The sequence below is a fragment of the Pseudomonas sp. GW822-FHT06B12 genome (assembly GCF_058799675.1).
The window spans coordinates 1-224332 of the sequence record NZ_JBXALR010000006.1; the positions used below are offsets into that span (position 1 = coordinate 1).

Genomic DNA, 224332 nt, shown 5'->3' on the forward strand with positions numbered 1-224332 from the left:
ATCGCCGATGGTAGTGTGGGGTTTCCCCATGTGAGAGTAGGTCATCGTCAAGATTAAATTCCGAAACCCCTATCTGCATATGCAGGTAGGGGTTTTGTTTTGCCTGCGAGAAAGTTTCATTTCAGGATTGAAACAAAAATGCGCAGTTATTTTTCGGTCAGAACACTAAAATAGAGCCCTTATTTTCAGAACCTGAGCCCTTTATGCCAGATCCGGTTGACGCCCCAGGGCTGTCAGATTTACCGCTGGACGACTTGGTGGCGTGTCATGAATGCGACTTGCTGATGCGCAAGCCGCAACTCGCTCATGGTGAGAAAGCCCTATGTCCGCGCTGTGGTTATGAGCTCTACGCTCACCGGCACAATGTCGTGGAGCGTAGCCTCGCACTAGTGATCGCCGCACTGCTGTTGTACGTGCCCGCGAACTTTTTACCCATCATGCAGCTCCGTCTACTCGGACAGTCGTCGCACGACACTGTCTGGAGTGGCGTCGTTGGTCTGTTCGACACTGGAATGCAAGGCGTAGCAGTGGTGGTGTTCCTGTGCAGCATGGGGATCCCCCTGCTCAAGTTGCTCTGTCAGTTGCTGGTATTGCTGAGCGTTCGTTTTGATGTTGGACGCAGCTATGGCTTGCTGCTCTATCGCATTTATCACCATCTACGCGATTGGGGAATGCTCGAGGTCTATTTGATGGGCGTGCTGGTGGCTATCGTCAAACTGGCTGACCTTGCCTCGATAACGGTTGGCTTGGGCTTGGTGTGCTTTATCAGTTTGCTATTGGTCCAGGTCTGGCTAGAGGTGGTGATGTCACCTCATCAAATCTGGCAGGCGTTGTCAGGAGAGGATGTTCATGCGGGCGATTGATGCAGGCATTCTGATTTGTATCGAATGCCATGAGCTGAACAAGCAGGAACCGGACACCGACGAGCAGACATGCACCCGCTGTGGAGCACTGGTTCATGCACGGCGTCCCAATAGTCTGATGCGTACATGGGCATTGCTGATTACTGCGGCGATTCTCTATATACCCGCCAATGTGTTGCCGATCATGACCGTCAGCACATTAGGACAGGGTGAAGGAGATACCATCATGTCCGGCGTGATCACCCTGGTTCAGCACGGGATGTTTCCGATTGCTGCTGTAGTGTTTGTCGCCAGTATTCTGGTTCCGACCTTCAAATTGGTGGGTATCGCTTTGCTGCTGTTTTCGGTGCAGCGCCGTCAGCCGTTGTCCGCACGACAACGCATCGTGATGTATCGGTTTATCGAGTTCATTGGCCGATGGTCAATGCTGGATATTTTCGTGATCGCCATTCTGGTGGCGGTGGTGAACTTTGGTCGGCTTGCCAGTATCGAAGCGAATCTCGGTGCGGTGGCCTTCGCCAGCGTGGTGATTTTGACAATGCTTGCTGCAGTAACTTTCGATCCCCGACTGATTTGGGATAACACGGAGTCGGACGACGACCATGACTGATTTACCTAAAGCGAAAACTCGACCGGCTTCGAACTGGTCGGCCATTTGGGTTTTGCCTTTGATCGCCTTGATGATTGGCGGATGGCTAGGCTGGCGTGCCTACAATGAGACCGGTATTGAGGTTCAGGTTCGCTTTGAAAGTGGCGAAGGTATTCAGGCCAATAAGACCGAGGTTGTCTACAAAGGTATGCCGGTCGGCAAGGTAAAAAGCCTGACGCTGGATGACGAGGGGAAAACCCGCGGGGTTATCGCCACCATCGAGATGAACAAGGATGTCGAGCAATACCTCAAGATCAGTACGCGCTTCTGGCTGGTGAAGCCGAGCGTCACCCTGGCCGGGATTACTGGTCTGGAAACGCTGGTCTCCGGAAACTATGTGGCAATCAGTCCGGGTGAAGGTGAGCCAAGCCGCAAGTTCACCGCCTTGACCAAAGAGCCACCGCTGTCTGACTTCAAACCAGGCTTGCACTTGACCATCAAGGCTGATCGTCTGGGCTCCTTGAACCGTGGCAGTCCGGTGTTCTATAAGCAGATTCAGGTCGGTCAGGTGAAAAGTTATCAGCTGTCTGAAGACCAGAACACTGTCGAGATCAAAGTCTTCATCGAACCCACTTACGCCAACCTGGTGCGCAAACATACGCGTTTCTGGAATGCCAGCGGGATCAGCATTGACGCCAACCTGTCAGGGGTGAAAGTGCGCAGCGAGTCGCTGGCCAGTATCGTCGCGGGCGGTATCGCCTTCGCCACACCGGACAACCGCAAAGACAGCCCACCCACCGACCCGAGCTTGCCGTTTCGTCTCTACGAAGACTTCGATGCTGCTCAGGCCGGCATTCGCGTCAAAGTGAAACTCAGCGACTTCGAAGGCCTGCAGGCCGGCCGCACGCCCGTGATGTACAAAGGCATTCAGGTTGGTAATCTGAAAGCACTCAAGATCGACCCGGACCTGTCCAGTGCAACGGCCGAGCTGACCCTTGATCCACTGGCCGAGGATTATCTGGTCACCGGGACTCAGTTCTGGGTGGTCAAACCGTCGATCTCGCTGGCGGGGATCACCGGGTTGGAAGCTTTGGTAAAAGGTAACTACATCGCCGTGCGCCCTGGCGACAAGGGTGGCGCGCCGCAGCGCGAATTCGAAGCCCGGCCGAAGGCGCCGCCTCTGGATCTGCGCTCCCCAGGTCTGCACCTGGTGCTGTTCACTGAAAACCTCGGTTCGCTGGAGGTCGGTAGCCCGATTCTCTACAAACAGGTCAAAGTCGGTTCGGTGCAGAGCTATCAGTTCTCGCGGACCAAAAAGCAGTTGGTCATCGGTGTGCACATCGAGAAAGAGTACGAAGGACTGGTCAACGCCTCGACGCGGTTCTGGAATGCCAGCGGGATTACCCTGACCGGCGGCCTCACGGGCGGGATTCAGGTCAAAAGCGAATCCCTGCAAAGCCTGATGGCCGGCGGTATTGCGTTCGAAACACCGCAAGCCACGGCGCCGTTGCAGAAGCGGATTCCACGTTTCCGGCTGTTCGCCAACCATGAAGAGGCGAGCCAGAAGGGCGCCGTGGTCACGATCAAGGTTGATCGTGCGGATGGTTTGCGCAACGGCACGCCGATTCGCTTCAAAGGTCTGGACGTCGGCAAGGTAGAAAACGTCGACCTCAGTGATGACCTGCAATCGGTGCTGCTCACTGCACGCATCACCGAAGTGCCGGAGCGCATTGCCCGAGTTGGCAGCCAGTTCTGGGTGGTCAAGCCGGAGCTGGGCCTGATCAAAACGTCCAACCTGGAAACCCTGGTTACCGGGCAATACATTGAGGTTCAGCCCGCTGCGAAAAACCTTGGGCCACAGAAGAACTTCGTAGCGCTGGCCAATCCTCCGGAGTCCGCCAAGGAAGAGGCCGGGTTGAGTCTGGTGTTGAGCGCGGCTCGCCGTGGTTCGCTGAAAACCGGAGTGCCGGTGACTTATCGTGAAATCACCGTCGGCAAGGTGACCGGCTATGAACTGGGTCAAACTGCGGATCGCGTGTTGGTCCATATCCTGATCGAGCCGAAGTACGCGCCGTTGGTACGCAGTGGAACGCGCTTTTGGAACACCAGCGGCTTTGGCCTGGACTTTGGTCTGTTCAAAGGCGCAACGGTGCGGACCGAGTCGCTGGAGACGCTGATTCAGGGCGGTATTGCATTCGCCACACCGGAAGGTGACCGTATGGGTAGCCCTGCACGACCTGAGCAAACGTTCCCGCTGTTTGATAAGTTCGAGGACGAGTGGCTGGTCTGGGCTCCGAAGATATCCCTCGGCAAGTAGTCTTTTGGCGTCTGAACTGTCGTCATCGCGAGCAAGCTCGCTCCCACACTGGATGCACCCGATACCGACCTAATGTGGGAGCGAGCTTGCTCGCGATGGGGTCCTCAAAGTCGCCAAGAAAAGCTAACGAATGCACACAAAAAAGGCCGCGATCCAATGGATCGCGGCCTTTTTCATTTCCAGCGGTTAACGTCAGACCGCATCCAACTCCGGCTCGTCCGCTTCAATCTTGACCGCCGCTTTCACCTCGTCATGCCGGCGAATGTACTTCCAGTCCGCCTCGTCGATGTAGATACCATGCGGCCCGCTGCCACCTTCCAGGTCGATGGCAACACTGGCGCAGACCTGCGGCTTCACACTGGCGAGGATCGGCACAAAACCCAGCTGCAAGCTGGTTTCGAGCAAGGCTGCCTGGTTCTTCTCGTCGATGTCCGCCGCCTCGTCGAGGTAGTACGGCAAGCGCACACGCCCGGCTTGATCACGGTCCATCAAGTGCAGCAACAAGTACATGTTGGTCAGCGCCTTGATGGTCATGGTGGTGCCGTTGGACGCGGCGCCATCGATGTCGGTGTGAATCACCGGCTGACCGTTGACCTTGGTGATTTCGAACGCCAGCTCGAACAGATCCTTCAGGCCGAGCTGGTTGTGGTTTGCCGCCACCAGCCGCGCCAGGTATTCCTTGGCTTCTTCGTTCTTGTTGTCCTGATCGGCGCTTTGGCTCAGGTCGAACACCGACAGGGTTTCGCCTTCCTCATACTGACCCGCGCTGTGGATGATCTGGTCGATATGCTTGAGGGCTTCCTTGTTCGGCGCCAGGACGATGCGGAAGCTTTGCAGGTTGGAGACCTGGCGCTTGTTGATCTCGCGGTTGAACAGCGCCAGTTGGTGTTCAAGGCTGTCGTAGTCGCTGCGAATGTTGCGCAGGGTCCGGGCGATGTCGGTCACCGCTGCACGGCGGGCCTTGCCGAGAGTCAGGGCTTCGTCGGTGCGGTGCGCGTAAGCGTTGATCAGCAATTGCAGACGACGTTCGACATCGTCTTCGCTGTCGAACTTGGCCACGCCCTTGAGGCGAACCTGTGCGTAAAGCGCTTCGATCTGCCCGTCGACCCGCAGCAAACCTTGCCAGCTGTCCTGATAGTCATTGAGTAGCGGCAGCAGGTTGTCCATGGAATCGTCGATCGGGTCCATGAACGGCGTACCGAACGGCAGGTCTGCGGGCAACAGCTGACGGCGGCGCAGGGCGTCGTCGAGGGTGCGTTGCTTGGCTTCCATGTCGCCGATCTGCCGGCCGACCAGTTGCAGCTTGGCCGACAGTTGCTGGACGCGTTCGGTGAAGGCGTCGCTGGAACGCTTCAACTCGTCCTGCGCGGCTTCCATCTGCGCCAGTTGCTCCAGTTTGTCGCCTTCTTCGGCGCTCAGGGTTTGCGAGCGACGGAAGTCTTCCAGGGCTTTTTGCGCATCCAGCACTTGCTGGTACAGCGCTTCGGTCTGGGTTTTGCTGGCCGCGCGGTCCGCCGCGACGGCGGCTTGAGTTTTCAGTTGCTTGAGTTCTTTGTCCAGACGCTCTTTCTGATCGCGCAGCGCGGCGCGGTCGGCCAGGGCTTGCAAGGCTGGCGGTTCAATGTGCGACAGGTCGATGGACAGACCCGGCGCTTCGAAACGCTCGCCTTTGAAACTGTCGAGGATCAGCTCCATGGATTTAACCCACTGGCCGTCTTCGTCCAGGGCAATGCCATGCTCGCCCAGCGGCAAGCTGAACAGCGCACTGTTGAACAGGCGCATCAGGCGTTCGACGTCCTGTTGCGAGAACTCTTCACGCAAGCGGGCGTAGCTGTTGTTGTCGGCGTGATCGAGTTGTTGCTTGACCGACTTCAGGCGCTTTTCGAGATCCCGCAGACGCTCTTCGAGGTCTTCGGCGCTGAACTGACGGGACTGTGCCAGCGCGCCGGCCAGTTCATCGTGCGCGTCCTTGGCGGCGAGCAGTTGCTGCTCAAGCACCTTGACGTCATCGACCAGGGCGAAGCGATGCTTGAGCACCGACAACTCGCCAAGCCAGCGCTGAATGCCGGTGATTTCTCGCTCCAGGCGCATCAGCTCTTGAGTGCCACCGCGCTGATCGTTTTGCAGCGCGTCCTGCTCGTTGCGGTAGTGCTCGGCCTGAATCGTCAGCTCTTCCTTGCGCGCACTGGCGTAGTCCGACCAGGTGCCGAGCAGCGAGTCGAGCAGCGGCGAAATGCGGTGCAACTTGCCGCGCAGAATGTTGCGCTGGGTAACGCCGGCAGCAAGCGCTTCGACCAACGGACCGGCGGTGACCAGCGAGTTGTAGTCCTGCTCCATGCGGCGTACGTCGCGGAAGGCTTCTTCGCACGCGGCGATGTAATCGACGCTGCCGGAACGCAGGCTGTGTTCGAAGGCATCGAGGAACAGCTGCTTGAGCTTGGCGGCAGTGATTTCGCGCATGTGCAGCAGGTTGATGAACAACGCGCGGAAGGTTTTCAGGCTCTGCTCGCTGGTGGAGCGCAGCGGAATAAGTGTCAGGTCCAACGGGACTGACGTGTGGCCACCCACCAGCAGGCGACGCAGTTCATCAGGCTTGAGCTCGTAGGCTTTAAGGCCCTCGCGCTCAAGGTTGGTGAACAGCTCTTTCTGACGCAGGCAGGTGTCATTTTTCTGGTAATGGGCCAGATCCAGCTTGCCGGCGTAGGCGAAGAACTGGTGACCGAAACCACCGCCCGGGCCGCGTCCGACCACGCCAATCACGTGGGGACCGTGGGGCAGGGCGACTTCGACCAGGATGTAGCTGGTGTCCGTGGCGAAATAGAAACGCCGCGATTGTTCCAGGCTGTATTTGCCGAAGCTCATGTCTGACATGCGTGCCAGGATCGGGAACTGCAAGGCGTTGATCGAGGCGGATTTACCGAGGTTGTTTGCACCGTAGACCGACAGTGGCTCTTCCAGCGGGAACAAGCCGAGGCTGTAACCCGCAGTGTTCAAAAGGGCAAAGCGGCGAATGCCGTAACGTTCCTTGCTCATGCGTCGAGCTCCTGTTCTTCGGCAATGGCGCGGGCCAAGGCGTCTTCTTCGCTGTCTTCTTCGAAGTCAGTGAGATCCAGCGGGTCATCGGTTTGCAGCAGCTTTTCGTCGCTGTCGTCATCGATCAGCACCGGCGCCGGCAATGGCAGCACGCTGTGCAGACTGGCGGCCAGGTCACGGTCTTGCTGGACCGACAGGCAAACATCGAGGAAACGGTGCATCGGCGGCAGGAAACGGTAGATGCCGTTCTCTTCGCCAGCGAAACCGAGTTGAGTCATGCGGCGCATGATTTTTTCTTCCAGCTCTTCTTGGGTTTGTACTTCGGCCTGAATGAACAGGTCGCGGTATTTTTCCAGTAACGAAGGCAGTTCATCGCGACCGAGGCTGCCACCATCGAGCACGGCGATAGGATCGCGGCCCTGGTCAGCCAGATGCTCGACGAGGATGAAGGTGAACAATGCCAAACGTTGGGCGGTCTTGTTCACCGCCGCAGCGGCGAGGTCCGGCACAAAGTAGTAGAAGCCGCGAGTGTCGCAGACCAGTTCAAACCCCAGAGCCTTGAACAGCGTGCGGTACTGGTCCTGAAAGTTCGACAGCTGCGCGTACAGTTCTGGATCGCGACGGCTGACGTGGTAGCCCTTGAACAGCTCGCGAAAGATCGGCGCCAGTTGAGACAGTTCGGATAGATCAAGTTGCATGGGAAGTACTTGCATAGAGGGTGCTCGCAGAATCCTCGGCGGTGTCGCGGGCCGAGAGCAGGGCGAAGGAGCGCAGGCTGACCTGGTGCTCGTGAGTGTGGTAATCGCGGCGTTCCAGACGCTCGCGCTTGAAGCGTTTTTCCCGTGACAGGCGGGAGAACCAGTACAGCAACTCGTCAGTTGCGCCGTCCGGTTCCTGCTCCAGCAGCCAGGTCATCAAGTCCGGCATCGGCAGCGCGTCTTCGCAGCGTTCGAGCATTTCTCGAACGGTGCGCGGTGCACGCGGGGCTTCGCCTTTTTGCGTCTTGTGGGCCTTGGGGAAACGCGCCGGTTTTGGTTCGAAACGCGCCAGTGCATAAACGTAGGCTTCGACCTGACTAGCACTGCCAAGGAAGGTGCTTTGCGGGCGGGTGAACATCGGCATCGCCGCTTGTGGCACCGCGTCGATGCCCTTGCGGCGGATCATCGACAGCGCCAGCGCCGCGCCACGGGTCACGGCGTTGTGCCGGCGGGCTTCTTCACGCAGCGGCAGCAACAGCTCGCGAGCGTGACGCAAGGTCAGCTGGGCGCTGGTCTGCATTTCGAGGATGCGCGCATGGGTGCGCAACAGCATGTCGTCGTCGACCAGGTGTCCGAGACGCTGTTGTTCGCTGAGCATGCGCAGCAGCACGTTTTCAACCTTGCGCACGCCTTGCTCGAAGGCACCGTCGGCGTTGACCAACTGAATCATCGGCTCGACGTATTCGTCCCAGGTTGCCAGCACTTCGGCATAACGCTGACGCAACGGGATCTGCCGGTCGCTGGTCTTGGCCCGCTCGGCGACGGCCACTAGGGCCTGTTCGTCGTTGGCGAGCTTCTTCAGGACATCGCGCACGCGCATGTCGAGCAAACGCAGTTGGCGCGCCAGATCATTGCCGTCACGGATGTCAAAGGCGTCCTGAATGTAACCGGCCAGCCGCTCCAGATGGCGCAGGTAGGCTTCGATTTCCAGGCACAGGCCCAGGCGGTGCTCACGGCGCAGATAGGCGAGGAAGTCGTGAATCTGCGCGTTCAGTTCAAAACGGTTCGGGCTTTTGGCCACCGGAACCAGAATGTCGAGGCGGATCCACACGTCCAGCAGGCTGGTGATGTCCTGTGGCGTGCTGTCCAGTTGCTGGGCGGCCAGCTGCGAACGCAGTTCGTTGAGGCTCAGAGTGCCTTGGTCGAAGTGCTCGCACAAAGGCTCCAGAAGTGCCCAGTGTTCGGCGAGGGCGCGCAAGACGCGCTTGGGTTCGATCATTGGAATGGCCGGCTGGTTGGCGATTAAAAGCAGCGATTGTACTGCATCACGTGCGATGGGAATCACTCTCGAGGGATCGGCGGGACGGACAGTCGCTTTTCTATCGATCAACTGCGGGCGATCTTGAGCGAAGGGCGGTAGAATCCCTGCACTTCAGTTATCCACAAGTGGCCGACCTTTGCTTATCGAGTCCCGTCGCCGCGCCTATTTGACCGCCATGCAGGTGGTCAACTGGCTGCCGCGCACCGAATTGCCCTTTGCCGCGCCGTCGCGGCCCGAGCTGCTGGAAGCGCCAGAGCCGTTGGTCGAGACGCCGATTGCGCCCGCTCAGGTCGCGAAAGTTGCCGCAGAGCCTGTGGCCAGGCCGGCCGAGCGGGTCAAGGTCGAAGTGCCGCGTCCAACGCCTTCGGTCGCGCGTCCGGCGAGCAAGCCGGCAGAAGACGTCGAAGACGCACCGGTCGTGACCAAGGCACCGCAAGTACCGCCGCCGCGTTTTGCCCTGCAATTGCTGCGTGCCGGCCGCTGCCTGCTGCTGGTGGAGTTACCCACAGGCGGTGCGTTCCAGACTCGCGATCCGGCCTACTTGCTGCTCAAGGACATGTTGCGCGCCGCTGGTCTGCCGGACAGCCCGCAAATTGTTGGCGAACCGGTTCGTTGGCCGCTGCTGGCGCGTGGAACCATGGATCAGGGCCCGGAAGCCGCTCGCGATTTCGTTCAAGGCTTCCTTTCGGCTCGCCTGGAAGATGCGCCTTGCGTGTGCCTGTGGTTGATCGGCCTGCCGGCGGTACGCTTTGCCGGTGAGGCGAACGCCGAATCTTACAATCGCGAACTTCAGGTCGAAGGCCTGGGTTCGGTCTGGGCGCTGCCTGGCCTGGAATTATTAATGGAAGAGCCACAGCGTAAGGCTGATGTCTGGCAAGCCATGCGTCGGCTGATGGCGCGCTGGAAAGAATCAAATGAGTGACGCTGTATCGTTCCGCCCAATGACCGAAGCGGATCTGGACGCTGTACTGAAAATCGAATACGCAGCGTTCAGTCATCCCTGGACCCGTGGGATTTTTCTCGATGGTCTGGGCAAGTACCAGATCTGGCTGATGTTCGAAGGTCAGCAACAGGTTGGCCATGGCGTGGTGCAGATCATCCTCGATGAGGCGCATCTGCTGAACATCACGGTCAAACCGGAAAATCAGGGGCGCGGCCTGGGTTTGGCGCTGCTTGAGCATCTGATGTCGATTGCCTACAAGGCGCAGGCCCGGGAGTGTTTTCTGGAAGTGCGCGACAGCAATCAGGCGGCGTTCCGTCTGTATGAGCGTTATGGTTTCAATGAAGTCGGTCGCCGTCGTGATTACTATCCGGCGGTAGGCGGGCGTGAAGATGCAGTCGTCATGGCCTGCACGTTGGTGGATTGAGCCTTAAAAGCATCGCGAGCAGGCTCGCTCCCACAGTGGAACTGTTTAGTACACAAATTCTGTGACTGACATAAACCCTGTGGGAGCGAGCCTGCTCGCGATGGCGTCCTATGAGGCGCTAAAGGATTACCGATTGCCATCAACCGGATCGCGCTCCGCCATTTCAGCCTCATCCAGCCCGTTGCCGCCGCCGATCTCGTCCTCATCGACAATGCTCAAGTCCCAATCAGCTTGTTCGCCTTCTCCGGCCTCATGGGCGTCACGGGCGCCATCTTCACGGATCAGGTTTCCGGGGCTCATGTCGTCATCGGTGGATTCGTCATCATCGGCCGAGTCCCCGGTCATACTCGTTTCACGTATGCGCTCTGTGGGCATTCGTTGCTCACGCTCGTGCTCGCGAGTCAGGCCGCCGATTGTTTCGCTGGGTTCTTCCTCATCGAAATCCAGTTCGCGTATCGAGCCCATGCGGTCTTCGTTGTCGTCGATAGGCTCGGGTTGTACCGCGCCGTAAGGACGTCGTGAATCAGTCATGGAAAATCCTCATAATGTGGGGCCTTATAGGGTGGACAGGCGTTACCCTTAAAGATTCCAAGGCATTTTACGTTCGGCTACCTGCAACACCGGCGTGACCCAGACGGACGGTTGTCTGTCAAAGCAACGCACCATTCTTGAGGCTTCAGAGCATGAACGAATTACAAGATCTGATTGATAACAACGAGCGCTGGGCCGACGCGATCACCAAAGAAGATCCTGACTTCTTCGCCAAGCTGGCTCGCCAACAGACGCCGGAGTACCTGTGGATCGGTTGTTCCGACGCGCGCGTACCGGCCAACGAAATCGTCGGCATGCTGCCCGGCGACCTGTTCGTGCACCGTAACGTTGCCAACGTGGTGCTGCACACCGACCTTAACTGCCTGTCGGTGATTCAGTACGCGGTGGACGTGCTTAAGGTCAAACATATCCTGGTCACCGGCCACTACGGTTGCGGCGGCGTGCGCGCCTCGATGCAGGACCGTCAGTTGGGCCTGATCGACGGCTGGTTGCGCTCGATTCGTGATCTTTATTACGAACACCGCGAAGAGCTTGGTCAATTGCCGACTGAAGAAGAACGGGTCGACCGTCTCTGCGAACTCAACGTGATCCAGCAAGTGGCCAACGTCGGCCACACGAGCATTGTGCAAAATGCCTGGCATCGCGGGCAGAGCCTGTCGATCCACGGTTGCATCTACGGCATCAAGGACGGTCGCTGGAAAAGCCTGAACGCGACCATCAGCGGTTTCGAGCAACTGCCGCCGCAATACCGTTTGCGCCCGGTCGGTGCCTTGTAAACAGTAGCGAGCCTTTGTTTATCAGAGGCTATGTCGATGCGATTGTTGCAAGAACTTCTGGCCTTCGGCGCTTGGTGGATCATCGTAGCCGGTGATCCAGCCACGGCAGTCGGGCGAGCCGCACTGACAGGCGAACTGACGCATCAGTTTCTCTTCGGTGCTGGCGTAGTCCATGCACAGCACACTGCCGGGTGCGATGTCCTTCAGTGCCCATAGCCACAGTTCGCTCATGTCGAGAAAGACGTTCGGGTCGCAGGAGTGCAGCAGCAGCCCGGAAAAAAACGGGTCGTAGACGTGGACCCCCGGTATCAATTGCAGGGTATGCAGATGGCGCGTATGGGTCAGTAGCCCGGACACCCGGCAGATTCGGCTGATGCGCAGGTAATTGCGTTGTGCCGTGATTGCTGTGCCGCGCCCATCATCAGTCTGGATAACCGTGAAGTCCGTCCTGGAAGGGTAGCCCTGGTGAGTGTTGAGCTCTTCGTACGGGTAAATGCACTCGTGGGGCTGTGGACGTGCCTTGTCCTGGGCCTGGGGCTTCATAACGATCCTTGTCTGATAGGCGCTGCGACCTCCGGAGGCTGGCGATCCTGTCAGCCCTGCAGCACGTGTGGGTACACATCAAGAGTCTCGCAAATGAAACAGAGGGTCTACTGTCAGAACTGACAGGGGATAGAGGCTGCTTGCTGCGTCAGTGAATGCTTACGCAGCAAGCAGGTACGCAGGATTACAGGTGAGTCGCAGCCAGCGCGGGTGCAGGCACCTTCAACTGGTCCAGTTGGGGTTTGATGTCCGGGGTCGAGCACTTGGCCGTAGCTTGCTCGGGCGTCAGGTTGCGGATCGAGGTGTAGAACAGCTCGCAGGTTTTCTCTTTCTGGGCTACTTGCCAGGTTTGCGTGCAGGTGTTGAGTTGTGCGCTCGGGTCACTGCCGGGTTTGCTGCCCATACCCGCTTGCCAGCAAGCCGCACTCAAGTCCTGGCCCATCACCTTCAAGCCCACTGCGTCGGCCTTGGCCTGATCGTCGTTATAGTTCGCCGGGTCGGCCGCATACCAGATGTAACTTGGGTGGTTAGAACCCAGCACCGGCACCTTCACGCCCGGGGTCGGGATGATTTGTGCCAGACCTAACACGGCCACGGTCTGCCCATACTGCTCCTTGACCCAGTTACGCACCGGTGCACCGAACGCGACCATCGGCAAGGTCACGCCGCTGGCGGTCTGGCTGAATTGCTTGACCAGGGTGGTCTGGTAGTCCTTGAAGTAGCCGTAGACGCCTTCAAGGTCCTTGCCGGCGGTGGATGGGGCGGCAATCGGTGCGATATCGATGATGGTCTGGTAGGCCGGCGTTTGTTCGGCGGCGATGCCGTTGGCGGTCAGCAGCGTGGCCCAGCGGTCGGTGGTCTTCGACTCCAGGTAATCCTGGGCCTGGGTCAGCGAATAGTCCGGAGGGAAGTGCAGCAGCTCGACGCTTTTGCGGTTTTCCAACGCCATGCCCAAGGGCAGGAACAGGTACCAGCTGTACGCCCACTTGCCGTCGGCATTCAGTTTGTTGGCGCCGGCGTGGGCCAAATCCCCTGCATCGAGCAATGCAGTCAGCGGTTTTGCGTAGTCCTTTGGCACGCCGCTGATATCAGCGTAGAGCTGATTATTATCGGTTTTTACCCGAACTTTTGCCGTGGTGTAGCCATCCCGTTGAACGCTTTGGGTCAGGTAGTGCTCGACCGTTTGCTCCAGCGTCCAGTTGCGATAGCAAATCACGTTGCAGTTGTTGGGGTAGGCGAACAGCTGCGTTACCCGTTCGGTACTGCCCAGTTTCAGGTCGGTATCGGCGTGGGCGGTGGCGCCCAGGGTAAGGGCGGCGAGGGTGAGGCTCAATCCTGCGAGTTTGAACATGCTCAGATCCTTTTCAGCGTGGGGCCTCGGAAGCGAGGGCGGTTACATACTGAAACCACTTGCGTCGATAGGTCTAGTACCCACGCGAAAAGATCGCAAGACAGAAAAGCAATCAGCCGGGAAAATGCAACGCATTGCTCAAATCGCCCATGGGCTTCTGACCCCGGGCAATCATTGCACCGTCCCGCTGCTTGATCCCGTCGAGCGTTTCAAGCTGGAACACCCGGGTGATCAACCGCAGGATCGACGCGGTGTCGTACACCGTGTGATCCACCGTGCCTTTGCGGGCGAACGGCGACACCACAAGCGCCGGCACCCGAGTGCCCGGCCCCCAGCGATCGCCTTGCGGCGGCGCAACGTGATCCCACCAGCCGCCGTTTTCGTCGACGGTGACCACCACCACCATGTTTTTCCATTGTGGGCTTTCGCGCAGCACTTTCAGGGCGCGGACGATATGCCGGTCACCGGACGCCACGTCGGCGTAACCGGCGTGCATGTTCAGGTTGCCCTGGGGTTTGTAGAAACTCACTGCCGGCAATTTCCCGGCTTCGGCATCGGCAAAAAACCGGTTACCGCTCGATTCGTCACCTAAACCGCCGTCGCGCAGGCGCTTGCTGCGTTCGGCCGGGTTTTCCGGGCCCAGTTGCTTGAAATAGTTGAACGGCTGATGGTGATACTGGAAGTTGGGGATCTTCGGAATACCGCCCGAATCCTTGAACTGCTCCAGCGTCGCCTGCCAGGCGCCGGCGTACCAGGCCCAGTCGATGTTCTTTTTCGACAGCTTGTCGCCGATGTGTTCGTGGGTTTGCGGCACCAGCACGCTGGGCAGATCGGCTTTGGCGTATTCCGGGCGTTCCGGGTCGCGGATCCAGGTCGGCCAATAGGGCGGGGCCATCGTGTTGACCGCGTAGCCGTCCGGAGTCAGGGCACTGGGGCCGAATTGCGGTGGACCGGTCATGGCGCTGGCCGGGGATTTCTCCAACGGCTTGAGACGCGTATCGAGCGGGTCCTCGCTTTGCAGGGAAGCAATTTGCGCCTTCGCCACCGAGTTGACGGCATCCGGGTAAAACGGCACGGCGGCACTGATCAGGTATTGATGGTTGAGAAACGATCCACCAAACGTACCCTGGAAGAAGTTATCGCAGAGCACGAACTCCTGGGCGACGTCCCACAGGCGCAGGGAATAACGGCTTTGGGCGTAATGCCCCATGGTCAAACCGCCCGAGTCGGCCCAGGCGACAAAGCGGTCATTCTTGCCGCCGTTGATCTGCATCTGGTTCTGATAGAACACATGCCAAAGATCCCGCGTCACCAGGCCAAACGGCAAGTCTTCGCCATTCGGGCCCTTGAGGGCGAAGGGGGCGTTGGGCAAGTGTTCCTGGAATTGGGTTTCGTTCGGATAGGTCACGCCATCGAGGGTTTGTGGACCGATCTGCAGTACGCCACCCCAGGCCGGGGGCAAGGTTTCCAGCAGGCTGCCGTCACGGTCGCGCTGCTGATAGTCCTCAGGTTTGAGTGCTGACAACGGTTTTTCAAGGCCGGGGAAATTGCCGAACAGGTTATTGAAGCTGCGGTTCTCGGCGTAGATCACCACCACGGTTTTCACCTGATCGTGCAACACCTTGTCCAGCTCGGCAGGCGACAGCGGCCGCTCATCCGGCTTACCCGGTGTGTCGCCATTGTTGCCGCACGCACTCAGTGTCGCGCCGACACCCAGGACTGCAACGCCACCCAGAAAGCGCCGACGGCTGGTGTCGGTGGGGCTGTCGTCTGCTGGATGTGGTGCATCGTTGCCGGTTTTGTCGTCGTTCATCCTGACTCCTGGATCCTTGAGGCATCAATAGTTACAAAGTATTTCGTGCGGACGGTAACAACCGAATATGACGAAAATGCTACAGAGCGGTTTGCTTATAGAGCGGGGCAAAAATACTGGGGGGCTCAGCAATTGCTTGAGGTTTTCAAGGTGCTCGACGGCCGCATGAGCGCGAAATATTTCACGACTAGGAATGTTAGCGTTAAGTCTTTGTCAGCGCGCTAGACTGGCACCCTATAGCTTTGAATCGAGAGGGTACTGCATGAAACCGTCAGCCGCTCTGGATCTGAAACGCGCCGCCGTACGTGAAGTGGTGGGGCGTTTTCATACCGCCAACCCACGCGTTTTCGGTTCAGTGCTACGCGGCACTGACGAGGACGGCAGTGACCTGGACCTATTGGTGGATGCACTACCGGGTGCAACGCTGTTTGATCTTGGTGGTTTGCAGGTCGAACTGGAGGATTTGCTCGGAGTTTCCGTTGATCTGCTGACACCTGGAGATCTACCGGTAAAGTTTCGTGAGCAGGTGTTGGCTCAGGCGCTTCCCGTATGAACGAGAATCGCCTCGACGATTACCTCGACCATATGCGTCAGGCCGCTGGCGATGCACTGATCTTTGTCGAAGGCCTGAGTAAAGAGGAGTTCTTCGACGACAAGCGCACTCAGCAAGCCGTCATCATGAGCCTCATCATCATTGGTGAGGCCGCCACCAAAATCATGGATAGTTACGCCGAATTCACCGCGACACAACCCCAAGTGCCATGGCGCAGCATGCGAGGCATGCGCAACCGAATCGCCCACGGCTACTTTGATATCAACCTTGAGGTAGTGTGGGACACGGTTCAGGCAGCGTTGCCGGAGCTGTTGAAGTGTCTGCCAGACGTATCCGCCTGACCGCACCTGCCCGTTTGTGGCAGGCGCGGTTACGATCAGTTACGGCATCACTGGCGCCACATACGCCAGCGTCGTCCCCAGCGCCCACAGCAGAAACAGCACCAGCGGTGTGTGCACCAGCAGTTGCACGAACGAAAACCCGATCAGGTCCCGCGCCTTCAAGCCGAGTACGCCGAGCAGCGGCAGCATGTAGAACGGGTTGATCAGGTTGGGCAGGGCTTCGGCGGCGTTGTAGATCTGTACGGCCCAGCCCAGGTGGTATTTAAGGTCGTTGGCGACTTGCATCACGTACGGCGCTTCGATGATCCATTTCCCGCCGCCGGACGGAATGAAAAAGCCGAGGATCGCCGAGTACACGCCCATCAGCAGGGCGTAGGTGTCGTGGGAGGCGATGCTGACGAAGAAGGTCGAGATGTGATGCGCCAGGGTCTGGCCGTCGGCGCCTTTGACCACGGTCATCAACGCGGCGATGGAGCCGTATAGCGGGAACTGGATCATCACGCCCGTGGTGGTCGGCACCGCACGGGCCACGGCGTCGAGGAAGCTGCGTGGGCGCCAGTGCAGCAGCGCGCCGAGCATCAGGAACAGGAAGTTGTAGGTGTTCAGGCCAGAGATCGCGCTGATCGCAGGTTTGGTCGAAAACTCATGAAACAACCATCCGGCCGCCAGTAACACCAGCAGAATGGTCAATATCGGACTGTATTCCAGCCATTCGCCAGGGCGAGTACGCGGCTGTGGCGCGGGCATGCTGAAGCTTGGGTCGATGCCGCAAGCCTTGGCGTCACGGGCTGAATTCGGGCCGGGGGCGGTGGCGTAGGCGATGATCAGCGAGACCACGATCAGTGCCAGCAACAGCACGCCGGACTGCCAGAGGAAAATCGTTTGGGTGAACGGGATGACGCCAGTGATCGACAGGATCGAGGGCGGCAAACTGGCCGGGTTGGCCTGCAATTGCGCCGCCGACGAAGACAGCCCCAGCGCCCAGACTGCGCCGAGCCCCAAGTAAGCGGCGGCACCGGCGGCGCGGTAGTCCATGTGCAAGTCGGCACGACGCGCCAGTGCTCGCACCAGCAAGCCGCCGAACACCAGCGACAGCCCCCAGTTGAGCAACGACGCAACCATGGAAATCAGTGCGACCCAGGCCACGGCTGAGCGCCCGTTTTTCGGGATGCGCGCCAGGCGGTCGATCAGTTTCACCGCGGGTGGCGAGCTGGCGACCACGTAGCCGCCGATCACCACGAAGGCCATTTGCATGGTGAACGGGATCAAGCTCCAGAAACCATCTCCGAAAGCCATCGCGGCATCGGTGGGTTTGGCGCCCATGATCATGGTGGCCACGGCAACGATGATGACAGCGAGCGCGGCAAACACCCAGGAGTCGGGAAACCAGCGTTCGGCAAAGTTTGAGCAGTGCAGGGCAAAGCGGGCGGAGCGGCTATCTTCGATTGCAGCGGCCACGGGAGTACCTCGGATTTTTATGTTTATTGTGATGCGACAGGGCCGCACAGGCCCTTGCCGGTCAGACATAAACAGTAAATCAATCAAGATGTTTTTGCGGTGCTGTTTTGCACACTTGGGACTATGGTCTAACGGGTTGTTCGAACGCGTTTTTGCGTAGACCATGGGCGCCGTGTTTTTTTTGCCTATTTCAGAGCATTTTTATGACTGCCATCCTTGATGCACGACCGGCGCCGTTCTCCCGGTCTGACTACAAGACCCTGGGTCTGGCAGCGCTCGGCGGGGCACTGGAAATCTACGACTTCATCATCTTCGTATTTTTCGCCCTGACCCTCAGCCAGCTGTTCTTTCCACCGGAAATGCCCGAGTGGCTGCGTCTGCTGCAAAGTTTCGGGATCTTTGTCACCGGCTACCTGGCGCGTCCGCTGGGTGGGATTCTGATGGCGCACTTCGCTGACCGGCTGGGGCGCAAGAAGGTCTTCAGTCTGAGCATCCTGATGATGGCGCTGCCGTGCCTGCTGATCGGGATCATGCCGACCTACGCCCAGATCGGCTATTTCGCACCGTTGCTGTTATTGCTCCTGCGAGTGCTACAAGGCGCAGCGGTAGGCGGTGAAGTGCCAAGCGCCTGGGTGTTTGTCGCCGAGCACGCACCGGCCGGGCACCGAGGTTATGCCTTGGGCTTCCTGCAAGCTGGGCTGACCTTTGGTTATCTGATCGGTGCGTTAACGGCGACCTTGCTGGCGCAGGTTTTCACTCCGACGGAAATCCTCGATTTCGCCTGGCGCTACCCGTTTCTGTTAGGTGGAGTGTTCGGGGTGATTGGCGTCTGGTTGCGCCGTTGGCTGAATGAAACCCCGGTGTTCATGGCCATGCAGGCGAGTCGCGAACGGCACGTCGAACTGCCGCTGCGCACGGTGTTGCGTGAACATCGGCTGGCGATGCTGCCGGCGGTGATCCTCACCTGCGTGTTGACCTCGGCGGTGGTGACCTTTGTCGTTATCACGCCGACCACGATGCAGAAAACCTTCGGCATGACCGCCAGCCATACCTTCGCCCTGAGCAGCCTGGGCATCGTGTTTTTGAACCTCGGTTGCGTGATCGCCGGGTTGATCGTCGACCGTATTGGCGCCTGGCGTACGGTGATGCTCTATAGCCTGCTGCTGCCGCTGGGGATTGGCGTGCTTTATACCAGCCTGATTGGCGGTGCACAGTGGATTGGCGTGGCCTATGCCATTGCCGGTCTGAGTTGCGGGGTGGTTGGTGCGGTGCCGTCGGTGATGGTCAACCTGTTCCCGGCGCGGATTCGCGTCTCGGGGATTTCGTTCACGTACAACATTGCCTACGCCATTTGGGCCAGTATCACGCCGTTGTTGCTGATCGGCCTGATGCCGTGGAGTCCATGGATTTGCGTGATGTTCTGCGCGGTGATGGGCATGGTCGGGATCGGCTGCGCGTTGTACTTTGGTTCGCGCCTGTCGCAGGTCGGCCAGGGGGCTGGCGCGACCTGTTTCCCCTGAGATATTTCAATCGCAAGGGTCGTCTTCGCCACCCGGTGCGGGCTCAGGGGTGAGCGCGACGATCATGTCGACTTCCACCGAGGCGTTTTTCGGTAACTGATACACGCCCACCGAGGTCCGTGTGTGCACGCCGGCCTCGGCAAAAATCCGGTAAAGCACTTCTGACGCGCCGTCGGCAACTTCACTTTGTTGCGTGAAGTCGGCGGCGCTTTGCACGTAGACGTTAATGCGCAAGATCTTCTTGATGCGTTCGAGGTCGCCGAGCAGCTGGGTGAGGATCGCCAATGCGCGCATCGTGCAGATCTGCGCGGCATGCCGGCCTTGCTCCAGGGAAACCTCGGCACCGACACGCCCAACCACCATCACCGTATTGTCGATGCGCGGGATCTGTCCGCTGATGTACACCTCATCACCGTTTTGCACGGCTGGCACGTAGTTGCCGCCAATGCGCATTTCACCGTCGAAGCGGTGTCCCAACTGCTGGGCGATGTCATCGAATAGCGCTTTGCGTGACTGATCCATGCGTCGATTCTCCTGTGGGTGGCGGTGGTGCAGGGCCGACTATAGCGCGTTGAATACCCTTCAAAACACCGGTATTGAGGCGTCGCGATGTGAATAGTGGCCAGGTGCCAAGTATTTTTGTAGGACAACCGCGAAACGCTCTTCAGAAATGTTTCGTAATGCCGATGGTTAGGCTGAAGGACGCTCTCAACCCTGCCCATCGGTGCATCGCCATGTTCAACAAACGCTTGAAGCAGGAGCTGTCAGCTCTTCGCGAGGAACTCTCCAGCCTTCAACAAGTGAAGGAAAGTCTCGAAAGCGAGATGCTCGTGCTCACCCTGGACCATGACGGACGGGTGCAATCGATTAACCCGAATTTCGCCCAGGAAATGCTCTACAAGGGTAATGACCTGATTGGCCGACACATTGAAGATATCGTTCCGGCCCACGTCAAAGCCGATGAGTTTCACCTGCGCTTCAAGAATGCTCTGACCCGTGGCGAGCACTTCGCGGGTGCCGTGCGCTTGCTCAGAGGCAATGGTGAAGAGGCGTGGTTGCGCTCTATCGCTCAGCCGATTCGTAGTTCGGATGGCCAGATCAAACACTTTTCGATTTACTCCAGCGACCTGACCCGCACCATTGAAGCCTCTCGTGAGCACGAGAACCTGATCGGCGCGCTGATTCGCTCGACGGCAGTCATCGAGTTCGACCTCAACGGTAATGTGCTGACGGCCAACGAGCGGTTCTTGAACGGTATGGGTTACAGCCTGGCGCAGATCAAGGGCAAACATCACCGCACATTCTGTGATCCTGAGGAGTACAACAGCTCTGCGTATCAGGACTTCTGGCGGCGCTTGAACGCTGGTGAGTTCGTGGCTGACCGCTTCAAACGTGTCGACAGCCACGGCCGGGTGGTCTGGCTCGAGGCATCCTATAACCCGGTGCTCGATGCCAACGAAAAACTCTACAAAGTGGTCAAGTTCGCCACGGTGATCACCGATCAGGTCAATCAGGAGCAAGCGGTCTCTGAAGCGGCAAACATCGCCTACAGCACCTCGTTGCAGACTGACAGCTGTGCGCAACGCGGCACCACCGTGGTCACTCAGGCGGTGGACGTGATGCGTGAACTGGCCAAGCACATGCAGCAGGCCGGCGAAGGGATTGAGGCGCTGAACGAACAGTCGCTGGTGATCGGCACCATCGTCAAAACCATCAGCGGCATTGCCGAACAGACCAACTTGCTGGCGCTGAACGCCGCCATCGAAGCGGCCCGTGCCGGTGAGCAGGGCCGAGGTTTTGCGGTGGTGGCGGACGAGGTTCGACAACTGGCTTCGCGAACCAGCAAAGCTACCGACGAAATCGTCGGTGTGGTGCGTCAGAACCAGGACATGGCGCGCGATGCCGTGGTGTTGATGACCGACGGCAAACTCCAGGCCGAACAAGGTCTGGCATTGGCCGCCGAGGCGGGCACGGTGATCGTCGAGATCCAGGACGGTGCGCAGAAAGTGGTCAACGCGGTCGGGCAGTTCGCCAATCAGCTGTCGACCTAAGCGCGGCTTGAACGAGCCTGCCCTCGCGTTGAGGTGCAGGCTGCTGTTCAGTTTGGTTCTGCACTACGTCCGAGGCGATACCGCTACAATTCGCTCTTTTCTCAGGAGCAGACATCCATGAGCGTTTCCCATCGCCGTCCGGTTCCCCTGTCCAAAGCCTACCGTCTGCTCAATCATGGGCCGACCGTGCTGGTCAGTGCGGCCCACGACGGCAAGCGCAATATCATGGCGGCGGCCTGGGCCATGCCGCTGGATTTCGAACCGCCGAAAATCGCCGTGGTGCTCGACAAGTCGACCTGGACTCGCCAATTGCTCGAAGCGTCGGGCAGTTTCGTACTGAACGTTCCCTGCGCGGCTCAGGCCGATATCGTACAAACCGTCGGCTCGACGTCCGGCCTTGAGCGGGATAAATTCCAGGCCTATGGACTGCAAACATTTGCTGGTGAACTGCTCGATGCGCCGATGCTCGAAGGGTGCGTGGCCTGGCTGGAATGTCGGCTACTGCCCGAGCCGCACAATCATCAGCAGTACGACCTGTTCCTGGCTGAAGTGATTGCCGCCCAGGCGGACGAGCGCGTATTCAGCGATGGACGCTGGCACTTTGAAGGACACGATGCATTGCGCACGCTGCACCATGTTGCCGGTGGGCACTTCCTGAAAATTGGCGATCCGGTGGCCGGCAAAAACCTCGACGATTGAGCCTCCTCAGACCCACAGATCATTCAGCGCCGTACGCTCGCCACCTTCGCTTCCGGTATTGAGCACGCCCTTGGGTTCGATCAGCAGCAGTTTGACCTCCTGTTCGGCAAACGGCTTGTGCTCGATGCCCTTGGGTACCACGTACATTTCGCCTTGGGACACCAGCACCTGGCCATCGCGAAAATCAATGCGCAATTGGCCTTCGAGGACGATAAAAGTCTCGTCAGTGTCCTGATGATCGTGCCAGATGAAATCCCCCAGCAGCTTCACCACCTTGAACTGGTAGTCATTCATTTCGGCGATGACCCGCGGCGACCAGTGCTCGTTGATCTGCGCAAGCTTGTTGGCAAAACTCAGGCTTTGATACGGCTGCATGGCACGGCTCCCATTGGTGATTGTGAGCCCACGGTAGCCTGCGCGACCCCGCACTTCTTGCACGATTGTGCGTGGCTTACGGGCGGCGCATTTTCAGCCAGCGGGCGGGTGACAAACCGTAGGTTTTGCCAAATTGCCGGGTCATGTGGCTTTGATCGCTGAATCCTGCGATCAGCGCGGCGTTGGTCAGGGACTCACCCTGAATCAGCAACGAGCGCACCAGGTCCAGGCGGCGCATGGTCAAGTAACGATAGGGGCTGGTGCCGAACAGCAGGCGAAAATCTCGCGACAGACTCCAGCGATCGCGCCCGCTGTGCTCGGCCAGTTGATCCAGGGTCACCGTTTGGTCGAGGGCGCTGTGCATGAACTCGCGAGCGCGCTCCGCTGCCAGATAATCAAAGCTCTGGCGATGGTTTTTTGCTCCTGATACCGCGCTCATGGCGTGCGCCAGATCAAACAATGCGTCCTGTTGCTCCAGTGGATCGAGAGGGCGATCAATACTCTGCAGCAGGACCTCAGTCGCAGCGAACAAGCGTGGATCCGTCGAAATACCGGTCGTGATGAAGGGCAGCGGCTGGCCGCCGAGTATCTGCTGGATCAGCGCAGGCTCTACGTAGAGCATCCGGTATTTGAAGCCGTCCTCGGTACCGGCCTCGCCATCGTGGACTTCGTCGGGGTGCAGCACCATGGTCCCGCCCGGCAGGCTATGCCGCCAGCTGCCGCGATACTGAAAACTTTGCACACCAGACAGCGTGCGACCAATAGCGTAGGTGTCGTGACGGTGAAGGTCGTAACCATGGCCGGAGAAAAACGCCTCGATACGCTCCAGCCCGTCCGAATCGGGGGCTCGCTGGAACCAGTCGGTGAGGATTTTCTGCTTGCCCATGGGGAGCCTCGTGGCCGAATGCTTAAATGCCTCTGACTGGCTTGATCAGGCTCTGCGCCGGAATCCCGAACAACTCATGGAGTTTCCAGATCATGGGTAGCGTCAACGCCCGTTTGCCGTTGAGTACTTCATACACTCTGTTTGTCCGGCCAATGGCTGGTGCCAGGTCAGCAGCAGATAAGCCCGATTGTTCCATGCGAAATTTGATCGCATCTATCGGGTTGGGAAGGTCAACCGGGAACTGCTTCGCTTCGTAGGCCTGAATGAGGGTAATCATGACGTCGAAGTAGTCACCTTCAGGTGTGCCCGGTTCTGGTTCGTTGTCGAATAGTACAGATACTTCCTTGAGGGCTGCACGGTAGTCCTGTTCGGTATGAATCGGACGAATATTCATGAGTTATTCCACTCCAACGCTGTCGGTACCCAATCATAGCGACCGTTGTTCGAGCCCTTGGCTGTATCGGATGCCAATATCATTGCAGGATGTGGCTGTTCACTCGTGAGTTTCGCAGAGTGATTGGACTGCCGGGTAACAGCACGAATTGACTGCCATTTACGACTACAATCGCGCGCTCGGTGGCAGCAGGCGCGGGTGTCTGTCCTGGCCGAACGTGTCGGAGGGAGCAGATGAAGCGCAAACCAGGTGTCTTGACGATTGCGTTGTTGCTCGGCGCTTTGCTGGGTGGTTGCCAGTCGCCCAGGCAGTCTCTGGAAGCGCTGGCGGCAGAGCAGGGTCAGCAGGTGGAAGTCATTGCCACTCACGCTTATCCGCTGATGCTGAGTACTCCGTTGAAGCGTTCCGATTCCAGCCGGATTCGTCTTTACCTGGAAGGTGACGGACATGCCTGGGCGACTGCCTCCCGGCCAAGCCTCGACCCCAGTCCACAGCAGTTGCTGATGGCCGGGATGGCGTTCAGTGATCCGACGCCGAGTCTTTACCTGGCGCGTCCTTGTCAGTTCGTCAGCGCGCCTGGGTGCGTGCCGGCATTGTGGACCGAGCGACGCTTTTCTCCCGAGGTGGTGGACAGTGTCGATCAGGCTTTGGATCAGGTCAAAAGCCGCTACGGCAACCAGGACTTTGAGCTGATCGGTTATTCCGGCGGTGCCGCGTTGGCCTTGCTGTTGGCGGCTCGCCGTGACGATATTGCTCAGGTGCAAACCCTGGCCGGCAATCTCAGCCCCAGGTTGTGGACCGAACGGTTGCACCTCAGCCCGCTCAAGGGCTCGCTGGAGCCTTTGGATAACCCCGCGCGTCTGGCTCATGTACGGCAACGGCATTTGGTCGGGGCTGACGATCCCATCGTCCCGCCGGCCCTGCTCGACAGTTATCGTCGAGCACTGGGGCAGGCTGATTGCCTTGAAGTGGTGGTCTTGCCGGGCGTGTCCCATGCCGAGGGGCTGGACAAGGCGTGGGCCGACTGGCGGGATCGGCCGATCCAGTGCGCTGGCGCCAGACAATAAAAAAGGGCTTGCCTCGCGGTAAGCCCTTGTTCATTTCCAGTTCCGATCAATCCCCCAGCGCTTCTCCTTCACGCCGTGGATCGGCACCACCGGCCAATGAGGCTTTGCCCTGCGCATCCCGCACCCGCACGATGGCCTGGGTGCCGCTGGTCATGTCGATTTCGTTGACCGCGTGCCCTTTGTCCTTGAGGGCCTGGATCAGCGCCGGGCTGAACTGGCCTTGTTCCAGTTCGGTCGGGCCATTGCGGCTACCGAAGTTGGGCAGGCTGATGGCGGCTTGCGGGTCGAGGTTCCAGTCGAGCATGCCGATCACCGATTTGGCGACGTACTCGATAATTTGCGAACCGCCGGGCGAGCCGACCGTCGCGACCAGTTCGCCGCTCTGACGATCGAAGATCAGCGTCGGTGCCATGGATGAGCGCGGGCGTTTGCCGGGTTCGACACGGTTGGCCACCAGTTGGCCGTTTTCTTCGGGAATGAACGAGAAGTCGGTCATCTGATTGTTGAGCATGAAGCCCTGCACCATCAGGTGCGAGCCGAAGGCGGCTTCTACGGTGGTGGTCATCGACACGGCACCGCCCTGATCGTCGACCGCGACCACTTGCGAGGTGGAGATCCGCAGGGGCGATCGGTCAGGGGCGTAGGCCACTTGAATGCCTGGGGGGGTGCCGGGTTTGGCGCTGCCCATGCTGCGATCGCTGATCAACGTTGCGCGGCTGGCCAGGTAGGCGGGGGAGACCAGACCTGCGACCGGGACGGGTACGAAGTCTGAGTCGGCGACGTACTGCGCGCGGTCGGCGTATGCCAGGCGCTCGGCCTCGGCGATCAGGTGCACGGCTTCAGGCGCAGGTTCGATACCTGCCGGTTTGTTGCTCTTGAGTGGTTTCAGTCGTGCCAGAGCGAAGCGACTGTCGTCGCTTTCGAGTACCTGCAAGGTGCCGAGGATCTGCGCAATAGCGATCCCGCCCGATGATGGCGGTGGCATGCCGCACACTTGCCAGCGCTTGTAGTCGGTGCACAGCGGAGCACGCTCTTTGGCGCTGTAGCCTTTGAGGTCGTTCAACGACAGGCTGCCGGGGTTGGCATTGCCCTGAACCTTGGCGACGATCTCCTGCGCAATCGGACCTTGATAGAGCGCACTCGGTCCTTCTGCGGCAATACGTTTGAGGACCTTGGCCAGTGCCGGGTTTTTCAGCAGCGTGCCTACGGCTTTCGGGCTGCCATCGGCATTCAGGAAGTACGCAGCCATGTCCGGCGAGCGCGGCAGGAACGGATCGGAGGTGATCATCGTGTGCAGACGCGGCGAGATCGCAAAGCCCTTTTCCGCCAAGGCAATGGCCGGTTCGAACAACTTCGCCCATGGCAGGCGGCCGTGCTTGCGATGGGCCAGTTCCAGTGCGCGCAACACGCCCGGTGTGGCAACCGACCGACCACCAATCTGCGCATCGGTGAATGGCATAGGTTTACCGTCGGCTTGCAGGAAGAGCTTTTCAGTCGCACCGGCGGGGGCGGTTTCACGGCCGTCGTAGGTGCGCACCGCCTTGCCGTCCCAAAGCACGATCAACGCGCCGCCACCGATCCCTGAGGATTGCGGTTCAACCAGCGTCAACACAGCTTGCATGGCGATGGCGGCGTCGATCGCCGAACCGCCCTGACGCAGCATCTCCCGTCCCGCAGAGGCTGCCAGTGGGTTGGCGGCTGCGGCCATGTGTTTGGAGGCGTATTGGGTATGCAGGTCGGTGCGATATCCCGAGGCGATTTCCGGGGCTACCGGCAAAGCGCTGACGGACGGCGAAGAGGGCGGAGTGTTGCAGGCAGCGAGGGTCAGCGCGCTGGCTATCAGCGACAGGGCAGTCAGGCGGTAGCGATTCAAATGGAAGGCTGGGAACACGTGGGGCACTCCGTCCGTGGGATAAAAGATCAGCGGACTGTATCGGCCGCAGGCGTCAGCTGCAACGCTGGTCTTGTGCGTATTGATCGATGGGTGGGCGCCTTTTTCCTTCTTCAGCGCAGGGTTTTTCTGTAGGGTCGGGGGTGCGAGATCTTCGCCAATAACAAGTTAATAACAACAAGAGGCCGACATGCAGACCGAGTTCCCAACGCAGCCAAGTTACCGTTCGCAGCGCGAACAATTCCTGGCGGCTGCAACCGCAGCCGGTGCGACGTTGACCGAATACCCGCATCCGCTCAAGGGGCCGTTTGGCGAATCCCTGAGCACTGATGTGGCGGTGCTCGGCGATCCCGGCGCAAAGCGTCTGCTGGTGATGTTGAGCGGCACCCACGGGGTTGAGGGCTTCTATGGTTCGGAGTGCCAGATCAACTGGCTGAACGAGTTCGGCAAACGCCCACTGCCCGCCGACGTCGCGGTGGTGATGATCCACTTGATCAATCCTTGGGGTACGGCGTGGCTGCGTCGCGTCAACGAAGACAACATAGACCTGAACCGCAACCACCTGAACTTCGATCGCCCGCTGCCCGACAATCAGGCCTATGCGGCTTTGCACGAGATTTATGCCTTCTCCCGGTTGCAGGGCCTGGAGCGTGATCGCGCCGATGCCTTGCTCGCCGCGCAGTTACGCGAGCATGGCTGGCCGGCAGTGATGTCGATTGTCGAGGGCGGCCAGCACAGTCATCCCGACGGTCTGTTTTACGGTGGGCTGGCACCGAGCTGGTCGAACCGGACCTTGCATCGGATCATTGCGGCGCATCTCTCTCAGGCCGAGGTCGCGATGTGTTTCGACCTGCACTCCGGCGCGGGGGAGTACGGCCATCCGATGCTGCTGACCGTTACCCAGGAGGCCTACCCGGCACTGGAACAGGCACAGGCCCTTTACGGTCCGTGGCTCTACACCATACAGACCGGCGCGCAGACCCAGAGCGAAACCGGGATTGCTGCCACAGCCACCGGCTACACCTCACAAGCGCTGCTCGATGCGCTGCCGCAGGTGCGCCTGATGCCGTTTGTCATCGAGTGCGGCACCTACCCGGGAGAAGCGGTGCATGCTCATCTGCGTGACGATCACTGGCTGCACCTGCACGGCAATCCGAGTGATGCCGTGGGGCGCGAGATCAAGCTGAATCTTGTTGAGCAGTTCTATCCCGCCGACAGTGACTGGCAGGAAATGGTCTGGGTTCGTACACGGCAGATATGGGAAAAGGCGTTGTCGGCATTGCCCACGATATAGTCGAACGCCTCGGCGCTTGATGAACGCTGCGGCTCACATTGCGATGTGAGCCGTCGGTGGGCCGGGTACTTTTCTTCAGGCATAAAAAAACGGCCTACCTTTCGGTAAGCCGTTTTTAGTACTTGGTGGCTACACAGGGACTTGAACCCCGGACCCCAGCATTATGAATGCTATGCTCTAACCAACTGAGCTATGTAGCCAAGTGGCGCGCATTATTGGCTCGTAACGATGATGTGTCAAGCGTAAATCTAAAATATTTCTCTACGCTTTCAACCGCTTATCGACCTGCCCCACAAAAACGGATGAGTTTGCCGCTTCAACCCAGCTGAAACCGCCCGGTATTCTCGCTCAAAGCCTTGCTGCCCGAACTCAAGGTGTCCGCCGCGAGGTTCACCGCCCGTGCGCCTTCGAGCAGGCGCACGGCGGCCTGATCGACTTGCTGGATGTTGCCGCTGACCTCATCGGCCGTGCTGGCTTGCTCTTCTACCGCAGTAGCGATCTGCGCCAGGGTATCGGTGACGCTTTGCACCGCGCTGGCGATTTCCCCCAAGCGTTCGCCGAGACCGGTTACCGCTTGCGCGTCGGTGTGTGCCTGGCCGCAGGCGGCTTCCATCAGGCTCACGGCTTCGTTGACGGTGCTGCGCAGGCTGTCGACGGTGCCGGCGATCTGCGCGGTGGAAGATTGGGTGCGCTGCGACAGGCTGCGCACTTCATCGGCGACTACCGCAAAGCCTCGGCCTTGTTCGCCGGCACGGGCCGCTTCGATAGCGGCATTGAGTGCCAGCAGGTTGGTCTGCTCGGCCACGCCACGAATGGTGTCCACCACCAGTTGAATCTGCTGTCCTTGTTCGCTGACTCGGCCTAACGCTGCGGCGGTGTCGTTCAGGCGCTGGTTGAGCTGCTGAATGCTCGCCGTGGTGCGTTGGCTGTCACGACTGCTCTCGGCGGCAATGCGCTGGGTCTGCTGAGCGCTGCCTGAGGCCTGTTCGCAACTCTGGGCGACCCCTTGCGAGGTCGCGGCCAGTTGCGTGGCTGCAGCGGCGATCTGGCTGATCTGCAACTGTTGAGCTTCTACTTCGCCCAGTGCCCCGCTGGCGTGAGTATTGAGGGCTCGCACCGCGTTACTCAGTTGCAGGGTTTCGTGATCGACCCCGAGCAGGCTGGTGCGCAGTTGCACCACCGCAACGTTGAGCGCGGTGCTGATCGCCGCCAGCTCATCGCGACCATGCACCGGCACTTGCAGGCTCAGGTTGCCATCGCGCAGGGCTTCGGCGAGCAGCGTGATGCCGCTGGCGCTGCGGCGGATCGAGGCTTGCAAGCAGATGAACAAATACAGCGCGGCCAGCAGCAGGCAACCGAGGATGCTCGCCACCAGAATGAACTGGCGAATGGCTGAGCCGTGGTAGTAGTCCAGGCGCTGATCCAGTGATACCAGCGATTGCTGACGCAGCGAGGCGAGGTCCGCGAGGAGGGCGTCGAGATTGCGCTCGAAGTCTTCCGGTTTGAGCGTGATGCTGGCGCCGAACATGCCGTCGTCCAGCCCTTTCAACCCGGCGTCCAGATGCTTGAGGCTGTCGTGGTATTGTCCGGCCCAGGCCTGCAACGCACTTGGCAGCCGTGCTTCGAGCAGGCTGCCAGTCTTGATCAGTTGTTCGCGAGCGTCGCCAATGCGGCCGCGCAGGTCGCGCAACTGCAAGCGGCTTTGCAGCGAGAATTGTCCGGACACCACCGACGCCTGGCCGATGCTGGCGAGGCGCCCGACACGTTCGATCAGGTCCGGTGCGTGCTGGGTCGAGATCTGCGTCAGCAAGTACGTTTCCAACCATGGCGCCAGTGTCAGGCGGTTATCCATGGCGATCTGTTCGCGCAGTGCTTGCAGCGCACTGAGGGCCGCAGTGAAGCGTTCATAGCCATCCGGCCACCAACCGACGCTGCTCAGGCTTTTTGAGTCCAGGCCATTGAGCGCGGTTTGCAGGGTTTGATAACGACTCAGAGTGTCGGCCTCGGCCCCTTCGGTTGTCAGTGCCTGGCCCAGATCGTTGACGGCTTGATTGAGCGCGGGCTGCACCGCATCGAACGCGGCCATTGCAGCGACGGTGGCCGGTGTTGGCTGGCGATTGGTTTCGGTGGCGCGCCAGCGGGCGGCGCGGTCACGTTGGGCGGCGAGCAGGTTGTCCAGCGCGTCGAGGGCGATCAACTGGCGCACGCCGGCACGCTCGCCTGCGATCAGGCTGAGCTTGTCGCGGTAATCCTGGCCAATCATCCACAGGCTGCCCGCCAGCGGCAGGATAAACAGCAGAAACAACAACTGAAACTTGCGGGCGAAACCGAAACGCCCAAGCAGTCCAATCCCCGGTGCCAGAAAAGCCTGCATGCCCGACTACTCCTCTGGGCACCACGCACCATTGGCGTGCGGTCGCGGCCTTGTGACCGCTACCCGTGCCCTCATAAAAGGCCTCGAAAGTTCACTTTGGCAGGTCTGATAGGACCGGCGCTGTGGTGAAACTTCCCATTCTCGATCCCCTTTGTAAGGGGCCGCGTTGAAGCGGATAAGCAAGGCAAGATTCAGACCATGGCACTGCGCTATTACGTCGCGATCGACAATCCGGAAGTCGTTAGCAGGCTAAGGGGATGGCGTTGCTGCACTGAAAAATGGCACATTGACGCACCTGCAAGTGCGCACCCATCCGCTGTATGGAAACTCTCATGGCTACCAGTAACGCTCAAACTGCCGCATCGCCGGCAATCGCGACTTCGCAAAGCAGCCCATTGGTCATGCGAATCATCGGCGCGGTGGCGCTGGCGCATTTGATCAACGACCTGATTCAGTCGGTGCTGCCGTCGATCTATCCGATGCTCAAGGCCAATTACGGGCTGACCTTCACCCAGGTTGGCCTGATCACCTTGACCTTTCAGCTCACGGCATCGCTGTTGCAGCCGTGGGTCGGTTACTACACCGATCGCCATCCCAAGCCGTATCTGCTGCCAGCAGGGATGATCTGCACCTTGACCGGCATTCTGATGATGTCCCAGGTCGGCAGCTTTCCGCTGATTCTGTTGGCGGCGGGGTTGATCGGCATCGGCTCCTCGACCTTTCACCCGGAAGCTTCTCGTGTCGCGCGGTTGGCCTCGGGCGGGCGTTTTGGGTTGGCGCAGTCGACCTTCCAGGTCGGCGGTAACGCCGGTTCAGCGTTCGGGCCGTTGCTGGCGGCGGCGATCATCATTCCGTTCGGCCAGGGCAACGTCGCCTGGTTCGGCTTGTTCGCAGTGTTTGCGTTGGTGGTGTTGTATGGCATCAGCCGTTGGTACGCCAACCACTTGAGCCTGTTCAAGCTCAAGCAAGGCCAGGCGGCAACTCACGGGTTGTCGAAGGGCAGGGTGATCAGTGCCTTGGTGGTACTCGGATTGCTGGTGTTCTCCAAGTATTTCTACATGGCCAGCTTCACCAGTTATTTCACCTTCTACCTGATCGAGAAGTTCGACCTGTCGGTGGCCAGCTCGCAACTGCACCTGTTCCTGTTTCTTGGGGCAGTAGCGGCGGGGACCTTCTTCGGTGGGCCGATTGGCGACAAGATCGGCCGTAAGGCGGTGATCTGGTTCTCGATCCTTGGTGTTGCACCGTTCACCTTGATCCTGCCTCACGTCGACCTGTTCTGGACCAGCATCTTGAGCGTGGTGATTGGTTTCATTCTGGCCTCGGCGTTCTCGGCCATTGTGGTCTACGCGCAGGAACTGGTGCCGGGCAATGTCGGCATGATCGCGGGAGTGTTCTTCGGTCTGATGTTCGGTTTTGGCGGGATTGGTGCGGCGCTGCTGGGGCATCTGGCGGACATTCACGGCATTGAATACGTGTACAGGCTGTGTTCGTTCCTGCCGTTGTTTGGGGTGTTGGCGATCTTTTTGCCAAGGACCAGAAAAGCCTGATGACGGCGAAGAAAAGGACATGTTCCTCGAAACCCTGGGCCTCGAAGAGTCTGGCCGGAACCGCGTGATCCGCGCTGGCGAACTCGTGCTCCCAGCAAATCAATTCAATATCGGTGTCGGCTGCCCTGTTTGCATCGAAGCCGAACAAACCTTGCTGAACCTGCTGGACCCAAAAGTGAAGGTAGAAGTCGTCCACCTTGGTGATCGTCCTGCCCGTATTGCCGAAGCAGAGGCGGTCGGGGTCAAGTCGGTGCCTGCGTTGGTGATCGAAGGTCAGGTGTTGCACCTGAACTTTGGTGCCGCGCTTGCCGACCTGAAATAAACAGGTCACTGGATCGCTTTCACCGCAGGGTTGCTCGCGCTTGCCTGCTTTCGATGTCGAAATCTGGCGTGCGGAGAGGGCAATCGGGCGGTGAACGCTTGTTTCAACTTGCGCGCAGATTGGCTTGCGAGTCTCTGGCGAATTTTATATTCAGGAAAATGTTTACAAAATATTTCCGGCATATTAGAGTTTTTCCGAAATGGGAAGAGGATCTTCTCATTAAGGGAGCCGTATCAGTGAAAGGAATGACATCTCATGTGCTAATTGCCGTTATTCAGACATCCTAGAATTCGGGCAATACAATTTCCTACCTAACTTTCTATCTCTCGTATCCGAAACGGGCACTTTGCTGTGCCCGACGCCAGGGGCATGGAAAGGTTAGGTGGATTTAATCGCACACGAAAGTATCTCGCACCACGAAACGCATCAGCTAATAAAAATATGGAGCTGTAAATGATCAATGAAAAATTTCAAGTAACCGAAGATCAGGTGATGAAGTTTCGCAGGCAGGGCTTTCTTTTTCTGAAAGGTTTTTACAATAGAGATATAACTGGTTATTTGACGTCAACCATTGGTGAGCGTATTTCCACGCCGACTGACAAATATCAGAGCGGCTTTAGCCGTTTGGCATTTGATATGTATGATGGCGACCCGATGATTGCCAGCGTTATTCAAGATGACCATTTCAAACAGGTCATGGAAACGTTGACGGGTAAAACCATGTTTTTTGCCCAAGCTCTTTCCTTCGAGCTTGAAAAAATGAAAAACAAGGGCTTCCCTTGGCATATCGGTACGCAAAGTTTCGGTTATCACCAAGCGGAAGACTATGGTTGCACAATCTGGGCTCCCTTGGTCAATGTCGATCCCAAAGGGCAACGAGGCGGTATGGCGTACGTCCCTAAAGACGCCGTATCGGGTGCGTTCATGTATGAACACGTCGATCCTTCAATTTTCCAACTCCTGTCGGAACGTATTGAGCGGGGCGAGGAGACCACCATTGATGAGTTCGTGCACCTACGTGATGGTCCTTTGAATGACCCGGCGATTAAAAAACTGCTGGATCACTTTGCCGTCGAGGACGAATTCGAGGTGGGTGATGCACTCATTTTCGACAAGAACGTGATTCACCGAAGCATCATGCTGGAGGAAGGCCCCGTAGACTCGCGCGCAGCGTTTGTCATGCGCTTCTTCTGTGACACCAGTACCTATGACTATCGTCGCGCTCATGACCTTGAAATTCCCCGCGAGCATTTCAAATATTCTGGTCCGACGCGTTTTCACCTAGAGGTCGCAAAGGAACATGGTGAACTTCTTGTTGACAGCCCGTTCTTTGAAGGCCAAGAGTACCGTTCGTTAAAAATTTCAAAAACAAGTTGAATAATCAGAAGGGCTTATGCCCTTCTTTTTTTGCGTGGAGATAGACAGTGGAAGAATATCTTTTTTACGTGGCGATATCATGCTTGACGATCGCCAGTCCGGGGCCAGGGGTGTTACTGACATTAACAAACTCACTCACCTATGGACTGAAGAACGCTTTGCCTGGAATCCTTGGAGTGACCCTCGGCATGGGGGGGATCTCTATCATTGCGGCAAGCAGTGTGGGAGCGATCATTTCCAGTTCTCCCTGGATGATGAACGTCGTTAAACTACTGGGTGCGGCGTACCTGATCTACCTTGGGTTAAAACTGCTGCGGTCCAAACCGAAACTTCAAAATAACCTCAATGAAATAACGCACTCTGAATATACCCCCAGTTTGATAGCTCGATTCAGGCAGGGCTTTTTCATTTCGATGCTTAACCCCAAGCCAATCGTTTTTTTTATGGCTCTTTTTCCGCAATTCATAAAGGCAGACCAACCGTTCGTTCCCCAATTCACGTTGTTGGCGTCCACGTTTTGCGTATTGGTGTTCTTGATTCACTTTACCTATGGATATATCGCTACCTCAGCACGACAAAAAGTTTCTCTTGGTAGAGGCTTTTTGATCGTCAATAGAATTGGGGGGGTTGTGTTTATCTGTTTCTCGGCAGCCCTGATTTTCTCCATCAACTTTCACTTAATGGTCGACAGTGTGTGATGCTCTCGGGTTCTGTCTGTTCTGAAATATGAACTTCTGATCTAATTGAGGTGACTTTGTTTATCTCGCACCCTAGAGAAACGGATCAGAACAACACACGTTTTATATCACCTGGTTACGGCATTCACTGCGTGCCAGGTTTTTTCTGTATTTTTCAGGCGGATGGTGCACCAAAAGAAAAAGCCCGGCGCCATCCCCTTGCTAGCAGGGGGGGCGTCGGGCTTCTCTGGTCTTGTTGGCGAGGTTCGGTAAACCTTTAGACGTTGAAGCGGAAGTGCATCACGTCGCCGTCTTTGACGATGTATTCCTTGCCTTCCAGGCGCCATTTACCGGCTTCTTTGGTACCGGCTTCGCCCTTGTACTGGATGAAGTCGTTGTAGGCGATGACTTCGGCGCGGATGAAGCCTTTCTCGAAGTCGGTGTGGATCACGCCGGCGGCTTGTGGTGCGGTGGCACCGACGCGGACGGTCCAGGCGCGGACTTCTTCAACACCGGCGGTGAAGTAGGTCTGCAGGTGCAGCATTTCGTAGCCGGCGCGGATCACGCGGTTCAGGCCAGGTTCTTCCAGACCCAGGGCCTCGAGGAACATGTCTTTCTCTTCGCCGTCTTCCAGTTCGGCGATTTCGGCTTCGATCTTGTTGCAGACCGGAACCACCATGGCGCCTTCTTCTTCGGCGATGGCTTTGACGATGTCCAGCAGCGGGTTGTTTTCGAAGCCGTCTTCAGCAACGTTGGCGATGTACATGACCGGCTTGGTGGTCAGCAGGTGGAAGCCACGGATCACCGCTTTGTCGTCGGCGCCCATGTTCTTCATCAGCGTGCGCGCTGGCTTGCCGAGGGTGAAGTGAGCGATCAACTGCTCCAGCAGGCCTTTCTGGACCACTGCGTCCTTGTCACCACCCTTGGCGTTGCGAGCGACTTTCTGCAGTTGCTTCTCGCAGCTGTCGAGGTCGGCGAAGATCAGTTCGAGGTCGATGATCTCGATGTCGCGTTTCGGGTCGACGCTGTTGGAGACGTGAATCACGTTCTCGTCTTCGAAGCAGCGGACCACGTGAGCGATGGCATCGGTTTCGCGGATGTTGGCCAGGAATTTGTTACCCAGGCCTTCACCTTTCGAGGCGCCGGCAACCAGGCCAGCGATGTCGACGAATTCCATGGTGGTCGGCAGGATGCGCTTTGGATTGACGATGGCCGCGAGGGCGTCCAGACGCTTGTCCGGCATCGGCACGATACCGGTATTCGGTTCGATGGTGCAGAAGGGGAAGTTCTCGGCCGCGATACCGGATTTGGTCAGGGCGTTGAACAGGGTGGACTTGCCGACGTTAGGCAGGCCGACGATGCCGCAATTGAATCCCATGGTGTTTCCCCTTGGATAAGAGTCAGGCCTTCTGGCTGTGCAGGTTTTTCATCGCGCGGTTCCATTCACCGGCGAAGATATCCGGCAGCACGCCGAGGGCAAAGTCGATGCTGGCATCGAGTTTTTCCTGTTCGGCGCGAGGCGCACGACCCAGGACAAAGTTTGAAACCATACTGGCAACGCCTGGGTGGCCAATGCCGAGCCGCAAGCGGTGAAAGGTATTCTGGTTGCCCAGTTGCGCGATGATGTCGCGCAACCCGTTGTGACCGCCATGCCCGCCGCCCTGTTTGAGCTTGGCAACGCCGGGTGGCAAGTCGAGTTCGTCATGCGCTACGAGTATTTCTTCCGGCTTGATGCGGAAAAAACCGGCAAGAGCCGCTACGGCCTGGCCGCTACGGTTCATGTAGGTGGTAGGAATCAGCAGACGAACATCCTGACCTTGATGCGAGAAGCGCCCGGTCAGGCCGAAATATTTGCGATCGGCCACAAGGTTGACGCCTTGTGCTTGCGCGATGCGCTCAACAAAAAGGGCCCCTGCGTTATGCCGGGTCTGTTCGTATTCGGCGCCTGGATTTCCCAGGCCAACGATCAGTTTGATGGCAGTCACGTCAGGGGCCCTTCTTTGGAGTGGTGGATAACATCGCTGCAATAGGTGTGTGCGGCGAAAGTGGACGAAAAATGCTCATTTACCATTATGTAAACTCCGCGTTCCCGCCCGCTTTCTCGCTACGTTCCAGTCCGCGATGTTACTGGCTCACTCCGGCGTACAGAGTGAATTACTCTGCAGCGCCTTCTGCAGCTTCTGGAGCAACACGTGGAGCGTGAACGTTGGCAACAGCCAGGTCGTTACCGTGAGCCAGAGCAACAAATTCAACGCCTTTAGGGGCCTTGATGTCGGACAGGTGAACGATCGAACCGATTTCGGCGTTAGCCAGGTCGACTTCGATGAATTCAGGCAGGTCTTTTGGCAGGCAGGAAACTTCAACTTCAGCAACAACGTGCGAAATTTCGCCGCCTTTTTTCACTGCAGCAGCTTCGTTGACGAAGTGCACAGGAACGTGAGCGGACAGTTTCTGACCAGCAACAACGCGTACGAAGTCAGCGTGCATCACGTGGCCTTTGGCCGGGTGACGCTGCAGAGCTTTGATGATTACGTTTTGCTTGGTGCCGCCAACGTTCAGCTCGATGATGTGGCTGTAAGCCGCTTCGTTTTCGAGCAGTTTGGCAACTTCTTTGGCCAGCATGCTGATGGATTCAGGGGCTTTTTCGCCACCGTAAACTACAGCTGGAACCAGGCTTGCGAGACGACGCAGGCGGCGGCTCGCACCTTTCCCCAGGTCGGAACGCACTTCAGCATTCAGAGTAAAATCGTTCATGTTGTATCTCCAAAATAACCACATTCGCCCCAGCGTTTGCGACCAGCGCTAAAGGCGATATGGGCAAAAAAGCCCCGCCCCGACAGGTTATGCCGGGGCGGGGCGCTTTTCGTCATCGAGATGTATCCGAAGGGCAGGGCCCTTAGCGGAACATCGCGCTGATCGATTCTTCGTTGCTGATGCGGCGAACCGCTTCGGCAACTACCGGTGCGATATCCAGTTGACGGATACGTGCACAGGCTTGTGCTGCAGCGGACAGCGGGATGGTGTTAGTCACCACCAACTCGTCCAGCACGGAATTTTCAATGTTCTCGATGGCCCGACCCGACAGCACAGGGTGTGTGCAGTAGGCAAAGACTTTGGCAGCGCCATGCTCTTTCAAGGCTTTAGCCGCATGGCACAGGGTGCCGGCGGTATCGACCATGTCGTCAACCAGAATACAGGTACGCCCTTCGACATCACCGATGATATGCATCACTTCAGAGTGATTGGCTTTCTCACGGCGCTTGTCGATGATCCCGAGATCCACGCCCAGGGATTTGGCAACAGCACGTGCACGCACGACGCCGCCAATGTCCGGGGACACAATCATCAGGTTTTCGAAGCGTTGGTCTTCGATGTCATCCACCAGTACTGGGGAGCCGTAGATGTTATCTACCGGAATATCGAAGAAACCCTGGATCTGGTCAGCATGCAAATCAACCGTGAGAACACGATCGATGCCGACTACGGTAAGCATGTCAGCGACGACTTTCGCGCTGATAGCCACACGTGCGGAACGCGGACGGCGATCCTGACGGGCATAACCAAAGTAGGGGATCACCGCAGTGATTCGAGTTGCTGAGGAACGACGGAAGGCATCAGCCATCACGACGAGTTCCATCAGGTTATCGTTGGTCGGAGCGCAAGTCGGCTGAATAATGAAGACGTCTTTACCGCGGACGTTTTCATTGATCTCGGCGGTGATCTCGCCGTCGGAGAACTTACCGACAGAAATGTCACCGAGAGGGATATGCAGCTGACGTACGACACGCCGAGCCAGATCGGGGTTAGCGTTCCCCGTAAAGACCATCATCTTGGACACGCGCAGTACCTGAAGGCTGAGGGTAACCTGGATGAGTATAGGAAAATGGCAGGGGCGGCTGGATTCGAACCAACGCATGGCAGGATCAAAACCTGCTGCCTTACCGCTTGGCGACGCCCCTGTATCTGTTGCAACGAGTACCCAGTACCCGGTTCCTTTTAGAGCAGACCTTGCAGCTTGCGATGCAACATCGAAACGTTGCTTCCCTTTGCTACAAACCCTGTAAGGGTCTCTGTAAGAAGGGCCGAGACTTTATCAGCTTCAGCTTTGCTTGGGAAGCCCCCAAACACACAACTTCCAGTTCCGGTGAGTTTTGCTTCGGTAAATTTACCTAACAAATTCAAAGCGTTACGTACATCTGGATAACGCCTTGTTACCACCGGTAAGCAGTCATTTCGACTGTTTCCCTTGGGAACGGGGCGCACTTTAATGGGAGAAGAGTTACGTGTCAACAGCGGATCTGAAAAAATTTCTGCTGTACTTACAGATACTTGCGGCACAAGCACGACATACCACGGTTCTTCGGGGTCTACAGGGGTGAGCTTTTCCCCCACGCCCTCGGCGAAAGCCGCGTGCCCACGCACGAAAACCGGGACGTCCGCGCCCAGCGTCAGGCCCAAGGCGGCCAGTCGATCCTCGTCCCAGCCCAGTTGCCAGAGGTGATTGAGGCCCAGCAAAGTGGTGGCCGCATTCGAGCTGCCGCCACCGATTCCACCGCCCATGGGCAGAATTTTTTCGATCCAGATATCAATTCCCAGCGAACAACCGGATTGCTCCTGAAGTTTTTTGGCGGCTTTGACGATCAGGTTGCTGTCGTGAGGGACGCCGTCGAACTCGGTGTGCAAACGAATGACACCGTCATCGCGTACGGCGAAGGTGATTTCGTCGCCGTAATCGAGAAATTGAAACAGCGTCTGCAACTCGTGGTAGCCGTCTTCACGGCGACCCAGAATGTGCAGCATCAAATTGAGTTTTGCCGGCGAGGGCAGGGTCAGGCGAGTGGCCGGCATATCATTGCCCCAATTTGCGTGGTTGCCAGTCCTTGATCACCAGCGTGACATCAAGGTCGGTGCCGTGCAGTTTGATCCGCTCGGGCAGCCAGTAACCGTTTTGCTGGATGTAGCTGAGGTATTCGACTTGCCAGCCATCCTGCTCGAGAGTGGCCAGTCGACTGTCGGCATCCAGGTTCAGGCGGCTTTTGCTGTCAGGTGCGGGCAAGCCGCGAACCCACCAGACCAAATGCGAAACCGGCAGCTTCCAGCCCAGCTGTTCTTCGAGCAGGGCTTCAGGCGTTGTCGCGTCAAAGCGCCCTTGATTGGCGACTTCCAGCGACACCTGGCCTGGGCGACCAGTCAAGCGTGCCGCGCCGCGACCCAGCGGGCCGGACAGGCGAATATCGTAATAGTCCTGTCGTTGCAGCCAGAACAAGGTACCGCTGCCCGAGTCTTTCGGGGCTCGGATGCCGACCTTGCCATTGATTTGCCAGCCATCCAGGCCCGTCAATTGCTGTTTGTGTTCGCGCCATTGCGCGGGGTTGCCGTGACCCTCGACGGATTCGCGGGCGCCAAAGCCCGCACAACCGGCGAGCAGGGCGATGAAGCTGAAAACAATGATGTGGCGCAAAAACATGATTTTAAAGAGTCTCGGAACCGGTCAGGCGCTTGATGGTGCTGCGCAGGGTAGGGCTGTCGGGCTGTTCCTTGAGGAATTTGCCCCAGATTTGTTTGGCTTCGCGTTGCTTGCCGTTGGCCCACAGGACTTCACCCAGATGCGCCGCGACTTCCTGATCGGGGAAACGCTCCAGAGCCTGGCGAAGGTAACGCTCGGCTTCATCAAGGTTGCCCAGACGGAAGTTCACCCAGCCGAGGCTGTCGAGAACAGCCGGGTCTTCCGGGTTCAACTGGTGCGCGTGCTCGATCAGCGCCTTGGCTTCGGCATAACGCGTGGTGCGGTCAGACAGGGTGTAGCCCAGGGCGTTCAGCGCCATGGCGTTGTTCGGGTCGCGCTTGATGATCAGTCGCAGGTCTTTTTCCATCTGCGCCAGGTCATTGCGTTTTTCCGCCAGCATGGCCCGGGTATAGAGCAGGTTCAGATCGTCCGGATACTGCTTCAAGGCTTTATCGAGGACTGCCCAGGCGCGATCGTCCTGCTTATTGGCGGACAGGGTTTCGGCTTCGATCAGATACAGCTGGATCACGTAATCCGGTTGTTCGTCGCGGGCTCTGGCCAAACGGCTTTGGGCTTCGGCGGTGCGTCCGTTGTTCATCAGAATATCGGACTGGCGCAATTGCGCCGGCAGATAGTCGTTGCCCGGGCCCACCAATGCGTATTCGATCAGGGCGCCTTGCGGGTCGTTGCGTTCTTCGGCGATACGACCCAGGTTCAGGTGGGCCGAGTCGACATGGCTTTCGCGGGCAATGAGGTCTTCCAGGTAGCCCTTGGCCTCGCCCCAGGCCTTGGCTTCCAGGCAAACGAGTGCCAGGGAGTAGCGCAGTTCGTCGTCTTCCGGATATTGCTGAACCAGGCTTGAGAACTGTTCTTTGGCATCGTCCATGCGGTCCTGTTCGACCAGCAGGCGTGCGTAAGTCAGGCGCAGGCGTTTATCGTCCGGGTATTTGCGAATGCTTTTTTCCAGCAGCGGCAGCGCTTCCTTGCCACGGTTGAGGCTTTGCAGGAGGCGCGCACGCAGCAGAATGGGGGCGATTTCACCGGCTTCCGGAGGATTTTTCTCAAGCAGGGTCAGTGCGCCCTGGGAGTCACCGTCCTGTTGCAGTAACAGCGCCTTGCCGAAAATCAGCTGACCGTTCTTCGGGTGGCGCAGCAACAGGCGGTCAAAACTTTTCATCAGACCGTTGCGGGTGTCCTGGTCGGTATCGGCCGCAGACAGGGCGAGGAAGTCGAAATGGGTATCGCCCTTGCCCAGCAGAACCTTTTCCATATAGACCATGGAATCGTCATAACGCCCGGCACGGGCCAGTTGCACGGCGGCGGCACGTTGTGCTTCGAGGTCGTTCGGGGCGTTTTTCGCCCAGATCAGCGAACTATCAAGCGCTGCCTGGTCGGCGCCCAGGTATTCGGCGATGCGAAAGGCTCGCTCGGAAATGCCCGGATCCTGGGTGTTGACGGCCTGGGTCACGTAGTTGTCCAAGGCAATGTCGAAACGATTGCGCTGGCCAGCCAGTTCCGCGCTCAGCAGGCTGAAGATCGTGTCTTCGCTGAACGAGCTGTAAACCTTGGGCTTTTCAGGGGCTTTTGTGCTGCCTTCGACCGGCGGCGTACCGCCCGGTGAAACGGGTGCCAAAGCCTGGCAGCCGCTGAGGAAGACAAAAGCGAGGAGCAACGCGGAAGATCTATTCATATAGGAAGAGGACGACTAACCTGCGGTCGGATCATCATGACACAAGCCTTCGGCCAAACATAACCGGCCTGTCAATTTACGTATGCACCCAATCCCCTGTAGGAGCTGGCGTAGCCTGCGATCTTTTGATCTTGCTGTAAGACGTCCTTGAAAACACTAAAGATCGCAGCCTTCGGCAGCTCCTACGGGGGCAATAGATATCGAGTGGTTGTTCTGAGTCAGGCGAAGTAGGACAATTGTCGGCTTCTCGACATCATCAGCGACCTTGAATGGCCTTCCTTGCACTCGGTATTAACCACAAGACTGCTTCCGTAGACGTCCGCGAGCGCGTGGCTTTTACTCCAGAGCAGTTGGTTGAGGCCTTGCAGCAGCTCTGCCGACTCACCGACAGCCGCGAAGCTGCGATCCTCTCCACCTGCAATCGCAGTGAACTCTATATAGAACAGGATCATCTTTCGGCGGATACCGTGCTGCGCTGGTTGGCCGATTATCACCATTTAAGCCTCGAAGAGCTGCGCGCGAGTGCTTATGTGCATGAAGATGATGCGGCAGTTCGTCACATGATGCGTGTCGCCTCCGGGCTCGATTCGCTGGTGTTGGGCGAGCCGCAGATTCTTGGCCAGATGAAATCGGCCTACGCCGTGGCCCGCGAGGCTGGCACCATTGGTCCGCTGCTTGGGCGTTTGTTCCAGGCCACGTTCAATGCCGCCAAGCAGGTGCGCACCGACACCGCTATCGGTGAAAACCCGGTGTCCGTGGCGTTTGCCGCGGTCAGCCTGGCGAAACAGATTTTCAGTGACTTGCAGCGCAGCCAGGCTTTACTGATCGGCGCCGGCGAGACCATTACCCTGGTCGCCCGTCATTTGCATGAGTTGGGCGTGAAGCGGATCGTGGTCGCCAACCGGACCCTGGAGCGCGCCAGCATCCTGGCCGAGCAGTTTGGCGCCCACGCGGTGCTGCTCTCGGACATCCCGGCAGAACTGGTACGCAGTGATATCGTCATCAGCTCGACCGCCAGCCAGTTACCGATTCTTGGCAAGGGCGCGGTAGAAAGTGCCTTGAAGCTGCGCAAGCACAAGCCGATCTTTATGGTCGATATCGCCGTGCCACGGGATATCGAACCGGAAGTCGGCGAGTTGGACGACGTTTACCTTTATAGCGTCGACGATCTTCACGAAGTGGTCGCCGAAAACCTCAAGAGCCGTCAGGGTGCTGCCCAGGCGGCGGAAGAAATGGTTTCCATCGGCGCCGACGACTTCATGGTCCGTCTGCGTGAACTGGCGGCGGTGGATGTGCTCAAGGCCTATCGTCAACAGAGCGAACGCCTGCGTGATGAAGAATTGCAAAAAGCCCAGCGCATGCTCGCCAACGGCAGCAGCGCTGAAGACGTGTTGGTGCAACTGGCCCGTGGCCTGACCAATAAACTGTTGCATGCCCCCAGCGTGCAGTTGAAAAAGCTTACCGCCGAAGGCCGCCTCGATGCGTTGGCCATGGCCCAGGAACTCTTTGCCCTCGGTGAGGGCTCTTCGGATAGCTCTTCGGATAAAAAACCGCAATGAAAGCGTCACTGCTCAATAAGCTGGACATCCTCCAGGACCGTTTCGAGGAACTGACCGCCTTGCTTGGCGATGGCGAAGTCATTTCCGATCAGAACAAGTTCCGCACCTATTCCAAGGAATACGCGGAAGTTGAGCCGATTGTCGCCACCTACAAACAGCTGCTCAAGGTTCAGGGTGACCTCGAAGGTGCCCAGGCGTTGCTCAAGGACAGCGATCCGGACATGCGCGAAATGGCCGTCGAAGAGGTCCGCGAAGCCAAAGAGCAACTGATCGAACTCGAAGCCAGTCTGCAACGCATGCTGCTGCCGAAGGATCCGAACGACGGGCGCAACGTGTTCCTGGAAATCCGCGCTGGCACCGGTGGTGACGAAGCGGCGATCTTCTCCGGTGACCTGTTCCGCATGTATTCGCGTTACGCCGAGCGACGTGGCTGGCGGGTCGAGATCCTGTCGGAGAACATCGGCGAACACGGTGGCTATAAAGAAGTCATCGCGCGGGTCGAAGGCGATAACGTCTACGGCAAGCTGAAGTTCGAATCCGGTGCGCACCGCGTGCAACGGGTCCCGGCCACTGAATCCCAGGGCCGTATCCACACGTCGGCCTGCACCGTGGCGGTGTTGCCTGAGCCGGACGAACAGGAAGCGATCGAGATCAACCCGGCGGATTTGCGGGTCGATACCTATCGCTCTTCTGGCGCGGGCGGTCAGCACGTGAACAAGACCGACTCGGCCATTCGTATCACTCACTTGCCGTCGGGCATCGTGGTCGAGTGCCAGGAAGAGCGTTCCCAACACAAGAACCGGGCGCGGGCGATGTCCTGGCTCTCGGCCAAACTCAATGACCAACAAACCAGCGCCGCGGCGAACGCCATTGCCAGCGAGCGCAAGTTGCTGGTGGGCTCGGGCGATCGCTCGGAACGAATTCGTACCTACAACTTTGCTCAGGGCCGGGTCACCGACCACCGGGTCAACCTGACGCTGTATTCCCTCGACGAAATTCTCGCGGGTGGCGTCGATGCCGTGATCGAGCCGTTGCTGGCCGAGTTCCAGGCTGACCAACTGGCAGCGATAGGTGAATAAATGACCATCATTGCCAGTTTGTTACGTGCAGCCGACCTGCCTGACTCGCCGACCGCGCGTCTGGATGCCGAATTGCTGCTGGCCGCGGCCCTGGGCAAGTCCCGCAGTTTTCTGCACACCTGGCCGGAGCGCATCGTTCCCAGTGAAGCCGCGCTGACCTTTGCCGAGTACCTGCAACGTCGCCGGGCCGGTGAACCGGTGGCGTATATCCTCGGCCAGCAGGGGTTCTGGAAGCTTGATCTGGAAGTGGCGCCGCATACGCTGATCCCGCGCCCGGACACCGAGTTGCTGGTCGAAGCTGCACTGGAACTGTTGCCTGCTACGCCCGCCAATATCCTCGATCTGGGCACCGGCAGTGGCGCGATTGCCTTGGCCCTGGCCAGCGAGCGTCCGGCCTGGCAGGTCACTGCGGTAGACCGGATCCTCGAAGCCGTGGCCCTGGCCGAGCGCAATCGCCAGCGTCTGCACCTGAACAACGTCAGCGTGCTCAGCAGTCACTGGTTCAGTGCGCTGAAAGAGCATCGCTACACGCTGATCATCAGTAACCCGCCTTACATTGCGTCCGCCGACCCGCATCTGGTGGCGGGTGACGTGCGTTTCGAACCTGCCAGCGCGCTGGTGGCCGGCACTGATGGGCTCGATGATTTGCGTTTGATCATCGCCCAGGCGCCGGACCATCTGGAAACTGGCGGCTGGTTAATGCTCGAACACGGTTACGATCAAGCCGATGCGGTGCGCGATTTGCTGCTGACCCGAGGCTTTGAAGAGGTCCACAGCCGCACAGACCTCGGTGGCCACGAACGTATCAGTCTGGGGCGTCTACCGTGCTGAATGATCAGGAGCTGTTGCGCTATAGCCGGCAAATTCTGTTGCAACACGTCGACATCGACGGCCAATTGCGACTCAAGCAAAGCCGTGTCTTGATCGTCGGGCTCGGCGGTCTCGGTGCGCCGGTCGCGCTGTACCTGGCGGCGGCCGGGGTCGGTGAGCTGCATCTGGCCGACTTCGACACGGTCGACCTGACCAATCTGCAACGACAGATCATTCACGACACCGACAGCGTCGGCCTGAGCAAGGTCGATTCGGCCATCCGCCGTCTGACGGCGATCAACCCCGAGATTCAACTGATCGCCCACCGCACCGCCATGGACGAAGATTCATTGGCAGCTGCGGTGTCGGCGGTCGACGTGGTACTCGACTGTTCCGACAATTTTTCCACCCGTGAAGCGGTAAACGCAGCGTGTGTGGCGGCGCGCAAACCCTTGGTCAGCGGTGCGGCGATTCGTCTGGAGGGGCAGTTGTCGGTGTTCGATCCACGTCGTGCCGAGAGCCCGTGCTACCACTGTTTGTACGGGCATGGCAGCGAAGCCGAGCTGACCTGCAGCGAGGCCGGGGTGCTCGGTCCGCTGGTGGGGCTGGTCGGCAGTCTGCAAGCGCTTGAGGCGCTGAAACTGTTGGTGGGTTTCGGCGAGCCATTGGTGGGTCGGTTGCTGTTGATCGATGCCTTGAGTACGCGATTCCGTGAGCTGCGGGTCAAGCGTGATCCGGGTTGTAGCGTGTGCGGGGCCAAACATGCGTGAGGCGCCGATCGGCGTGTTCGATTCCGGCGTCGGTGGATTGTCGGTGCTGGCCGAGATCCAGCATCTGTTGCCCAATGAGTCGCTGCTGTATGTCGGCGATTGCGGGAATATTCCCTATGGCGAGAAAACCCCTGAGTTCATTCGTCAGCGTTGCAGTGTGGTGGCGGAGTTTTTTCAGCAGCAGGGTGCCAAGGCTTTGGTTGTTGCGTGTAACACAGCAACCGTGGCCGGTGTCGCGGACTTGCGTCGCGACTACCCGGACTGGCCCATCATCGGCATGGAGCCTGCGGTCAAGCCAGCCGCCGCGGCCACTCGCAGTGGCGTGGTCGGCGTGCTCGCCACTACCGGGACGTTGCAGAGCGCCAAGTTCGCTGCCTTGCTCGACCGTTTTGCTACCGATGTGCGGGTCCTCACCCAGCCGTGTCCAGGGCTGGTGGAGCTGATTGAAGCGGGCGATCTGCACAGCCCGGAGCTGCGCCAGTTGCTGGCCGGTTATCTCGAGCCTTTGCTGGCGGCCGGGTGCGACACGATTATTCTGGGCTGCACGCACTATCCCTTCCTCAAACCGTTGCTCATGCAACTGATCCCCGCCGACATCAGCCTGATCGATACTGGCGCGGCTGTTGCCCGGCAAACCCAACGCCTGCTGGCTGAACGTGAATTACTTGCCGAAGGGCCACCTCGCGACGCGCAGTTCTGGACCAGTGCCAGCCCTGAGCACCTGAGAAATATCCTGCCGCTGCTCTGGCATAACGCTGGGGTTGTGCGAAGCTTCAGTCTGTAGGAGGTCGTGGGGGGAGCGCTTCGAATGGGTGAATTTTGTCGAAGCGCGGATTTCTATCACTCGTCTGTTGAGCCAAAAGAACCAAACAAAATCGTTCGGAAAAGGATGTTTCTCATGAAGCGACTGTTCTGTTTAGCCGCGCTTGCGGCCGCATTGTTGGGGCACAGTTTTACCGCGCAAGCGGCTGGCGTTGAGTTTGCGGTTGGCCAGACCACCGATTCGACCCAGACTTATCGCCTGGGCCTGCAATGGGATTGGGATAAAAGCTGGTGGCAGAGTGATGTCGGGCGCGTGACGGGCTACTGGAGCGGTGCGTACACCTATTGGAATGGTGACAAAGTGGCGAACAATCACAGTCTGTCGTTTTCTCCGGTGTTCGTTTACGAGTTTGCCGGGCAAACCGTCAGACCTTACCTGGAGGCCGGGATTGGCGTTGCGCTGTTCGCTCACGACAAAGTGGACGACCGCCGGTTGGGCGAGGCTTTTCAATTTGAGGATCGATTGGGGTTCGGCCTGCGGTTTGCCGGTGGACATGAAGTCGGGATTCGCGCGACGCACTACTCCGACGCCGGTCTCAGCAAATTCAATGACGGTATAGAAAGCTACGCGTTGCATTACACGATGCCGCTGTAATGACTTGCTGCTTTATTGTGTGCAGGCTTTTGTGGGAGCGAGCAGGCTCGCTCCCACAGGTGTATTGGCTAACCAGCCTTCAGCGATACGCCGTCGCAATCCCCTGACGCTCGTCGATGCACTCCGGCGCGCCCATCTCGAACTCCCGGCAGATCAGCGGGCGCTTTTCGTAAATGGTGCACATCATGCTGTCGCGATCCAGCGCGGCGCACCAGCCGTCATCCAGGCGCAGCATGACTTCCCCGCCCCAATCGTCGGTGTCGATAAAACGTTCGGGCACGCCGGTGTCCGTAATCAGCATGACTTCGAGCTGGCAACAACAGGCCGCGCAGGTCGAGCAGGTGACCGCCGGTTCGACAATGGTCTTGAGGGGGATCGTGTTCATAGGGGCGCAGTGTAAGGCAGTGCGTCGACGCTGTGTGAAAGGCCTGACGGACGCTCAACCGGATGAGGTTGCCGATACGCGTTGAGCCATGAAATGTTTACGGCTTATCCATGATCGGTGGCGAGCTCCTGACCAGACGTTTGCCTATCATCCACTTTACTCGGTTGGAGATTTTCGACAGAGGCCAAAGTGCGGCCATGAACAGGGCGGGGAGGGGGATTTCCAGCGGACGCTGCTTGAGTTTTTCGGCGACATACCGCGCGGCTTTGTCGGCTGGCCAGATCTGTGGCACCGGGAAGTCGTTTTTCTCGGTCAGCGGGTTTTCGACGAAACCGGGGCTGACCACGGTGACTTCAATACCTTCCGATGCCAGATCGATGCGCGAGGATTCGAACAGATACCGCAGCCCGGCTTTCGAGGTGCCATAGGCTTCGGCCCGAGGTAGGGGCAGGTACGTCACCGAACTGGCGATACCCACCAGATGGGGGGCGATACCGGCGCGCAGCAACGGCAACGCGGCTTCGATGCAATAGCTGCTGGCGAGCAGGTTGGTGCGTACTACGTGTTCGATGATCGAAGTGTCGAACTGCTTGGCGTCGACATATTCACAGGTGCCAGCATTGAGGATCACGGTGTCCAGCGAACCCCAGTCCTGCTGGATCTGCTCACCGATCTCGCGCACAGTCTGGCTGTTGGTCAAATCGCCCGGCACCACCAGCACCTGCCCCGGATATCGCTGGGCCAGGACTTTTAATGGCGCAACCGCGCGTGCGCTGACTGCCAGGTGCACGCCGGACTTCAACAGTTCTTCGGCCAATGCAGCGCCAATGCCATTGCCGGCTCCCGTCAACCAATATCGTCGTGGCCTGATCAATTGCATGGTGGTTTCCGTACAAGCATTTAAATGAGCCCGCGCTGAACCAGCGCCTGATGGGCTGACAACGGATCTACGGCCAGAGACAAATCAGCGATCTCAGAGGCTTTTGCGGACAATTCGGTGTGGTGGATGCGCACCGCGGGGCCAGCCACGAGTTTTGGGCAACTGACTTTGTGCAGAAGTTTCGGAAGTTGTTTGAGATTGATCGCCTTACTGGAATACAGCAGCACACCACGCGCTTGCAGCTGCTCGACCGCCAGCGCCAATTCGCCGGCCGGCAGCGGCCAGTCGAACACTTCCACGGGGCAGTCGGCGCTGCTGATCAGCCAGGCGGTGAGCCACAGATGCGGCTCCAGGGGCAGGTCGGAGTGATTGATCAGCAGCAATGGCGCGCCGCGCAACTGACGGTTGTTATGGTAGATCCTTGCGCCGAATTTGCTGCGTAACCAGGAATAAAAGAACGCCCGCTCCATCTGTGCGCCGAACTGCCCTTGCCAGCGCTGCTCGAGTTCGACCAGCAGCGGCATCAGCAGCTGCTCGCACAGGGTGCGTGGTGGATACAGCGACATGACCTGATTGAGCGTGTCATCGAGCTGACGCTCGACCAATTGGCTGATCGCCTGTATCAGGTTCAGGCGCAGGACGTGCCAGTCATTCTCGACGGGTTCGCTCAATGCTTGCGGCGTGTCCAGCAGTTGCTTGACCTGGCTGGCGGTGACGCCGCGATTGAGCCAGGTAAGGATGTTATGGATCCGCTGCACATGTTCGGCCGAAAACAGCCGGTGTCCCTTGGGCGTGCGCTGCGGCACGATCAGCCCGTAACGGCGTTCCCACGCGCGCAGGGTGACGGCGTTGACGCCGGTCACTCGGGCGACTTCGCGGATCGGCAGCCAACCGTCCTCCAGGGCCTGTTGATAGTCGGCACCGGGGTCTTCGTCATGAGGACGAGTGTCAGGTTTTGGTTTGTTCGCGCAGTGGCTGGGCATTGGCGCACCTGGGATCTATATCTGTACAGGCTGTTCGCGCTGTACAACACGGTTTGATCATAGGGCCAAAGGTGTACAAGTCAAATTGTTTGTATAGGTTTTTTTGAGGGAAAAACCCCTGTAGGAGCTGCCGCAGGCTGCGATCTTCTTGGTGGTTGCACCGCAGAGGCCGTCAATCAGGATCAAAAGATCGCAGCCTGCGGCAGCTACGCCCACCCCATCGGTTGATGCGCTTTATTGCAGGTGTTCGTGCAGGCGACGAGCCGCTTCCTGACCGCTCATCCAGGCCCCTTCGACACGCCCGGACAGGCACCAGTCGCCACACACGTACAAGCCCAGGTCGGCGTCGGCCAATACGCCCCATTCATGGCTGCTGGACGGGCGCGCGTAGAGCCAGCGATGGGCAAGACTGAAGATCGGCGCGGGCATGGAATCGTGCAGCAACTCGGCGAAGGCTCCGTGCAGTTGCTCGATCACCGCCTCTTTAGGCAGGTCGATGTGTTGTCGGCTCCAGCTGCTATTGGCGTGCAATACCCAGGTGTCGAGGGTCGTGTCGCGCCCCGGTTTGCTGCGGTTGCGAGCCAGCCAGTCGAGCGGGCTGTCCTGAACGAAGCAGCCTTCCATTGGCGTTTCCAGCGGTTTTTCGAAGGCCAGCGCAATGGCCCAGGTCGGGTCCATTTTTACTCCGGCGGCGACCCCGGCGAGTTTCGGTGCGGCGGCCAGCAGGGCAGTGGCCTGTGGCGCCGGCGTGGCGATGACGACATGGCTGAAGGGACCGTGGGTGAAGCCTTCGGCATCCTGCAAATGCCAATGTTCTTCGCCACGATAGACCTCGGTAATCCGGCAAGCGAAATGCACTTCTGTGTCGCCGATCAGCGCGCGGGTGATGGCGCTCATGCGCGGGGTGCCGACCCAGCGGGTCTGTTCGTCCGGCGACGGGCTGAGTACACCGCCGTGATAGTTGTAGAGCTGCGGTGTCCATTCAGCGACCCAGCCATTGGCTTGCCAGCGCTGGACTTCAATGACGAAACGGCGATCGCGGGCGGTGAAATATTGTGCGCCCATGTCCAATGCGCCGGCGTCGCTACGCTTGCTCGACATGCGACCGCCGCTGCCACGGCTTTTATCGAACAATTGAACGACGTACCCGGCCTCTTGCAGGGCTTGGGCTGCCGAGAGTCCGGCGATGCCAGTGCCGATGATTGCGATGGGTACAGTCATAGGGGCCTCGTTTACCTTTCTGTACAGGCTACGCTTCGGGTTAAACCTATACAATATTGTTTTCTGGTATAACTTTCAGCGTTCTCGTTCTGACAGGTTGGCCTATTGTTAAGCACAGAGCCTGTCCGATCCGAAACATCCCTGCTTATAAAAATAGACTAGTGATTGGGGTAAAACGCCACGCGAGGAAGATGTCATGCACATATTGCTGACCGGCGGTACTGGTTTGATAGGACGTCAACTCTGCCGACACTGGTTGAGCCAGGGTCACAGCCTGACGGTGTGGAGTCGCAGACCCGAAAAAGTGGCCAAATTATGCGGCACTCAGGTACGTGGCGTTGGGCATCTGGAAGACATTGGCCAACAGCCGGTGGACGCGGTGATCAATCTCGCGGGGGCACCGATTGCCGATCGTCTCTGGACTCATCGACGCAAGGGGCTGCTCTGGAATAGCCGGATCAGGCTCACCGAAACCCTGTTGGCGTGGCTTGAAAGCCGCGAGCAGAAACCGCAGGTGTTGATTTCGGGTTCAGCGCTTGGCTGGTACGGCGATGGTGGCGAGCGTGAATTGACTGAGGACTCACCGCCGGTCAGCGAAGACTTTGCCAGCCAGCTGTGCATCGCCTGGGAGGAGACCGCGCAGCGCGCCGAAGCGTTGGGGATTCGCGTGGTGCTGGTGCGTACCGGGTTGGTTCTGTCGGCGCAGGGCGGCTTTTTGTCGCGGCTGTTGTTGCCGTTCAAAATGGGGCTGGGCGGGCCGCTCGGCGATGGTCGGCAGTGGATGTCATGGATCCACATCAATGATCAAATCGCCCTGATTGATTTTCTTCTGCATCAGAAAAACGCCAGTGGTCCTTATAATGCGTGCGCACCAAAACCGGTACGCAATCGCGAGTTTGCCAAGACCCTCGCCAGTATTTTGCACCGGCCGGCATTCATGCCGATGCCCGCTTTTGCGTTGCGGGTCGGTCTTGGCGAGTTGTCGCTGTTGCTGCTGGGCGGCCAGCGGGCGACGCCGACGCGCTTGCTGGCGGCGGGCTTCACTTTCCGGTTCACTGATTTGCGCGCGGCTCTGGACGACGTGTCCAGCCGCCTTTGAAATAGGACGTTGCATGACCGATCACGCGTTGCTCCTGGTCAATTTGGGTTCGCCCGCTTCCACACAGGTGGCGGACGTGCGCAGCTACCTCAATCAATTTCTGATGGACCCTTACGTCATCGACCTGCCGTGGCCGGTACGACGTTTGCTGGTCTCGCTGATTCTGATCAAGCGCCCTGAGCAATCGGCTCACGCCTATGCCTCGATCTGGTGGGACGAGGGCTCGCCGCTGGTAGTACTCAGCCGCCGCTTGCAGCAGGCAATGACCGCACAGTGGACCCAAGGACCGGTCGAACTGGCCATGCGTTACGGCGAGCCGTCGATTGAGTCGGTGTTGACCCGCATGGCCGCTCAAGGGATCAAAAAGGTCACGCTCGCACCGCTTTATCCACAGTTCGCCGACAGCACCGTGACCACGGTAATTGAAGAAGCCAAGCGTGTGGTGCGCGAGAAGAAACTGGACGTGCAGTTTTCGATTCTCCAGCCGTTTTACGATCAGCCGGAATACCTCGACGCTCTGGTTGCCAGTGCCAGGCCGTATCTTGAGCAGGATTACGATCACCTGCTGCTGAGCTTCCATGGATTGCCGGAGCGGCACCTGAAGAAGCTCAACCCTGGCCATAACTTCGAGGGGGGCGGCGATTGCTGTGCCGGCGCGCCGCCGGAAGTGGTCGCGACCTGTTATCGCGGTCAGTGCCTGCGTACCGCTGCGGCGTTCGCCGAGCGCATGGGCTTGCCGGACGGTAAATGGTCGGTGTCTTTCCAGTCACGGCTGGGCCGCGCCAAATGGATCGAACCCTACACCGAAGCGCGTCTCGACACGTTGGCCAAGCAGGGTGTGAAGAAGATTCTGGTGATGTGCCCGGCGTTCGTGGCCGACTGCATCGAAACCCTGGAAGAGATCGGTGACCGTGGGCTTGAGCAGTTCCGCGAGGCGGGAGGAGAGGAGTTGGTGCTGGTGCCGTGTCTCAACGACGATCCGCACTGGGCGCGGGCGTTGAACAGGTTGTGTGAAAGGGCGCCGTTGGCGTTATAGGCGATGATCGTTCCCACGCTCTGCGTGGGAATGCCTCACCGGACGCTCCGCGTCTGCTCTTGAAAGTGACGCGGAGCGTCACTGGCTGCATTCCCACGCGGAGCGTGGGAACGATCTTTAACGATCTTTACAACAACGGCTCATCCGCCTTCTTGTGCTTCCAGCTGTCATTGCCCGGCAGAATCAGGTTCAACGCAATCGCCACGACGGCGCACAGCGCGATGCCCTTGAGACCGAAGTCCTGCGCGCCGGTACCGGTGCCGATCAGCATGCCGCCAATCCCGAACACCAGCGTGACCGAGACAATCACCAGGTTGCGCGCTTCAGCCAAATCGATCTTGTGGCGGATCATGGTGTTCATGCCCACCGCGGCAATCGAACCGAACAACAGGCAGAGAATCCCGCCCATGACCGGCACCGGGATGCTTTGCAGCAGCGCACCGAACTTGCCGATAAACGCCAGGCTGATGGCAAAGATTGCCGCCCAGGTCATGATTTTCGGGTTGTAGTTCTTGGTCAGCATCACCGCACCCGTCACTTCGGCGTACGTGGTGTTGGGTGGACCGCCGAGCAGCCCGGCTGCGGTGGTTGCGATACCGTCGCCAAACAGCGTGCGGTGCAGGCCGGGCTTCTTCAGGTAATCACGCCCGGTCACGCTGCCGACCGCAATCACGCCGCCGATGTGTTCGATGGCCGGGGCCAGCGCTACCGGAACAATGAACAGAATCGCCTGCCAGTTGAACTCGGGCGCAGTGAAGTGCGGCAACGCAAACCACGGCGCAGCAGCGATTTTCGCGGTGTCGACGACGCCGAAGAAAAACGCCATGCCAAACCCGACCAGTACGCCGGAGATGATCGGCACCAGGCGGAAGATGCCTTTGCCGAACACCGCCACGATCAGCGTCGTCAGCAGCGCTGGCATGGAGATCATCATTGCCGTCTGGTAATGAATCAGCTCGCTACCGTCGCCGGCCTTGCCCATCGCCATGTTTGCGGCAATCGGCGCCATGGCCAGGCCGATCGAGATGATCACCGGACCAATTACCACGGGTGGCAGCAAGCGGTCGATGAAACCGGTGCCCTTGATCTTCACGGCCACGCCGAGAAAGGTATAAACGAAACCGGCCGCCATCACCCCGCCCATGGTCGCAGCGAGACCGAACTGGCCCTTGGCGAGAATAATCGGGGTGATGAAGGCGAAACTCGACGCCAGGAACACCGGCACTTGTCGCCCGGTAACCACCTGGAACAGCAGAGTCCCGAGGCCCGCCGTGAACAGCGCGACATTTGGGTCGAGGCCGGTAATCAGCGGCATCAACACCAGCGCGCCAAACGCCACGAACAGCATCTGCGCGCCAGACAGCACCGTGCGCCAGAGCGGGTCGTTGAACTCATCCTGCATGCTCACGCGTCCTTCTGCTTGGTGCCGAAGATCTTGTCGCCGGCATCGCCCAGACCAGGAATGATGTAGCCGTGTTCGTTCAGTTTTTGATCAATGGACGCGGTGTAGATGGTCACGTCCGGGTGAGCCTTCTCTACTGCGGCGATGCCTTCAGGGGCAGCAACCAGGACCATCGCGCGGATGTCCTTGCAACCGGCCTTCTTCAGCAGGTCGATAGTGGCGACCATCGAACCGCCGGTGGCGAGCATCGGGTCGATGATCATCGCCAGACGTTCGTCGATTTCCGGAACCAGTTTTTCCAGATACGTGTGCGCTTCGAGGGTTTCCTCGTTGCGGGCCACGCCCACGGCGCTGACTTTGGCGCCCGGGATCAGGCTGAGCACGCCTTCGAGCATGCCGATGCCGGCACGGAGGATCGGCACGACGGTAATTTTCTTGCCGGCGATCTTCTCGACCGAAACCGTGCCGCACCAGCCTTCGATATCGTAGGTTTCAAGGGGCAGGTCTTTGGTGGCCTCGTAGGTCAGCAGGGCACCGACTTCCTGAGCGAGTTCGCGGAAATTCTTCGTGCTAATGTCTGCGCGGCGCATAAGGCCAAGTTTGTGTCGGATCAGCGGATGGCGGATCTCACGGATGGGCATAGGGAAAGGCTCCGGCGGCGGGCAAAAAAACCGGCCTAGATTAATCTATCCGAGGGTGTTGTCCTATAGACATACAGTACGTTAGTCCAGAAACGCTTGATCTGACCCGGCTGGATGCGTACCTTTGCTCGCTTTTCCGAATCCGCCACCCCCTTGGAGAGCACCATGTCCGCTGATCTCGAGCATATCCGTCAAATCATGCGAGAGGCTGACTGCCTGTACACCGAAGCTGAAGTCGAGGCGGCCATCGCCCGCGTCGGTGCGCAAATCAACGATCAGTTGGCTGAAAGCAACCCGGTGGTGTTCTGCGTGATGAACGGCGGCCTGATTTTCTCCGGCAAACTGCTGACCCATCTGAATTTCCCGCTGGAAGCGTCCTACCTGCACGCTACCCGTTATCGCAACGAAACCAGCGGCGGCGAGCTGTTCTGGAAAGCCAAGCCGGAAGTCTCGTTCATCGACCGTGATGTGCTGATCATCGACGATATTCTCGACGAAGGTCACACCCTGGGCGCAATCATTGACTTCTGCAAACATGCTGGCGCTCGCGCCGTGCACACCGCCGTACTGATCGACAAGGATCACGACCGCAAGGCTCGCCCAGACCTGAAGGCCGATTTCGTCGGTCTGCCATGCATTGACCGCTACATCTTCGGTTACGGCATGGACTACAAAGGTTACTGGCGCAACGCCGCAGGGATCTACGCCGTCAAAGGAATGTAAATCATGGCGACGCCGAGCTTTCTTGATCAAACGCTGTTCAGCGAGCTGGCCGGGAAGGCTGCGGCCAATCCTCGTGGTCGGCAGCATCACAACTTCCATCAGATGGAGGAGTCGTGCCACCGCATGGCGGTGGGCTTGCAGCCATCGACGTACGTTCCGCCACATCGGCATTTGAGCGATGACAAGGCTGAAACCCTGTTGGTCCTCAAGGGCCGTCTGGGGGTGCTGGTTTTCGACGACGCGGGCCAGGTGATTGCCAAACGAGTTCTGGAGTGTGGCGGCGATACGCTGGGGATCGACCTGCCTGCCGGTGTTTATCACGGTCTGGTCGTGCTTGAAGCCGACAGTGTGATGTTCGAATGCAAGGCCGGGCCGTATCGTCCGGTGGGCGAGGGTGAACATGCGCATTGGGCACCCCGCGAAGGTGAGCCCGGCGTTGCCGAGTATCAGGCCTGGATGCGCGCGCAGTTCGATTGACGGTGTACAGCGGGCGTCAGCCCGCTTGATTCAGCTCCTCGCGGGTATTCACCCCATCCACCAGACGCAAAAGCCCCAGCGGATTGGCGTTCTTCAGCGCGTCCGGCAGTAATCCGTCCGGACAGTTCTGATAACACACCGGCCGCAGGAATCGTTCGATCGCCAGGCTGCCGACCGAGGTGCCACGGGCATCCGACGTCGCTGGATACGGTCCGCCGTGGACCATTGCATCGCACACTTCGACACCGGTCGGATAACCGTTGAGCAGCAGGCGCCCGGCTTTCTGTTCGAGGATCGGCAGCAATTGCGAGCACAGCTCAAGGTCTGCGGGTTCGGCGATCAGCGTGGCGGTCAATTGCCCGTGCAGCGCCTGCAGCGCCAGCCTGAGCTCTTGCTCGTCGGCCACTTCCAGCACAATGCTTGCCGGGCCGAACACTTCTTCTTGCAGCACCTCATCCCCTTCAAGCAACAGGCTGACGTCAGCCTTGAACAGTTGCGGCTGCACCTGATTGCCTAATGCATGGTCGCCACTCAAGCGCCTCACCCGCGGATGGTTCAGTAAGCGCTGCACGCCGCTTTCATAGCTGCGTCGGGTACCGCTGTTGAGCAGGGTCTGTGGCGGTTTTTCGTTCATCTGCGCGGTGAGTTGTTCGATAAAGGTGCTGAACGACGCCGAGCGCAGGCCGATGATCAAACCCGGATTGGTACAGAACTGGCCACCCCCCAGGACGATCGAGGCGCTCAACTCGCTGGCGATGGTTTCGCTGCGGGCCGCCAGGGCGGCGGGTAGCAGCAGCACCGGGTTGATGCTCGACATTTCGGCGAACACCGGTATCGGCTGTGGTCGGGCGGCAGCCATGTCGCACAGGGCCCGGCCACCTTTGAGCGAACCGGTGAACCCCACGGCCTGGATCGCCGGATGTTTGACCAGCGCCTCGCCAACACCAGCACCATAAATCATGTTGAACACGCCCTCGGGCATGCCGCTGCGCTGTGCCGCGCGAATGATCGCGGCCGCAACCTGTTCGGCGGTTGCCATATGCCCGCTGTGGGCCTTGAACACCACTGGGCAACCGGCGGCCAGGGCTGCGGCGGTATCGCCACCGGCGGTGGAAAACGCCAGCGGAAAGTTGCTCGCACCGAACACCGCCACCGGACCCAGGCCGATACGCCATTGACGCAGGTCGGGTCGTGGCAACGGTTGGCGCTCGGGCAGGGCGCGGTCGATCCGTGCGCCGAGGAAGTCGCCCTGGCGCAGTACCCGGGCAAACAGCCGCAACTGGCCGCTGGTTCGCGCCCGTTCGCCCTGAATCCGCGCAGCGGGCAGGGCCGTCTCGCGGCAGACGATGGCGATAAAGTCATCGCCCAGGGCGTCAATTTCTTCGGCGATAGTCTCGAGAAAAACAGCGCGGACACTGGCCGGCAGGTTGCGATAAATGGGGTAGGCCTTGGCGGCGAAGTGTGCGGCGTTGTCGATTTCCTCCGCGTTGGCCTGGCTGAAGCCATAGGGCAGCGATTCACCGCTGCGGGCGTCGACGCTGTGCAGGAGTTGATCACCTGCGGCGCTGCGGCCGAAGCCGATAAAGTTGTGGCCGATAATGGCTGACATAAAAAAAATACTCGGCATGGCCGCGCTCGATACCGAGCGCGGCAGTGGGGAAGGGCGGTTACAGACCGACGTCCGGCAAAGTCGGGCGATTGGCGAGCGCGGCTTTGACCAGCGCCTCGACCTCGTTGCGCTCGTGGTCAAGCAGACCCAGGCGAGGTGGGCGGGTCAGTGCCGTGCCGCGGCCCATCAGTTCTTCACAGAGTTTGATGCACTGCACCAGGTCCGGGCGGGCATCGAGGTGCAGCAGTGGCATGAACCATTCGTAGATCGGCATGGCTTCCTTGAAGCGACCGTCGCGGGCCAGACGGAACAGCGTCTCGCCTTCTTTCGGGAACGCGTTGGACATCCCGGAGACCCAGCCCACCGCGCCGACGGCAATGCTTTCGAGCACCACGTCATCGAGCCCGGCGAACAGTACAAAGCGGTCGCCGACTTCATTGCGCACGTCGATGAAGCGCCGGGTATCGCCCGAGGAGTCCTTGAAACAGACGACGTTGTCGCAGTCGGCCAGGGAGATCAGGATGTCCGGGGTCACATCGTTTTTGTAGATCGGTGGGTTGTTGTAGACCATCACCGGCAGGTCGATGCTGGCGGCGACGCTACGGAAATGCGCGGCAGTCTCGAAGGGTTTCGAGGAGTAGACCAGTGCCGGCATCAGCATGATGCCGTCGGCACCCACGCGCTGGATTTCCTTGGCGACTTTGCTGGCATTGGCACTGGTGAATTCGGCGACACCGGAAATCACCGGCACCCGACCCGCCGCGGCGTCCTTGGCGACTTCCACCAGGCTGATTTTCTCTTCGGTGCTCAGCGAGGTGTTCTCGCCGACGGTGCCGCAGATCACCAGCCCCGAAACACCGTCGCGCACCAACCCGCTGATGACCTTGTGCGTGCCTTCGTAGTCGATGGAAAAGTCCGGGTTGAACTGGGTAGTGACCGCAGGGAATACGCCGCTCCAATTAACGTGCTTGCTCATGTTGCCTCCGATGATGACTTTTAGTATTTCGTATACGTTTAAGTTGAGCACTGAAAGTGCCGTGGGGTTCAAAGGGTTTTGCCAGGTACGTTGCTTCAAATAGCCAGTTCGACGGGCCAGGTGTCGGACAGTCGATAACCGCCCGGCCAAGGATCGCTTGGGTCGAGCAGATGCTGGTGGGTGCCGGTGATCCAGGCGCGCCCGGACAGGCACGGGATAATGGCCGGGCGGCCGGCGATTTCGCTGGTGCTGTCGATCCGGCAATGAAACTCGGAACCGATAATCGAGCGCCCGATAAACACCTCGCCTACCGCCAGTTGGCCTTTGGCGTGCAACACCGCCATGCGCGCCGAACAACCGGTGCCACAGGGTGAGCGATCGATCTTGCCGGGGCGGATCACCACCGCGTTGGCGGCACTGGCCACGCCGTTGCTGCGGTCGAGCGGTGCGGCAATCTGGCAGAACGAAATGTGTTTCCAGTCCGGGTTCAGCGGGTGCACGAAGCCCAGTTGTTCATTGGCTGCCTGAGTGATCTTCAGACCGCTGGCAACCAGGTCCGCGGCTTCATCGGCGGTCAGCGAGAAACCCAGGCGCTGGGCATCGACGATCGCAAAGCTGTCACCGCCATAAGCGGTATCGACCTGCAGTGAGCCGAGGCCTTCGACTTCGATCCAGGCATCGAGTTTGTCGGCAAATGACACCACATTACGCACCTCGACCCGCTCGGCCTTGCCGTTGCGACAGTGGGCGGTCACCTCGATCAAGCCGCCAGGGGCTTCGAGCACCAGCCGGGTCAGCGGTTCGGTCATTGGCAAGATGCCGCTGTCGAGCAGCACCGTGGCCACGCACAGCGAGTTGGAGCCGGACATCGGCGGTGTGTCAGCCGGTTCCATGATGATCCACGCCATGTCGGCGAGCGGGTTCCTGGAGGGTACCAACAGATTGACGTGGCGAAAGACTCCGCCGCGCGGCTCGTTAAGCACGAAGTTACGCAGGGTCTGGTCCTCGGCAATCCAGCGCGACTGCTCCCACAGGGTCGCGCCGGGTGGTGGCGCGACACCGCCGACGATGACGTCGCCGACTTCACCTTCGGCGTGGCAACTCACCACATGAATGATTTTGCTCGAACGCATGACTGTCTCCTGGGGCCTGTCTGTGGGTTACAACACCGATTTCAAGAAGTCGGCGGTTTCCGCACGCTGCGGCTGGCCGATCACCTGGTCCGGTGAACCGATTTCATGGATCTTGCCGTCGCGAAAGAACGCCACCCGATCCGAAACATCGCGGGCGAAACGGATTTCGTGAGTCACCAGGACCATGGTCATACCCTCCTCGGCGAGCAGGCGCATGGTGTCCAGCACTTCACCCACCAGTTGCGGGTCGAGGGCCGAAGTAGCTTCGTCGAACAGCATGTAGTCCGGCGACATGGCCAGCGCCCGGGCAATCGCCATGCGCTGTTGCTGACCGCCGGAAAGCTTGCTCGGAAACACCTTGAGCTTGTCGCCGAGGCCTACGTGCGTCAGTTGCCGCACGGCGATTTCTTCAGCTTCCTGACGGCTTTTGCCGAGCACCTTGCGCGGGGCAAGCATCACGTTTTCCATCACCGTGAGGTGCGGGAAGGCGTTCCATTGCTGGAAGACGATGCCGATTTTCTGCCGCAACTTGTTCAGGTCGGTGCCGCTGGCATGCACCGGTGTGCCGTCGACGCGAATCTGCCCGCCCTGAATGGCTTCCAGGCCGTTGATGCACATCAGCAAGGTCGACTTGCCCGAGCCCGAGCCGCCGATGATCGACAGCACTTCGCCCTTGTTCACGGTCAGGTCGACACCCTTGACGACTTCCAGGTTGCCGAAGGATTTACGAACGTTCTCGATCTCAATCATTTTCCTGCCACCTCTGTTCGAGCCGCGCCCCCAGACGAGCGATCACCAGGCTCATGACGTAGTAGATAAGGCCGGCCAGGGCCAGGACGAACAACGGTTCCTGAAGCCGGGTGACAATGGTTTGCGAGGCGCGCAGCAGTTCGACGATGCCGATCCAGAGCACCAGCGAGGTGTCTTTCATGACCGCCAGTGTCAGGTTGATCCAGCCCGGAAACGCCACCCGCGTGGCCATCGGCAGGACAATGTGCAGCAAGTCCTGACGGTGGCTGAGGCCCAGCGAACGGGCGGCCCGCCGCGTGCTCAAGGGCACCGACAGCACGCCGCCGCGGACGATTTCTGCGCAGTAGGCGGTGGAGTAGGCACCGAGGATCACGCAGGCCACGGTGAACGCGCTCCAGTTCAGGCCGACGATCGACTTGAACGAGTTGAGCAGCACAAACTGAATCAGCAACGGCACGCTGCGAAACACGTCCAGTACCCAGGCCAGCGGCAGGCTCAAACGCGGCAGCAAGGCCCGAATCAGGCCACAGGCGACACCCAGCAACGTGCCGATCAACATCGCCCAGAACGTCAGCAGCAGCGTCGTACCGGCACCTTGCAGCAGGTAGAGGAAGTCGCCCGAGGTAAAACTTGAGGTGTACATGCAGGCCTCCTAGTACCGGAACAAACGCCAGGCCAGCAGGCGGGCGATCAGCACCACCAGCTTGGCCAGGACGAAGTAGAGAACGGCGGCGATGGCGAAGAACTCGAAGGTGCGAAAGGTCTTCACGTTCAGCGCCTGGGTCACGCCGGTGAGGTCGCTGGTCAGGCCGACGACCACGCCCAGAGAGGTCATCAGCAAGGCCCAGACCATTTGATTGGTCAGCGGGTAAAACACCACGCGCAGCAATTGCGGCAGGACCACCAGCCGATAAGCCTTCGGTGCGCTCATGCCCAACGAGCGGGCTGCGCGCAGTTGGGTTTCAGGCACGGCGTTGAGGCCGCCGCGAAAGGTCTCGGCCAGATAGCCGGCGTTGTTGAAGGTGATGCCGATCAGCAACGCCAGCCATGAGCCCATGTGAATACCAAAGGCGCCGAGGCCGAAGTACAGGATGTACACCTGAAACAGTGCCGGGGTGTTACGTGCAATCGACACCCAGCTGGCGGCAATCGCCCGGAACAGGCGCTTGTCGGACTGCTGGCCGAGGGCGAGGAACATCGCAATCAGGGTGCCGGCGAGCATCGACAGCACCGCGATTTCCAGGGTCACCCGGGCGCCGTCGAGCATATCCGGCAACGCCTGGAAGGCGGCGCGCCAATGGAAGGTGTAGTCGAACATCAAAGGAGTTCCTTGGTTTTCAACTGGTTTGGGTCCTGTGGGGGCCGGGTTTGTCCTGAATATCTGTCAGTTAAACGCAGAACCCGTGGCGAGGGAGCTTGCTCCCGCTGGGCCGCGAAGCGGCCCTGAAACCTGCCATCTCGTTCTGCCAGGCACACCGCATTTGCGACTGCTTCGCAGCCGAGCGGGAGCAAGCTCCCTCGCCACGGGGATGCGTTTCCTAGCGATACACGCCGCTGGCCGTTAGCTGTGGCGCCGTGCCGCCGACCCATTGCGCGAACAACTCCTGATACCGCCCGGAGCGCACCTGATGATTGACGAACAGGTTGAGGTAGTTGATCAGGCCGAACTCATTGCGCTTGGCGCCCAGGGACACGTAGTCGATGTCATAGGGCGCGGTGCCGGCGACGCTGAGGTTTTTGTACTTGCCGGATTTGATCAGTGACGAGGCGACCGTCGAGGTCACGGTGGTCGCGTCGATTTGCCCCTGGCTCAGGGCAAGTACCGCGTCAGCCAGCGACTGATAGGCATGGAAAGCGCCCTTGGCGTTGGCCCATTTCTTCACGTCGTTTTCCAGCGCGATGGCTTCAAACGTGCCGGCCGGGCCGCCCACCGAATGGCCCTTGAGGTCATCGTAGGCCTTGATCCCAGCGTCGCTGCGGGTCAACACCACCATCTGGAAGGCGAAGTAGGGAATGGTCATGCCCACGGTCTTGGCCCGCTCCAGCGTGTCGGAAGTGGAGGCGACGATGACGTCGGCGCGGCCGGAAACCAGTGCCGGAATTCGGTCCGGGAACGGGGTTTCAACAATCTCGGCTTTGACCCCAAGGGTTTTTGCCAGGTCGTTGCAGTAGTCGACATCGAAGCCGGCCGGGGTGTTCTTCTCATCGCGAAAGCCCATGGGCGGGAAGTCCAGGGTGACCGCGCAACGCAAGTTGCCGGACTCGATGATGTCGTCGAGTTTGTCGGCCTGGGCCTGGGCGATGAACGCGCTGCTCAGCAGGGCAGTGATGAAGACGGCGGATGCAGGATTTTTCATAAGGGGCCTCGTTGTCGGATGGTGTCGAGCGTTGGGCAGTTCTTATCAAATGGGTATTTAGAGTTTCGTATACGATATTTGATATGCACTGGATGTGCCAAAAATCTGGAGTTCACATCGCGTTCAACGGGTGACGGGCTGCGAGGCCCGAAACAGAGGGCAACAGCCAACGGTGCAAAAACCGGCCAAGGAAATGCGCGGCGAGACGAGCGCTTCGAAGGCGGGCGCCGTGTCACAAAGGGAGCAGGGTTTGGCGGGGTGCTCGGTAACGGGTAACAGTCAGCGATGGTTATCGCGGTACTGCGAAGGGGACACGCCGGTGAGTGCCTTGAATTGACGGCTGAACGCGCTGTGGTCGGTGTAACCGCAGCGTAGGGCGATCTCGGTGATTGGCAGCTCGCCCGATAGCAGCTGCGTGGCAGCGCCCAGGCGTGCCTTGTGAATCATCTGGCGTGGCGTCAGCTGGAAGATCCGTTTGCACAGGCGCTCCAGTTGCGCCACGGAAAAACCGCTGAGGGCCGTCAGCTCACTCAGGGCGATGTGTTGCGCGTAGTGTTCGCGGATGTGCCCGTCGACCGCTGCGAGTTTTTCATAGGCCGGATGACTGGACTGGGGCGCGAGCAGGTCGTAGGAAATCCCCGCCATGCCGATGATGCTGCCCTGAGCATCGCATAGCGCCAGTTTGTGGGTCAGGCACCAGCCAGGTTCGTGGCCAGGGTAAAGGTGCAGTTCAAGCTGATCGCTCAACTGGCTACCGTCACTCAGCACCCGCAGGTCTTGCTCGGTGTAATGCGGGCCGAAGCGCGAGGGAAATACCTGTTCAGCCGTCTTGCCAAGGAGCGCGTTGGGGTCTTTGGCGCCACAGCGTTGGGCCAGGGTTCGATTGATCAGCACATAGCGGGCGGTGGTGTCCTTGATGAAGAACACCACGCCGGGCATGGCATCCAGCAGCGGTGCGATCAGTTGCAAACTGCCCAGCAGCTCGGGCAGGTCGCGGGGGCAGGGCAGTGGCAAGGGGAACGTCATCAGGTGGCGACCCGCAGGGAAGAGGGCCTTACTCTACGGTGACGGACGCGCCATTGGGAAGCTCGGCAAGCTGCAACAGCGTGTCGATGCGCGTTGGCGAAAACGGCGGACGTGGCGCCGGCTGTGGCCAGTCGAACAGGTAACGGGTCGCCGCACCGCAGATCCGTCCCTGGCAAGCGCCCATGCCGCAACGCGTGTGCAGTTTGGCCTGGTTCCAGGCGGAGCAGGCCTTGAGTGCTGACAGCTCAACGTCTTCACAACGGCAGATCAGTGTGTCGGGCATTGCCAGCTGTTTGAGTTCATCACGCAAGGCAAAGCTGCGCCGCAGTTGATCGGCGAAAGCTTGCCAGTGCTGCCGTTGCGGCCAGAGTGCGCGGGCTTGCTGTACTTCACCGATGGCCATCCACCCTGCGATGGCACCCTCGACCAATGCCAGCTCACTGCCGCCGAAACCAGTGCATTCGCCTGCGGCGTAGTGTCCGTTCAGACTAGTGAGCTGGCTCGCGTCGACGGCGATCGCGTCGTCTTTCAATTCGCAGCCCAGCGCTTGGGCCAATTGGGTATTGGGGATCAGGCCGAAGCCGCAGGCCAGTCGTTCACAGGGGATGTCGACGATCCGCCTCTGGCGTTTCAGACGTACGCCTTGGAGGCGGCTGTCGCCATAGGCTTCGAGGACATGGCTGTCGCTGCGGTAGTGATGATCAAACAGTTGAACCGCTTGCAGACATTTGGTCGGCCATTTGGGCAGTTGCAAGGCGAACCCGGCGACGGCACTCAGCGGCGCTTGTTCGGCGATTTGCAGTACCTGGGCGCCAGCCTTTTTCGCGGTGGCGGCGCTGGCCAGCAGCAGCGGGCCACTGCCGGCAATCACCAACCGCTCGCCGGCCACCGGCATCCCGCCCTTGATCAGCGCTTGCAGCCCGCCTGCACCGGTGACACCGGGCAAGGTCCAGCCGGGAAACGGCAGCAGCAGTTCACGGGCACCCGTGCACAGAATCAGTTGCTCGTACTCGATGACCCAGCCGTGCTCAGGGTCTTCCAACAGCAGTTTTTTGGGGCCAGCCAAGGCGACCACGCGTGTCGAATTGAACACCTGCACGTTACTCGCCGCCGCCAGTTTCTGACGATGAGCCTGAGCATTACTCGGCAAGTGCGCATTGACGCCGTCGCGCCAGATTTGCCCGCCGGGTGCCGGGTTGTCATCGATGATGGCGATGCGTGCGGTGCTCGGTGCGGCCGCCAATGCTGCTGCCATGCCCGCAGGCCCCGCGCCGATAATCAGCAGATCGACTTTCATGCCTGGGTCTCCACGCACATGCCCGCGCGGCAGGTGGTCTGGCAGGCGAGACGGCGCTGACCGTCGATGCTCACCCGACACTCCTGGCAAACGCCCATCCCGCAAAAAGGTGCCCGGCGCTGACCGCTGACCGACGTTCGACTGCAGCCGTCGCCTGCCAGGTAGAGCAGCGCCGCAACCGTTGTACCGGCGTCGACCGCTACCGTGCGGCCGTCGAGACTCAATTCAATCATGCGCGTAACCCTTGTGCGGTGGTCAGGAAACGCCCCGGCAGATAGGGCGTCGGGTCGATGGCCGGAGTGGTTTTACACAGCTGCGCGGCCAACAGCTGTGCGCTACCGGGGGCCGTGGTGACGCCCAATCCTTCATGCCCGGCCGCCAGCCACAAACCTGCTTGCTGTGGGTGTTCGCCGAGCAGCGGCAAGCCATCGGGCGTGGCCGCGCGCAGGCCGGTCCAGCTGCGGATGGCGTTCATCCCGGCAAGCTCCGGCAAATAGTCGATCGCCCGGCGCAGCATGCGCGCCAACACGGCTGGTTCGACGCTCAGGTCGGTGCTGTCGAACTGGCGCGATGAGCCGAGAAAGATTTGCCCGGTCGGCCGTGGCTGGGCATTGAAGGCAACCGAGGTGCCTTCGCTGGCGTGAGCACTGGTGACATACCCCAGCTCGACCAACTGGTGATGGATCTTGCCGGGGTAGCGGTCGGTGATCAGCAGGTGGCCTTTCTTCGGGCGGATCGGCAGGTCGGGGCACAGTTCGGTGGCGTGAATACCGTTGGCCAGCACCACCGCTTCGGCCCGCAACCGCTCGCCAGAAGCCAATCGCAGCTGATTGCCGTTGACCTGCGTGACCTCGGCCGTGCGCCGGGTGATCCGCCCAGCGCTCTGGTTGAGCAACCAGTGAGCAGCATTCGGCGCATAGAGAATGCCGTCGCCGCTGACCTTCAGTGCACCGCTCAGGCCGGGGCGCAGCATCGGCTCGGCCGCGTACAGGGCGTGTGGGTCGAGCATTTCACAGGCGATGCCTCGGGCCTCGAGCGTCTGACGTTTGTGCTCGGCAGCGGCCATTTCCTCGTCATTGGCGGCCAGCCACAGCGTGCCGCAATTGCGGTAGGCGCAGCCGGGGTCCAGGTGCGGCGCCCATTGCCGCCAGAGCTCGATGGAGTATTGGCTCAGCGCCAGTTCGGCCGGGTTGTCATCCATCGCCACCAAGTGGCCCATACCGACCGCCGTGGCGCCGCCGCGCTGGCTGTCGAGCACCAGCACGTCGAGCCCGCGTTGCGCCAGCTCATAGGCACAGGCACTGCCGACAATGCCGGCACCGATGACGATGACGTCGGCATTCATGAACCGATGCCCCACACGAACGGGTCGTCTTCCTCCAGCAACAAGTGGTTCTCGCCACTCATGTGGGCGCGACCACGGATGGTCGGAATGATGCGTTGTTCGTCGAGCCGCTGGTAACTGGCTTCGAACTGGCTGCCGATCACACTGGCCTGGCGCCAGACTTCGCCGGGCTGCAATTTACCGTCGGCTGCCAGGCACGCCAGCTTGGCGCTGGTGCCGGTGCCGCAGGGCGAGCGGTCGTAGGCTTTGCCGGGGCAGAGGACAAAGTTGCGGCTGTCGGCCACGGAGTCGTCGGCAAATAGCTCGATGTGATCGATTTCGCCGCCGTCCTCGCCACGAATGCCCTGGTTCTCCAGCGCTTCGCGCACCGCCCAGGTGTAAGCGGTCAGGGCCTCGAGGTTGTCGCTGGCGATCCGCTGGCCGTGCTCGGCAATCAGGAAAAACCAGTTGCCGCCCCAGGCGATGTCACCGCTGACTGCGCCGTAACCCGGTAATGTCAGTTGCACGGCCTTGCGGTAGCGATAGGCCGGGACATTGCGCACGCTGACCGAGCGATCCTCGTGCAAAGTCGCCTCGACCGTGCCGACCGGGGTTTCGATCCGATGCACGCCGGGCTCGATGCGTTTGAGGTACGCCAGCGAGGCCACCAGGCCAATGGTGCCGTGACCGCACATGCCGAGGTAGCCGCTGTTATTGAAGAAAATCACCCCGGCACAGGCGCCGGGATCCTGCGGCTCGCAGAGCAGGGCGCCAACCAGCACGTCGTTGCCGCGTGGCTCAAGCACCGTGGCGGTGCGCCAGTGGTCGTGCTCCTCGGCGAGGCGGCGCTTGCGTTCGGCCATGGAGCCGCTGCCCAGATCCGGGAAGCCGGTGATGACCAGACGTGTCGGTTCACCGCCAGTGTGAGAGTCGAGGACGTGAATACGTTTCATGAAGGGCGCCACCTTGCACAGGAAATGTCTGTGCAAGACTGGCGTTTGAGGCGCGGGATGGCTTGAGGGATTTAACCGTTACCGATGACGAAATCGGCACAGTCGATCAGATCCGCGCGGGTGCGTTCGGCAGGTGTTCGTAGAGCGTACGGCACACGCCAATGATGTGTTGCTCAATCAGTTCGGCGGCTTTGTCGACATCGCCGGCCCGGCACGCGGCGAGAATGTCGCGGTGCTCGTGGTCCGCACGGTCCTTGCCTTCGGAAAGGCTCATCTGCATGCGCAGGTAGCGTTCGACCTTGTCGTGAATCGAGCGGATCAGGTTGAGCAGGAACGGCCGCTGCGCCGGCTCGTAGAGGCACGCGTGCAGGGCCCAGTTCAACTCGGCCCAGCGGCCGATGTTGTTCTCGTCGAGGAACTCGGCACAGATACTTTCGGCGCGAGCGAACGTGGCTTCGGTCATGTTCGGCACGGCCAGGCGAATCGCCTGGACCTCCAGCAGCACCCGGACTTCAAAGATCTGCGCCAGTTCGGGCTCGGAAATCTTCGTCACCACCGCGCCCTTGTTGCGCTGAAATTGCACCAGACCTTCCGCCTCAAGACGTTTGAGCGCCTCGCGCACGGGAATCTTGCTGACGTTGAACAGGCGGGCGATGTCGTCCTGACGGATCGGCTCGTCTTCGGCGAAGTGGCCGCCGATGATTGCCTCGCGCAGGTGTTTGGCGATAACTTCCGAAGCCGAGGGCGCAATCCCCAGATTGGGGGCGTTGAAGCTGGGTAGAGGCACTTGAATGAGTCCCGGCAGGCGTGATTGCGGATATTGTATACGAGCGTGTCAGGGCGCCAAGCGCTTTTGCGAGTGAACGCTGGTCGTTGAGGCTTGGGTCGGGGCAGGGGTAAACTGCCCGCCCCGTGTAATGTCTGCGAGCTGGAGTCGGCAATGCGTAAAGATAAGAAACAGGTGATTGGTGACGAGATCGGCGATGCGCAGATCAAATTGTTTCTCGATTTTGAACCGATCGACGCGACTTCACCGTCCCTGCACAAGCTGATCAAGGCTTACCGCGGCCTGCGTATCGATGATTTCGAGCGTTTTCTGGGGTTCTTCGTCGAGGCAGGCCTGGACCTGGACGGCAAGGACGAGCACGGCAAGGACTTTGTTGCCCTGATCCAGGATCAGCGCAACGCTGCTGAGTACATCGAGCTGATCAACAAGGCTCGCGGTTAAGATCAAAAGATCGCAGGCTGCGATCTTTTAAAAGGTATAAAAAAACGCCCCGCTCTCAACGAGAACGGGGCGTTTTCTTTTTTGGGGGAAGGGGGGCGAGCATCAAGCGAAGCTTGGGGTCTCGCTGCTTTCTTCAACCAGTTCCAGCGCGACGTTGTTCTGCGCGTTGATCTTGCGATACAGCGCAGCGTCGGTTTCCAGGACCTTTTCCCGAGCCGGGAAGATTTCCGCCAGCTTGGCTGCCCATTCACCCTTGGCTTTGTTCGGGAAGCATTTCTCGATCAGCTCAAGCATGATCGACACGGTGACCGAGGCGCCAGGCGATGCGCCGAGCAGTGCCGCAAGGGATCCGTCCTTGGCTGCAACCAGTTCGGTACCGAACTGCAGGATGCCGCCTTTTTTCGGGTCTTTCTTGATGATCTGCACGCGTTGGCCAGCGACTTCCAGACGCCAGTCTTCGGCCTTGGCTTCAGGGTAGAAGCGGCGCAGCGACTCCAGGCGTTGTTCCATCGACTGCATCACTTCACTGACCAGGTACTTGGTCAGGTCCATGTTGTTTTTGGCCACGGCCAGCATCGGGCCGATGTTGCCGGCGCGAACCGACATCGGCAGGTCCATGAACGAGCCGTGTTTCAGGAACTTGGTGGTGAAGCCGGCGTAAGGTCCGAACAGCAGGGACTTCTGGCCATCGACGACACGGGTGTCCAGGTGCGGCACCGACATCGGTGGCGAACCCACCGCTGCCTGGCTGTAGACCTTGGCCTGATGGTGTTTGACCACTTCCGGGTTGTCGCAACGCAGCCATTGGCCGCTGATCGGGAAGCCGCCAAAACCTTTGCTTTCTTCGATGCCCGACGCCTGCAACAACGGCAATGCCGCGCCGCCAGCGCCGAGGAAGACGAATTTGGCGTCGACGTCACGGCTGTTGCCGCTGTTGACGTCCTTGATGCTGACGGTCCAGCCGTTGCCGTTACGCTTGAGGCCGGTCACGCGCTTGCAGTACTTGACCTGGGCATCGGGTGCGCTGGTCAGGTGCTTGAGCAGTTGATTGGTCAGGGCGCCGAAGTTGACGTCGGTGCCGTTCATCACGCGGGTTGCGGCGATGACTTCGTCGGCTGGACGACCAGGCATCATCAATGGCATCCAGTCGGCCATTTTTGCCTTGTCTTCGGTGTATTCCATGTCGGCGAAGGCGTGGTGCTTGCTCAGTACCTTGAAACGTTCCTTGAGGAACGAAACGCCAGCGTCACCTTGCACGAAGCTCAGGTGCGGAACCGGGCTGATGAAGGATTTCGACGAGCCGAAGGTGCCTTTTCGGGTCAGGTAGGACCAGAACTGCTTCGACACCTCGAACTGGGTGTTGATGTGCACGGCTTTCTTGATGTCGACGCTGCCGTCAGCGGCCTGTGGCGTGTAGTTCAGCTCACACAGCCCGGCGTGACCGGTACCGGCGTTGTTCCACGGGTTGGAACTCTCCGCGGCACCGGAATCCATCAGCTCGACGACTTCCAGCTTGATTGCGGGGTCGAGCTCTTTGAGCAATACAGCCAGGGTGGCACTCATGATGCCGGCCCCAACCAGTACTACGTCGACTGCTTCGTTATGCGCCATTTAACGCGTCTCCAAAATCTGCAGCACCAAATTGTCGGCATAGCTGCCAGGAGTTACGGGGCATGCTCTGTAGAGCCCCGGGTCACCCATGGCCAGGATCGCCATGTCCGAATCTTCGCAATTTTTTGCAACTTCGACAGACGCTATCTACCGGGCTCAGGGTTCCTATGAACTCACTTCAGCGCGCGGGAGGCAATTCGACTTATGGTCGATACGTCCGTTTGTGCAACCAAATCCGTAGTGGACAGGCTTCAGGCTCCAGTTCTTGAGGAGTACTCGGTCCTGTGTCGTTGGGCTGTTGTAGACGCTAATGGTGCATGTTCAGACGCAAAACTATTCATTTGCTCGCCACACTCTTGTGAAGTTGTGAAAACCCGTTTTTTTCACGCTCTTTTGAAGACGTGAACCTCAAAAAAGGGCTGTCCCAGCCTGGCACTGTGCCCGGATGGATTGCCGCCATGGGATACAGGGCAGGCAAAACGGGCAAACAGCTCAGTGACCGAGCGTAACGACAGCTCTGGCAGATTCGCGAAAAGTGGTGGTTTGCAGGATAAACAGCAAGCTCGCCAGCTTCACTCGATCTGTGTGGGCGGCTCTCTGTGGGCGGTGCGGGGGTGTCAATACAAGCGTATTGACGATGCTGCGAGGCCCGATCAGGAGACGTCCTTATAATCGGGGGGAGATTGTAGCGAAGAAACGCAGGGAAATGGTCGTGTTTAATGACTTTTATTAGCCGTTCGGTCAGATGGACTACACCGTCTGCAACCGTGCGTGAGGATTGCGCGGGCTCAGGCGGGCACTGGCAGGCAGCGGCTGGTGCAACCAGTTGAGACGAATCTCCCGGATTTCCACCCAGAAGTTAGCAGTACGGCATGACACTGAGGTTACCGAGCGCCCGCAAGCGCAGACTTTGCACAAGTCTTCAGGGTTGCTGGTTTGAAGCGCGTGCCGACCGCTATACTGCCGATCAGTTCGTATTTGTATCTGGAGAGTAGCGCATGTTGCAACGCCTGTTGTTCGGTTTGATCACTGTGACCAGCTTGACCCTGGTTGGCTGCGCCAACAGCCCGCAGCAACTAGCCCCGGAGCCTAAGCTCACGACTCAGCTGGCGCCGGTCGGGCATGGTCAGCCGGTGGTGGTGAGGGTGGTCGATGGCCGACCGTCACCAACCTTGGGCACCCGTGGTGGCCTGTACCCTGAAACCAGCGCAATCACGGTGCAAGGTGCGCAAATTTTGCCGAAGTTGCAGGCTCAGGCCGAAGCGGCTGTGCGTTTGTTGGGTTTCACTCCAACGCCTAATGCTTACAACGCGCCGCAGTTGACGGTGACGCTGGCGGAATTGACGTATCAGTCGCCTAAAGAAGGTATGTATGTGACTGAAGCGACTATTGGCGCGGCTTTCCGCTCTGATGTGCAGAATGCCAACCGTCGTTACAGTGGCCATTATGCGGCGTCGCTGAATCAGCGTTTTGGCATGGCGCCGAATCAGGAAACCAACACCAAGCTGGTGAGCGATGTGTTGAGCGATGCGTTGACCCGGTTGTTCAAGGATCCGACGGTGGGTCAGGTGCTCGGCGAATAACGTGAGCCCCTGTAGGAGCTGAGCTTGCTCGCGATGGCGGCCTGACAGCCGCCCAATCTCCCGCAGATGTACACCAACCAAACCTGTGGGAGCGAGCCTGCTCGCGATAGCGGCCTGATAGCCGACTAATCTCTTGCAGGTGTACATATCCATTTCTGCGGTAACGGCGGCTGGCGGTTTCGCCCTTACGGCGCCTCACTTTTCCAAACGACGAAAAGTAAGCAAAAGTCTTCGCCCCAAGCGTCCGGCCCCTCGCTTAGGCTCGGCGTTCCCTCGCTCCGGCATTCATCAGGGGGCATCGCCTCCGGTCTGCTTCGCGACGACCTCCTCTCGATGTGTCCGGCTGCGCCGTACGGCGCTGCGCGCCCACCCCCTGATGAACACCTCCACTCGGCCTCCCGACGGGGCGGGTGGATCAACAGCAAAGCACGGCGGCCTGACAGCCGGCCTGAGTGGTAGGGGCGCATCACTTCGTTGTGGGTGGGGGGATTCCGTAGGAGCTGCCGAAGGCTGCGATCTTTTGATCCTGGCTTTTTGACGGGTACCGCGGCTTCTAGGCCGCGTCTACATAAAAATCCAGCATGCTCACGCCGGTCAGCAGGTCAGTTTCCGGCAGGTCGGCGTGTTGGTGGCCGCCCAGGGCGCAGTAGACGAGCCAGTGGCGGTCCTGGACGTTGAAGGCGAGGCTGCCGACAAGGTTTTGTTGTTCGTCGCTGGGGGTGATCAGGTAGAGGCGATCCTGGTTTTCTGCGTGCAGCATGACAGGCTCCGTGTCGGATTCGAGGGGCGACAGACTGGCTTGTTAAGGTGACGTTCAGGTGACAGCGCAGATTAATCAGTAAATTGCCGGTCACTGGAGTGCAAAGCGCAGGGCGTAAAAAACGTTTGGCTACTTGCAGCTGTTTTCAGGCCACAGGCGCTTTTTTTACGTGAGGGTCATGATGTCGCTGCACATGAGCTGGTCTGCTGTCAGTGCCCATCCCGGGAGCCTGATGAATTTTTTCGCGTTGTTGATCGCCTTGCCCGGTGCCTGGCTGTTGCACGTGACCCGTCGCCGTGAACAGCTGGCGCTGAAGAAGCTGGCGGCACAAAGCGCGGTACGGGCGATCGATGAACCGATGCTGTTTCTGGACATCGCGACGCTGCGGATGAACCGGTTTTTCTACCGTTTCGGCTTTGTCTGCCTGGCCTTGGCGCTACTGCTGTCGTGGATCAGCAGGCATTTTTGAGGTTTGCATCACCCATGAAAACGGCGCCCCGAGGCGCCGTTGTTGTATTCAGCCAAGCCTTACAGCGGTAAACCCGCTTTGACCCGGTACTGATTGCGCACCGGTGTTGCGTATTGCAGCACCAGGAACGGCCGATGTTCCTCGGGGCAGGCATCGAGGCGGCTTTGCCACTCTTGCTGGGCTTTTGCCAGTTCCTCGGCCGGGAACAGTTTGGCTGCGCTTGGCACTTGCAGTTGCGGGTCGGCGCTGCTCCATTGGGCGTACGCCAGGTAGTGCACCGGGAACAACCGGTAGCCACCGAGGATCTGCCGGTCCATCTCGATTGCCAATAGCTTGGTGTCTTCGAACTGCTCGCTGATCGGTGCGGCGAAGTTCACGTGGACCCGGCCTTTGTAGCCGGTGATGCCTTTGGCGATGCTCACATCATCCTCGCCGGGCACCTTGGTGTAGCTGCCGGTGGTGGCGCGGATGTACAGCTCGCGGGCCTTGGCCTGATCGCACGGGTCGTACTCGTAACTGATCGACACCGGCGTCAGGTTCAGCGACTTGATGACCTCGCCAAACGGCTCGTCCTTGCGGCTCATGTGGAACATCTTGAGGATCGCCGACTCGGTACGGTCGTCACCGTCCTTGGCGCGGCCTTCGGCCTGGGCGATCCAGATCGACTGGCAATCGTTGAGGATCGAGTGATTGATGTAGCCCGACAGCAACTGATACGCCGCCATCTTCTCGCGACGGCCGCTGATGGAGCGGTGCACGATAAAGCTCTTGTTCAGGCGCATCAGATCGCTGACGAAGGGCTTTTGCAGCAGGTTGTCACCAATCGCGATGCGTGGCGTCGGCAGGCCGGCGTGGTAGATCGCGTAGTTGACGAAGGCCGGGTCCATCACGATGTCGCGGTGGTTGGCCAGGAACAGATAAGCGCTGCCGGACTTGAATTGTTCGACGCCGGTATAGGTCACGCCGTCGGTGGCCCGCTCGATGGTGTGATCGACATAAAACTCGACCTTGTCCTGCAGGGTCGCCACCGAACTGATGCCGGCAAACTCACGGCGCAGCCGATAAGCTATAAGTGGTTTGAGCATCCAGCCGAATGCACCGGCAAAACGCGGGAAGCGGAAGTGGGTGAGGATATCTAGAAACGCCTTGTCGCCCAGCAACCGTGCCAGCACTGCTGGGACTTCGCTGTCGTCGTAAGGTCGGATGGCATCGAATTCGCCCATCATGCTCTCTTGTTAGAAACGGCTAGGGTAAGTAATGGATTAGATCGATTACGGCAGGAGTACGGTCTGAAAAATACGCTCAAACAAAAATGGCCCTGCAAATAGACCGGCGATTATACGCACAAGTCACTTGGGAGACCGCGATGCTGGAAACCGAGCGCTATGAATGTCCTTATTGTGGTGAAGAGTCAGAGGCCGTTCTGGATTTGTCGGGAGGGGATCAGACGTATATTGAGGATTGCCCCGTGTGTTGTCGGCCGATCAAATTTACTCTGCAGACCGACGGTCATGAATGGATGCTCGAAGTTCACAGCGAAAACGAGTGAAGGGTGGCGTCTATGCAGCGCATCTACGAACCGGAAAACCTGATGGAAGGCGAGTTGTTGCAAGGCATGCTGGCCAGCGAAGGCGTAGAGGCTCATCTGGTGGGGCGTGATCTGCTGGGTGGCGCGGGTGAATTGCCGGTGTTCGGGCTGCTGGGGTTGGCGGTGGATAACGATCAGGCGCAATACGCGCGCGAGTTGATCACCGCGTACAATGCCGCGCTGCCGATGCCCGGCGACGAACCGGATAGCTTTCCCGACGTCCTGGTCTGTTAGGCTGGCCTCCGTTTTCGTTCAGAGTCGTGTTGCCCCATGTGTGGACGTTTTGCCCTGTTTCGTTGGAACCCCGCGTTCGCGGCCTTGCCCGGCTTCCCGGCCGATCAGCAGGCGCAGTGGAATATTTCGCCCAATGATTCGGTGCTGATCCTGCGTGCCGAGGCGGGCCAGCGCACGCTTGCCCGCGCACGTTGGGGGCTGACGCCGCCGTGGCTGACCGATTTGTCGAAGACCCCGGCCCACGCCCGGGCAGAGACCGTCGCCGAGCAGCCGATGTTTCGTGAGGCGTTCCGTCTGCGCCGTTGCCTGTTACCGGCCAACGGCTTCTACGAATGGCGCGGCACCACCCGCAAGCGCCCGTACTGGCTGACGCCAGGCGAAGGTTCGGCGCTGTTTTTTGCGGCGATCTGGGAAGCGTATCCGGTGCAGGAACAGGTGTGGCTCAGTACGGCGGTGGTGACTCAGGCGGCGTCGAATCAGCGTCGTCCGTTGATTCTCGATGCTGCTGGTCAGGAAGCCTGGCTCAACCCCGAAACCCCATTGCACACCTTACAGGCGCTGCTCGCCAGCGAACCTGCCGCATTGCGCGAGCGGGTGCTGGCGAATCTGGTGAATGATCCGAAACTCAATGCGCCGGAATGTTTGACGCCGGGTTGATGAGTTGTCTGTGCTGACGCCATCGCGAGCAAGCTCGCTCCCACACTGGATCTCCATTGTTCGTGGATTTTGTATCCACTGGAGATCAAATGTGGGAGCGAGCTTGCTCGCGATGGGGCTTTGGGATCAGACCTTGAACTGATTGATCAACCGCCGCTGTTGCTCGGCCAGTTTGGTCAGATCCGCACTGGCCGCGCTCGACTCATCCGCGCCGCCCGCGACCTCATTGGCCACCTGACCGATGTTGATCACGTTGCGGTTGATGTCATCGGCCACCGCGCTTTGCTCTTCGGCGGCGCTGGCAATCTGGGTGTTCATGTCGTTGATCACCGAAACCGCCTGAGTGATGGTCTCCAGCGCCTGCGCCGCCTTGGCCGCGTGCTGCACGCTTTCGTCGGTCTTGTTCTGGCTGTCTTCCATCACCCGCACCACGTCGCGCGTGCCTTGCTGCAACTGCTGAATCATCGTCTGGATTTCTTCAGTTGCCTGCTGGGTTTTCTGCGCCAGGTTGCGCACTTCATCGGCCACCACCGCAAACCCACGACCTTGTTCACCGGCCCGTGCGGCCTCGATGGCGGCGTTCAACGCTAGCAGGTTGGTCTGCTCGGCAATCCCGCGAATGGCGATCAGGATCGCGTTGATGTTCTCGCTGTCCTTGGCCAGGGTTTGCACCACGCCGACCGCTTTGCCGATTTCCACCGCGAGGACGCCAATCGAAGTCGAGGTGTCGCGCACGATTTGCATGCCCTGGGCTGCAGCCTGATCGGCATGGCTGGCGGCTTGTGCAGCCTGGGTCGCGTTGCGCGCTACGTCCTGGGCGGTGGCGGTCATTTCCTGCACCGCGGTGGCCACCTGATCGATCTCGGCCATTTGCTTGTGCACGCCGAGGTTGGTGCGAATGGCGATGTCGGCGGTATGTTCGGACGAATCGCTGACGCTCTGCACCGAGGTCACCACCTGGGTGATCATTGCCTGCAACTTGGCGAGGAAGGTATTGAAGCCCTTGGCGATCGAGCCGAGTTCGTCGGCACGGTCGCTGGTCAGGCGGCGCGTCAGGTCACCTTCGCCCTGAGCGATATCATCGAGCATCGCGACCATCTGCTTCAGTGGCCGGGCGATGCCGTGGCCGACCAGCCAGATCACCAGCAAGCCCAGGCCGGCAATCACCAGACCGACCATGGCCATGCCAAAGGTGTCAGCCTTGCGCTGGGTGTTGAGGTCGCCCTGCAGTTGTTGCAAGTCAGCCATGACCGCGTTCAGCGGCAGTTGCAGCAGCAGGGTCCAGCGCGCATCGGTCTGGCCGATGCCGAACGGCAGGTACAGCTCGATCCTGCCGTGGGCCTTGTCGACGTTATAGGTCACTTCGCCGCGATTGAGCTTGCCGAGGTTGGCGACTTGAGTGGCGTCGAGGATGTCGCTGACCTTCTCACCGAACTTGCTCGGGTCCTTGGTGTAGGCCACCAGACGCTGGTTGCCGCCGATCAGCGCCATTTCACCGGCACCGTTATAGAGCTTCTGGTTCGCGGCCAGGAGCATTTCCTGAATGAAGTTCACCGACAAGTCGGCGCCGACGATGCCTTGAAAGGTGCCGTTGAGCATGATCGGTTCAATAAAGGAGGCGAGCATGACGATCTTGTCGCCGACCTTGTAAGGCGCCGGGTCGATCACGCAGGATTTTTTGCTTTCCTGGGAGCACAGGTAGTACTCACTGGCGCGCACTCCGGTAGAGAGCACGGTGCGGTCGTTGACGTCTGCCAGCTTGTCGACGCCCAGGCTGCCGTCGTCATTGCGGAACCACCACGGCAGAAAGCGCCCGGTGGTGGCATCGATACCGACGGTTTTACTGCCGATGTAGGCCGCGTCGTTGTGATCCAGCGCGTTCGGTTCCCAGCCGATGTAGGTGCCGAGAATTTTCGGATTCTTCGCGACGTTTTCCTTGATCAGGCTGATCAACTGCTCACGGCTGAGGGCAAGCGAGGGTTTGCCGTCGGCATCCTGGGAGCCGATCAAGGCGTTGACCCGAACCAGTCCGCCGGCGATCAGCAGGGGCGCTTCGAGTTCGCGCTGGATCTGGCTGACCTGGGTTTGTGCCAGTCCACGCAAACGTTGCTCGATGACTTGCTCAAATTGCGCCTGGGTCCGCTCCTGGACCATTTCCTGGGTGCGCGCGCCGGAAAACAGCGCATACAGCACCAGCGCAGCCACCACGCTGAGCACGATGGCGCCGGCGAGCGCGGCGACGGAAAACTGGATCGACTTGAATTTCATAAAGGCTCCGGACGCGGGAATGACGTCTGCCGGGTTGTATCGGCGCACGTGAGGCGGTCCATGAGCGGATTCTTTGCACATGACTGTTTTTGATCTGTGTAGGTCGCATCGAGACAGGTGCCGGGCCTTGAGGAATTCGGGCTTGCGCTGTTTTATGAATTTATTGCGACAGTGAGGTGGTATGTATCTGGAAATGACGTGCTACACGTCTGTTGTATCTGGCGCAGATACATTGCACCGCCTAGGATACGCGGCATGTTTTCAGGGAGTTTGTTGATGAATAAAACATTGGTTTTGTGTGCTTTGAGTGCAAGCCTGCTGCTCAGTGGCTGCCAGTCGGTCAACACCACCAACGGCGGCGCGGTGGGCGTGGAGCGCAAGCAGTACATGTTCAGCATGCTGTCGAGCGATGAGGTCAATCAGATGTATGCCCAGTCCTACCAAAAGACGGTGGGGGAGGCGAGCAACAAGGGTGTGCTGGACAAGAACAGTAACGAGGCCAAACGGGTTCAGGCGATTGCCAATCGGCTGATCGCCCAGGCCCCGGTCTTCCGGCCGGATTCGGCGCAGTGGCAGTGGGAAGTCAACTTGATCAAGAGTGACGAACTCAACGCCAACTGTGGTCCTGGCGGCAAGATCATTTTCTACACCGGGCTGATCGACAGCCTGAAGCTCACCGACGATGAAATCGCTGCGGTCATGGGCCACGAAATCGCCCACGCCTTGCGCGAGCATGGTCGTGAAGCGATGTCCAAGGCCTATGGCATTGAAATGGCCAAGCAGGGCGCGGGTGCCTTGCTCGGGTTGGGACAGGACACCTTGGCACTGGCTGATACGGTGGCCAACTACGGCATGACCTTGCCCAACAGTCGTGCCAATGAAAACGAAGCCGACCTGATCGGTCTGGAACTGGCCGCCCGCGCCGGTTACGACCCGAACGCGGCAATCACCCTGTGGGACAAAATGAGCAAGGCGTCCGAAAGTTCGCCGCCAGAGTTCATGAGCACTCACCCGGCCTCCAGCAGCCGGGTTGCGTCGCTAAAGGCAGCGATTCCGAAAGTCATGCCGCTTTACCAGCAGGCCAAAAAATCCTGAGCCAATGATCGTTCCCACGCTCTGCGTGGGAATGCATCCAGTGACGCTCCGCGTCACAGCATTCGAAGCGGACGCGGAGCGTCCAGGGCGGCATTCCCACGCAGAGCGTGGGAACGATCTTCCTGCTGGGTTACACCCACCCGCTGCTCTGCATCGCCTTGTACACAGCCACAATGGCAAGGATGAAGAACGCCGACGCTGCCAGGCGACGGATCAGGGTCAGGGGCAGTTTGTCTGCGGCAAAATTACCGGCCAGCACCACCGGCACGTTGGCGATCAGCATGCCGAGCGTGGTGCCGATGATCACCAGCCACAGCTCAGGGTACTGAGCGGCGAGCATCACAGTGGCGATCTGGGTCTTGTCGCCGATTTCCGCGAGGAAGAATGCAATCAGCGTGGTCAGGAACGGTCCGAATTTGCGTGCGGTGCTGGCTTCGTCGTCATCCATCTTGTCCGGCACCAAGGTCCACAGCGCCGTCGCGGTAAAGCTCGCGGCGAGGATCCAGTGCAGTGTCGCATCCGAGAAGAAACTCCCGAACCAGGCACCGACAGCACCCGCAGCGGCGTGGTTGGCCAGGGTTGCAGCAACGATACCGGCGATGATCGGCCAGGGTTTGCGAAAGCGTGCGGCGAGAATGAGCGCGAGCAATTGCGTCTTGTCGCCGATTTCGGCCAAGGCAACGACTGCAGTAGGGACGAGCAGAGAATCCAGCATCAGGGTTTTCCTAAGGGGCGGGTCGACACGGCTATGACACGTACAGCCTCCCCGCCCCGGGTAAGGTGTGCGTGTCATAGGTCTTGTCAAACCCTGCGATCCGTCTGTGCGGTCGCTTGGGTCGCATACGCCATGGTCTGAGGACCAAGTATGTTGACGTATGCCGGACGAGCATGGCGCTCGTGGGAGACTACTCCCCTAGGACGGAGCGGATTCTGCCTAGGCAAAATCCATTCGGCAAGCGCTAATTTCTAGCCGCGTTTGGCCCGGTAGATTCGAAAACCCTGACCTTCGGCCTTGATCGCACAGACACCGAGATGCTCCTCGATCAGCGGCTGATATTTCAGGAAACTGTTGGCCACCAGCCGAAGCTCGCCACCGTTTTTCAGATGTTTGGCTGCTTTTCGCAGCAAATTCTCCGTGGCGTGATAATCGGTATGGACCCCGACATGGAACGGCGGGTTGCTCAGAATCGCGCTCAACCCCATCGGGGCAGCGTCGATACCATCACCCGTCAGTACCTCGGCTTCCAGACCATTGGCGGCCAATGTCAGGCGACTGCTGGCCGCGGCGAACGCATCAACGTCGAGCAGGGTGACGGTGTTGTGTGGATAACGCCGTTTCACCGCCGCGCCCAAAACGCCTGCACCACAACCGAAGTCCAGCAAGTGACCGCTCGGCAGTTTGTCCAGGTGTTCGAGCAGCAGGGCACTGCCGCGATCCAGTCGACCGTGACTGAATACGCCCGGCAAGCTGATGACTTTCAGCGGGCCTTCTGCCAACGGCAGCTCGTATTCCTGCGCCAGGCTTTCCAGCGATTTGGCCTCGGGTGCGTTGGCCACGGTCACCTGCCAGAGTTGGCAGTGACGTGCGCTGTCGAGCTTGCGCGGTTTGCCAAAGGGGTTCAGCTGTTTGGCGGCGCCTTCGATGCCGCTGCGTTTTTCACCCACCAGATACAGCTCACGACCGGCCAGGCGCGAGGCGAGGGCGTTGAGGATGTAGTCGGTCAAATCCTTGGATTTGGGCAGGAACACCACGGCTGTTTCAAATTCACGGCTCGGAGCATTCACGCCAAAGTGGCTGCGCTCGGCAAAGCGTGCGTCCAGCGCCGCTTGGTCGCCGGCATGCCAGCACCAGCCGTGAGCGTTGGGCAATTTGCCCAGCAAGTCATCGGCGGGCAAGCCGGCCAGCAGCAACTCGCCTTGAAACAACTCGGCCTGACGAAGCAGTACTTCACTGCGCGGATCCATACTCTGCTCCTTGAAAAAAAGTGCGGCAGTTTATCAACTGACGACCCGCAGCGCTGTACCGCTGAAGAAGCCTTGAGCATTTTCGGTCAACTGACCGACGATCCGTTGCCGCGCCTCGCGGCTGCCCCAGGCGTTGTGCGGGGTGACGATCAAGCGTGGAATGTCGCCGGCCAACAGTGGATTGCCGGCGGTGGGTGGCTCGACGCTCAGGACGTCGGTCGCCGCACCGCCCAGATGACCACTGCGTAAGGCATCGGCCAAGGCTTGTTCGTCGATCAGGCCACCGCGAGCGGTGTTGACCACAAAGGCACCGGGTTTGAGCAGCGCCAGTTCGCGGGCGCCGATGAAATTGCGGGTATGTTCGTTGAGCGGGCAGTGCAGGGTCAGCGCGTCGATTTGCGGTAGCAGTTCATCCAGCGGCAAGCGGTCGGCGCGGGCCGGGCGTCCAGGCAGTTGGCCGAGCAACACGCGCATGCCGAAGGCTTCGGCCAGCCGCGCTACGGCGCCCCCCAACTCACCATGGCCGAGCAGACCGAGGGTTTTGCCTTCGAGTTCGACGATCGGGAAATCCAGCAGGCAGAACTGTTTGGCCTGCTGCCAGCGACCTTCACCGACGGCTTTCTGGTAGTCGCTCAGGCGGGTGGCGAGGTTGAGCAGCAACATGATCGTGTGTTGCGCCACCGAAGGCGTGCCGTAACCCTGGCAGTTGCTCACGGTAATCCCTTGGGCGCGGGCGGCGGCCAGGTCGACGTTGTTGGTGCCGGTGGCGGCGATCAGGATCAGCTTCAGCTCGGGGCAGGCTTTGAGCGTTTCGGCATTCAGCAGGACTTTGTTGCTGATCGCTACGCTGGCGCCTTGCAGTCGTTCGACGATGTTGTCAGGCGTGGTCAGCGAGCGCAGCTGCAAGTCATCAAAGCATTGCTGCAATCGACTGAGGTCAAGGTCGCCGAGGTCCAGGGAACTGTGGTCGAGGAATACGGCGCGGCGATTGTTCGTCATTAACTGTACCTTTTGCGCGTGAGTCTGAAGGCGTAATCTGCCGAGCCTACCAGATGAACTGTGGCGAGGGAGCTTGCTCCCGCTGGGTTGCGAAGCAGCCCTGAGCCCTGCAACCGCGTTTCGTCAGGTGTACAGAGTTGATGGCTTTGCGACTGCTGCGCAGCCGAGCGGGAGCAAGCTCCCTCGCCACATGGATGATGTTTGACCAAAGAATCTTCAATTGAATGGCCTACCCCGAAGGAGCCCCCCCATGTACTGGACAGAGTTTTTGACCGTCGCCCTGATTCACCTGCTTGCGGTGGCAAGCCCAGGCCCGGACTTTGCCGTAGTGGTGCGTGAGGCCGTGACCCACGGTCGTCGCGCCGGGACGTGGACGGCGCTGGGCGTCGGCTCGGCGATCTTCCTGCACGTGGGCTACTCGTTGCTCGGTATCGGCCTGATCGTGTCGCAGTCGATCATGCTGTTCAACGCGCTGAAATGGCTGGCGGCCGCCTACCTGCTGTACATCGGTTTCAAGGCCCTGCGCGCGCAACCGGCGAAGCCTGCCACCGAAAACCTGCACAAGGAAGCCGGCGAGCGCACCGCCCGCGGCGCGTTCACCGCAGGGTTCGTGACCAACGGCCTGAACCCCAAAGCCACGCTGTTCTTCCTGTCGCTGTTCACCGTGGTGATCAACCCGCATACACCGCTGGCGATTCAGGCCGGTTACGGCGTTTACCTGGCCGCGGCCACCGCGACCTGGTTCTGCCTGGTGGCAATGCTGTTCAGCCAACAGCGCGTACGGGCCGGTTTTGCCCGCATGGGGCATTGGTTCGATCGCACGATGGGCGTGGTGCTGATTGCCATCGGCGTGAAGCTGGCGTTTACCGAGATGCATTGATCGGGAATCGCTCTCGACGCTAACGAAGATCGCTTCCTACGGTTGATTGCGTGGTGGCAGGAAGGATGCTGGCGCAAAGCTAGCATTTGTACGGCTGTGCAAATCATCCCTTTGGCTGATTTAGCTGGCGTTCAGGCTGACTAAAGTGCTTATCTTTTCAGCCACGACCGTGCAGTCAGATAAAGGGATGCTTATGTTGGAGACTCGCGTTATTCCGCCAGCCAAAGGCGCTTATCAATACCCGCTGTTGATCAAGCGGTTGCTGATGTCCGGCAGCCGCTACGAGAAAACCCGCGAGATCGTTTACCGCGACAAATTGCGCTACAGCTATCCGACCCTCATCGAGCGTGTCGCGCGGCTGGCCAACGTACTGACGGCGGCCGGGGTCAAGGCCGGGGATACCGTGGCGGTGATGGATTGGGACAGCCATCGCTATCTGGAATGCATGTTTGCCATCCCGATGATCGGTGCGGTGATCCACACCATCAACGTGCGCCTGTCACCCGAGCAGATCCTCTACACCATGAACCACGCCGAGGACCGCTTCGTGCTGGTCAACAGTGAGTTCGTCGGGCTCTATCAGGCGATTGCCGGGCACCTGACCACCGTCGAGAAAACCCTGCTGCTCACCGACTTGCCGGAAAAAACCGCCGATCTGCCCAACCTGGTGGGCGAGTACGAGCAACTGCTGGCCGCCGCGAGCCCGCAGTACAGCTTCGAAGATTTCGACGAAAATTCGGTGGCGACCACGTTCTACACCACCGGCACCACCGGCAATCCCAAAGGCGTGTATTTCACCCACCGGCAACTGGTGCTGCACACCATGGGCGTGTCGACGATCATGGGCAGCATCGACAGCGTGCGCCTGCTGGGCACCAACGACGTGTACATGCCGATCACCCCGATGTTCCACGTGCATGCCTGGGGCTTGCCGTACGTGGCGACCATGCTTGGGCTCAAGCAGGTTTACCCCGGCCGTTACGACCCGGAATACCTGGTCGAGTTGTGGCGCAAGGAGAAGGTCAGCTTCTCCCATTGCGTGCCGACCATCCTGCAAATGGTCCTCAACGCCAAGGCCGCACAAGGCACGGATTTCGGCGGCTGGAAAATCGTCATCGGCGGCAGCGCCCTGAATCGTGCGCTGTACGAAGCAGCCAAGGCCAAGGGCATTCAGTTGACCGCCGCCTATGGCATGTCGGAAACCGGGCCGCTGGTGTCCTGCGCTCATCTCAACGATGAGTTGATGGCCGGCACCGAAGACGAACGCACCACCTATCGCATCAAGGCCGGCGTGCCCGGCCCCTTGGTTGAAGCGGCAATCATTGACGCTGACGGTCACTTCCTGCCGGCGGACGGCGAGTCCCAGGGCGAACTGGTGCTGCGTGCGCCGTGGCTCACCGAAGGTTATTTCAATGAACCGCAGAAGGGCGAAGAGCTCTGGGCCGGGGGTTGGCTGCATACCGGCGACGTTGCGACCCTGGACAGCATGGGGGTGATCGACATCCGCGACCGGATCAAGGATGTGATCAAGACCGGTGGCGAGTGGATTTCCTCCCTGGACCTCGAAGACCTGATCAGTCGCCATCCGGCGGTACGTGAAGTAGCAGTGGTCGGTATCCCGGATCCGCAATGGGGCGAACGCCCGTTTGCCTTGCTGGTGGTCCGTGAAAGCCACGTGATTGGGGCCAGGGAGCTCAAGGAACATCTCAAGCCTTTCGTCGAACTGGGGCACCTGAGCAAGTGGGCCATCCCGAGCCAGATCGCCCTTGTTACTGAAATTCCCAAGACCAGTGTCGGCAAGCTCGACAAGAAGCGTATCCGCGTCGACATCGCACAATGGCAGGCCAGCAACAGCACCTTCCTTTCGACACTTTAAGTGTCCTTTGCCGTGCCCGAAAGGGCCCGGTAAGCCCACCAAGCAAGCGCTTGGCTTGTTTATTCCAAATTTTCAGCCATCCTTGCCGGGCCGACATCTGTCGGGCTGGCACAGGACTGTTCCAGGGTGGTCGGGGGCTGCAAATCACACTTTAGAGGGATCAAGCAGTACCACCTGCTGGCTATAGTCCGCCCAAGGATTTTTAAGAACGGGGCAAACGCACAGGAAAGCGGCGATGCAACTTTGAATGACTTCGCGAGCGCATGGCTCTCCGTCCTTCAGAGCGTTTTTAAAAGTGCTGACTGCCATAACAATAAAAGCACATGGAGTAGCGTCGATGACATCAGTAAACCAGTTCTGGCGCCGGGCGAAACTGCCTCTGGCGGTCAGTCTCGCCTCTACGCTCGCCGGGCCCGCATTCGGCGTCAGTTTCAACGTCGGTGAAATCGAAGGTCAGTTCGACTCGTCCCTGTCCCTGGGCATGAGCGTGTCCACCCAACAGCCGAACAAGAACCTGATCGGTGTCAACAACGGTGGGAAGGGCCTGTCCCAGACCTCCGATGACGGTCACTTGAACTTCAAGAGCGGGCAAGCCTTTTCGAAAATCTTCAAGGGCATCCATGACCTTGAATTGAAATACGGCGATACCGGCGTCTTCGTGCGCGGTAAATACTGGTACGACTTCGCGCTGCAAAACCAGGACCTGGAATTCAAGAACGTCAGCAACGACGGACGCAAGGAAGGCGCCAGGTCGTCGGGTGGGGAAATCCTCGACGCCTTCGTCTACCACAACTACTCCATTGCCGATGAGCCGGGTTCCGTGCGCTTGGGCAAACAGGTGGTCAACTGGGGTGAAAGCACCTTCATCGGCGGCGGCATCAACTCGATCAACCCGATCGACGTGTCCGCATTCCGTCGTCCCGGTGCCGAGATCAAGGAAGGCCTGATCCCGGTCAACATGTTCTATATCTCGCAAAGCCTGACCGAGAGCCTGTCGGCTCAAGCGTTCTACCAGATCGGCTGGGACCAGACCGTTGTCGACAACTGCGGCACGTTCTTCTCTCAGCCAGACATTATTGCCAACGGTTGCACCGATAACCTGCGCGTACTGAACAAGCGCTCGACCATTCCGGCCGTCGCATTGGGGCCATTGGCCGCGAATGGTGTCGACGTCAACGAAGAGGGTGTACTGGTTCGTCGTGGTCGGGACCGCGACGCGAGCAACGGCGGCCAGTGGGGCGCGGCCTTCAAGTACATGTTCGATCCGCTGGACACCGAGTTCGGCGCCTACTTCATGAACTATCACAGCCGTGCGCCGATTTTCAGCGCCACTGGTGCTCCGCAGTCGGTCTATAACGGCGTCAAGGCACTGCCGGGGCCATTCCAGGCGCTGGGTCCGCTGCTGGTCGCGGGTAACTCGCAGTACTTCGTCGAGTACCCGGAAGACATCCGCCTCTATGGCCTGAGCTTCTCGACCACCCTGCCTACCGGTACGGCGTGGAGCGGTGAGATCAGCTACCGGCCGAATGCGCCGGTGCAGTTGAACTCCACCGATATCCTGTTCGCCGGTGTTCGGCCGCTGGGTGGCGCGCTGACCAACGCTTCGTTGCTCCAGGGTGTTCCAGGGGAAGACCTGCACGGCTATCGCCGCAAGGAAATCACCCAGATCCAGACCACCTTCACGCACTTCTTCGACCAGGTCATGGGCGCCCAGCGTCTGACCGTGGTGGGTGAAGTCGGACTGACTCACGTCGGTGGCCTGGAAAGTACGTCCGATGTCCGTTATGGCCGCGATCCGGTCTTCGGCCCAGGCGAACTGCCCGCCACGGGTGGTCTGGACACCTGCTCGCAGATCCTTAACACCTCCACCATCAACGGTGCCGGGGCGGGTGCGTCGGCCAACAACCGTAGCAGCAACTGCAACAACGATGGTTTCACCACCGCCAACTCCTGGGGCTACCGCGCCCGCGCCATTTGGGAGTACCCGGACGTATTCGCCGGTGTGAACCTCAAGCCGAACGTGGCCTGGTCGCATGACGTCAGCGGTTACTCGCCTGGCCCTGGCGGCAACTTCGAGGAAGGTCGCAAAGCGGTCAGCCTGGGTCTCGATGCCGAGTACCAGAACACCTACACCGCGAGCCTTGCGTACACCAACTTCTTTGGCGGCAAGTACAGCACCGTGGATGATCGCGACTTCGTTGCGCTCAGCGTCGGCGTGAACTTCTAAGCACTGCATATTCAGGACGAACAACAATATGAAAGTTACCAAAAGTCTTTTGCAAGCGGGTGTCCTTGGGCTTTCGCTGCTGGCGACCGCGGTCATGGCAGCGGTTCCGGCAGCTGAAGCGGACAAGTTGGGCAAGAGCCTGACGCCGATGGGCGCGGAAATGGCAGGCAATGCCGATGGCTCGATCCCGGCCTGGAAACCCTTGGAGAAAAACGCCGGCACCGTCGACGGCAAAGGTTTCCTGTCCAACCCGTATGCCAGTGAGCAACCGCTGTTCACCATCACTGCGCAAAACGTCGACAAGTACAAAGACAAACTGGCGCCGGGCCAATACGCGATGTTCAAGCGTTACCCGGACACCTTCAAAATGCCGGTTTACCCGTCTCATCGTGGCGCGACCGTGCCGGATGATGTGTTCGCCGCCATCAAGAAGAACGCCACCAACACCAACCTGGTGTCCGGCGGTAATGGCCTGGAAAACTTCGAAACGGCCGTGCCGTTCCCGATTCCGAAAAGCGGTGTCGAAGTCATCTGGAACCACATCACCCGTTATCGTGGCGGTAGCGTGACCCGTCTGGTGACCCAGGCCACGCCGCAGCCGAACGGCTCGTACAGCCTGGTGTATTTCCAGGACCAGTTCGTGTTCCGCGACAAGATGAAGGATTACGACCCGAAAAACCCGGGCAACATCCTGTTCTACTTCAAGCAGAAAGTGACCGCACCGGCGCGTCTGGCCGGTGGTGTGCTGCTGGTGCACGAAACCCTCGACCAAGTGAAGGAGCCGCGTTCGGCGTGGGTCTACAACGCCGGTCAGCGTCGTGTGCGTCGTGCCCCGCAAGTGTCGTATGACGGTCCGGGTACGGCTGCCGATGGCCTGCGTACTTCCGATAACCTGGACATGTACAACGGTGCACCGGATCGTTACGACTGGAAGCTCGAAGGCAAGAAAGAGATGTACATCGCCTCCGACAGTTACAAACTCGACTCGCCAACGCTCAAGTACGACGACATCATCAAGGCCGGTCATATCAACCAGGACCTGGCGCGTTACGAACTGCGTCGCGTCTGGCATGTGGTTGCCACCCTGAAGGAAGGTCAGCGGCACATTTATGCCAAGCGTGACTTCTACATTGACGAAGACACCTGGCAAGCCGCGGTCATCGATCACTACGACGGTCGTGGTCAACTCTGGCGTGTGGCTGAGGCGCATGCCGAGAACTACTACGACAAACAAGTGCCGTGGTATGCCCTGGAAACCCTCTACGACCTGCAGTCCGGCCGCTATCTGGCGCTGGGGATGAAGAACGAAGAGAAGCGCGCGTATGACTTCGGCTTCACCGCGAGCACCAGTGATTTCACCCCGGCTGCACTGGCTCAGGACGGCGTTCGCTAACGTGTCGTAACACAGAGGCCGCATCCTCGAAAAACGCCCCGACTGGTTCGGGGCTTTTTTTTTGCCGCAAAAAAGATCGTAGTCTTTTTGTAGCCATTTGTAGCAGGAACCTTCAATCCGATCCGGTTTACCGCTAGTCTGCGGACATCTGCAATGCCGACAACAGCACTTCAACAAGAGTTGGCTATGACTGACCTGTTCCGAATCCAAAGGCCATCCAGCGCGGCAATGCCTGTGCTGGAGGGGCGTTTTTACCGGCCACCCTTGCCCGACGGCTATGTGCTGCGGCCTCGTCTGTGCGAGCGGCTGAGCGCCGGATTGCAGGGGCGATTGCTGTTGGTCAGCGCGCCGGCGGGGTTCGGTAAAAGCTCATTGGCGGTGGAGTTCTGTCAGAGCCTGCCAGCGCATTGGCAAAGCCTCTGGTTGGGGTTGAGTCCGCGCGACAATGATCCCGGGCGCTTCCTCGAACGGCTGCTTGAAGGCCTGCAAAACTATTTTCCACAGCTGGGCAGACAGGCCCTTGGCCTGCTGAAAATGCGTCAGCGCCATCAACCGTTCGCCTTCGAAGAATGGCTGGACGGCCTGCTCGACGAGCTGGCGACTCACCTGTCACCGAGCACGCCGCTGTTGCTGGTTCTGGATGACTACCATCTGGCCCAGGGCCCGGTGCTCGATCGCTGCCTGCAATTTTTCCTCAATCATTTACCCGATGGCCTGCTGGTACTGGTGACCAGTCGCCAGCGCCCCGACTGGCATCTGGCGCGCTTGCGTCTGTCGCGGCAATTGCTTGAGCTGCACGAACAGGACCTGCGCCTGACCCATGACGAATCCCAGGCCCTGCTGGATCGACACAGCAGTTCATTGCGTGGCGAGGCGCTGGAGAGTCTGATCCAGCGCAGCGAAGGTTGGGTCGCGGGGCTGCGTTTCTGGTTGCTGGCCGCCTCCGAAGCACGCAATGGCGGCGCGTTGCCGCAGCCGCTGCACGGTGGCGAAGGCTTGATACGCGACTACCTGCTTGAAGAAGTCATCGATTGCCTGCCCGCCGAGGTGCAGTCATTTTTGTACGACACCGCGCCACAAGAGCGCTTTTGCAGCGAACTCTGCGACGCCGTGCGGGAAGCCCATGACAGCGCCGAGATCCTGCGTTTTCTACTGTCGCATCAGGTGTTCCTGGTGCCGCTCGACGAGCACGGCCATTGGTATCGTTATCACCATCTGTTTTCCGACCTGTTGCGCAGCCGGCCGATCGCCAATGCCATGGTGCCCACCGCCAGCCTGCACCTGCGCGCCTGTCGCTGGTTCAACGCCCAGGGTTTGCTCGATGAAGCGGTGGAGCAGGCATTACGCGCCGGACACCTGGATGTAGCGGCGAATCTGGTACAGAACCTTTCCGAAGAACAACTGCTGGCCGAACAGAACGTCGGCATGTTGCTGCGCTGGAAAATGGACTTGCCCGACAGCCTGCTGATCAGCACCCCAAGGTTGATCGTGTTGTACAGCTGGGCGCTGGGATTGGCCTGTCAGCTCGACGCTGCCGAAGAGTTGGCGAGCCACCTGAGTCGCTTCCTGCCGGCACCTTCGGCCACCGCGCAAAAATCCATGTTGGCGCAATGGCTGGCGCTGAGCGGGATCATCGCCCGTGGTCGCGGCCAGCGTGAGCTGACGTTGGTGTACTGCACCGAAGCGCTGGAGAGCCTGCCGCACAAACGCTATGGCCAACGCTTGATGTGCCTGTCGACCTTGTCCAACCTGGCGATCGCCGACGCGGACCTGTGGCGCGCCCGGGGTTTGAACCGTGAGTCGCTGGAACTGGCGCAACGGGTTGGCAACCCGCTGTTCGAAGCGCTGGCCCATTACGACCGCGCGCGAGTGCTGCAAGCGCGGGGGGAAATTCTCCGTTCGCTGGACGAAGTGCATCAGGGCCAGCAACGTTTGCAGGGTTTATCGCCGCAGCGGCTGTACGCCGTTCGCGCACGCCTGACCTTGTATGAAGGTTTTCTGCTGACCCTGCGCATGCAACCCGAAACCGGGCTGGCGCGTTTACGGACGGGGCTGAACGAAGCGCGAGCCTGTCGCGATATCAGCGTGCTGATCGGTCACTGTGTGATCGCCAAGCTTGAGGGCGCCAAAGGCGAGTTCGCCAAGGCCTTCGCCGAACTGGCCGAGGCCGAACGGCTGATGCACATCTGGGACGTGCCGCCGATCTACTACCTGGCGATGATCACCCTGGTCAAATGCGAACTTTGGCTGGCTCAGGGCCGTACCGATCTGGCCGAAGCCTGGCTGGCGCGACTGGGCCAGACCTACAACGGCGAACAGGCAGCGGCGCCACCGGAGTTTCATCCGCAAATGCCGCTGCACATCGAATTGCAGCAAGCGCTGCTGGAGTCCATTCAAGGGCAGCCGATGCTGGCCGAAGGGCGCCTCAATGCGCTACTTGAGCACGGGCAGAAGACCGGACGGCAGATGCTCTGTGTGATGGCGTTGAGTCAGAAGGTTGCGCTGCTGCTGAATCATGGCCGTGAACCCGAGGCACGTCAGGCCCTGGGGCAGGCCTTTGAGGCTGCGGCGGGTGGCGTCCTGCAACCTTTCGAGTGGTTACTGCGTGAGCGCCCGGACTGGCTGCGTGAGCAACTGCTGAACTGTCCGCCCGGTGCACTGCGAGAGAGCCTGGTCGAACGCTTGCCCCAAGCGGTTGTGCGCGAGATGGTTGAGTCGCAGCACCCCAGTGAAGCCCTCAGCGCCCGCGAACAGGCAGTACTGCAATTGATCGCCCAAGGCTGCTCGAACCAGGAAATCAGCGATCAGCTGTTTATCTCGCTGCACACCGTCAAAACCCACGCCAGCCACATCAACAGCAAACTCGGCGTCGAACGCCGCACTCAGGCGGTGGCCCGGGCCAAGGAATTAGGGTTGTTGGTGTAATACCCAAACGCCGATCGTTCCCACGCTCTGCGTGGGAATGCCTCAATGGACGCTCTGCGTCCGCTCAAGGATGGCTCTTCGCGGTGAGCTGCTCGCGACAATAATCCGCAAACAACTGCGCCGGTTTGGTCAGTTGCCCGCGTTTGAGCCAGGCCGCCACCAACCCCGAACCGGTCACCTCTTCGACAATGTCCACGCACACCACTTTCTGCCCGTCGTAGGTGCATTCAGAATGTGGCCGGGTGACCAGAATCGAAAAGCCGAAACCCTGGCCAACCATCCCGCGCACCATCTCGATCGACGGCGAGCTGAAGGCAATTCTTGGCGTCAATCCGAGCTCTTCAAACAAGCTGACGAAGTAGGTTCGGCTCGGCTGCACGTCGAGCAGAATCATCGGTTCCAGGCACAGGTCACGCAGGGACACCTGCGCTTGCCGGGCAAAACGATGATCGGCTGGCAGCAGCGCATAAGGCCGTTGCGCCGGCATCAGTGGTTCGGTTTCGATGGTGGCGTCCAGGTCGTGCTCGTAAAGGATCGCCAGATCGAAAGCGCCCGAGGTCAAATTCTGCACCAACTCTTGCTGCTCGCCGTCGCGGATGCGGATTTCCACCCCCGGATACAGCGCCGAGAACCCGGCAATCAATTGCGGCAGGTACAACGGCGCAACCGTTTCAAAGCAGCCGATATCGATCTGCCCGGACACCACGTCGTTGTCGGCCAGGGCGTTCTGTTCGAACTCCTTGGCCATGCGCAGCAGCTCCTGAGCCTTGCGGTAGAAGCGTGCGCCGCTGGGTGTCAGGGAAACGCCCTGGGCGTGGTGACGAATCAGCAGTTGCACGCCAAAGCTGTTTTCCAGGCCCTTGATCGCCGTGGAAATCGACGGCTGGGCGATGTACAGCTTGCGCGACGCCTCGGCGACGCTGCCGCATTCGACGGTGGTGATGAAGTACTTCAATTGACGCAGATTGTAGGCAGCCACAGCAAACCTCGGGGTGGATGGATTCGACGTCAGCCTCGACCGTTGAACCCAAGCAATGTGCGCACCGCCCTTATCCACTTGGGCGACGGTCTTGTTGTGCTTGAACAATAACCACATGGCGCGCACGCAGGGAGTTTGGCTACCCAGTTTTTTCATCGCCTGCGACCACATATTTACTATTTTTCCCCGGCAGCAGCCTGAGCCACCATCGATTGCACAATAAAAAGTCCAAGGAGCATCCGAACGTGTTCGAGCTTGAATATTGGCAAGGCCAGGCCGCCGCGCTGCAGTTTCGTACCCAGGCGTTGATTGATGGCAAACAACGGCCGGCGCAATCCGGGCAAACCTTTACCGCGATCAACCCGGCCACTGGCGCCGTGTTGGCCGAGGTGGCCGCGTGCGGCAGTGAAGACGTCGATGCAGCGGTGATCAGCGCACGGCGGGCGTTTGAGTCGGGTGTCTGGTCGGCGCGCTCGCCCGGTGAGCGCAAACAGGTGCTGCTGCGTTTGGCCGAACTGATCATGGCCAACCGCGAAGAACTGGCGCTGCTCGATTCGCTGAACATGGGCAAACCGGTGATGGACGCCTACACCATCGACGTGCCGGGCGCCGCCGGGGTATTTCGCTGGTACGCCGAGAGCCTCGACAAACTCTACGACCAGATCGCCCCAAGTGCGCAGAACGTGCTGGCGACCATCACCCGCGAAGCGCTCGGCGTGGTAGCAGCGGTGGTGCCGTGGAATTTTCCGTTGGACATGGCTGCGTGGAAACTCGCGCCGGCACTGGCGTCCGGCAATTCGGTGATCCTCAAACCGGCCGAGCAATCGCCGTTCTCCGCCTTGCGTCTGGGCGAGCTGGCGCTGGAAGCGGGTGTGCCGGCAGGCGTACTGAACGTGCTGCCGGGGCTCGGTGAACAGGCGGGCAAGGCCTTGGGTTTGCACCCTGACATTGATTGCCTGGTGTTCACCGGCTCCACCGAAGTCGGCAAATACTTCATGCAGTACTCGGCGCAGTCGAACCTCAAACAGGTGTGGCTGGAGTGCGGCGGCAAGAGCGCCAATCTGGTGTTCGCCGACTGTCAGGACCTCGACCTGGCGGCGCAGAAAGCTGCGTTCGGGATCTTCTTCAATCAGGGCGAAGTCTGTTCCGCCAACTCGCGGTTGCTGGTGGAGCGTTCGATTCATGACGAGTTCGTCGAGCGCCTCAAGGTTCAGGTCGAACGCTGGCAGCCGGGTGATCCGCTGGACCCGTCGAGCACTGCCGGGGCGATTGTCGACAGCCGGCAAACGGCGCGAATCATGAAGTTCATCCAGCAGGCTGAACGTCAGGGCGCGAAGCGGGTGTGCGGTGGTCAGCAGTCGACCTTCAACGGCTCGGACAACTTCATTCAGCCGACGATTTTTACCGGCGTGACGGCGGACATGCCGCTGTTTCGCGACGAAGTGTTTGGCCCGGTATTGGCAGTCACTGCATTCGATGACGAGGCCCACGCCTTGCAACTGGCCAACGACAGCGTTTACGGTCTGGCGGCGTCACTGTGGACCGACGACCTCAATCGCGCCCACCGCGTGGCGCGGCAATTACGTGCCGGTACAGTGTCGGTCAACAGCGTCGATGCGCTCGACGTGACGGTGCCTTTTGGCGGTGGCAAACAATCCGGTTTTGGCCGTGACCTGTCGCTGCACTCATTCGATAAATACACCCAGTTGAAGACCACCTGGTTTCAACTGCGCTGACAATAAAAACGGAGAACTGGCGATGACCACCCCACGTGAAACCCGCGACTACCAGGCCGCCGATGCTGCGCACCACATCCACGCGTTCGTCGATCAGAAAGCCCTCAACGACGAAGGGCCACGGGTGATGGTCCGTGGCGATCGCCTGCATCTGTGGGACAACGACGGTCGGCGTTATCTGGATGGCATGTCCGGGCTGTGGTGCACCAACCTCGGTTACGGGCGCAAGGACCTGGCGGCTGCGGCGAGCCAGCAACTGGAGCAGTTGCCGTACTACAACATGTTTTTCCACACCACCCACCCGCAGGTGATCGAGCTCTCCGAGCTGCTGTTCAGCCTGCTGCCGGGGCACTACAGCCACGCGATCTACACCAACTCCGGCTCCGAAGCCAACGAGGTGTTGATCCGCACGGTACGGCGTTACTGGCAGGTGCTGGGCAAGCCCGAGAAGAAAGTCATGATCGGCCGCTGGAACGGTTACCACGGCTCGACCCTGGCCGCCACGGCGCTGGGCGGAATGAAATTCATGCACGAAATGGGCGGGATGATTCCGGACATCGCGCACATCGACGAACCGTACTTCTTCGCCCACGAAGGCAACCTCACGCCAGCCGAATTTGGTCTGCGGGCGGCGCAGCAACTGGAAGAGAAGATTCTTGAACTGGGTGCCGACAAGGTCGCCGGATTCATCGCTGAACCGTTCCAGGGCGCTGGCGGGATGATCTTTCCACCAGAGAGTTACTGGCCGGAAATTCAGCGGATCTGCCGCAAGTACGACGTGCTGCTGTGCGCCGATGAAGTGATCGGCGGCTTCGGTCGTACCGGCGAATGGTTCGCCCATGAGCACTTCGGTTTCGAGCCCGACACCTTATCCATCGCCAAGGGACTGACCTCGGGTTACATCCCCATGGGCGGGTTGATTCTGTCGAAAAAAATAGCTGAGGTGTTGGTGGAGCAGGGCGGGGTGTTTGCCCACGGCCTGACCTATTCCGGGCACCCGGTCGCGGCAGCGGTGGCGATTGCCAACCTCAAGGCCTTGCGCGATGAAGGCGTGGTCACGCGGGTCAAGGATGACATCGGCCCGTACCTGCAAAAGTGCCTGCGCGAAGTGTTCGGCAATCACCCGTTGGTCGGTGATATCCAGGGCGTGGGCATGGTCGCGGCCTTGCAGTTGGCCGAGGACAAAACCAGCCGTAAGCGCTTCGCCAACGAGAACGACATCGCCTGGCGCTGCCGCACGATTGGTTTCGAAGAGGGGGTGATCATTCGCTCGACACTGGGCCGGATGATCATGGCCCCGGCGTTGATTGCCACGCGTGAAGAAGTCGATGAACTGGTCGGCAAATCTCTGCGGGCGGTGGATCGTACGGCGCAGGAATACGGCCGCCTCTGATATCGCAGGAAGGTCCTGCGGACCTTATCGCGAGCAGGCTCGCTCCCACATTGGATGGGTGTCGGTCTCGGTAATGTGACCAACGCAGATCCCTGTGGGAGCGAGCTTGCTCGCGATTGCTTTTGCCCATTCAACCCATTCCCCACGTCTTGCACCCACCCCGGGGCATCCCCGCCCACGGCGCCCTTTTGCAGTGCGCGCTACCGAGGTTTTTCTTCATTCGCGGCGACATATTTCCTCGTTTTCCTATGGTCTCCCTTGGGCCAACATCAACCTCGCCAGTCAGCCGAACGCTGACCACCTTAAGGTCCATTCAGAGACCGCACCGAGTCACTGTTCGAGGCCGCTGGCCGTACTGCCCCGCAAGACAAAACTAAATCAACAGCTGTGGGAGTGCTCCATGATCAAGTCCTTGCTAACCCGTTTCGCTCAACCCCTCGCCATCACCGCCATCGCTGCCGGGGTCGCCACCAGCGCCCAGGCCGGCACCCTGTCCATCGGCCACACCACGTGGGTCGGCTACGGCACGTTGTACCTTGCCCAGGACATGGGCTACTTCAAGGAAAACGGCCTGACCGTCGAACTGCCGGTGGTGGAAGAAGCCTCAATGTACATGGCCGCCCAAGCCTCGGGTCAGTTATCCGGCTCGGCTTCGACCATCGATGAAGTGCTCAAATATCGTCCGCAGTTCTGCTTCAAGGCAGTCGCGGCTCTGGATGACAGCCATGGTGGCGACGGTGTGTTGGTGGGCAAGGACGTCATGAGTCTGCAAGAGCTCAAAGGCAAAGCCGTGGCGGTGAACGAAGGTTCGACCTCGCAGTTCTGGCTCTCGTACCTGCTGAAAAAGAACGGCATGAAAATGAGCGACATCACCGTGCAGAACATGACCGCCGACGATGCCGCCACCGCGTTCATTGCCGGTCGTGTGCCGGCCGCCGTGACCTGGGAACCCCATCTGTCGATGGTCCGCGACAAGAAGCAAGGCAAAGTGCTGATCGACAGCAGCACCACCCCCGGCGTGATCGTCGACGTGGTTGCGCTCAACTGCAACGTCATCGAGAAACAGCCGGAAGACGTCAAAGCCCTGGTCGCCGGGTTGTACAAAGCGGTGAAGTACACCCAGGACCATCCGGACGAGGCTTACGCGATCATGGCCAAAGGCGTCGGCGGTTACCTCGCCGATCCGAAGGAACTGGCCGCTGCCGCCAAAGGCGTGCGCTTCTACGATCAGGCCATGAGCGAAAAACTCCTCGGCTCGCCGGGCAACCCGGGTGACAGCGCGGCGCTGATCAAAATCGCCAATGAAACCGCCAGCGAACTGCAAGGCAAGCCCTACAACGTCAGCCACGACGAACTGGTCGACAACCGCTTCGTCAGCCCGCTGTAGGAGGTGGCCATGTTCAAGCGAAATTCATGGTTGAGCCGCTGCATCACGCCCAAGACCGGCTTGCCGGTCAAGGTGATCTGGAGCGCCAGCGGCCTCGCGTGGGTGTTGTTGGTCGGCCTCTGGGCCGGGTTGTCTTACGGCGGCGTGGTGCCGGGCATGTTCCTGCCGACACCCGGCGCGGTGCTCGATGCCGCCGTGCGCCTGGCGCGCGACGGCACACTCGGGGTCCACGTTTGGGCGAGCCTGGAAGTGGTGATGGTCGGCTTCATCGTCTCGTCGCTGGTGGCGGTGCCGTTGGGGCTGCTGATGGGCAGCTTCCGCATCGTCCAGGCGTTCCTCGAACCGATGGTCAACTTCATCCGTTACCTACCGGTGACCTCGTTTGTGCCGCTGTTCATCCTGTGGATCGGCATCGGTCTGGAGCAGCGGGTCTCGGTGATCATCTTCGGCGTGTTCTTCCAGCAACTGGTGATGATCGCCGATGTCTCCAAAGGCATCTCCAAGGACCTGATCAACGCCTCCTACACCCTCGGTTCCAACCGTCGCGACGCGGTGCTGCATGTGATCGCCCCGGCCTCGTTGCCGGGTGTGCTCGACACCTTGCGCGTCACCATGGGCTGGGCCTGGACGTACCTGGTAGTCGCCGAACTGGTGGCCGCTTCCAGTGGCCTTGGCTACCTGAGCCTCAAAGCCATGCGCGGCTTTCAGGTGGATGTGATCTTTCTGGCAATCGCGATCATCGGCCTGCTGGGTCTGATCACCGATCAATTGTTCCGCTTCCTTCGACTGAGGATCGCCGCATGGGCTCAGTAACCGCCGCCAATCATCGCTTCACCACACCTACTGCAGCGTCGGTGCAGGCCGCGCCACGGTTGCAAGTGGACAAGGTCAGCCTGCGTTACCAAAAGCCCGATGGCGGGATTTTCACCGCGCTGGAAAAGGTCTCGTTCGAAGTGCCGGACCAGCAATTCGCCGTATTGGTCGGGCCCTCGGGCTGCGGCAAATCCAGCCTGCTGTACCTGACGGCAGGTCTGGCCGAACCCACCGAAGGCGAGATCTACGTCGGTGGTCAGCAAGTGGAAGGCCCCGGTGCGGATCGCGGCATGGTGTTCCAGAGCTACACGCTGTTCCCCTGGCTGACCGTGCGGCAAAACGTCGAGTTCGGCCTCAAACGTCGCGGCATGCCTGCGGCCCAGCGCAAGGAAATCGTCGACTACTACGTCAACGAAGTCGGTCTGACCGGCTTCGCCGACAACTACGCCAAGCAACTCTCCGGCGGCATGATGCAGCGCGTGGCCATCGCCCGCGCCCTGGCCAACGACCCGCAAATCCTGCTGATGGACGAACCTTTCGGCGCCCTCGACAGCCAGACCCGCCTGCAAATGCAGCAACTGCTGCTGCGGGTCTGGGGCAACAGCAAGAAGACCGTGCTGTTCGTCACCCACGACATCGACGAAGCGATTCTGCTCGGCGATCGGGTCTATGTCATGGGCGCGAAACCTGGGCGGATCAAACAGATTCTCGACGTCCCGATAGAACGCCCACGCACCCTGGACATGGTCATGGAGCGCTCGTTCATCGAGATGAAGCGGGAGATCTTCGGCTTGCTGCACGATGAGTTGGAGGAGGCGCACTGACGGAGGTTCAGGCGTCCGTTGCCTCCGGGAGTTGTTGCGGTGCCTGAGCCGAAAAGTTCAGGGTGACCGTGAAGCGATTCTTTTCCGGCTCGACCTCGATGTGCCAGCCCAGTTTTGCGCAGAGCTGGCGCATCAGTTCGAGCCCGAGGCCGTAGCCGAAATCGGCAGATTCCTGATGCTGTTGGGTGTCGCGTATCCGGTTGACGATGCGCAGTTGCAGCTGTTCGAAGGTGATCTCGACGCTGCCATCGTCAGCGTATTGCAAGGCATTGCGCAGAAAGTTACCCACAACGATGCGGCACGCGGTGAGGGGCAGCCGGCAAGGCTCGTCGCTGATGTGCAGGATCAATTCGATATCGCGTTTGCCGATCAGGTAGCGGTGCTCTTCTATCAGTTCATTGAGCAACTGGCGCATGTCGAGTGCTTCTTCCGGCAGCGCTTCCGGGCTCTCGCGGCTCATCCACAACAAGGTCTCGGCAATCCGTTGCATGTTCAGCACCGAGCGCTCGATCCGCTGCAAGGGCGGCGGCAGTTCGCCGCCGGACTGCACGGCGAGCAATTCGACATTGGCCTTGAGCACTGCCAGTGGCGTACGCAGTTCATGGCTGGTGTAGCGCAGCAGACGCTCCTCACGCAGGCTCGCGGCTTTAACCTGTTGCACGCTGTGGGCCAGCGAATCGGCTAGCACATTGAACTCGCGAAAGATGAAATGCGGTCGGCCATTCGGCGCCGCATCGACGCTTTCCAGGGTGGTCGACCATTGCGTCAGCCGACCGAGCGGCCGGACCACCCACCACACCAGCAGGGCGATGATGATCAGCGCGGGAACGAACACCGCCAGACCGATCATGCTGATCATCGCCAACTCGTGCTCCAGATAAGCATCGGACAACGGCGTTTCAACCATGCCACCTTCTTCATGGTCGTGATCGGTGTCGTACATATACAGCGTTTTACCGTCGCTCAACGGATGGATCAGAATGGCCGTGCCGTCATCATCGTCATCGGAATCCATGTCGCCGAAGAACTGCACGGCGCCGAACACCATGCTCGGTTTGGTGTCGAGCAGGTCACGGACCTCTTTCGGCAGGGCCTCCTTACCGACAGCACTTTTCAGGAAGTAATTATCGGGCGGCGGAGTCGTCGGGTCCTGCTGGTAATGCCGGGCGAAGTATTGCGCTTCCTCTTCCATCATCGCGCTGGCGGTAAACAGTAACCCGCGCATGGTGTACACCGGCAGTAGCTGGTTATAGATGATCAGCACCACGGCAATGATCAACAGCAGGCTACCGCTGATCACCCACTTCAGGCTCAGGCCTTTGCGCATGTCGCCCCCAACTGAACGCCGATACCGGGCAAGGTGTGGATCAGTGCCACGTCGAAGTCTTTATCGACCGCCTTGCGCAGACGGTGCATGTGCACCTTGAGCGTGTTGCTGTCAGGCAGTTCGTCGCCCCAGATCGCCGCTTCCAGACGCTCGCGATTGACGGCTGCGGGGCTGGCGCGCATCAGGCATTCGAGCAATGTCCAGCCGGTCGGTGACAGGTGCAGTTCCTGTCCGTTGCGACTGACCTTGCGGGTTGAAAGATCCATGATCAGGTCAGCGACTTGCAACCGACTGGCCTGACCACTGCGGCGCAGACTCAGGGCACGAATCCGTGCAACCAGTTCCGGCAGTTCGAACGGCTTGACCAGATAATCGTCGGCCCCGACCGAGAAACTGGCCAGTTTGTCGGCCAAGGCATCCAGCGAGGTGAGCATCAGGATCGGCGTCTGATTGCCGTGCTCGCGCAGCTTTTTGCACACCTGCTGACCGTCCAGGCGCGGCAGCATGATGTCCAGCAAGATCACGTCATAGTGCTGAGCGAGCGCCAGGTTCAAACCCATCTGCCCATCACTGGCGTGGTCGCAGACGATCCCGGTGATCTCCAGGTACTCGATGACAGTGTTCGCCAGGTCGAGGTTGTCTTCGACCAACAGCAGATGAATATGCACGCACAGACCCACGGTTTTTCACTAGTGGGGCAGAGGATAGCGGAGTTACCTTTCATCGCGACAATGTTCACCTGACGTTAACCCGCTGCTCCTTATCGTGACGGCGTGTTTCAACAACAGGACCTCGACATGCAACCCGCAGGCTCGGAAAAGGAAGGCGACCACTACACCGCACAGTTTGTTTTTTGCTTGCTGCTGGTGCTGTGCATCGCCCTTGGCATGGGCATTTACATCTCCAAACTGAATACCTGGATCGTCAAGAAAAGACAGTATTCGGCAACCCACTCGCTCGAGTGTGGCAAAGGGCAAGGCGCATTCATCATCGACCCCAGCGGTAAGCGCAATAATTGCTATTTTGTTGAAGATGCCGAGGACGCTGAAGCTGAATAGCGGGCAGTACCGGTGGCATCCGAGCGCAAATCGTACGCAAATCCGTAGGAGCTGCCGCAGGCTGCGATCTTTTGTGACAATCAACGCTCAACTGACAGGCATCTGCGCGCAAATTCAACCGCAAGAAACGTAGTTCTTGCGTTTGAACACACAATTACTCTGAATACGTCCTCTGACAAAGATGAACGATCGCCTTCAACGTCGAACGACGTCTGAAGCCCCCGTCGGATCAAGGAGTCAACCATGTCGTACGTATTCAAACTGATGAAATCCCCCGTCGGCACCCTCACGCTGGTCGCCAAAGGCAGCAAACTCTGCGCGATCCTGTGGGAGAACGACAAACCCGACCGCGTTCGCCTCGGCCCATTGCACGAAGATATCCACAGCCCCGCGTTGCTGGAGGCTGAGCGCCAACTCAATGAGTACTTTGCGGGGGAGCGTGATTGCTTTGAGCTGGAACTTGATTTTGCCGGGACGGAGTTTCAGCAGAAGGTTTGGCAGGCGTTGCTGACGATTCCGTTTGGGGAGACGCGGAGTTACAGCCAGATTGCGATGCAGATTGGTAATCCAAAGGCGGTTCGGGCTGTTGGCGCCGCTAACGGTAAAAATCCGCTCTCGATTGTTGCGCCTTGCCATCGGGTGATTGGGGCTTCGGGGAGTTTGACCGGGTTTGCGGGTGGGTTGGGGGCGAAGCAGTTTTTGCTTACGTTGGAGGGGAAGGAGACGTTGCAATTGGCTTTTTGATGGGGAAGACCGGCCGCTTACGACCCAGAGCTGTCCGTGGTGGCTGTCGAAGAGTGCAAACTCTGCGACAGATTTATACGACAGGTGGGAGGCCCTAGGCGTATCAAGAGATGTCGCGTAAGTCAGGGGTTATGCGGGGTGATTAAGCTAAAGGGTACGCATCTGCGTGCCCCAGTAAACGACTTGTGAGATTTAAAACTGCAGGCGATATAGTGCGTTTCTGGAGCTTTTGCACCCGCCATTACCATGACCACTGAAATTGTCATTATAAAACTCACATAACATGCTTGTTCCTTTATCGCCAAACAGTGAAGCAGTACCAGGGCTGCCGCCGGGTATTACATACGAGTTTGAACTTCCGGAAAGCGAAGATAAACCCGCAGAGCCATAAACCGAACCGTAAACATTACCAAAGCCGATAGCGCCGCCGCGAACTAAAGAATATTCACCGTTCAATAACTCTCCGTCAGGCATAATAATTTTAATATCTCCATGGCCTGAGCCATAAGACTTAAAATCTGCCGTAAGGACACCTGTAGCTGTAGCAATATCATTTGCGGGATACAAGCGAGCACTACGTGTACAGCCGGATAATGCAATGCAGACTAAAACCACAACAAAAGCAAAATTTCTCATTGTTATCTCCTTGTAAGTCTGCCTATGCAACCTCTGACTGGTGACCGTATCGAGATTCGCCTAGTCGCCCACGCTAACGGCATTACTGTTCGCGCGGACATAATAATTATCAAACTCACCGCTCTCGACGAATACGAAGCCATGTCGAATGTAGAAACGATTTGAAGCGCTTTTCTTGAGGGCGCCAACCTTAATAGGAAGTCCGATTTCATCAGCCTCTCTGAATATCTGAGTGAGAACTTCAGAGCCTATCCCTAATCCTTGAGCGCCAGGTATGACATACAAGTGGTCAAGCAGAAGTTCACCCTGATGGTTTTTTATGACGACAAAACCGACCAGATCACCTGATACCTCTATGCGGCGTGTGCTGTTAGCATCGAACCCATTAAGAAATCGTTCGCGCGCACGATTAGGATCAAATCGCCCAAGCCGCTCAAGGCTTTCACGCATAGCCTCAATCCGAATGGCTACCAGATCTTCCTGGTCGCTATTTGAAGCTGGGCATAAAACGACAGCGGATTTTTGATCAGAGGAAGCTGGCATAACGAGCACTCTAAGTATGGCCGGTGAATCATTATAGAGAACAGAAGTCGCATAACCAGTCCAACCGACTCAGTCCTACGAGAAGGCTACAAACATCTGGGACCCAAGAGATTTTTCCCATAACTTTTCAAGGTTGCCGGGTGGGAAGGTATGTGGATAACCCTTATAACCCAAAGCTACATAGGCCAAAGCCAGAAATCGGCCAGGAGCGGACGCGCGACTCCAACAATAAATTCCCCCCTTTGCTCGTGAAACTTGTGTTGAGGCCCACAGTCTTAGCCCAGCTTTGGAATCCATTTGCGAGCCAATACAGCGAAACGCTCTGCGGTCATTCCTCAGCCCACTATCGCCATTACCGTCGTCATCCCATCAGAGCTGCCCGCCTCATGCGCCAAACCGTTCGCTCCTCCTGCGTTTTCTCGCTCTGCCTTATTCCTTTGCTCCCCCTGTTCGCCAGTCCCGCCCATGCCGGCGGGGAAAGGCAACTGGTGGAGGACATCAACGACTACCGCGCCCAACCGCAGCGCTGCGCGGGGCGCACGGTCCAAGCCTTGACGCCGCTGGCTCTGAAGTCGAACCTGGCCTTGCCGATCGGCTATGGAGGCGTTACGCGGGAGACGTTGAAGGATTCCGGCTATCAGGCGGTGTCTGTGCGGACTATCCGTCTGGTCGACGCTGAAGATGCCGAGGAGGCCTTTGACATGCTCCAGAGCCGCTACTGTGGGGCCCTGCTCGATACCCAGTTCGCCGATATTGGCGTGTATCGCGACGAGAGCGAATGGCAGGTGGTGCTGGCGCGGCCCTTGCTCGATAGGCATCTGGACGACCCGCGAGCGGCGGGCAAGACGTTGCTGGCACAGGTCAACGCGGCACGGGCGAAACCGCGCCTGTGTGGTCGTCAGCGCTTCGCCGCTGCACCGCCGCTGACCTGGAATGCCGCCCTGGGGACAGCGGCGCAGGGGCACAGCCGGGCGATGGCCAACGACAATTACTTCGCGCACCAGGACCCCAACGGTGATATGCCGTGGGACCGAGCGAAGGCCGCCGGCTACGGTGGCCGGCAGATCGGAGAGAACATCGCCGCCGGGCAGCGTTCGCCGGGCAAGGCTATGGAAGGCTGGCTGGCCAGCCCCGGGCATTGCGCCATTCTGATGAACCCGATGTTTACCCAGGTTGGCGCGGCCTATGCCGCGAACTCGCGTAGCGACAACGGCGTCTATTGGACGATGCTGTTCGGCGCGAAATGAGGAAATGGGGGACACCCGTTAGCCGGTCCTGCGTCAAGATCCAAAGCCTACCCACGAAGACTACGCTGCTGTGTTGTCGGTGAACCTGAAGGGTTTCTTCTACATCACCCAACTCGCCATCGCCGAGATGGAAAAACAAGGCAGCGGCCATGTCGTCAGCATCACCACCAGTCTGACGTATTCAGCCGGTCGCGACAGGCAGTAATCGGCCATTTCCTGTCTGTCGCGATCAGTTGGAAACGACCCAACATAGGCAGTTCTATCAGTCCTAGGAGGCGGCTACAAAAAAACCACTTTCGGGAGAATTTTCCGACAGCTTTTCAAGGTTGCCGGGTAGGAAGGTCTGTGTAGGGGCGGTTGTCCGTTTTGTAACAGGACAGCAATCGGCGGAGTAGGTGGGGTGTGCCAGAATAGGCGATCCATTTTTTCAGGAACGCCCATGGACGCTGCCAAACCCGCTCTGATTCGCGAAACCTTTCCCGTTGGGCCGTTGCAGTGCAACTGCACGATCATCGGTGATCCAATCACCAGGAAGGCCATCGTTGTCGATCCGGGTGGTAATCATGAGTTGATTCTGGCGCGGCTCGATGCGTTGGGGTTGAAGGTGGTGAGCATCATTCATACCCACGCGCACCTGGATCACTTTCTGGCGTCTGGCCAGTTGAAGGAGAAAACCGGCGCGACGTTGCACCTGCATAAAGAGGATCAGTTCCTTTGGGACAATCTGGAGATGCAGTGCCAGATGTTCGGGGTGCCGTACACGCCGGTGCCGTCGCCGGATCGTTGGTTGGCCGATGATGAAGAGCTGGCCTGCGGCTGTGGCGTGGCGTTGCACACGCCGGGTCATACGCCGGGTTCCATGAGCTTTTGGTTTTCTGAGGCTAAGCTGCTGATTGCCGGTGACACGCTGTTTCGTCGCGGGGTAGGGCGTACGGACTTGTGGGGCGGTGATCAGGCGACCATCGTGCGTTCGATCAAGCAGCGTCTGTACACCCTTGATGAAGAGGCGACAGTAATAACCGGACACGGTCCCGATACTCGTCTGGGTGATGAAATGCGTGAAAATCCTTTTGTTCGAGCCTGATTTTCCGGGTTGCGGAACGACCTGATGGAATTTTTGCTGTAGGTCGTGTTCCAACGCCCGCACGGGTTTATTGCCAACGTCCGTTGCACCACAGAATGTAAAAGTAGGAGCTCTCCATGTTCACCTCGAGTCGTTTGATTATTGTCGCTACTGCCGTGGCCATGCTGGCTGGCTGTGCGAACCAGAACCCGTATGACAATCAGGGTCAGGCCGACAGCGGCTCCGCGGGCATGAGCAAAACCGCCAAGTACGGCGGCCTGGGTGCGCTGGCCGGTGCTTTGGCCGGTGCTGCCATCGACCACAATAACCGTGGCAAGGGTGCGCTGATTGGCGCTGCTGTCGTTGGTGCTTCCGCTGCCGGTTACGGTTACTACGCCGACCAGCAGGAAAAGAAACTGCGCGCCAGCATGGCCAACACCGGGGTTGAAGTGCAGCGTCAGGGCGATCAGATCAAGCTGATCATGCCGGGCAACATCACGTTCGGCACCGATTCGGCGAACATCGCTCCAAGCTTCTACCAGCCGCTGAACAACCTGGCCGGTTCGCTTAAAGAGTTCAGCCAGAACCAGATTGAAATCGTCGGCTACACTGACAGCACCGGCAGCCGTCAGCACAACATGGACCTGTCCCAGCGTCGTGCTCAAAGCGTGGCAACCTACCTGACGTCGCAAGGCGTGAGCGGTACCAACCTGTCGGCGCGTGGTGCTGGTCCGGATAACCCGATTGCCAGCAATGGTGATGTGAATGGTCGGGCGCAGAACCGTCGTGTAGAGGTTAACCTCAAGGCGATTCCGGGTCAGCAGTATGGCCAACCTGCCCAGCAGCAAGGTCAGCAGTACCAGTAACAAAAAACCTGACTGAACCCCAGGTGTAAAAAGCCCGCCCGATTCTCAGCAGATCGGGTGGGCTTTTTTTTTGTTGCCTGTTAGGGCCTCATCGCGAGCAAGCTCGCTCCCACATTTAAATTTCAGTGGGCACACCTTCTGCAACAAATAGAGATCCCCTGTGGGAGCGAGCCTGCTCGCGATGAGGCCCGCACAGGCGCTCAAACCCTCAGCAACAAAAAAGCCCTCGGACATCACCTGTCCGAGGGCTTTTTATGTCGCGTGAAACCTGATTACTTCTTCAAGCCGTAATGCTCGTCGAGCATGCCAGGGGAGTTTGGCATTTTCGGCGCGTAATCGCGTGGAGGCTCCTGATTGCGTGGCGGCGTCAGGCGTTCCCGTGGTGCTTGCACGGCGGCCTCGGAGTGCAGGGCGGCCAGCAGGCGTTGGCGAGTCTGTTCGTCCAGGGCCAGGCGGTTGGCACCCTCGGCGAGGTGGTCTTGCACTTCCTGATAGCTCTGAGTGAGCTTCTTGACCAGCGTTGCGGTGCTGTTGAAGTGGGTGACCACTTCATTCTGATAGCTGTCAAAACGTTCCTGAATGTCATCCAGCTGACGTTGCGTGCTGCTAGGCGCGGCATTCGGCAGAAGGCGGGCAACCAGGAATCCAATGGCGACACCGGCAACCAGGGCAAGAGTCGGCAACAACCAAACTAAGAGCGAGTGTTCCACGAGTCCTTCCTCTATAAACGGCTTTGCTTTACGTTAACGGCTCGGACCTGCGCTGTATACCGCGACGAGATCGCAATCATGCCAGGCACAGACTTTTAGCTAGACGAGTCGACCCTTCGAGAGGTCACGGAGTTCCTTCCTTGCTTATGCGTGAAACCCCTGTATTGATTGATGGCCCGGTGGGCCAACTGGAAGCCTTGTACCTGGACTCCCCCGAGCCACGTGGCCTGGCGCTGATCTGCCACCCCAACCCGGTGCAGGGCGGCACCATGCTCAATAAAGTCGTTTCGACCTTGCAGCGCACGGCTCGCGACGCCGGTTTGATCACATTACGTTTTAATTACCGTGGCGTTGGCGCCAGCGCTGGCACGCATGACATGGGCACCGGCGAAGTCGATGACGCTCAAGCCGTGGCCGAATGGTTGCGCGCCAAACACCCTGAATTGCCCATGACCCTGTTCGGTTTCTCCTTCGGTGGTTTCGTCGCGGCCAGCCTCGGCGGACGTCTGGAAGCCAAGGGCGAGCAGCTCAAGCATCTGTTCATGGTCGCGCCGGCGGTGATGCGTCTGGGTGATCAGGATCAGTTGCCGCAGCATGGCGAACTGACGCTGATCCAGCCAGAAACCGACGAAGTCATCGATCCGCAGCTGGTTTACGATTGGTCTGACGCCCTCGATCGCCCCCATGAGCTGCTGAAAGTGGCAGAATGCGGACACTTTTTTCACGGCAAGCTGACCGATCTCAAGGATCTGATCCTGCCGCGCCTTTCGAATTGATTGCAGTCTGATAAGCGATTACCCATGACTACTCGTACGCGCATCCTCACCGGCATCACCACCACCGGCACCCCGCACCTGGGCAACTACGCCGGCGCGATCCGTCCGGCGATCCTCGCCAGTCGCGACAGCAATGCCGATTCGTTCTACTTCCTGGCCGACTACCACGCCCTGATCAAGTGCGATGACCCGCTGCGCATTCAGCGCTCGCGTCTGGAAATCGCTGCGACCTGGCTGGCCGGTGGTCTGGATGTGGATCGAGTAACGTTCTATCGCCAGTCCGACATCCCGGAAATCCCTGAGCTGACCTGGCTGCTGACTTGCGTCGCCGCCAAAGGCCTGCTGAACCGTGCGCACGCCTACAAGGCGTCGGTGGACAAGAACGTCGAAACCGGTGAAGACCCGGACGCCGGCATCACCATGGGCTTATACAGTTACCCGGTGCTGATGGCGGCGGACATTCTGATGTTCAACGCGCACAAGGTTCCGGTCGGTCGCGATCAGATCCAGCACGTGGAAATGGCCCGCGACATCGGCCAGCGCTTCAACCACCTGTTTGGCCAGGGCAGGGAGTTCTTCACCATGCCGGAGGCGTTGATCGAAGAAAGCGTCGCCACGCTGCCGGGCCTCGATGGCCGGAAGATGTCGAAAAGCTACGACAACACCATTCCGTTGTTCTCCAGCGCCAAAGAGATGAAGGACGCGATTTCGCGGATCGTCACCGACTCCCGTGCGCCGGGCGAAGCGAAAGATCCGGATAATTCGCACCTGTTCACCCTGTACCAGGCCTTCGCCACCCCGGCGCAGTCCGCCGAGTTCCGCAGCGAACTGTTGCAGGGCCTGGGTTGGGGCGAGGCGAAGAATCGTCTGTTCCAACTGCTGGACAACGAGCTGGGCGAGTCCCGCGAGCGTTACTACCAGCTGATCGAGCGCCCGGCAGACCTCGAAGACATTCTGCAGCACGGTGCCAAGAAGGCCCGCGCCGTGGCCACGCCGTTCCTCAATGAACTGCGTGAAGCGGTCGGCCTGCGTTCTTTCGTCAAGCAGACGCAAGTAGCGGCCACCACTAAGAAGAAGGCCGCGAAAGCCGCACGCTTCGTCAGTTTCCGTGAAGACGACGGCAGTTTCCGTTTCCGTCTGCTGGCGGCCGATGGCGAGCAACTGCTGCTGTCGCGCAACTTCGCTGACGGAAAAACCGCCGGCCAGGTGACCAAGCAACTGCAATCCGGCCAGGCGCTGGACGTTCGCAGTGAAGACCTGAGCTTCAGCGTCTGGCTCGAAGGCGAGTGCGTCGCCGACAGCCCGGCCTTCGCTGACAGCACCGCGCGGGATGTCGCCATCGACACCCTGCGGGTTGCGCTGACGCCTGTTCAGGACTAATCAACGGCTCGGCCCGACCAAGGGCTGATTGCCATTCTCAAGGGCCGTCGCTACAGTGTCGGCCCGTTTTTGTTGCCTTGCTAACGAATTATGACGCCCCTAGAACGATATCAAGCTGATCTGAAACGCCCGGAATTCTTCCATGACGCCGCGCAGGAAACTGCCGTGCGTCATTTGCAGCGTCTGTACGACGATCTGGTCGCGGCTTCGCAGAACAAACCGGGCCTGCTCGGCAAACTGTTTGGCAAGAAAGACCAGGCGCCGGTCAAGGGCCTGTACTTCTGGGGCGGCGTAGGTCGCGGCAAGACGTACCTGGTCGACACCTTCTTTGAAGCGCTGCCGTTCAAGGAAAAGGTCCGCACTCACTTCCACCGCTTCATGAAGCGTGTGCACGAAGAGATGAAGACCCTCGGCGGCGAGAAGAACCCGCTGACCATCATCGCCAAGCGTTTCTCCGACGAAGCGCGGGTGATCTGTTTCGATGAGTTCTTCGTGTCCGACATCACCGACGCGATGATCCTCGGCACCTTGATGGAAGAGCTGTTCAAGAACGGCGTGACCCTGGTCGCGACGTCGAACATCGTGCCGGACGGTCTGTACAAGGACGGTCTGCAGCGTGCGCGCTTCCTGCCAGCCATCGCGCTGATCAAGCAGAACACCGAGATCGTCAACGTCGACAGCGGTGTCGACTATCGTTTGCGTCACCTTGAGCAAGCCGAGCTGTTTCACTCCCCGCTCGACGAAGCGTCCCATGAGAGCCTGCGCAAAAGCTTCCGCGCACTCACGCCGGAATGCACTCAGGCCATCGAAAACGATGTGCTGATGATCGAGAACCGTGAGATCCGTGCTGTGCGTACGTGCGACGACGTGGCCTGGTTCGACTTCCGCGAACTGTGCGACGGCCCGCGTAGCCAGAACGACTACATCGAGCTCGGCAAGATCTTCCACGCTGTGTTGCTCAGCGGTGTGGAGCAGATGAGCGTCACCACCGACGACATCGCCCGACGGTTTATCAACATGGTCGACGAGTTCTACGACCGTAACGTCAAACTGATCATTTCTGCTGAAGTCGAGTTGAAAGACCTCTACACCGGCGGTCGCCTGAACTTCGAGTTCCAGCGCACCCTCAGCCGTCTGCTGGAAATGCAATCCCACGAGTTCCTGGCGCGGGCGCACAAGCCGTAACGGTCTGCGTGAGGCGTGGTTGGTCCTTCCATGGGGCAACCGCGCCCTTATTGATCCGCCGGGGCCGGGAATTCCAGCAGATCCCCGTCGTTCGGGATCAGCAGGCGCGACTCGATGCCGGCCTGTCGGGCGGCGCTGGCCAGTGACTGGCGTGTCACGGGGCAGTGGCTGAGCGCTTCAAGGTGATTGGCGACCACTGTGCCTGACGACTGCCGAGTGAATGCCAACACCTCATCAATCCCCATGATGATGTCCCCACCCAAATCGAAACGCGCACCGCCAGCCGGCACCACCGAAACGTCTGGGTTGTGCAGCGCAACGAACGCCTGAACGGCAGGCGTGAGCAGCGTATCGCCAGTCAAATAGAGGCTCGGCTCGCCAGGCATTTCAATCAAATAGCCCACGCCATGTTCCATCATCTTGCCTACCAGTCCCCGACCATGGGTGCAGCGAACCGTGCGGATCTGACCGCCGAGGAAGGCGCTCGGTTGTTCGTGATTGGTCGGCAATGACTGAACGTTCAAATCGTGCTCGGCCAAATGGGCAGCGTCGTGCGGCGTGCAGATGACTGGAATTCGGGTCTCGCGTAGCCATTTCTTTGCGGCGCGATCCAGGTGGTCGAAGTGTCCTTTCTGACAGTGGGTGATCAGGCAGTGGGTGACGGACTCCAGTGCAGTGATTGCCGAGCCGGGGAGCTCGACCAGTGGGTTGCGGTCTCGTGCGCTGAAAATACGCAAGGGCGGCAGTGCGTGTTTTCGCGCCAGCATCGGGTCGATCAAAATTCGATGGGGACCGAGTTCCACAATAATCGTCGCGTTACGTAACTGATGGATTTTCATGGCGATACCTCTGGGAAGAGACGCCATTGTGTCCAGTCGCGTTGCGCCACAGAATGGCAGGCCCGGACATAATTAATTCTATTTCAGCCATGACCCCACCTCTTCGAATCGGTTTGCTGCTTTTCCCTCGTTGCATGCCAGCGGGCTTGTTGGCTTTTGCCGATTTGTTGCACGCCGCCAATCGTCGCGCCTCGCGTGTGTTCTTTGAAACGCGCTTCGTGGCCTTGCAGGCCGGTACCGTCGAATGCGCTCAAGGCCTGTCGTTACAAGTGGAGAGCGCGCTGGCGGAGGCTGATTTTGACGCGCTGTTGATCCCCGGTTTCTGGGCAGAGTCAGCTCGACAGGTCGACGAGACGCTGGCCGCCAATGGCCCTTTGGTAGCGGCATTGTCGGTACGCTCGAAGAAACAGCAGTTGTGGAGTTATTGCACGGGAGTCTGTTTGCTGGCGGCGAGTGGGAAGCTGAACGGTCAGCCGGCGACGGTGACGTGGTGGCTGGCAGACGTTATGGCGCAGCGGCATAAGACCGTGAAGTGGCAAAGCGAACGTCACAGCATCATTAACGAGCGAACGGCTACCGCGTCCGGCGTGAATGGTTACTTGCCCATTGCTCAAGCCTTGATCGAGCGGTATGTCAGCCCGGAGGTGTTTCGCGATCTCACCAAGCTGATGGTGCTTGCGCGTCCGGCCCAGGCGCATAGCGCCTTTGCGGCCATGAGTTTGATTGAGCAGTCGAGCAAACTGCTGCGCCAGCTGCATGCGCTGGTTGAGCAGTTACCGGCCGAACAGATAACCGTGCAGCGGTTGGCAGAGCAGCTCGGAATGTCCGAGCGCACCTTGTCTCGTAAGGTGAGCAGTGAAACCGGCATTGCCGTAGCGACCTATGCTCGCTGTATCAAACTGAATCAGGTCAGCGAACGTCTGATCCTCACGTCCGCAACGGTCAATACGATCAGCGCTGAGCTGGGTTTCAGCAGTGACTCCAACCTGCGGCGCATGTTCAAGGAGCTGACAGCGTTGACTCCGCTGGAGTACCGGCAGCAATTCGGACGGTATTGATGGGGAGGGCGGGGTTGTTGAAATCGAACACGAATACGTTGAAAAAGGGCCTGCAATGCAGACCCTTTTTTTGTGCGCCGAAGAGCCCCTGTGGGAGCGAGCTTGCTCGCGATGGCGGTCTGTCAGTCACATCAATGCTGGATGTGCAGCCGTCATCGCGAGCAGGCTCGCTCCCACAGTTGGTTTGTGTTTAACCGTCAGATTAAGCCGCCTGCTGAAACTGCTGCCGATACTGGTTTGGCGACAGCTCTGTGTGTTGGCGGAACAGCCGGGCGAAGAAGCTCGCGTCGTCGTAGCCGACTTCGTAGCTGATGGTCTTGATGCTTTTACGGCTGGCGGACAGCAAGCCCTTGGCGGTTTCGATGCGCAGCCGTTGCAGGTAGTGCAGCGGTTTGTCGCCAGTGGCGGTCTGGAAGCGGCGCATGAAGTTGCGGATGCTCATGCCGTGCTCGCGGGCGACGTCTTCGAAGCGGAACTTGTCGGCAAAATGCTCTTCAAGCCAGTGCTGGATCTGCAGGATGATCACGTCCTGGTGCAGCTTCTGCCCGCCGAAACCGATGCGCCCGGGTGAATAGCTGCGCTGCACTTCATACAGAATGTCGCGGGCCACGGCTTGGGCGACGTTGGCCCCGCAGAAGCGCTCGATCAGGTAAATGTAGAGGTCACAGGCCGAGGTGGTGCCGCCGGCGCAGTACAGGTTATCGGCGTCGGTCAGGTGCTTGTCCTGATTGAGCTGAACGTTAGGGAAGCGCTCTTCGAAGGCGTTGAAGAAGCGCCAGTAGGTGGTCGCCTCCTTGCCATCGAGCAGGCCCGCCTCGGCGAGCCAGAACACCCCGGTGGCTTCGCCGCAGAGTACCGCGCCGCGGGCGTGTTGCTCGCGCAGCCACGGCAGCACCTGTGGATAACGTTTGCAGAGCGTCTCGAAATCGTCCCAGAACGCCGGAAGGATGATGATGTCGGCGTTTTCCAGGCCGCCGTCTACCGGCATGATCACATCGCTGAAGCTGTTGACCGGTTTGCCGTCGGGGCTGACCAGGCGGGTTTCGAACGCCGGGGTCAGGCCGTGGCCCAGTTGTTTGCCGTAGCGCAGGCTGGCCAGATGGAAGAAATCCTTGGCTTGCATGAGGGTGGAAGCAAAAACCCGGTCGATAGCCAGGATGCTGACGCGCCGCAAGGGCGTGGAGAGTTGGATAGACATATTCAATTTATTCTTATAGGGGAAAGTGGTCACCAAGCGGCTGGATCGTCTTATTTTTTGTCTGATGTGTCCAGTGTCCTGTTATCTACTGGAGGCTTAGGCTCTGGGATTCATTTGCGACCCACAATCACCACAGGTGCCCCGATGATCCCCAGAACCTTGTTCAGTTCCGAGCACGAACTGTTTCGCGACAGCGTACGAACCTTCCTCGAAAAAGAGGCCGTGCCGTTTCATGCGCAGTGGGAAAAACAGGGCTACATCGACCGCAAGCTGTGGAACAAGGCGGGGGAGGCGGGGATGCTCTGCTCCCATCTGCCGGAAGAGTACGGCGGGTTCGATGCGGACTTCCTCTACAGCGCTGTGGTGATTGAGGAGGTCGGTCGACTGGGTTTGACCGGTATCGGTTTTTCCCTGCATTCGGACATCGTGGCGCCGTACATCCTGCATTACGGCAGCGAAGCGCTGAAGCATAAATACCTGCCGAAGCTGGTCTCGGGCGAGATGGTCACCGCGATTGCCATGACCGAGCCAGGCGCTGGCTCCGACCTGCAAGGAGTGAAAACCACTGCGGTGCTGGACGGCGACGAGTACGTGATCAACGGCTCGAAAACCTTCATTACCAACGGCTTTCTCGCGGACCTGGTGATTGTCGTGGCCAAGACCGATCCCAAGGCCGGGGCCAAGGGCACCAGTCTGTTTCTGGTGGAAGCGAACACCCCGGGCTTTGAAAAGGGCAAGCGCCTGGAGAAGGTCGGCATGAAGGCGCAGGACACCTCGGAGCTGTTCTTCCAGGACGTCCGTGTGCCCAAGGAAAACCTCTTGGGGCAGGCCGGAATGGGGTTCGCCTATCTGATGCAGGAATTGCCGCAGGAGCGTCTGACGGTCGCCATCGGCGGTCTGGCCTCAGCCGAGGCGGCGTTGCAGTGGACCCTGGATTACACCCGCGAGCGCAAGGCGTTCGGCAAGGCGATTGCGGACTTTCAGAACACCCGCTTCAAACTGGCGGAGATGGCCACGGAGATTCAGATTGGTCGGGTCTTCGTTGACCGCTGCCTGGAGCTGCACCTGCAAGGCAAGCTCGATGTGCCGACGGCGGCGATGGCCAAATACTGGGGCACCGACCTGCAATGCAAGGTGCTCGACGAGTGCGTACAGTTGCATGGCGGTTACGGCTTCATGTGGGAATACCCGATCGCCCGGGCCTGGGCGGATGCGCGGGTGCAGCGGATTTATGCCGGGACCAATGAAATTATGAAAGAGATCATCGCGCGTTCGCTTTGATCGTGAGCTGACCGGGCGGCCGCCATCGCGAGCAAGCTCGCTCCCACAGGGGGTTATGTCGATCACAAATATGTGGTCAAGCATAGATCCAGTGTGGGAGCGAGCTTGCTCCGGGCGGCGTTCCGACGATTGTTTCTAAAGATCGATCAAGGTGCCGGGTTCGGGTGATCCTTGTGAATCGCCTCGATCCCCGCCAGCACTTCATCCGACAGTTTCAGATCGAAACTGGCGATGTTGCTGTCCAGCTGTTCCAGCGTGGTCGCGCCAATGATGTTGCTGGTGACGAACGACTGTTGGGTCACGAACGCCAGGGCCATTTGTGCCGGGTCCAGGCCGTGTTCACGGGCCAGTGCCACGTAACGGCTGCACGCGGCTTCCGACTGCGGGTTGAAATAGCGGCTGAAGCGGCTGTAAAGGCTCAAGCGACCTTTTGCCGGGCGAGCCCCGCCTTCGTATTTGCCTGAGAGAAAACCGAACGCCAGCGGCGAATAGGCGAGCAGCCCGCATTGTTCGCGGATGGCGATTTCCGACAGGCCGATTTCAAAGCTGCGGTTGAGCAGGTTGTAGGGGTTCTGGATCGACACCGCACGCGGCCAGCCACGGGCTTCGGCCAGCGCGAGAAAGCGCATGGTGCCCCACGGCGTTTCATTGGACAGGCCGATGTGGCGGATCTTGCCGGCCTTGACCTGCTCGTCCAGCGCTTCGAGGGTGTCCTCGAGTGGGGTCAGGTTGGCTTCGATCTTGTGTTTGTAGCCCAGCTGACCGAAGAAGTTGGTGCTGCGTTCCGGCCAGTGCAGCTGATAGAGGTCGATATAGTCGGTCTGCAAGCGCTTGAGGCTGGCATCGACGGCTTGCGTGATGTGCTGGCGGTTGTGTCGCAGGTTTTTATCGCGAATGTAGTCGATGGTGTTGCCGGGGCCGGCGATCTTGCTCGCCAGAATCCAGTCGGCACGATCGCCACGGCTCTTGAACCAGTTACCGATGTAGCGCTCGGTGGTGGCGTAGGTTTCAGCCTTGGGCGGCACCGGGTACATCTCGGCGGTGTCGATGAAATTGATCCCGGCGCTCTTGGCCCGTTCAATCTGTGCGAAGGCCTCTGCCTCGCTGTTTTGCTCGCCCCAGGTCATGGTCCCGAGGCAGATTGCACTCACGTTCAGATCGGTACGGCCCAGCTGTCGATAGTCCATCGGGTAGTCCTTGGCGGAAAACAATCATAAAAGCAGGTTGAATTTTTTTTCGCAATCTGCATAATTGCGCACCTCTTTCTGCAGTGGAAGTGATGCGCCGCCTGCCGAAGAATCTTGCCGTTGAACGGACGCGCCGACCCGAGCCCCCGATAGCGTCTGTACCCGGCTGCCTTTGACTTGTCAAAGTACGCACTATTCAGTAAGATCCGCCGTCTAAATTTACAGGGCGGCCCCTGAGGCTATAAAGAATGAAAACTTTTACTGCTAAACCGGAAACAGTAAAGCGCGACTGGTTTGTCGTCGACGCTGCTGGTCAGACCCTGGGTCGTCTGGCCACCGAGATCGCGAGCCGTCTGCGTGGCAAGCACAAGCCTGAGTACACTCCTCACGTTGACACCGGCGACTACATCGTCGTTATCAATGCCGAGCAGATTCGTGTAACCGGTGCTAAAACCACCGACAAAATCTACTACTCCCACTCCGGTTTCCCGGGCGGCATCAAGTCGATCAACTTCGAAAAGCTGATCGCTAAAGCCCCTGAGCGCGTGATCGAGACCGCGGTCAAAGGCATGCTGCCTAAGAACCCGCTGGGTCGCGACATGTATCGTAAGCTGAAAGTCTATGCGGGCGCTGCACACCCTCATACTGCTCAGCAGCCCCAAGAACTGAAGTTTTAACGGAATAGTTCATTATGTCGGCGACTCAAAATTACGGCACTGGCCGTCGCAAGACCGCAACCGCACGCGTTTTCCTGCGTCCGGGTACTGGTAACATCTCCATCAACAACCGCTCCCTGGATAATTTCTTCGGTCGCGAAACTGCCCGCATGGTAGTTCGTCAGCCGTTGGAATTGACTGAGACTGTCGAGAAGTTCGACATCTACGTCACCGTGATCGGTGGTGGTGTAAGTGGTCAAGCTGGCGCAATCCGCCACGGTATCACTCGCGCTCTGATGCAGTACGACGAAACTCTGCGCGGTGCTCTGCGCAAAGCGGGCTTCGTTACTCGCGATGCACGTGAAGTTGAACGTAAGAAAGTTGGTCTGCGTAAAGCGCGTAAGCGTCCGCAGTACTCGAAGCGTTAATTCGCTTTCGCGTTCAAAGCGCCCAGTCTCCTCGCGGAGCTGGGCGTTTTTTTTGTTTGAAGATTTATGATGTGACAACTTGCCACATCTGTAGAGCCCCTATACTACAAGGCTTGGCGCTGACCTCGGGTGGTAATTACCTTGTCAGAACTGGGGCTTTTCATTACCATTCTGCAAAATTTTTATAAGTTCAGATTTTTACTTAGTAGATGCCTGATTTAACAGGCCACAAAGCTGATGGGAGAGGACTGAATGAGCAATGACGGCGTGAATGCAGGCCGGCGTCGCTTCTTGGTAGCAGCCACATCCGTGGTGGGTGCTGCAGGAGCGGTGGGGGCTGCGGTCCCGTTCGTGGGGTCATGGTTTCCCAGTGCCAAGGCGAAAGCCGCAGGTGCACCGGTGAAAGTGAATGTCAGCAAAATCGAACCAGGTCAGCAAATGATTGCTGAGTGGCGCGGTCAGCCGGTATTCATCGTCCGCCGTACCCAGGAGATATTGGGGAATCTCACAAAGATCGAGGGTGACCTCTCTGATCCAGACTCCAAGAATTCGGTACAACCGGCTTACGTAGATCCCAAGACGCGTTCGATCAAGCCGGAAGTTCTGTTGCTGATCGGTATTTGCACGCACTTGGGTTGCTCGCCGACCTTCCGTCCAGAAGTGGCCCCGGCCGATCTTGGTCCGAAATGGGTGGGTGGTTATTTCTGCCCTTGCCACGGTTCCCACTACGATCTGGCTGGCCGCGTCTTCAAGTCGCAACCCGCGCCTTTAAATCTGCCAGTTCCCCCGCATTCCTATGAGTCGAACGACATTATTGTCATCGGCGTCGATACGGAGAAAGCGTGATGAGCAAGTTCATGGATTGGGTTGATGCGCGCTTTCCCGCCACTAAAATGTGGGAAGACCATCTCAGCAAGTACTACGCCCCGAAGAACTTCAACTTCTTCTATTTCTTTGGCTCCCTCGCGCTGTTGGTTCTGGTTAACCAGATCGTAACCGGCGTCTGGCTGACCATGAGCTACACCCCGTCGGCGGAAGAGGCGTTTGCCTCCGTCGAATACATCATGCGCGACGTCGAGTACGGCTCGATCCTGCGTCTGCTGCACTCCACCGGCGCTTCGGCGTTCTTCATCGTGGTCTACCTGCATATGTTCCGTGGCTTGCTCTACGGTTCGTACCAGAAGCCGCGTGAGCTGGTGTGGGTGTTCGGCATGCTGATCTACCTGGCGCTGATGGCTGAAGCCTTCATGGGTTACCTGCTGCCGTGGGGCCAGATGTCCTACTGGGGCGCCCAGGTGATCATCTCGCTGTTCGGTGCGATCCCGGTCATCGGTAACGACCTGACCCAGTGGATCCGTGGTGACTACCTGATTTCGGGCATCACCCTGAACCGCTTCTTCGCCTTGCACGTCGTGGCCTTGCCGATCGTCATTCTCGGCCTGGTGGTGCTGCACGTTCTGGCGCTGCACGAAGTCGGTTCGAACAACCCGGACGGCGTGGACATCAAGAAACACAAAGACGAAAACGGCGTACCGCTGGACGGCATTGCCTTCCACCCGTACTACACCGTGAAAGATATCGTCGGCGTGGTGGTGTTCCTGTTCATCTTCTGCTCGATCGTGTTCTTCTTCCCGGAAATGGGCGGTTACTTCCTCGAGAAGCCGAACTTTGAAGTGGCGAACGCCTTCAAGACCCCTGAACACATTGCCCCGGTCTGGTACTTCACCCCGTTCTACGCGATTCTGCGGGCGATTCCGGACAAGCTCCTGGGCGTGGTTGCCATGGGTGCTTCGATTGCCATGCTGTTCGTCCTGCCCTGGCTCGACCGTAGCCCGGTCAAGTCGATGCGCTACAAGGGCTGGCTGAGCAAAATCTGGCTCTGGGTGTTCTGCATTTCCTTCGTGATTCTTGGCTGGCTGGGTGTCATGGCGCCTACCCCGGAACGTACGTTGCTGTCGCAGGTGTGTACCTTCCTGTACTTCGCCTACTTCATTCTGATGCCGTTCTACACCAGGCTCGAGAAGACCAAACCGGTTCCGGAAAGGGTGACTGGCTGATGAAAAAGCTATTTGCTGTACTGATTCTTGCTGCTTTGCCTGTCTTGTCCTTCGCGGCCGAGCACGGTGGTCCAGAGCTGGAAAAAGTCGATATCGACGTCTCCGATAAAGCGGCAATGCAAGATGGCGCGCGTACGTTCGCCAACTACTGCATGGGTTGCCACAGTGCCAAGTTCCAGCGCTATGAGCGCGTTGCCGACGATCTGGGGATTCCTCATGATCTGATGCTGAAGAACCTGGTGTTCACTGGCGCCAAGATCGGTGACCACATGAGCATCGGCATGCAGCCGGCAGACGCCAAGTCCTGGTTCGGCGCTGCGCCGCCCGACCTGACGCTGGTCGCTCGCGTTCGTGGTACTGACTGGCTCTACGGCTACCTGCGGTCTTTCTATGAAGATCCTTCGCGCCCTTGGGGTGTGAACAACAAGGTGTTCCCGAACGTCGGTATGCCTAACGTTCTGGTCGGCCTGCAGGGTCGCCAGGTGGTAGGCTGCAAACAAGTTCAAATCGTCGAAGACGGCAAGAAGCAGTATGATCCGCTGACCGGCACGCCGCTGACTCATGAAGCGTGCGATCAGTTGACTATCGTGCCGAAAACCGGTGCTCTGAACGAAGAGCAATTCAATGAGAAGGTCAAGAATCTGGTGACCTTCCTGGCCTATTCGGCCAACCCGGTGAAGCTGCAGCATCAGCGCATCGGTACCTATGTGTTGCTGTACCTGGCGTTCTTCTTCGTATTCGCTTACTTGCTCAAGCGTGAATACTGGAAAGACGTGCATTGATAAAGCTTTAAGCAATTGCTGTTAATCGCGCGCGCCCAAGGGTGTCTCTGAACGTGTAACGAGTCTGGTTATCCAGGCGTTACGGGAGGCGCCCTCTGGGCGCGCTCGTTTTTCCGCTCCCGATAATTTCAACAAGCGAGGAGGACCGCCATGGGCGTGACCAATCGGTTGGCCTGTTACTCCGACCCCGCCGACCACTATTCCCACCGAGTGCGCATCGTACTGGCAGAGAAGGGTGTCAGCGCCGAGATCATCAGTGTGGAGGCGGGCCGTCATCCGCCAAAACTGATCGAAGTGAACCCTTACGGCAGCTTGCCCACCCTGGTCGATCGTGACCTGGCGTTGTGGGAGTCGACCGTGGTGATGGAATATCTGGATGAGCGTTACCCGCATCCACCTTTGCTGCCGGTTTATCCGGTGGCGCGTGCCAACAGCCGTCTGCTGATTCACCGTATTCAGCGTGACTGGTGTGTTCTGGTGGATCTGATTCTGGATTCGCGGACCAAGGAGCCGGCACGCGTGCAGGCTCGCAAGGAATTGCGTGAAAGCCTGACGGGCGTTTCGCCGCTGTTCGCCGACAAGCCGTTTTTCTTAAGTGAGGAACAAAGTCTGGTGGATTGTTGCCTACTGCCAATACTCTGGCGTTTACCGATTCTGGGTATTGAACTGCCGCGGCCTGCCAAGCCGCTGCTTGATTACATGGAGCGTCAGTTTGCGCGTGAGGCTTTCCAGGCGAGTCTGTCTGGTGTCGAACGCGATATGCGCTAAGGCTTAAGGAGCCGCTATGAACTCCAGTCGACCTTATTTGGTCCGCGCGCTCTATGAGTGGATTGTGGACAACGATTGCACCCCGCACATGCTGGTCAATTCCGAGTATCCGTCGGTGCAGGTGCCGCAAGGCTTTGCCAGTGACGGACAGATTGTCCTGAACGTATCGCCTGCGGCGGTGCGTCATCTGCACATGGACAACGATGCGGTCAGTTTTGAAGGGCGCTTCGGTGGCGTGCCGCACACGCTGTACGTGCCTATCGCTGCGATCCTGGGTATTTACGCCCGGGAGAACGGTCAGGGCATGGTGTTCGATCTGGAATCGCCTATAGAAGACGAGGAAGAGGTTGAGCCGGATGATGATCTTCCGCCACCTGACAGTGAGCCACCGCGTCCCAGCGGCCGGCCGAGTTTGAAGGTAGTGAAGTAATAAAAAAGGCGATCCGAATGGATCGCCTTTTTTATTACGTAGGAGCTGCCGAAGGCTGCGATCTTTTGACTTTGTCTTTTAAAATCAAAAGATCGCAGCCTTCGGCAGCTCCTACAGACCGTACAGACCGTACAGACCGTACAGCTCCTACAGACTGTAGATCAGTCGATGTACTCGAACAGTTTCACAATCTTCTGTACGCCGGAAACGCCTTGCACCAGATTGGTGGCCTGGTCAGCTTCCTGTTTGGTCAAAAGACCCAGCAAGTAGACGATACCGTTCTCGGTCACGACCTTGATGCGCGAGCCCGGGATGCTGGCGTCGGCGATCATCTGGGTTTTGATCTTGGTGGTCAGCCAGGCATCGTTGTTGCGGGCCAGTATCGACGAAGGTTGCATCACTTGCAGTTCGTTGTGTACGGTCTTGACCCGCTGAACCGCAGCAGCGGCTTGCCCGGCCAGTTCCTTGAGGTCGGGGCGTGGTGTTTGCCCGGCGAGCAGCACCACACCGTTGAAGCTGGTGACGATGATGCGCGAGCCTTTATCCAGGTCCGGGCTGGCCTTGGCCACGTTCACGCCGACCTTGGTTTCGATCAGGGAGTCGTCGATCTTGCTGCCGAAGGTGCGAGTGCCGCGATCGTCTTCAATGGGGGCGTCGCGGGTCGCGGTGAGTACCGAGGTGCAGCCGCTGATGCCCAGGCTTAGAGTCAAGGCCAGAAGGCCAAGGCGATTAAGGGTCATTCTTCACTCCCGAACAATTGGCTGTCGATCAAGTCGCAAAGACAATGGATCGCCAGCAGGTGGACTTCCTGAATACGTGCAGTGACATTGGCCGGTACGCGAATTTCAACGTCTTCGGGCAATAACAGCGAAGCCATGCCGCCGCCATCGCGTCCAGTCAATGCTACGACAATCATTTCACGATCATGTGCGGCCTGGATCGCTTGAATAATGTTTGCCGAGTTGCCGCTGGTGGAAATCGCCAGCAGTACGTCGCCGGGTTGGCCGAGCGCGCGGATCTGTTTGGAGAAGATTTCGTTGTAACTGTAGTCGTTGGCAATCGAGGTGATCGTCGAGCTGTCGGTCGTCAGCGCAATGGCCGGCAGGCTCGGGCGCTCGCGCTCGAAGCGGTTGAGCAGCTCGGAGGAGAAGTGTTGCGCGTCACCGGCTGAACCGCCGTTGCCGCACGAGAGCATTTTGCCTTCGTTGAGCAGGGCGTTGACCATCACTTGGCTGGCTTGCTCGATGTGCGGTGCAAGTACGTCCATCGCCTGTTGCTTGGTATCGATACTGGCCTGAAAAAGCTGGCGAATTCGGGATTGCATGTCCATCTGTGTGACCTTAAGTAGCGCGGCTTGGTGGCACAGCAATGTGCGGCCCGCAAAGCAAAGAGCAAAAGTGTTGAGTGAAGATCGGCCTTGCCTTTGAGCAGTCAGCTGTCAAAGGCGTTCCTTAGCCAGTTCAAATGAGCCGCGCTGCCGTCTATGGCAACCACATCGAAACGGCAGGGGGAGTTGGCCCAGCGCGACTCGCGCTGCAGAAAATACTGCGCGGCGAGTATCAGTTTCTGACGCTTGCGCGCATCGATGCTGCCGAGCGCGCCACCCCATTGGGTGTTTTGTCTGTAGCGGACTTCGACGAATACTACTGTATCGCCGTCAAGCATGACCAGATCAAGCTCGCCGCGTTTACACAACCAGTTCTGCGCCAAGAGGCGCAGACCGTGTTGCTGGAGATGCTTGAGCGCCTGGCTTTCAGCATCTCGACCGCTTTGTTGGCGTGATCTGTCGGGCATCAGCGTGGTGTGTCAGGCAGGCGTTGAACCTGGCCGTTGACGAACTGTGCCCATGGCAGCTGACGTTGAACGCGTTGCGACGACGTCATGCTCAGGGTGCCCGACTGACCTTCGATGGTGCTGTCTGGCAGAGCCTTGAGTTGGCCCAGGCGCGGAGCCAGGCGGTAGGCGTCGACACCCATCGCATAGAGGCGGCCCAGGCTGCCCGCGGCTTGTGGCCATTGGGCGGTTACTTGTCTGCGCAGTGGGTCGTTGGCGTCCAGCAACCATGGGGTTTCGCAGAAGCGAACGCCGTTCATGTCGTTGTACTGGTTCTGGTCGCCGCTGGCACTGAACACGTGGGACGTGGCGTAAACCGGTACGTCACCTGCGTATTGGAAGTTCAGCGTTGGCTTGATCTGTTGAGCCTGTTGCGGTGTCGAGGCGAGGAAAATGAACTCGATATCCTGACGGCGCGAAGGCTGTGCAGCCACTTGCGAGCCTACGGTGCTTTGCAGGCTCTTGGCGCGACCTTCGCTCTGGCGCAGCTGGAACAGGTCGGCAATTTGCTGGGCCAGGGCCACCGGCTGATCAACACGTTCAATACCCACGACGGTGCCGCCGTTGGCTTCCCAATCCTGACGGAAGGCTTTGAGTACGCGATCGCCCCATTCGCCTTTCGGCACCAGGGCAGCAGCGCGATGCAGGCCGTCGGCGCGTGCGCGACGGGAAACTTCGCGGGCTTCGTCCTCGGCCGCCAGACCGAACTGGAACAGTTGGGCCGGACCTTGTTCGCCTTCGCTGTAGTTCAGCGCCAGGGTGGTGATCGGCAGTTGCGGGCGAGCGGCGAGTTGTTTGACCAGCGGTTTTTCCAGCGGGCCGATAACCAGTTGCACGCCGTCGGCTTGTGCCTTGCGATAGAAGTCATCCAGCGAGGTCAGGTGCGAGCTGTCATAGAACTCGATGGCGGGCGGCTTCTGTCCGGCTTGTTGGGCCTGATAGTGCGCGGCCATGAAACCTTCGCGCAGGGCTTTGGCGACCGAAGCCAGCGGGCCGTCTTGCGGCAGCAGCAGGCCGATCTTGCTGACCGGTTGGCTCGCCAGTTCCTTGAGTTTGGTCAGCGGCAGTGGCAGCACAATGGCGGCAGGGTGTTTAGGGTGCTGGGCGCGCCAGTTGTCGATGGCGGCCTGTTGCTGTTCCAGCGTAGCGGCGTTTTTCACCGCCACGGCCAGGCTCATCCAGCCGCCGAGGTCGTCGGTGGTGATGGGTTGCAGTTGATCGGTTGGCAAGGAGGCAATGAGTGCCCAGATGGCCTCATGGTTCTTGCTGGCCGCATCACCGCTAAGCATTGGGGCGATGAAGATGCGCTCGCGGGCGGCGGCCAGGGTCTGGCCGTCAGCTTCAAGGGCACGGGCATGCACGGTGCCGGTGCGCACTTGCTGCTCGACCGGCATTTCACCCAGGCGTTGCAGGCTCGGATGGCTCAGGGCGGTCAGCGCCGCCTTGGGCTGGTTGCGAGTCATCGCCAGTTCGGCGGCCAGGGTGCTGGCAAAAACCTGTTGGCCGGGCTTCAGTTGGTCCATCGGGACCTGTTGAAGGATTTGTGCAGACTGGCCGGCGTTGCCCTGGCGGTAGGCCAGGTCTGCCGCGCTCAGGCGCAACAGGGCGGCCTTTTCCGGAGTTTTGCTGGTGGCAGCCTGTTCGAGCAGTTGCTCGATACTGGCATCCGCAGTCCGTGGAAGTTCGCCAAGGCTGGAGGAGGGCGAGCTGGCGCAAGCCGCCAACAGGGCAGCGAGGCAGAGGGCAGAGAACAGCCGCAGGCAAGCGATCATGTAATGTTCCTGATACTCGATCAAATTAGCGTGGAATTGTACCCAAGCGCTGGCCGGGGCGCGATGTTACTGGCGTTAAACCTTCAATTTAGGTCGTGTAAATGTTACGGAGCTCAAGAAAAGGCTGCAGCGCAAGATGGTCTCGGTGCGCATTTAAAGCGCTTCTACGCGCTACAATGCCGGTTTTACCGATCATGAGGTGTGCGCTTTGACTGCTCCAGGTGCTTTGAATTCCGCTGCTGGCTCGCTTTATGTGGTGGCGACGCCCATCGGCAACCTGGACGACATCAGTGCGCGGGCACTGAAAATCTTGCGTGACGTGGCGTTGATCGCTGCTGAAGACACTCGTCACTCCTTGCGGTTGATGCAACATTTCGGGATCGCCACACCGCTGGCGGCGTGTCATGAGCACAACGAGCGCGATGAGGGCAGTCGCTTCATCACGCGCTTGCTGGCCGGTGACAATGTCGCGCTGATCTCCGACGCGGGTACGCCGCTGATCTCCGATCCGGGTTATCACCTGGTGCGTCAGGCGCGGGCGGCAGGTATCAATGTAGTACCGGTTCCCGGTGCTTGCGCGCTGATTGCGGCGTTGTCTGCGGCGGGGTTGCCATCTGACCGGTTCATCTTCGAAGGCTTTTTGCCGGCCAAGGCCGTGGGGCGACGTGCGCGTCTGGAGGCCATAAAAGAAGAGCCGCGCACACTGATTTTTTACGAAGCGCCGCACCGGATTCTTGAATGCTTGCAGGATATGGAGCTGGTGTTCGGTGCAGAGCGTCCGGCCTTGCTCGCTCGTGAGCTGACCAAAACCTTCGAAACCCTCAAGGGACTGCCGTTGGCCGAGTTGCGGGCATTCGTTGAAAACGATAGCAATCAGCAGCGCGGCGAGTGCGTGGTGTTGGTGGCGGGCTGGTCGGCGCCGGAGAGTGAAGAGGCGGTGAGCAGCGAGGCGATGCGTATTCTCGATCTGTTGCTCGAGGAAATGCCACTCAAGCGTGCCGCGGCTCTGGCGGCGCAAATTACCGGTGAACGCAAGAATGTTCTCTATCAAGTCGCCCTGGATAAACAGAAAGGCGAGTAAGAACGCGGGTTGCAGGGCGGCAAAAGGCTTTTATCGCTTGTTCTTCGGGCTCTCTGCCGTTAACCTTTGCGGCGGAGAGTCGATTGGACAGTCGCTGCCCTCTATGAAAATTAGGGGGGGGAGGAAAGTCCGGGCTCCATAGGGCGAAGTGCCAGGTAATGCCTGGGAGGCGTGAGCCTACGGAAAGTGCCACAGAAAATAACCGCCTAAGCACTTCGGTGCCGGTAAGGGTGAAAAGGTGCGGTAAGAGCGCACCGCACGACTGGCAACAGTTCGTGGCTAGGTAAACCCCACTTGGAGCAAGACCAAATAGGGTCCCAAGGCGTGGCCCGCGCTGGGACCGGGTAGGTTGCTAAAGATGTCCAGTGATGGCCATCGTAGACGAATGACTGTTCAAGACAGAACCCGGCTTATAGATCGACTCTCCACCTTTTTGTTCCTTCGGCTTGAATCTTTGGCGGAAGGACGTGGTAATACTGATTGGCCATCTGCTGACCCCCTGCAGAGGCTCCGATACAGTAGCGATTACCCTCCCTGCTTGAATCAATAGCAGAAGCGCATTTGTAATACCGAAAAAATCTTACTCTTAACAAATCACTTTAACTTCTGAACGTAGCCTTCAGTGCTGCTTCAAGTTATTGAGCCGAATCATCCGCCAAATACTCGTAACCCCTTCTTTTACAGCGCTAAATCTCCGATCTGTAAGGGTTTTCCTTCAATCCGCGCCTTGACGGTGTGGTGGGCGCATTCCTATAGTGTGCGCAAGTGGCGGAAAGTGGCATGAAGTGGGTTTTTTGAGCGTAAAACGCTAAAATTTGGAGAAACGCTGACGTGTTTCGCGGAGCTAACGCTATCAGTCTCGATGCAAAAGGCCGTCTCGCCATGCCGAGCCGGTATCGTGACGAGCTCGTTTCGCGAAGTTCCGGGCAATTAATTGTCACAATTGATGCCGTTGATCCTTGTTTGTGTGTTTACCCACTCGATGAGTGGGAGTTGATTGAAACCAAACTGCGCGCACTGCCTTCGCTTCGCGAAGAGAACCGCCGTTTGCAACGTTTGCTGATTGGTAATGCCGTCGACCTCGAGCTCGATAGCAGTGGTCGTTTTCTGGTTCCACCGCGTCTGCGCGAGTACGCCAAGCTGGATAAGCGCGCGATGTTGGTAGGCCAACTGAACAAGTTCCAATTGTGGGACGAGGATGCCTGGGATGCAGTTTCTGCTGCTGACCTGGCTGCTATTCAACAACCGGGCGCCATGCCTGATGAACTGCGTGATTTGATCCTGTGACTATTGATAGCGGCTTTAACCACATCACCGTACTGCTTGACGAAGCCGTCGAGGCTCTCGCCGTACGCCCTGATGGCTGCTATCTGGATGGCACGTTCGGGCGCGGCGGGCATAGCCGTCTGATTCTCAGTCAGCTCGGTCCCGATGGTCGGTTGCTGGGGTTCGACAAAGATCCTCAGGCGATTGCCACCGGGCAAACGCTAGCGGCCGAAGACGGCCGCTTTGTCGTTGTGCAGCGCAGCTTTGCCGAGCTCGGTTCGGAAGTTGCCGAGCGCGGTCTGGCCGGCAAGGTCAGCGGCGTTCTGCTCGACCTGGGCGTGTCTTCGCCACAGCTCGACGACCCGGAGCGTGGCTTCAGTTTTCTCAATGATGGTCCGTTGGATATGCGCATGGACCCGTCTCGCGGGATCAGTGCCGCAGAGTTCGTCAACACCGCACCCGTCGAAGAAATTGCCCGCGTGTTCAAGGAATACGGCGAAGAGCGTTTCTCCGGTCGTATGGCCCGTGCCGTGGCCGAGCGCCGCGACATCAAGCCCTTCGAGCGTACTGGCGATCTGGCTGAAGTCCTGAAAGTCGCCAACCCTGCCTGGGAAAAGGGCAAGAACCCGGCGACCCGCGCGTTCCAGGGCCTGCGAATTCACGTCAACAACGAGCTGGGCGATCTTGAAGCCGGTCTTGAAGCAGCGCTTGAAGCGCTGGAGATCGGTGGCCGTCTGGTGGTGATCAGCTTCCACTCGCTGGAAGACCGTATCGTCAAACTGTTCATGCGCAAACTGGTCAAGGGTGAAGCCGATAACCTGCCGCGCAACCTGCCGGTGCGGCACGTCGCCTTCGAGCCGAAAATCAAAGTCCATGGCAAAACGCAGACGGCCTCCGAAGCCGAGCTCAAAGCCAACCCTCGTTCCCGTAGCGCTGTCATGCGTGTGGCGGAGAAACTTCGGTGAGCAAGCTCTTCGCCAAGCCACTTCCAGGCGGAAGCTTTTTCATGCTGCTGCTATTTCTCGCCGTATTGGTCTCGGCGATCGGCGTTTCCTATAGCGCTCACTGGAACCGTCAGCTGCTGAACTCGCTGTACAACGAGTTGAGTGTGCGCGACAAGGCGCAGGCAGAGTGGGGCCGGTTGATTCTCGAACAGAGCACCTGGACCGCCCACAGCCGCATCGAAGTATTGGCCACCGAACAGCTGAAGATGCGCATTCCCGGCGCTGCCGAAGTACGAATGGTGGCGCCATGATGAAACTCGAAGGGGCACTCTTTCCGTGGCGGTTTCGCGTGGTGCTCGGCTTGCTGGGTGTCATGGTGGCAGCCATCGCCTGGCGCATTATCGACCTGCAAGTGATCGACCGTGACTTCCTGATCGGTCAGGGCGACGCGCGCAGTGTTCGACACATCCCGATTCCGGCTCACCGTGGTTTGATCACCGACCGCAACGGCGAGCCGTTGGCCGTGAGTACCCCGGTCACCACCCTGTGGGCCAACGCCAAGGAAATGCAACTGGCCAAGGAAAAGTGGCCAGCACTGGCGGCTGCGCTGGGTCAAGACCCTAAAGCCCTGACCGAACGTCTCGAAGCCCAGGCCAATAAAGAATTCATCTATCTGGTGCGCGGGCTGACCCCCGAGCAGGGCCAGGTCGTGCTTGATCTGAAAGTGCCGGGCGTTTACGGCATCGAAGAATTCCGGCGTTTCTACCCGGCCGGTGAAGTCACTGCGCACATGGTCGGCTTTACCGACATCGATGACCACGGGCGTGAAGGCGTGGAGCTGGCTTACGACGAATGGCTGGCCGGTGTCGCCGGCAAACGTCAGGTCATCAAGGACCGGCGCGGCAGACTGATCAAAGACGTTCAAGTGACCAAAAACGCCAAGGCCGGCAAGCCCTTGGCGTTGTCGATTGACCTGCGTCTGCAATACTTGGCCAACCGCGAGCTGCGCAACGCGATCATTGAGAACGGCGCCAAGGCTGGCAGCCTGGTGATCATGGACGTCAAGACCGGCGAGATCCTCGCCATGGTCAACCAGCCGACCTACAACCCGAACAACCGTCGCTACCTGCAACCGGCGATGATGCGTAACCGCGCGATGATCGACGTGTTCGAACCGGGTTCGACCATGAAAGCGATCTCCATGAGCGCCGCGCTGGAAACCGGGCGCTGGAAACCGAGCGACACCGTCGAGGTGTACCCGGGCTCCTTGCAGATTGGCAAGTACACCATCAAGGACGTATCCAAGACCGAAGGGCCGGTGCTCGACCTGACCGGCATTCTGATCAACTCCAGTAACGTCGGCATGAGTAAGGTCGCCTTCGATATCGGCGGCGAAACCATTTTCCGCCTGGCGCAGAAAGTCGGTCTCGGCCAGGACACCGGCCTGGGCTTCCCGGGCGAGCGTGTCGGCAACCTGCCGAATTATCGCGAATGGCGCAAAGCCGAGACGGCCACGCTGTCGTACGGCTACGGTATCTCGGTGACCGCGATTCAACTGGTCCACGCCTTCTCCGCGCTGGCCAACAACGGTCGTATCGCACCGCTGACCCTGATCAAGACCGACAAGGCCCCGCAAACCACTCAGGTGATTCCGGAAACCGTGGCGAAAACCATGCAGGGCATGTTGCAGCAAGTGATCGAAGCACCGCGCGGTGTATTCCGCGCGCAAGTGCCGGCCTATCACGTCGCTGGCAAGTCCGGTACTGCACGTAAGACATCGGTGGGCACCAAAGGCTACGCCGAGAACTCCTACCGCTCGCTGTTCGCAGGTTTTGGTCCCATGAGCGACCCGCGCTACGCGATCGTTGTGGTCATCGATGAACCGAGCAAGGCCGGTTACTTCGGTGGTCTGGTTTCGGCGCCGGTGTTCAGCAAAGTGATGTCCGGAACCCTGCGTCTGATGAACGTTACGCCGGACAACCTGCCGACCACTCAGCAAGCCAACGCTGCCCCGGTCATCCCTGTTAAAACCAATGGAGGGCGCGGCTGATGTCTCTTAGCCTGAACAAGATTTTCGCCCACGCTGGCCGTGATCTGTTGATTCGCGAACTGACCCTGGACAGCCGTAATGTCCGTGCAGGCGACCTGTTCCTGGCCGTCCCCGGTGGCAAGTTCGATGGTCGTGCACACATTGCCGACGCCTTGCAGCGCGGTGCCGCGGCTGTCGCTTATGAAGTTGAAGGCGCGACCGTTCTGCCGATTACCGAAGTACCGCTGATTCCGGTCAAGGGCCTGGCTGCGCAGCTGTCGGACATTGCCGGGCGTTTTTATGGCGACCCGAGCCGCAACCTGAACCTGATTGGCGTGACCGGTACCAACGGTAAAACCAGCGTGACCCAACTGGTCGCGCAGGCGCTGGATCTGCTGGGCCAGCACTGCGGCATCGTTGGCACCTTGGGCACCGGTTTCTACGGTGCACTGGAAAGTGGCCTGCACACCACCCCGAACCCGATTGCCGTACAGGCGACCCTGGCCGACCTGAAAAATGCCGGCGCCAAAGCCGTGGCCATGGAAGTGTCCTCCCACGGTCTGGACCAGGGGCGCGTCACCGCACTGGCGTTCGATGTGGCGGTGATGACCAACCTGTCGCGCGATCACCTGGATTATCACGGGACGATGCAAGCCTACGGCGAGGCCAAGGCCAAGCTGTTCGAATGGAACGATCTGAAGTGCCGGGTGATCAATCTCGACGACGAATTCGGTCGGCAACTGGCCGCTGAAAAACGTGAGTCGCGCCTGATCACCTACAGCCTCGAAGACGCCAGCGCTTATCTGTATTGCCGTGAAGCGCAGTTCGACGACGAAGGCGTGCGCGCTACGTTGGTGACGCCGCAGGGCGAACACCATTTGCGCAGTGCCTTGCTCGGTCGTTTCAACCTGAGCAACGTGCTGGCCGCTGTCGGTGCCTTGCTCGGTCTGGATTACGCGCTGGATGAAATCCTCCGTGTGCTGCCAAAACTCGAAGGCCCGGCCGGTCGCATGCAGCGCCTGGGCGGCGGCACTCAGCCGCTGGTGGTGGTCGATTACGCCCACACCCCGGATGCGCTGGAGAAAGTCTTGATGGCTCTGCGTCCGCACGCCAAGGGCAAATTGCTCTGCCTGTTCGGTTGCGGCGGTGATCGCGATCGCGGCAAGCGTCCGCTGATGGCCGAAGTGGTCGAGCGTCTGGCGGATGGTGTGCTGGTCACCGATGACAACCCGCGCAGCGAAGACCCTGCACAGATTTTCGACGATATCCGCGCCGGGTTTACGGCTGTGGATAACGTCCGTTTCGTCGCCGGCCGTGGTCAGGCGATAGCCCAGTTGATCGCCAGCGCCAGCGCGGATGACGTGATTGTTCTGGCCGGTAAAGGTCACGAGGACTATCAGGAAATCAACGGCGAACGCCATGACTTCTCCGATCTGGTGGAGGCCGATCGTGCCTTGACCGCGTGGGAGGTGGCCCATGCTTAAAGCCTTGAAGTTGAGCGAAGTGGCCGGTCCATTGGCTGGTCGTGTGCTGGCTGCCGATTGCAGTTTCGATGGTGTCAGCATCGACAGCCGGGCAATCAAGCCGGGCCAGTTGTTTGTCGCCCTGACCGGACCACGTTTCGATGGTCATGACTACCTGAACGACGTTGCTGCCAAAGGTGCGGTCGCAGCCCTGGTCGAGCGCGAAGTAACGAACAGCACATTGCCGCAGTTATTGGTCAAGGACACCCGTCAGGCCTTGGGCGAACTCGGCGCGCTGAACCGTGCGGCGTATTCGAACCCGGTCGCGGCGATCACCGGCTCCAGCGGCAAAACCACGGTCAAGGAAATGCTCGCGAGCATTCTGCGCACGCGCGGGCCGGTGCTGGCGACCCGTGGCAACCTGAACAATGACCTCGGCGTTCCGCTGACCTTGCTCGAACTGGCCGCGGAACATACAGCCGCAGTCATCGAACTCGGTGCTTCGCGGATCGGCGAGATTGCCTACACCGTCGGCATGACCAAACCGCATGTGGCCGTGATCAACAATGCCGGGACCGCCCACGTCGGTGAATTCGGCGGGCCGGAAAAAATCGTTGAAGCCAAGGGCGAGATTCTCGAAGGGCTGGACGCCGATGGCGTCGCCGTTTTGAATCTCGACGACAAGGCTTTTGATATCTGGAAAAAACGTGCCGCCGGTCGCCAGGTGCTGAGCTTTGCCCTGAACGATAGCCGTGCCGATTTCCACGCCAGCGATCTGGACCGTGATGCGCGCGGTTGCCCGTCCTTCAAGCTGCACAGCCCGCAGGGTGTCGAGCATGTTCAGTTGAACCTGCTCGGCAACCACAACGTTGCCAATGCTTTGGCCGCCGCGGCGGCTGCCCATGCCTTGGGCGTGTCGTTGTTCGGTATCGCCACGGGGCTGAATGCGGTGCAACCGGTCAAGGGCCGTGCCGTCGCACAACTGGCGACCAATGGCATGCGCGTAATTGATGACTCTTACAACGCGAACCCCACCTCGATGTGCGCCGCCGTTGATATACTCGCCGGCTTTTCCGGCCGCACCGTTCTGGTGCTCGGAGATATTGGCGAGTTGGGCGAGTGGGCGGAGCAGGGGCACCGTGACGTTGGCGCGTATGCCAGTGGCAAGGTTTCCGCGCTTTACGCCGTTGGCCCGATGATGGCGCATGCCGTCGCAGCCTTCGGTGAGCAGGCTCGTCACTTTGCCAATCAGGCTGATCTGATCGCGGCGCTGGGCGCCGAACACGATACAAACACCACTATTTTGATCAAGGGCTCGCGCAGCGCTGCGATGGAAAACGTCGTTGCGGCTTTGTGCGGTTCGAGCGGGGAGAAACATTAATGCTGCTGTTGTTAGCGGAGTATCTGCAACAGTTCTACAAAGGCTTCGCGGTCTTTCAGTACCTGACCCTGCGCGGGATTCTCGGTGTACTGACCGCCCTGTCTTTGTCGCTGTGCCTGGGTCCTTGGATGATCCGCACCTTGCAGAACCGCCAGATCGGCCAGTCGGTCCGTAATGATGGCCCGCAATCGCACTTGTCCAAGTCGGGCACTCCGACCATGGGTGGCGCACTGATTCTGACCGCCATCGGCGTCAGTACCTTGCTTTGGGCTGACCTGCACAACCGCTATGTCTGGGTCGTGTTGCTGGTCACCCTGCTGTTCGGTGCGGTGGGCTGGGTCGACGATTACCGCAAAGTGATCGAGAAGAACTCCCGTGGCTTGCCGAGCCGCTGGAAATACTTCTGGCAGTCGGTGTTCGGTCTAGGCGCGGCGATCTTTCTTTATATGACTGCACCAAGCGCGGTTGAAACGACCTTGATCGTGCCGATGTTCAAAGATGCCAGCATCGCGCTCGGCATTGGCTTCGTGGTCCTGACCTACTTCGTGATCGTCGGCTCCAGCAACGCGGTCAACCTGACGGACGGCCTCGACGGCCTGGCGATCATGCCAACCGTGATGGTTGGCGGCGCGCTGGGGATCTTCTGCTACCTGTCGGGTAACGTGAAATTCGCCGAATACCTGTTGATCCCTTACGTACCGGGCGCCGGTGAGTTGATCGTGTTCTGCGGCGCGCTGATCGGTGCCGGCCTGGGTTTCCTCTGGTTCAACACGTACCCGGCTCAAGTCTTCATGGGTGACGTCGGCGCACTGGCGCTGGGCGCGGCCCTGGGCACCATCGCGGTGATCGTTCGTCAGGAAATCGTTCTGTTCATCATGGGCGGTGTGTTCGTGATGGAAACCCTGTCGGTGGTCATTCAGGTTGCCTCTTTCAAACTGACCGGTCGCCGCGTATTCCGCATGGCACCGATTCACCACCACTTTGAACTCAAGGGCTGGCCCGAGCCACGCGTGATCGTCCGTTTCTGGATCATCACCGTGATTCTCGTACTGGTCGGCCTTGCCACCCTGAAGCTGAGGTAGAACGAGTGTCTCTGATCGCTTCTGACCACTTCCGCATCGTTGTCGGCCTCGGCAAGAGCGGCATGTCCCTGGTTCGCTTCCTGGCGAACCGGGGTGTGTCGTTCGCTGTCGCCGATACGCGGGAAAATCCACCGGAGCTGGCCACGCTGCGCCGTGACTATCCGCAGGTGGAAGTGCGTTGTGGCGAGCTGGATGTCGAATTCCTTTGCCGTGCCGACGAGCTCTACGTGAGCCCGGGCCTGGCCTTGGCGACTCCGGCTCTGCAAGCGGCGGCGGCCCGTGGCGTGAAGCTGTCGGGTGATATCGAATTGTTCGCACGTAACGCGAAGGCGCCGATTGTCGCCATCAGCGGTTCCAACGCGAAAAGCACCGTGACCACCCTGGTCGGCGAAATGGCGGCTGCGGCTGGCAAGCGCGTGGCGGTGGGCGGCAACCTCGGAACTCCGGCGCTCGACCTGTTGAGTGATGACGTCGAGTTGTACGTGATGGAGCTCTCGAGCTTCCAGCTGGAGACCACCGACCATCTGGGCGCCGAAGTGGCCACCGTGCTGAACGTCAGCGAAGACCATATGGACCGTTACAGCGGCCTGCCGGCGTATCACCTGGCCAAGCACCGGATCTTCCGTGGTGCCAGGCAAGTGGTGGTCAACCGTCAGGATGCACTGAGCCGTCCGTTGATGGGCGAGGGCCTACCATGCTGGACCTTCGGTCTGAGCAAACCTGATTTCAAGGCCTTTGGTCTGCGCGAGGAAAATGGCGAGAAGTACCTGGCCTTTGAATTCCAGAACCTGATGCCTGTGCGTGAACTGAAAATTCGTGGCGCGCATAACCAGTCCAACGCCCTCGCGGCATTGGCCCTGGGGCACGCCGTCGGCCTGCCGTTCGACGCCATGTTGTCGAGCCTGCGCACCTTCGCCGGGCTTGAGCATCGCTGCCAGTGGGTTCGTGACCTGGATGGCGTGAGTTACTACAACGATTCCAAAGCCACCAACGTTGGTGCTGCGCTGGCCGCCATCGAAGGTTTGGGCGCGGACATCGAAGGCAAGCTGGTGCTGATCGCCGGTGGCGACGGCAAAGGGGCCGAGTTCAAGGATCTGCGTGATCCGGTCGCGGCCAACTGCCGCGCCGTGGTGTTGATGGGCCGTGATTCCGAACTGATTGGTCAGGCCATCGGCGATGCCGTGCCACTGATTCGCGTCAACTCGCTGGTCGAAGCGGTCGAGCAATGCCGTGCTATCGCCCAGCCAGGCGATGCCGTGCTGCTGTCGCCGGCTTGCGCCAGTTTCGACATGTTCAAGAACTACGAAGAGCGTGGGCATCTGTTCGCTCAGGCCGTGGAGGACTTGGCATGAGCTTGAGAAACATCATCAAGCCGTACCCGTCGCCGATCATCACCGGGCGTGGTATCGATCTCGACTTCCCGATGCTCGCCGGTTGCCTGGCGTTGCTGGGGCTGGGGCTTGTCATGATCGCCTCGGCATCGACCGAAGTGGCGGCGGTGCAATCGGGCAGTGCCCTGTATTACATGATTCGTCACCTGATTTACGTCGTGCTCGGCTTGGGTGCCTGCATCGTCACCATGATGATCCCGATCGCCACCTGGCAACGCCTGGGCTGGCTGATGCTGATCGGCGCGTTCGGTTTGCTGGTGATGGTGATCGTCCCAGGGATCGGCCGTGAGGTGAACGGTTCGATGCGCTGGATCGGTTTCAGTTTCTTCAACGTCCAGCCTTCCGAGATTGCCAAGGTGTTCGTGGTGATCTACCTCGCCGGTTATCTGGTGCGTCGCCAAAAAGAAGTACGTGAAAGCTGGATGGGCTTCTTCAAGCCGTTCATCGTGTTGCTGCCAATGGCCGGTCTGCTGCTGATGGAGCCGGACTTCGGTGCCACCGTCGTGATGATGGCGGCGGCTGCAGCGATGCTGTTCCTGGGCGGGGTCGGGCTGTTCCGTTTTTCCTTGATGGTGGTCCTGGCTGTCGCGGCGGTGGTGTTGTTGATTCAGATGCAACCGTATCGAATGGCGCGCCTGACCAACTTTGCGGATCCATGGGCCGACCAGTTCGGCGCCGGCTATCAGTTGTCTCAAGCATTGATCGCTTTCGGTCGCGGCGAATGGCTGGGCGTTGGCCTGGGCAACAGCGTACAGAAACAGTTCTACCTGCCGGAAGCCCACACTGACTTCGTGTTCTCGGTCCTGGCCGAAGAACTGGGTGCCGTGGGTTCCTTGTGCACGGTCGCACTGTTCGTCTTTGTCTGTATTCGTGGCATGTACATCGGTTTGTGGGCAGAAAAGGCCAAACAATTCTTCGCCGCTTACGTCGCCTACGGCCTGTCGTTCCTATGGATTGGCCAGTTCCTGATCAACATCGGGGTGAACGTCGGCCTGCTGCCGACCAAAGGTCTGACCTTGCCGTTCCTCAGTTACGGCGGTAGTTCGTTGGTGATCTGCTGCGCCTGTCTTGGCTTGCTGTTGCGCATCGAATGGGAGAGTCGAACCCACTTGGGCAGCGAAGAGATGGAATTCAGTGAGAGCGACTTCGCCGAGGAGCCGACCCATGGGCGCTAACGTGCTGATCATGGCGGGCGGCACCGGCGGCCACGTGTTCCCGGCGCTGGCTTGCGCTCGCGAGTTTCAGGCGCGCGGTTACACCGTGCACTGGCTCGGGACGCCACGCGGGATCGAAAACGAACTGGTCCCGAATGCCGGCCTGCCGTTGCACTTGATCAACGTCAGCGGCCTGCGTGGCAAGAGCAAGCTGTCGTTGCTCAAGGCACCTTTTGTATTGCTCAAGGCGATCTGGCAGGCACGTGCGGTCATTCGTCAGCTGAAACCGGTCTGCGTACTGGGCTTTGGCGGATATGTCACCGGCCCTGGTGGTGTAGCGGCCAGATTGGCCGGTGTGCCGGTCATCGTTCATGAACAGAACGCCGTCGCCGGTACCGCCAATCGGTTGCTGGTGCCGTTGGCCGCGCGAGTCTGCGAAGCTTTCCCGGACACCTTTGCTGCCAGTGGCAGCCGGCGCACTACCGGTAACCCGGTGCGCACCGAGTTGTTCCTCGATACACCGCGTTCAGCCCTGGCCGGACGCAAAGCGCGTTTGCTGATTCTGGGCGGAAGCCTGGGCGCAGAACCGTTGAACAAATTGCTGCCTGAAGCCCTGTCGCTGGTTCCTGCCGAACTGCGTCCGGAAGTGTTTCATCAGGCCGGCAAAAACCACGATGAAGTGACTGCCGAGCGCTATCGCACTGCCGGTGTCGAGGCACAAGTGCAGCCTTTCATCAAAGACATGGCCCAAGCCTATGGCTGGGCCGACCTGGTGGTCTGTCGCGCGGGCGCGCTGACTGTCAGTGAGCTGGCTGCTGCCGGTCTGCCCTCGATGCTGGTGCCTTTGCCCCACGCGATCGACGATCACCAGACCCGCAATGCCGAATATTTGGCTCGTGAAGGCGCTGCCTTCCTGATGCCGCAAAGAACGACTGGCGCAGCGGATCTCGCTGCACGCCTGACAGAGGTCTTGATGCAACCGCAACGACTCAACGACATGGCCGGCGCCGCTCGTCGCCTGGCCAAACCTGATGCAACCCGCAACGTAGTCGATATCTGCCTGGAGGTGGTTCATGGTTGAGAATCAGAAAGCCATGCCGCAGCCGGAAATGCGCCGTATCCGTCGCATCCACTTCGTCGGAATCGGCGGTGTGGGCATGTGCGGAATTGCCGAAGTGTTGCTGAACCTGGGCTATCAAGTGTCCGGTTCCGACCTGAAAGCATCGCCGGTGACCGAGCGTCTCGAATCGTTCGGCGCACAGATCTTTATCGGCCACCGCGCCGAGAACAGCGCGAGCGCCGATGTACTGGTGGTGTCGAGCGCCGTGAACACCTCCAACCCGGAGGTCGCGACGGCCCTGGAGCGTCGTATCCCCGTGGTACCGCGTGCCGAAATGCTCGCCGAGCTGATGCGCTACCGCCACGGCATCGCCGTCGCCGGTACTCACGGCAAAACCACCACCACCAGCCTGATCGCTTCGGTGTTCGCCGCCGGTGGTCTGGATCCGACCTTCGTGATCGGCGGCCGTCTGAATGCCGCGGGCACCAATGCCCAGCTGGGCACCAGCCGTTACCTGATCGCCGAAGCCGACGAAAGCGACGCCAGTTTCCTGCACTTGCAGCCGCTGGTGGCCGTGGTCACCAACATCGACGCCGACCACATGGCGACCTACGACGGTGACTTCAACAAGCTGAAGAAAACCTTCGTCGAGTTCCTCCACAACCTGCCGTTCTACGGTCTGGCGGTGATGTGCCTGGACGACCCGGTGGTGCGTGAAATCCTGCCGCTGGTCAAACGTCCGACCATGACCTACGGCTTCAGCGAAGACGCCGACGTACGCGCCATCAATGTTCGCCAGCAAGGCATGCAGACCTTCTTCACTGTGCTGCGTCCTGATCGTGAACCGCTGGATGTCTCGGTGAACATGCCGGGCAATCACAACGTACTGAACTCGCTGGCGACCATCTGCATCGCGACCGACGAGGGCGTCAGCGATGAAGCCATCGTTCAGGGGCTGTCGGGCTTCCAGGGTGTCGGCCGACGCTTCCAGGTCTACGGCGAACTGCCGGTCGAAGGCGGTAACGTGATGCTGGTGGACGACTACGGTCACCACCCGACTGAAGTCGCTGCGGTGATCAAAGCCGTGCGCGGTGGCTGGCCGGAGCGCCGTCTGGTGATGGTTTACCAGCCGCACCGCTACAGCCGCACCCGCGACCTGTACGACGATTTCGTCAATGTACTGGCTGACGCCAACGTGTTGCTGCTGATGGAAGTCTATCCAGCCGGCGAAGAGCCGATCCCGGGTGCTGACAGCCGCAAGCTGTGCAACAGCATCCGCCAGCGCGGTCAGCTCGATCCGATCTACATCGAGCGCGGTGTCGACCTCGCCCCGCTGGTCAAGCCATTGCTGCGTGCTGGCGACATCCTCTTGTGCCAAGGCGCCGGGGATATCGGCGGTCTTGCACCGAAACTGTTGAATAGTCCGTTGTTCGCGGGTGCTGTTGTCGCTCCAAACGAAGGGAAGTTGAAATGACTGCTGCCTACGCCAACCTGTTCTCGACCATCGCCCCGAAAGACTTCGGCCGCGTTGCCGTGCTGTTCGGTGGCAAAAGCGCCGAGCGTGAGGTTTCGCTGAAATCCGGTAACGCGGTGCTTGAAGCGCTGCAGTCCGCGGGCGTGGATGCGTTCGGCATCGACGTCGGCGACGATTTCCTGCAACGCCTGCTGAACGAAAAAATCGACCGCGCCTTCATCATTCTCCACGGTCGTGGCGGTGAAGACGGCAGCATGCAGGGCCTGCTGGAATGCGCAGGGATTCCGTACACCGGCAGCGGCATCCTGGCTTCGGCACTGGCCATGGACAAGCTGCGGACCAAACAGGTCTGGCACAGCCTGGGTATTCCGACGCCACGTCACGCGGTCCTTTGCAGCGAAGCCGACTGTATTTTGGCGGCGACGGAACTGGGCTTCCCTTTGATCGTCAAACCGGCGCATGAAGGTTCAAGTATCGGTATGGCCAAAGTGACTTCGGCAGCTGAATTGATCGAAGCCTGGAAAGCGGCCAGTACCTACGATTCGCAAGTGTTGGTCGAGCAATGGATTCAAGGTCCGGAGTTCACCATCGCCACCCTGCGTGACCAGGTGTTGCCACCGATCGCTCTGGGCACACCACACACTTTCTATGACTACGACGCCAAGTACCTGGCTTCCGATACCCAGTACCGGATCCCGTGTGGCCTCGATAGCGCCAAAGAACAAGAGCTCATGGACCTCACGGCAAAAGCCTGTGAGGCGCTGGGTATCGCCGGTTGGGGACGGGCTGACGTGATGCAGGACGCCGATGGGCAGTTCTGGTTCCTGGAAGTCAACACCGCACCGGGCATGACCGATCACAGTCTGGTCCCAATGGCCGCACGCGCCGCCGGTCTGGATTTCCAACAGTTGGTGTTGGCGATCCTGGCAGCCAGTGTTGCCGGTAACGCTGCCAGTAACAAAGAGCCGCGAGGTTAAGTCCATGCAAGGCGCCCAGCTACGTCATCAGCCCCCCGCACCCGGCCGCAAGCCGGTGCCGCGGGGTGCCAGCCGAATGGTGGCCAAAGAGCCGATGTCGGTGCGCCTGCCGAAAGCCAATTTTGGTTTTCTCAAAGCCTTGTTCTGGCCCGTGCTGCTGGTTGCGTTGGGGTTCGGTACTTACGAAGGTGCACAGCGCTTGCTGCCGTACGCCGACCGGCCGATCACCAAGATCAACGTGCAGGGCGATTTGAGTTACATCAGCCAGCAAGCGGTGCAGCAGCGGATCGCACCGTACGTGGCGGCGAGCTTCTTCACCATCGACCTGGCGAGCATGCGTACCGAGCTGGAACAGATGCCATGGATTGCACACGCCGAAGTGCGTCGCGTCTGGCCTGACCAGGTGGTGATTCGCCTGGAAGAGCAACTGCCCGTGGCCCGTTGGGGTGACGAAGCGCTGCTGAACAACCAGGGGCAGGCGTTTACGCCGCGTGAATTGGCCAACTACGAACATTTGCCACAGTTGTTCGGTCCACAGCGGGCTCAGCAGCAAGTGATGCAGCAGTATCAGGTGTTGAGCCAGATGTTACGGCCATTGGGCTTCTCGATTGCCCGGCTGGAATTGCGTGAACGCGGCAGCTGGTTTCTGACCACTGGCGCGGGTAGCGCGGGCCCTGGGATCGAGTTGTTGCTGGGACGCGATCACCTGGTGGAAAAGATGCGCCGCTTCATTGCCATCTACGACAAGACGCTTAAAGAACAGATTACGAACATTGCGCGCATCGACCTGCGTTATGCCAACGGCCTCGCCGTCGGCTGGCGGGAACCTGCAGCGCCCACGACGGCCCAACCCGCCGTCGCGAAGAATTGAGAAGAGGCAGGACCATGGCAAACGTGCAAAGCGGCAAAATGATCGTCGGTCTGGATATCGGTACCTCCAAGGTGGTGGCGCTGGTAGGCGAGGTCGCGGCCGATGGCCAACTGGAAATCGTCGGTATCGGTACTCACCCCTCCCGCGGCCTGAAGAAGGGCGTGGTGGTGAATATCGAATCCACCGTGCAGTCGATTCAGCGCGCGATCGAAGAAGCGCAACTGATGGCCGGTTGCCGGATTCACTCGGCATTCGTCGGCGTGGCCGGCAATCATATTCGCAGCCTGAACTCCCACGGCATCGTGGCGATTCGTGATCGCGAAGTCAGCTCGGCCGACCTCGAGCGCGTGCTCGATGCCGCCCAGGCCGTGGCCATTCCAGCGGATCAGCGCGTTCTGCACACGCTGCCGCAGGATTACGTGATCGATAACCAGGAAGGCGTGCGTGAGCCTCTGGGCATGTCCGGCGTACGTCTGGAAGCCAAGGTCCACGTGGTCACCTGCGCGGTGAACGCGGCGCAGAACATTGAAAAATGCGTGCGTCGTTGCGGTCTGGAAATCGACGACATCATTCTCGAGCAGCTCGCTTCCGCGTACTCGGTGCTGACCGATGACGAGAAAGAGCTGGGCGTGTGCCTGGTGGACATCGGTGGCGGTACCACCGACATCGCGATCTTCACCGAAGGCGCGATTCGTCATACCGCGGTGATCCCGATTGCCGGTGATCAGGTGACCAACGACATCGCCATGGCGTTGCGCACTCCGACCCAGTACGCCGAAGAAATCAAGATTCGCTACGCCTGTGCCCTGGCCAAGCTGGCCGGTGCCGGTGAAACCATCAAGGTCCCAAGTGTCGGTGACCGTCCGCCACGCGAGCTGTCCCGTCAGGCCCTGGCCGAAGTGGTCGAGCCGCGTTACGACGAGCTGTTCACGTTGATCCAGGCCGAGCTGCGTCGCAGCGGCTACGAAGACCTGATCCCGGCCGGCATCGTGCTGACCGGCGGTACCTCGAAGATGGAAGGCGCGGTCGAGCTGGCCGAAGAGATTTTCCACATGCCGGTTCGCCTGGGTGTACCCCATGGCGTCAGAGGCCTGGACGACGTAGTGCGCAACCCGATTTATTCCACCGGTGTTGGTTTGCTGATGTATGGCCTGCAAAAGCAGTCCGACGGCATTTCCTTCTCCGGGATCAGCAGCAGTCGCGATAGCTACAACAACGACGAGGCCAAGAGCCCGTTGATCGATCGCATCAAAAGCTGGGTCCAGGGCAATTTTTAAGAAGCAGTTTCAAGCGGCAAGCAACAAGCGACAAGCAGTAAAAGCAGTAGGCGCAGTAGGCGAAAAAAACTAGAGAATGTAAGGAGAGGGAAAATGTTCGAACTCGTAGACAACATCCCCGCAAGCCCGGTTATTAAAGTTATCGGTGTTGGCGGTGGCGGCGGCAACGCTGTGAATCACATGGTCAAGAGCAACATTGAAGGCGTTGAGTTCATCTGCGCCAACACTGATGCCCAGGCGCTGAAAAGCATCGGCGCGCGGACCATCCTGCAACTGGGCACCGGCGTGACCAAAGGTCTGGGTGCTGGCGCGAACCCTGAGGTCGGTCGTCAGGCCGCTCTGGAAGACCGCGAGCGCATCGCCGAAGTGCTGCAAGGCACAAACATGGTGTTCATCACCACCGGCATGGGCGGCGGTACCGGTACCGGTGCTGCGCCGATCATTGCCGAAGTGGCCAAGGAAATGGGGATCCTCACCGTTGCGGTGGTGACCCGTCCGTTCCCGTTCGAAGGCCGCAAGCGCATGCAGATCGCCGACGAAGGTATCCGTCTGCTGTCTGAAAGCGTCGACTCGTTGATCACCATTCCCAACGAGAAGCTGCTGACCATCCTCGGTAAAGACGCCAGCCTGCTGTCGGCTTTCGCCAAGGCTGACGACGTTCTGGCCGGTGCCGTTCGCGGTATCTCCGACATCATCAAGCGTCCGGGCATGATCAACGTCGACTTCGCCGACGTCCGTACCGTGATGAGCGAAATGGGCATGGCGATGATGGGCACTGGCTGCGCCAGCGGTCCGAACCGTGCGCGTGAAGCGACCGAAGCGGCGATCCGCAATCCGCTGCTCGAAGACGTGAACCTGCAAGGTGCACGCGGTATTCTGGTGAACATCACCGCCGGTCCTGACCTATCCTTGGGTGAGTACTCCGACGTGGGTAGCATCATCGAAGCGTTCGCTTCCGAGCACGCCATGGTCAAGGTCGGTACCGTTATCGATCCGGACATGCGCGACGAGCTGCACGTGACCGTGGTTGCCACAGGTTTAGGCGCAAAAATCGAGAAGCCGGTGAAGGTTATCGACAATACCGTTCATACCTCCATGGCTTCCCAGTCGCAACCGGCACCCGCTCGTCAGGAACAGCCTGCGGTGAACTACCGTGATCTGGACCGTCCGACTGTCATGCGCAACCAGGCTCAGGCCGGTGCTGCGACTGCCGCGAAGATGAATCCACAAGACGATCTGGACTACCTGGACATCCCGGCATTCCTGCGTCGTCAGGCCGATTGATGGAATGTATCAGGGCTATGAAGTTGATTGGTGTTCAGCAAAGGTCTGGTCTGCTATTATCGCCAGCCTTTGTTGATACCAGTTCGCAATTTGCGCTGAAGCGGCCCAAGCCATGATTAAACAACGCACACTGAAAAATATTATCCGTGCCACAGGTGTAGGCCTGCACTCCGGGGAGAAGGTATACCTGACCCTCAAGCCAGCACCTGTAGACACCGGCATCGTGTTTTGTCGTGCCGACCTGGACCCTGTGGTGCAGATTCCTGCTCGCGCGGAAAACGTTGGTGAAACCACTATGTCGACGACACTGGTCAACGGTGACGTCAAAGTGGACACGGTGGAGCATTTGCTCTCGGCCATGGCTGGCCTGGGCATCGATAACGCCTACGTCGAGCTCTCCGCGTCCGAAGTCCCGATCATGGATGGTAGCGCTGGACCCTTCGTATTCCTGATTCAATCGGCTGGCCTGGAAGAACAGGACGCAGCCAAGAAGTTCATCCGGATCCTGCGTGAAGTGACAGTGGAAGACGGCGACAAGCGCGCCACTTTCGTCCCTTTCGAAGGCTTCAAAGTGAGCTTCGAGATCGATTTCGATCACCCGGTGTTCCGTGACCGCACTCAAAGTGCCAGCGTGGATTTTTCCAGCACTTCGTTTGTAAAAGAAGTCAGCCGCGCCCGGACCTTTGGTTTCATGAGTGATATCGAGTACCTGCGCAAGCACAACCTCGCACTCGGCGGTAGCGTTGAAAACGCCATCGTGGTCGACGCGGATGGTGTACTGAACGAAGACGGCCTTCGCTACGAAGACGAATTCGTGAAGCACAAGATCCTCGATGCAATTGGTGACCTCTACCTGCTGGGCAATAGCCTGATTGGTGAGTTCAAAGGCTTCAAGTCGGGCCATGCACTGAACAACCAGCTTCTGCGCAAATTGATTGAGCAGACAGATGCTTGGGAAGTCGTGACCTTTGAAGACGCCAGCACTGCACCGATCTCTTACATGCGCCCAGTTGCGGCCGTGTAAGCAAAAACCTCTCTAGTTTTTAAAGGCTGCCTTCGGGTGGCCTTTTTTTATGGGTGCGCCAGGCATGGCGCGTTGCGCGCAAACGAAAACGCAACCAGCTTGGCTGTGGTAGCCATGCTGGTGACTTGGTGGTGGAAGTCCTCTACACACCCGGCAGGGGAAGTGTTAGCCGACGCTGCGCTTTATTTTTCGGTTGTATGCCAAGTGGTGCATCAGAAGATTTTCAGGGTTAACAGATTCAGGTCCAGGTGGCTGTGCAGCAGCATCACCAGCAGGATCAGAGACGTGCACGCCGCCTGACCTAAAACCCCCAGATGAATCTGCCGAGCAGCCGGCAGCCAATGCTCGGCGCCTGGGCTCGTTGCCTCAAGGACTGCGTTGGCCGGGTCGCGCAAACGTTTTTCGACCACCGAATCAAGGACGAAGATGGCGACGCTGAGTAGAAACCACACCTCGAAACTACGCTGCCAATCCTTCAGCCAGAACATCAGAATACCGCTGAGGATCAGCCCCCAACCGGCAACGTTATACAAGCGGTCACTGAAAGCCAGGCCTCCCAGCAACAACGGTTTGGTCGCATCGCTGCAGTTTTTGAGCCGTGCCGAAAGCCAGGGGGCAAACAGTAATGGGCCGGTAGCGGCCACTGCCGCCAGTGCGTGAACGATCTTGAACACTTCGTAGTGGATCATTAGTCATCAACCTCATTGATTGGAGGTGTCTAGGCTAAGACAGCACTGCGTAGTCCAAAATGGTTCAGAAGGACGGATGATCGAACAGAACCGACATATTTACGCCAGGCCCGCCAGCACGTCAGTGCTCGCGACCTGCAAGGTACTGCGCACCTTGCCTGGGCTGCTGCCTGTGATACGCCGAAACCAGTGACCAAACGAATCGCCCGAGGCAAATCCCAGGTGCTGCGCCAGGGTCTCGTTGGTGTTCTCGACCGCCAGGCCACGGTATGCCTCTACGAGCAGCAGGCGGTTGTGCCAGTCCGTGTAGCGTAAACCGGTATCCTTGCGAAACAGGCGCGCCAGAGTCCGCTCGGTTGCGCCAACCTCGCGACCCCATTCGGTCAGGTTCTTACGCATCCCGGGCCTGGCAATCAGTTGCTCGGTGACACGCTTGAGCCGTGCGTCACGCGGCAAAGGCAGGACCATATTGCTGGGCGCCAGTTCTTCGATGTCCTCGAACAACAATTGCAACATGCTGCCGCGCCGTTGTTCGGAAAGCGGCCGAGTGCCTTCCTCGGCCAATCGGTCGCACAGGGCGATGATCAACAGGGATGCATCGATCAGCTTGACGCTCGGCGAGAAGCGTTCGCACAGTTCAGGGCCAAGGTACAAGACCGTGAGGTCTACCTGGGTGTAAGCCTCACCAGCATGCAAGGTCTGTGGCGGAATCCAGACCGCCATTCCCGGTTTGAGCAACCAGCGTTGCTCGACGGCATTGCCATGAAGCACGCCCTTTTTCACTAACACGAATTGCCCGAGGTGGTGTCGATGAGGCTCGCTTTCCTCATCGGCCACCTTGGTCAACTGCCTTTCAATAACCACTGCTGCGTGATCCATGTCAGCGAAATTCATTGCTACTCCGTCTACCCTTTTTGCGGTCCACCGCGCGAAGGCAGTCCAAAGGCGAAGAGTAAACCGACCGTCATCAAAAGGCCAAGCAGCAGAAAAGTGATCTGGTAGGCCCGGTCGGGCGGCAGGTACAGCTCAATAGCTACCATCGCATTGACGCCGAACGCCGCGCCAAGGTTACGCAGAAATTGCACCGTGGACGTGTAGGCTCCCAACTGATCATGCGGAGCGCTGTTCTGCGCGAGCACCAGGGTTGTAGTGGCTGTCAAACCCATCCCCAACCCGACCAGCACCTGGCCTGCACCAATGACCAACCACTGTGACCATTGCAGTCCTGCAGCCAACCCCATGCAACCGAGCATCAGCATCGACATCCCGACGACCGCCATGGGCCTGAACCCGACGCTCGCCAGGCGCTTGCCACAGACGGTCGCTCCTGCCACCCAGCCTAACGCGGCCAGCATGATCAGCACCCCTGTCGACAATGCGCTGCCCGGCGAACGGCTGAGGGCGATTGGCAACAAGCTGACCGTGGCGTACAAGCCGATGCTCGAGATGACCACCAAAGCCATGACCGCTCCCAGCACCGGCCGATCAAAGAAACCCAGCGGCACCGGACTGCCAGCGGGTGTCGCGCGTACTCGAGCTACCAGTGCCACAAGACTGATGAGCATCACAATCGCCAGCGTCGATATCGAGTGCGGGATCATGTCAAGGTGCTGACTGCCCAACATGAACAGCCCTGCACAAGCCGCGATGGCCAAAAGCCCCTGCGCTATGGGGTCCACAGCCCTGGCTGATTGACCTCGGCCGATCGCGGGTGTGAAAAACAGCACCGCCAATGCCAAAAAGCCCAGCGGCAGATTGAGCCAAAAAACTGCACGCCAACTTAAGGTGCTGCCCAGTACCGTACCGACGACGGGGCCCAGCACTGCAGCCAGACCCCAGACGCTGCTGAGCATTCCCTGCATGCTGGCACGCTTGGGCCCTTCGAAGATCGATGCCAGCATCGAGTAGGAAAGCACGATGATGCCGCCTGCCCCGACGCCTTGCAGGGCCCTGCCTGCAATCAGCGTGACCATACTCTGGCTACTGGCAACCACTGCCGACGCGGCGATGAAGATCAGCAGGCTGACTTTCATCATCGAAGAAACCCCGAACCGATCAGCCAGTGCGCCGGTCAGCGGCGCAATGAGTGCCAGAGGCAGCAGGAAGCCCGAGACAACCCAGGGATAGAGCGTCGTATCCTGCATTTGCGCATTGATCTGCGGCAGTATGGTGCTGACCGCAGTGCTGTCCATGGCAGCGAGGAACAGAACGACGAGCACTGCCAGGACGCTCAGGGAATGCTTCTCCTGGCTGACCGAGTCATTTGCTGCAAGCGTTTGCGGCTTCATGTCGGTTTCCTCAGTGGAAGTATTGGGTGTGAATCGCGTTGGCCCGGGAAAACTCCCGCACGATGGCCGCAGTATCGACATCCATGTGCTCATCGACATTGCGAATCAGGTCGTGCGACTGGACGATCTCTCTGAAGCGCAGCGTCATGTCCAGCTGAGTACTGGCGGCCATATTGTCTTGCGCGTAATCCAGATCGAACGCCGCCTTGATTTGCTCGGCACTGGTAATGGACAACTGAGTGTTCATCGCCTCGGTGTCCTGGATCAATTGGTGCATTCGCCGACGTTCAGACGCGCTGAATGAGGGGATCACTTGCTCAAAAATGAAGTGATCACACTGAATGTGTCGCGCCTCATCCAGACCATGAAAATGCAGCAGGCGGGTCAGCAGGCTCTGCTGCATCGGGTCGAGCACCTTCAACCGCCGCTCGAAAACCGTGATGACGGACTCACCTACATAGGCGGTTGCACAAAGGGCGGCCAGTTTGACGATAGGTGAGTCGTTGCCGTCGTAGAGTGCGCGCCGCTCGTTGAACAGATTGTCCTTGAGCTTTATATCGCGCCCGGACAAGTGCCTGATGTACTGATAGAAGCTACTGGCGTGGTTGATTTCTTCCGAGGCGAAACACGACAACGCGCCATACAGGGCGTCGCCTGCCGCCAGGACATTACTGCTGTCGGCCTGCACTTCGCAGAGGATCCGCGTCATAGTGTTGGCGACGTGCATTTCGATTTCGGCCAACTGCCCCAGCTCCTTGTACAAATAAGCCACGGCCTTTTCCGGCTGGTCGGCTTGCCCGACCAGGGCTTTTGACAGGAACTGCAATTCGGCATCGGTGCGTGCGCACTCCCACTCCATGCGATTGGGGTGCAGATAATTGATGTGAGCCAGTTGGTTGATGGCTTTCAAGGCATTCATGGGCAGTCTCTCAATCGACATAGGAAAGGGCGTTGAAAATGGTTCGGGCCGGATCTTCGATAGGTCGACGCCCATGCATGACCCGGGTGTTATCGATCAGCACCACGTCACCGCGTTGCCAGCCGACGTCTACCGTCAAGCGCTGGCAAATCGCGTCCACTTCCTCCAGTAACTGCGGATCGATGGGCTCGCCATCGGCGTAGGTAATCCGTGGTGCTTCGTAATGGTTGGACGGGCCGAAAATACTGTTGGCGAAATACAGTTCTTCCGCGCTGCCAATCCGGCTGGTGCGGATGGCAGGTGTGTGAAAGCGATAGGTAATCGAGCCGTCTTCGTTGAGATTGATCTGCGAGGACGTGTCCTCGGCGGTGAGCGACAGCAGATCCTGCAGGGTGACGGCCTCGACGCTGGCCGGCGCATTCTTGCCTTGCGCCAGCGCGTGGAAGGCATAGGTCTTCCACTTGTGTTCTTCTACCCGCCGGGAATACATGATGTCCCGCTCGGTAAAAGCCGCGCGCTGCGCGGGGCTCAAGTGCTGGTAGACGGCGTTGCCGTCGCACAAGGTCGTTTGCGATCCCCGTGCGGGCGGTATCTGGCAATAGAACCAGCAGAGGTCAGGCCAGAATGGGCTATTGCCGTTTTCACAATGCAAGCCAACGCCATCCAGACCGGCATCGACTTTCTGAGCCGTATCGCCATCGAAGCTGCGCGCCGGGTCCAGACTGATCCTGCTACTGTTCTGACGCACCAGCCGGGAAAAGCTTTCGATACTGTGCTCGAATCCGCGTAGCACCAGATAGCCGTGGGTGGCCAACAGGTTCTTCAGATAGTGCGGCGCCAGCGCACTCAATGCCTGTGGTGCGCCCGGCATCACAATCAGGCCGCCATGGGCGGTATGGGGCAGGGTGTCGAGTTTCATGCACAGATCCTCGTAGTTGAATCCTTCAGGAACGCCGACAGCACAGTGCGGCGTGGTCGTCCGGTGACCGTGAACAACCGCCCCATGACCTCTTCACTGTGCGCAATCAGTACGGGGTGCGGAATCTGTTCGATTTCGTTGAGATGTTCGCGGGCAAAACGCGCGATTGCCGCTCTGACCTCGGCCGGCCTTGCGTGAACATTGATAATGAACAGGCCGCCCAGAAAAGCCTGGCGATCGCCAAAGACAATCACCTGCTCGACGCCCGGTACCTGGCGGTAGGCCGACTCGAGCCACTCCGGCGACACGTTGCGACCATTGGCCGTGATGATCATGGTTTTCTTGCGGCCAATGATGCTGACGAACCCATCCGGGTCGATGCTGGCCAGGTCTCCGGTATGCAGCCAGCCTTCGGCGTCGATGACGCAGCTGCTGGGATCCTCGTTGGAGTAGCCGGCAAACAGCGAACTGCTGCGCAGGCACAATTCACCATCCTCGGCCAGGCGTAGCTCCACGTGGGGCAATGCCTGCCCGACACTGCCCAGGCGATTGGCGCCCCGGAAGTTCCAGGTCGCCACTGAACTGTTCTCACTGAGGCCATAGCCCTGGAAAATATCGATGCCCAATTGCTGCAGACGGAACAGAACTTCACGGTCCACCGGCGCCCCGCCGGCTGCCAACAATGGCAATCGTGGCGTACCAAAGAGTTGTTCGATACGTTGGTGCTTTGAGGGGCCCAGGGTTTCAGCACAGTGGGCGATGGCTTCCACCAGCGCGGGCGTCAGGGTCATCGCCGTTGGCCGAGCCCTGCAAATCAGAGCCAGGCGTTCGTCGGCGATCACACCGGGGCTGCCCAATGGAGGCAGACTGGCCGGCGGCAGCACCACCGCACCGCCGGAGGTCAATGGCATGTAAAGTGCCGTGACCTGTTCAATCAGCAGGCTCAAAGGCACCAGCACCAGATAGCGCTGGTAATCATCGCGCCGGGCTCTCTGCCATAGGGCCTGGACTAATGCACTCAAACCGTCGCGCCGAATCTTCACACCCTTGGGTTTTGAAGTCGTGCCGGAAGTATGAATGACCTTGATCACACTGTCGGCGCCCGATTCGCGAGCGACGGGGTCCGGCATGGGGTTCACTGCCGCCTGACTCTCCAACGCTACCTCGCGCACGGTTGCCGACAACTCGAGCCCGTTAGTGCGCCACTCCTGAAGCTTGCGTGCACCCATTTCATCGATCAGGACCAGCGCGCACCCCTGCAACAGATGCGCCGCCTGGTCTGCGGAAAAAGCCAGCGGCACCGGCACCTCCACACGCTTGCTGATCATCAGTGCCAGATCGGCCAGCACCCACTGGGTGCTGTTGCCCATCACAATGCCGACGCAGCTTGACGGTAGCGTCTCACCATCAATTTTCAGGGCCAGGTTTTGAGCTTGCGTCACCAACTGCCGGTACGTCAGGGCTACCGTTTCAGTTATTGCGGGGTCCACCGCCAATTGCACTACGGCCGCCGCGTCAGGAGTGCGTTGTGCCTGGGCGATGATTTCAGTGAGGACATTCATGCGGCGATCTGCTTGGTAGTAGCGGTGAGATGCTCAAAGGCAGAGAACGTCAGCCTTCCGCAAAATTGATTGAATAGGTGGGAGCACTCTTCCAGCAGGATCACTCCGGTCTTGGGCGATTGCGCGTAGTAACTCCCCCACTGTTGCCGTTCCAGCACCGACAGGCGATTGATGTCGGCGTCCCCGATGATGCGCAGCGGAATACCGTGGTATTCGAATAGGGTTCGCAACCGGCGCGTCGAGGTGCACAAGATCGCCTTGACCCCCATGAACCAGGTGAGAATCGGCAAAGCACGGATGATTTCTGCCGCTGCATTGGGGTCGTCAGAAGCCAGCGAACCGATTTCTACAATTTGTTCACGGCGCGATACCCGCTGAGTCAGCAACGCCAATACGTTCTCGACCGGGCTGTCGAAATAGCGCTCGGAAAAAAGTTGGTGGGTGGGCGATGCAAAGGAAATTCCCGCGCAGGCGGTCAGCGTTCCACTTGTGCGGTCGCGACGGGCAATCAGCAGGTCGGGGTTGGGAGTAATCTCGGCGTTGTAACGTCGTTGATAGATATCCCGGATATAAGTCAGTGCAACGGTTGCGTCTTGGTCGCTTCTTTTTATTATTTCGAGCCGCGCATGATCATTCTCATCTCGATGAGATGTGTGAATAAAACTAGTCATGACGTATCCCTACATGGCATTTACCTGTGATCAGGTTACGTAACTGCCAGGGCGGCGAAAATGTTCCGTTAGGACAACTACTCGAATGAAACGGACGATGCGGTGCATCGGGTGTTGGGGTGAAACAGGTGTAAACCTATTTCAGGAGTAGACACCTTTTAATGGATCGTACGAACGCGGCCCAAACCTGCGACAGCTCTACGACGGGCTGCGATCTTTCAACTGGCAACTACCCGATTTCGCCCACGGTGCTTGGCCTGATACAGCGCTTTGTCGGCAGCGTACATCAGGTTTTCCAGGCTTTCGCCCGGTTGCCCTGTCGAGGTGCTGAGGCCGATGCTGACGGTGACCGGTGACGTGTCGCCTTCGAACGGCGGCAGTTGTTCGACTGCCGCCCGGATATTTTCGGCAATCTGCTGTGCACCGGCGGTGTCAGTCTCGGCCAGCACTACGGAAAACTCCTCACCGCCATACCGCGCAACGAGATCGGACGGACGATGAATGTTTTCGCTGATGACCCTGGCAAGCACGCGCAACGCCGCGTCACCACCTTGATGACCGTGACGGTCGTTGAACGACTTGAAATGATCGGCGTCGATCATCAACACCGACAGCGGCTTGCCTGAGCGCTGGGCGCGGGACCATTCGCGGTTCAGGGCCAGGTCGAGTGTTCGGCGGTTAGCCACACCCGTGAGAGCGTCGATGGCGGCCTGTTGCGCCAGTTCCTGCTCGGCGTGACGGCGCAGGCGCAATTCGCGGCACAGCAGTAAGGTCAACCACATCAGCCCAATACACAACACGCCGGTGGCGCCACTGATAACGTATGCAGTGCGTTTCCAGCTGGCGAAGACTTCGTCCAAGGAGAGCGCGACGATGACGGTCAACGGCAGGTTACCGACGCGCGAGAAGGTGTACAGACGGTCCTGGTGATCCATGCTCGAGACGCTGACGAAGCTGCCACTGCCTTTACGCATGATGCGTATGACGTTGGGCCGACTGCCGAAGCTCTTGCCAATGCTGTCGTCCGTCAGCATGGGCTTCTGCGCCAGCAGAATACCGTCCTTGTCGAGCACGTTGAGGGTGCTGTCGACGCCGATGTTCAAGCTGTTGAACAGTTCGTCGAAGTACGCCAGGCGCATCGAGGCGACGGCAACGCCGAGAAACTCCCCGGTGGGTGAAGAGATGCGCCGGCTGAAGCTGATGCGCCACTGCTCGCTGTCGGCGCAGTCGCAACGGGGTTTGAACGGGCGACTGATAAACATCCCGGTGTCCTTGTTGAAAACGTGGGCCAGGAAGTAGTCGCGATCAGCAAAATTGCCCGGTTTGGGCTGAATCAGCGACGAATCGGCGATCACCTCGCCCTGCTTGTCGAGCAACAGGATGTCGCCCTTGAAACGTGCTGTGCTGGATCGGTCAAACAGCACCAGGTGACGGATCTGAGCGGAAACCTTTTGCAGGTCGTCGCGTTGGGCGGCAGCAATCAAGCCTTGCAGTGACAGGTCATAGAGTTCGACGTTGCGCAGCACATCGGCGTCGATCAGTTGCACGATGTTGGTCGCACCGCGCGTGGCCGCCTGCATGGCGTTGGCGCGTTCGCGGATCAGCAGGAAGGTGACGATAGCGATGATCGCGATGACAGTCAGCGAACTGCCGAGAATCAGCATGAGTTCCGGTCGGCGGGTAGTGCCCGTTATGTGGGGGGGCGTACGGCTTGCACTCATGGTTCTGATTTCTGCAGGGGGACTTCATCAGCGTAGTTCCCGAACGGGTCGGGCGGCGTTGCAGATATCAGTACATTTATCGTTTCAGCTGCATGTATAAATCCCGGGCATAAAAAAGGCCAGCGGAAGGTGCTGGCCTTTGTGCGGGGTTTTGTCCCACAACAAAAAAAAGCCGCTGAGAACAGCGGCTTTGAAGACAACTTATCAAGGGAAAGAGCCGTGAGAAGTGTCGAGGGAAACTGAGAGGTGTTACAGATCAGCTGTCTTTTTCAACCCGAGGTTGAGCCTGACTGACCGATGTTTGCCGGGTTTGCTCAGCACTTTGTGTCTTTGCGGCCAGTTCAGCCTGAGCCTTTTCAAAGGTTTCGGCGCGTGCGGCATTGTGTGCGACGAATGTCTGTGACTCTTCAGCCATGGCGAAGGGCGACAGGAACAAGGACGACAAAACGAAAGCGCTGGCAATTCCCATACTGTTGGACATCTGGAAAACCTTCTTGCTTGGCAAGTGCTGTTTGGTGCGGCCAAAGTAAAGGTCTTGGTTGTCGGGAAAAAGAGAGGATTGAATAAAGGACTGTTGCGAAATAAACAACAGTAGGAGCTGCCGAAGGCTGCGATCTTTTGGCGCCTGTATGATCGCTGAAGATCAAAAGATCGCAGCCTGCGGCAGCTCCTACGGGGGGGCATGATGCTGGAATCAAATCGGCAAATAGATCCCGAATGTATTCACCCCGTCATCACTGCGCACAAACACATCACCGCCATGCATCAGCGCAATCGCCTTGACGATGGCCAGTCCCAGGCCATGGTTGGCCCCGCTGTTGGTGCGTGAGGCGTCGACCCGGTAGAAACGCTCGAACAAGCGCGGCAGGTGTTCGCTGGCGATGGGTTCACCGGGGTTGGTGACGCCAATACTGACCTGGTGCTCCTGAACATCGATCCGCACCTGAATGACCTGGCCGGGAGCCGTGTGTTGCACGGCGTTGTTCAGCAGGTTGATCAACGCTCGGCGCAGGTGGGCGATTTCGATCTGCACCTGGGCATCGCCGCTGACCTGAACCTTGACCTGAGCGTCTTCGAGGATGAAATCCAGGTAGTCCAAGGTGGTGGCGACTTCGTCCGCAAGCGAGGTGGTGGTCAGTTTGGTGGCCTTGCTGCCTTGGTCGGCGCTGGCCAGAAACAGCATGTCGTTGATGATCGAGCGCAGCCGTTCGAGCTCTTCAAGGTTCGATTGCAGCACTTCGAAGTAGTGTTCCGCCGAGCGTCCACGTGTCAGCGCGACCTGGGTTTGACCAATCAGGTTAGTCAACGGCGAGCGCAGTTCGTGGGCGACGTCGGCGTTGAACGATTCGAGACGGGTATAGGCTTGTTCGACCCGCTCCAGCGTCGAGTTGAACGAGCTGACGAACTGATTGAGTTCCGGCGGCAGTGGCGACAGTTGCAGCCGTGCGGACAGCAACGGCGGTGCCAGGCGTTGGGCTTCCTGAGACACCTTGATCAAGGGCTTGAGGCCGATCCGCGCCACCCAGTAACCGAGCACCGAGGCCAGCAATACGCCGATGATTGCCAGGCTGATCAAGGCAGTCAGCAAGTGATGCTGGGTTTCATAGAAGGTTTGTGTGTCGATGCCGATCATGAAGCGCAGCGGCGGGCGCTGGTCCTTGGCCGGAAACTGGCTGACCAGCACTTTCATCGGATAGGGTTGCTCCGGCAGCTGTATGTCGCGCTTGCCGGTTGGCCCTTGCGCCAAGGCGCGGATCTGCGGGGTGATGTTGCCGTATTCGTAGTTGGCATCGCCGCTGATGATCCAGAAGCTGATGCGCTTGTCCTCTTCGCCCAGCAGCTTGAGTTTGTTGTTGATCTTCACCCAGTGCTCTGGCGTACCAAAGCGCCCGACCGTGGATTCGAGCACGCTGTAACGTGCATCCAGTTCGGCTGCCGGCAACAGCGCCAGGCCCTTTTCGACCTGTTGATACAAGGCCCAGCCGATCAACAGAAACACCAGCGCCGCCACCAGCGTGAACATGCCGCTCAGGCGCAGGGCGATGGAGTTACGAGGCACTGCGGCTCTCCAGCACATAGCCCATGCCGCGAATGGTGTGCAGCAATTTCTCTTCGAACGGCCCGTCGATCTTCGCCCGCAGACGCTTGATCGCGACTTCGACGACGTTGGCGTCGCTGTCGAAATTGATGTCCCAGACCATTTCGGCAATCGCGGTTTTCGAGAGGATTTCACCCTGACGCCGGGCCAGCACACTGAGCAGCGAGAACTCCTTGGCGGTCAGGTCCAGTCGCGTGCCGGCACGGGTGGCCTTGCGGCTGATCAAATCAATCCACAGGTCGGCGATGGTCACTTGCACTGGCTCATGACCGCCGCTGCGGCGGGTCAGCGCTTGCAGCCGCGCCACCAGTTCGAGAAACGAAAACGGTTTGCCGAGGTAATCGTCGGCGCCATCACGCAGGCCCTTGATCCGGTCTTCCACACGCTCGCGAGCGGTGAGCATGATCACCGGGGTCTGTTTACGGGCACGCAGGGCGCGCAGCACGCCGTAGCCGTCGAGACCCGGCAGCATCACATCGAGGATGATCACCGCGTAATCGCTTTCCAGTGCCAGGTGCAAACCTTCGACCCCGTCCGGAGCCCGGTCCACGGTGTAACCCTGTTCGGTCAGACCGCGGTACAGGTAGTCTGCGGTTTTCTCTTCGTCTTCGATAATCAGAACGCGCATGACCCGCCTCAGTGTGTGGTCGCCAGCGCAGGCGCTGGTGTCGACCGATGGAACACCCGCTCAAGCCATAAGTATATGACTGGCGTGGTAAACAGCGTCAGCGCCTGGCTGACCAGCAAACCGCCGACCACTGCGATCCCCAGTGGCTGACGCAGTTCGGCGCCGGTGCCATAACCGAGCATTAGCGGCAGCGCGCCGAGCAGGGCGGCGAGGGTGGTCATCATGATCGGGCGGAACCGCGTGAGGCACGCCTCGAAGATCGCTTCTTCCGGGGGAAGACCACGATTGCGCTGGGCATCGAGGGCGAAGTCGATCATCAGGATGCCGTTTTTCTTGACGATACCGATCAGCAGCACCAGGCCGATCAGTGCCATGATCGAGAAGTCCTGGCCGAGGATCCACAGCAAAATCAAGGCGCCGAGACCGGCGGAAGGCAAGGTCGAGATGATCGTCAGCGGGTGCACGAAGCTCTCATAGAGCACGCCAAGAATGATGTACACCGCCACCAGCGCCGCCAGAATCAGCCATGGCTGGCTGGCCAGAGAACTCTGGAACGCCTGGGCCGCGCCCTGGAAATTGCCGTTGACCGAGGCCGGCATGCCGATTTCATTTTTTGCCTGGTTGAGCAAAATCACCGCATCGCCCAAGGCCACGCCAGGAGCGAGGTTGAACGACAGGTTGGCGGCCGGGAACATGCCGTCGTGGGCGATGGACAACGGGCCGATGGTCGGTGCATCGAATCGGGCCAACGCTGACAACGGCACCATCTCGCCACTCAGCGGTGAGCGCAGGTAGAAGTAGGCCAGGCTTTCGGCCTTGCCGCGTTGGCGGGTGTCGAGTTCGAGGATCACGTTGTACTGGTTGATTTCGGTCTGGAACTCGTTGACCTGCCGTTGGCCGAAGGCGTCGTAGAGCGCTTCGTCGACATCGCTGGCAGTCAGGCCGAAACGCGCCGCGGCGGCACGGTCGATGTTGATGTGGGTGATGCTGCCGCCCAATTGCAGGTCGTTGGAAATGTCGCGGAACGCCGCAATGCCGCGCAGTTTTTCGGTCAGGCGTTGGGTCCAGAGGTTCAGTGTCGGGCCGTCGTTACTCTTGAGCACGTATTGATACTGGGCGCGGCTGGGGCCGGAGCTGAGGTTGATGTCTTGCCCGGCGCGCAGGTACAGCACGATGCCCGGAATCTTCATCAGTTGCGGACGAATCCGGTCGATGAACGCACTGGCGGACACATCGCGGTCACCGCGTTTTTTCAAGGAAATCCAGAAGCGTCCGTTGGCGATGGTCTGGTTGCTGCCTGATACACCGACCGAATGGGAGAAGGTCTGCACCGCAGGGTCGGCAGCGACGATCTCGGCCAGCGCCTGGTGTTTTTTGACCATTTCCGGGTAGGAGACATCAGCCGCTGCTTCCGTGGTGCCAAGGATAAAACCGGTGTCCTGGATCGGGAAGAAGCCTTTGGGGATGAACACATACCCGGCAATCGCCATGCCTAACGTCAGGCTGAAGATTCCCAGCATCAGCTTTTGATGGGCGAGGGCGCGGCGCAGTGCGCGCTCATAGAGCGCCAGCAGGCGTTCGCCGAAACCCGGTTTGGCGTGGGCGTCGTGCACCGGGGCGCGCATGAACAGGGCGGCCATCGTCGGTGCCAGCGTCAACGAAACTACCACCGAAATCATGATGGTCGAGGTGGCGGTGAGGGCGAATTCCTTGAACAACCGGCCGACCACCCCGCCCATGAACAACAGCGGAATGAACGCCGCCACCAGCGAGAAACTGATCGAGACCACGGTAAACCCGATCTCGCCAGCGCCCTTGATCGCCGCTTCACGCATGCCGTCGCCAGCCTCCAGATGGCGGTGGATGTTCTCCACCACCACAATCGCATCGTCGACCACAAACCCCACGGAAATGACGATCGCCACCAGGGTCAGGTTGTTCAGGCTGAAACCCATGATGTACATCAGCGCGATACTGGCGATCAGCGAAACCCCGAGCACGCTTGCGACGATCAGCGTCGCCGACCACTGGCGCAGGAACAGCGCCATCACCGCGACCACCAGCAGGATGGCGATCAGCAAGGTGACTTCCACTTCGTGCAGCGAGGCGCGGATGGTCTGGGTCCGGTCGATCAGCACGTCGACCTGTATCGACGCCGGGAGCATCGCTTGAAGGCCCGGCAACGCAGCTTGAATCCGGTCCACGGTGTCGACGATGTTGGCCCCCGGTTGTCGCAAGATCACCAGGTTGACCCCCGGACGATCGCCGGACCAGGCCTGGACATAGGCGTCTTCCGAGCCACTGACCACCGTGGCCACGTCCCGGAGCTGGACCGGCGCGCCGTTCTTGTAAGAGACGATGAGCTGCCCGTACTCGTCGGGATGGAACAGCTGATCGTTGGTCGACAGCGTGGAAATGTTCGACTCACCGTACAGCGCGCCCTTGGCCAGGTTGAGACTGGTTTTCTGAATGGCCAGGCGCACATCGGCCAGGGTCAGGCCGATGGCAGCGAGTTTGTCGGCCGAGGCCTGGACCCGAATCGCCGGGCGTTGCTGGCCGGTGATGTAGATCTGGCCGACGCCGTCGATCTGGCTCAGTTGTCGCGCCAGCAGGGTTTCGGCGTAGTCGCTGAGTTCGGTGCCGGGCATTTGCGTCGAACTGACGCTGAGGATCAGCACCGGGCTGTCTGCCGGGTTGACCTTGCGCCAGGTCGGCAGCGTCGGCATGTCCTTGGGCAGTTTGCCGGCGGCGGTATTGATCGCGGCCTGAACTTCTTGTGCGGCGGTGTCGATGCTTTTGTTGAGGGTGAATTGCAGGGTCAGGTTGGTCGAACCCAAGGCACTGCTGGAGGTCAACTGGGTCATGCCGGGGATGGCGCTGAATTGCACCTCCAACGGCGTTGCCACTGACGAAGCCATGGTGTCGGGGCTGGCGCCGGGCAATTGGGCGGCGACCTGAATGGTCGGGAATTCGGCCTCTGGCAGCGGTGCGACGGGCAGGCGCGGGAAGGCGATCAAGCCCAGCAGCACCAGCGCGAAGGTCAGCAGTGCCGTGGCGACCGGATGGTCGATGCACCAGGCCGAAATGCCGCCATGGACCTTCATGGTTGTTGCTCCGCCGTAGTGCTTTGCGTGAGCGCTGGCGGCTCGCCGAGAATCTGCACGCGGGCACCGGGCTTGAGCCGTGACTGACCATCGCTGACCAGCACATCACCGGCTTGCACACCCTTGATGATGTTCAGGCTGCTGTCCTGATAAACCATCTGCACGGGGACGGATTCGACCTTGTCAGCGTTGACCCGATAAACGAAATACTGATCCAGCCCGCGCTGGACCACGCTCGGTGGCACTACCAGGGCATTTTTGTCGAGCGCGGTCTGGATCTTGATGGTCACCAGTTGCCCCGGCCAGAGCTTTTGCCCGGCGTTGTTGAATTCGGCCTTGGCGCGAATGGTCCCGGTGTTGGTGTTGATCTGGTTGTCGATCAACGTCAGGTGGCCTTCGCCGAGCAAGTCGCCGGTCTGGCCGCTGGTGTCGGCGCCGAGGTAGGCATTCACGTCGGCGGGTGGATTCGCGCTGATCAGCCGTTGCAGCGTCGGCAGCATTTGCTGCGGCAGGGAAAACTCGACGGCAATCGGGTCGATCTGGGTCACCGAGAACAGTCCTTGGGTATCGCTCATGCGCAGGAAGTTGCCTTCATCCACAGTCCGAATACCAACGCGACCAGTCACCGGCGAGCGAATCTGTGTGTAGGAGAGCTGCACCTGCGCCGCATCAATCGCCGCCTGATTGCCCTGCGCGGTGGCTTTCAACTGATTGACCAGGGCCTGTTGCTGGTCGTAGGTCTGTTTGGACACACCGTCATCGACGCTGAGCAACTTGTAGCGCTTGAGATTGACCTCGGCCACCTGCAATTGCGCCTGGTTTTCACCCAGTTGCGCACGGGCCTGATCGAGGCTGGCGCGGATCGAGCGATCATCGATGCTCGCCAGCAGGTCACCGGCCTTCACCAACTGACCTTCCTTGACCAGCAGCCGGGTGAGGATGCCATCGATCTGCGGGCGGATAACCACACTGTGCAATGACAGCACCGAGCCAATCCCGCTGACATAACGCGGTACATCGCGCTCGGCGACGCTGACCACCCGCACCGGGATCGCCGTCGGTGCCGAGAGTTTGCTGGTCGCGGGTTTGATCGCAACCCCGATGGCCACGGCAGCGACCGTCGCCAGCAGAGCGACGATCAGCAGTTTTTTTCCTGGAATGGGCATGAGCATCAAGCGCCGGGGCATAAGGGCAGTTACAAGTTATAAGCTTCAAGCGGCAAGTTAAAACCATGCCCCTTGGCTTGTCGTTGGTAGCTGTTCTTTTATAATCCTTGGAAAGGGTCAGCACCATGACCACTAACTGACAGGGAGGACAGCTTCAAGCCGCAAGCGGCAAGCTAAAGCAGACGCGCTTGAGGCTTACAGCTTGAAGCTTGAAGCTTGCAACTGCTCTTCCCGCTATACTGCCGGCCTTTCGTGGTCCACTCATCGGGCCCGACTCAATGTAACACCCGGAGCATTCATGACTTCCCCGATACAAGCGCCTGCGGCTGACGAACAGGCTGACCTGCCAGACAGCGTCGACTCCAGCGCCGACAGCGAAACCAAAGCCGCAATCCCGGCCTTCAAGTTCCCGTTCAAACCGGGTGAACTGGCAGCCGCCAAAAACGCCAATCAGCCGTGGTACAAGAACGGCGCCAAGAATGGCCACACCAAGACCCCGGGCGCAGCGCCTCCTGGCACCCGTCGCTCGATGGGTAAACGCTGAGTCGAAACCTCGGCTGATTTGGCCCTTGCAACCCGTTAAAAATCTCAGGCCGCGCGCAACGAGATAAACGCATAGTTCAGCGATTCTGCCGTGGCCACTTGTGCCCCGGCGGCCTGCACTTGCTCGGCGATGTCGTCGCCCGACACATGGAACTGCCATTCACTGGCTGAACCCGCCAAAGGTTGTGCCTGAGCCTGATCAATCGCCTGGGCAAACGCCGCCATGTCCGGCAGGTAGGCGGTAAACCCGTCGCCCTTGAGGGCCGTGGTGCGAATCCCCAGACATTGGCAAATCGCTTCCTTGGTCTGAACATCGTCGCGGTCTGCCTGACGCGAGCGTTGGATCAGGTCGGCCAGCGCCTGATCGACCAACTGACCGCCGACGATCAACTCAGGGCCTTGCTCCCATGACTCGGGCGGGCAATCCTTGGCGGCCGGTGTCAGCGGGATGTGCGGATTGATTTCCATCGGGTAGATGCGGCACACCAGCGGCCGTCGTTCGTAGATGCGGCAGAGGTTGTCTTCGTCAAGATTCCGGCAGGGACCGGCGTTGTATGCGGCGAAGGTGATGGCTACATGGGCCTGTGTCGCGCCGCTGGGCACCACCACCGAACGGCGTTCGGCGTGCTCGCGTTGCAAGGCTGGAAGGCCCAGGCCATTGCCGAGAAAACCTTCCACCAGCACGATCACGGCACCGCCGTCAGCCGCCCACATCCGGGCCTCGGCGAGGGTCAGAGGCACGTGGTGATCGTTGCAGCACTTGCCGCAACCTACGCAGGAAAACGTCGTATTCATTGGGCGACCGGTCACATTCCAGAGGCGTCAGCGATGACGGAAAACCACCGCTAGGGCGTGTCTCGAAGCAAGTTATGCGCCAGTCACTGGGCCTTGGGCGCGTGTTGACCAAGGGCTGAGTCTGCATGATGGTTTGATGTTGGTAGTGCGGACCTCATCGCGAGCAGGCTCGCTCCCACATTTGATCTGCGTCGTTCACAAATCCCCTGTGGGAGCGAGCTTGCTCGCGATAGCGGTCTCAGTCTGGAACGAGCTCCCGGCGAACCACGCGCATTCCAGCGCTTTCATACAGTCGCTGCGCCCGATGGTTATCTTCCAGAACCTTCAGATCAACAAACCCTTCGCGCCGCTGTTGAAACACACTGAATGCATTCAACAACAACGCCCGTCCCAATCCCTGGCCCTGAGCACGCGGATGCACCACCAGGTGCTTGATGTAGGCGCTGGTCCAGCACTGGACCACGCCGACAATGCCTTGGGCATCCGAGGCGATGAAGCACAGCGCCGGGTCATACTCTGCATCGCTTTCAAAGCGCTCGCGCCACACCTGGAGCGCCGGTACTCGACCGCCGCCTTGCTGATAACCCAGCTCCATCACCGCATGAACGGCGTTGGCCAATGGCGGGCGATAGAGGCTCAGCTGGATGCCATCCGGCCAGACGATTGGCGGCAGCACTCCAGCAAGGTCGCGCCGCAGCAGCAGGCAATATTCCTCAGCCAAGGCTCAATGACCTTGTTCTTGCTGCGCGACGGCTTTTGCGGCCGTGATCAGGCATTTGGTCAGCTCTGGCGAGGAGAACTTGGTCAGCACCGCGTTTGCCCCGGCCAGACGGGCTTTTTCGCTGTTCATCGCACTGTCCAGCGAGGTGTGCAGCAGGATGTAGAGGTGAGAAAAGTCCGGGGTTTCGCGCAGGGTTCGGGTAAAGGCATAACCGTCCATCTCAGACATTTCGATGTCCGAGACAATCAGGTTGATCTGCTGCGCGGTGCCTTGCAGGTCCAGCAGGCAGTCGATGGCTTCCCTGGCGCTGCGTGCGGTGTGGCATTGCAGGCCGAGGTTGCGCAGGGTGTGTACCGATTGTTGCAGTGCCACCTGGCTGTCATCGACCACCAGAATGCGTGCGTTGCCCAGCACTTCGGCATCTTCCATGCTCAGCTCGGTCGGGGCCGTTTCGATCTGTGCCGGGGCGATGCCGTGGATGACTTTCTCGATGTCGAGCACCTGCACCAGCGTGCCATCGACCGAGGTCACGCCGGTGATGTACGAGCGCACGCCGCCGGAGCCGTAGGGTGGCGGGCGGATGTCGGTGGTCAGGCAATGGACGATCTTGCTCACCGCCTGAACGTGCAGGCCCTGTTTGGAGCGGCTGACGTCGGTAACGATCAGGCAGCCGCCGTCCGGGTCCTCCAGCGGCCGTTCGCCGATCGCTCGGCTCAGGTCGATGACCGACAACGAGGTTCCGCGCAGGGTGGCGATGCCTTTGACGTGCGGGTGGGACTCCGGCAGCCTGGTCAGCGGCGGGCAGGGAATGATTTCACTGACTTTCAGCAGGTTGATCGCCATCAGCTTGCCGCTACGCAAGGTAAAGAGCAGAAGCGAAAGTGAATCTGCGCGGGCTTTGTTGGAAGACATAAAAACCTTCTGTGAAAAAAGGTGACGGGCGATTGTGGGACCGCCAGCAACTATTGATATCGGGTTATCGACGCGGACGGGGTAGGCTTTAGGACTGATCCCGGTTTCCTGATCGGCGTAACTCCCGTAGCAGCTGCCGAAGGCTGCGTTCGAGGACGGAGTCCTCGCCAAACCTGGCACCGCGTTGTATCTGTTGCACCGCGCACCCAGGTTTTACGACGGCTTCGCCGCCGAACGCAGCCTTCGGCAGCTGCTACAGGGGGTGTTATTTCATTTCATACCCAATCTTTTGGCCATTCGCCCAAGGTTCGCCCGATCCAAGCCTAGCTCACGGGCGGCGCTGGCCCAGTTGTTCTGGTGGCGCTCAAGACAAGCGGTGATCAGTTGGCGTTGATAGTTTTCGGTGGCCTGGCGCAGGTCACCGAACACTTCAACCGCAGGCGCCGGGGCAATCGCCACAGGCACTGGGGGTGTTTCGAGGGGCGTGTGGGGCAAGTCCAGATCTGCCGCGCTCAGGCTGAGAATCTTCGGCCGCTCCCGAGAGTTGCCCAGTGCTTTCAACGCGCTGCGACCAATCAAGTGCTCAAGTTCGCGGACATTGCCCGGCCAGCTGTAGGCCAGCAGTGACGCTTGTGCGTCGCTGCTCAAACGCAGGCTGTTGAGGCCCATTCGCGAGCGGTTCTGCTCAAGGAAATAACCGCTGAGCAGCAACACGTCCCGACCGCGATCACGCAACGCCGGCACCAGCAACGGATAAACGCTCAGGCGATGGTAGAAGTCGGCACGGTAGCGGCCGCTGCGGACTTCTTCCGCCAGATCACGGTTGGTCGCGGCGATCAGGCGCACGTCGACCTGATGTTCCTTGTCCGAACCCAGGCGTTGCAACTGACCGCTTTGCAGCACACGGAGCAATTTGGCCTGCACCGCCAGCGACAACTCGCCGACTTCATCGAGAAACAGCGTGCCGCCATTGGCCAGTTCGAATTTGCCGCGCCGGTCGTTCAGCGCCCCGGTGAAGGCGCCGCGCACATGGCCGAACAGCTCGCTTTCCACCAGGGTGTCGGGCAGCGCGGCGCAGTTGAGGCTGATGATCGGTTTGTCGGCGCGCGCTGACGCGGCGTGGATCGCCTGGGCCACCAGTTCTTTGCCGACCCCGGTTTCGCCGGTGATCAGTACCGTCAGGTCACTGCCGCCAACCAGGTTTATCTCTTCCACCAAACGCTTGTGCGCCTTGCTCTGGCCAATCATTTCACGGTTCTGCTGGCCGCTGGCCTGACGATAGACCTCGGCGCGCTGGTGCTCGTCTTCGGCGCGATTGGCCAGCCGTTCGATACGTTCGGCGGCGTTGACCGTGGCGGCGGCGAGGCTGGCAAAGGCTTGCAAGGCGTCCAGTTCGATCGGCTCGAAGCGCTCCGGGTCCAGCGCATCGAGGGTCAGCAAGCCCCACGGACGCTCATCGATAAACAGCGGGCAACCCATGCAGTCGTGGACTTCCAGGTGATCGCCGTGGCCGTCGACCAAACCGTCATAGGGATCGGGCAAGGTGCTGTCGCTGGGGAAACGCGTCGGCTCCGAGCTGCTGAGCAGCGCTGCAAAGCGCGGGTGTTCGCTGACCTTGAAGCGCCGGCCCAGGGTGTCGGTGCTCAGGCCATCCACCGCCAACGGCACCAGCCATTCACCGTCGAGCCGCAGCAGGGCGGCGGCATCGCAGGGGAGCAGGGCGCGCATCGCTTCGAGCAGGCGCCGGTAGCGCTCGCCTTCGGGCAGTTCGCGGGAAAGGTCGGAGACCAGCGGCAGCAGCGCGGTGAGCAAAGATTTTGCAGTCATATTGACTCCATGTAGTCGAGGTGACTATAAATCTGCTTGTGTCGTTATGACTACATGTTTATTAAGTTGTTGATTTATATCGTTTTAGTTCTTGGCATGGAAACTGATAGGCAATGGGTAGAAAGCTATAAACCCAGTCGTTCAGGAGTACCCCCTTAATGCTTAGCGCTCAAGACCGTGCCATCGTCAAATCCACCGTACCGTTGCTGGAAAGCGGCGGCGAAGCCCTGATCACTCACTTCTACCGCATGATGCTCTCTGAGTACCCAGAGGTTCGTCCGCTGTTCAACCAGGCGCACCAGGCCAGCGGCGATCAGCCTCGGGCCTTGGCGCGCGGAGTGCTGATGTATGCGCGACACATCGATCAACTCGACCAGTTGGGCGACCTGGTGGCGAAGATCATCAACAAGCACGTTGCTCTGCAAATCCTGCCGGAGCATTACCCGATTGTCGGCGCTTGCCTGCTGCGGGCCATCTCTGAAGTGCTCGGTGACGAGATCGCCACGCCAGAAGTGATGAGCGCCTGGGGCGCTGCCTACAATCAACTGGCCGATATCCTGATCGGCGCCGAAACCGCGATCTACGACCAGAAAGCCGCAGCGGTCGGCGGCTGGCGCGGGGCGCGGGAATTCACACTGGCCAAGCGTGTGGAAGAGAGCGCGGAAATCACCTCGTTCTACTTTGAACCGGCGGACAAAGGGCCGATTCTCGCGGCGGAACCGGGTCAGTACATCGGCATGAAACTGATCCTCGACGGCGAAGAAATTCGTCGCAACTACTCGCTGTCGTCCCTGGGCGACAACGGTCAGTACCGCATCAGCGTCAAACGCGAAGAGGGCGGTCGCGCCTCGAATTACCTGCACGACCAGTTCCCTGTCGGCGCCAGCATCCTGCTGTTCCCGCCAGCAGGCGAGTTCACCCTGACCGCCAGCGACAAACCGCTGGTGCTGATCAGCGGCGGCGTCGGTATCACGCCAACCCTGCCGATGCTTGAAGCGGCGCTGGCCACCGAGCGTCCAGTGCACTTTATCCACTGTGCGCGTAACGGTGGCGTGCATGCCTTCCGCGACTGGATCGACGGCCTGGCCGAGCGTCACCCGCAGCTCAAGCGCTTCTATTGCTACGCCGAAGATGACGGCGTCAGCCCGGCGGCGGATAAGGTCGGGCTGTTGAGTCAGGAGCAGTTGGCGGACTGGTTGCCGCAAGAGCGTGACCTGGATGCTTACTTCCTCGGCCCGAAAGGTTTCATGGCCGCGATCAAGCGCCACCTCAAGGCCTTGGGTGTGCCGGAGAAACAGAGCCGCTACGAGTTCTTCGGCCCGGCTGCTGCGCTGGAGTAAGCGTACTAAGGCGACTCGGGGGACCGAGTCGCCTTCATCGCGAGCAGGCTCGCTCCCACATTGGAACTGCGACGTATGCAAGATATGTGTTCGCATCGGCCCAGTGTGGGAGCGAGCTTGCTCGCGATGGCCGCGCTGCGGTCACGATTCTTGCAAAAGGCTTGAAAGTTAATCCCTTCTTAACCGGTTTATCGTCTATTCCCCGATATCCACCGGCACGCGCCAGGCTCTCAAAGGTCAGAACCTGCGTGTAGACTTGCCTGTAATCGATATCTAGAAGGGAAACGCGATGAATGAGGAAATGATGCGGTTGGGCCGTGAGCGGCGCTTCCTGGTGTTGCTGGGCATCATCTGCCTGGCGCTGATCGGTGGCGCGCTGTACATGCAAGTGGTGCTGGGCGAGGCGCCATGCCCGCTGTGCATCCTGCAACGGTATGCGCTGTTGCTGATCGCGATAAGCGCCTTCATCGGTGCCGCCATGCGCACCCGTCGCAGCATTACCGCGTTTGAAACACTGGTGGTGATCTTCGCCCTCGCTGGCGCTGCGGCTGCCGGGCACCACGTCTATACGCAGTTTTACCCGGCGGTCAGTTGCGGCATCGATGTGCTGCAACCGATTGTCGACGGCTTGCCGCTGGCGAAGATCTTCCCGCTGGGTTTCCAGGTCGACGGCTTCTGCGAGACGCCGTACCCGCCGATCCTTGGCTTGTCGCTGGCACAGTGGGCGTTGGTGGCCTTCGTGTTGACCGTAGTGCTGGTGCCACTGCTCATTTCGCGTAACCGCAAACACCTGAACTGAGGCTTCTCGCCGCAGCCCCAGGCCTTGAAAAGAATGCCCCGGTCCTCGAAAGAGGCCGGGGCGTTTTGCGTTTCAGCGGCTTTGTAAAAGGAGTGTGATGCGCGGCAAAGAAGGGTGCGGCACGCGTGCGACATGTTGTCACAGCTTATGTGTCGCAACTCATTTCAAAGACGATTGTCGTCGCTGAAACTGACAAGGAATTTACCTTGCTGACGGGCCTCTCCGGAAGCCAGCAAATGCGTTGTAGCAGGCAGTTTTAACAGGCTCGGACGAATGGCCAAAGGCCTTGTGACAAGGGGGCTTGCGCAAGGTCGGCGATGCTTCGAAAGGGGTCGAAGCTGTCTGAACTGTGGACAGTAGACTTACAATTTCAGGGGTTCTTGTTGCGAATTAATCGCGATACCATGGCTAATCTTTGCAGATTTCGTTAATGATTGTTGCCGTATCCGATAAAAATTATTTCGGGATGAGACATGGTTTATACAACGTTACATATCTACAATCGCCCGCACTGAAATTCCGGCGCGGCGCGCTCCTTGGCACAAGGGGTGGTCGTGGGGCTTTAGAGGCTTCATGCGACGCCAGGTGTCGGCGCCTCCAAATTATCCGCACCAAATGGAATTGGTCTGTAACAAGGCCTTTGACCACGAATTCGAATAAGAACTCACCGCTAGCCCAGGATGTGTCGATCAGCGTTTAACGCGCGACGGGCAAGCCCTTATTCAATCCAAGAAAAATGCCAACCCTTGGCAGGGTGAAGTGTTGGCGATCAAAACCCAACTGCATTGCGCAAGCTGCTTTAGAGGTCGTGAGATGAGTAAAAACAGGTACCCCAGACTACTAGGCTTATTGCCGCTGCTCGGCACGCTGTTGCTGGGAGGCTGCAACATGACCTTGCTCGATCCCAAGGGCCAGGTCGGCCTGGACGAGCGAAACCTGATCATCACCGCAACGCTGCTGATGCTGTTGGTCGTGGTTCCGGTCATCGTCATGACCTTCCTGTTCGCCTGGAAATACCGCGCTTCCAACAAGGACGCCGTCTACACCCCGAAATGGTCGCACTCCACCAAGATTGAAATCGCGGTGTGGGCTGTTCCCGTGCTGATCATCATTGCCCTGGGTTATGTCACCTACAAGTCGACCCACGCCCTGGACCCATACCGTCCGCTGGAATCCGACGTCAAGCCGATCACCATTCAAGTGGTCGCGATGGACTGGAAGTGGCTGTTCATCTACCCGGAACAAGGCATCGCCACCGTCAACAAGATGGTGTTCCCGGCCAACACGCCGGTTAACTTCAAAATCACCTCCGACACCGTGATGAACTCGTTCTTCATTCCGGGCCTGGGCGGTCAGATCTACGCGATGGCGGGCATGGAAACCAAGTTGCACCTGATCGCCAATCAGAATGCCGAGTTTGACGGTATCTCCGCCAACTACAGCGGTGCTGGCTTCACTGGCATGAAATTCAAAGCAATCGCCACCTCTCAGGCAGATTTCGATGCCTGGGTCAGTGATGTCAAGAAGGCACCTAAACAGCTTGAAAAAGCTGAATACGAAGCCCTTTCCAAACCAAGCCAGAACAACCCGGTTGAACTCTACTCCTCGTACGCACCGAACCTGTTCCAGACCATCATCGACAAGTATGAAGGCATGAAACCGGGCAAGCCGATGCACCACGAGAAAGAAGGGAAGGAAGTGGCCGGTATGGAAGGGATGGACATGAGTTCGCATTCAGCTGCCGGGGCAGAGGAGTAAACGATGTTTGGTAAATTAAGTTGGGAAGCGATCCCGTTCCACGAGCCGATCGTGATGGTGACCATCGCCATGATCGCGCTCGGTGGTCTGGCGGTATTTGCTGCAATCACCTACTTCAAGAAGTGGACCTATTTGTGGACCGAGTGGTTGACCTCGGTCGACCACAAGAAAATCGGCGTGATGTACATCATCGTTGCCATGATCATGCTGCTGCGTGGTTTTGCCGACGCCGTGATGATGCGCTCCCAGCTGGCCCTGGCCACCGAGGGTTCGCCTGGCTACCTGCCGCCTGAACACTATGACCAGATCTTCACCGCTCACGGTGTGATCATGATCATCTTCATGGCGATGCCATTCTTCACCGGCCTGATGAACCTTGCAGTGCCGCTGCAGATCGGCGCGCGTGACGTTGCCTACCCGTTCCTGAACTCCCTGAGCTTCTGGCTGCTGGTCTCCGGCGTCGTGCTGGTGAACGTGTCCCTGGGTGTCGGCGAATTCGCCCGTACCGGTTGGGTTGCGTATCCACCGCTGTCGGAACTGGGCTACAGCCCGGGCGTGGGTGTGGACTACTACATCTGGGCACTCCAGCTATCGGGCCTCGGGACGACGCTAACGGGGGTCAACTTCCTGGCCACCGTGCTGAAAATGCGTACCCCGGGCATGAAAATGATGGACATGCCGATCTTTACCTGGACCTGCACCTGGGCCAACGTACTGATCGTCGCTTCCTTCCCGATCCTGACCGCTACCCTGGCTTTGCTGACGCTTGACCGTTACATGGATTTCCACATTTTCACCAATGAACTTGGTGGCAATCCGATGATGTACGTCAACCTGTTCTGGGCCTGGGGTCACCCCGAGGTTTACATCCTGATTCTGCCGGCGTTTGGGATCTTCTCCGAAGTCATCTCGACCTTCTCCGGCAAGAAACTGTTCGGCCACCACTCGATGATCTACGCCAGCGGCGCGATCTCGATCCTCGGCTTCATGGTTTGGCTGCACCACTTCTTCACCATGGGTTCGGGTGCCAACGTCAACGCCTTCTTCGGTCTGGCGACGATGCTGATTTCGATCCCGACAGGGGTGAAGCTATTCAACTGGCTGTTCACCATTTACCAGGGCCGTCTGCGTTTCACCAGCCAGGTGCTGTGGACCCTGGGCTTCATGGTGACCTTCGCCATCGGCGGCATGACCGGCGTACTGCTGGCCATCCCGGGTGCTGACTTCGTACTGCACAACAGCCTGTTCGTGATCGCGCACTTCCACAACGTGATCATCGGCGGCGCGGTGTTCGGCTACATCGCCGGTTTCGGCTTCTACTTCCCTAAAGCGTTCGGCTTCAAGCTGCACGAAGGTTGGGGCAAGGCAGCGTTCTGGTTCTGGATCTCGGGCTTCTTCGTCGCGTTCATGCCGCTCTATGTTCTGGGCTTCATGGGCATGACCCGTCGTCTGAACAGCACCACCAACCCTGAGTGGACGCCGTACCTGCACGTGGCAATGGTCGGTGCGGTACTGATCGCCTTCGGTATTGCCTGCCAGTTGATCCAGTTGTACGTGAGTATCCGTGATCGCAAGCTGCCGCAGAACATGTGCGAAGCCGGCGACCCGTGGAATGCCCACACGCTGGAATGGTCGACTTCGTCGCCACCACCGTTCTACAACTTCGCTGTACTGCCGAAAGCCGACGGTATCGACCCGTTCACCGAAGCCAAGGAAAACGGTACCGCGTACAAGGCTCCGGCCAGGTACGAGCCGATCCACATGCCAAACAACACCGCGACCGGTCTGGTCATGGGTGCTCTGTTGACCGTGTTCGGTTTCGCGATGATCTGGCACATCTGGTGGATGGCCATCTTCGGCCTCGCTGGCACCGTGATCTATTTCGTGATCCACGCTGCCCGTGATGATCAGGGCTACATGGTGCCGGTCGACGTGATCGAGCGCATTGAAGCCGAGCAGCACAAGCGTCTGGTTGCGGCCAAAGCGATTCCGGCCACCGCCACCCGTGTTGAAACCTCGTTGGAACAGGCTTAAACCATGTCGAACTTAGTGACCAATGTTGGACACGCCCATGGTCATGACCATGGGCACGATGACCATCACCACGACTCGGGCGAGATGACCGTATTCGGTTTCTGGCTCTACCTGATGACCGACTGCATTCTGTTTGCGTCGATCTTCGCGGTGTACGCGGTACTGGTAAACAACGTAGCCGGTGGCCCGTCGGGCCACGACATCTTCGAACTGCCGTACGTGCTGGGTGAAACTGCCTGCCTGTTGCTCAGCTCGATCACCTACGGCTTCGCCATGCTGGCGTTGTTCAAAGGCAAGAAGACTCAGGTACTGGGCTGGTTGGCGATTACCTTCCTGTTCGGTCTGGGCTTCATCGGCATGGAGATCAACGAGTTCCATACGCTGATCTCCGAAGGCTTCGGTCCGAACCGCAGCGGCTTCCTGTCCGGGTTCTTCACCCTGGTCGGGACCCACGGTCTACACGTGACCAGCGGTCTGATCTGGATGGCGATCATGATGTATCAGGTCAACAAGCATGGCCTGACGTCGACCAACAAGACCCGCTTGAGCTGCCTGAGCCTGTTCTGGCACTTCCTGGACGTTGTGTGGATCTGCGTATTCACCGTTGTTTACCTGATGGGGACTCTGTAATGGCTAACGCAGCTCACTCACACAATGGCCACGATAGCCACGACGACAGCCACGGCAGCGTCAAGTCCTACGCCATCGGCTTCATCCTGTCGGTGATCCTGACCGTCATTCCGTTCGGCCTGGTGATGTACCCATCCCTGCCGAAAGCCATGACCCTGTGGATCGTGCTGGCCTTCGCAGTGATCCAGGTGCTGGTGCACCTGGTCTACTTCCTCCACCTGGACCGCTCCGCCGCCCAGCGTAACAACGTGATTGCGTTTGTTTTCGCGGCGCTGGTTATCGTCCTGTTGGTCGGTCTGTCGCTGTGGATCATGTACAGCATCCATTCCGTCATGATGGCGCACTGAGGAAAGTCCGGATGTCCTTAAAGCACTTTATCCAAATCACCAAACCGGGGATCATTTTCGGTAACGTGCTTTCTGTGGCAGGCGGGTTTTTCCTGGCCTCGAAAGGGCATGTCGATCTGGCCATTTTCCTGGCTGCGATGATCGGCACGTCCCTGGTGGTGGCATCAGGTTGCGTGTTCAACAACTGCATTGACCGTGACATCGACCTGAAGATGGAGCGCACCAAGAACCGCGTGCTGGTGCAGGGCCTGATCTCCCTGAAACTGGCGCTGGTTTACGCGACTGTCCTGGGTGTCGTCGGCGTTGCACTGTTGTACCGCGTGGCCAATCCGTTGGCGGCGCTGTTCGCGGTGATCGGTTTTGTCATCTACGTCGGCTTCTACAGCCTGTACCTCAAGCGCAAGTCGGTTCACGGCACGCTGGTGGGCAGTCTGTCGGGGGCGATGCCGCCGGTGATTGGTTATGTCGCGGTCAGCAACAGCTTCGACATGGCGGCGCTGACGCTGCTGGTGATGTTCAGTTTGTGGCAGATGCCGCATTCTTATGCGATCGCGATCTTTCGCTTCAACGATTACCTGGCGGCATCGATTCCGGTGTTGCCGGTGAAGCGTGGGATTCAGGTGGCGAAGAAGCACATCCTGATCTACATCCTGGCGTTCCTGGTGGCGACCTTGATGCTGACGTTCAGCGGTTACGCTGGGATGAGCTATCTCGCTGTTGCGGCGGCTATGGGCATGTATTGGTTGTACATGGCCTGGACTGGCTACAAGGCGGTGGATGACACGGTTTGGGCACGTAAGCTGTTTGTGTTCTCGATTTTCACCATCACGGCCTTGAGCGTGATGATGTCGCTGGACTTCAAGGTGCCGAGCGAGTTGTTGCTGACTTACGCGCCTTAAGGTTTGCGGTTGTACGGAAAGCCCCGCCTTCGAGAGAAGTGCGGGGCTTTTTATTGGGCGTGATTTACCTGTGGGAGCGGGCTTGCTCGCGAAGGCGGCCTGACAGCCGACCAATCTCTCGCAGATGTACACAAGTCAAAACTGTGGGAGCTGGCTTGCCTGCGATGGCGGCCTGACAGCCGACCAATCCCTTGCGGATGTACATAGATCTACTGTGGGAGCGAGCCTGCTCGCGATGGCGGCCGGATAGCCGGCCAATCTCCCGCAGGTGTACATATCCATTCCTGCGGTAACGGCCACTTAGGGTTTCGCCTGACGGCGACTCACTTTTTTTACAAGCGCCTAAAAAAAGTAAGCAAAAAAACGCTCGCCCCAAGCGTCCGGCCCCTCGCCTAGGCTCGGCGTTCCCTCGCTCCGGCGTCCATCAGGGGGCATCGCCTACGGTCTGCTTCGCGACGACCTCCTCTCGATGTGTCCGGCTGCGCCGTACGGCGCTGCGCGCCCACCCCCTGATGAACACCTCCACTCGGCCTCCCGAGGGGGCGGGTGGGTCAAGGTCAAAAGCGGCAGGCGAGCTAACGCTCGGCCTGTTGAGTGGTTAGGAAGGTGTGAATAGTTATAGCTAGAAAAGGCTATAACTAGAAATAAGTAGCTAGATGTTTTTCTTAAGCTTCAGCTGCTGCATTGAAAAGCCCCGCCTTCGAGAGACGCGCGGGGCTTTTTCTATTCAATTGCGATTGTTACCCGGCGCACCCAGCACCTTCACCACGTCATCAATCACCGCTTTACTCATCTCCTGCAAATAATGAGACGCCCAGGCATAACGGTCTTTGCCGCGCTCCATCGCCGCGTCTTCGGCCAGCAGTTTGGAGAGGTGGAGCAAGTCGGAAACGTGGGACAGGGCTTCGAGGATCGGGACGCCGCTGTTGACGCGGAATAGCGCTTGGTCGGAATGAATGGAGAAGGGCGTGAAGCCAGCGGTTTTCAGATCTTGGGGGGCGGGCGATGGAAGCTGACCAGCAGAAGTTTGGGATGGATCGATGGCGCGCATAGGGAGAACTCCGATAAGTGCCTACATCTTGTTCGAGTTCTCAGGCCCGGTCGCTGAATGGGCAGCGACGGTTTCAGGCTAGAGGACACGGATAGGAGGCGCAATCGTAGCGACGTGCTGGCTTATGTAAGATTTTGTGTGATTCGCTGATCGTTCCCACGCTCTGCGTGGGAATGCCGCCAGGGACGCTCCGCGTTCCGCTTCGTGAGCTGACGCAGAGCGTCAGAGGATGCATTCCCACGCAGAGCGTGGGAACGAGCGTCGTGAGCAGTTACTGCACAGCGATGCTGTAACCGTCGAAAGCGGTTTGCTGTTGCAGCGCAGTGACGATGGCCTTGCGCGTAGCCGGTTGCTCGGCGCCAGCGTTGTCGATGAACGTCTCGCTTTCCAGCTCAGCCTCGTCACCTTCACCAACAAAAGTGAAACCGAGGAATTCGAAGGCTTCGCGGTCGGCGTTCGGCTTAACCCGTGGGTTGCGCAGTGGCAGGCTGACGCTGACGCCGTCCTTGCTGATGCTGAACACTTCAATGTCTTTCTTGGCGCGGGCAGCTTTGCTTTTACCGCTGCTTGGGTTGCTGATCGCTTGATGGGTCTGGTTCAGCACTTTCAGCGCCAGGCCATAGACCAGCTCCTGAAAGCTTGGGTCATCCTTGAAGCTCGACAGAATCCGGCTGATCGGGAACTTGCTGCTCAGGTCTTCCAGGGCGGCGATATCGGCGGCCTCGGCGTCCTTGAGCTGCTTGAGTTCGCCCATCAGTTCGTAGGCTTTGTCGTCGTCGAAGCGGTCGTGAGCCTGACGGATGGCTGCGCGCAGTTCGCGAATCTGGTCGCTTTCTTTCGAGGTGTGGAAGGCGTCCAGGACCATCTCGCTGATGGTTTTGGCCTGCGGCACGTGTTGTGAAAGATTGATGGAGTTTTCGTATTCCGCTTTGGACGACAAGGTGATTACGGATTCAGCGGTGTTGGAATCTGGCATTGAAATTTCACTACTTCTTTAAACAGAATTTGAGACGAGAACGGCGTCGGCGTTTTCGGGTCGCTTAATCTATTGGACCGCTGCGATGTTGTCACGGGATTAGGACAGCGCGGCGACCAATGTGACAGCAACATCAGCGATTCATTGCGCAAAAAAAGCCCCGCGTTCGATCCGAAGGCAGGGCTAAAGGCAGTCCGGCGGGCAAGCGCCGTATTCAATTCATCTCGGCGACCAGCACTTCAACCATCTCACGGGCGCTCATTTCCCGTGCCAGCGCGGCGCCTTGTCCGGCCCACTGCACCGCGAACTCGTTGCAACCCTTGGCGCTCGCGGCTGCGTGCAGGGCTTTGGCGGCGTCGTAGGTCAGGGGGTACGCCGGGCATTGCGGTGCGCCGGCGGCGTCGAGGTCGGTGATCAGGCGGTTGACCATGCCCCGCGCCGGTCGTCCGGAAATCGCGCTGGTGATGCGTGTGTGGGCGGCCTTTGGGCTTTTCAGGTCGGCGCGGTAGCGCGGGTTGGCAGCGGATTCGGGGCACAGGATAAACGCGGTGCCCAACTGCGCACCTTGTGCGCCGAGTTTGAGCATGGCGCTGATCGACTGGCCGTCCATGATCCCGCCTGCGGCGATGATCGGGATCGAGCGCTGCTGGCTGAGGGTTCTGACCAGCGCCAGGGTTCCGGTCAGGGCGTCCTGCTGCGGGTTGAACACGCCGCGATGGCCGCCGGCTTCGACGCCTTGGGCGATGATCGCGTCGAGGCCGGCGCGTTCGATCAGCTCGGCTTCGTGTGGATCGGTCGCGGTGGCCAGCAGCACAATGCCGGCCCTCTTCAGGGCATCGATCCACGACGCTGGCGGCAGACCGAAATGAAAGCTGACCACCGCCGGACGCTCCACCAGCAGCAGTTCGAGCATGTCCGGGTCATCGAGGAAGCTGGTGTAGATCTCATTCAGCGTGATGGGCGCGGGCGCGTCGAACTCGGCAAACAGCGGTTGCAGGTGATTCAGCCACTCGGTCTGCAGGCTCAGGTCCGGCTCGGGCGTGCGATGGCAGAACAGGTTGACGTTGAAGGGTTTGCGGGTCAGTACACGGGTGTCGGCAATCATCGCCTTGGCCTGATTGACGTTGCTCGCGCCCAGCCCGATCGAGCCCAAGGCGCCGGCATTCGACACCGCCGCTGCGAGTGCCGGGGTGGACACGCCAACCATGGGCGCCTGGATGATTGGATACTGGATGCTGAGCAGTTCCGTCAGCGTCAGGTGTGTAGTGTTGCGGTGCTCATTCATACGCCAAGGTCCTTTCCCGGTTGTGGGTGGCCGATGAGTCAATGACGTAGACGGCCGGTTTTTTCACGATTTGTGGCGCGTTGATCTGCCGGAACAACTCGCCCACGCTGCGTCCGGCGTCCACCAGTGCGGTGGAGTTCACGAACGGTCGCGCAACGATGTAGGTGTAGAACTTGGCGCCTTCGCAGATCGTCCCCAACGCCCAGGCATTGCTCAGCGGTTTGCCGCTCAGCGGGACGATGTGCAGGCCTTCATCGACATCGATGCCGCTGACCTCCATGCCCTGATTGGTGAATGGGCGAACCAGGCCTTTCTCCAGCAGGCGATAGAGCAGCGGTGATTTGTCCTGGTTGGGCGACGACTTCGGCACCCGAGCGCGAATCAGCACATCGGCGCGGAACTCGCGGTCGGGCAGGCTGGTACTTTTGATCGCGAACGAATACGAGGCGCTGTCCATGTACGCACGGGCCCCAGGGCCGAAGCTGACCATCAGGTAACCTGCGCGCATCAGTGCGAGCATTTCTTCGGTGCGTTGCAGTGGCGGGCCAACGGCCAGGCGGTTCATCACCGGGATGAACTCGTTCATGAAGCGCTTGTGCGACGCGGCCGACAGCGCGCCGAAATCGACCACTCGACGCAGGTTGTCGCGAATGTCGCGCAGCACATCGCAGGCGGCCTTGATCGGGCTTTCGCAATTGCCTTCACGCGCTTCGGCGAGGTCTTGCTCCAGGTAGTCGGTCAGCCACTGATGGAAGTGTTCCTTGCTGGCCAGGGCGTTGCGACTGATGGGGTTGGCCAGCGCGTCCCAGGAGAACCGCGGAATCTGTGGGCAGCATTGGCGCAGCACGTTTTCAGCTGCGGGCGTGTCGAGATGGACCAGGGTGGTGTCGAGCAACTCGGCGAAGGAGCTGCCATGCAACCGGGTGGCATGGGACAAGTAATAAGCGTGGGCCATGTCGCGCAGAATCAGCGGGAAGATATGGCCATGGAAATCGAGCTCACCGGGTTTGTGGGTCTGCTTCCATTGATTGATCCGCTCGAGGGTCAGGAACCGTGCCTGGTATTGGCCCGAGACACCCTTCTGGTTCACCGCGCGCGCGGCGAACGGAATCCCGCTGCGCGAGAACAGCGCCAGCGACGGCTCTGCGCCAGACGGTTGATAGTTCAGCACGCCAGTCGCTTCGTCACGCTCGAAGCGACCGCCACGACCCACGGTCAGCGCAGTGATCGCGTCGATGGCCGTCAGGCCCATGCCTTCGATAGCCACCGAGGCGTCAGGGGCAATCTCGTCGAGTTGCTTGTGGATCGGCAGTGGCCCGGTGACCACGTAGCGCAGGTTGGCGTTGTTGAAACGGTGGGTCGCGACAAAGGCTCGACGGTCGATGTCCAGCGCGTCCGGATGGTTTTCCGAGTGGCCCGTGGTCAGGAACAGGTAGTCGGCGTTGATCGTTTTGCCGTGCGCCGTCTGGATGACAAACGACTGCGTCGCGGTTTGCTCGATATCGGTGGCCGTGCACGTATGCAGGTGCACGTCGCAGTGCTGTTCCAGTCGGTCGATCAGGAACTTGAAAACCCAGTTCAGGTATTCGCCAAAAGCACTGCGTGGCAGGTAGGTGTCGGGCCCCAGCGGTAACGGGTGCTTCCAGTTGCCGACAGCCCATTCGTACAGGCTTGGCCCTTCAATCAACGGCCCGGCGTCGACCACGGTCGGGTCCATGAACAGAGTGATCTGCGACGCTACCGTGTTGAGTTGCAGGTAGTCAGGTTGCGAGGAATGGTGAATGCCTTCGCCCGGTACACCGGGGTCGATGAGATGCACTGCTATTTTCTTGTCGGTTTTCTGATCGCAAGCGTAGGCGGTGATTCGCTCGAGCACATTCAGGCCTCGTGGCCCCATGCCGATAATCGCGATCGCTGGCGTAGCGTGTTGCATCTGCCCAACTCCCTTGTTCTTAGAGAGGCGTTTCCTCGACGTTGTGCAGGACATCTCCCCGTTTCAGGTCGTGTTCTGCTCAACATCACCTCATATGCGTTTAAATCCGGGGCAGGATACGCAGCGCAAAATTAGCTTTGCCAACGATTATCCGAGATACTGCGCATCACTTTTCGAGATGTTCGCGTCCAGGGACGGCAGATTCATGCAGCTCAAATCACTGCGTATTTTTTTGGCTGTGGCTGAGACGGGCAGCTTTGTAGCCGCCGCTGAGCGCCTGCACACCGTGCAGTCCAACGTCACCGCGCATATCAAGAAGCTCGAAACCGAGTTGGGCGCTCAACTGATCGACCGCAATGGTCGGGCGCGTCTCACCTCCGCCGGTCACGCACTTAGCGAATATGCTGACAGGATTCAGAGAAATCACGACGAGGCTGTAGCCTTTTTCCGAGGCAACCAGTCCCTAAGTGGCGAGTTGCGCATCGGCGCGATGGAAACCACTACGGCGTTTCGCTTGCCGGGGATCCTGGCGAGCTTTCATGGCAAGAACCCGGAAGTCGATATCAAGCTCACCACCGGGCCGACGGCAGATCTGGTCAGGGGATTGGCGGAAGGGCGCTTCGATTGCGTGTTTGTGGCCGGCAAAGTCGATCATCGACGGTTCCACATGTACAAAGCCTTCACCGAGGAACTGGTGCTGGTTTCCTCCCGGCCGCTGGAAAAAATGCCGCCCAAGGAAACCTTGCTGACGGCAACCTTCCTGGCCTTCCGCCAAGGCTGCAGTTATCGCCACAGTATTGAATTGTTGCTGGCCTCTTGCGGGGTTTCGGCGGTGCGCATCATCGATTTCGGCACGCTGGACGCCATGCTTGGCTGCGTCGCGGCGGGTATGGGGTATGCCGTGCTGCCAAAGTCCACGGTCGAGGCTCAGAGGTCTCGCTTCAACATCTATAGCCTCGACCTGCCGGAGCGCTATGCGATCGTCGACACCTATTTTGCGGCGGCGCAGCAGAACACCTGGACGCCGGCCATGGCGTCGTTTTCTGAAACAGTGTGCGATGCGCTGGTGATCACCAACGCTCTGGCCAAGGAGCACCTGCCGGTCGCCATCGCACACAGTGATAGCGCTCAGCTCAGGAATTTGTAATGTCCAAGGACATGCTCTCCGTCGACTCTTCTGTGGCGTTGAAGTGGCGGACACGCGGCACTGCGCTGGCGGTGATTGCCACGACTTTGGTGATGTGGTTGATCGCCAAGGCGCTGGTCATTCCTCAAGGGGCGGTGGCGGATGCACTGACCTTCGGCCTGATTGTCGCCGGGCTGGCGCTGACCTTCAGCAGTTGGCTCGGCAAAACATCTGCGCGACTGGGGCTGGGGTTGTTGGTGATCGTCGCCGCGCTCGCGGTCCTCACCACCATTCCTTTCAATCCGCTGCGCGGCGCCGGTTCGTTTGAAGGGGTGATTTTGCTGTTGCTGGGGATTGGGCAATTGCGCGCTTACCTGGATCGGCAAGACATCAAAGGGCGGATCGAGCGGGCACTCAGTCACCCGGCCGTTCGGCGCAGTGCGCGGCCGATCTTTCTTCTCTACAGCGCGATGGCGTTTTTCCTGAGCCTGGCAACCGTGCCCATCGTTGGCTCGCTGACCCGCAGCACCCGCCTGAATCATATGTACCACCTGCGTTTGGCCATGCGTGCGGTGGGCGCAACGATGTTCATTGCACCGACTACAGCGGGGGCGGCGGCGGTCAGTGCGATGTTCCCCGGGCTGAGTTGGTCGCAAGCACTGCTCACGGGGTTACCGCTGGCGCTGTTGTGCCTGCTGCTCACCCGTAGCGAGAAAGAATCGGCGATCGAGCTGACACCTGTGGAAAAAGATGGCGCTTCCCATGGGTTGAGGCTGCCGATGGCCATCTTTATCAGTGTGATTGTGCTCGGCAAACTGCTGCTCGGTTACGCCACGGTGACGACGGTTGCGCTGGCGGTTTCGATTACCGGCGCGGTGTCGCTTTGGGCCAAATATGGCATCGCGCAATTGGCCGCGACCATAGCTGATGGTTTTCAGCGTTCAAGTGCCGAAATCCTGCTGTTTATCGCCTGCGGAACGCTGCAAGTGGCACTCGGCGCGCCGGAAACCGCACAGTTGTTCAGCCCGTTGAGCGGTGACTTCAAACTGTTGTTGAGCTCGGCGCCTGTGCAACTGTTGTTGATCCTTGGGCTGATGCCACTGCTGACGATCATCGGCATCCACCCGATGATTCTGTTTGCCGGCGCATTCCCGATCTTTCATCCCATCACCCAGCTGCCGGCCACGGTCGAGTATCAGGCGTGGATCGCGATGTTCGTGATTTCGCAGTTGATTTCGCCGGTGTCCATCAGCGCGGTGACGGCTGCGGCGTCGGTGAATGAGTCGCCGTGGAAGGTCAGTTTTGAAAGCCACGCACAGTTTGCGCTGGCGTTTGCGTTGGCTGGGTTTGTGTATATGGTCGCGGTAGCCGGCTAGGTTCGGTCACCGTTGAAAGAGAGCCCGCCTTCGCGATGAAGTGCGGGCTTTTCTTTATGCGGTGGAAGTGTTTTTTTATCGCTGGGGCGAGTTCAAATTCATCGAACGAACTGCCAATGCGCTCGCCGTTTCTTCATCCACTGGCAGCGAAAAGCGGAAGGTCGCGCCTCGTCCTGGCACGTCCATCAGGCGAATTTCGCGGCCATGCAGTTGCAGAATCCGCTGCACGATGCGCAAGCCTAAACCACCGTCGCGGCGCGCACCGCCAATGTTGAACGGGCGCAAAAACAAGCCTTCGCGCAGCTCGGCGGCGATGCCCGGGCCGCTGTCGCTGACGGTGATCTCGACGAACTTGCCTTGGGGGACGAGGCTGATATCAATCTCGCCGCCACCGGGTGTGTGGCGCAAGGCGTTGTCGAACAGGTTGGTCAGCACACGCTCGATCAACCCAAGGTCGGCGCAGATCGCTGACACATTCGGTGCGAAGCTCGCCTTGAGTTGAACTTGCCGGGCTTCGGCGGTCAGCTCGAATTTCTGGAAGATGTCCTGCACCAGATCGGTCAGTGAAAAGCGCTCAAGCACCGGTTGGACGAAGCCGTGCTCCAGGCGCACCAGCTCCAGCAACGACTGCGCCAGACCGCCGACCTTGCGGCTCTGGTCGAGGGCGATGCCCAGGTAGCGGCGGCGCTCGGCCGGGGTCAGGCTGGCGTCTTTCAGTGATAGGGTTTCGAGGTAGCCATGCAGCGATGCCAGCGGTGTGCGCAAGTCGTGGGAGATATTGGCGACCAGCTCGCGGCGCTCCTGATCCTGGCGGGTCAGGGAACGCCATTGTTCGCCCAGACGGTTTTGCATCTGCCGGAACGCGGCATCGAGCACGGCGATTTCGTCGTGGCTGGTGAGGGTGTCCGGTGTGCCTGATGGTGCCGGCGACGGCGGGGCGACCGGTGCGCCATCGATGTCGAAATGCGCGACCGTGTCGGTCAAACGGCGCAGCGGTCGGGTGATCAGGGTAAACGCCGTGAGACCGGCGATCAGGCACAGCAACGCGACCATCCCGATCGACCACAGCGCGGTGTTCAGTGCCACGCTGGTGGCCCCGCGTTCGGCGAAGCGGTCATGTTCTTCGCTGAGCAACACCACGTAGAGATAGCCGGCTTGCTGACCGTTGACCTTGAGTGGCGCGGCGCTGAATACCTTGCGCCCGTCGATGCTGCGCGGGTCGTCGCCGAGAATCGGCAGCGCCTCACCATTGAGCAAGCGCCGCACCGGCGCCAGATCGACCTGCTCGCGCCGCAGGTGACCTTCGGGTGCGGCATTGCCGACCACCCGGCCGCCGGTGTCGAGCAGATAGACCTCGACACTCGGGTTCACCAACATCAACTGGCTGAACAACTCACGCAGTGCGTCGGGTTTCAGGCCATTGGCGTCCATCAACTGGGTGTCGTGGGCGATGTGCTGCGCCAGATCCCGGGACAAGCCTTGCACCACTTCCAGCTCATGCATGTGGTTGGAGCGCACCTGCATCCACACCGAGGTGCCGCTGCACACCAACAGCAACAGGGCGAACACCGCCGACAGGCGCTGGGTGAGTGTCAGTCTCATGGCTGCTCCTGCGCCGGGGCGAATTTATAGCCACGGCCCCACACGGTGAGAATGCGCACCGGTTGTGTCGGGTCGGTTTCGATCTTGGCCCGCAAGCGATTGATGTGAGTGTTGACGGTGTGCTCGTAGCCTTCGTGGCTGTAACCCCAGACCGCGTTCAGCAGGTCCATGCGCGAGAAGACCTTGCCCGGCTGCCGGGCGAAGAAATACAGCAGGTCGAACTCGCGCGGTGTCAGGTCCAGGCGCTTGCCGTTGAGGGACACATCGCGGGTGATCGGGTCGATGAACAGTCCGTCGCTGGTCAGGCTGCCAGTATCCATTTTCAGATTGCGGGCCATGGCATCGACCCGCCGCAGCAGGGCTTTGACCCGTGCCACCAGCTCAAGCATCGAAAACGGTTTGGCCAGATAGTCGTCGGCCCCCAGTTCCAGACCGAGGATGCGATGCACTTCGCTCGACCGGGCGCTGGTGATGATGATCGGCGTGTAGCGGGCCATGGCGCGGGCGCGGCGGCAGATTTCCAGACCGTCGACGCCTGGCAGCATCAGGTCGAGAATCAATGCATCCCAACTGCCTTGTTCGAGCAGGCGCAAGCCTTCGTTGCCATCGGCGCTGTGCACGACCTCGAACTGCTCGTCGCGCAGGTGCAGGCAGATCAGGTCGGCGATGTGCACATCGTCCTCGACCACCAGAACTCGTTTGGGTTGATCCATTTGGGCTAAATCCTGTTGCGCAGTGAATGCATTGTGCGGGGTTTTCCCTCGGCGAGTTATCACGAATTGTTTAACTCCACGTGAGGATTTGGCGATCACCTCAAGACTAGGCTGTGTTCCATGTAAACCACGGCGAATTTAGGGAGAGGGCCATGTTTTCACGGCGACAGATTCTTCTAACGGGCGGCGGGCTGGGCCTTGCGGCGCTGGTTGCCGGTGTATTGCCAAAAATGACCGTGCGCTCGGCGCTGATCAGCGAGGCGAGCGCCGCCGAGACCTTCGAGGTCACCCATAGCGATGCCGAGTGGCACGCGAAGCTCAGCGCCGAGCAGTACGAAATACTGCGTAAAGAGGGCACCGAACGGGCCTACAGCAGCGCACTGAACAACGAACATCGCGACGGTATTTTTGCCTGTGCGGGCTGCGATCTGGCGCTGTTTTCATCGAGCACCAAATTCGACAGCCATACCGGTTGGCCGAGTTTCTGGGCGCCGCTGACCAATTCGGTGGCCACCCGTGAAGACCGTTCCTTTGGCGTGCTGCGTGAAGAGGTTCATTGTCGACGCTGCGGCGGGCATTTGGGCCATGTGTTCAACGACGGGCCAAAACCGACCGGTCTGCGCTACTGCATGAACGGTCTGGCGATGACCTTCGAGCCGCAGTCGGCCTGACACCATGGGCAGGTTTTCTCCTTCACTTCATACAGGTCCTTGTTATGTGGCTTCTGGTCCTCGCTTATCTCGGTGGTGTGCTGACGATTGTCAGCCCGTGCATTCTGCCGGTACTGCCCTTTGTCTTCGCTCGCACCGGGCAGCCGTTTATCAAGAGTGGCTTGCCGCTGCTGGCGGGGATGGCGCTGACCTTCGCGCTCGTCGCCTCGTTGGCGGCGGTGGGCGGCGGTTGGGTGGTGCAACTCAATCAATACGGTCGCTGGCTCGCGTTGCTGTTCGTAGCACTGTTCGGGCTGACGCTGCTGCTGCCACAACTCGCCGAACGGCTGACGCGGCCACTGGTGGCGGCCGGCAGTCGGCTGTCGGAAGTGGCAGGCGCCGATGCCCGGCCGCGTCCCGGTGCGTCATTCCTGATCGGCGTCGCCACGGGCCTGCTCTGGGCGCCATGCGCCGGGCCGATCCTCGGGTTGGTGCTGACCGGCGCGGCACTGCAAGGGGCAAGCATCGGCACCACCCTGCTGTTGCTGGCCTACGCGCTGGGCGCCGCCACTTCCCTCGCGGTCGCCTTGCTGCTGGGCGGTAAAGTCTTCGCGGCGATGAAACGTTCGATCGGTGCCGGTGAATGGCTGCGCCGTGGCCTCGGTGCGGCGATGCTGGCGGGTGTGGCGGCTATTGCCTTGGGGCTGGATACCGGGATTCTGGCGCGGGTATCGACCGCGTCCACCGGTGGGCTTGAACAAGCGCTGGTCGGTCGACTGGCGGGTAAATCATCCGCCAACAGCGGGGCGATGATGGCGCAGATTCCGTCGTCCACCGACGATCAACCGGGCGCCAGCATGATGGCCGCCGGTGGTGCGATGAAAATGGCCGCCAAAGACACGGCGACGCTGCCTGTCGAAGGCAACCTGCCGTCGCTGGACGGCGCGGTGCAGTGGCTCAACTCGCCGCCGTTGAACGCTCAGGCGCTCAAAGGAAAAGTAGTGCTGGTGGATTTCTGGACCTACTCCTGCATCAACTGCCTGCGCACCTTGCCGTATGTCAAAGCCTGGGCCGAGAAGTATCGCGATCAGGGCCTGGTGGTGATCGGCGTGCATGCGCCGGAGTTCGCCTTCGAACGGGATGTGGGCAACGTCACCAAGGCCATGAAGGACCTGGGCATCAATTACCCGGTGGCCATTGATAACGACTACAAGATCTGGCGTGCTTTCAACAACGAATACTGGCCGGCTCACTACTTTGCCGACGCTCAAGGACGCATTCGTTACCACCATTTTGGTGAGGGTAACTACGCTGAATCAGAACGGGTGATCCAGCAACTGCTGCGCGAAGCCGGCGCAGCGAAAGTTGCCGATGGCCTGATCGACGCCAGCGCTCAAGGCGTGCAACGGGCGCCGGACATGAACGAAGTACGCTCGCCGGAAACCTACGTCGGCTACCAGCGCTCGGAACATTTCGTACCTGAGGCGAGCCTCGCACCCGACAAGGTTGCCGCGTATAGCGCACCCGCGACGTTGGCGCTGAATGACTGGACGCTGGACGGTCAATGGAACGTCGGTTCGGAGCGCGCCACATCGGCGGCTCGGGCCAGTCGCATCGTCTACCGCTTCCATGCCCGCGACCTGCACCTGGTGCTAGGCCCCGGTGCCGACGGCAAACCGGTGCGCTTCAAAGTCATGATCGACGGCAAAGTCCCCGGCGATGCCCACGGCACCGACGTTGCACCAGATGGCAGCGGCAGTGTGACCGAACAACGCCTCTACCAATTGGTGCGCCAACCTGGCGACGTGGCAGATCGAACCTTCAGCATCGAGTTCCTTGACCCGGGCGTGTCGGCGTATGCGTTTACCTTTGGTTGATGAACCTTCAGTCCGTAGGAGCTGCCGCAGGCTGCGATCTTTTCCGGTACACCGTGAATCTACTTATGCAGGAGTCGTGATCATGAAAACCCTATTTACCTGGCGCCAGACCCTGCTCGGGTTGGCCATCGCCACCGTTGCCGGTCAATGCCTGGCCTTTTCATTCGGGGTTGCCGAGGACGCAGTCGCCATTGCGCCACCAGCCCTCGACGAAACCCCCAAGGCCAACAGCGAAACGGCGGTGTTCGCCGGTGGTTGCTTCTGGGGCGTTCAAGGCGTGTTTCAGCATGTCAAAGGCGTCAAGAATGCGGTCTCCGGTTACGCCGGAGGTGCAGCGAACACCGCGCAATACGAGCGCGTCAGTGATGGCGATACAGGCCATGCGGAATCCGTTCAGGTCACTTTCGACCCTGCTCAAGTGAGCTACGGCACCTTGCTGCAAATCTACTTCTCGGTGGCCCACAACCCCACCGAACTCAATCGCCAGGGCCCCGACACCGGCACCCAATATCGCTCGGCGATCTTCGTGGAAAGTGCCGAACAACAAAAAGTCGCCCAGGCCTACATCGCACAACTGGATGCAGCACATGCCTTCAACAAACCGATCGTGACCAAACTCGAAACCTACAACGGTTTCTACCCGGCAGAGGCCTACCATCAGAACTTCCTGACGGAGCATCCGACGTATCCCTACATCGTGATCAACGATCTGCCGAAAGTGGCGCAGCTCAAACAGCTGTACCCGGAGCGGTATCAGGAAAAACCAGTGTTGGTGAAGGCGGGTATGTAGTTCTGGATCATCCGGAAATCATGTTCTTGCCGATGATTTTCGAGCGATACAACGCTTGATCCGCCCTGGCCAGCAGGCCGGTTTGTTGCTCGTCCTCAAAGCGCTGCGCCACGCCAAAGCTCATCGTGACCTGGAAGTCGCCCACTGGTGGCAGGCTCGACAGCTCAAGGCGGATTTTTTCGGCGAGGGCGCGTGCGGTGGCGGCGGTGCTGCCGGGCAGGATCACGATGAACTCATCGCCGCCCCAACGGGCCAGCAAGTCGCCTTCGCGCACGCAACGTTTGACACTTTCGACCACGTGCACCAGCGCCGCGTCGCCCAAGGCATGGCCGTAATGGTCGTTGATGCATTTGAAGTCGTCGATGTCCATGGCGATCAACGACAGCGGCTGACGAAAACGTTGGGAGCGTTCGCATTCCAGCGGCAGGGCTTTTTCCAAGAGATAGCGGTTGGCGATTCCGGTCAGGGTGTCGCTTTCTGCCAGTTTGCGGTTCTCGTCCAGCTGAGCCTGTAACTGCTGATTGAGCAGAGACAACTCGCGGGTCCGTTCCTCGACTATCGCTTCCAGGGAATGATTGCGCCGTTCGAGTTGCTCGAGCAGACGCTTCTTGTCTTCAATGCTGCGGTTCGCTCCGATCATCCGCGCCACTGAGCCATCAGCGTTACGTGCGATCACGTGACCGCGATCTTCGATCCAGATGTAGCTGCCATCCTGCTTGCGGCAACGGTATTCGGCCTGGTAATGGGGCGAGCGCTGATGCAGGTGATCATCGAAATACATCATCACCCGCGGGTAATCGTCGGGATGAATCGCGCGCTCCCAGGCCAGCACGTTGTTCTCAAGTGCATGAGGCTCGTAGCCGCGCATTTCGTACCAACCGCGATTGCGGTAGACAAACCCGGTGTTGGCGTTCCAGTCCCAGATCCCGTCGCTGACCAGCTCCAGAATCGCGTGCAGCATGTCTTCATTCAGATCAATCAGGCTGACTTTCAACGGCTCGATACTGGACAACTCAACCATCACCGCTCTCCCTGCTGCCCTGAACTTGAAGTGGCCGGCCAGTCGTAGAGACTAACTCATGGCACGTTGACACTGTAGCGCCGGGAATCAAGGGATAGAAGCCTCTTTCGTAGTAATAATGGCGTGCGCGATCAGTTCTGTTTGCCCCACGTTTGCAACGCAAACTCGACAAAGCTGCGCAATTTCGGCAAGCGGTATCGGTCCTGCGCGTAGATCAGATTCATCGGACGGCGGGGCAGTTGATAGTCTTGCATCAGTGCCACCAATTTCCCTTCCCGAAGATCTTGATCCACCAGTGCATCGGGCAGCATCACCACACCCATCCCGGTGCGCGCTGCCTGGTGCAGACCCGATGAACTATTGATCAGCATCGGACCGCTCACCGCAACGACGATCTCCCCGTCAGGGCCGCTCAGGCGCCACTGCTTTTCCACCGAGCGCCATTCATCGCCCGCCGGGTAGGCGAAGGCCAGGCAGTCGTGTTCGGCCAGTTCCTCCGGCTTTTGCGGTGTGCCACGGCGCGCCAGATAGGCCGGCGAGGCACACATCGTCAGGGTGTAATCCTCCAGCGGCCGGGCGATCAGGTTGGACGGTTCGCTGTTACCCAGGCGAATCGCCGCATCAAAACCGTTGTCCAGCAGATCAAGGCGTTGATTGGTCAACACCACGTCCAGCTTGACCTGCGGACAGCGCAGCACGAATTCGCTCAAGGCCGGCGCCAGGCGTTCTGTGCCAAAGGTCAGCGGGGCGGTAATCCGTAGCGTACCGCTGGGTTCGCCCTGGGTTTGTTCGGCCAGCCGCTCGGAGTCGGCCACCAGCCCCAACACCTCAAGACAGCGTTGATAGTAGGTCGAGCCAAATTCGGTCAAGCGCTGACGCCGCGTCGTACGGTGAAGCAAGCTGACGCCCAGGCGTTGCTCCAGCGCTCGCAGGTGATTGCCGACCATGGTGGTCGACATTTCGCACTCCAGGGCGGCGGCGGTCATGCTGCCAGCCTCGACCACTTTCACGTAAACCGACATCGCCAGCAGTAAGTCCATTATCAAGCTCAGCTTTAAAATGATTGAAGTATTAAGGCGTTTATCCAGCTCAGGTGGTTAACGATACTGCAAAAACACCGACTGATGATGGAGCTTGATGTCATGACCGCCGCCTGCCTGATGACCACTTATCAACCCCTGGCCTTGAGCTTTACCAAAGGGCTGGGCACACGCCTGTGGGATCAGGCCGGTCGCGAGTACCTGGATGCGGTGGCGGGTGTGGCGGTAACCAACGTCGGCCACTCGCACCCGCGAGTGGTCAGCGCTATCAGCGAACAGGCCGGCCTGTTGCTGCATACATCGAACCTGTACAGCATCGACTGGCAGCAACGGCTGGCGGAAAAACTGACACAGCTGTCCGGTCTTGATCGGGTGTTTTTCAACAATTCTGGTGCCGAAGCCAATGAGACCGCGTTGAAGCTGGCGCGGCTGTACGGTTGGCACAAAGGCGTCGAGCAGCCGTTGGTGGTGGTCATGGAAAACGCCTTTCATGGCCGGACCCTGGGCACCTTGTCGGCCAGCGATGGTCCTGCGGTGCGTTTGGGGTTTCAGGGGTTACCGGGGGACTTCATCAAAGTCCCGTTCGGCGATCTCGCCGCGCTTGATAAGGCCCATCGGACCTACGGCCAGCGCATCGTGGCCGTTTTGCTGGAGCCGATTCAGGGCGAAAGCGGCGTGCAACTCGCACCTCCCGGTTACCTGAAAGCCCTGCGCGAACTGTGCAATCGGCGCAACTGGCTGCTGATGCTCGACGAGATCCAGACCGGTATCGGCCGCACCGGGCAATGGTTTGCCTTCCAACACGAAGGTATCGTCCCGGACGTCATGACCCTCGCCAAAGGCCTGGGCAACGGTGTCCCGATCGGCGCCTGCCTGGCCCGAGGCAAAGCCGCCGAACTGTTCACCCCCGGCAGCCATGGCAGCACCTTTGGCGGAAACCCGTTGGCGTGTCGGGTCGGCTGCACCGTGCTGGAGATCATCGAAGAGCAAGGCTTGCTGGAAAACGCCAAACGTCAGGGCGAACGCTTGCTCGCACGCCTGCACGCCGAACTGGATGGCGAACCGCAGGTGCTGGCGATCCGTGGCCAGGGCTTGATGATCGGTATCGAACTGGCCCAGCCCATTCGCGACCTGACCCTGATCGCTGCGCGGGATCACGGGTTGCTGATCAACGTGACACGGGGCAAGACCATCCGCTTGCTGCCACCACTGACCATTGATGAGCGCGAGGTGGAGATGATTGTGCGCGGGGTAGGGCGGGTGGTGAGGGGGGATTAACCGACTCCATCTTTGTTTACGGCAGGGCTGATTTCAGAATGACTCTGAAATACCGCCTGCCGACACTCGTCTTTTGCGGCCTTCACTGCACGCAAGTTGCAGATTGAAGCTATGAGACGTTCAGCGTTGGCTCGCGAAGCAAGAAGATAGGTTGTTTCGTCGGCGGTAGTTGGGGTGGTCATGATGGGTAGAAACGCTCGAAGTTTAGAAACCAGCCTCGATTAAGCGCTCGGTATAACCCTGCCGTCTTCAAGACTTTTCCTTGAAAAGTGTAGGTTCGATCCGAGTCAAAACAGCCTGATTTACTGCTGGAACTTACGCTTGTTCCTCAGGTGCAGGATCACCGCCACCACTGCAACGACCACCACAACACCCAGGGCAATCGGCAGCCGGTAAGGCTTGAGGTTGCCGAACAATTGCTGAAGTGCTTCGCCAGCCCAATAACCACCGGTGACGAACAGCGTGGCCCAGACCATTGCGCCGAACATGTTCAGCAGTGAAAAACGCAACGGTGACAGACCACTGGCACCGATCACCATCGGGCCCACCAACCGCATGCCATACAGAAAACGTACCGAAAAAACCGATGTCGACGGGTAACGATCGATCAGTCCGGAGACTCGCTTGATCTGCGTTTGCTGGCGTTTGAGACGAGGCAAGAGTCGCGGGCCGAAATAACGACCGGTCCAGAACAGCAACTGATCCCCCAACATTCCGCCGGCGCTGGCCCAGGCAATCACCGGCCAGAGCTTCAGCAAATGCTGATGCGCCGCCATGCCGCCCAATATCAGGATGGTTTCGCCTTCCATGACACAGCCAAGGAAAACCGCCCAGTAGCCGTAGGCCGCGAGGAAGTGGTTGAGGTCTATGTGCGCGAACATGGGCTATCGACGACCTTTTGAACGTTGGGGTGCTTGGCGGATGTGGACCGTTACCGTGTGGCTTCGTTGCGTCCGGTGTTGTGGATCATGGGGTGGGGGCATTAGAGAGCGGACGCTCCCCCAGATACTCAACCAACCGTAGCAGATAGCCGTCCGGGTCCTGCACCAATAGCTCAAGTTGGCCAACTTCTACCGTGCCGGATCGATACCAGGCATCGGCAAACGGGCGAAACAACGGCCACTCGACAGCAGCCAGCCGCTGGAGAATCGGCTCGACACTGTCGACCGTCATCTGAAAGTTGATGCCGCGCCCAAACGGCGCTTCCAGTGGGCCGGTCACCCATTGCCCTTCGAGCGGGTCGTACTGCTCCAGCATGACTTGCACGCCGTCGAAGTCGAGGTAGGCAAATCCCTCTTCCGGGCGTTCGTAGGCCACCTGGAATCCAATTAATGTGGTCCAGAAATCCAGACTTTTCCTGAGGTCGCCGACCATCAGTTCGGGGACCATCCTGTTCCTTGAAAACATACCTCTCCTTGGTGAGCGTCCAGCCCGATCAATGTGAGCTCAGGATACCGTCTTGATCGTTCTCGCGCTCCGCATGAGAACGATCAATCGGCAAAACTTCCGAAGCGTCCCCACCCTGCACCAAAGTCTGCGCCTCACCATTTTCAATCACCCAGCGCAGCAGGTCGGTCACCGGCACGCGGTGGCTGCGTTCGACCCATTGCAGGCCGTCGGGGCTGTAGTGTTCGGTGTAGCGGGTGAGGATCATCTCGCGCTGGTCGCTCGATAACCGCAGGCTGACTTCGCGGCAGTGCAGGTTGGCGTTGGCGTGTTTCACCACGCGTTGTTGCAGGATCAGGGACTGGTTTTCAGAGGTCATCGGTCGGGGTTTCCTGGCAGCGGTGGAACGCGTGAACGAGGGCATGGGCAAACAGTCTTCGGGAATAGGTGCTGGATGCTGACATTCGGGTCTTGCGCAAAGATGTCTGCTTTTTTACCGCGATGTCGCTTTGTTACCCGATTGAAATATATGACGGGCCACGCCGAATGGTTTTAGATGTGGGTTCTTTCAGGCCATAAGTGATGCCCGCTGGTGAGCAGTCTTTTGATCGTGGACGACGACCTTGAGGTCCTCGCGCTGCTGAAGAAGTTTTTCGTGCAACAAGGCTATGCGGTGGAGGTTGCCACCGATGGCGTCTCGATGTGGGCGGCGATTGAGCGCCAGGCGCCGGACCTGATCATTCTCGACCTGATGATGCCGGGTGAGAACGGGTTGACGCTGTGCCAGCGCCTGCGCCAGCAATACCCGACGCCGGTGATCATGTTGACCGCCATGGGTGAGTTGAGTGATCGGGTGGTCGGGCTGGAGATGGGCGCCGATGATTACCTGAGCAAACCGTTCGACGCCCGGGAGCTGCTGGCCCGGGTGCGCGCAGTGTTGCGCCGGGCGGGGGAAAGCCTCCCGCTGACCGGGGAAGCGCCACGCCCGCTGATCAAATTCGCCGACTGGCAACTGGACCTCACCCGTCGGGAACTGCGCTCACCGGATCAGGTGATGATCCCGCTGTCGGCCGGGGAGTTCGACTTGCTGCTGGTGTTTGTCGAACATCCGCAGCGCATTCTCACTCGGGAGCAGTTGCTGGACCTGGCGCGGGGCCGCACGCATGAGGCGTTCGATCGCAGCATCGACGTTCAGGTCAGCCGATTGCGGCGCAAACTGGAGTACGACACCAAGCGGCCCGAGATGATTCGTACCGTGCGCAACGGCGGGTATCTGTTCACCCCCAGCGTGACCCGCCAGTGAAAAAACTCATGACCGGTTTGCGCCTGCGCCCGCGTGACACGGTGGCCCGCTGGATCGCCCTGACCACCCTCATCGCGATGCTCATTTCGCTGGCCTTTAACGCGTTGTTTATCCAGCTGGCCGGTGTCTGGGCGTATCCACCGCTGGTCGAAACCGGCCTCCTGGAAAAAACCGCGTCCATCACCCGGATGATCGAAGCCGTGCAAGTGTCGCAGCGCGAACGCCTGGCCGAGGCCGGCAGCGACAGTGCCTTGAGCGTGAGCTGGCATGCCAGCCGTGAGGGCCTGGACTTGCCGGACACTCCCGAAGCGGCTCACCGCGCCGCCTCACCGGAGGCTCAGCGTCTGTTCAACACGCCGACCCGTCGGGTCGAAGCTTATCAACCCGGCGACTGGCCACAAAAAAACGGTCACTACGCTTTGCTGGTGCAACTGGCGGATGAGTCCTGGCTGATGTTCAGCGTGCCGTCACGCAGCTGGGGGCTGGCGGAAGGGCCACGAACCCTGATCGTGATTCTGCTGGTGTTGCTGTCGACCAGCGTCGTCGCGCTGATCGCCACCCGCCGACTGGCCAAACCCTTGCAGCAATTCGCCCTAGGCGCCCGACGCTTCGGCGTCGACTTTCGCGCCCCGCCCATCGATCCGCTCGGCCCGCATGAAATCCGCCAGGCGATCCTCGCGTTCAATGCCATGCAGGCCCAGTTGCAGCACTTCATCAAGGACCGCACGCAGATGCTCGCCGCCATCTCTCACGACCTGCGCACCCCTCTGACCCGAATGCGCCTGCGCGGCGAATTCATCGAAGACCCCGAGCAGCAACAACGGCTTTTTCGCGACGTCGACGAAATGCAGGCCATGATCAACTCCGCCCTGGAATTCTTCCGCGACGACGCCCGGCTGGAACAGGCAACCCAGTTCGACCTGGCCGAACTGCTGCAAACCCTGATCGACGACTACCGCGACCAGTCCATCGACATCACCTTCAGCGGTCCACCCCGACTGGTCTACTTCGGCCGCCCGCTGGGGCTGAAACGGGTGATTACCAATTTGCTGGATAACGCGATCAAGTACGCCAGTGAACCGGCGATTGAACTGCGGCAGGAAGATGAACAGGTGATCATTCACGTACTTGATCGCGGGCCGGGGATACCTGCGGACAGTTATGAACAGGTGTTTGCGCCGTTCTTTCGGTTGGAAGGGTCGCGGAATAAGAGCACGGGGGGAGTGGGGTTGGGGTTGTCGGCGGCACGGGCGATTGTGTTGGAGCATGGGGGGATGTTGACGGTGCGGAATCGGACGGGGGGCGGGTTGGAGGCGCGGGTGGTGTTGCCGGTGTTGGAGGGGTAGAGAAAATTGATGGGGACTGATTTGATTTCCATAACTGGCGTCCAGTTGTCATGAAAATAAATCAGTCCTCTTTTCTCTTTAAAAGATCGCAGCCTGCGGCAGCTCCTACAGATTTGCGTAGGTTTCGACTGCTCGGCGTAGGAGCTGCCGCAGGCTGCGATCTTGGCGATCTTGCACGCGCCGAAAGTCTCTGGTTTACGTCGTAGTGTTGTGCATTGCTCTTAACTGACTGGCATTAGGCAGGGGCGTGGGTTCTCCGCGCCCTCGAATGCTCGACTTTAAAAACCTCTGGAACGCCCCTTGGCCTGTCTTCACAGGCCAAGCGGCAATCCCCAAGGGATCGTTTGAACCTAAGCCTCCCAGCCCGCCCCACTGACCGCCGCCTGCGCCAGTGGGTGCAAGTCTGCCCCTTGATGCGCCGTTTGCCAGGCCAGCAATTCCTTGCGCATGCCGGGCGTCCAGTACATTTTCAGGTGATTACGCACGTCGAGCACGGCCTGTTGCTGGTCCGGCTCGCTGGCGAAGTACTGGGCGATCTGGTTAGCCATTTTGATCAGGTTGGCGGTGCTCATCGGCGCACCTCGGCTTTTGTTCCTGCGGTGCGTGCCTGGCGGCGTTCGTCGAGCAGGCGTTGTTGATCGTCGCTGAATTCCTGGTAGCGTTTTTGCCACTCGGAAGGGTGGTAGACGCGGCTGACTTCCACGGCGGTGACCTTGTACTCCGGACAGTTGGTGGCCCAGTCGGAGTTGTCGGTGGTGATGACGTTGGCCCCCGATTCAGGGAAGTGGAAGGTGGTGTACACCACGCCCGGGGCTACCCGTTCGGTGATCCGCGCACGCAGGACGGTCTGTCCGGCGCGGCTGCCAATGCCGACCCAGTCACCTTCGTTGATGCCACGGCTCTCGGCGTCGGTCGGGTGGATTTCCAGGCGGTCTTCGTCGTGCCAGGCGACGTTTTCGGTGCGCCGGGTCTGGGCGCCGACGTTGTACTGGCTGAGGATGCGCCCGGTGGTCAGCAGCAGCGGATAGCGGCTGTTGACCTTTTCCTCGGTGGGCACGTAGCCGGTGAGCATGAAGCGCCCCTTGCCGCGCACGAATTCCTCGATGTGCATGGTCGGTGTGCCGTCCGGTGCTGCGGCGTTGCATGGCCATTGCAGGCTGCCGTGGCGCTCCAGTTCGGCGTAGCTGACGTTGGTGAAGGTCGGCGTCAGGCTGGCGATTTCATCCATGATTTGCGACGGGTGCTGGTAGTTCATCGGGTATCCGAGGGCGTTGGCCAGGGCCACGGTGCCTTCCCAGTCGGCCTTGCCGCCCAGCGGTTCCATGACTTTGCGCACCCGGGAGATGCGCCGCTCGGCGTTGGTGAAGGTGCCGTCTTTTTCCAGGAACGAGCTGCCCGGCAGGAACACGTGGGCGAACTTGGCGGTTTCGTTGAGGAAGATGTCCTGCACCACGATGCATTCCATGGCCGACAGGGCCGCGGTGACGTGCTGGGTATTGGGGTCGCTCTGGGCGATGTCTTCGCCCTGGCAATACAAGCCCTTGAAGCTGCCGCCCAGGGCGGCCTCGAACATGTTCGGGATGCGCAGGCCCGGATCGGGTTGCAGCGTAACGTTCCAGGCCTGTTCGAACTGCGCTCGTACCACCTCGTTGGAGATGTGCCGGTAGCCGGGCAGTTCGTGCGGGAAGGAGCCCATGTCGCAGGAGCCTTGAACGTTGTTCTGCCCACGCAGCGGGTTCACGCCCACGCCTTCGCGGCCGATGTTGCCAGTGACCATGGCCAGGTTGGCGATGCCCATGACCGCGGTGCTGCCCTGGCTGTGTTCGGTGACGCCCAGGCCATAGTAGATCGCCGCATTGCCACCGGTGGCATACAGGCGGGCGGCGGCGCGGATGTCGGCAGCGGCGACACCGCAGATGTCGCCAAGGACTTCCGGCGAGTTCTCCGCACGGCTGACGAACGCCTTCCACTGGGCGAAATCGCTGCCCTCGCAACGGGCGTCGATAAAGGCCTGGTTGAGCAGGCCTTCGGTGACGATGACGTGGGCCAGGGCGTTGAGCATGGCGACGTTGGTGCCCGGACGTAGCGCCAGGTGCAGTTCGGCGCGGGCATGCACCGTGTCCACCAGATCAATGCGGCGTGGGTCGATGACGATCAGCCGCGCGCCTTCACGCAGGCGGCGTTTGAGTTGGGAAGCGAACACCGGGTGGGCGTCGCTGGGGTTGGCGCCCATCACCAGGATCACGTCGGCCTGCATCACCGAGTCGAAACTCTGGGTGCCGGCGGACTCGCCCAGGGTTTGTTTCAGGCCATAGCCGGTCGGCGAGTGGCAGACCCGCGCACAGGTGTCGACGTTGTTGTTGCCGAACGCGGCGCGCACCAGTTTTTGCACCAGATAGGTTTCTTCGTTGGTGCAGCGGCTGGAGGTGATGCCACCAATGGAGTCGCGACCGTATTGTTGCTGCAGGCGGCGGAATTCGCTGGCGGCGTAGGTCACCGCTTCATCCCAGCTGACTTCCTGCCAAGGGTCGTTGATGTGCTTGCGGATCATCGGCTTGGTGATGCGATCCGGGTGGGTGGCGTAGCCCCAGGCAAAGCGTCCTTTGACGCACGAGTGGCCGTGGTTGGCCTGGCCGTTCTTGTCGGGGACCATGCGCACGACCTGGTCGCCTTTCATCTCGGCGCGGAACGAGCAGCCCACGCCGCAATAGGCGCAGGTGGTGATCACGCTGTGTTCGGGCTGACCCAGTTCGACCACGCTTTTTTCCATCAGCGTCGCGGTCGGGCAGGCTTGTACACAGGCGCCGCAGGACACGCATTCCGAGTCGAGGAAGTTCTCGCCACCGGCGGCCGCGACCCGGGATTCGAAACCGCGCCCGGTAATGGTCAGGGCAAAGGTGCCCTGGGTTTCTTCGCAGGCGCGCACGCAGCGGTTGCAGACGATGCACTTGCTCGGGTCGTAGTCGAAGTAGGGGTTGGAGGTGTCCTTCTGGTCGTCCAGATGGTTCTCGCCTTCATAGCCGTAACGCACCTCCCGCAGGCCGACCTGGCCGGCGACGGTTTGCAGCTCGCAGTTGCCGTTGGCCGAACAGGTCAGGCAGTCCAGCGGGTGATCGGAGATGTACAGCTCCATGACGTTGCGCCGCAGCGTGGCGAGCTTCGGCGTTTGGGTGTGCACGCTCATGCCTTCGCTGACCGGCGTGGTGCAGGAAGCCGGGTAGCCGCGCATGCCGTCGATCTCGACCAGGCACATGCGGCAGGAGCCGAAGGCTTCCAGGCTGTCGGTGGCACACAGTTTGGGAATGGTGGTGCCCAGCAGCGCGGCGGCGCGCATCACCGAGGTGCCTTCGGGCACGCTGATGCTTTGGCCGTCGATGTTCAGGGTGACCTGCACTTCGCTGTTGCGGGCCGGGGTGCCCAGATCGATATCGGTGTTCGGGTCGAAGAGAGTGATCATTGGTCGACCTCCGAAGATTGCAGACCGAAGTCGGCGGGGAAGTACTTGAGGGCGCTGGCGACCGGAAAGGAGACCATGCCGCCCAATGCGCACAACGAACCGTACTGCAGGGTGTCGCACAGGTCCTTGAGGATGATCACCTGCTCATCGCGACTGCTCTGGTCAGGCGCGGCCAGCAGGCGGTCGATCACCTCCACGCCGCGGGTCGAGCCGATGCGGCATGGGGTACATTTGCCACAGGATTCCTCGGCGCAGAACTGCATGGCGAAACGCGCCATGTGGGCCATGTCGAGGCTGTCGTCAGCCACCACCACACCCCCGTGACCGAGCATGGCGCCGATGGCGGCGAAGGCTTCGTAATCCAGCGGCGTGTCGAATTGCCCTGGCGGCACCCAGGCGCCGAGGGGGCCGCCAACCTGTGCGGCCTTCAGCGGTCGGCCACTGGCGGTACCACCGCCGTAATCTTCCACCAGTTCCCTAAGGGTCAGGCCGAAGGCCCGTTCCACCAGGCCGCCGTGACGAACATTGCCCGCCAGTTGGAAGGGCATGGTGCCTAGGGAGCGGCCCATGCCGTAATCGCGATAGAACTGCGCGCCCTTCGCCAGAATCAGCGGCACCGAGGCCAGCGTCAGCACGTTGTGCACCAGGGTCGGCAGGCCGAACAGGCCCTGCAAGGCCGGGATCGGTGGCTTGGCGCGGACGATCCCGCGCTTGCCTTCGAGCGAGTCGAGCAGCGCGGTTTCCTCACCGCAGATGTAAGCGCCGGCACCGACCCGCACTTCCATATCAAAAGCCTGGCCGCTGCCGCCGACATTGGCGCCGAGGTAACCGGCGGACCGGGCGATGTCCAGCGCCTCGCGCAGGGTGGCCACGGCCTGTGGATATTCCGAGCGCACATAAATGTAGCCGTAGCTGGCGCCGACGGTGATGCCGGCAATGGCCATGCCTTCGATCAGCAGGAAGGGGTCGCCTTCCATCAACATACGGTCGGCGAAGGTGCCGGAGTCGCCTTCGTCGGCGTTGCACACAATGTATTTCTGCGCAGCCTGGGTGGCGCGCACCGTGCGCCATTTGATCCCGGCCGGGAACGCCGCGCCGCCACGGCCACGCAGACCCGAATCGAACACGGCGGTCGCGGTTTGCTCGCCGCCAATATCGACGGCTCTTTTTAAACCCTCGAAACCGCCGTGAGCCCGGTAATCCTCCAGGGACAGCGGCCGGGTAATGCCGGCTCGGGCGAACAACAGGCGTTGTTGCGTCTTCAGATAAGGCAACTGCTCCACCGGGCCCAAGGCCAGTGGATGGGCGGACGGCTCGCCTTGCAGCGCCTCAAGCACCGACGGCACATCGGCAGCGGTCAGCGGGCCGAAGCCTATACGGCCTTGCGGGCTGTCCACTTCCAGCAACGGTTCCAGCCAGTACAGGCCGCGAGAACTGGTGCGTTGCAGGTCCAGCGGTAGATTGCGTTCGCGGGCCTGAGCGGCCAGGGCCACGGCCACCTCATCGGCACCCACGGCACGGGCAAGCGAATCACAGGGCAGATAAAGACTCGGCATCATGCGTCCTCCAGGCAAGCGTCGAGCAGAGCATCCAGGCGCTCGGCGCTAAGCCGCGCATGCACCCGACCATCCAGCTCCAGAGCGGGCGAGCAGGCGCAGGCGCCGAGGCAATACACCGGGCGCAGGCTGATGTTGCCGTCGGCACTGCTGCCGTGGTCGTCCAGTTGCAGGCGTTCACGCAATTGCGCCGCGAGCTGCTCGGCGCCACGGCTCTGGCAGGACTCGGCCCGGCACAGACGCAGGATATGCCGGGCCGGAGGCGCGGTGCGGAAGTCATGGTAGAAACTGATCACCCCGCGAACCTCGGCCTGACTCAGGTTCAGGGCGTGGGCAATCTCGGGGACGGCGGCATCGGGGATGTAACCGATGCCCTCCTGAATATCATGAAGGATCGGCAACAGCGCGCCGGGCGAACCCTTGTGGCGCTCCAGCAGGCTGTTGACCATCGGCAGGTGCAACATCTCATCAGGCATACAGCATTCCTCACGGTCACGGGCAAACCAGGCGGTTGTCGGTTGTCCGAAAGTGTCGGCTGCGGCACTCACACCACGTCACGGTCTCGTGGCATTTTCAGGCCGTTGGCCAGGCACCCTGAGCGGGCATCTTGTTGGGCCCGGCGCGGTCTTTGCCGCACCTGTTCAGGGCATAAAAGGCAGCTTGCCACGCTGGCATTGATTCAACTGCACAAAAGCGACGTGTTTGGTTCTTTCTACGACCAATCGTTGAGTGTAGACGAGGTGTAGGTCGAGGCGTGGTGCCAGCTTTTCTCACCCACCGTCGTCTTGCCCCGCGCGCAGGAATGAGGAATGCAGTAAGGCGGCACAGAATGCCGCGATCAATCCCGCCAAAGCAGCGCCGAGTTGGAGCAGAGAATATTTCGTCGGCGAGTGATGCCCTCTGCTGATCAACTTCCAGGTGCCGTATCCGACATTCGTTTTTGACGTGTTTCTACTGCGAGTGGGCCGCAAGATATCAAAATCGAAGGACAGTCTCCTTTTCATACATTTCGCTCAATTGCACTCCGTTCACCTTCGATCGCTTCACGAGATGAAGGCGCTATGCCATCACTTTTTCCTCTGCTAAGGTTCTGACGCATAAATGGATCTAAATCTCATGGAGTAGAAGATGTTCAAATCCCTTACGGATAAAGCACGAGCCCTGTCAGGCGGGATCGCCGACAAAGCCATGGCAGCCAAAGACAGTGTGTCTGGCAATTTTTCTGTAGGCACATCGAAGGCTTCGGAGTTTTTCGACAACAACTGGGGCAAGGTTGAGAACGTGCTGGTCAATGGCCTGCTGACCGTCACGGAAGAAAAGCTCAAGGATGATGAGGTGTTCATCATGCTGGTCGAAAAAGCTTACGAAGTGCTGCCGACGCCTGTTCGTTTGATCCTCTCCCGTACGACATTCATCAATCACACCCTGACTCATCGCGAGAGTCTGGTTGCGAAGTTGCAGGAGAAAAAAGCACTGCGCTTGCTTAGCGCCGGTGCATTGACTGATCAGGCGTTGCTTATCGAGGACGACAGTGTGATTGAGACTGTTGAGGCCCCTGCGGCGGCTGTTGCCAAGATTTGATTGAGCGCGAGTTGAATCTGTCAGCGAATTTGTGGATGTCGCCAGAGGATGGGCTTGCGAAAGAACGTAACGATCCCATTCCCGCTTTTTTCTGGCCGACCGGTGGCCAGGCATACGAGATTATTGAATCAGGACGATGAACGAAAACTCTCTTAAATTCGCCAAGTATTGGCGCAACTCACTCGTCGATGCCGAGAATGGTAACGGCGGTCTCAAGGTCGATGGTCTGACCGCTCATGTGCACCTTCCACTCGAAGCCTTGCATACCGGTTACTTAGGAAGTGAGACCGTCGAAGCGTTGTTCAAGGACGAACCGCTGCAACGCCAAACGCTTGAAGTCACCATTCGACCCTGGGTATTCAAGGCGCGTCTGGAGCACGGAAAACCCCGTAACGGAATACATGCGCTGATTACACCACTGCTTGGGCATGTGCAGGTAAACCGTCACGGGCAGCTTTTCCCGACTAAAAACACGGTCATTCCGCGAGACATTCTGGAGCCGCTGGAATCAGGTAGTTTCGCGTTGGGAGATGTCGCGGATGTCGATCGATTTTTGGCGGTTAATACGCTGCCGGTGGTGGAACCGCCGGAAGATGGCCAGGCAGCCGGGACCGACGAATATGCCGAACAGTGGGCTAATTATCTGAAGTTCTGTCAGCGTTTTGTCGATGAAGTCAGCTCGGGATGGCTGCAGGGCGATAACGGTTACGAACGATCGGATGAATGGTGCCTGTTCAAAGAAGAAAAGATAACCGGCGCGAGCCAGCATATTGTGCGTTTGTATGATCACCTGCGTGATACAGCCCCTCAAAGCGCACTCTTCGAACGTTACGCCAGTCAGACAACGCTCGGTCCTGAACCCCGCTTGCAACCAAATGCCGGTTTTGCCGCGCGGTTGGGCCATGCCAGCGACGAATATGCCTTGGCCAGTGAGCAGCGTGATGCCTTGGCGCATTTCCTGGCGTCCAACGACGGTGACATCCTGGGGGTGAACGGGCCGCCCGGTACGGGCAAGACAACATTCCTGTTATCTGTCGTGGCCTCATTGTGGGCGAAGGCGGCATTGGTCGGTGCAGAGCCGCCGGTGATTGTTGCCAGCTCGACCAATAACCAGGCGGTCACCAATATTCTTGATGCCTTTGGCTCGGATTTCGCCCCAGGCAATGGACCGCTTGCCGGTCGCTGGCTGCCGGACATTAACAGTTTCGGGGCTTATTTTCCGAGCAAGTCCACTGACCCGGAAACGGTGCGCAAGTATCAGAGCCAAAGTTTCTTTACCCAGACCGAGTCCGACAGCTATCTGGATCAGGCAAAAAGCGAGTGGTTGAACAAAGCGTCAGCAGCCTTTACCAGCATGCCTTCGCTGACTGTGGAAGGGGCTGTTGGGCGGTTGCATCAGGCGTTGGAAGCTCGGGCCAATGAACTGCGCAACATCGAGCATTCATGGCACGCCCTGACGGTCGCTCGCCAGGATCTTGTGGCCTTGTGGGGCGATGATCCGGATGCCGGTATCGTAGCTGCGCAGAAGGATTTGCAGAAACTCAAGACCCAAAGCCTTCAACAAAAAGCCCTGGATACTTCATTCCGCGAGTACCTGGCCAACGAATCTCTGTGGTATGTGATCTTCGCCTGGATTCCATCGGTCCAACAAAAGCGTTTGCTTCGCGCCAGACTGCACCTTGAACGGCGCCAAAGCGCCTCGCAGGCATCGGGATCGCAACTGAGCGAGGATCAGCTGACGCAGTTGCTGGCGTTGAGTAACGTGTCGGCGATCAGCGAAACATTAGCCGGCTGGCGTGCCGCAACCGTCGCCGAGATCAACACACTCGAGAAAAAGATCAGCGCTGCGCAAGGCTTGCTGCAAGCGCGACAGCAGTGCCTGACAAATTGGCGAGCTGCCTTGGCTCCGTTGGAGCTGGCGCCGGATGTTGTCACCGATGACATGACCTTGAACGATTGCGATGCGCTGGCCGACACGCGGATCCGCTTCCAGATTTTCTTGTTGAGCACACATTACTGGGAAGGGCGTTGGCTGCTTGAAGTCGAGCAGACATTGCCGCAAATCCTCAAGGAGCAAAGCAAGAATGGGCGCAAGACCCTGGAAAAAAAATGGTATCGCTGGATGAAGCTGACACCCTGCATCGTGTCGACTTTTTTCATGCTGCCTGTCCATATGAAGGGTAGCAAGCATAACGGCAACGGTTACATCGATGACTACATGTACAACCTCATCGATCTATTAATCGTCGACGAAGCCGGCCAGGTGCTGCCCGAAGTCGCTGGTGCCTCCTTCGCCCTGGGCAAAAAAGCCCTGGTGATCGGCGATACGCTGCAAATCGAACCGATCTGGTCGATTCCTGATTCCGTGGATATCGGCAACCTGCTCGGTGCTGATCTGCTGCCACGTGTAGGTGTCGATGAGGCCTATGAAAAAGTGTGCGCCACCGGTGTCAGCGCGGCATCTGGCAGCGTGATGAAAATTGCCCAGAATGCCAGTCGCTATTGGTACGACCCCGACTTGGACCGCGGTATGTACTTGTACGAACATCGTCGTTGTTATGACTCGATCGTCGATTACTGCAATACCCTGTGTTACCGGGGTAAGTTGGTGCCAAAGCGCGGGGATAAACCTCAAGGCGGGTTACTGCCCAGCCTGGGTTATCTTCATGTTGATGGCATTTGCCGACAGCAGAACGGTCGCAGCCGTATGAATCGCCTAGAAGCCGAAACCATCGCAGAGTGGATCGCTGCCCACCGCGAGAAACTGGAAGAGCGCTATGGTCAGGAGCTGTGGAAGATCGTGGGCGTGATCACTCCCTTTGGCGCGCAGTCCCAAGCCATTGCCGACGCGTGCACCGCACGCGGTATCAAGACCGGAAAAGGCGAAGGCGAACTCACCATCGGTACAGTGCATTCCTTTCAGGGCGCGGCACGGCACGTGGTGATTTTTTCTGCGGTGTATTCCAAGCATGCCGATGGTGGTTTCATTGACCGTAAATCGAGCATGCTCAATGTCGCGGTATCCCGAGCCAAGGACAGCTTCCTGGTATTCGGCGACATGGACCTGTTCGGCATGGTGCCCTCCGGAAAACCACGTGGCTTGCTGGCTGAGTACCTGCTGCGCGATCCAGCCAGTGAGTTAGTATTCGAATACTTGCCCCGCAAAGACCTGGAGTCCCCTCAATCAACCCTTAGCCATTTGATCAATGCCAAGGCCCATGATCATTTCCTGATGAAAACCCTCGCCACCGCCGTGCAAGAAGTGCACATCGTTTCGCCATGGATCAGTCTGCAGCGAATCATTGATATTGGTGCGTTAGAGGCAATGAGCGCTGCGGTAGAACGAGGTGTCAGGGTACGGGTTTATACCGATCGGGATTTCAACCTGTCGACTTCAAATAGAGAGACGCTCAACCACGCACTAGAATCGCTGCGTCGCCAGAACATCGACTCTCATGTTGTACGCAAAGTACACAGCAAAATCGTTATGGCCGATGATGAGCTGTTGTGTATGGGATCGTTTAACTGGTTCAGTGCAAATCGTGGCCAGTGGGCTAATTATGAAACCTCGATGGTTTATTCGGGGCCTGAAGTGACAGGTGAAATAGGGATCCATCGCGGTAACCTGGCGGCTAGGATTGAGCCTCTATATTGATGCCTTGTTTGGAAAAAACGGGGACAGCCCACGATTATGAATGTGATAAAGCGTTATCTGTCCCGTGTTTTTCCCCGTCCTAGGACATTTCCCGCAAACCGTAGCGCCTTCCATGAACTGGCGGCCGCTCTTCTTCAGGGATAGCCTTCAGGTGTCGCTGCGCATCAGCGATCGGCTTTGACAGGCTGCACAAACACAGGCTTTCACTCCTCTTGATAAAACGGCATGCTTTCCCGCGTGCAGTTTCTTTCTGGCGGCTGTGCGTGGGGCATCTTCGGGTGCACCGGGTGCTTGTGTCCTGGTCTGTCAACCCGCGTACAGTTGCCACCCAATCCTGTTTGACAGCAGGGGGTTGGCAGCTTCTATAACCAACACAGGAGCTCCACCATGAAAAAGGTCACCCCCAATCCGCCTGAAGTCCCGACCCCGTCTACCTCTGATCCCGCAGATCCCATCCCGCTAAGCGAAGCCGCCCAACGCGCCGCCAGTGCCCGTTTGCGTAACCCCAGTCACCCAGATCCCGTCAGCCATGTATTCACCATTGTCCCCGACGTAGACACGCCAACCTTGCTGGTCCACGCCAGCGAAACCCTTGCCTCTATCAACGCCATGACCACCGACCTGGCGTTCGAACTCGAAGGCTCGCGGCGCAATGTGGCACTGGCGATGCAACAGCTGACCGTGTTGGCGGAGTTGCTGGTCAACCGAGCGCTGGACCACCTCGACCAGCCCGATGGCGCAGGTGAGAGTCAGCCCGCCGTCCACCACTGAGTGGCCGCGCTCGTTTACCCAATGGAGGTTTGTCATGGATCGATACATGCCAGTCACCGGCATTGACTGCACCATCCCGTCATTGCTGATAGATACCCACGCACCGCTCGACGTGTTGCACGAAACCGCGGCCTACCGCATCCGCACTGCGACCCAACTGCTGGAGAACATTGCCGTTGGCGAGGGGGTTCACAGTGAACTGGCGCGGGTGCTGGTGACTTCACTGCGCGATGGTTGTGATTTGCTGGACGTGGTTGGGCGACGATTGCAGGTGGAGGTGCTGTCGCTGTAAAAAATGGGCGACCTTATTCAGGTCGCCCATTTCATTTTGAGTGGAAAAAACGATTAGTTGGAAAAAAGCAGGGATAGACCATGTTTTCTCAAATCCATAATCGTGGTCTGTCCCTGTATCTCTCGGCCATCTCGGTAGTGTCACTGCTAAACTATGTTTTCTGCAGTCCTCTGGGCTGCCCATCAGCCCGGTCGTAAGATGGATATCAAAGAGTTTTGCCTAGCTCATGAATTCGATATGAGCAAATGTGCGATAGATTCAGGTGGTGGCAGCTTCACGATGACGGAGCTCAAAACTTCGCCTATCGAGTTCTTGAGCTTGGCAGAAGACGATTTTGAACGGGGTGGTCTGTCTGCGCTTATTAACGCAACGACCAATGCAAAGCGGGCGATTGTCTGTCAGCTTGATCAGTTGCTGATTTCATTCGGTTATCCGTCGCTCAAATGGAATGTGCCGAAGAAAATAGAACGATTGCGGGCGCTCGGCCTATTGGCACCAAGCCTTCTGCGCAAAGTAGTCAACATGCGGAATATTCTTGAGCACGAATACAAAGCTCCTGATCTTCAATCAGTAGAAGAGTCACTGGATGTCGCGAGTCTTTTTGTAATGTCTGCTTCTGCTATGTTCATTCCGTTTGATGATGTATTAGAGTTTTCACTGCCTGAGTCCGGTGTTAGAGATAACTCGGTTACGCATATTATTGTCGGATTAGACCGAGAGCCTCGTGGTGTTTTCTACACCGTCTATGCGTATGAGCCCGGCGATTTTTCCGGTCGATGCGTTGGCCAATGTGAGGTTCCATCAGGACACATACTTTTCGAGGCGATGGTGAAGCTTTCCGCATCTTTGATGCTTCGATACAAGGTCGACCAAGCTTTTGAGAATTTCGATAAGGCCTACGCACAGCTATGAGAGGAGAAACGGGGACAGACCACGTTTTCTCACACCCATAATCGTGGTCTGTCCCTATATCTCTTGCATATTCGACCTGACAGCGCCACGTCCAAAGTGAGTTCGCCTGAGCTCCATTTTTTAGAGTTTTTGAGAGAAATCAATCTGTCTCCTTCTTTCGCACAACCCCTGTGGGAGATTCTATGGTTGAGGGGAAGCCCTCAACTGGCATCGGAACCACAATTTGCCAGCCGCTACCCTTCAGACTTAGCCCCCGCCCGTTTAGCTGCTGGTGCAGAAGTCCGATCCCGCGTAAGCACCGTCACCGCATCATCAACCACCGCCTTACTCATCGCCGTCAAATAATGCGTGGCCCAGGCATGGCGGTCGGTGTCGCTGGCGTAGGCAGCATCTTCGGTAAACGCATTGGCAAGGAACAGAAAATTAGAAGCCATTGATAATGCGTCGCCGAGAGGGACGCCACGAGTGACGTGGAATAGCGGTTGATCTGAGCAGTAAATGGCGGGTGTTAAGCCGATGGTTTTGAGTTCTGATTGTTCAGTCATTTGCCACCTCCGAAGACGGAGAGGCGGTGGGAGAGGGTGGACGGTGGGGCGTTATGCGATTGGGAATTTTGTTGAGGGAAAAGCCAAGTTTTGTACGGATCTATGCTGCGCATTATCAGACTCCTTGATATGAGGAGCTGCCACGTTCGTTACCATACGAATGGGTGAGGGTGGTAAACCGGGAATCAAGGAAACCAGCACGTCCGAAGACGTCCCACGCACAGCCGCCCCATCACGATTGCAGGCATAAAAAAACGCCTGCAATCGTGATGGGGGCGCTGTAGCGCCTTGAATACGTCGGGTTACCACACCCGGTCGCTGAATTGGCAGCGACGGGGACGGGTATCGTGCAGCCTACTTTTTTGCAACCTTAGAAGGTTCCGCCAAATCTTTCAGTAAACGTATTTATTGCTCTGTTGGTGACGGGGATACAAATATATCCCCGCTTTATATCAAGATAAGATAGAAGTTCGACTTAATGCATAAGCAAGTTCGTTGTGAGTAACTCTAGGGCCTATTGTTGGAGAAGGCTCCAACGATTTTCCGATTTTCTTTATGTACGTAATTTCTCGATCGTCTTGGCCTTCAAGTCGCCAAATTAAAGAACTATGTCGGAAAAGAATAATTTGGCTTGCTATGTCGTTCTTTGAGTCAAATATATGCCAAAGAGCGTTGTGGCACTTGTTAAATAGCGCGCCGAGCCTCTGGTTGTATAGATAATGGTAGGAACGTATTAGGTTTTGTTCTTCTGAGCTGGATAGCGCTATTTTGGCTTTGTTCTTAACGGCACATAAATTAACGACCGCTCGGATTGCGTTATATTCGTCACCTTTAGTTCGGGCGTTCTCTAAGGCGCTATTCAATAGTTTGATTTTTATTAGCGGGTCTTCAGTTTGTGCGGCGAGCGATAGCATTATAGTGTTTGCTGTGCTCCATTCACTCTTCTTAAGAGCGGTAGCTTTGAGCTGCTCTAGTTTTACTGATTTATTTTGTTCGGTAGAGCATTCTGTGATGATTACTTCTGCTTGAAGAGCAGTGCTAGTCTTGGGGAGGATCTTTTTCACTTCTTCCGCTGTTGCTATGGCGTCAGAGTTCTTTGTTAGTTTTTGTTGGCATAGTGCGAGATTTATTAGTATTTTTGACTTGGTGGCTTTGTCGAATGTGTGGTTGCTGAGTTCTTGTAAAGTTTCTTCAGCTGCTTCCGTTCTTCCTAACATTCTTTTGCTTACTGCGAGATAGTATTTCAGAATCATTTTGAAGTCGGTGTGATCATCATGGAAGTGTGGGATTGCACTTTCGCAGAATGAATGTATATCCCTGTAATGGCTTCCTTGGTTTAATTTTTTTAGATAGTGGCCACAGGTTTTGATAACTTTAAGTTGGTGGCTTTTTGTTTTGTTGAGTAGTGCGTCGGTGAGCGCTATTTGAAGGGCCTTGCTAGAGTTTCGAATGTCGCTGCTTAAAATTTGAGAGGTTTCAAACTTGTAGTTAGTGTTTGATTTGATTTTGTTTTGAGTCCAGCCGCTACCAAAGTATAGAGATATGGCCTTTTCGCAAAGATTGATATGCTCGTCAGGGCCAACAAGCGCGAGAATGTAATCTCTAACCGTGCGTCGTATAACTAAGTTTTTTATATTTTGTCCGCCGTATTCACTCGCGCTTATGATGGTTTTTGAGTCGGCTAGGGCGAGATCCACTAAAAGTCTAGCTTGCGGTAAAAAGAATGGCTTTTTTTGATCAAAATTTTTGATTCGTTCTAGCCGTTCTCCGTTCGGAAAAATGCATAACGCCTTAAGTAATTCGAAGGCGCGCTGGGTGGCTTCGTTCTTTGATGATGACAGATTACTAATGGCGCGAGCTAGTGAGGCGGGCACATTTGAATTTGGAATGGCAGCGCTGTTAATGTTTGAGCTAGAACTGATTAGTTCAGATATTGACATTATTTCTAGGTCGTGAAGTGCCACATCAATGAGTTCTGGCGAACCATCGGTTAACTTATATAACTCTGTTATGGCACTGGAGTTCTCGCCGCTGATTTTCCATTTTTGATGGTTTTGAATATAGTTTAAGCACTCAATTTCATCTAGTGTTTCAATTTTTATCGTTTTAAAGTTCGAGTCTGTCGGGGGTTTTCTTGAGCGCAGAATGATCTTGAGATTATGGCAGAATTGCAGTGTTGCTACAATTAGCTCTTCAATGTTGTGGCCCGTTTGAATAATATCCAAAGGCACGTCATCAAGGATTAAGTAACTGTCTTTTTCATTGGATAAATAAGTGCAGAGTTGCGCAAAGCTGCAGTTGAGTTTCAACCTGATTGATTCTAAAAAGTCTTCCGTTGAGTCGTGGTTTCCCATGTCAAGAAGATAGGTTTTTTGGTCCGGATGCTCCAGTCGTTGTTTTAGTGACCAAAGAAACCCGTCCGATCCCATACCCCACTCAGAAACTAACCAAAAGCACCTATTGGTTTTTAAATAGGTAATCGCGTTGTCTTGGTCTGGCTTTCTTATCGAAAGGTGCGCTTCGGACTTTTTTAACTGGTGTGAAATTAGCGCTAGGGTAAGTTGTGATTTTTGGTTGTCTTGAAGGAAACCTTCTAGGTTTGCATTTTTGTTTGTGGTGTTAGTTGGTATGTTTTCTTGGCTTATTGTTTTGTATGTTTTTATGTAACAGTTGTCTTCGTTGAGCGTTAGTTCGTGGTCAGGGACGATTTTCCTTCCTCCTGAACGCTGGGTTAACGCGATTCTTGGCCAAATGGATATAGCTCTGTGAGATTGTAGTACTTCAATTTTTCCCGCAGAATATCCATGAATCCTTTTGATATTACTTCCTGTATATTCTAGCCCAAATAAAGAGGCTGCCTGAATTGCAATCTTAAACTCGGCCCCCCCTTGAGCTATATAGCTTGTTGTTGGTTCATGCATGTGGCCAAAAATATGAGCGTCAAATCTTCCAGGTGGATTGATTTCATTTTCGAAAAGCGTTAAGTTGTTGGGGTGAAGCCAGTCTTTGGGATGGTGTGAAATAAATAAGTTGATATCGTTCTCGCGGCACCACTCAACTGGTTTGTTGTTGGTTACTGATAATAATTGTTTTGGATCTATAGCCAGTTTTTCTTTGTAGTCAGAGTTTGATAGTTGTAGCCATGCTGAGTTTAATGCAATAATTCCTACTTTGGCGGTGGGGGTTTGGATTGTTGTGGCTGTATCGCCAGGTAATGTTCCATTGGTCATATTTCCAAGTGGTATGCCTAGTTTGTTTAACTCTTTCACCCAATTGGTATATTGTATAAAAGAGGAATCTATCAGTTTTTTGTACCTGCTTTTTGGGTTGTTCCAAAAGTCTTTTTGGATTTCTCCATGGCTCCACCAGTCTCTTAATATTATCCCCTCAGGTGATACTTCATCTGGCCTCGTGAGATCATGGTTTCCAGGTGTCACAATAAGTGTTGGATTGAATCCCAATTCTTTGAATATGTGCCATAGGTCACTAATAACTTCAGTTAGTTCATCGAATTCTTCCTTAAGACCTTTTTGTGTTAGGTCGCCCGAAAAAATAATAGCATCCCAATTGCCTGATTTTTTATGCAGTTTTCGTATGTCGTCGTAAAATTCCGACTTAAAGCTAGGCCAGAGATTCGAAAACAGAGACATTCCAAGGTGTAGATCGCTTAGATGTAGCCAGTTAAATTGTTTACTGTCCATAGGCTAATTATTCTCAAGTTCATTGGCGGTGAATATGGCTAGGCTCTCGGTTCAACTGAACTCTAGTGTTGTGCTTAACTATTGCATAATGACTATGCCGCATATGCACTGGGTAGACACAAGTGTTGAAAGCTCTGTTGTTGCGCCGCATCCCCTATGAGCTCTAGCGTCGTCAGAGCCAATATGCCAAGAATGTAGGCGGATTGCCACTATTGTATGTGAGGAGCGTCTGTGACTCTTTGGCGTGTAAAAGCTGTGTTTTGTGCTTGGCGGATGCATGGTGAAATTGGTTGAAGCGTTTGGAAGAAAGAGGAGCCACCCACGTTTCCATTCATTTGGCAATCAGGACGACTCTACTTTCTTTAGCGGTCGGACGAGCTCATATTTTCACCCAAAGGAGTATGACAGTCGGGACGCTGAGCGGCACTGTGCCCTTCGCGGCGTCGTTGACGATTCCGCGATTGGGAGAGGTGACCCGATGAATACAATTCGTAACAGCACTTCTATCACGATTGCGGGTGATTACGGGTACAGGTTCCCGTGATGGTGATATAGGCGGGGGAGCAAAAGCGGAGCGATGTAGAACGGGTACTTAGGCGAGAACTGTCGTTTCAAAAAAAGAGAGTCTCCGCAAGCGCGAAAATGAGTGTCCGATAATGCGGGAATAGATTTGTGACGTCAGGAAAACTGTGTCTGGTGCACAGTCATCCCTAGCAGATTAGCTGTGATGAAAAGGCAATTGCAGTTCTTCCGCATTTTCGCGGGAAGGATCATTTACTGTATGTCTTTTAAGTAAGTCTTGAGCGCGATGAGCGGTGTGTGAAACTGCTCGATTGATTGCGCAGCGCTGAAATCTCCCGACAATCGATCCAGCTCCCGACCCAGCGGCGTACCCGCCCCACCTATCGCCTCAAGCGCCAGCCCCACGCATTCAGCCACTTTGACCTTGATAGTCGCGACATCACCTCTGCGTACCAGCAAGCCGAATACGTCCCTTTGGTAGTCGCCCATCATCAGATCGTCGCGCAGGATCGGGCTTTGGCCTTCCGATTCGTAAGCGAGTTTGAGGGAGAAGAGGGCGACTGTTTCCAGGGGTAATTCCATGGGAGGGAATCCTTTTGAAATGGTCCGCCGGTGTGGGAGGTGTGGAAGAACGGCAGGATCAAAAGATCGCAGCCTTCGGCAGCTCCTACGGGAGGCTTTTTGGCAGGCGAAAAAAAAGGCCTTGCTAAGCAAGACCTTTCTTAATTTTGGTGCCCCGAGGGAGACTCGAACTCCCACTCCTTTCGAAAACGGATTTTGAATCCGCCGCGTCTACCAATTCCGCCATCAGGGCTCAATGGCGGCGAAGTATAGAGATGAGATAACCGTCGGTCAATCAGGTACATGGAGAATTTTCACTATTTCCGCTAGACTTCCCGGCCCTGCTAGACGAACCCCATCATGCGCGTTGCTGACTTTACTTTCGAACTCCCTGATTCGCTGATCGCTCGCCACCCTTTGGCTGAGCGGCGCGGCAGTCGCCTGTTGACCCTGGATGGGCTCAGCGGCGCTCTGGCACACCGTCAATTCACTGATTTGCTTGAGCATTTGCGTCCGGGCGATTTGATGGTGTTCAACAATACCCGGGTGATTCCGGCGCGGCTGTTTGGCCAGAAAGCTTCCGGCGGCAAGCTGGAAATTCTGGTGGAGCGGGTGCTCGACAGTCATCGCGTGCTGGCCCATGTGCGCTCCAGCAAGTCGCCGAAGCCGGGTTCGAAGATCCTCATCGACGGCGGTGGCGAAGCTGAAATGCTCGCGCGCCATGATGCGTTGTTCGAACTGGGGTTCGCCGAAGAAGTGTTGCCGTTGCTCGACCGCGTCGGGCACATGCCGTTGCCTCCTTATATAGACCGCCCGGACGAAGGTTCGGACCGCGAGCGTTATCAGACGGTCTACGCCGAGCGTCTGGGCGCGGTGGCGGCGCCGACGGCGGGGCTGCATTTTGATCAGCCGTTGCTCGAGGCGATTGCCGCCAAGGGCGTCGAGACGGCGTTCGTGACTTTGCACGTCGGCGCTGGCACTTTTCAGCCGGTGCGCGTCGAGCGGATTGAAGATCACCACATGCACAACGAATGGCTGGAAGTCGGCCAGGACGTGGTGGATGCGGTCGCTGCGTGCCGTGCGCGGGGCGGGCGCGTGGTGGCGGTGGGGACTACCAGCGTGCGTTCACTGGAAAGCGCTGCCCGCGATGGCGTGCTCAAGCCGTTCAGCGGCGACACCGATATCTTTATCTACCCAGGCCGGCCGTTTCATGTGGTTGATGCCTTGGTCACCAACTTTCATTTGCCCGAATCCACGCTGTTGATGCTGGTTTCGGCGTTCGCCGGTTATCCCGAGACCATGGCCGCCTACAAGGCCGCCGTCGAGCATGGATACCGCTTTTTCAGCTACGGTGATGCGATGTTCATCACCCGTAATCCCGCGCCACGCGGCCCAGAGGATCAAGCATGAGTCGCACCAGTCGTATGTCTTTCGAATTGCTGGCCACCGACGGCAAGGCTCGTCGCGGTCGCCTGACCTTTCCGCGTGGCACTGTCGAGACCCCGGCGTTCATGCCGGTCGGCACTTACGGTACGGTCAAGGGCATGTTGCCGCGAGATATCGTCGCCACCGGCGCCGAGATCATTCTGGGCAACACTTTTCACCTGTGGCTGCGTCCTGGCACGGAAGTGATCAAGAAGCACGGCGACCTGCACGATTTCATGCAGTGGAAAGGCCCGATTCTGACCGACTCCGGCGGTTTCCAGGTGTTCAGCCTGGGTGCCATGCGCAAGATCAAGGAGGAGGGCGTGACCTTCGCCTCTCCGGTGGATGGCGCCAAAGTGTTCATGGGCCCGGAAGAGTCGATGCAGGTTCAGCGCGACCTGGGCTCCGACATCGTGATGATTTTCGACGAATGCACGCCGTACCCGGCCGACGAAGATGTCGCGCGGGTGTCCATGGAGCTGTCGTTGCGCTGGGCTCAGCGCTCGAAAAACGCTCATGGCGACAACACTGCTGCGCTGTTCGGCATCGTTCAGGGCGGCATGCACCAGGACCTGCGCATGCGCTCGCTGGAAGGCCTCGACAAGATTGGTTTTGACGGCCTGGCGATCGGCGGTCTGTCGGTCGGCGAGCCCAAGCACGAGATGATCAAGGTGCTGGATTACCTGCCGGGCATGATGCCGGCTGACAAACCTCGTTACCTTATGGGCGTTGGCAAACCGGAAGACTTGGTTGAGGGTGTGCGCCGCGGTGTGGACATGTTCGATTGCGTGATGCCAACCCGTAATGCCCGCAATGGGCACCTGTTCATTGATACCGGCGTGCTGAAGATCCGTAACGCGTTCCATCGCCATGATGATTCGCCGCTCGATCCGACCTGCGATTGCTATACCTGCCAGAACTTCTCGCGCGCTTATCTGCATCACCTGGACAAGTGCGGCGAAATGCTCGGGAGCATGTTGAATACAATCCACAATTTGCGCCATTACCAAGTGCTTATGGCTGGTTTGCGCGAGGCTATTCAACAGGGTACATTGGCCGCCTTTGTCGATGCCTTCTATGCCAAACGCGGGTTGCCTGTTCCGCCTTTGGACTGAGTTTTAAAACGTTTAAGACCCTAATTTTGCAACTGGAGTGCTAAATGAGCTTTTTTATCTCTAATGCGATGGCTGACGCCGCTGCACCTGCTGCCGGCCCTATGGGCGGCGGTTTCGAGTGGATTTTCCTGGTCGGCTTCCTGGTCATTTTCTACTTGATGATCTGGCGTCCACAGGCCAAGCGCGCCAAAGAGCAGAAGAACCTGCTTGGCAACTTGCAAAAAGGTGACGAAGTTGTGACCTCTGGCGGTATCGCCGGCAAGATCACCAAAGTAGCTGATGATTTCGTTGTTCTCGAAGTTTCTGACTCGGTAGAGCTGAAGTTCCAGAAAGGCGCTATCGCTGCCACGCTGCCAAAAGGCACGCTGAAAGCGATCTAAGTTTCATCTTTTACCAATCGACGGGGCGCGCAAGGCGCCCCGCGTCATAAGCGGGCGGCGTGATGCTGAACAAATACCCTCTGTGGAAATACGTACTGATCCTGGCGGTGCTGGCGATCGGTTTGATTTATTCCGCTCCCAATCTTTATCCTGACGATCCGGCCATTCAGGTCAGTGGTGCAAGTACTGCGCTGCAGGTTAATCAGGCGGATCTGGATCGTGTGAGCAAAGCGCTCAATGACGCCGGGATCAACGTCAAGGCTGCCACTCTTTCGGCCAATGGCAAGGGCGGTTTGTTGCGTCTGACCAAGGCTGAAGACCAACTGCCAGCCAAAGACGTCGTGCGCAAGGCGCTGGGTGATGACTACGTCGTCGCACTGAACCTGGCACAAACAACCCCGCAATGGCTGCGCAGCCTCGCCGCGCATCCGATGAAGCTGGGTCTGGACTTGTCCGGTGGTGTGCACTTCCTGCTTGAAGTGGACATGGACAAAGCCCTCGACGCCCGCCTGAAAGTCTACGAAGGCGACGTCAAGAGCCTGTTGCGTAAAGAGAAGCTGCGCTATCGCAGCCTGCCGCAACTCAATGGCGCCATTCAGCTGGGTTTCAGTGATGAAGCTTCCCGCGAAGACGCTCGTGCGCTGATCCGCAAGAACTTCAACGATTTCGACATTGTTCCGGCCGACCTCAATGGTCAGGCGGTACTGCGTCTGGCGATGACCCCGGCCAAGCTGGCGGAAATCCGCGAATACTCCATCAAGCAGAACTTGACCACGGTGCGTAACCGCGTCAACGAGCTGGGTGTTGCCGAACCTATCGTTCAGCGTCAGGGCGCCAACCGCATCGTGGTTGAGCTGCCAGGCGTGCAAGACACTGCCGAAGCCAAGCGTATCCTCGGCAAGACGGCCAACCTCGAGTTCCGTCTGGCCGCTGAGCCAGGTGCTTCGAAAGCCACTTCCGAGACTTTCGAGTTCCGTGAAGGCAAGCGTCCTCCGGCGCAAATCGAGCGTGGCCTGATCATCACTGGCGACCAGGTCACTGACGCCAAGGCTGGTTTCGGTGAGCACGGTACGCCGGAAGTGAACATTCGTCTGGACGGTCACGGCGGTGAGCTGATGAACCGTGCGACGCGTTCCAACGTCGGTCGCAGCATGGCGGTGATCTTCATCGAGCAGCGCCCGGTGACGACTTACGTCAAGCAGATGGTCAACGGCGTCGAGAAAGACGTGCCGGTTCAGACCTTCAAGGAAGAGAAAAAGATCATCAGCCTGGCGACCATTCAGTCGCCGCTGGGTGCGCAGTTCCGCATCACTGGCCTGAACGGTCAGGGCGAGTCCTCGGAGCTGGCATTGCTGCTGCGCGCCGGTGGTCTGGCGGCACCGATGTACTTTGCTGAAGAACGCACCATCGGTCCAAGCCTGGGTGCTGACAACATCACCAAGGGTATCGATGCGTCGCTGTGGGGCATGCTGTTCGTTTCGCTGTTCATCATGGCCATCTACCGCTTCTTCGGCCTGATCGCCACGGTTGCGCTGGCGGTGAACATGGTGCTGCTGCTGGCCTTGATGTCGCTGCTGGGGGCAACGCTGACCCTGCCGGGTATCGCCGGTATCGTCTTGACCATGGGTATGGCGGTCGACGCCAACGTACTGATCTTCTCGCGGATACGTGAAGAGATCGCGGCCGGCATGACGGTGCAGCGGGCAATCAACGAAGGCTTCGGCCGGGCATTCACTGCGATTCTCGACGCCAACCTGACCACTCTGCTGGTCGGCGGCATCCTCTTTGCGATGGGCACCGGCCCGGTCAAAGGCTTCGCAGTGACCATGTCCCTCGGGATCTTTACCTCGATGTTCACGGCCATCATGGTGACCCGCGCGATGGTCAACCTGATCTTCGGCGGTCGTGACTTCAAGAAGTTGTGGATTTAAGGGGCTGCCATGTTACGTACTATCAACTTCATGGGCGTTCGCAACGTTGCGTTCGGCGTCACATTGTTCCTTACCGCTCTGGCGTTGTTCAGCTGCTTCCACAAGGGCATGAACTACGGTCTGGACTTCACCGGCGGTACGCTCATCGAGCTGACCTACGAGCGTCCGGCTGACGTCATGAAAGTTCGTTCCCAGCTGACTGAGGCGGGTTATCACGAAGCGATCGTTCAGAGCTTCGGCGCGACCACCGATTTGCTGGTGCGTATGCCTGGCGAAGACCCGCAACTGGGTCACCAGGTCGCTGAAGCGCTGCAGAAAGTCGGCGGCGACAACCCGGCCGTGGTCAAGCGTGTCGAGTTCGTGGGCCCGCAGGTCGGTGAAGAGCTGCGCGACCAGGGCGGCCTCGGCATGCTCATGGCGCTGGGCGGTATCCTGATCTACCTGGCGTTCCGCTTTCAGTGGAAGTTCGCGGTCGGTGCGATTGTCTCGCTGATCCACGACGTGATCGTGACCATCGGTATCCTGTCGTTCTTCCAGATCACCTTCGACCTGACGGTGCTGGCGGCGGTACTGGCGATCATCGGTTACTCGCTGAACGACACCATCGTGGTATTTGACCGGGTTCGTGAGAACTTCCGGGTGCTGCGCAAGGCTACGCTGATCGAGAACATCAACATCTCGACCACGCAAACCCTGCTGCGGACCATGGCGACGTCGATCTCCACCTTGCTGGCGATCTCGGCGCTGCTGTTTTTCGGCGGCGACAACCTGTTCGGCTTCTCCATTGCGCTGTTTATCGGTGTTCTGGCGGGTACTTACTCGTCGATCTACATCGCCAACGTGGTGCTGATCTGGCTGAACCTGAGCAGCGAGGACCTGATTCCTCCGGCCAATACCGAGAAGGAAGTGGACGACCGCCCTTGAGGCGTTATTTCCTCTCGTTATAACCAGAAGGCGCGAGTATTGAACTCGCGCCTTTTTTTATGCTCCAACGTTGGGAGAAGCGCGGGCATGTCCCGTATGTGATGGTCAGGAGGTTCATGTGAACAAGTCGTTACTGGTTGGTGCGGTATTGGGTGCTGTCGGTGTAACTGCCGGAGGCGCTGTTGCCACCTACAGCCTGGTAAAACACAACGGCCCTGAGTATGCGCAAGTGCTGGCGGTTGAGCCGGTCAAGACGCAGATCAAAACTCCACGTGAAGTATGCAGGGATGTGCCAGTTACCCGGCAGGCGCCGGTGAAGGATCAGCATCAGATCCTCGGTACGGTGATCGGCGCAGTCGGCGGTGGTCTGTTGGGCAATATGGTCGGTGGCGGTAATGGCAAAAAACTTGCCACCGTGGCCGGTGCGGTTGGCGGCGGTTACGCCGGCAACAGAGTGCAGGAAGGCATGCAGGAGCGTGATACCAGCACCTCGATGCAAAGGCGTTGCGAAACAGTCAACGACGTCAGCGACAAGCTCGTAGGCTATGACGTTCGGTATTCGTTGGGTGGCAAAGAAGGCAAGGTGCGGATGGATCGTGATCCGGGCAACCAGATTCCGGTCGACAAGGACGGTCATCTGATCCTGGGACAGAATCAGCCCGCTCAGAAATAAGCTGAATGCCAGACTCAAAAAAAAGCACCCGAACGGGTGCTTTTTTGTACCCGGGATTTATGCGCCACCCCTCATCCCCTGTGGGAGCGAGCTTGCTCGCGATGGCTATATATCAGTCGACATCAATGTTGAATGTTAGATGGTCATCGCGAGCAAGCTCGCTCCCACAATGGGGATGTGGTGTTTTCAAGGGCAAATCACAGGCACAAAAAAGCACCCCGAAGGGTGCTTTTTTGTGCCTGGCGCTTAGCGTTTCAGCGAGGCTGGCAGGTGCGGCTGGATGGCCGTCAGGACTGCTTTGAAGCACTTGGTGTTACCGGCAACGATGTGGCCTTTTTCAAGGAAATCGTGACCGCCGGTGAAGTCGCTCACCAGGCCGCCAGCTTCCTGGATCAGCAGGGCGCCTGCAGCCATGTCCCACTCGGACAGGCCCGACTCCCAGAAGGCGTCGAAACGGCCGGCAGCTACGTAGGCCAGGTCCAGGCTCGCTGCGCCAGCGCGGCGGATGCCGGCGGTCTGGCCAACCAGGGCGCGGAACATGCCCAGGTAGTTGTCGAGGTTGTCCATCTGGTCGTCACGGAACGGGAAGCCCGTACCCAGCAGCGCGCCTTCAAGGCTGGTGCGACCGCTTACGCGCAGACGACGACCGTTGAGTTGAGCGCCACGACCACGGCTGGCGGTGAATTCTTCCTGGCGAACCGGGTCCAGAACCACTGCGTGTTCCAGGCGGCCACGGTATTTGCAGGCGATGCTGACGGCGAAATGCGGAACGCCGCGCAGGAAGTTGGTGGTGCCGTCCAGTGGGTCGATGATCCACAGGTATTCTTCACCTTCGATCCCGGTACCGGCGTGCATGCCGGTCTCTTCACCCATGATCGAATGATTCGGGTAAGCCTTGCGCAGCGCGTCGATGATTTTCTGTTCGGCAGCGCGATCCACTTCGGACACATAGTCCTTGGCGTCTTTTTCGTCGACCTTGATGGTATCCAGGCGCTCGATGGAGCGGAAGATCAATTCACTGGCGCTGCGGGCGGCGCGCAGCGCGATATTCAGCATGGGCTGCATGGATGTGTCACCTAAGGTTGTTAAAGAAAGCCGAGCATTCTATCAGAAGTTTTCTACAGGTGAAGGTCGGCGTTCGCTTTCATAGCTTAACGGTAGGATCAACTGTAAGATTTGCTCCCCATATTTAGTGTCAGAGAGCGCCTCCCTTGCTGCAGAACATTCGTGTCGTCCTGGTCAATACCAGCCATCCGGGGAATATCGGTGGAGCTGCGCGTGCCATGAAGAACATGGGCCTGTCGCGACTGGTGCTGGTCGAGCCGCGCTTGTTCCCGCACCACGAAGCCGATGCGCGGGCCTCCGGTGCCGGTGACATTCTGGAAAACGCCCAAGTCGTCGCCACGCTGGAAGATGCGCTGGTCGGCTGTAATCTGGTGCTCGGCACCAGCGCTCGTGACCGTCGTATCCCTTGGCCGCTGCTCGATCCCCGTGAATGTGGGGTGAAGGTGGTCGAGGAAGCGGCGCAAGGCGCCGAGATCGCGTTGGTGTTTGGTCGTGAAGACTCCGGCCTGACCAATGAAGAGCTGCAGCGATGTCATTATCACGTGCACATCCCATCGGACCCTGAGTTCAGTTCGCTGAATCTCGGGGCAGCGGTGCAGGTGTTGAGCTATGAAGTGCGCATGTCCTGGTTGGCGGCTGAAGGTCAGCCAAGCAAGATCGAGAAGGATGAAGTGGCGTCCACCAAGAGTGGTGAGCCGGCGACCATGGATGAGCTTGAGCGATTCTATGAGCACCTGGAACAGACTCTGGTGGCCATCGAATTCCTCGATCCGGAAAAGCCACGGCACTTGATGGCGCGCCTGCGTCGGTTGTACGGACGAAGCTCGGTCAGCCGGGCGGAAATGAATATTTTGCGTGGCATCCTCACGGAAACCCAAAAAGCGGCCCGTGGCGAGCTCCTTAAACGGAAGGATTAATGATGTTCGAGCGTTTGCGTGAAGATATCCAGAGCGTTTTCCACCGTGACCCGGCGGCACGTAATGCTTTCGAGGTGCTGACCTGCTACCCGGGCATGCACGCTATCTGGATTCATCGCCTGTCGTCGGCGTTATGGGGCATGGGCTGGAAATGGCTGGCCCGGCTGGTATCGAACTTCGGTCGCTGGTTGACCGGGATCGAAATTCATCCAGGCGCCAAGGTTGGCCGTCGCTTCTTTATTGACCATGGCATGGGTATTGTCATCGGTGAAACCGCCGAAATCGGCAATGACGTGACGCTGTATCAGGGCGTGACCCTTGGCGGTACCAGCTGGAACAAAGGCAAGCGCCACCCGACGCTGGAAGACGGCGTAGTGGTGGGGGCGGGCGCCAAGGTGTTGGGTCCGTTTACCGTGGGTGCCGGTGCCAAGGTGGGTTCCAATGCGGTGGTGACCAAGGCTGTGCCGGCAGGGGCAACGGTGGTCGGTATTCCGGGGCGGATTATCGTCAAGTCCGATGATGAGCTGGAAGCCAAGCGCAAGGCCATGGCCGAGAAGATTGGTTTTGATGCCTACGGCGTCAGTGAAGACATGCCGGACCCGGTGGCGCGCGCCATCGGTCAGTTGCTGGATCACCTGCAAGCGGTCGACGGTCGACTGGAAGACATGTGCGGCGCGCTCAAGGACCTGGGCAGCCCGTACTGCGCCAAAGACTTGCCCGAGCTGCGCGAAGAAGACTTCGCCTGCGTAAAAGGCAAGGATGAAAGCAAGGCCAGCTAAACCGTGGCGACCTCATCGCGAGCAGGCTCGCTCCCACACTGGATCTATGCAGCACCAGAAATCCCCTGTGGGAGCGAGCCTGCTCGCGATGAACGATAACGCGGTACTGCTGGTCGATCACCGCCAGCTTTTGCTATAGTGCGCGCGCTCTTTTGCGGGTAAACCTGACTAAAGTACTAGGTCTTATAGTTGACTTAAATACTCGGGAATTGCATACTCGCCCCCATCCCGAAACTCCGTGGTAATTGTCCATGCGACTGACTACAAAAGGCCGATACGCTGTCACCGCCATGCTTGACCTGGCGTTGCACGCGCAACATGGGCCGGTGTCCCTGGCCGATATCTCTGAGCGCCAAGGCATTTCCCTGTCCTACCTCGAACAGCTTTTCGCCAAATTGCGCCGCAGCAATCTGGTCTCGAGTGTTCGTGGTCCAGGTGGTGGCTACCAGCTATCGCGTGACATGCAGGGCATCCAGGTCGCTCAGGTGATCGATGCGGTAAACGAATCGGTCGATGCAACCAAATGCCAGGGCCTGGGTGATTGCCATGGTGGCGACACCTGCCTGACTCACCACTTGTGGTGTGATCTGAGCCTGCAAATCCACGAATTTCTGAGCGGTATCAGCTTGGCTGACCTTGTGACTCGCCGTGAGGTGCAAGAAGTAGCCCAGCGTCAGGACCAGCGTCGTTGCAACAGCAAGACACCGCGTCTGGACAAGATTGAAGCGTCCGCCGTCGAATGACAGCCAAAGAGCTAGCGGCACGCCAGCCAGCCTGATTTAGGAGAGAGTCCATGAAATTGCCGATTTACCTTGATTACTCTGCGACCACCCCGGTTGATCCGCGTGTCGCGCAAAAGATGAGTGAATGCCTGCTGGTCGACGGAAACTTCGGTAACCCGGCGTCCCGCTCCCACGTGTTCGGCTGGAAAGCCGAAGAATCGGTCGAAAACGCTCGCCGCCAGGTCGCCGACCTGGTCAACGCCGACCCGCGTGAAATCGTCTGGACCTCCGGTGCCACCGAGTCCGACAACCTGGCAATCAAGGGTGTCGCGCATTTCTATGGCACCAAAGGCAAGCACCTGATCACCACCAAGATCGAACACAAGGCGGTCCTCGACACCATGCGCCAACTGGAGCGCGAAGGTTTCGAAGTCACCTACCTCGATCCTCGTGAAGACGGTCTGGTGACGCCTGAGATGATCGAAGCCGCGCTGCGTGATGACACCATCCTGGTCTCGGTCATGCACGTGAACAACGAAATCGGCACCATCAACGACATCGCAGCCATCGGCGAACTGACCCGCTCCAAGGGCATCCTGTTCCATGTCGACGCTGCACAGTCCACTGGCAAGGTCGAGATCGACCTGCAGAAGCTGAAAGTCGATCTGATGTCCTTCTCGGCTCACAAAACCTATGGCCCTAAAGGCATCGGCGCGCTGTATGTAAGCCGCAAACCGCGTGTTCGCCTTGAAGCGGCCATGCACGGCGGCGGTCACGAGCGCGGCATGCGTTCCGGCACCCTGGCGACTCACCAGATCGTTGGCATGGGCGAAGCGTTCCGTGTGGCCAAGGAAGACATGGCTGCCGAAAACGTCCGGATCAAAGCCCTGAGCGACCGTTTCTTCAAGCAGGTCGAAGGCCTCGAAGAGCTGTACGTCAACGGCAGCCTGACTGCTCGCGTTCCGCACAACCTGAACCTGAGCTTCAACTACGTTGAAGGCGAATCGCTGATCATGGCGCTCAAGGATCTGGCAGTATCGTCCGGTTCGGCCTGCACCTCGGCGTCGCTTGAGCCTTCGTACGTACTGCGCGCCCTGGGCCGCAACGACGAACTGGCACACAGCTCGATTCGCTTCACCTTCGGCCGTTTCACCACCGAAGAAGAAATCGATTATGCCGCGCAGAAAGTCTGCGAGGCTGTCACCAAGCTGCGCGCTCTGTCGCCGCTGTGGGACATGTACAAAGACGGCGTCGACATTTCGAAAATCGAGTGGGCGGCACACTAACGAATTAAGTCGCCGCACACGGGCTCTGTAAAACCGGTTGAAAAGTTGGCTTGCAGGGCCCAAAGAGCGACTATCTGATGAGTGAGGATTGAATCATGGCTTACAGCGAAAAGGTCATCGACCACTACGAGAACCCGCGCAACGTCGGCAAGATGGACGCGGAAGATCCTGATGTCGGCACCGGCATGGTCGGCGCTCCGGCGTGCGGCGACGTTATGCGCCTGCAAATCAAGGTCAACGAGCAAGGCATCATCGAAGACGCCAAGTTCAAGACCTACGGCTGCGGCTCTGCCATTGCTTCCAGCTCCCTCGCTACCGAGTGGATGAAGGGCAAGACGCTGGATGAAGCAGAGACCATCAAGAACACTCAGCTGGCTGAAGAACTGGCCTTGCCGCCAGTGAAAATCCACTGCTCGGTACTCGCTGAAGACGCCATCAAGGCTGCCGTTCGCGATTACAAGCAGAAGAAAGGCTTGATCTGACTTTCAAGTATTGGCGACGAGTAAGGAGTCACCGATGGCTATCAGCATGACAGAAGCGGCTGCTCAACACGTGCGACGCTCCCTCGACGGGCGCGGCAAGGGTGATGGGATTCGTCTGGGTGTTCGCACCACGGGCTGTTCCGGCCTTGCCTACGTGCTGGAGTTTGTCGATGAGGTAGGGGCAGACGATCAGGTATTCGAAAGTCACGGCGAGAAAGTGATCATCGATCCGAAAAGCCTGGCGTACCTGGACGGCACCGAGCTCGATTTCGTCAAGGAAGGGTTGAACGAAGGCTTCAAGTTCAACAATCCCAACGTGCGCGGTGAATGTGGCTGCGGCGAAAGCTTCAACATCTGAGGCTGCTCGTGGGTACTCCTTGTCATTTCGCTTTATTTGAGCTGCAACCGAGCTTCACTCTGGATCTCGATCAGCTGGCTACGCGCTACCGTGAGTTGGCGCGCGGCGTTCATCCAGACCGCTTTGCTGACGCTTCCGAGCGCGAGCAACGGCTGGCGCTAGAGCAATCCGCAAGCCTCAACGAGGCCTACCAGACGCTCAAAAGTCCCCCCAAGCGCGCGCGTTACCTGCTCGCCATGGGTGGTCGTGAGCTGCCGCTGGAGGTCACGGTGCATGATCCGGAATTTCTTCTGCAGCAGATGCATTGGCGTGAAGAGCTCGAAGACCTGCAGGACAGCGCCGATCTGGCCGGTATTGCAGTGTTCAAGCGTCGCCTGAAGGTCGCTCAGGATGAACTGAACGAAAGCTTCGCAGCTTGCTGGAATGATGCAGCGCAACGTGAACAGGCCGAACGCCTGATGCGGCGCATGCAGTTCCTCGACAAGCTCACCTACGAAGTGCGCCAGTTAGAAGAGCGCCTCGACGATTAACCCAGTGCCGCCTCGGTCGCACGCCTGATATACAGATAAGTCCTGATAACGATGGCCCTACTGCAGATCGCCGAACCCGGCCAAAGTCCTCAACCGCACCAGCGTCGTCTGGCTGTGGGGATCGACTTGGGCACTACCAATTCGCTGGTCGCTGCGTTGCGCAGTGGTCTTTCCGAGCCACTGGCCGACGCAGACGGGCAGGTCATTCTGCCGTCTGCGGTGCGCTATCACGCTGACCGTGTCGAGGTCGGCGAGTCCGCCAAACTGGCAGCCGCTACCGATCCGCTGAACACGGTGTTGTCGGTCAAGCGCTTGATGGGTCGTGGTCTGTCCGACGTCAAGCAATTGGGCGAACAGCTGCCGTATCGCTTTGTCGATGGCGAGTCGCACATGCCGTTCATCGACACCGTACAAGGGCCGAAAAGCCCTGTCGAAGTTTCCGCCGATATCCTCAAGGTGCTGCGTCAGCGCGCCGAGTTGACGCTGGGCGGCGAACTGGTTGGCGCGGTGATCACCGTTCCGGCTTATTTCGATGACGCACAACGCCAGGCGACCAAGGATGCGGCCAAGCTGGCGGGTCTGAACGTGCTGCGTTTGCTCAACGAGCCGACCGCGGCGGCGGTGGCTTACGGTCTGGATCAACATGCTGAAGGCCTGGTTGCCATTTATGACCTGGGCGGCGGCACCTTCGATATTTCGATTCTGCGTCTGACCGGCGGCGTGTTTGAAGTACTGGCCACTGGTGGCGACAGCGCCTTGGGCGGCGATGATTTCGACCACGCGATTGCTGGCTGGATCATCGAGAGCGCGGGCTTGTCCGCTGACCTCGATCCAGGAGCGCAACGTCATCTGCTGCAAACCGCTTGCGCGGCCAAAGAAGCCCTGACGAATGCCGCGACGGTTGAAGTCGCCTATGACGGCTGGAAATCCCAGCTGACCCGCGAAGCCTTTGATGCGCTGATCGAGCCGATGGTTGCTCGCAGTCTGAAAGCCTGCCGTCGCGCCGTGCGTGATTCCGGTATCGAACTGGAAGAAGTGCACGCCGTGGTGATGGTCGGCGGTTCGACCCGTGTACCGCGTGTACGCGATGCCGTGGCGGAAGCCTTTGGTCGTCAGCCACTGACCGAGATCGATCCGGATCAAGTGGTAGCCATTGGTGCTGCGATCCAGGCCGATACCTTGGCTGGCAACAAGCGCGATGGCGGCGAACTGCTGCTGCTCGACGTGATTCCGTTGTCCCTGGGGCTGGAAACCATGGGCGGCCTGATGGAGAAGGTGATTCCGCGTAACACCACCATCCCTGTCGCCCGCGCTCAGGACTTCACGACGTATAAAGATGGCCAGTCGGCCATGATGATTCATGTGCTGCAGGGCGAGCGCGAGCTGATCAGCGATTGCCGCTCCCTGGCGCGCTTCGAATTGCGCGGCATTCCGGCCATGGT

Annotated in this window: 208 protein-coding genes, 3 tRNA genes, 1 other RNA gene, 5 pseudogenes and 1 riboswitch (1 of these 218 cut by a window edge); of the genes and pseudogenes, 117 read left to right on the forward strand and 100 right to left on the reverse strand. The window is 59.0% G+C overall.

Features of this window, described 5'->3' with window-relative positions; translation table 11 throughout:
* Positions 1-203 precede the first annotated feature (203 nt).
* The 3 genes from AC1RKH_RS14595 to AC1RKH_RS14605 are packed head-to-tail and all read left to right on the forward strand — an operon-like array spanning position 204 to position 3769.
* On the forward strand, positions 204-863 hold the full coding sequence (locus AC1RKH_RS14595; RefSeq protein ID WP_493062827.1) for a paraquat-inducible protein A: 660 nt from the start codon (positions 204-206) through the stop codon (positions 861-863).
* Positions 850-1473: a paraquat-inducible protein A gene (locus AC1RKH_RS14600; protein WP_019693707.1), complete on the forward strand. Its 624-nt coding sequence runs from the start codon at positions 850-852 to the stop codon at positions 1471-1473. Before AC1RKH_RS14595 ends, AC1RKH_RS14600 begins: the two co-directional genes overlap by 14 nt.
* A complete protein-coding gene (locus tag AC1RKH_RS14605; protein ID WP_493062828.1) occupies positions 1466-3769 on the forward strand; it encodes a PqiB family protein in 2304 nt (767 codons plus the stop codon). Before AC1RKH_RS14600 ends, AC1RKH_RS14605 begins: the two co-directional genes overlap by 8 nt.
* Positions 3770-3961: 192 nt before the next feature.
* On the opposite strand, the gene mksF is transcribed toward AC1RKH_RS14605, so the two are convergent.
* From mksF to mksB, 3 genes are read right to left on the reverse strand one after another with little or no spacing between them, the layout of a single operon-like run.
* Complete coding sequence (gene mksF, locus AC1RKH_RS14610) at positions 3962-6802, reverse strand: Mks condensin complex protein MksF (protein WP_493062829.1); 2841 nt, start codon at positions 6800-6802, stop codon at positions 3962-3964.
* Complete coding sequence (gene mksE / locus AC1RKH_RS14615; protein ID WP_493062830.1) at positions 6799-7500, reverse strand: Mks condensin complex protein MksE; 702 nt, start codon at positions 7498-7500, stop codon at positions 6799-6801. The genes mksF and mksE overlap by 4 nt, the downstream gene beginning before the upstream one ends.
* A complete protein-coding gene (gene mksB / locus AC1RKH_RS14620; RefSeq protein ID WP_185015318.1) occupies positions 7490-8779 on the reverse strand; it encodes an Mks condensin complex protein MksB in 1290 nt (429 codons plus the stop codon). Before mksB ends, mksE begins: the two co-directional genes overlap by 11 nt.
* Before the next feature lie 217 nt (positions 8780-8996).
* Here mksB and AC1RKH_RS14625 point away from each other — a divergent pair, with 217 nt between their 5' ends.
* Entirely contained in the window at positions 8997-9743 is a 747-nt protein-coding gene (locus AC1RKH_RS14625) for an energy transducer TonB (RefSeq protein ID WP_493063019.1), read from the forward strand.
* Positions 9736-10188: a ribosomal protein S18-alanine N-acetyltransferase gene (gene rimI, locus AC1RKH_RS14630; RefSeq protein ID WP_123424925.1), complete on the forward strand. Its 453-nt coding sequence runs from the start codon at positions 9736-9738 to the stop codon at positions 10186-10188. The genes AC1RKH_RS14625 and rimI overlap by 8 nt, the downstream gene beginning before the upstream one ends.
* A 126-nt stretch (positions 10189-10314) precedes the next feature.
* Here the strand turns inward: rimI and AC1RKH_RS14635 are convergent, their stop codons facing one another.
* A complete protein-coding gene (locus tag AC1RKH_RS14635; RefSeq protein ID WP_493062831.1) occupies positions 10315-10719 on the reverse strand; it encodes a serine kinase/phosphatase in 405 nt (134 codons plus the stop codon).
* A 152-nt stretch (positions 10720-10871) separates the two neighbouring features.
* On the opposite strand from AC1RKH_RS14635, the gene can reads away from it, so the two are divergent.
* A complete protein-coding gene (can, locus tag AC1RKH_RS14640) occupies positions 10872-11516 on the forward strand; it encodes a carbonate dehydratase (protein ID WP_019693699.1) in 645 nt (214 codons plus the stop codon).
* Positions 11517-11537: 21 nt separating this feature from the next.
* On the opposite strand, the gene AC1RKH_RS14645 is transcribed toward can, so the two are convergent.
* From AC1RKH_RS14645 to AC1RKH_RS14655, 3 genes are all read right to left on the reverse strand, one after another.
* Positions 11538-12059, reverse strand: a complete 522-nt coding sequence (locus AC1RKH_RS14645) for a lysine methyltransferase (RefSeq protein WP_493062832.1) — start codon at positions 12057-12059, stop codon at positions 11538-11540.
* Between the two features lie 184 nt (positions 12060-12243).
* Positions 12244-13410 carry a hypothetical protein gene (locus tag AC1RKH_RS14650; protein ID WP_493062833.1) on the reverse strand — a complete coding sequence of 389 codons (1167 nt, stop codon included), beginning with the start codon at positions 13408-13410 and terminating at the stop codon, positions 12244-12246.
* A 112-nt stretch (positions 13411-13522) separates the two neighbouring features.
* The gene (locus AC1RKH_RS14655) at positions 13523-15223 is read right to left on the reverse strand and encodes an acid phosphatase (protein WP_493062834.1); all 1701 of its coding nucleotides are present in this window, start codon (positions 15221-15223) and stop codon (positions 13523-13525) included.
* A gap of 262 nt (positions 15224-15485) precedes the next feature.
* On the opposite strand from AC1RKH_RS14655, the gene AC1RKH_RS14660 reads away from it, so the two are divergent.
* Complete coding sequence (locus AC1RKH_RS14660; RefSeq protein ID WP_262115444.1) at positions 15486-15776, forward strand: nucleotidyltransferase family protein; 291 nt, start codon at positions 15486-15488, stop codon at positions 15774-15776.
* Positions 15773-16117, forward strand: a complete 345-nt coding sequence (locus AC1RKH_RS14665; protein ID WP_493062835.1) for a HepT-like ribonuclease domain-containing protein — start codon at positions 15773-15775, stop codon at positions 16115-16117. Before AC1RKH_RS14660 ends, AC1RKH_RS14665 begins: the two co-directional genes overlap by 4 nt.
* 39 nt (positions 16118-16156) lie before the next feature.
* Here the strand turns inward: AC1RKH_RS14665 and AC1RKH_RS14670 are convergent, their stop codons facing one another.
* Positions 16157-17575: a short-chain fatty acid transporter gene (locus tag AC1RKH_RS14670; protein ID WP_493062836.1), complete on the reverse strand. Its 1419-nt coding sequence runs from the start codon at positions 17573-17575 to the stop codon at positions 16157-16159.
* Positions 17576-17778: 203 nt separating this feature from the next.
* Between AC1RKH_RS14670 and AC1RKH_RS14675 the strand changes: the two genes are divergently transcribed.
* Positions 17779-19095: an MFS transporter gene (locus tag AC1RKH_RS14675; RefSeq protein ID WP_493062837.1), complete on the forward strand. Its 1317-nt coding sequence runs from the start codon at positions 17779-17781 to the stop codon at positions 19093-19095.
* A gap of 6 nt (positions 19096-19101) precedes the next feature.
* On the opposite strand, the gene AC1RKH_RS14680 is transcribed toward AC1RKH_RS14675, so the two are convergent.
* Complete coding sequence (locus tag AC1RKH_RS14680) at positions 19102-19617, reverse strand: RidA family protein (protein WP_493062838.1); 516 nt, start codon at positions 19615-19617, stop codon at positions 19102-19104.
* 302 nt (positions 19618-19919) lie between these two features.
* On the opposite strand from AC1RKH_RS14680, the pseudogene AC1RKH_RS14685 reads away from it, so the two are divergent.
* The 3 genes and pseudogenes from AC1RKH_RS14685 to AC1RKH_RS14695 all read left to right on the forward strand — a co-directional run.
* Positions 19920-20606, forward strand: a pseudogene (locus tag AC1RKH_RS14685) (PAS domain-containing protein); the annotation flags it as partial.
* A 111-nt stretch (positions 20607-20717) separates the two neighbouring features.
* Positions 20718-21146, forward strand: a pseudogene (locus tag AC1RKH_RS14690) (methyl-accepting chemotaxis protein); the annotation flags it as partial.
* A 117-nt stretch (positions 21147-21263) separates the two neighbouring features.
* Positions 21264-21845, forward strand: coding sequence for a flavin reductase family protein (locus AC1RKH_RS14695; RefSeq protein WP_493062839.1), 582 nt, complete (start codon positions 21264-21266; stop codon positions 21843-21845).
* A gap of 6 nt (positions 21846-21851) precedes the next feature.
* Here the strand turns inward: AC1RKH_RS14695 and AC1RKH_RS14700 are convergent, their stop codons facing one another.
* From AC1RKH_RS14700 to AC1RKH_RS14710, 3 genes are all read right to left on the reverse strand, one after another.
* Positions 21852-22220, reverse strand: a complete 369-nt coding sequence (locus AC1RKH_RS14700; RefSeq protein WP_071553324.1) for a cupin domain-containing protein — start codon at positions 22218-22220, stop codon at positions 21852-21854.
* A gap of 76 nt (positions 22221-22296) precedes the next feature.
* Positions 22297-23106: an AraC family transcriptional regulator gene (locus tag AC1RKH_RS14705; protein ID WP_493062840.1), complete on the reverse strand. Its 810-nt coding sequence runs from the start codon at positions 23104-23106 to the stop codon at positions 22297-22299.
* 22 nt (positions 23107-23128) lie between these two features.
* Positions 23129-23500: a helix-turn-helix domain-containing protein gene (locus AC1RKH_RS14710; protein ID WP_123424939.1), complete on the reverse strand. Its 372-nt coding sequence runs from the start codon at positions 23498-23500 to the stop codon at positions 23129-23131.
* Between the two features lie 233 nt (positions 23501-23733).
* Here AC1RKH_RS14710 and AC1RKH_RS14715 point away from each other — a divergent pair, with 233 nt between their 5' ends.
* The gene (locus AC1RKH_RS14715; protein ID WP_493062841.1) at positions 23734-24567 is read left to right on the forward strand and encodes an alpha/beta hydrolase; all 834 of its coding nucleotides are present in this window, start codon (positions 23734-23736) and stop codon (positions 24565-24567) included.
* A 46-nt stretch (positions 24568-24613) separates the two neighbouring features.
* Here AC1RKH_RS14715 and ggt read toward each other — a convergent pair whose 3' ends face one another.
* Positions 24614-26458 (reverse strand): gamma-glutamyltransferase, encoded by a 1845-nt coding sequence (gene ggt, locus AC1RKH_RS14720; RefSeq protein WP_493062842.1) that lies wholly within the window; start codon positions 26456-26458, stop codon positions 24614-24616.
* A 190-nt stretch (positions 26459-26648) separates the two neighbouring features.
* Between ggt and AC1RKH_RS14725 the strand changes: the two genes are divergently transcribed.
* Complete coding sequence (locus tag AC1RKH_RS14725) at positions 26649-27752, forward strand: DUF2817 domain-containing protein (protein ID WP_123424942.1); 1104 nt, start codon at positions 26649-26651, stop codon at positions 27750-27752.
* Between the two features lie 123 nt (positions 27753-27875).
* Here the strand turns inward: AC1RKH_RS14725 and AC1RKH_RS14730 are convergent.
* Together AC1RKH_RS14730 and AC1RKH_RS14735 are read right to left on the reverse strand one after the other, a co-directional pair.
* Positions 27876-27952, reverse strand: a tRNA-Met gene (locus AC1RKH_RS14730).
* Positions 27953-28068: 116 nt separating this feature from the next.
* Positions 28069-30126 (reverse strand): methyl-accepting chemotaxis protein, encoded by a 2058-nt coding sequence (locus AC1RKH_RS14735; RefSeq protein WP_493062843.1) that lies wholly within the window; start codon positions 30124-30126, stop codon positions 28069-28071.
* 332 nt (positions 30127-30458) lie between these two features.
* Here AC1RKH_RS14735 and AC1RKH_RS14740 point away from each other — a divergent pair, with 332 nt between their 5' ends.
* The 5 genes and pseudogenes from AC1RKH_RS14740 (at position 30459) to AC1RKH_RS14760 (ending at position 34073) form a co-directional block, all read left to right on the forward strand.
* Positions 30459-31676 carry an MFS transporter gene (locus AC1RKH_RS14740; protein ID WP_493062844.1) on the forward strand — a complete coding sequence of 406 codons (1218 nt, stop codon included), beginning with the start codon at positions 30459-30461 and terminating at the stop codon, positions 31674-31676.
* Positions 31675-31755, forward strand: a pseudogene (locus AC1RKH_RS14745) (hypothetical protein); the annotation flags it as partial. The gene AC1RKH_RS14740 and the pseudogene AC1RKH_RS14745, both read left to right, overlap by 2 nt.
* A gap of 30 nt (positions 31756-31785) precedes the next feature.
* Entirely contained in the window at positions 31786-31998 is a 213-nt protein-coding gene (locus AC1RKH_RS14750) for a thioredoxin family protein (RefSeq protein WP_493063020.1), read from the forward strand.
* A 453-nt stretch (positions 31999-32451) separates the two neighbouring features.
* Positions 32452-33375 (forward strand): phytanoyl-CoA dioxygenase family protein, encoded by a 924-nt coding sequence (locus tag AC1RKH_RS14755; RefSeq protein ID WP_493062845.1) that lies wholly within the window; start codon positions 32452-32454, stop codon positions 33373-33375.
* Positions 33376-33422: 47 nt separating this feature from the next.
* Positions 33423-34073 (forward strand): LysE family translocator, encoded by a 651-nt coding sequence (locus AC1RKH_RS14760; protein ID WP_493062846.1) that lies wholly within the window; start codon positions 33423-33425, stop codon positions 34071-34073.
* 256 nt (positions 34074-34329) lie between these two features.
* Here AC1RKH_RS14760 and ychF read toward each other — a convergent pair whose 3' ends face one another.
* The 8 genes from ychF to AC1RKH_RS14800 all read right to left on the reverse strand — a co-directional run bounded on the left by ychF (position 34330) and on the right by AC1RKH_RS14800 (position 41248).
* Positions 34330-35430, reverse strand: a complete 1101-nt coding sequence (gene ychF, locus AC1RKH_RS14765; protein WP_123424945.1) for a redox-regulated ATPase YchF — start codon at positions 35428-35430, stop codon at positions 34330-34332.
* A 22-nt stretch (positions 35431-35452) separates the two neighbouring features.
* The gene (gene pth / locus AC1RKH_RS14770) at positions 35453-36037 is read right to left on the reverse strand and encodes an aminoacyl-tRNA hydrolase (RefSeq protein WP_071553333.1); all 585 of its coding nucleotides are present in this window, start codon (positions 36035-36037) and stop codon (positions 35453-35455) included.
* Between the two features lie 169 nt (positions 36038-36206).
* On the reverse strand, positions 36207-36806 hold the full coding sequence (locus AC1RKH_RS14775; RefSeq protein ID WP_123424946.1) for a 50S ribosomal protein L25/general stress protein Ctc: 600 nt from the start codon (positions 36804-36806) through the stop codon (positions 36207-36209).
* A gap of 142 nt (positions 36807-36948) precedes the next feature.
* Entirely contained in the window at positions 36949-37890 is a 942-nt protein-coding gene (locus tag AC1RKH_RS14780) for a ribose-phosphate pyrophosphokinase (protein WP_003171603.1), read from the reverse strand.
* Positions 37891-37936: 46 nt separating this feature from the next.
* Positions 37937-38011, reverse strand: a tRNA-Gln gene (locus tag AC1RKH_RS14785).
* Between the two features lie 37 nt (positions 38012-38048).
* Positions 38049-38900, reverse strand: coding sequence for a 4-(cytidine 5'-diphospho)-2-C-methyl-D-erythritol kinase (ispE, locus tag AC1RKH_RS14790; protein WP_493062847.1), 852 nt, complete (start codon positions 38898-38900; stop codon positions 38049-38051).
* Between the two features lies 1 nt (position 38901).
* Positions 38902-39519 (reverse strand): lipoprotein insertase outer membrane protein LolB, encoded by a 618-nt coding sequence (lolB, locus tag AC1RKH_RS14795; RefSeq protein ID WP_493062848.1) that lies wholly within the window; start codon positions 39517-39519, stop codon positions 38902-38904.
* Between the two features lie 4 nt (positions 39520-39523).
* Positions 39524-41248 carry a tetratricopeptide repeat protein gene (locus AC1RKH_RS14800; protein ID WP_493062849.1) on the reverse strand — a complete coding sequence of 575 codons (1725 nt, stop codon included), beginning with the start codon at positions 41246-41248 and terminating at the stop codon, positions 39524-39526.
* 269 nt (positions 41249-41517) lie between these two features.
* On the opposite strand from AC1RKH_RS14800, the gene hemA reads away from it, so the two are divergent.
* The 6 genes from hemA (at position 41518) to AC1RKH_RS14830 (ending at position 46883) form a co-directional block, all read left to right on the forward strand.
* A complete protein-coding gene (gene hemA, locus AC1RKH_RS14805) occupies positions 41518-42807 on the forward strand; it encodes a glutamyl-tRNA reductase (protein WP_493062850.1) in 1290 nt (429 codons plus the stop codon).
* Positions 42804-43886, forward strand: coding sequence for a peptide chain release factor 1 (gene prfA / locus AC1RKH_RS14810; RefSeq protein ID WP_123424951.1), 1083 nt, complete (start codon positions 42804-42806; stop codon positions 43884-43886). Before hemA ends, prfA begins: the two co-directional genes overlap by 4 nt.
* The gene (gene prmC / locus AC1RKH_RS14815; protein WP_493062851.1) at positions 43887-44717 is read left to right on the forward strand and encodes a peptide chain release factor N(5)-glutamine methyltransferase; all 831 of its coding nucleotides are present in this window, start codon (positions 43887-43889) and stop codon (positions 44715-44717) included.
* Complete coding sequence (locus AC1RKH_RS14820; RefSeq protein WP_493062852.1) at positions 44711-45466, forward strand: molybdopterin-synthase adenylyltransferase MoeB; 756 nt, start codon at positions 44711-44713, stop codon at positions 45464-45466. The genes prmC and AC1RKH_RS14820 overlap by 7 nt, the downstream gene beginning before the upstream one ends.
* Entirely contained in the window at positions 45459-46250 is a 792-nt protein-coding gene (gene murI / locus AC1RKH_RS14825) for a glutamate racemase (RefSeq protein ID WP_493062853.1), read from the forward strand. Before AC1RKH_RS14820 ends, murI begins: the two co-directional genes overlap by 8 nt.
* A 114-nt stretch (positions 46251-46364) precedes the next feature.
* Positions 46365-46883, forward strand: a complete 519-nt coding sequence (locus AC1RKH_RS14830; protein ID WP_493062854.1) for an acyloxyacyl hydrolase — start codon at positions 46365-46367, stop codon at positions 46881-46883.
* Positions 46884-46962: 79 nt separating this feature from the next.
* Here AC1RKH_RS14830 and AC1RKH_RS14835 read toward each other — a convergent pair whose 3' ends face one another.
* The 4 genes from AC1RKH_RS14835 to AC1RKH_RS14850 form a co-directional block, all read right to left on the reverse strand.
* The gene (locus AC1RKH_RS14835; RefSeq protein ID WP_123424956.1) at positions 46963-47268 is read right to left on the reverse strand and encodes a YkgJ family cysteine cluster protein; all 306 of its coding nucleotides are present in this window, start codon (positions 47266-47268) and stop codon (positions 46963-46965) included.
* Positions 47269-47365: 97 nt separating this feature from the next.
* Positions 47366-48148 carry an SDR family NAD(P)-dependent oxidoreductase gene (locus tag AC1RKH_RS14840; protein ID WP_493062855.1) on the reverse strand — a complete coding sequence of 261 codons (783 nt, stop codon included), beginning with the start codon at positions 48146-48148 and terminating at the stop codon, positions 47366-47368.
* 20 nt (positions 48149-48168) lie between these two features.
* Positions 48169-49131, reverse strand: coding sequence for a MerR family transcriptional regulator (locus tag AC1RKH_RS14845; protein ID WP_493062856.1), 963 nt, complete (start codon positions 49129-49131; stop codon positions 48169-48171).
* A gap of 234 nt (positions 49132-49365) precedes the next feature.
* Positions 49366-50352: an NAD(P)/FAD-dependent oxidoreductase gene (locus AC1RKH_RS14850; protein ID WP_493062857.1), complete on the reverse strand. Its 987-nt coding sequence runs from the start codon at positions 50350-50352 to the stop codon at positions 49366-49368.
* A 196-nt stretch (positions 50353-50548) separates the two neighbouring features.
* Here AC1RKH_RS14850 and AC1RKH_RS14855 point away from each other — a divergent pair, with 196 nt between their 5' ends.
* Both AC1RKH_RS14855 and hemH read left to right on the forward strand, forming a co-directional pair.
* On the forward strand, positions 50549-51451 hold the full coding sequence (locus AC1RKH_RS14855) for a TIGR01777 family oxidoreductase (RefSeq protein WP_493062858.1): 903 nt from the start codon (positions 50549-50551) through the stop codon (positions 51449-51451).
* Positions 51452-51464: 13 nt separating this feature from the next.
* Positions 51465-52487: a ferrochelatase gene (gene hemH / locus AC1RKH_RS14860; protein ID WP_493062859.1), complete on the forward strand. Its 1023-nt coding sequence runs from the start codon at positions 51465-51467 to the stop codon at positions 52485-52487.
* A 127-nt stretch (positions 52488-52614) separates the two neighbouring features.
* Here hemH and AC1RKH_RS14865 read toward each other — a convergent pair whose 3' ends face one another.
* Positions 52615-53889, reverse strand: a complete 1275-nt coding sequence (locus AC1RKH_RS14865) for a uracil-xanthine permease family protein (RefSeq protein WP_123424961.1) — start codon at positions 53887-53889, stop codon at positions 52615-52617.
* Between the two features lie 2 nt (positions 53890-53891).
* On the reverse strand, positions 53892-54530 hold the full coding sequence (gene upp / locus AC1RKH_RS14870) for a uracil phosphoribosyltransferase (protein ID WP_019693615.1): 639 nt from the start codon (positions 54528-54530) through the stop codon (positions 53892-53894).
* 165 nt (positions 54531-54695) lie between these two features.
* On the opposite strand from upp, the gene AC1RKH_RS14875 reads away from it, so the two are divergent.
* Together AC1RKH_RS14875 and AC1RKH_RS14880 are read left to right on the forward strand one after the other, a co-directional pair.
* Positions 54696-55253 carry a hypoxanthine-guanine phosphoribosyltransferase gene (locus AC1RKH_RS14875; protein WP_019693614.1) on the forward strand — a complete coding sequence of 186 codons (558 nt, stop codon included), beginning with the start codon at positions 54696-54698 and terminating at the stop codon, positions 55251-55253.
* A 3-nt stretch (positions 55254-55256) separates the two neighbouring features.
* On the forward strand, positions 55257-55730 hold the full coding sequence (locus AC1RKH_RS14880; protein ID WP_493062860.1) for a WbuC family cupin fold metalloprotein: 474 nt from the start codon (positions 55257-55259) through the stop codon (positions 55728-55730).
* A 16-nt stretch (positions 55731-55746) separates the two neighbouring features.
* Here AC1RKH_RS14880 and AC1RKH_RS14885 read toward each other — a convergent pair whose 3' ends face one another.
* The 13 genes from AC1RKH_RS14885 to AC1RKH_RS14945 form a co-directional block, all read right to left on the reverse strand.
* Positions 55747-57339: an aldehyde dehydrogenase (NADP(+)) gene (locus tag AC1RKH_RS14885; RefSeq protein WP_493063021.1), complete on the reverse strand. Its 1593-nt coding sequence runs from the start codon at positions 57337-57339 to the stop codon at positions 55747-55749.
* Between the two features lie 58 nt (positions 57340-57397).
* Positions 57398-58315: a dihydrodipicolinate synthase family protein gene (locus AC1RKH_RS14890; protein WP_071553357.1), complete on the reverse strand. Its 918-nt coding sequence runs from the start codon at positions 58313-58315 to the stop codon at positions 57398-57400.
* 95 nt (positions 58316-58410) lie between these two features.
* A complete protein-coding gene (locus AC1RKH_RS14895; protein ID WP_493062861.1) occupies positions 58411-59448 on the reverse strand; it encodes a trans-3-hydroxy-L-proline dehydratase in 1038 nt (345 codons plus the stop codon).
* Between the two features lie 27 nt (positions 59449-59475).
* Entirely contained in the window at positions 59476-60198 is a 723-nt protein-coding gene (locus AC1RKH_RS14900) for an amino acid ABC transporter ATP-binding protein (protein WP_103318455.1), read from the reverse strand.
* Positions 60191-60841, reverse strand: coding sequence for an amino acid ABC transporter permease (locus tag AC1RKH_RS14905; RefSeq protein WP_493062862.1), 651 nt, complete (start codon positions 60839-60841; stop codon positions 60191-60193). Before AC1RKH_RS14905 ends, AC1RKH_RS14900 begins: the two co-directional genes overlap by 8 nt.
* Positions 60842-60850: 9 nt before the next feature.
* Positions 60851-61516 (reverse strand): amino acid ABC transporter permease, encoded by a 666-nt coding sequence (locus tag AC1RKH_RS14910; RefSeq protein WP_401121559.1) that lies wholly within the window; start codon positions 61514-61516, stop codon positions 60851-60853.
* 220 nt (positions 61517-61736) lie between these two features.
* A complete protein-coding gene (locus AC1RKH_RS14915; protein WP_493062863.1) occupies positions 61737-62555 on the reverse strand; it encodes an ABC transporter substrate-binding protein in 819 nt (272 codons plus the stop codon).
* A gap of 279 nt (positions 62556-62834) precedes the next feature.
* A complete protein-coding gene (locus AC1RKH_RS14920; protein ID WP_493062864.1) occupies positions 62835-63581 on the reverse strand; it encodes an AraC family transcriptional regulator in 747 nt (248 codons plus the stop codon).
* 28 nt (positions 63582-63609) lie between these two features.
* The gene (locus AC1RKH_RS14925; RefSeq protein ID WP_493062865.1) at positions 63610-64878 is read right to left on the reverse strand and encodes an FAD-dependent oxidoreductase; all 1269 of its coding nucleotides are present in this window, start codon (positions 64876-64878) and stop codon (positions 63610-63612) included.
* Positions 64875-65111, reverse strand: a complete 237-nt coding sequence (locus AC1RKH_RS14930) for a (2Fe-2S)-binding protein (RefSeq protein WP_493062866.1) — start codon at positions 65109-65111, stop codon at positions 64875-64877. Before AC1RKH_RS14930 ends, AC1RKH_RS14925 begins: the two co-directional genes overlap by 4 nt.
* Entirely contained in the window at positions 65108-66223 is a 1116-nt protein-coding gene (locus AC1RKH_RS14935; protein WP_493062867.1) for an NAD(P)/FAD-dependent oxidoreductase, read from the reverse strand. Before AC1RKH_RS14935 ends, AC1RKH_RS14930 begins: the two co-directional genes overlap by 4 nt.
* The gene (locus AC1RKH_RS14940) at positions 66220-67155 is read right to left on the reverse strand and encodes a 4-hydroxyproline epimerase (RefSeq protein WP_493062868.1); all 936 of its coding nucleotides are present in this window, start codon (positions 67153-67155) and stop codon (positions 66220-66222) included. The genes AC1RKH_RS14935 and AC1RKH_RS14940 overlap by 4 nt, the downstream gene beginning before the upstream one ends.
* 106 nt (positions 67156-67261) lie before the next feature.
* Complete coding sequence (locus AC1RKH_RS14945) at positions 67262-67942, reverse strand: GntR family transcriptional regulator (protein WP_493062869.1); 681 nt, start codon at positions 67940-67942, stop codon at positions 67262-67264.
* A gap of 153 nt (positions 67943-68095) precedes the next feature.
* Between AC1RKH_RS14945 and AC1RKH_RS14950 the strand changes: the two genes are divergently transcribed.
* Positions 68096-68383: a PA4642 family protein gene (locus tag AC1RKH_RS14950; protein ID WP_123424974.1), complete on the forward strand. Its 288-nt coding sequence runs from the start codon at positions 68096-68098 to the stop codon at positions 68381-68383.
* Positions 68384-68485: 102 nt separating this feature from the next.
* On the opposite strand, the gene mqo is transcribed toward AC1RKH_RS14950, so the two are convergent.
* The gene (mqo, locus tag AC1RKH_RS14955) at positions 68486-69994 is read right to left on the reverse strand and encodes a malate dehydrogenase (quinone) (protein WP_123424975.1); all 1509 of its coding nucleotides are present in this window, start codon (positions 69992-69994) and stop codon (positions 68486-68488) included.
* A gap of 998 nt (positions 69995-70992) precedes the next feature.
* Between mqo and AC1RKH_RS14960 the strand changes: the two genes are divergently transcribed.
* On the forward strand, positions 70993-71577 hold the full coding sequence (locus AC1RKH_RS14960) for a YajG family lipoprotein (RefSeq protein ID WP_493062870.1): 585 nt from the start codon (positions 70993-70995) through the stop codon (positions 71575-71577).
* A 553-nt stretch (positions 71578-72130) separates the two neighbouring features.
* On the opposite strand, the gene AC1RKH_RS14965 is transcribed toward AC1RKH_RS14960, so the two are convergent.
* Positions 72131-72337 carry a hypothetical protein gene (locus AC1RKH_RS14965; protein ID WP_493062871.1) on the reverse strand — a complete coding sequence of 69 codons (207 nt, stop codon included), beginning with the start codon at positions 72335-72337 and terminating at the stop codon, positions 72131-72133.
* A gap of 181 nt (positions 72338-72518) precedes the next feature.
* Between AC1RKH_RS14965 and AC1RKH_RS14970 the strand changes: the two genes are divergently transcribed.
* Positions 72519-72806, forward strand: coding sequence for a hypothetical protein (locus AC1RKH_RS14970; protein ID WP_123424978.1), 288 nt, complete (start codon positions 72519-72521; stop codon positions 72804-72806).
* Positions 72807-72865: 59 nt separating this feature from the next.
* On the opposite strand, the gene AC1RKH_RS14975 is transcribed toward AC1RKH_RS14970, so the two are convergent.
* On the reverse strand, positions 72866-74029 hold the full coding sequence (locus AC1RKH_RS14975) for a 1-acyl-sn-glycerol-3-phosphate acyltransferase (protein ID WP_493062872.1): 1164 nt from the start codon (positions 74027-74029) through the stop codon (positions 72866-72868).
* 143 nt (positions 74030-74172) lie between these two features.
* On the opposite strand from AC1RKH_RS14975, the gene AC1RKH_RS14980 reads away from it, so the two are divergent.
* Genes AC1RKH_RS14980 through AC1RKH_RS14990 form a run of 3 tightly spaced genes read left to right on the forward strand, consistent with a single transcriptional unit; the run spans position 74173 to position 75285 of the window.
* Positions 74173-74355, forward strand: a complete 183-nt coding sequence (locus AC1RKH_RS14980) for a CPXCG motif-containing cysteine-rich protein (RefSeq protein ID WP_123424980.1) — start codon at positions 74173-74175, stop codon at positions 74353-74355.
* A 12-nt stretch (positions 74356-74367) separates the two neighbouring features.
* Complete coding sequence (locus tag AC1RKH_RS14985; protein WP_123424981.1) at positions 74368-74628, forward strand: putative signal transducing protein; 261 nt, start codon at positions 74368-74370, stop codon at positions 74626-74628.
* Positions 74629-74664: 36 nt separating this feature from the next.
* Positions 74665-75285, forward strand: a complete 621-nt coding sequence (locus tag AC1RKH_RS14990) for an SOS response-associated peptidase (RefSeq protein ID WP_103320210.1) — start codon at positions 74665-74667, stop codon at positions 75283-75285.
* Positions 75286-75411: 126 nt separating this feature from the next.
* Here the strand turns inward: AC1RKH_RS14990 and AC1RKH_RS14995 are convergent, their stop codons facing one another.
* A complete protein-coding gene (locus tag AC1RKH_RS14995; protein ID WP_404942527.1) occupies positions 75412-76254 on the reverse strand; it encodes a methyl-accepting chemotaxis protein in 843 nt (280 codons plus the stop codon).
* Positions 76255-76266: 12 nt separating this feature from the next.
* A pseudogene (locus AC1RKH_RS15000) lies at positions 76267-77634 on the reverse strand (methyl-accepting chemotaxis protein); the annotation flags it as partial.
* 195 nt (positions 77635-77829) lie between these two features.
* On the opposite strand from AC1RKH_RS15000, the gene AC1RKH_RS15005 reads away from it, so the two are divergent.
* Positions 77830-78648, forward strand: a complete 819-nt coding sequence (locus tag AC1RKH_RS15005; protein WP_493062874.1) for a M48 family metallopeptidase — start codon at positions 77830-77832, stop codon at positions 78646-78648.
* A 130-nt stretch (positions 78649-78778) separates the two neighbouring features.
* Here AC1RKH_RS15005 and AC1RKH_RS15010 read toward each other — a convergent pair whose 3' ends face one another.
* The 3 genes from AC1RKH_RS15010 to AC1RKH_RS15020 form a co-directional block, all read right to left on the reverse strand.
* Positions 78779-79363, reverse strand: a complete 585-nt coding sequence (locus tag AC1RKH_RS15010; protein ID WP_123424985.1) for a TMEM165/GDT1 family protein — start codon at positions 79361-79363, stop codon at positions 78779-78781.
* A gap of 88 nt (positions 79364-79451) precedes the next feature.
* Positions 79452-79575, reverse strand: a riboswitch (yybP-ykoY riboswitch).
* 39 nt (positions 79576-79614) lie between these two features.
* Complete coding sequence (locus AC1RKH_RS15015) at positions 79615-80613, reverse strand: methyltransferase (RefSeq protein WP_123582786.1); 999 nt, start codon at positions 80611-80613, stop codon at positions 79615-79617.
* 33 nt (positions 80614-80646) lie between these two features.
* A complete protein-coding gene (locus tag AC1RKH_RS15020; RefSeq protein ID WP_493062875.1) occupies positions 80647-81612 on the reverse strand; it encodes a 2-hydroxyacid dehydrogenase in 966 nt (321 codons plus the stop codon).
* A gap of 250 nt (positions 81613-81862) precedes the next feature.
* Here AC1RKH_RS15020 and AC1RKH_RS15025 point away from each other — a divergent pair, with 250 nt between their 5' ends.
* The 5 genes from AC1RKH_RS15025 to AC1RKH_RS15045 all read left to right on the forward strand — a co-directional run bounded on the left by AC1RKH_RS15025 (position 81863) and on the right by AC1RKH_RS15045 (position 90913).
* The gene (locus AC1RKH_RS15025; RefSeq protein WP_123424988.1) at positions 81863-82492 is read left to right on the forward strand and encodes a LysE family translocator; all 630 of its coding nucleotides are present in this window, start codon (positions 81863-81865) and stop codon (positions 82490-82492) included.
* A 193-nt stretch (positions 82493-82685) separates the two neighbouring features.
* Positions 82686-84368: a fatty acid--CoA ligase gene (locus tag AC1RKH_RS15030; RefSeq protein ID WP_123424989.1), complete on the forward strand. Its 1683-nt coding sequence runs from the start codon at positions 82686-82688 to the stop codon at positions 84366-84368.
* A 337-nt stretch (positions 84369-84705) separates the two neighbouring features.
* Positions 84706-86595, forward strand: coding sequence for a DUF1302 domain-containing protein (locus AC1RKH_RS15035; RefSeq protein WP_493062876.1), 1890 nt, complete (start codon positions 84706-84708; stop codon positions 86593-86595).
* Between the two features lie 28 nt (positions 86596-86623).
* A complete protein-coding gene (locus AC1RKH_RS15040) occupies positions 86624-87988 on the forward strand; it encodes a DUF1329 domain-containing protein (RefSeq protein ID WP_493062877.1) in 1365 nt (454 codons plus the stop codon).
* 186 nt (positions 87989-88174) lie between these two features.
* Complete coding sequence (locus AC1RKH_RS15045) at positions 88175-90913, forward strand: winged helix-turn-helix domain-containing protein (RefSeq protein ID WP_493062878.1); 2739 nt, start codon at positions 88175-88177, stop codon at positions 90911-90913.
* 64 nt (positions 90914-90977) lie between these two features.
* On the opposite strand, the gene AC1RKH_RS15050 is transcribed toward AC1RKH_RS15045, so the two are convergent.
* Positions 90978-91892, reverse strand: coding sequence for a LysR substrate-binding domain-containing protein (locus AC1RKH_RS15050; protein WP_493062879.1), 915 nt, complete (start codon positions 91890-91892; stop codon positions 90978-90980).
* Positions 91893-92137: 245 nt separating this feature from the next.
* Here AC1RKH_RS15050 and AC1RKH_RS15055 point away from each other — a divergent pair, with 245 nt between their 5' ends.
* The 5 genes from AC1RKH_RS15055 to AC1RKH_RS15075 all read left to right on the forward strand — a co-directional run bounded on the left by AC1RKH_RS15055 (position 92138) and on the right by AC1RKH_RS15075 (position 98045).
* Positions 92138-93628 carry an aldehyde dehydrogenase gene (locus tag AC1RKH_RS15055; protein WP_493062880.1) on the forward strand — a complete coding sequence of 497 codons (1491 nt, stop codon included), beginning with the start codon at positions 92138-92140 and terminating at the stop codon, positions 93626-93628.
* Between the two features lie 22 nt (positions 93629-93650).
* Positions 93651-95021, forward strand: coding sequence for an aspartate aminotransferase family protein (locus AC1RKH_RS15060; protein WP_493062881.1), 1371 nt, complete (start codon positions 93651-93653; stop codon positions 95019-95021).
* Between the two features lie 400 nt (positions 95022-95421).
* The gene (locus tag AC1RKH_RS15065; RefSeq protein WP_123424995.1) at positions 95422-96408 is read left to right on the forward strand and encodes an ABC transporter substrate-binding protein; all 987 of its coding nucleotides are present in this window, start codon (positions 95422-95424) and stop codon (positions 96406-96408) included.
* A gap of 9 nt (positions 96409-96417) precedes the next feature.
* Positions 96418-97221 (forward strand): ABC transporter permease, encoded by an 804-nt coding sequence (locus AC1RKH_RS15070; RefSeq protein ID WP_054595672.1) that lies wholly within the window; start codon positions 96418-96420, stop codon positions 97219-97221.
* The gene (locus tag AC1RKH_RS15075; protein WP_493062882.1) at positions 97209-98045 is read left to right on the forward strand and encodes an ABC transporter ATP-binding protein; all 837 of its coding nucleotides are present in this window, start codon (positions 97209-97211) and stop codon (positions 98043-98045) included. Before AC1RKH_RS15070 ends, AC1RKH_RS15075 begins: the two co-directional genes overlap by 13 nt.
* A gap of 7 nt (positions 98046-98052) precedes the next feature.
* On the opposite strand, the gene AC1RKH_RS15080 is transcribed toward AC1RKH_RS15075, so the two are convergent.
* The gene (locus AC1RKH_RS15080) at positions 98053-99372 is read right to left on the reverse strand and encodes a sensor histidine kinase (protein ID WP_493062883.1); all 1320 of its coding nucleotides are present in this window, start codon (positions 99370-99372) and stop codon (positions 98053-98055) included.
* Positions 99357-100040: a response regulator transcription factor gene (locus tag AC1RKH_RS15085; protein WP_493062884.1), complete on the reverse strand. Its 684-nt coding sequence runs from the start codon at positions 100038-100040 to the stop codon at positions 99357-99359. Before AC1RKH_RS15085 ends, AC1RKH_RS15080 begins: the two co-directional genes overlap by 16 nt.
* Before the next feature lie 129 nt (positions 100041-100169).
* On the opposite strand from AC1RKH_RS15085, the gene AC1RKH_RS15090 reads away from it, so the two are divergent.
* Together AC1RKH_RS15090 and AC1RKH_RS15095 are read left to right on the forward strand one after the other, a co-directional pair.
* Positions 100170-100430: a hypothetical protein gene (locus AC1RKH_RS15090; protein WP_493062885.1), complete on the forward strand. Its 261-nt coding sequence runs from the start codon at positions 100170-100172 to the stop codon at positions 100428-100430.
* Positions 100431-100673: 243 nt separating this feature from the next.
* A complete protein-coding gene (locus AC1RKH_RS15095) occupies positions 100674-101174 on the forward strand; it encodes a methylated-DNA--[protein]-cysteine S-methyltransferase (protein ID WP_493062886.1) in 501 nt (166 codons plus the stop codon).
* Positions 101175-101366: 192 nt separating this feature from the next.
* On the opposite strand, the gene AC1RKH_RS15100 is transcribed toward AC1RKH_RS15095, so the two are convergent.
* Together AC1RKH_RS15100 and AC1RKH_RS15105 are read right to left on the reverse strand one after the other, a co-directional pair.
* A complete protein-coding gene (locus AC1RKH_RS15100; RefSeq protein ID WP_493062887.1) occupies positions 101367-101810 on the reverse strand; it encodes a hypothetical protein in 444 nt (147 codons plus the stop codon).
* A 60-nt stretch (positions 101811-101870) separates the two neighbouring features.
* On the reverse strand, positions 101871-102353 hold the full coding sequence (locus AC1RKH_RS15105) for a GNAT family N-acetyltransferase (RefSeq protein ID WP_493062888.1): 483 nt from the start codon (positions 102351-102353) through the stop codon (positions 101871-101873).
* A gap of 386 nt (positions 102354-102739) precedes the next feature.
* On the opposite strand from AC1RKH_RS15105, the gene AC1RKH_RS15110 reads away from it, so the two are divergent.
* The 4 genes and pseudogenes from AC1RKH_RS15110 to AC1RKH_RS15125 all read left to right on the forward strand — a co-directional run bounded on the left by AC1RKH_RS15110 (position 102740) and on the right by AC1RKH_RS15125 (position 105529).
* Entirely contained in the window at positions 102740-103600 is an 861-nt protein-coding gene (locus AC1RKH_RS15110; RefSeq protein WP_493062889.1) for a CAP domain-containing protein, read from the forward strand.
* 49 nt (positions 103601-103649) lie between these two features.
* Positions 103650-103775, forward strand: a pseudogene (locus tag AC1RKH_RS15115) (SDR family NAD(P)-dependent oxidoreductase); the annotation flags it as partial.
* A gap of 264 nt (positions 103776-104039) precedes the next feature.
* Positions 104040-104684, forward strand: coding sequence for an MBL fold metallo-hydrolase (locus tag AC1RKH_RS15120; RefSeq protein WP_493062890.1), 645 nt, complete (start codon positions 104040-104042; stop codon positions 104682-104684).
* A 116-nt stretch (positions 104685-104800) separates the two neighbouring features.
* On the forward strand, positions 104801-105529 hold the full coding sequence (locus tag AC1RKH_RS15125; RefSeq protein WP_493062891.1) for a YiaD family glycine zipper/OmpA-like lipoprotein: 729 nt from the start codon (positions 104801-104803) through the stop codon (positions 105527-105529).
* A 272-nt stretch (positions 105530-105801) separates the two neighbouring features.
* Here the strand turns inward: AC1RKH_RS15125 and AC1RKH_RS15130 are convergent, their stop codons facing one another.
* A complete protein-coding gene (locus tag AC1RKH_RS15130) occupies positions 105802-106239 on the reverse strand; it encodes a Z-ring associated ZapG family protein (RefSeq protein WP_123425007.1) in 438 nt (145 codons plus the stop codon).
* Between the two features lie 146 nt (positions 106240-106385).
* On the opposite strand from AC1RKH_RS15130, the gene AC1RKH_RS15135 reads away from it, so the two are divergent.
* The 3 genes from AC1RKH_RS15135 (at position 106386) to zapE (ending at position 109580) form a co-directional block, all read left to right on the forward strand.
* The gene (locus AC1RKH_RS15135; RefSeq protein WP_123425008.1) at positions 106386-107015 is read left to right on the forward strand and encodes an alpha/beta hydrolase; all 630 of its coding nucleotides are present in this window, start codon (positions 106386-106388) and stop codon (positions 107013-107015) included.
* Between the two features lie 24 nt (positions 107016-107039).
* Positions 107040-108395, forward strand: a complete 1356-nt coding sequence (locus AC1RKH_RS15140; protein WP_493062892.1) for a tryptophan--tRNA ligase — start codon at positions 107040-107042, stop codon at positions 108393-108395.
* Positions 108396-108485: 90 nt separating this feature from the next.
* On the forward strand, positions 108486-109580 hold the full coding sequence (gene zapE, locus AC1RKH_RS15145) for a cell division protein ZapE (protein ID WP_493062893.1): 1095 nt from the start codon (positions 108486-108488) through the stop codon (positions 109578-109580).
* Positions 109581-109627: 47 nt separating this feature from the next.
* On the opposite strand, the gene AC1RKH_RS15150 is transcribed toward zapE, so the two are convergent.
* Positions 109628-110419: an MBL fold metallo-hydrolase gene (locus tag AC1RKH_RS15150; protein WP_493062894.1), complete on the reverse strand. Its 792-nt coding sequence runs from the start codon at positions 110417-110419 to the stop codon at positions 109628-109630.
* A 149-nt stretch (positions 110420-110568) separates the two neighbouring features.
* On the opposite strand from AC1RKH_RS15150, the gene AC1RKH_RS15155 reads away from it, so the two are divergent.
* On the forward strand, positions 110569-111477 hold the full coding sequence (locus tag AC1RKH_RS15155) for a GlxA family transcriptional regulator (protein WP_493062895.1): 909 nt from the start codon (positions 110569-110571) through the stop codon (positions 111475-111477).
* A 202-nt stretch (positions 111478-111679) separates the two neighbouring features.
* Here AC1RKH_RS15155 and AC1RKH_RS15160 read toward each other — a convergent pair whose 3' ends face one another.
* Positions 111680-112576 (reverse strand): GlxA family transcriptional regulator, encoded by an 897-nt coding sequence (locus AC1RKH_RS15160; RefSeq protein ID WP_185015335.1) that lies wholly within the window; start codon positions 112574-112576, stop codon positions 111680-111682.
* Between the two features lie 243 nt (positions 112577-112819).
* On the opposite strand from AC1RKH_RS15160, the gene AC1RKH_RS15165 reads away from it, so the two are divergent.
* Complete coding sequence (locus tag AC1RKH_RS15165; RefSeq protein WP_123425014.1) at positions 112820-113956, forward strand: acyl-CoA dehydrogenase family protein; 1137 nt, start codon at positions 112820-112822, stop codon at positions 113954-113956.
* 146 nt (positions 113957-114102) lie between these two features.
* Here AC1RKH_RS15165 and AC1RKH_RS15170 read toward each other — a convergent pair whose 3' ends face one another.
* On the reverse strand, positions 114103-115143 hold the full coding sequence (locus AC1RKH_RS15170) for an NADP(H)-dependent aldo-keto reductase (protein WP_493062896.1): 1041 nt from the start codon (positions 115141-115143) through the stop codon (positions 114103-114105).
* 248 nt (positions 115144-115391) lie between these two features.
* Between AC1RKH_RS15170 and rplM the strand changes: the two genes are divergently transcribed.
* The 7 genes from rplM (at position 115392) to AC1RKH_RS15205 (ending at position 120264) form a co-directional block, all read left to right on the forward strand.
* On the forward strand, positions 115392-115820 hold the full coding sequence (gene rplM, locus AC1RKH_RS15175) for a 50S ribosomal protein L13 (protein WP_019693576.1): 429 nt from the start codon (positions 115392-115394) through the stop codon (positions 115818-115820).
* A gap of 14 nt (positions 115821-115834) precedes the next feature.
* Complete coding sequence (gene rpsI / locus AC1RKH_RS15180) at positions 115835-116227, forward strand: 30S ribosomal protein S9 (protein ID WP_002555064.1); 393 nt, start codon at positions 115835-115837, stop codon at positions 116225-116227.
* Positions 116228-116479: 252 nt separating this feature from the next.
* The gene (gene petA, locus AC1RKH_RS15185) at positions 116480-117073 is read left to right on the forward strand and encodes a ubiquinol-cytochrome c reductase iron-sulfur subunit (RefSeq protein ID WP_123425016.1); all 594 of its coding nucleotides are present in this window, start codon (positions 116480-116482) and stop codon (positions 117071-117073) included.
* Positions 117073-118284, forward strand: coding sequence for a cytochrome b (locus AC1RKH_RS15190; protein ID WP_123425017.1), 1212 nt, complete (start codon positions 117073-117075; stop codon positions 118282-118284). Before petA ends, AC1RKH_RS15190 begins: the two co-directional genes overlap by 1 nt.
* Entirely contained in the window at positions 118284-119066 is a 783-nt protein-coding gene (locus tag AC1RKH_RS15195) for a cytochrome c1 (RefSeq protein ID WP_123425018.1), read from the forward strand. The genes AC1RKH_RS15190 and AC1RKH_RS15195 overlap by 1 nt, the downstream gene beginning before the upstream one ends.
* 150 nt (positions 119067-119216) lie before the next feature.
* A complete protein-coding gene (locus AC1RKH_RS15200) occupies positions 119217-119834 on the forward strand; it encodes a glutathione S-transferase N-terminal domain-containing protein (RefSeq protein WP_103319119.1) in 618 nt (205 codons plus the stop codon).
* A gap of 16 nt (positions 119835-119850) precedes the next feature.
* Positions 119851-120264: a ClpXP protease specificity-enhancing factor gene (locus tag AC1RKH_RS15205; RefSeq protein ID WP_493062897.1), complete on the forward strand. Its 414-nt coding sequence runs from the start codon at positions 119851-119853 to the stop codon at positions 120262-120264.
* A gap of 161 nt (positions 120265-120425) precedes the next feature.
* Here AC1RKH_RS15205 and AC1RKH_RS15210 read toward each other — a convergent pair whose 3' ends face one another.
* From AC1RKH_RS15210 to AC1RKH_RS15225, 4 genes are all read right to left on the reverse strand, one after another.
* On the reverse strand, positions 120426-121004 hold the full coding sequence (locus AC1RKH_RS15210; RefSeq protein WP_123425021.1) for a BON domain-containing protein: 579 nt from the start codon (positions 121002-121004) through the stop codon (positions 120426-120428).
* Complete coding sequence (locus AC1RKH_RS15215; RefSeq protein ID WP_007904374.1) at positions 121001-121594, reverse strand: phosphoheptose isomerase; 594 nt, start codon at positions 121592-121594, stop codon at positions 121001-121003. The genes AC1RKH_RS15210 and AC1RKH_RS15215 overlap by 4 nt, the downstream gene beginning before the upstream one ends.
* Positions 121595-121695: 101 nt before the next feature.
* Complete coding sequence (locus AC1RKH_RS15220; protein ID WP_123425022.1) at positions 121696-122058, reverse strand: YraN family protein; 363 nt, start codon at positions 122056-122058, stop codon at positions 121696-121698.
* Positions 122058-123869, reverse strand: a complete 1812-nt coding sequence (locus tag AC1RKH_RS15225; RefSeq protein ID WP_123425023.1) for a penicillin-binding protein activator — start codon at positions 123867-123869, stop codon at positions 122058-122060. Before AC1RKH_RS15225 ends, AC1RKH_RS15220 begins: the two co-directional genes overlap by 1 nt.
* Before the next feature lie 208 nt (positions 123870-124077).
* Between AC1RKH_RS15225 and rsmI the strand changes: the two genes are divergently transcribed.
* From rsmI to lpxC, 18 genes are all read left to right on the forward strand, one after another.
* Positions 124078-124950: a 16S rRNA (cytidine(1402)-2'-O)-methyltransferase gene (gene rsmI, locus AC1RKH_RS15230; protein ID WP_493062898.1), complete on the forward strand. Its 873-nt coding sequence runs from the start codon at positions 124078-124080 to the stop codon at positions 124948-124950.
* Positions 124951-125025: 75 nt separating this feature from the next.
* An RNA gene (gene rnpB, locus AC1RKH_RS15235) (RNase P RNA component class A) lies at positions 125026-125379 on the forward strand.
* Positions 125380-125781: 402 nt separating this feature from the next.
* On the forward strand, positions 125782-126237 hold the full coding sequence (gene mraZ, locus AC1RKH_RS15240; protein WP_071553412.1) for a division/cell wall cluster transcriptional repressor MraZ: 456 nt from the start codon (positions 125782-125784) through the stop codon (positions 126235-126237).
* The gene (rsmH, locus tag AC1RKH_RS15245) at positions 126234-127181 is read left to right on the forward strand and encodes a 16S rRNA (cytosine(1402)-N(4))-methyltransferase RsmH (protein WP_404942525.1); all 948 of its coding nucleotides are present in this window, start codon (positions 126234-126236) and stop codon (positions 127179-127181) included. Before mraZ ends, rsmH begins: the two co-directional genes overlap by 4 nt.
* On the forward strand, positions 127178-127471 hold the full coding sequence (gene ftsL / locus AC1RKH_RS15250; RefSeq protein ID WP_123425024.1) for a cell division protein FtsL: 294 nt from the start codon (positions 127178-127180) through the stop codon (positions 127469-127471). The genes rsmH and ftsL overlap by 4 nt, the downstream gene beginning before the upstream one ends.
* Complete coding sequence (locus tag AC1RKH_RS15255) at positions 127471-129210, forward strand: peptidoglycan D,D-transpeptidase FtsI family protein (RefSeq protein WP_493063022.1); 1740 nt, start codon at positions 127471-127473, stop codon at positions 129208-129210. Before ftsL ends, AC1RKH_RS15255 begins: the two co-directional genes overlap by 1 nt.
* The gene (locus AC1RKH_RS15260) at positions 129210-130673 is read left to right on the forward strand and encodes a UDP-N-acetylmuramoyl-L-alanyl-D-glutamate--2,6-diaminopimelate ligase (protein ID WP_493062899.1); all 1464 of its coding nucleotides are present in this window, start codon (positions 129210-129212) and stop codon (positions 130671-130673) included. Before AC1RKH_RS15255 ends, AC1RKH_RS15260 begins: the two co-directional genes overlap by 1 nt.
* Positions 130666-132033, forward strand: coding sequence for a UDP-N-acetylmuramoyl-tripeptide--D-alanyl-D-alanine ligase (locus AC1RKH_RS15265; RefSeq protein WP_493062900.1), 1368 nt, complete (start codon positions 130666-130668; stop codon positions 132031-132033). The genes AC1RKH_RS15260 and AC1RKH_RS15265 overlap by 8 nt, the downstream gene beginning before the upstream one ends.
* The gene (gene mraY / locus AC1RKH_RS15270; RefSeq protein ID WP_054595712.1) at positions 132033-133115 is read left to right on the forward strand and encodes a phospho-N-acetylmuramoyl-pentapeptide-transferase; all 1083 of its coding nucleotides are present in this window, start codon (positions 132033-132035) and stop codon (positions 133113-133115) included. Before AC1RKH_RS15265 ends, mraY begins: the two co-directional genes overlap by 1 nt.
* Before the next feature lie 5 nt (positions 133116-133120).
* The gene (gene murD, locus AC1RKH_RS15275; protein WP_493062901.1) at positions 133121-134467 is read left to right on the forward strand and encodes a UDP-N-acetylmuramoyl-L-alanine--D-glutamate ligase; all 1347 of its coding nucleotides are present in this window, start codon (positions 133121-133123) and stop codon (positions 134465-134467) included.
* Positions 134464-135681 carry a putative lipid II flippase FtsW gene (gene ftsW, locus AC1RKH_RS15280; protein ID WP_493062902.1) on the forward strand — a complete coding sequence of 406 codons (1218 nt, stop codon included), beginning with the start codon at positions 134464-134466 and terminating at the stop codon, positions 135679-135681. Before murD ends, ftsW begins: the two co-directional genes overlap by 4 nt.
* Positions 135671-136741: an undecaprenyldiphospho-muramoylpentapeptide beta-N-acetylglucosaminyltransferase gene (murG, locus tag AC1RKH_RS15285; RefSeq protein ID WP_493062903.1), complete on the forward strand. Its 1071-nt coding sequence runs from the start codon at positions 135671-135673 to the stop codon at positions 136739-136741. Before ftsW ends, murG begins: the two co-directional genes overlap by 11 nt.
* Positions 136734-138194, forward strand: coding sequence for a UDP-N-acetylmuramate--L-alanine ligase (murC, locus tag AC1RKH_RS15290; protein WP_123425031.1), 1461 nt, complete (start codon positions 136734-136736; stop codon positions 138192-138194). Before murG ends, murC begins: the two co-directional genes overlap by 8 nt.
* On the forward strand, positions 138191-139171 hold the full coding sequence (locus AC1RKH_RS15295) for a D-alanine--D-alanine ligase (protein WP_493062904.1): 981 nt from the start codon (positions 138191-138193) through the stop codon (positions 139169-139171). The genes murC and AC1RKH_RS15295 overlap by 4 nt, the downstream gene beginning before the upstream one ends.
* A gap of 4 nt (positions 139172-139175) precedes the next feature.
* Positions 139176-140042, forward strand: coding sequence for a cell division protein FtsQ/DivIB (locus AC1RKH_RS15300; RefSeq protein WP_123425033.1), 867 nt, complete (start codon positions 139176-139178; stop codon positions 140040-140042).
* 14 nt (positions 140043-140056) lie between these two features.
* Positions 140057-141319 carry a cell division protein FtsA gene (gene ftsA / locus AC1RKH_RS15305; protein ID WP_019693553.1) on the forward strand — a complete coding sequence of 421 codons (1263 nt, stop codon included), beginning with the start codon at positions 140057-140059 and terminating at the stop codon, positions 141317-141319.
* Positions 141320-141412: 93 nt separating this feature from the next.
* Positions 141413-142603, forward strand: coding sequence for a cell division protein FtsZ (gene ftsZ, locus AC1RKH_RS15310; protein WP_123425034.1), 1191 nt, complete (start codon positions 141413-141415; stop codon positions 142601-142603).
* A 112-nt stretch (positions 142604-142715) separates the two neighbouring features.
* Entirely contained in the window at positions 142716-143627 is a 912-nt protein-coding gene (lpxC, locus tag AC1RKH_RS15315) for a UDP-3-O-acyl-N-acetylglucosamine deacetylase (protein ID WP_007939852.1), read from the forward strand.
* Positions 143628-143839: 212 nt separating this feature from the next.
* On the opposite strand, the gene AC1RKH_RS15320 is transcribed toward lpxC, so the two are convergent.
* From AC1RKH_RS15320 to AC1RKH_RS15380, 13 genes are all read right to left on the reverse strand, one after another.
* Positions 143840-144316 carry a hypothetical protein gene (locus AC1RKH_RS15320; RefSeq protein ID WP_493062905.1) on the reverse strand — a complete coding sequence of 159 codons (477 nt, stop codon included), beginning with the start codon at positions 144314-144316 and terminating at the stop codon, positions 143840-143842.
* Between the two features lie 99 nt (positions 144317-144415).
* Positions 144416-145210: an AraC family transcriptional regulator gene (locus tag AC1RKH_RS15325; protein ID WP_493062906.1), complete on the reverse strand. Its 795-nt coding sequence runs from the start codon at positions 145208-145210 to the stop codon at positions 144416-144418.
* Positions 145211-145221: 11 nt separating this feature from the next.
* Entirely contained in the window at positions 145222-146604 is a 1383-nt protein-coding gene (locus tag AC1RKH_RS15330) for an MFS transporter (RefSeq protein WP_493062907.1), read from the reverse strand.
* A gap of 10 nt (positions 146605-146614) precedes the next feature.
* Complete coding sequence (locus tag AC1RKH_RS15335; RefSeq protein ID WP_493062908.1) at positions 146615-147523, reverse strand: diiron oxygenase; 909 nt, start codon at positions 147521-147523, stop codon at positions 146615-146617.
* Between the two features lie 10 nt (positions 147524-147533).
* Entirely contained in the window at positions 147534-148442 is a 909-nt protein-coding gene (locus AC1RKH_RS15340; RefSeq protein WP_493062909.1) for a TauD/TfdA family dioxygenase, read from the reverse strand.
* Positions 148439-150004: an AMP-binding protein gene (locus AC1RKH_RS15345; RefSeq protein ID WP_493062910.1), complete on the reverse strand. Its 1566-nt coding sequence runs from the start codon at positions 150002-150004 to the stop codon at positions 148439-148441. Before AC1RKH_RS15345 ends, AC1RKH_RS15340 begins: the two co-directional genes overlap by 4 nt.
* Positions 150001-150675, reverse strand: a complete 675-nt coding sequence (locus tag AC1RKH_RS15350; RefSeq protein WP_493062911.1) for a thermostable hemolysin — start codon at positions 150673-150675, stop codon at positions 150001-150003. Before AC1RKH_RS15350 ends, AC1RKH_RS15345 begins: the two co-directional genes overlap by 4 nt.
* 218 nt (positions 150676-150893) lie before the next feature.
* The gene (locus tag AC1RKH_RS15355) at positions 150894-152396 is read right to left on the reverse strand and encodes a sensor domain-containing diguanylate cyclase (protein ID WP_493062912.1); all 1503 of its coding nucleotides are present in this window, start codon (positions 152394-152396) and stop codon (positions 150894-150896) included.
* A 256-nt stretch (positions 152397-152652) separates the two neighbouring features.
* On the reverse strand, positions 152653-152877 hold the full coding sequence (locus tag AC1RKH_RS15360) for a hypothetical protein (protein ID WP_493063023.1): 225 nt from the start codon (positions 152875-152877) through the stop codon (positions 152653-152655).
* Positions 152878-153090: 213 nt separating this feature from the next.
* Entirely contained in the window at positions 153091-154455 is a 1365-nt protein-coding gene (locus AC1RKH_RS15365; RefSeq protein WP_493062913.1) for a heavy metal sensor histidine kinase, read from the reverse strand.
* Positions 154445-155122 (reverse strand): heavy metal response regulator transcription factor, encoded by a 678-nt coding sequence (locus AC1RKH_RS15370; protein WP_123425039.1) that lies wholly within the window; start codon positions 155120-155122, stop codon positions 154445-154447. Before AC1RKH_RS15370 ends, AC1RKH_RS15365 begins: the two co-directional genes overlap by 11 nt.
* An 8-nt stretch (positions 155123-155130) precedes the next feature.
* On the reverse strand, positions 155131-158226 hold the full coding sequence (locus AC1RKH_RS15375; RefSeq protein WP_493062914.1) for a multidrug efflux RND transporter permease subunit: 3096 nt from the start codon (positions 158224-158226) through the stop codon (positions 155131-155133).
* Positions 158223-159392 (reverse strand): efflux RND transporter periplasmic adaptor subunit, encoded by a 1170-nt coding sequence (locus tag AC1RKH_RS15380; RefSeq protein WP_123425041.1) that lies wholly within the window; start codon positions 159390-159392, stop codon positions 158223-158225. Before AC1RKH_RS15380 ends, AC1RKH_RS15375 begins: the two co-directional genes overlap by 4 nt.
* Before the next feature lie 298 nt (positions 159393-159690).
* Between AC1RKH_RS15380 and AC1RKH_RS15385 the strand changes: the two genes are divergently transcribed.
* Positions 159691-159936, forward strand: coding sequence for a hypothetical protein (locus AC1RKH_RS15385; protein ID WP_123425042.1), 246 nt, complete (start codon positions 159691-159693; stop codon positions 159934-159936).
* A 44-nt stretch (positions 159937-159980) separates the two neighbouring features.
* Here AC1RKH_RS15385 and AC1RKH_RS15390 read toward each other — a convergent pair whose 3' ends face one another.
* The 4 genes from AC1RKH_RS15390 to norR form a co-directional block, all read right to left on the reverse strand.
* Positions 159981-160730 carry a YkgJ family cysteine cluster protein gene (locus tag AC1RKH_RS15390; RefSeq protein ID WP_493062915.1) on the reverse strand — a complete coding sequence of 250 codons (750 nt, stop codon included), beginning with the start codon at positions 160728-160730 and terminating at the stop codon, positions 159981-159983.
* 238 nt (positions 160731-160968) lie between these two features.
* Positions 160969-161451 (reverse strand): GNAT family N-acetyltransferase, encoded by a 483-nt coding sequence (locus AC1RKH_RS15395; protein ID WP_493062916.1) that lies wholly within the window; start codon positions 161449-161451, stop codon positions 160969-160971.
* 3 nt (positions 161452-161454) lie between these two features.
* A complete protein-coding gene (locus AC1RKH_RS15400; protein WP_493062917.1) occupies positions 161455-162363 on the reverse strand; it encodes a chemotaxis protein CheV in 909 nt (302 codons plus the stop codon).
* Positions 162364-162633: 270 nt separating this feature from the next.
* Positions 162634-164190: a nitric oxide reductase transcriptional regulator NorR gene (gene norR, locus AC1RKH_RS15405; RefSeq protein WP_493062918.1), complete on the reverse strand. Its 1557-nt coding sequence runs from the start codon at positions 164188-164190 to the stop codon at positions 162634-162636.
* A 158-nt stretch (positions 164191-164348) separates the two neighbouring features.
* Here norR and hmpA point away from each other — a divergent pair, with 158 nt between their 5' ends.
* The 7 genes from hmpA (at position 164349) to cyoE (ending at position 171997) form a co-directional block, all read left to right on the forward strand.
* Positions 164349-165530 carry an NO-inducible flavohemoprotein gene (gene hmpA, locus AC1RKH_RS15410; RefSeq protein WP_123425048.1) on the forward strand — a complete coding sequence of 394 codons (1182 nt, stop codon included), beginning with the start codon at positions 164349-164351 and terminating at the stop codon, positions 165528-165530.
* 289 nt (positions 165531-165819) lie between these two features.
* The gene (locus tag AC1RKH_RS15415) at positions 165820-166329 is read left to right on the forward strand and encodes a disulfide bond formation protein B (RefSeq protein ID WP_493062919.1); all 510 of its coding nucleotides are present in this window, start codon (positions 165820-165822) and stop codon (positions 166327-166329) included.
* A gap of 813 nt (positions 166330-167142) precedes the next feature.
* The gene (cyoA, locus tag AC1RKH_RS15420) at positions 167143-168087 is read left to right on the forward strand and encodes a ubiquinol oxidase subunit II (RefSeq protein WP_019693536.1); all 945 of its coding nucleotides are present in this window, start codon (positions 167143-167145) and stop codon (positions 168085-168087) included.
* Positions 168088-168090: 3 nt separating this feature from the next.
* Positions 168091-170121: a cytochrome o ubiquinol oxidase subunit I gene (cyoB, locus tag AC1RKH_RS15425; RefSeq protein ID WP_123425051.1), complete on the forward strand. Its 2031-nt coding sequence runs from the start codon at positions 168091-168093 to the stop codon at positions 170119-170121.
* Positions 170122-170124: 3 nt separating this feature from the next.
* Complete coding sequence (locus AC1RKH_RS15430; RefSeq protein ID WP_019693534.1) at positions 170125-170751, forward strand: cytochrome o ubiquinol oxidase subunit III; 627 nt, start codon at positions 170125-170127, stop codon at positions 170749-170751.
* Positions 170751-171098, forward strand: a complete 348-nt coding sequence (gene cyoD / locus AC1RKH_RS15435) for a cytochrome o ubiquinol oxidase subunit IV (protein ID WP_123425052.1) — start codon at positions 170751-170753, stop codon at positions 171096-171098. Before AC1RKH_RS15430 ends, cyoD begins: the two co-directional genes overlap by 1 nt.
* Before the next feature lie 11 nt (positions 171099-171109).
* The gene (gene cyoE, locus AC1RKH_RS15440) at positions 171110-171997 is read left to right on the forward strand and encodes a heme o synthase (RefSeq protein WP_493062920.1); all 888 of its coding nucleotides are present in this window, start codon (positions 171110-171112) and stop codon (positions 171995-171997) included.
* A gap of 727 nt (positions 171998-172724) precedes the next feature.
* Here cyoE and AC1RKH_RS15445 read toward each other — a convergent pair.
* The 4 genes from AC1RKH_RS15445 to AC1RKH_RS15460 form a co-directional block, all read right to left on the reverse strand.
* Positions 172725-173048: a DUF3077 domain-containing protein gene (locus tag AC1RKH_RS15445; protein ID WP_493062921.1), complete on the reverse strand. Its 324-nt coding sequence runs from the start codon at positions 173046-173048 to the stop codon at positions 172725-172727.
* A gap of 271 nt (positions 173049-173319) precedes the next feature.
* Positions 173320-174024 (reverse strand): hypothetical protein, encoded by a 705-nt coding sequence (locus AC1RKH_RS15450; protein WP_493062922.1) that lies wholly within the window; start codon positions 174022-174024, stop codon positions 173320-173322.
* 214 nt (positions 174025-174238) lie between these two features.
* On the reverse strand, positions 174239-175309 hold the full coding sequence (locus tag AC1RKH_RS15455; protein ID WP_493062923.1) for an NAD(P)H-dependent flavin oxidoreductase: 1071 nt from the start codon (positions 175307-175309) through the stop codon (positions 174239-174241).
* Entirely contained in the window at positions 175302-177242 is a 1941-nt protein-coding gene (locus AC1RKH_RS15460) for an FAD/NAD(P)-binding protein (protein ID WP_493062924.1), read from the reverse strand. The genes AC1RKH_RS15455 and AC1RKH_RS15460 overlap by 8 nt, the downstream gene beginning before the upstream one ends.
* Positions 177243-177336: 94 nt before the next feature.
* On the opposite strand from AC1RKH_RS15460, the gene AC1RKH_RS15465 reads away from it, so the two are divergent.
* Positions 177337-178389 carry a LysR family transcriptional regulator gene (locus AC1RKH_RS15465; RefSeq protein WP_493062925.1) on the forward strand — a complete coding sequence of 351 codons (1053 nt, stop codon included), beginning with the start codon at positions 177337-177339 and terminating at the stop codon, positions 178387-178389.
* Positions 178389-179744 (forward strand): hypothetical protein, encoded by a 1356-nt coding sequence (locus tag AC1RKH_RS15470; RefSeq protein ID WP_493062926.1) that lies wholly within the window; start codon positions 178389-178391, stop codon positions 179742-179744. Before AC1RKH_RS15465 ends, AC1RKH_RS15470 begins: the two co-directional genes overlap by 1 nt.
* A 75-nt stretch (positions 179745-179819) precedes the next feature.
* Here AC1RKH_RS15470 and AC1RKH_RS15475 read toward each other — a convergent pair whose 3' ends face one another.
* Together AC1RKH_RS15475 and AC1RKH_RS15480 are read right to left on the reverse strand one after the other, a co-directional pair.
* Positions 179820-181346, reverse strand: a complete 1527-nt coding sequence (locus tag AC1RKH_RS15475; protein WP_493062927.1) for a sensor histidine kinase — start codon at positions 181344-181346, stop codon at positions 179820-179822.
* Positions 181343-182059, reverse strand: coding sequence for a response regulator transcription factor (locus AC1RKH_RS15480; RefSeq protein ID WP_493062928.1), 717 nt, complete (start codon positions 182057-182059; stop codon positions 181343-181345). The genes AC1RKH_RS15475 and AC1RKH_RS15480 overlap by 4 nt, the downstream gene beginning before the upstream one ends.
* Positions 182060-182211: 152 nt before the next feature.
* Between AC1RKH_RS15480 and msrB the strand changes: the two genes are divergently transcribed.
* The 3 genes from msrB (at position 182212) to msrA (ending at position 185376) form a co-directional block, all read left to right on the forward strand.
* Complete coding sequence (msrB, locus tag AC1RKH_RS15485) at positions 182212-182730, forward strand: peptide-methionine (R)-S-oxide reductase MsrB (RefSeq protein ID WP_493062929.1); 519 nt, start codon at positions 182212-182214, stop codon at positions 182728-182730.
* A gap of 44 nt (positions 182731-182774) precedes the next feature.
* Entirely contained in the window at positions 182775-184586 is a 1812-nt protein-coding gene (locus AC1RKH_RS15490) for a cytochrome c biogenesis protein DipZ (RefSeq protein ID WP_493062930.1), read from the forward strand.
* An 82-nt stretch (positions 184587-184668) separates the two neighbouring features.
* The gene (gene msrA / locus AC1RKH_RS15495) at positions 184669-185376 is read left to right on the forward strand and encodes a peptide-methionine (S)-S-oxide reductase MsrA (RefSeq protein WP_493062931.1); all 708 of its coding nucleotides are present in this window, start codon (positions 184669-184671) and stop codon (positions 185374-185376) included.
* Positions 185377-185383: 7 nt separating this feature from the next.
* Here the strand turns inward: msrA and AC1RKH_RS15500 are convergent, their stop codons facing one another.
* Both AC1RKH_RS15500 and AC1RKH_RS15505 read right to left on the reverse strand, forming a co-directional pair.
* Complete coding sequence (locus AC1RKH_RS15500) at positions 185384-186397, reverse strand: GGDEF domain-containing protein (RefSeq protein ID WP_493062932.1); 1014 nt, start codon at positions 186395-186397, stop codon at positions 185384-185386.
* A gap of 131 nt (positions 186398-186528) precedes the next feature.
* Entirely contained in the window at positions 186529-187437 is a 909-nt protein-coding gene (locus AC1RKH_RS15505) for a LysR family transcriptional regulator (protein WP_493062933.1), read from the reverse strand.
* Between the two features lie 102 nt (positions 187438-187539).
* Between AC1RKH_RS15505 and AC1RKH_RS15510 the strand changes: the two genes are divergently transcribed.
* The gene (locus AC1RKH_RS15510) at positions 187540-188715 is read left to right on the forward strand and encodes an acetylornithine transaminase (protein ID WP_493062934.1); all 1176 of its coding nucleotides are present in this window, start codon (positions 187540-187542) and stop codon (positions 188713-188715) included.
* 302 nt (positions 188716-189017) lie between these two features.
* Here the strand turns inward: AC1RKH_RS15510 and AC1RKH_RS15515 are convergent, their stop codons facing one another.
* The 3 genes from AC1RKH_RS15515 to AC1RKH_RS15525 all read right to left on the reverse strand — a co-directional run bounded on the left by AC1RKH_RS15515 (position 189018) and on the right by AC1RKH_RS15525 (position 190480).
* Positions 189018-189596, reverse strand: coding sequence for a DedA family protein (locus AC1RKH_RS15515; RefSeq protein ID WP_493062935.1), 579 nt, complete (start codon positions 189594-189596; stop codon positions 189018-189020).
* An 85-nt stretch (positions 189597-189681) separates the two neighbouring features.
* Positions 189682-190122 (reverse strand): bleomycin resistance protein, encoded by a 441-nt coding sequence (locus AC1RKH_RS15520; protein WP_493062936.1) that lies wholly within the window; start codon positions 190120-190122, stop codon positions 189682-189684.
* 28 nt (positions 190123-190150) lie between these two features.
* Positions 190151-190480, reverse strand: a complete 330-nt coding sequence (locus AC1RKH_RS15525) for a hypothetical protein (RefSeq protein ID WP_493062937.1) — start codon at positions 190478-190480, stop codon at positions 190151-190153.
* 213 nt (positions 190481-190693) lie between these two features.
* On the opposite strand from AC1RKH_RS15525, the gene AC1RKH_RS15530 reads away from it, so the two are divergent.
* Together AC1RKH_RS15530 and AC1RKH_RS15535 are read left to right on the forward strand one after the other, a co-directional pair.
* The gene (locus AC1RKH_RS15530; RefSeq protein ID WP_493062938.1) at positions 190694-191404 is read left to right on the forward strand and encodes a response regulator; all 711 of its coding nucleotides are present in this window, start codon (positions 190694-190696) and stop codon (positions 191402-191404) included.
* An 8-nt stretch (positions 191405-191412) separates the two neighbouring features.
* Positions 191413-192750 carry a sensor histidine kinase gene (locus AC1RKH_RS15535; protein WP_493062939.1) on the forward strand — a complete coding sequence of 446 codons (1338 nt, stop codon included), beginning with the start codon at positions 191413-191415 and terminating at the stop codon, positions 192748-192750.
* 350 nt (positions 192751-193100) lie between these two features.
* Here the strand turns inward: AC1RKH_RS15535 and AC1RKH_RS15540 are convergent, their stop codons facing one another.
* The 4 genes from AC1RKH_RS15540 to AC1RKH_RS15555 are packed head-to-tail and all read right to left on the reverse strand — an operon-like array spanning position 193101 to position 198239.
* Positions 193101-193322, reverse strand: coding sequence for a formate dehydrogenase subunit delta (locus tag AC1RKH_RS15540; protein WP_123425073.1), 222 nt, complete (start codon positions 193320-193322; stop codon positions 193101-193103).
* The gene (fdhF, locus tag AC1RKH_RS15545; RefSeq protein ID WP_493062940.1) at positions 193319-196207 is read right to left on the reverse strand and encodes a formate dehydrogenase subunit alpha; all 2889 of its coding nucleotides are present in this window, start codon (positions 196205-196207) and stop codon (positions 193319-193321) included. Before fdhF ends, AC1RKH_RS15540 begins: the two co-directional genes overlap by 4 nt.
* Positions 196204-197766 (reverse strand): formate dehydrogenase beta subunit, encoded by a 1563-nt coding sequence (locus tag AC1RKH_RS15550; RefSeq protein ID WP_493062941.1) that lies wholly within the window; start codon positions 197764-197766, stop codon positions 196204-196206. The genes fdhF and AC1RKH_RS15550 overlap by 4 nt, the downstream gene beginning before the upstream one ends.
* The gene (locus AC1RKH_RS15555; protein ID WP_493062942.1) at positions 197763-198239 is read right to left on the reverse strand and encodes a formate dehydrogenase subunit gamma; all 477 of its coding nucleotides are present in this window, start codon (positions 198237-198239) and stop codon (positions 197763-197765) included. The genes AC1RKH_RS15550 and AC1RKH_RS15555 overlap by 4 nt, the downstream gene beginning before the upstream one ends.
* Positions 198240-198891: 652 nt before the next feature.
* Here AC1RKH_RS15555 and AC1RKH_RS15560 point away from each other — a divergent pair.
* The 5 genes from AC1RKH_RS15560 to AC1RKH_RS15580 all read left to right on the forward strand — a co-directional run bounded on the left by AC1RKH_RS15560 (position 198892) and on the right by AC1RKH_RS15580 (position 204974).
* Complete coding sequence (locus AC1RKH_RS15560; RefSeq protein WP_493062943.1) at positions 198892-199344, forward strand: hypothetical protein; 453 nt, start codon at positions 198892-198894, stop codon at positions 199342-199344.
* Positions 199345-199480: 136 nt separating this feature from the next.
* Positions 199481-202999: an AAA domain-containing protein gene (locus tag AC1RKH_RS15565; protein WP_493062944.1), complete on the forward strand. Its 3519-nt coding sequence runs from the start codon at positions 199481-199483 to the stop codon at positions 202997-202999.
* 387 nt (positions 203000-203386) lie between these two features.
* Positions 203387-203770, forward strand: coding sequence for a DUF6124 family protein (locus tag AC1RKH_RS15570; protein WP_493062945.1), 384 nt, complete (start codon positions 203387-203389; stop codon positions 203768-203770).
* A 34-nt stretch (positions 203771-203804) separates the two neighbouring features.
* Positions 203805-204062: a hypothetical protein gene (locus AC1RKH_RS15575; RefSeq protein WP_493062946.1), complete on the forward strand. Its 258-nt coding sequence runs from the start codon at positions 203805-203807 to the stop codon at positions 204060-204062.
* 198 nt (positions 204063-204260) lie between these two features.
* Entirely contained in the window at positions 204261-204974 is a 714-nt protein-coding gene (locus AC1RKH_RS15580) for a hypothetical protein (RefSeq protein ID WP_493062947.1), read from the forward strand.
* A 233-nt stretch (positions 204975-205207) separates the two neighbouring features.
* Here the strand turns inward: AC1RKH_RS15580 and AC1RKH_RS15585 are convergent, their stop codons facing one another.
* The 4 genes from AC1RKH_RS15585 to AC1RKH_RS15600 form a co-directional block, all read right to left on the reverse strand.
* Positions 205208-205519: a DUF3077 domain-containing protein gene (locus AC1RKH_RS15585; protein WP_493062948.1), complete on the reverse strand. Its 312-nt coding sequence runs from the start codon at positions 205517-205519 to the stop codon at positions 205208-205210.
* A gap of 452 nt (positions 205520-205971) precedes the next feature.
* Positions 205972-209220 carry a metallophosphoesterase gene (locus tag AC1RKH_RS15590; protein WP_493062949.1) on the reverse strand — a complete coding sequence of 1083 codons (3249 nt, stop codon included), beginning with the start codon at positions 209218-209220 and terminating at the stop codon, positions 205972-205974.
* Positions 209221-209994: 774 nt separating this feature from the next.
* Entirely contained in the window at positions 209995-210324 is a 330-nt protein-coding gene (locus AC1RKH_RS15595; RefSeq protein WP_493062950.1) for a hypothetical protein, read from the reverse strand.
* Between the two features lie 147 nt (positions 210325-210471).
* Positions 210472-210556 (reverse strand) — tRNA-Leu (locus tag AC1RKH_RS15600).
* 107 nt (positions 210557-210663) lie between these two features.
* Here AC1RKH_RS15600 and queA point away from each other — a divergent pair.
* The 6 genes from queA to AC1RKH_RS15630 all read left to right on the forward strand — a co-directional run bounded on the left by queA (position 210664) and on the right by AC1RKH_RS15630 (position 216751).
* Positions 210664-211713, forward strand: coding sequence for a tRNA preQ1(34) S-adenosylmethionine ribosyltransferase-isomerase QueA (gene queA / locus AC1RKH_RS15605; RefSeq protein ID WP_493062951.1), 1050 nt, complete (start codon positions 210664-210666; stop codon positions 211711-211713).
* Positions 211714-211727: 14 nt separating this feature from the next.
* Positions 211728-212843 (forward strand): tRNA guanosine(34) transglycosylase Tgt, encoded by a 1116-nt coding sequence (gene tgt / locus AC1RKH_RS15610; protein WP_185015345.1) that lies wholly within the window; start codon positions 211728-211730, stop codon positions 212841-212843.
* A 44-nt stretch (positions 212844-212887) separates the two neighbouring features.
* Positions 212888-213223 carry a preprotein translocase subunit YajC gene (gene yajC, locus AC1RKH_RS15615; protein WP_123425083.1) on the forward strand — a complete coding sequence of 112 codons (336 nt, stop codon included), beginning with the start codon at positions 212888-212890 and terminating at the stop codon, positions 213221-213223.
* Positions 213224-213285: 62 nt separating this feature from the next.
* Complete coding sequence (gene secD, locus AC1RKH_RS15620; RefSeq protein WP_493062952.1) at positions 213286-215154, forward strand: protein translocase subunit SecD; 1869 nt, start codon at positions 213286-213288, stop codon at positions 215152-215154.
* A gap of 9 nt (positions 215155-215163) precedes the next feature.
* The gene (gene secF / locus AC1RKH_RS15625) at positions 215164-216078 is read left to right on the forward strand and encodes a protein translocase subunit SecF (protein WP_123582689.1); all 915 of its coding nucleotides are present in this window, start codon (positions 215164-215166) and stop codon (positions 216076-216078) included.
* Between the two features lie 118 nt (positions 216079-216196).
* Positions 216197-216751 carry a glycine zipper 2TM domain-containing protein gene (locus tag AC1RKH_RS15630; protein WP_493062953.1) on the forward strand — a complete coding sequence of 185 codons (555 nt, stop codon included), beginning with the start codon at positions 216197-216199 and terminating at the stop codon, positions 216749-216751.
* 246 nt (positions 216752-216997) lie between these two features.
* On the opposite strand, the gene suhB is transcribed toward AC1RKH_RS15630, so the two are convergent.
* On the reverse strand, positions 216998-217816 hold the full coding sequence (gene suhB, locus AC1RKH_RS15635) for a type III secretion system regulator SuhB (RefSeq protein ID WP_123425087.1): 819 nt from the start codon (positions 217814-217816) through the stop codon (positions 216998-217000).
* 146 nt (positions 217817-217962) lie between these two features.
* Between suhB and trmJ the strand changes: the two genes are divergently transcribed.
* The 8 genes from trmJ to hscA all read left to right on the forward strand — a co-directional run.
* Positions 217963-218733: a tRNA (cytosine(32)/uridine(32)-2'-O)-methyltransferase TrmJ gene (gene trmJ / locus AC1RKH_RS15640; RefSeq protein ID WP_493062954.1), complete on the forward strand. Its 771-nt coding sequence runs from the start codon at positions 217963-217965 to the stop codon at positions 218731-218733.
* 2 nt (positions 218734-218735) lie between these two features.
* Positions 218736-219512 carry a serine O-acetyltransferase gene (gene cysE / locus AC1RKH_RS15645; RefSeq protein WP_493062955.1) on the forward strand — a complete coding sequence of 259 codons (777 nt, stop codon included), beginning with the start codon at positions 218736-218738 and terminating at the stop codon, positions 219510-219512.
* A 251-nt stretch (positions 219513-219763) separates the two neighbouring features.
* A complete protein-coding gene (gene iscR / locus AC1RKH_RS15650) occupies positions 219764-220255 on the forward strand; it encodes a Fe-S cluster assembly transcriptional regulator IscR (RefSeq protein ID WP_019693470.1) in 492 nt (163 codons plus the stop codon).
* A gap of 50 nt (positions 220256-220305) precedes the next feature.
* A complete protein-coding gene (locus tag AC1RKH_RS15655; protein WP_123425090.1) occupies positions 220306-221520 on the forward strand; it encodes an IscS subfamily cysteine desulfurase in 1215 nt (404 codons plus the stop codon).
* A 95-nt stretch (positions 221521-221615) separates the two neighbouring features.
* Positions 221616-222002, forward strand: a complete 387-nt coding sequence (iscU, locus tag AC1RKH_RS15660; protein WP_003443374.1) for a Fe-S cluster assembly scaffold IscU — start codon at positions 221616-221618, stop codon at positions 222000-222002.
* 34 nt (positions 222003-222036) lie between these two features.
* A complete protein-coding gene (gene iscA, locus AC1RKH_RS15665; protein ID WP_123425091.1) occupies positions 222037-222360 on the forward strand; it encodes an iron-sulfur cluster assembly protein IscA in 324 nt (107 codons plus the stop codon).
* An 8-nt stretch (positions 222361-222368) separates the two neighbouring features.
* The gene (gene hscB / locus AC1RKH_RS15670; protein ID WP_123425092.1) at positions 222369-222890 is read left to right on the forward strand and encodes a co-chaperone HscB; all 522 of its coding nucleotides are present in this window, start codon (positions 222369-222371) and stop codon (positions 222888-222890) included.
* Between the two features lie 51 nt (positions 222891-222941).
* Positions 222942-224332: the 5' portion of a Fe-S protein assembly chaperone HscA gene (gene hscA / locus AC1RKH_RS15675; RefSeq protein ID WP_493062956.1), read on the forward strand. Its footprint extends 472 nt past the window's final position; the window shows 1391 of its 1863 coding nt (coding positions 1-1391); the start codon lies at positions 222942-222944; the stop codon falls past the right edge of the window.

What these genes read in the sequence shown, in the direction of transcription:
- AC1RKH_RS15255 (WP_493063022.1), top strand. Translation starts at nt 127,471, where the DNA reads ATGAAACTCGAAGGGGCACTCTTTCCGTGGCGGTTTCGCGTGGTGCTC.
- AC1RKH_RS15040 (WP_493062877.1), top strand. Translation starts at nt 86,624, where the DNA reads ATGAAAGTTACCAAAAGTCTTTTGCAAGCGGGTGTCCTTGGGCTTTCG.
- cysE (WP_493062955.1), top strand. Translation starts at nt 218,736, where the DNA reads ATGTTCGAGCGTTTGCGTGAAGATATCCAGAGCGTTTTCCACCGTGAC.
- AC1RKH_RS15575 (WP_493062946.1), top strand. Translation starts at nt 203,805, where the DNA reads ATGGATCGATACATGCCAGTCACCGGCATTGACTGCACCATCCCGTCA.
- AC1RKH_RS14980 (WP_123424980.1), top strand. Translation starts at nt 74,173, where the DNA reads ATGCTGGAAACCGAGCGCTATGAATGTCCTTATTGTGGTGAAGAGTCA.
- AC1RKH_RS15125 (WP_493062891.1), top strand. Translation starts at nt 104,801, where the DNA reads ATGTTCACCTCGAGTCGTTTGATTATTGTCGCTACTGCCGTGGCCATG.
- AC1RKH_RS15140 (WP_493062892.1), top strand. Translation starts at nt 107,040, where the DNA reads ATGACTACTCGTACGCGCATCCTCACCGGCATCACCACCACCGGCACC.
- AC1RKH_RS15090 (WP_493062885.1), top strand. Translation starts at nt 100,170, where the DNA reads ATGCAACCCGCAGGCTCGGAAAAGGAAGGCGACCACTACACCGCACAG.
- AC1RKH_RS15205 (WP_493062897.1), top strand. Translation starts at nt 119,851, where the DNA reads ATGAACTCCAGTCGACCTTATTTGGTCCGCGCGCTCTATGAGTGGATT.
- AC1RKH_RS14970 (WP_123424978.1), top strand. Translation starts at nt 72,519, where the DNA reads ATGTCGCTGCACATGAGCTGGTCTGCTGTCAGTGCCCATCCCGGGAGC.
- mksB (WP_185015318.1), bottom strand. Translation starts at nt 8,779, where the DNA reads ATGATCGAACCCAAGCGCGTCTTGCGCGCCCTCGCCGAACACTGGGCA.
- AC1RKH_RS15455 (WP_493062923.1), bottom strand. Translation starts at nt 175,309, where the DNA reads ATGAATGAGCACCGCAACACTACACACCTGACGCTGACGGAACTGCTC.
- can (WP_019693699.1), top strand. Translation starts at nt 10,872, where the DNA reads ATGAACGAATTACAAGATCTGATTGATAACAACGAGCGCTGGGCCGAC.
- AC1RKH_RS14660 (WP_262115444.1), top strand. Translation starts at nt 15,486, where the DNA reads ATGAAACCGTCAGCCGCTCTGGATCTGAAACGCGCCGCCGTACGTGAA.
- AC1RKH_RS15585 (WP_493062948.1), bottom strand. Translation starts at nt 205,519, where the DNA reads ATGACTGAACAATCAGAACTCAAAACCATCGGCTTAACACCCGCCATT.
- AC1RKH_RS15535 (WP_493062939.1), top strand. Translation starts at nt 191,413, where the DNA reads ATGACCGGTTTGCGCCTGCGCCCGCGTGACACGGTGGCCCGCTGGATC.
- AC1RKH_RS15010 (WP_123424985.1), bottom strand. Translation starts at nt 79,363, where the DNA reads ATGCTGGATTCTCTGCTCGTCCCTACTGCAGTCGTTGCCTTGGCCGAA.
- AC1RKH_RS14845 (WP_493062856.1), bottom strand. Translation starts at nt 49,131, where the DNA reads ATGCCCAGCCACTGCGCGAACAAACCAAAACCTGACACTCGTCCTCAT.
- AC1RKH_RS15030 (WP_123424989.1), top strand. Translation starts at nt 82,686, where the DNA reads ATGTTGGAGACTCGCGTTATTCCGCCAGCCAAAGGCGCTTATCAATAC.
- lolB (WP_493062848.1), bottom strand. Translation starts at nt 39,519, where the DNA reads ATGTTTTTGCGCCACATCATTGTTTTCAGCTTCATCGCCCTGCTCGCC.
- AC1RKH_RS15560 (WP_493062943.1), top strand. Translation starts at nt 198,892, where the DNA reads ATGTTCAAATCCCTTACGGATAAAGCACGAGCCCTGTCAGGCGGGATC.
- AC1RKH_RS14715 (WP_493062841.1), top strand. Translation starts at nt 23,734, where the DNA reads ATGAAGCGCAAACCAGGTGTCTTGACGATTGCGTTGTTGCTCGGCGCT.
- msrA (WP_493062931.1), top strand. Translation starts at nt 184,669, where the DNA reads ATGAAAACCCTATTTACCTGGCGCCAGACCCTGCTCGGGTTGGCCATC.
- ispE (WP_493062847.1), bottom strand. Translation starts at nt 38,900, where the DNA reads ATGCCGGCCACTCGCCTGACCCTGCCCTCGCCGGCAAAACTCAATTTG.
- AC1RKH_RS14925 (WP_493062865.1), bottom strand. Translation starts at nt 64,878, where the DNA reads ATGAAAGTCGATCTGCTGATTATCGGCGCGGGGCCTGCGGGCATGGCA.
- rimI (WP_123424925.1), top strand. Translation starts at nt 9,736, where the DNA reads ATGAGTGACGCTGTATCGTTCCGCCCAATGACCGAAGCGGATCTGGAC.
- AC1RKH_RS15390 (WP_493062915.1), bottom strand. Translation starts at nt 160,730, where the DNA reads ATGAATACGACGTTTTCCTGCGTAGGTTGCGGCAAGTGCTGCAACGAT.
- lpxC (WP_007939852.1), top strand. Translation starts at nt 142,716, where the DNA reads ATGATTAAACAACGCACACTGAAAAATATTATCCGTGCCACAGGTGTA.
- AC1RKH_RS15200 (WP_103319119.1), top strand. Translation starts at nt 119,217, where the DNA reads ATGGGCGTGACCAATCGGTTGGCCTGTTACTCCGACCCCGCCGACCAC.
- secF (WP_123582689.1), top strand. Translation starts at nt 215,164, where the DNA reads ATGTTACGTACTATCAACTTCATGGGCGTTCGCAACGTTGCGTTCGGC.
- AC1RKH_RS15025 (WP_123424988.1), top strand. Translation starts at nt 81,863, where the DNA reads ATGTACTGGACAGAGTTTTTGACCGTCGCCCTGATTCACCTGCTTGCG.
- prmC (WP_493062851.1), top strand. Translation starts at nt 43,887, where the DNA reads ATGACCATCATTGCCAGTTTGTTACGTGCAGCCGACCTGCCTGACTCG.
- AC1RKH_RS14905 (WP_493062862.1), bottom strand. Translation starts at nt 60,841, where the DNA reads ATGTACACCTCAAGTTTTACCTCGGGCGACTTCCTCTACCTGCTGCAA.
- AC1RKH_RS15525 (WP_493062937.1), bottom strand. Translation starts at nt 190,480, where the DNA reads ATGACCTCTGAAAACCAGTCCCTGATCCTGCAACAACGCGTGGTGAAA.
- AC1RKH_RS14740 (WP_493062844.1), top strand. Translation starts at nt 30,459, where the DNA reads ATGGCTACCAGTAACGCTCAAACTGCCGCATCGCCGGCAATCGCGACT.
- AC1RKH_RS14725 (WP_123424942.1), top strand. Translation starts at nt 26,649, where the DNA reads ATGCAGACCGAGTTCCCAACGCAGCCAAGTTACCGTTCGCAGCGCGAA.
- AC1RKH_RS15260 (WP_493062899.1), top strand. Translation starts at nt 129,210, where the DNA reads ATGTCTCTTAGCCTGAACAAGATTTTCGCCCACGCTGGCCGTGATCTG.
- fdhF (WP_493062940.1), bottom strand. Translation starts at nt 196,207, where the DNA reads ATGATCACTCTCTTCGACCCGAACACCGATATCGATCTGGGCACCCCG.
- cyoE (WP_493062920.1), top strand. Translation starts at nt 171,110, where the DNA reads ATGTCCTTAAAGCACTTTATCCAAATCACCAAACCGGGGATCATTTTC.
- AC1RKH_RS14705 (WP_493062840.1), bottom strand. Translation starts at nt 23,106, where the DNA reads ATGGGCAAGCAGAAAATCCTCACCGACTGGTTCCAGCGAGCCCCCGAT.
- petA (WP_123425016.1), top strand. Translation starts at nt 116,480, where the DNA reads ATGAGCAATGACGGCGTGAATGCAGGCCGGCGTCGCTTCTTGGTAGCA.
- AC1RKH_RS15215 (WP_007904374.1), bottom strand. Translation starts at nt 121,594, where the DNA reads ATGGACATGCAATCCCGAATTCGCCAGCTTTTTCAGGCCAGTATCGAT.
- cyoD (WP_123425052.1), top strand. Translation starts at nt 170,751, where the DNA reads ATGGCTAACGCAGCTCACTCACACAATGGCCACGATAGCCACGACGAC.
- AC1RKH_RS15120 (WP_493062890.1), top strand. Translation starts at nt 104,040, where the DNA reads ATGGACGCTGCCAAACCCGCTCTGATTCGCGAAACCTTTCCCGTTGGG.
- AC1RKH_RS15150 (WP_493062894.1), bottom strand. Translation starts at nt 110,419, where the DNA reads ATGAAAATCCATCAGTTACGTAACGCGACGATTATTGTGGAACTCGGT.
- AC1RKH_RS15595 (WP_493062950.1), bottom strand. Translation starts at nt 210,324, where the DNA reads ATGGAATTACCCCTGGAAACAGTCGCCCTCTTCTCCCTCAAACTCGCT.
- AC1RKH_RS14655 (WP_493062834.1), bottom strand. Translation starts at nt 15,223, where the DNA reads ATGAACGACGACAAAACCGGCAACGATGCACCACATCCAGCAGACGAC.
- AC1RKH_RS14920 (WP_493062864.1), bottom strand. Translation starts at nt 63,581, where the DNA reads ATGACGTTCCCCTTGCCACTGCCCTGCCCCCGCGACCTGCCCGAGCTG.
- AC1RKH_RS15065 (WP_123424995.1), top strand. Translation starts at nt 95,422, where the DNA reads ATGATCAAGTCCTTGCTAACCCGTTTCGCTCAACCCCTCGCCATCACC.
- AC1RKH_RS15015 (WP_123582786.1), bottom strand. Translation starts at nt 80,613, where the DNA reads ATGGATCCGCGCAGTGAAGTACTGCTTCGTCAGGCCGAGTTGTTTCAA.
- AC1RKH_RS14950 (WP_123424974.1), top strand. Translation starts at nt 68,096, where the DNA reads ATGCGTAAAGATAAGAAACAGGTGATTGGTGACGAGATCGGCGATGCG.
- rpsI (WP_002555064.1), top strand. Translation starts at nt 115,835, where the DNA reads ATGTCGGCGACTCAAAATTACGGCACTGGCCGTCGCAAGACCGCAACC.
- AC1RKH_RS15170 (WP_493062896.1), bottom strand. Translation starts at nt 115,143, where the DNA reads ATGGACTATCGACAGCTGGGCCGTACCGATCTGAACGTGAGTGCAATC.
- AC1RKH_RS15355 (WP_493062912.1), bottom strand. Translation starts at nt 152,396, where the DNA reads ATGAGTGCAAGCCGTACGCCCCCCCACATAACGGGCACTACCCGCCGA.
- ftsZ (WP_123425034.1), top strand. Translation starts at nt 141,413, where the DNA reads ATGTTCGAACTCGTAGACAACATCCCCGCAAGCCCGGTTATTAAAGTT.
- iscA (WP_123425091.1), top strand. Translation starts at nt 222,037, where the DNA reads ATGGCTATCAGCATGACAGAAGCGGCTGCTCAACACGTGCGACGCTCC.
- AC1RKH_RS15225 (WP_123425023.1), bottom strand. Translation starts at nt 123,869, where the DNA reads ATGATCGCTTGCCTGCGGCTGTTCTCTGCCCTCTGCCTCGCTGCCCTG.
- AC1RKH_RS15045 (WP_493062878.1), top strand. Translation starts at nt 88,175, where the DNA reads ATGACTGACCTGTTCCGAATCCAAAGGCCATCCAGCGCGGCAATGCCT.
- hmpA (WP_123425048.1), top strand. Translation starts at nt 164,349, where the DNA reads ATGCTTAGCGCTCAAGACCGTGCCATCGTCAAATCCACCGTACCGTTG.
- AC1RKH_RS15510 (WP_493062934.1), top strand. Translation starts at nt 187,540, where the DNA reads ATGACCGCCGCCTGCCTGATGACCACTTATCAACCCCTGGCCTTGAGC.
- AC1RKH_RS15480 (WP_493062928.1), bottom strand. Translation starts at nt 182,059, where the DNA reads ATGGATCAACCCAAACGAGTTCTGGTGGTCGAGGACGATGTGCACATC.
- AC1RKH_RS15005 (WP_493062874.1), top strand. Translation starts at nt 77,830, where the DNA reads ATGAATAAAACATTGGTTTTGTGTGCTTTGAGTGCAAGCCTGCTGCTC.
- AC1RKH_RS14865 (WP_123424961.1), bottom strand. Translation starts at nt 53,889, where the DNA reads ATGCAGGATGAGTTCAACGACCCGCTCTGGCGCACGGTGCTGTCTGGC.
- AC1RKH_RS14940 (WP_493062868.1), bottom strand. Translation starts at nt 67,155, where the DNA reads ATGAAACGTATTCACGTCCTCGACTCTCACACTGGCGGTGAACCGACA.
- AC1RKH_RS14835 (WP_123424956.1), bottom strand. Translation starts at nt 47,268, where the DNA reads ATGAACACGATCCCCCTCAAGACCATTGTCGAACCGGCGGTCACCTGC.
- AC1RKH_RS14890 (WP_071553357.1), bottom strand. Translation starts at nt 58,315, where the DNA reads ATGAGCAAGCACGTTAATTGGAGCGGCGTATTCCCTGCGGTCACTACC.
- murG (WP_493062903.1), top strand. Translation starts at nt 135,671, where the DNA reads ATGGGCGCTAACGTGCTGATCATGGCGGGCGGCACCGGCGGCCACGTG.
- AC1RKH_RS14695 (WP_493062839.1), top strand. Translation starts at nt 21,264, where the DNA reads ATGAGCGTTTCCCATCGCCGTCCGGTTCCCCTGTCCAAAGCCTACCGT.
- AC1RKH_RS14700 (WP_071553324.1), bottom strand. Translation starts at nt 22,220, where the DNA reads ATGCAGCCGTATCAAAGCCTGAGTTTTGCCAACAAGCTTGCGCAGATC.
- iscR (WP_019693470.1), top strand. Translation starts at nt 219,764, where the DNA reads ATGCGACTGACTACAAAAGGCCGATACGCTGTCACCGCCATGCTTGAC.
- AC1RKH_RS14665 (WP_493062835.1), top strand. Translation starts at nt 15,773, where the DNA reads ATGAACGAGAATCGCCTCGACGATTACCTCGACCATATGCGTCAGGCC.
- AC1RKH_RS14935 (WP_493062867.1), bottom strand. Translation starts at nt 66,223, where the DNA reads ATGAATGCCGACGTCATCGTCATCGGTGCCGGCATTGTCGGCAGTGCC.
- AC1RKH_RS15330 (WP_493062907.1), bottom strand. Translation starts at nt 146,604, where the DNA reads ATGAAGCCGCAAACGCTTGCAGCAAATGACTCGGTCAGCCAGGAGAAG.
- cyoB (WP_123425051.1), top strand. Translation starts at nt 168,091, where the DNA reads ATGTTTGGTAAATTAAGTTGGGAAGCGATCCCGTTCCACGAGCCGATC.
- ftsW (WP_493062902.1), top strand. Translation starts at nt 134,464, where the DNA reads ATGAGCTTGAGAAACATCATCAAGCCGTACCCGTCGCCGATCATCACC.
- queA (WP_493062951.1), top strand. Translation starts at nt 210,664, where the DNA reads ATGCGCGTTGCTGACTTTACTTTCGAACTCCCTGATTCGCTGATCGCT.
- AC1RKH_RS15210 (WP_123425021.1), bottom strand. Translation starts at nt 121,004, where the DNA reads ATGACCCTTAATCGCCTTGGCCTTCTGGCCTTGACTCTAAGCCTGGGC.
- AC1RKH_RS15105 (WP_493062888.1), bottom strand. Translation starts at nt 102,353, where the DNA reads ATGCCAGCTTCCTCTGATCAAAAATCCGCTGTCGTTTTATGCCCAGCT.
- AC1RKH_RS14995 (WP_404942527.1), bottom strand. Translation starts at nt 76,254, where the DNA reads ATGATCACCCAGGTGGTGACCTCGGTGCAGAGCGTCAGCGATTCGTCC.
- AC1RKH_RS15195 (WP_123425018.1), top strand. Translation starts at nt 118,284, where the DNA reads ATGAAAAAGCTATTTGCTGTACTGATTCTTGCTGCTTTGCCTGTCTTG.
- AC1RKH_RS15375 (WP_493062914.1), bottom strand. Translation starts at nt 158,226, where the DNA reads ATGAAGGTCCATGGCGGCATTTCGGCCTGGTGCATCGACCATCCGGTC.
- AC1RKH_RS15570 (WP_493062945.1), top strand. Translation starts at nt 203,387, where the DNA reads ATGAAAAAGGTCACCCCCAATCCGCCTGAAGTCCCGACCCCGTCTACC.
- AC1RKH_RS15445 (WP_493062921.1), bottom strand. Translation starts at nt 173,048, where the DNA reads ATGCGCGCCATCGATCCATCCCAAACTTCTGCTGGTCAGCTTCCATCG.
- AC1RKH_RS15020 (WP_493062875.1), bottom strand. Translation starts at nt 81,612, where the DNA reads ATGACGAACAATCGCCGCGCCGTATTCCTCGACCACAGTTCCCTGGAC.
- AC1RKH_RS14605 (WP_493062828.1), top strand. Translation starts at nt 1,466, where the DNA reads ATGACTGATTTACCTAAAGCGAAAACTCGACCGGCTTCGAACTGGTCG.
- AC1RKH_RS15555 (WP_493062942.1), bottom strand. Translation starts at nt 198,239, where the DNA reads ATGCCTGATGAGATGTTGCACCTGCCGATGGTCAACAGCCTGCTGGAG.
- suhB (WP_123425087.1), bottom strand. Translation starts at nt 217,816, where the DNA reads ATGCAGCCCATGCTGAATATCGCGCTGCGCGCCGCCCGCAGCGCCAGT.
- ychF (WP_123424945.1), bottom strand. Translation starts at nt 35,430, where the DNA reads ATGGGATTCAATTGCGGCATCGTCGGCCTGCCTAACGTCGGCAAGTCC.
- AC1RKH_RS14710 (WP_123424939.1), bottom strand. Translation starts at nt 23,500, where the DNA reads ATGAATATTCGTCCGATTCATACCGAACAGGACTACCGTGCAGCCCTC.
- AC1RKH_RS14855 (WP_493062858.1), top strand. Translation starts at nt 50,549, where the DNA reads ATGCACATATTGCTGACCGGCGGTACTGGTTTGATAGGACGTCAACTC.
- AC1RKH_RS15540 (WP_123425073.1), bottom strand. Translation starts at nt 193,322, where the DNA reads ATGAGCACCGCCAACCTGATCAAAATGGCTAACCAGATCGCCCAGTAC.
- AC1RKH_RS15325 (WP_493062906.1), bottom strand. Translation starts at nt 145,210, where the DNA reads ATGAATTTCGCTGACATGGATCACGCAGCAGTGGTTATTGAAAGGCAG.
- AC1RKH_RS14975 (WP_493062872.1), bottom strand. Translation starts at nt 74,029, where the DNA reads ATGGGCGAATTCGATGCCATCCGACCTTACGACGACAGCGAAGTCCCA.
- cyoA (WP_019693536.1), top strand. Translation starts at nt 167,143, where the DNA reads ATGAGTAAAAACAGGTACCCCAGACTACTAGGCTTATTGCCGCTGCTC.
- AC1RKH_RS14850 (WP_493062857.1), bottom strand. Translation starts at nt 50,352, where the DNA reads ATGACTGTACCCATCGCAATCATCGGCACTGGCATCGCCGGACTCTCG.
- AC1RKH_RS15080 (WP_493062883.1), bottom strand. Translation starts at nt 99,372, where the DNA reads ATGCGCAAAGGCCTGAGCCTGAAGTGGGTGATCAGCGGTAGCCTGCTG.
- AC1RKH_RS15520 (WP_493062936.1), bottom strand. Translation starts at nt 190,122, where the DNA reads ATGTTTTCAAGGAACAGGATGGTCCCCGAACTGATGGTCGGCGACCTC.
- AC1RKH_RS15470 (WP_493062926.1), top strand. Translation starts at nt 178,389, where the DNA reads ATGTCCAAGGACATGCTCTCCGTCGACTCTTCTGTGGCGTTGAAGTGG.
- AC1RKH_RS14965 (WP_493062871.1), bottom strand. Translation starts at nt 72,337, where the DNA reads ATGCTGCACGCAGAAAACCAGGATCGCCTCTACCTGATCACCCCCAGC.
- murC (WP_123425031.1), top strand. Translation starts at nt 136,734, where the DNA reads ATGGTTGAGAATCAGAAAGCCATGCCGCAGCCGGAAATGCGCCGTATC.
- mksE (WP_493062830.1), bottom strand. Translation starts at nt 7,500, where the DNA reads ATGCAACTTGATCTATCCGAACTGTCTCAACTGGCGCCGATCTTTCGC.
- upp (WP_019693615.1), bottom strand. Translation starts at nt 54,530, where the DNA reads ATGCCCATCCGTGAGATCCGCCATCCGCTGATCCGACACAAACTTGGC.
- AC1RKH_RS15500 (WP_493062932.1), bottom strand. Translation starts at nt 186,397, where the DNA reads ATGGTTGAGTTGTCCAGTATCGAGCCGTTGAAAGTCAGCCTGATTGAT.
- AC1RKH_RS14900 (WP_103318455.1), bottom strand. Translation starts at nt 60,198, where the DNA reads ATGATTGAGATCGAGAACGTTCGTAAATCCTTCGGCAACCTGGAAGTC.
- AC1RKH_RS14880 (WP_493062860.1), top strand. Translation starts at nt 55,257, where the DNA reads ATGGCGACGCCGAGCTTTCTTGATCAAACGCTGTTCAGCGAGCTGGCC.
- AC1RKH_RS15190 (WP_123425017.1), top strand. Translation starts at nt 117,073, where the DNA reads ATGAGCAAGTTCATGGATTGGGTTGATGCGCGCTTTCCCGCCACTAAA.
- secD (WP_493062952.1), top strand. Translation starts at nt 213,286, where the DNA reads ATGCTGAACAAATACCCTCTGTGGAAATACGTACTGATCCTGGCGGTG.
- AC1RKH_RS14885 (WP_493063021.1), bottom strand. Translation starts at nt 57,339, where the DNA reads ATGTCAGCCATTATCGGCCACAACTTTATCGGCTTCGGCCGCAGCGCC.
- AC1RKH_RS15460 (WP_493062924.1), bottom strand. Translation starts at nt 177,242, where the DNA reads ATGCAACACGCTACGCCAGCGATCGCGATTATCGGCATGGGGCCACGA.
- AC1RKH_RS14895 (WP_493062861.1), bottom strand. Translation starts at nt 59,448, where the DNA reads ATGCGTTCGAGCAAAATCATTCATGTGGTGAGTTGCCACGCCGAAGGT.
- AC1RKH_RS14595 (WP_493062827.1), top strand. Translation starts at nt 204, where the DNA reads ATGCCAGATCCGGTTGACGCCCCAGGGCTGTCAGATTTACCGCTGGAC.
- AC1RKH_RS14840 (WP_493062855.1), bottom strand. Translation starts at nt 48,148, where the DNA reads ATGCAATTGATCAGGCCACGACGATATTGGTTGACGGGAGCCGGCAAT.
- AC1RKH_RS14680 (WP_493062838.1), bottom strand. Translation starts at nt 19,617, where the DNA reads ATGGATCAGTCACGCAAAGCGCTATTCGATGACATCGCCCAGCAGTTG.
- AC1RKH_RS14960 (WP_493062870.1), top strand. Translation starts at nt 70,993, where the DNA reads ATGTTGCAACGCCTGTTGTTCGGTTTGATCACTGTGACCAGCTTGACC.
- yajC (WP_123425083.1), top strand. Translation starts at nt 212,888, where the DNA reads ATGAGCTTTTTTATCTCTAATGCGATGGCTGACGCCGCTGCACCTGCT.
- AC1RKH_RS15370 (WP_123425039.1), bottom strand. Translation starts at nt 155,122, where the DNA reads ATGCGCGTTCTGATTATCGAAGACGAAGAGAAAACCGCAGACTACCTG.
- AC1RKH_RS15430 (WP_019693534.1), top strand. Translation starts at nt 170,125, where the DNA reads ATGTCGAACTTAGTGACCAATGTTGGACACGCCCATGGTCATGACCAT.
- prfA (WP_123424951.1), top strand. Translation starts at nt 42,804, where the DNA reads ATGAAAGCGTCACTGCTCAATAAGCTGGACATCCTCCAGGACCGTTTC.
- AC1RKH_RS15220 (WP_123425022.1), bottom strand. Translation starts at nt 122,058, where the DNA reads ATGCCCGACAGATCACGCCAACAAAGCGGTCGAGATGCTGAAAGCCAG.
- tgt (WP_185015345.1), top strand. Translation starts at nt 211,728, where the DNA reads ATGTCTTTCGAATTGCTGGCCACCGACGGCAAGGCTCGTCGCGGTCGC.
- AC1RKH_RS15060 (WP_493062881.1), top strand. Translation starts at nt 93,651, where the DNA reads ATGACCACCCCACGTGAAACCCGCGACTACCAGGCCGCCGATGCTGCG.
- AC1RKH_RS15505 (WP_493062933.1), bottom strand. Translation starts at nt 187,437, where the DNA reads ATGGACTTACTGCTGGCGATGTCGGTTTACGTGAAAGTGGTCGAGGCT.
- AC1RKH_RS15295 (WP_493062904.1), top strand. Translation starts at nt 138,191, where the DNA reads ATGACTGCTGCCTACGCCAACCTGTTCTCGACCATCGCCCCGAAAGAC.
- AC1RKH_RS15070 (WP_054595672.1), top strand. Translation starts at nt 96,418, where the DNA reads ATGTTCAAGCGAAATTCATGGTTGAGCCGCTGCATCACGCCCAAGACC.
- AC1RKH_RS15100 (WP_493062887.1), bottom strand. Translation starts at nt 101,810, where the DNA reads ATGAGAAATTTTGCTTTTGTTGTGGTTTTAGTCTGCATTGCATTATCC.
- AC1RKH_RS14645 (WP_493062832.1), bottom strand. Translation starts at nt 12,059, where the DNA reads ATGAAGCCCCAGGCCCAGGACAAGGCACGTCCACAGCCCCACGAGTGC.
- mqo (WP_123424975.1), bottom strand. Translation starts at nt 69,994, where the DNA reads ATGGCGCATAACGAAGCAGTCGACGTAGTACTGGTTGGGGCCGGCATC.
- msrB (WP_493062929.1), top strand. Translation starts at nt 182,212, where the DNA reads ATGTTTTCACGGCGACAGATTCTTCTAACGGGCGGCGGGCTGGGCCTT.
- norR (WP_493062918.1), bottom strand. Translation starts at nt 164,190, where the DNA reads ATGACTGCAAAATCTTTGCTCACCGCGCTGCTGCCGCTGGTCTCCGAC.
- AC1RKH_RS15450 (WP_493062922.1), bottom strand. Translation starts at nt 174,024, where the DNA reads ATGCCAGATTCCAACACCGCTGAATCCGTAATCACCTTGTCGTCCAAA.
- AC1RKH_RS14600 (WP_019693707.1), top strand. Translation starts at nt 850, where the DNA reads ATGCGGGCGATTGATGCAGGCATTCTGATTTGTATCGAATGCCATGAG.
- AC1RKH_RS14830 (WP_493062854.1), top strand. Translation starts at nt 46,365, where the DNA reads ATGAAGCGACTGTTCTGTTTAGCCGCGCTTGCGGCCGCATTGTTGGGG.
- AC1RKH_RS15475 (WP_493062927.1), bottom strand. Translation starts at nt 181,346, where the DNA reads ATGAGACTGACACTCACCCAGCGCCTGTCGGCGGTGTTCGCCCTGTTG.
- AC1RKH_RS15415 (WP_493062919.1), top strand. Translation starts at nt 165,820, where the DNA reads ATGAATGAGGAAATGATGCGGTTGGGCCGTGAGCGGCGCTTCCTGGTG.
- AC1RKH_RS15110 (WP_493062889.1), top strand. Translation starts at nt 102,740, where the DNA reads ATGCGCCAAACCGTTCGCTCCTCCTGCGTTTTCTCGCTCTGCCTTATT.
- AC1RKH_RS14675 (WP_493062837.1), top strand. Translation starts at nt 17,779, where the DNA reads ATGACTGCCATCCTTGATGCACGACCGGCGCCGTTCTCCCGGTCTGAC.
- AC1RKH_RS15565 (WP_493062944.1), top strand. Translation starts at nt 199,481, where the DNA reads ATGAACGAAAACTCTCTTAAATTCGCCAAGTATTGGCGCAACTCACTC.
- AC1RKH_RS14915 (WP_493062863.1), bottom strand. Translation starts at nt 62,555, where the DNA reads ATGAAAAATCCTGCATCCGCCGTCTTCATCACTGCCCTGCTGAGCAGC.
- AC1RKH_RS15350 (WP_493062911.1), bottom strand. Translation starts at nt 150,675, where the DNA reads ATGACTAGTTTTATTCACACATCTCATCGAGATGAGAATGATCATGCG.
- AC1RKH_RS15340 (WP_493062909.1), bottom strand. Translation starts at nt 148,442, where the DNA reads ATGAAACTCGACACCCTGCCCCATACCGCCCATGGCGGCCTGATTGTG.
- AC1RKH_RS14650 (WP_493062833.1), bottom strand. Translation starts at nt 13,410, where the DNA reads ATGTTCAAACTCGCAGGATTGAGCCTCACCCTCGCCGCCCTTACCCTG.
- AC1RKH_RS14800 (WP_493062849.1), bottom strand. Translation starts at nt 41,248, where the DNA reads ATGAATAGATCTTCCGCGTTGCTCCTCGCTTTTGTCTTCCTCAGCGGC.
- AC1RKH_RS15075 (WP_493062882.1), top strand. Translation starts at nt 97,209, where the DNA reads ATGGGCTCAGTAACCGCCGCCAATCATCGCTTCACCACACCTACTGCA.
- AC1RKH_RS14985 (WP_123424981.1), top strand. Translation starts at nt 74,368, where the DNA reads ATGCAGCGCATCTACGAACCGGAAAACCTGATGGAAGGCGAGTTGTTG.
- AC1RKH_RS15300 (WP_123425033.1), top strand. Translation starts at nt 139,176, where the DNA reads ATGCAAGGCGCCCAGCTACGTCATCAGCCCCCCGCACCCGGCCGCAAG.
- AC1RKH_RS14775 (WP_123424946.1), bottom strand. Translation starts at nt 36,806, where the DNA reads ATGAACGATTTTACTCTGAATGCTGAAGTGCGTTCCGACCTGGGGAAA.
- AC1RKH_RS15165 (WP_123425014.1), top strand. Translation starts at nt 112,820, where the DNA reads ATGATCCCCAGAACCTTGTTCAGTTCCGAGCACGAACTGTTTCGCGAC.
- AC1RKH_RS15335 (WP_493062908.1), bottom strand. Translation starts at nt 147,523, where the DNA reads ATGAATGCCTTGAAAGCCATCAACCAACTGGCTCACATCAATTATCTG.
- AC1RKH_RS15385 (WP_123425042.1), top strand. Translation starts at nt 159,691, where the DNA reads ATGACTTCCCCGATACAAGCGCCTGCGGCTGACGAACAGGCTGACCTG.
- AC1RKH_RS15655 (WP_123425090.1), top strand. Translation starts at nt 220,306, where the DNA reads ATGAAATTGCCGATTTACCTTGATTACTCTGCGACCACCCCGGTTGAT.
- AC1RKH_RS15345 (WP_493062910.1), bottom strand. Translation starts at nt 150,004, where the DNA reads ATGAATGTCCTCACTGAAATCATCGCCCAGGCACAACGCACTCCTGAC.
- AC1RKH_RS15265 (WP_493062900.1), top strand. Translation starts at nt 130,666, where the DNA reads ATGCTTAAAGCCTTGAAGTTGAGCGAAGTGGCCGGTCCATTGGCTGGT.
- AC1RKH_RS15360 (WP_493063023.1), bottom strand. Translation starts at nt 152,877, where the DNA reads ATGTCCAACAGTATGGGAATTGCCAGCGCTTTCGTTTTGTCGTCCTTG.
- AC1RKH_RS14755 (WP_493062845.1), top strand. Translation starts at nt 32,452, where the DNA reads ATGATCAATGAAAAATTTCAAGTAACCGAAGATCAGGTGATGAAGTTT.
- AC1RKH_RS15490 (WP_493062930.1), top strand. Translation starts at nt 182,775, where the DNA reads ATGTGGCTTCTGGTCCTCGCTTATCTCGGTGGTGTGCTGACGATTGTC.
- ftsA (WP_019693553.1), top strand. Translation starts at nt 140,057, where the DNA reads ATGGCAAACGTGCAAAGCGGCAAAATGATCGTCGGTCTGGATATCGGT.
- hemH (WP_493062859.1), top strand. Translation starts at nt 51,465, where the DNA reads ATGACCGATCACGCGTTGCTCCTGGTCAATTTGGGTTCGCCCGCTTCC.
- AC1RKH_RS15400 (WP_493062917.1), bottom strand. Translation starts at nt 162,363, where the DNA reads ATGTCTTCCAACAAAGCCCGCGCAGATTCACTTTCGCTTCTGCTCTTT.
- AC1RKH_RS14735 (WP_493062843.1), bottom strand. Translation starts at nt 30,126, where the DNA reads ATGCAGGCTTTTCTGGCACCGGGGATTGGACTGCTTGGGCGTTTCGGT.
- murI (WP_493062853.1), top strand. Translation starts at nt 45,459, where the DNA reads ATGCGTGAGGCGCCGATCGGCGTGTTCGATTCCGGCGTCGGTGGATTG.
- zapE (WP_493062893.1), top strand. Translation starts at nt 108,486, where the DNA reads ATGACGCCCCTAGAACGATATCAAGCTGATCTGAAACGCCCGGAATTC.
- AC1RKH_RS14875 (WP_019693614.1), top strand. Translation starts at nt 54,696, where the DNA reads ATGTCCGCTGATCTCGAGCATATCCGTCAAATCATGCGAGAGGCTGAC.
- AC1RKH_RS15465 (WP_493062925.1), top strand. Translation starts at nt 177,337, where the DNA reads ATGCGTTTAAATCCGGGGCAGGATACGCAGCGCAAAATTAGCTTTGCC.
- hemA (WP_493062850.1), top strand. Translation starts at nt 41,518, where the DNA reads ATGGCCTTCCTTGCACTCGGTATTAACCACAAGACTGCTTCCGTAGAC.
- iscU (WP_003443374.1), top strand. Translation starts at nt 221,616, where the DNA reads ATGGCTTACAGCGAAAAGGTCATCGACCACTACGAGAACCCGCGCAAC.
- AC1RKH_RS15320 (WP_493062905.1), bottom strand. Translation starts at nt 144,316, where the DNA reads ATGATCCACTACGAAGTGTTCAAGATCGTTCACGCACTGGCGGCAGTG.
- AC1RKH_RS15580 (WP_493062947.1), top strand. Translation starts at nt 204,261, where the DNA reads ATGGATATCAAAGAGTTTTGCCTAGCTCATGAATTCGATATGAGCAAA.
- AC1RKH_RS15380 (WP_123425041.1), bottom strand. Translation starts at nt 159,392, where the DNA reads ATGCCCATTCCAGGAAAAAAACTGCTGATCGTCGCTCTGCTGGCGACG.
- AC1RKH_RS15095 (WP_493062886.1), top strand. Translation starts at nt 100,674, where the DNA reads ATGTCGTACGTATTCAAACTGATGAAATCCCCCGTCGGCACCCTCACG.
- AC1RKH_RS15590 (WP_493062949.1), bottom strand. Translation starts at nt 209,220, where the DNA reads ATGGACAGTAAACAATTTAACTGGCTACATCTAAGCGATCTACACCTT.
- AC1RKH_RS14625 (WP_493063019.1), top strand. Translation starts at nt 8,997, where the DNA reads ATGCAGGTGGTCAACTGGCTGCCGCGCACCGAATTGCCCTTTGCCGCG.
- AC1RKH_RS15515 (WP_493062935.1), bottom strand. Translation starts at nt 189,596, where the DNA reads ATGTTCGCGCACATAGACCTCAACCACTTCCTCGCGGCCTACGGCTAC.
- AC1RKH_RS15035 (WP_493062876.1), top strand. Translation starts at nt 84,706, where the DNA reads ATGACATCAGTAAACCAGTTCTGGCGCCGGGCGAAACTGCCTCTGGCG.
- AC1RKH_RS14990 (WP_103320210.1), top strand. Translation starts at nt 74,665, where the DNA reads ATGTGTGGACGTTTTGCCCTGTTTCGTTGGAACCCCGCGTTCGCGGCC.
- AC1RKH_RS15135 (WP_123425008.1), top strand. Translation starts at nt 106,386, where the DNA reads ATGCGTGAAACCCCTGTATTGATTGATGGCCCGGTGGGCCAACTGGAA.
- mksF (WP_493062829.1), bottom strand. Translation starts at nt 6,802, where the DNA reads ATGAGCAAGGAACGTTACGGCATTCGCCGCTTTGCCCTTTTGAACACT.
- AC1RKH_RS14930 (WP_493062866.1), bottom strand. Translation starts at nt 65,111, where the DNA reads ATGATTGAATTGAGTCTCGACGGCCGCACGGTAGCGGTCGACGCCGGT.
- AC1RKH_RS15550 (WP_493062941.1), bottom strand. Translation starts at nt 197,766, where the DNA reads ATGATGCCGAGTCTTTATCTGCCCTGTGATTCGCTTGCCCGTGCCGTG.
- mraY (WP_054595712.1), top strand. Translation starts at nt 132,033, where the DNA reads ATGCTGCTGTTGTTAGCGGAGTATCTGCAACAGTTCTACAAAGGCTTC.
- AC1RKH_RS14635 (WP_493062831.1), bottom strand. Translation starts at nt 10,719, where the DNA reads ATGACTGATTCACGACGTCCTTACGGCGCGGTACAACCCGAGCCTATC.
- rplM (WP_019693576.1), top strand. Translation starts at nt 115,392, where the DNA reads ATGAAAACTTTTACTGCTAAACCGGAAACAGTAAAGCGCGACTGGTTT.
- AC1RKH_RS14910 (WP_401121559.1), bottom strand. Translation starts at nt 61,516, where the DNA reads ATGTTCGACTACACCTTCCATTGGCGCGCCGCCTTCCAGGCGTTGCCG.